General features: G+C 39.5%; 179 protein-coding genes, 2 tRNA genes and 1 pseudogene (1 of these 182 cut by a window edge). 110 read left to right on the top strand and 72 right to left on the bottom strand.

Features of this window, described 5'->3' with window-relative positions; translation table 11 throughout:
• Nucleotides 1–128 precede the first annotated feature (128 nt).
• The 10 genes from AACZ88_RS12410 to AACZ88_RS12455 all read right to left on the bottom strand — a co-directional run bounded on the left by AACZ88_RS12410 (nt 129) and on the right by AACZ88_RS12455 (nt 16,888).
• On the bottom strand, nt 129–926 hold the full coding sequence (locus AACZ88_RS12410; protein ID WP_339710667.1) for a DUF4886 domain-containing protein: 798 nt from the start codon (nt 924–926) through the stop codon (nt 129–131).
• Between the two features lie 215 nt (nt 927–1,141).
• Nucleotides 1,142–4,228, bottom strand: a complete 3,087-nt coding sequence (locus AACZ88_RS12415) for an alpha-L-fucosidase (protein WP_339710670.1) — start codon at nt 4,226–4,228, stop codon at nt 1,142–1,144.
• A gap of 102 nt (nt 4,229–4,330) precedes the next feature.
• On the bottom strand, nt 4,331–5,740 hold the full coding sequence (locus tag AACZ88_RS12420; protein ID WP_339710673.1) for a hypothetical protein: 1,410 nt from the start codon (nt 5,738–5,740) through the stop codon (nt 4,331–4,333).
• 116 nt (nt 5,741–5,856) lie between these two features.
• Entirely contained in the window at nt 5,857–6,699 is an 843-nt protein-coding gene (locus AACZ88_RS12425; protein WP_339710676.1) for a GDSL-type esterase/lipase family protein, read from the bottom strand.
• Nucleotides 6,690–8,039 carry an alpha-L-fucosidase gene (locus AACZ88_RS12430; protein ID WP_339710679.1) on the bottom strand — a complete coding sequence of 450 codons (1,350 nt, stop codon included), beginning with the start codon at nt 8,037–8,039 and terminating at the stop codon, nt 6,690–6,692. The genes AACZ88_RS12425 and AACZ88_RS12430 overlap by 10 nt, the downstream gene beginning before the upstream one ends.
• A gap of 88 nt (nt 8,040–8,127) precedes the next feature.
• On the bottom strand, nt 8,128–9,765 hold the full coding sequence (locus tag AACZ88_RS12435) for a RagB/SusD family nutrient uptake outer membrane protein (protein WP_339710682.1): 1,638 nt from the start codon (nt 9,763–9,765) through the stop codon (nt 8,128–8,130).
• Between the two features lie 23 nt (nt 9,766–9,788).
• On the bottom strand, nt 9,789–13,256 hold the full coding sequence (locus tag AACZ88_RS12440) for a TonB-dependent receptor (protein WP_339710685.1): 3,468 nt from the start codon (nt 13,254–13,256) through the stop codon (nt 9,789–9,791).
• 187 nt (nt 13,257–13,443) lie between these two features.
• A complete protein-coding gene (locus AACZ88_RS12445) occupies nt 13,444–14,571 on the bottom strand; it encodes a FecR domain-containing protein (RefSeq protein ID WP_339710687.1) in 1,128 nt (375 codons plus the stop codon).
• 156 nt (nt 14,572–14,727) lie between these two features.
• On the bottom strand, nt 14,728–15,306 hold the full coding sequence (locus tag AACZ88_RS12450; RefSeq protein ID WP_339710690.1) for a sigma-70 family RNA polymerase sigma factor: 579 nt from the start codon (nt 15,304–15,306) through the stop codon (nt 14,728–14,730).
• Nucleotides 15,307–16,315: 1,009 nt separating this feature from the next.
• Nucleotides 16,316–16,888 (bottom strand): hypothetical protein, encoded by a 573-nt coding sequence (locus AACZ88_RS12455; RefSeq protein WP_339710693.1) that lies wholly within the window; start codon nt 16,886–16,888, stop codon nt 16,316–16,318.
• Between the two features lie 15 nt (nt 16,889–16,903).
• Between AACZ88_RS12455 and AACZ88_RS12460 the strand changes: the two genes are divergently transcribed.
• The 3 genes from AACZ88_RS12460 to AACZ88_RS12470 all read left to right on the top strand — a co-directional run bounded on the left by AACZ88_RS12460 (nt 16,904) and on the right by AACZ88_RS12470 (nt 18,816).
• Nucleotides 16,904–17,182, top strand: coding sequence for a hypothetical protein (locus tag AACZ88_RS12460; protein WP_339710696.1), 279 nt, complete (start codon nt 16,904–16,906; stop codon nt 17,180–17,182).
• A 136-nt stretch (nt 17,183–17,318) separates the two neighbouring features.
• Nucleotides 17,319–17,648 (top strand): hypothetical protein, encoded by a 330-nt coding sequence (locus tag AACZ88_RS12465; protein ID WP_339710699.1) that lies wholly within the window; start codon nt 17,319–17,321, stop codon nt 17,646–17,648.
• Between the two features lie 640 nt (nt 17,649–18,288).
• Nucleotides 18,289–18,816 carry a hypothetical protein gene (locus AACZ88_RS12470; RefSeq protein WP_339710701.1) on the top strand — a complete coding sequence of 176 codons (528 nt, stop codon included), beginning with the start codon at nt 18,289–18,291 and terminating at the stop codon, nt 18,814–18,816.
• Between the two features lie 69 nt (nt 18,817–18,885).
• Here AACZ88_RS12470 and AACZ88_RS12475 read toward each other — a convergent pair whose 3' ends face one another.
• From AACZ88_RS12475 to AACZ88_RS12535, 13 genes are all read right to left on the bottom strand, one after another.
• Nucleotides 18,886–20,397, bottom strand: a complete 1,512-nt coding sequence (locus tag AACZ88_RS12475; RefSeq protein WP_339710703.1) for a glycosyl hydrolase family 28 protein — start codon at nt 20,395–20,397, stop codon at nt 18,886–18,888.
• 36 nt (nt 20,398–20,433) lie between these two features.
• Nucleotides 20,434–22,575: a glycosyl hydrolase 115 family protein gene (locus AACZ88_RS12480; RefSeq protein WP_339710706.1), complete on the bottom strand. Its 2,142-nt coding sequence runs from the start codon at nt 22,573–22,575 to the stop codon at nt 20,434–20,436.
• 37 nt (nt 22,576–22,612) lie between these two features.
• The gene (locus tag AACZ88_RS12485; RefSeq protein ID WP_339710709.1) at nt 22,613–23,587 is read right to left on the bottom strand and encodes a mannonate dehydratase; all 975 of its coding nucleotides are present in this window, start codon (nt 23,585–23,587) and stop codon (nt 22,613–22,615) included.
• 17 nt (nt 23,588–23,604) lie between these two features.
• The gene (locus AACZ88_RS12490; protein ID WP_339710711.1) at nt 23,605–24,348 is read right to left on the bottom strand and encodes an RraA family protein; all 744 of its coding nucleotides are present in this window, start codon (nt 24,346–24,348) and stop codon (nt 23,605–23,607) included.
• A 5-nt stretch (nt 24,349–24,353) separates the two neighbouring features.
• Entirely contained in the window at nt 24,354–25,829 is a 1,476-nt protein-coding gene (locus tag AACZ88_RS12495) for a beta-galactosidase (protein WP_339710713.1), read from the bottom strand.
• A 22-nt stretch (nt 25,830–25,851) separates the two neighbouring features.
• Nucleotides 25,852–26,682 (bottom strand): SDR family NAD(P)-dependent oxidoreductase, encoded by an 831-nt coding sequence (locus AACZ88_RS12500; RefSeq protein WP_339710715.1) that lies wholly within the window; start codon nt 26,680–26,682, stop codon nt 25,852–25,854.
• Between the two features lie 64 nt (nt 26,683–26,746).
• Nucleotides 26,747–28,348, bottom strand: a complete 1,602-nt coding sequence (locus AACZ88_RS12505) for a glycoside hydrolase family 28 protein (RefSeq protein ID WP_339710717.1) — start codon at nt 28,346–28,348, stop codon at nt 26,747–26,749.
• Nucleotides 28,345–29,754: a glucuronate isomerase gene (gene uxaC / locus AACZ88_RS12510; RefSeq protein ID WP_339710719.1), complete on the bottom strand. Its 1,410-nt coding sequence runs from the start codon at nt 29,752–29,754 to the stop codon at nt 28,345–28,347. Before uxaC ends, AACZ88_RS12505 begins: the two co-directional genes overlap by 4 nt.
• Entirely contained in the window at nt 29,751–31,427 is a 1,677-nt protein-coding gene (locus tag AACZ88_RS12515; protein WP_339710722.1) for a sodium/solute symporter, read from the bottom strand. Before AACZ88_RS12515 ends, uxaC begins: the two co-directional genes overlap by 4 nt.
• Nucleotides 31,428–31,518: 91 nt before the next feature.
• Entirely contained in the window at nt 31,519–32,460 is a 942-nt protein-coding gene (locus AACZ88_RS12520; RefSeq protein ID WP_339710725.1) for an RraA family protein, read from the bottom strand.
• Between the two features lie 23 nt (nt 32,461–32,483).
• Nucleotides 32,484–34,376 carry a DUF4861 family protein gene (locus AACZ88_RS12525; RefSeq protein WP_339710728.1) on the bottom strand — a complete coding sequence of 631 codons (1,893 nt, stop codon included), beginning with the start codon at nt 34,374–34,376 and terminating at the stop codon, nt 32,484–32,486.
• A 142-nt stretch (nt 34,377–34,518) separates the two neighbouring features.
• Nucleotides 34,519–36,195, bottom strand: a complete 1,677-nt coding sequence (locus tag AACZ88_RS12530) for a RagB/SusD family nutrient uptake outer membrane protein (RefSeq protein WP_339710730.1) — start codon at nt 36,193–36,195, stop codon at nt 34,519–34,521.
• Nucleotides 36,196–36,213: 18 nt separating this feature from the next.
• A complete protein-coding gene (locus tag AACZ88_RS12535) occupies nt 36,214–39,237 on the bottom strand; it encodes a TonB-dependent receptor (protein ID WP_339710732.1) in 3,024 nt (1,007 codons plus the stop codon).
• Nucleotides 39,238–39,546: 309 nt separating this feature from the next.
• On the opposite strand from AACZ88_RS12535, the gene AACZ88_RS12540 reads away from it, so the two are divergent.
• The 3 genes and pseudogenes from AACZ88_RS12540 to AACZ88_RS12550 all read left to right on the top strand — a co-directional run bounded on the left by AACZ88_RS12540 (nt 39,547) and on the right by AACZ88_RS12550 (nt 43,423).
• Nucleotides 39,547–40,584, top strand: coding sequence for a LacI family DNA-binding transcriptional regulator (locus tag AACZ88_RS12540; RefSeq protein ID WP_339710735.1), 1,038 nt, complete (start codon nt 39,547–39,549; stop codon nt 40,582–40,584).
• A 119-nt stretch (nt 40,585–40,703) separates the two neighbouring features.
• Nucleotides 40,704–41,786 (top strand): annotated as a pseudogene (locus AACZ88_RS12545) (IS3 family transposase).
• A 338-nt stretch (nt 41,787–42,124) separates the two neighbouring features.
• On the top strand, nt 42,125–43,423 hold the full coding sequence (locus AACZ88_RS12550; protein ID WP_339710737.1) for a hypothetical protein: 1,299 nt from the start codon (nt 42,125–42,127) through the stop codon (nt 43,421–43,423).
• A gap of 314 nt (nt 43,424–43,737) precedes the next feature.
• Here the strand turns inward: AACZ88_RS12550 and AACZ88_RS12555 are convergent.
• Both AACZ88_RS12555 and mce read right to left on the bottom strand, forming a co-directional pair.
• Nucleotides 43,738–43,811 (bottom strand) — tRNA-Ile (locus tag AACZ88_RS12555).
• A 62-nt stretch (nt 43,812–43,873) separates the two neighbouring features.
• Nucleotides 43,874–44,308 (bottom strand): methylmalonyl-CoA epimerase, encoded by a 435-nt coding sequence (gene mce, locus AACZ88_RS12560; protein ID WP_339710740.1) that lies wholly within the window; start codon nt 44,306–44,308, stop codon nt 43,874–43,876.
• A gap of 64 nt (nt 44,309–44,372) precedes the next feature.
• Between mce and rbfA the strand changes: the two genes are divergently transcribed.
• Both rbfA and AACZ88_RS12570 read left to right on the top strand, forming a co-directional pair.
• A complete protein-coding gene (gene rbfA, locus AACZ88_RS12565) occupies nt 44,373–44,765 on the top strand; it encodes a 30S ribosome-binding factor RbfA (RefSeq protein WP_339710743.1) in 393 nt (130 codons plus the stop codon).
• Nucleotides 44,766–44,767: 2 nt separating this feature from the next.
• Nucleotides 44,768–45,961, top strand: coding sequence for an FtsX-like permease family protein (locus tag AACZ88_RS12570; protein WP_339710745.1), 1,194 nt, complete (start codon nt 44,768–44,770; stop codon nt 45,959–45,961).
• Here AACZ88_RS12570 and dusB read toward each other — a convergent pair.
• Both dusB and AACZ88_RS12580 read right to left on the bottom strand, forming a co-directional pair.
• The gene (gene dusB / locus AACZ88_RS12575) at nt 45,958–46,956 is read right to left on the bottom strand and encodes a tRNA dihydrouridine synthase DusB (protein WP_339710747.1); all 999 of its coding nucleotides are present in this window, start codon (nt 46,954–46,956) and stop codon (nt 45,958–45,960) included. The genes AACZ88_RS12570 and dusB overlap by 4 nt on opposite strands.
• Nucleotides 46,957–47,092: 136 nt before the next feature.
• Nucleotides 47,093–49,501, bottom strand: a complete 2,409-nt coding sequence (locus AACZ88_RS12580) for an outer membrane beta-barrel family protein (protein WP_339710750.1) — start codon at nt 49,499–49,501, stop codon at nt 47,093–47,095.
• Nucleotides 49,502–49,681: 180 nt separating this feature from the next.
• Between AACZ88_RS12580 and lepA the strand changes: the two genes are divergently transcribed.
• The 4 genes from lepA (at nt 49,682) to AACZ88_RS12600 (ending at nt 54,682) form a co-directional block, all read left to right on the top strand.
• On the top strand, nt 49,682–51,478 hold the full coding sequence (gene lepA, locus AACZ88_RS12585; RefSeq protein ID WP_339710752.1) for a translation elongation factor 4: 1,797 nt from the start codon (nt 49,682–49,684) through the stop codon (nt 51,476–51,478).
• Between the two features lie 140 nt (nt 51,479–51,618).
• Nucleotides 51,619–51,852: a GTP-binding protein LepA gene (locus AACZ88_RS12590; protein ID WP_339710755.1), complete on the top strand. Its 234-nt coding sequence runs from the start codon at nt 51,619–51,621 to the stop codon at nt 51,850–51,852.
• Nucleotides 51,853–52,118: 266 nt separating this feature from the next.
• On the top strand, nt 52,119–53,030 hold the full coding sequence (locus AACZ88_RS12595; protein WP_339710757.1) for a sugar phosphate isomerase/epimerase family protein: 912 nt from the start codon (nt 52,119–52,121) through the stop codon (nt 53,028–53,030).
• A gap of 5 nt (nt 53,031–53,035) precedes the next feature.
• Nucleotides 53,036–54,682, top strand: coding sequence for a DUF5060 domain-containing protein (locus AACZ88_RS12600; protein ID WP_339710760.1), 1,647 nt, complete (start codon nt 53,036–53,038; stop codon nt 54,680–54,682).
• Nucleotides 54,683–54,686: 4 nt separating this feature from the next.
• On the opposite strand, the gene AACZ88_RS12605 is transcribed toward AACZ88_RS12600, so the two are convergent.
• A complete protein-coding gene (locus tag AACZ88_RS12605; RefSeq protein WP_339710763.1) occupies nt 54,687–56,558 on the bottom strand; it encodes a sodium:proton antiporter in 1,872 nt (623 codons plus the stop codon).
• Nucleotides 56,559–56,951: 393 nt separating this feature from the next.
• Here AACZ88_RS12605 and AACZ88_RS12610 point away from each other — a divergent pair, with 393 nt between their 5' ends.
• The 11 genes from AACZ88_RS12610 to AACZ88_RS12660 all read left to right on the top strand — a co-directional run bounded on the left by AACZ88_RS12610 (nt 56,952) and on the right by AACZ88_RS12660 (nt 69,838).
• Nucleotides 56,952–57,812 (top strand): MBL fold metallo-hydrolase, encoded by an 861-nt coding sequence (locus AACZ88_RS12610; protein ID WP_339710766.1) that lies wholly within the window; start codon nt 56,952–56,954, stop codon nt 57,810–57,812.
• Nucleotides 57,778–58,314: a hypothetical protein gene (locus tag AACZ88_RS12615; RefSeq protein ID WP_339710769.1), complete on the top strand. Its 537-nt coding sequence runs from the start codon at nt 57,778–57,780 to the stop codon at nt 58,312–58,314. Before AACZ88_RS12610 ends, AACZ88_RS12615 begins: the two co-directional genes overlap by 35 nt.
• A gap of 1 nt (nt 58,315) precedes the next feature.
• On the top strand, nt 58,316–59,947 hold the full coding sequence (locus AACZ88_RS12620) for a S8 family peptidase (protein ID WP_339710772.1): 1,632 nt from the start codon (nt 58,316–58,318) through the stop codon (nt 59,945–59,947).
• 5 nt (nt 59,948–59,952) lie between these two features.
• Nucleotides 59,953–61,821, top strand: a complete 1,869-nt coding sequence (locus tag AACZ88_RS12625) for a M1 family metallopeptidase (RefSeq protein ID WP_339710775.1) — start codon at nt 59,953–59,955, stop codon at nt 61,819–61,821.
• A gap of 240 nt (nt 61,822–62,061) precedes the next feature.
• Nucleotides 62,062–62,451, top strand: coding sequence for a ribonuclease P protein component (gene rnpA / locus AACZ88_RS12630; RefSeq protein ID WP_339710778.1), 390 nt, complete (start codon nt 62,062–62,064; stop codon nt 62,449–62,451).
• Entirely contained in the window at nt 62,444–64,072 is a 1,629-nt protein-coding gene (locus tag AACZ88_RS12635; protein ID WP_339710781.1) for a S41 family peptidase, read from the top strand. The genes rnpA and AACZ88_RS12635 overlap by 8 nt, the downstream gene beginning before the upstream one ends.
• 308 nt (nt 64,073–64,380) lie before the next feature.
• Nucleotides 64,381–65,778, top strand: coding sequence for a metallophosphoesterase family protein (locus tag AACZ88_RS12640; RefSeq protein ID WP_339710784.1), 1,398 nt, complete (start codon nt 64,381–64,383; stop codon nt 65,776–65,778).
• 93 nt (nt 65,779–65,871) lie between these two features.
• Nucleotides 65,872–67,725, top strand: a complete 1,854-nt coding sequence (locus AACZ88_RS12645) for a right-handed parallel beta-helix repeat-containing protein (protein WP_339710787.1) — start codon at nt 65,872–65,874, stop codon at nt 67,723–67,725.
• 30 nt (nt 67,726–67,755) lie between these two features.
• Nucleotides 67,756–68,655 (top strand): SMP-30/gluconolactonase/LRE family protein, encoded by a 900-nt coding sequence (locus AACZ88_RS12650; RefSeq protein ID WP_339710790.1) that lies wholly within the window; start codon nt 67,756–67,758, stop codon nt 68,653–68,655.
• Nucleotides 68,655–69,437, top strand: coding sequence for an SDR family oxidoreductase (locus tag AACZ88_RS12655; protein ID WP_339710793.1), 783 nt, complete (start codon nt 68,655–68,657; stop codon nt 69,435–69,437). The genes AACZ88_RS12650 and AACZ88_RS12655 overlap by 1 nt, the downstream gene beginning before the upstream one ends.
• A gap of 14 nt (nt 69,438–69,451) precedes the next feature.
• Nucleotides 69,452–69,838 (top strand): VOC family protein, encoded by a 387-nt coding sequence (locus tag AACZ88_RS12660; RefSeq protein ID WP_339710796.1) that lies wholly within the window; start codon nt 69,452–69,454, stop codon nt 69,836–69,838.
• 60 nt (nt 69,839–69,898) lie between these two features.
• On the opposite strand, the gene AACZ88_RS12665 is transcribed toward AACZ88_RS12660, so the two are convergent.
• Nucleotides 69,899–71,146: an alginate lyase family protein gene (locus tag AACZ88_RS12665; protein ID WP_339710799.1), complete on the bottom strand. Its 1,248-nt coding sequence runs from the start codon at nt 71,144–71,146 to the stop codon at nt 69,899–69,901.
• A gap of 85 nt (nt 71,147–71,231) precedes the next feature.
• Nucleotides 71,232–72,122, bottom strand: coding sequence for a DUF1080 domain-containing protein (locus AACZ88_RS12670; RefSeq protein WP_339710802.1), 891 nt, complete (start codon nt 72,120–72,122; stop codon nt 71,232–71,234).
• Between the two features lie 104 nt (nt 72,123–72,226).
• Between AACZ88_RS12670 and AACZ88_RS12675 the strand changes: the two genes are divergently transcribed.
• The gene (locus tag AACZ88_RS12675) at nt 72,227–74,329 is read left to right on the top strand and encodes a family 20 glycosylhydrolase (protein WP_339710805.1); all 2,103 of its coding nucleotides are present in this window, start codon (nt 72,227–72,229) and stop codon (nt 74,327–74,329) included.
• Between the two features lie 411 nt (nt 74,330–74,740).
• On the opposite strand, the gene AACZ88_RS12680 is transcribed toward AACZ88_RS12675, so the two are convergent.
• Nucleotides 74,741–75,847, bottom strand: a complete 1,107-nt coding sequence (locus tag AACZ88_RS12680; RefSeq protein WP_339710808.1) for a DUF5009 domain-containing protein — start codon at nt 75,845–75,847, stop codon at nt 74,741–74,743.
• Between the two features lie 148 nt (nt 75,848–75,995).
• Between AACZ88_RS12680 and AACZ88_RS12685 the strand changes: the two genes are divergently transcribed.
• From AACZ88_RS12685 to AACZ88_RS12695, 3 genes are all read left to right on the top strand, one after another.
• Entirely contained in the window at nt 75,996–76,856 is an 861-nt protein-coding gene (locus tag AACZ88_RS12685) for a fructosamine kinase family protein (protein WP_339710810.1), read from the top strand.
• 90 nt (nt 76,857–76,946) lie between these two features.
• The gene (locus AACZ88_RS12690) at nt 76,947–79,088 is read left to right on the top strand and encodes a PQQ-binding-like beta-propeller repeat protein (protein ID WP_339710813.1); all 2,142 of its coding nucleotides are present in this window, start codon (nt 76,947–76,949) and stop codon (nt 79,086–79,088) included.
• A gap of 13 nt (nt 79,089–79,101) precedes the next feature.
• Nucleotides 79,102–80,163 (top strand): Gfo/Idh/MocA family oxidoreductase, encoded by a 1,062-nt coding sequence (locus tag AACZ88_RS12695; RefSeq protein ID WP_339710816.1) that lies wholly within the window; start codon nt 79,102–79,104, stop codon nt 80,161–80,163.
• Between the two features lie 2 nt (nt 80,164–80,165).
• Here the strand turns inward: AACZ88_RS12695 and AACZ88_RS12700 are convergent, their stop codons facing one another.
• Entirely contained in the window at nt 80,166–81,359 is a 1,194-nt protein-coding gene (locus AACZ88_RS12700; RefSeq protein WP_339710819.1) for a C40 family peptidase, read from the bottom strand.
• Nucleotides 81,360–81,459: 100 nt separating this feature from the next.
• On the opposite strand from AACZ88_RS12700, the gene dcm reads away from it, so the two are divergent.
• The 3 genes from dcm (at nt 81,460) to AACZ88_RS12715 (ending at nt 85,132) form a co-directional block, all read left to right on the top strand.
• The gene (gene dcm, locus AACZ88_RS12705; protein WP_339710821.1) at nt 81,460–82,692 is read left to right on the top strand and encodes a DNA (cytosine-5-)-methyltransferase; all 1,233 of its coding nucleotides are present in this window, start codon (nt 81,460–81,462) and stop codon (nt 82,690–82,692) included.
• A gap of 313 nt (nt 82,693–83,005) precedes the next feature.
• Nucleotides 83,006–84,640: a M28 family metallopeptidase gene (locus AACZ88_RS12710; RefSeq protein ID WP_339710824.1), complete on the top strand. Its 1,635-nt coding sequence runs from the start codon at nt 83,006–83,008 to the stop codon at nt 84,638–84,640.
• A gap of 117 nt (nt 84,641–84,757) precedes the next feature.
• Nucleotides 84,758–85,132 carry a hypothetical protein gene (locus AACZ88_RS12715; protein WP_339710827.1) on the top strand — a complete coding sequence of 125 codons (375 nt, stop codon included), beginning with the start codon at nt 84,758–84,760 and terminating at the stop codon, nt 85,130–85,132.
• A gap of 31 nt (nt 85,133–85,163) precedes the next feature.
• Here AACZ88_RS12715 and AACZ88_RS12720 read toward each other — a convergent pair whose 3' ends face one another.
• Both AACZ88_RS12720 and rpiB read right to left on the bottom strand, forming a co-directional pair.
• Nucleotides 85,164–85,616 (bottom strand): GNAT family N-acetyltransferase, encoded by a 453-nt coding sequence (locus tag AACZ88_RS12720; protein ID WP_339710830.1) that lies wholly within the window; start codon nt 85,614–85,616, stop codon nt 85,164–85,166.
• Nucleotides 85,617–85,884: 268 nt separating this feature from the next.
• Nucleotides 85,885–86,316 (bottom strand): ribose 5-phosphate isomerase B, encoded by a 432-nt coding sequence (gene rpiB, locus AACZ88_RS12725; RefSeq protein WP_339710833.1) that lies wholly within the window; start codon nt 86,314–86,316, stop codon nt 85,885–85,887.
• Between the two features lie 607 nt (nt 86,317–86,923).
• Here rpiB and rnr point away from each other — a divergent pair.
• From rnr to AACZ88_RS12740, 3 genes are all read left to right on the top strand, one after another.
• Nucleotides 86,924–89,113 (top strand): ribonuclease R, encoded by a 2,190-nt coding sequence (gene rnr, locus AACZ88_RS12730; protein WP_339710836.1) that lies wholly within the window; start codon nt 86,924–86,926, stop codon nt 89,111–89,113.
• Nucleotides 89,114–89,170: 57 nt separating this feature from the next.
• The gene (locus AACZ88_RS12735) at nt 89,171–89,854 is read left to right on the top strand and encodes a head GIN domain-containing protein (RefSeq protein ID WP_339710839.1); all 684 of its coding nucleotides are present in this window, start codon (nt 89,171–89,173) and stop codon (nt 89,852–89,854) included.
• A 62-nt stretch (nt 89,855–89,916) separates the two neighbouring features.
• Nucleotides 89,917–90,597 carry a LysE family transporter gene (locus tag AACZ88_RS12740; RefSeq protein WP_339710841.1) on the top strand — a complete coding sequence of 227 codons (681 nt, stop codon included), beginning with the start codon at nt 89,917–89,919 and terminating at the stop codon, nt 90,595–90,597.
• A gap of 38 nt (nt 90,598–90,635) precedes the next feature.
• Here the strand turns inward: AACZ88_RS12740 and AACZ88_RS12745 are convergent.
• The 6 genes from AACZ88_RS12745 to AACZ88_RS12770 all read right to left on the bottom strand — a co-directional run bounded on the left by AACZ88_RS12745 (nt 90,636) and on the right by AACZ88_RS12770 (nt 113,883).
• Nucleotides 90,636–90,706, bottom strand: a tRNA-Cys gene (locus AACZ88_RS12745).
• A gap of 65 nt (nt 90,707–90,771) precedes the next feature.
• A complete protein-coding gene (gene folB, locus AACZ88_RS12750) occupies nt 90,772–91,134 on the bottom strand; it encodes a dihydroneopterin aldolase (protein ID WP_339710844.1) in 363 nt (120 codons plus the stop codon).
• Nucleotides 91,135–91,237: 103 nt separating this feature from the next.
• The gene (locus AACZ88_RS12755; RefSeq protein WP_339710847.1) at nt 91,238–92,194 is read right to left on the bottom strand and encodes a type IX secretion system membrane protein PorP/SprF; all 957 of its coding nucleotides are present in this window, start codon (nt 92,192–92,194) and stop codon (nt 91,238–91,240) included.
• Between the two features lie 19 nt (nt 92,195–92,213).
• Nucleotides 92,214–109,571 (bottom strand): T9SS type B sorting domain-containing protein, encoded by a 17,358-nt coding sequence (locus AACZ88_RS12760; protein WP_339710849.1) that lies wholly within the window; start codon nt 109,569–109,571, stop codon nt 92,214–92,216.
• Complete coding sequence (locus AACZ88_RS12765; protein ID WP_339710852.1) at nt 109,571–111,628, bottom strand: PorP/SprF family type IX secretion system membrane protein; 2,058 nt, start codon at nt 111,626–111,628, stop codon at nt 109,571–109,573. Before AACZ88_RS12765 ends, AACZ88_RS12760 begins: the two co-directional genes overlap by 1 nt.
• 5 nt (nt 111,629–111,633) lie before the next feature.
• Nucleotides 111,634–113,883: a gliding motility-associated C-terminal domain-containing protein gene (locus AACZ88_RS12770; protein WP_339710855.1), complete on the bottom strand. Its 2,250-nt coding sequence runs from the start codon at nt 113,881–113,883 to the stop codon at nt 111,634–111,636.
• A gap of 287 nt (nt 113,884–114,170) precedes the next feature.
• Here AACZ88_RS12770 and AACZ88_RS12775 point away from each other — a divergent pair, with 287 nt between their 5' ends.
• The 4 genes from AACZ88_RS12775 (at nt 114,171) to AACZ88_RS12790 (ending at nt 117,088) form a co-directional block, all read left to right on the top strand.
• A complete protein-coding gene (locus AACZ88_RS12775; RefSeq protein ID WP_339710858.1) occupies nt 114,171–115,853 on the top strand; it encodes a glutamine--tRNA ligase/YqeY domain fusion protein in 1,683 nt (560 codons plus the stop codon).
• Nucleotides 115,854–116,192: 339 nt separating this feature from the next.
• Entirely contained in the window at nt 116,193–116,522 is a 330-nt protein-coding gene (locus tag AACZ88_RS12780) for a YtxH domain-containing protein (protein WP_339710861.1), read from the top strand.
• 3 nt (nt 116,523–116,525) lie between these two features.
• Nucleotides 116,526–116,876, top strand: a complete 351-nt coding sequence (locus AACZ88_RS12785) for a hypothetical protein (protein ID WP_339710863.1) — start codon at nt 116,526–116,528, stop codon at nt 116,874–116,876.
• On the top strand, nt 116,873–117,088 hold the full coding sequence (locus AACZ88_RS12790; RefSeq protein WP_339710866.1) for a DUF6327 family protein: 216 nt from the start codon (nt 116,873–116,875) through the stop codon (nt 117,086–117,088). The genes AACZ88_RS12785 and AACZ88_RS12790 overlap by 4 nt, the downstream gene beginning before the upstream one ends.
• An 80-nt stretch (nt 117,089–117,168) precedes the next feature.
• Here AACZ88_RS12790 and AACZ88_RS12795 read toward each other — a convergent pair whose 3' ends face one another.
• Both AACZ88_RS12795 and gltX read right to left on the bottom strand, forming a co-directional pair.
• Nucleotides 117,169–118,089 carry an SPFH domain-containing protein gene (locus tag AACZ88_RS12795; RefSeq protein WP_339710869.1) on the bottom strand — a complete coding sequence of 307 codons (921 nt, stop codon included), beginning with the start codon at nt 118,087–118,089 and terminating at the stop codon, nt 117,169–117,171.
• Between the two features lie 219 nt (nt 118,090–118,308).
• Entirely contained in the window at nt 118,309–119,817 is a 1,509-nt protein-coding gene (gene gltX, locus AACZ88_RS12800; protein WP_339710873.1) for a glutamate--tRNA ligase, read from the bottom strand.
• 174 nt (nt 119,818–119,991) lie between these two features.
• On the opposite strand from gltX, the gene AACZ88_RS12805 reads away from it, so the two are divergent.
• The 6 genes from AACZ88_RS12805 (at nt 119,992) to AACZ88_RS12830 (ending at nt 128,217) form a co-directional block, all read left to right on the top strand.
• A complete protein-coding gene (locus tag AACZ88_RS12805) occupies nt 119,992–123,429 on the top strand; it encodes a hypothetical protein (protein ID WP_339710876.1) in 3,438 nt (1,145 codons plus the stop codon).
• Nucleotides 123,422–123,841: an rRNA maturation RNase YbeY gene (gene ybeY, locus AACZ88_RS12810; protein ID WP_339710879.1), complete on the top strand. Its 420-nt coding sequence runs from the start codon at nt 123,422–123,424 to the stop codon at nt 123,839–123,841. The genes AACZ88_RS12805 and ybeY overlap by 8 nt, the downstream gene beginning before the upstream one ends.
• Before the next feature lie 101 nt (nt 123,842–123,942).
• Nucleotides 123,943–125,811, top strand: coding sequence for a tRNA uridine-5-carboxymethylaminomethyl(34) synthesis enzyme MnmG (gene mnmG, locus AACZ88_RS12815; protein WP_339710886.1), 1,869 nt, complete (start codon nt 123,943–123,945; stop codon nt 125,809–125,811).
• A gap of 234 nt (nt 125,812–126,045) precedes the next feature.
• The gene (locus AACZ88_RS12820) at nt 126,046–126,609 is read left to right on the top strand and encodes a hypothetical protein (RefSeq protein WP_339710888.1); all 564 of its coding nucleotides are present in this window, start codon (nt 126,046–126,048) and stop codon (nt 126,607–126,609) included.
• Nucleotides 126,587–127,414 carry a class I SAM-dependent methyltransferase gene (locus tag AACZ88_RS12825; RefSeq protein ID WP_339710891.1) on the top strand — a complete coding sequence of 276 codons (828 nt, stop codon included), beginning with the start codon at nt 126,587–126,589 and terminating at the stop codon, nt 127,412–127,414. Before AACZ88_RS12820 ends, AACZ88_RS12825 begins: the two co-directional genes overlap by 23 nt.
• 296 nt (nt 127,415–127,710) lie before the next feature.
• Nucleotides 127,711–128,217, top strand: coding sequence for an OmpH family outer membrane protein (locus tag AACZ88_RS12830; RefSeq protein WP_339710894.1), 507 nt, complete (start codon nt 127,711–127,713; stop codon nt 128,215–128,217).
• Nucleotides 128,218–128,280: 63 nt separating this feature from the next.
• On the opposite strand, the gene AACZ88_RS12835 is transcribed toward AACZ88_RS12830, so the two are convergent.
• Together AACZ88_RS12835 and holB are read right to left on the bottom strand one after the other, a co-directional pair.
• The gene (locus AACZ88_RS12835) at nt 128,281–128,676 is read right to left on the bottom strand and encodes a DoxX family protein (RefSeq protein WP_339710897.1); all 396 of its coding nucleotides are present in this window, start codon (nt 128,674–128,676) and stop codon (nt 128,281–128,283) included.
• Between the two features lie 95 nt (nt 128,677–128,771).
• The gene (gene holB / locus AACZ88_RS12840) at nt 128,772–129,923 is read right to left on the bottom strand and encodes a DNA polymerase III subunit delta' (protein WP_339710899.1); all 1,152 of its coding nucleotides are present in this window, start codon (nt 129,921–129,923) and stop codon (nt 128,772–128,774) included.
• Nucleotides 129,924–130,036: 113 nt separating this feature from the next.
• Here holB and AACZ88_RS12845 point away from each other — a divergent pair, with 113 nt between their 5' ends.
• The 3 genes from AACZ88_RS12845 to AACZ88_RS12855 all read left to right on the top strand — a co-directional run bounded on the left by AACZ88_RS12845 (nt 130,037) and on the right by AACZ88_RS12855 (nt 134,120).
• Nucleotides 130,037–131,227, top strand: coding sequence for a phosphoglycerate kinase (locus tag AACZ88_RS12845; RefSeq protein ID WP_339710902.1), 1,191 nt, complete (start codon nt 130,037–130,039; stop codon nt 131,225–131,227).
• A gap of 119 nt (nt 131,228–131,346) precedes the next feature.
• Nucleotides 131,347–133,002 (top strand): LysM peptidoglycan-binding domain-containing protein, encoded by a 1,656-nt coding sequence (locus AACZ88_RS12850; RefSeq protein WP_339710905.1) that lies wholly within the window; start codon nt 131,347–131,349, stop codon nt 133,000–133,002.
• Nucleotides 133,003–133,145: 143 nt separating this feature from the next.
• On the top strand, nt 133,146–134,120 hold the full coding sequence (locus AACZ88_RS12855) for a DUF4837 family protein (protein WP_339710908.1): 975 nt from the start codon (nt 133,146–133,148) through the stop codon (nt 134,118–134,120).
• A gap of 76 nt (nt 134,121–134,196) precedes the next feature.
• On the opposite strand, the gene AACZ88_RS12860 is transcribed toward AACZ88_RS12855, so the two are convergent.
• The 3 genes from AACZ88_RS12860 to AACZ88_RS12870 form a co-directional block, all read right to left on the bottom strand.
• A complete protein-coding gene (locus tag AACZ88_RS12860; RefSeq protein WP_339710911.1) occupies nt 134,197–134,367 on the bottom strand; it encodes a DUF6747 family protein in 171 nt (56 codons plus the stop codon).
• 334 nt (nt 134,368–134,701) lie between these two features.
• On the bottom strand, nt 134,702–137,182 hold the full coding sequence (locus tag AACZ88_RS12865; RefSeq protein ID WP_339710914.1) for an OmpA family protein: 2,481 nt from the start codon (nt 137,180–137,182) through the stop codon (nt 134,702–134,704).
• Between the two features lie 402 nt (nt 137,183–137,584).
• The gene (locus AACZ88_RS12870) at nt 137,585–137,767 is read right to left on the bottom strand and encodes a twin-arginine translocase TatA/TatE family subunit (protein ID WP_089888996.1); all 183 of its coding nucleotides are present in this window, start codon (nt 137,765–137,767) and stop codon (nt 137,585–137,587) included.
• 203 nt (nt 137,768–137,970) lie between these two features.
• On the opposite strand from AACZ88_RS12870, the gene AACZ88_RS12875 reads away from it, so the two are divergent.
• The 28 genes from AACZ88_RS12875 (at nt 137,971) to purD (ending at nt 169,116) form a co-directional block, all read left to right on the top strand.
• Nucleotides 137,971–138,840, top strand: coding sequence for a M23 family metallopeptidase (locus AACZ88_RS12875; RefSeq protein ID WP_339710922.1), 870 nt, complete (start codon nt 137,971–137,973; stop codon nt 138,838–138,840).
• Nucleotides 138,841–138,845: 5 nt separating this feature from the next.
• Nucleotides 138,846–140,351 (top strand): GH3 auxin-responsive promoter family protein, encoded by a 1,506-nt coding sequence (locus AACZ88_RS12880; protein WP_339710925.1) that lies wholly within the window; start codon nt 138,846–138,848, stop codon nt 140,349–140,351.
• A 25-nt stretch (nt 140,352–140,376) separates the two neighbouring features.
• Nucleotides 140,377–142,065 (top strand): hypothetical protein, encoded by a 1,689-nt coding sequence (locus AACZ88_RS12885; RefSeq protein WP_339710928.1) that lies wholly within the window; start codon nt 140,377–140,379, stop codon nt 142,063–142,065.
• Nucleotides 142,066–142,068: 3 nt separating this feature from the next.
• A complete protein-coding gene (locus AACZ88_RS12890) occupies nt 142,069–143,082 on the top strand; it encodes a hypothetical protein (RefSeq protein ID WP_339710930.1) in 1,014 nt (337 codons plus the stop codon).
• Nucleotides 143,082–144,119: a dTDP-glucose 4,6-dehydratase gene (gene rfbB, locus AACZ88_RS12895; protein ID WP_339710933.1), complete on the top strand. Its 1,038-nt coding sequence runs from the start codon at nt 143,082–143,084 to the stop codon at nt 144,117–144,119. The genes AACZ88_RS12890 and rfbB overlap by 1 nt, the downstream gene beginning before the upstream one ends.
• 1 nt (nt 144,120) lies before the next feature.
• Nucleotides 144,121–144,978 (top strand): glucose-1-phosphate thymidylyltransferase RfbA, encoded by an 858-nt coding sequence (gene rfbA, locus AACZ88_RS12900; RefSeq protein WP_339710935.1) that lies wholly within the window; start codon nt 144,121–144,123, stop codon nt 144,976–144,978.
• A gap of 18 nt (nt 144,979–144,996) precedes the next feature.
• Nucleotides 144,997–145,542: a dTDP-4-dehydrorhamnose 3,5-epimerase gene (gene rfbC, locus AACZ88_RS12905; protein ID WP_339710938.1), complete on the top strand. Its 546-nt coding sequence runs from the start codon at nt 144,997–144,999 to the stop codon at nt 145,540–145,542.
• On the top strand, nt 145,539–146,324 hold the full coding sequence (gene rfbD / locus AACZ88_RS12910; protein ID WP_339710941.1) for a dTDP-4-dehydrorhamnose reductase: 786 nt from the start codon (nt 145,539–145,541) through the stop codon (nt 146,322–146,324). The genes rfbC and rfbD overlap by 4 nt, the downstream gene beginning before the upstream one ends.
• Nucleotides 146,325–146,693: 369 nt before the next feature.
• Nucleotides 146,694–148,148: an MBOAT family O-acyltransferase gene (locus AACZ88_RS12915; RefSeq protein ID WP_339710943.1), complete on the top strand. Its 1,455-nt coding sequence runs from the start codon at nt 146,694–146,696 to the stop codon at nt 148,146–148,148.
• 5 nt (nt 148,149–148,153) lie between these two features.
• On the top strand, nt 148,154–149,611 hold the full coding sequence (locus tag AACZ88_RS12920; RefSeq protein ID WP_339710945.1) for a hypothetical protein: 1,458 nt from the start codon (nt 148,154–148,156) through the stop codon (nt 149,609–149,611).
• 138 nt (nt 149,612–149,749) lie between these two features.
• Nucleotides 149,750–150,937 carry a UDP-N-acetylglucosamine 4,6-dehydratase gene (locus AACZ88_RS12925; RefSeq protein ID WP_339710948.1) on the top strand — a complete coding sequence of 396 codons (1,188 nt, stop codon included), beginning with the start codon at nt 149,750–149,752 and terminating at the stop codon, nt 150,935–150,937.
• 9 nt (nt 150,938–150,946) lie between these two features.
• Nucleotides 150,947–152,086 (top strand): LegC family aminotransferase, encoded by a 1,140-nt coding sequence (locus tag AACZ88_RS12930; RefSeq protein WP_339710951.1) that lies wholly within the window; start codon nt 150,947–150,949, stop codon nt 152,084–152,086.
• Nucleotides 152,073–152,702 (top strand): acetyltransferase, encoded by a 630-nt coding sequence (locus AACZ88_RS12935; RefSeq protein ID WP_339710954.1) that lies wholly within the window; start codon nt 152,073–152,075, stop codon nt 152,700–152,702. Before AACZ88_RS12930 ends, AACZ88_RS12935 begins: the two co-directional genes overlap by 14 nt.
• Nucleotide 152,703: 1 nt before the next feature.
• The gene (gene neuB / locus AACZ88_RS12940; RefSeq protein ID WP_339710957.1) at nt 152,704–153,708 is read left to right on the top strand and encodes an N-acetylneuraminate synthase; all 1,005 of its coding nucleotides are present in this window, start codon (nt 152,704–152,706) and stop codon (nt 153,706–153,708) included.
• Nucleotides 153,709–153,789: 81 nt separating this feature from the next.
• On the top strand, nt 153,790–154,965 hold the full coding sequence (gene neuC, locus AACZ88_RS12945) for a UDP-N-acetylglucosamine 2-epimerase (RefSeq protein WP_339710959.1): 1,176 nt from the start codon (nt 153,790–153,792) through the stop codon (nt 154,963–154,965).
• Nucleotides 154,952–155,998: a nucleotidyltransferase family protein gene (locus tag AACZ88_RS12950; RefSeq protein ID WP_339710962.1), complete on the top strand. Its 1,047-nt coding sequence runs from the start codon at nt 154,952–154,954 to the stop codon at nt 155,996–155,998. Before neuC ends, AACZ88_RS12950 begins: the two co-directional genes overlap by 14 nt.
• A 3-nt stretch (nt 155,999–156,001) precedes the next feature.
• Entirely contained in the window at nt 156,002–157,066 is a 1,065-nt protein-coding gene (locus AACZ88_RS12955; protein ID WP_339710965.1) for an N-acetylneuraminate synthase family protein, read from the top strand.
• Between the two features lie 55 nt (nt 157,067–157,121).
• Nucleotides 157,122–157,955, top strand: coding sequence for an NTP transferase domain-containing protein (locus AACZ88_RS12960; protein ID WP_339710967.1), 834 nt, complete (start codon nt 157,122–157,124; stop codon nt 157,953–157,955).
• A complete protein-coding gene (locus tag AACZ88_RS12965; protein ID WP_339710970.1) occupies nt 157,952–158,404 on the top strand; it encodes a YhcH/YjgK/YiaL family protein in 453 nt (150 codons plus the stop codon). The genes AACZ88_RS12960 and AACZ88_RS12965 overlap by 4 nt, the downstream gene beginning before the upstream one ends.
• Nucleotides 158,405–158,414: 10 nt before the next feature.
• Complete coding sequence (locus AACZ88_RS12970) at nt 158,415–159,872, top strand: oligosaccharide flippase family protein (protein ID WP_339710974.1); 1,458 nt, start codon at nt 158,415–158,417, stop codon at nt 159,870–159,872.
• Entirely contained in the window at nt 159,869–161,254 is a 1,386-nt protein-coding gene (locus AACZ88_RS12975) for a hypothetical protein (RefSeq protein WP_339710977.1), read from the top strand. The genes AACZ88_RS12970 and AACZ88_RS12975 overlap by 4 nt, the downstream gene beginning before the upstream one ends.
• Entirely contained in the window at nt 161,251–162,492 is a 1,242-nt protein-coding gene (locus AACZ88_RS12980; RefSeq protein WP_339710979.1) for a hypothetical protein, read from the top strand. The genes AACZ88_RS12975 and AACZ88_RS12980 overlap by 4 nt, the downstream gene beginning before the upstream one ends.
• A complete protein-coding gene (locus tag AACZ88_RS12985) occupies nt 162,479–162,994 on the top strand; it encodes a DapH/DapD/GlmU-related protein (RefSeq protein ID WP_339710981.1) in 516 nt (171 codons plus the stop codon). Before AACZ88_RS12980 ends, AACZ88_RS12985 begins: the two co-directional genes overlap by 14 nt.
• Nucleotides 162,994–164,772, top strand: a complete 1,779-nt coding sequence (locus AACZ88_RS12990; protein ID WP_339710983.1) for an O-antigen ligase family protein — start codon at nt 162,994–162,996, stop codon at nt 164,770–164,772. Before AACZ88_RS12985 ends, AACZ88_RS12990 begins: the two co-directional genes overlap by 1 nt.
• A gap of 140 nt (nt 164,773–164,912) precedes the next feature.
• A complete protein-coding gene (locus tag AACZ88_RS12995; RefSeq protein ID WP_339710986.1) occupies nt 164,913–165,611 on the top strand; it encodes a WecB/TagA/CpsF family glycosyltransferase in 699 nt (232 codons plus the stop codon).
• A gap of 16 nt (nt 165,612–165,627) precedes the next feature.
• Nucleotides 165,628–166,821, top strand: a complete 1,194-nt coding sequence (locus AACZ88_RS13000) for an MraY family glycosyltransferase (RefSeq protein ID WP_339710988.1) — start codon at nt 165,628–165,630, stop codon at nt 166,819–166,821.
• The gene (locus AACZ88_RS13005) at nt 166,818–167,798 is read left to right on the top strand and encodes a UDP-glucuronic acid decarboxylase family protein (RefSeq protein ID WP_339710991.1); all 981 of its coding nucleotides are present in this window, start codon (nt 166,818–166,820) and stop codon (nt 167,796–167,798) included. The genes AACZ88_RS13000 and AACZ88_RS13005 overlap by 4 nt, the downstream gene beginning before the upstream one ends.
• 43 nt (nt 167,799–167,841) lie before the next feature.
• Nucleotides 167,842–169,116: a phosphoribosylamine--glycine ligase gene (gene purD, locus AACZ88_RS13010; protein ID WP_339710993.1), complete on the top strand. Its 1,275-nt coding sequence runs from the start codon at nt 167,842–167,844 to the stop codon at nt 169,114–169,116.
• Between the two features lie 78 nt (nt 169,117–169,194).
• On the opposite strand, the gene AACZ88_RS13015 is transcribed toward purD, so the two are convergent.
• A complete protein-coding gene (locus tag AACZ88_RS13015) occupies nt 169,195–169,416 on the bottom strand; it encodes a uracil phosphoribosyltransferase (RefSeq protein ID WP_339710996.1) in 222 nt (73 codons plus the stop codon).
• A 40-nt stretch (nt 169,417–169,456) separates the two neighbouring features.
• On the opposite strand from AACZ88_RS13015, the gene AACZ88_RS13020 reads away from it, so the two are divergent.
• Genes AACZ88_RS13020 through AACZ88_RS13030 form a run of 3 tightly spaced genes read left to right on the top strand, consistent with a single transcriptional unit; the run spans nt 169,457 to nt 172,110 of the window.
• Nucleotides 169,457–170,395, top strand: coding sequence for a DUF6427 family protein (locus tag AACZ88_RS13020; RefSeq protein WP_339710999.1), 939 nt, complete (start codon nt 169,457–169,459; stop codon nt 170,393–170,395).
• A 34-nt stretch (nt 170,396–170,429) separates the two neighbouring features.
• Entirely contained in the window at nt 170,430–171,032 is a 603-nt protein-coding gene (locus AACZ88_RS13025) for a DUF4254 domain-containing protein (RefSeq protein WP_339711002.1), read from the top strand.
• Entirely contained in the window at nt 171,019–172,110 is a 1,092-nt protein-coding gene (locus AACZ88_RS13030; protein ID WP_339711004.1) for a glycosyltransferase family 9 protein, read from the top strand. Before AACZ88_RS13025 ends, AACZ88_RS13030 begins: the two co-directional genes overlap by 14 nt.
• Before the next feature lie 7 nt (nt 172,111–172,117).
• Here the strand turns inward: AACZ88_RS13030 and AACZ88_RS13035 are convergent, their stop codons facing one another.
• From AACZ88_RS13035 to AACZ88_RS13080, 10 genes are all read right to left on the bottom strand, one after another.
• Nucleotides 172,118–172,735 carry a TetR/AcrR family transcriptional regulator gene (locus AACZ88_RS13035; RefSeq protein WP_339711007.1) on the bottom strand — a complete coding sequence of 206 codons (618 nt, stop codon included), beginning with the start codon at nt 172,733–172,735 and terminating at the stop codon, nt 172,118–172,120.
• A gap of 294 nt (nt 172,736–173,029) precedes the next feature.
• Nucleotides 173,030–174,022, bottom strand: a complete 993-nt coding sequence (locus tag AACZ88_RS13040) for a phosphotransferase (protein WP_339711009.1) — start codon at nt 174,020–174,022, stop codon at nt 173,030–173,032.
• Between the two features lie 20 nt (nt 174,023–174,042).
• Complete coding sequence (locus AACZ88_RS13045) at nt 174,043–174,969, bottom strand: nucleoside hydrolase (protein WP_339711012.1); 927 nt, start codon at nt 174,967–174,969, stop codon at nt 174,043–174,045.
• An 83-nt stretch (nt 174,970–175,052) separates the two neighbouring features.
• Entirely contained in the window at nt 175,053–175,790 is a 738-nt protein-coding gene (locus tag AACZ88_RS13050; RefSeq protein ID WP_339711014.1) for an ABC transporter ATP-binding protein, read from the bottom strand.
• Nucleotides 175,790–176,563, bottom strand: a complete 774-nt coding sequence (locus tag AACZ88_RS13055) for an ABC transporter permease subunit (RefSeq protein ID WP_339711016.1) — start codon at nt 176,561–176,563, stop codon at nt 175,790–175,792. Before AACZ88_RS13055 ends, AACZ88_RS13050 begins: the two co-directional genes overlap by 1 nt.
• Nucleotides 176,560–177,411: an ABC transporter permease subunit gene (locus tag AACZ88_RS13060; RefSeq protein WP_339711018.1), complete on the bottom strand. Its 852-nt coding sequence runs from the start codon at nt 177,409–177,411 to the stop codon at nt 176,560–176,562. The genes AACZ88_RS13055 and AACZ88_RS13060 overlap by 4 nt, the downstream gene beginning before the upstream one ends.
• Nucleotides 177,401–178,624 (bottom strand): ABC transporter substrate-binding protein, encoded by a 1,224-nt coding sequence (locus tag AACZ88_RS13065; protein ID WP_339711019.1) that lies wholly within the window; start codon nt 178,622–178,624, stop codon nt 177,401–177,403. Before AACZ88_RS13065 ends, AACZ88_RS13060 begins: the two co-directional genes overlap by 11 nt.
• Nucleotides 178,625–178,687: 63 nt before the next feature.
• On the bottom strand, nt 178,688–180,136 hold the full coding sequence (locus AACZ88_RS13070) for a SusD/RagB family nutrient-binding outer membrane lipoprotein (protein WP_339711021.1): 1,449 nt from the start codon (nt 180,134–180,136) through the stop codon (nt 178,688–178,690).
• Between the two features lie 10 nt (nt 180,137–180,146).
• Nucleotides 180,147–183,365 (bottom strand): SusC/RagA family TonB-linked outer membrane protein, encoded by a 3,219-nt coding sequence (locus AACZ88_RS13075; RefSeq protein WP_339711024.1) that lies wholly within the window; start codon nt 183,363–183,365, stop codon nt 180,147–180,149.
• Between the two features lie 81 nt (nt 183,366–183,446).
• Nucleotides 183,447–184,124, bottom strand: a complete 678-nt coding sequence (locus tag AACZ88_RS13080; protein WP_339711027.1) for a DUF2064 domain-containing protein — start codon at nt 184,122–184,124, stop codon at nt 183,447–183,449.
• A gap of 362 nt (nt 184,125–184,486) precedes the next feature.
• Between AACZ88_RS13080 and AACZ88_RS13085 the strand changes: the two genes are divergently transcribed.
• Complete coding sequence (locus AACZ88_RS13085; RefSeq protein ID WP_339711030.1) at nt 184,487–185,287, top strand: patatin-like phospholipase family protein; 801 nt, start codon at nt 184,487–184,489, stop codon at nt 185,285–185,287.
• A gap of 106 nt (nt 185,288–185,393) precedes the next feature.
• On the opposite strand, the gene AACZ88_RS13090 is transcribed toward AACZ88_RS13085, so the two are convergent.
• Nucleotides 185,394–186,446 carry a ferredoxin--NADP reductase gene (locus AACZ88_RS13090; protein ID WP_339711033.1) on the bottom strand — a complete coding sequence of 351 codons (1,053 nt, stop codon included), beginning with the start codon at nt 186,444–186,446 and terminating at the stop codon, nt 185,394–185,396.
• 274 nt (nt 186,447–186,720) lie between these two features.
• Here AACZ88_RS13090 and AACZ88_RS13095 point away from each other — a divergent pair, with 274 nt between their 5' ends.
• The 8 genes from AACZ88_RS13095 to AACZ88_RS13130 all read left to right on the top strand — a co-directional run bounded on the left by AACZ88_RS13095 (nt 186,721) and on the right by AACZ88_RS13130 (nt 192,584).
• Complete coding sequence (locus AACZ88_RS13095) at nt 186,721–187,059, top strand: helix-turn-helix transcriptional regulator (RefSeq protein ID WP_339711036.1); 339 nt, start codon at nt 186,721–186,723, stop codon at nt 187,057–187,059.
• 4 nt (nt 187,060–187,063) lie between these two features.
• The gene (locus AACZ88_RS13100) at nt 187,064–187,723 is read left to right on the top strand and encodes a hypothetical protein (protein ID WP_339711038.1); all 660 of its coding nucleotides are present in this window, start codon (nt 187,064–187,066) and stop codon (nt 187,721–187,723) included.
• Between the two features lie 31 nt (nt 187,724–187,754).
• On the top strand, nt 187,755–188,162 hold the full coding sequence (locus AACZ88_RS13105; RefSeq protein WP_339711041.1) for a DUF2059 domain-containing protein: 408 nt from the start codon (nt 187,755–187,757) through the stop codon (nt 188,160–188,162).
• A 47-nt stretch (nt 188,163–188,209) separates the two neighbouring features.
• Nucleotides 188,210–188,953, top strand: a complete 744-nt coding sequence (locus AACZ88_RS13110; RefSeq protein ID WP_339711044.1) for a hypothetical protein — start codon at nt 188,210–188,212, stop codon at nt 188,951–188,953.
• The gene (locus tag AACZ88_RS13115; RefSeq protein WP_339711047.1) at nt 188,950–189,582 is read left to right on the top strand and encodes a hypothetical protein; all 633 of its coding nucleotides are present in this window, start codon (nt 188,950–188,952) and stop codon (nt 189,580–189,582) included. The genes AACZ88_RS13110 and AACZ88_RS13115 overlap by 4 nt, the downstream gene beginning before the upstream one ends.
• The gene (locus AACZ88_RS13120) at nt 189,583–190,293 is read left to right on the top strand and encodes a hypothetical protein (RefSeq protein ID WP_339711050.1); all 711 of its coding nucleotides are present in this window, start codon (nt 189,583–189,585) and stop codon (nt 190,291–190,293) included.
• Nucleotides 190,294–190,347: 54 nt separating this feature from the next.
• Nucleotides 190,348–191,817 (top strand): DUF5687 family protein, encoded by a 1,470-nt coding sequence (locus AACZ88_RS13125; RefSeq protein ID WP_339711053.1) that lies wholly within the window; start codon nt 190,348–190,350, stop codon nt 191,815–191,817.
• A gap of 71 nt (nt 191,818–191,888) precedes the next feature.
• Nucleotides 191,889–192,584 carry an ABC transporter ATP-binding protein gene (locus AACZ88_RS13130; protein WP_339711056.1) on the top strand — a complete coding sequence of 232 codons (696 nt, stop codon included), beginning with the start codon at nt 191,889–191,891 and terminating at the stop codon, nt 192,582–192,584.
• A 145-nt stretch (nt 192,585–192,729) separates the two neighbouring features.
• Here the strand turns inward: AACZ88_RS13130 and AACZ88_RS13135 are convergent, their stop codons facing one another.
• From AACZ88_RS13135 to AACZ88_RS13145, 3 genes are all read right to left on the bottom strand, one after another.
• Nucleotides 192,730–193,104 carry a SnoaL-like domain-containing protein gene (locus tag AACZ88_RS13135; RefSeq protein WP_339711058.1) on the bottom strand — a complete coding sequence of 125 codons (375 nt, stop codon included), beginning with the start codon at nt 193,102–193,104 and terminating at the stop codon, nt 192,730–192,732.
• A 51-nt stretch (nt 193,105–193,155) separates the two neighbouring features.
• Nucleotides 193,156–193,818 (bottom strand): DUF2461 domain-containing protein, encoded by a 663-nt coding sequence (locus AACZ88_RS13140; RefSeq protein ID WP_339711060.1) that lies wholly within the window; start codon nt 193,816–193,818, stop codon nt 193,156–193,158.
• Between the two features lie 98 nt (nt 193,819–193,916).
• Nucleotides 193,917–194,240 (bottom strand): hypothetical protein, encoded by a 324-nt coding sequence (locus tag AACZ88_RS13145; protein ID WP_339711062.1) that lies wholly within the window; start codon nt 194,238–194,240, stop codon nt 193,917–193,919.
• A gap of 218 nt (nt 194,241–194,458) precedes the next feature.
• On the opposite strand from AACZ88_RS13145, the gene AACZ88_RS13150 reads away from it, so the two are divergent.
• From AACZ88_RS13150 to atpG, 11 genes are all read left to right on the top strand, one after another.
• Nucleotides 194,459–195,472 (top strand): helix-turn-helix domain-containing protein, encoded by a 1,014-nt coding sequence (locus AACZ88_RS13150; protein ID WP_339711063.1) that lies wholly within the window; start codon nt 194,459–194,461, stop codon nt 195,470–195,472.
• A gap of 276 nt (nt 195,473–195,748) precedes the next feature.
• Nucleotides 195,749–198,304 (top strand): hypothetical protein, encoded by a 2,556-nt coding sequence (locus AACZ88_RS13155; protein ID WP_339711065.1) that lies wholly within the window; start codon nt 195,749–195,751, stop codon nt 198,302–198,304.
• Nucleotides 198,305–198,307: 3 nt separating this feature from the next.
• Nucleotides 198,308–198,766: a polymer-forming cytoskeletal protein gene (locus tag AACZ88_RS13160; RefSeq protein WP_339711067.1), complete on the top strand. Its 459-nt coding sequence runs from the start codon at nt 198,308–198,310 to the stop codon at nt 198,764–198,766.
• The gene (locus tag AACZ88_RS13165; RefSeq protein WP_339711069.1) at nt 198,744–198,971 is read left to right on the top strand and encodes an AtpZ/AtpI family protein; all 228 of its coding nucleotides are present in this window, start codon (nt 198,744–198,746) and stop codon (nt 198,969–198,971) included. Before AACZ88_RS13160 ends, AACZ88_RS13165 begins: the two co-directional genes overlap by 23 nt.
• Nucleotides 198,971–199,363, top strand: coding sequence for a DUF6168 family protein (locus AACZ88_RS13170; protein ID WP_339711071.1), 393 nt, complete (start codon nt 198,971–198,973; stop codon nt 199,361–199,363). The genes AACZ88_RS13165 and AACZ88_RS13170 overlap by 1 nt, the downstream gene beginning before the upstream one ends.
• 108 nt (nt 199,364–199,471) lie before the next feature.
• The gene (atpB, locus tag AACZ88_RS13175) at nt 199,472–200,590 is read left to right on the top strand and encodes a F0F1 ATP synthase subunit A (protein ID WP_339711073.1); all 1,119 of its coding nucleotides are present in this window, start codon (nt 199,472–199,474) and stop codon (nt 200,588–200,590) included.
• A 76-nt stretch (nt 200,591–200,666) separates the two neighbouring features.
• The gene (gene atpE, locus AACZ88_RS13180; RefSeq protein WP_089889166.1) at nt 200,667–200,858 is read left to right on the top strand and encodes an ATP synthase F0 subunit C; all 192 of its coding nucleotides are present in this window, start codon (nt 200,667–200,669) and stop codon (nt 200,856–200,858) included.
• A 105-nt stretch (nt 200,859–200,963) separates the two neighbouring features.
• The gene (locus AACZ88_RS13185; protein ID WP_339711081.1) at nt 200,964–201,464 is read left to right on the top strand and encodes a F0F1 ATP synthase subunit B; all 501 of its coding nucleotides are present in this window, start codon (nt 200,964–200,966) and stop codon (nt 201,462–201,464) included.
• A gap of 6 nt (nt 201,465–201,470) precedes the next feature.
• Nucleotides 201,471–202,010 (top strand): ATP synthase F1 subunit delta, encoded by a 540-nt coding sequence (atpH, locus tag AACZ88_RS13190; RefSeq protein WP_339711084.1) that lies wholly within the window; start codon nt 201,471–201,473, stop codon nt 202,008–202,010.
• A 60-nt stretch (nt 202,011–202,070) separates the two neighbouring features.
• Complete coding sequence (gene atpA / locus AACZ88_RS13195) at nt 202,071–203,651, top strand: F0F1 ATP synthase subunit alpha (protein ID WP_339711086.1); 1,581 nt, start codon at nt 202,071–202,073, stop codon at nt 203,649–203,651.
• 100 nt (nt 203,652–203,751) lie between these two features.
• Nucleotides 203,752–204,612, top strand: a complete 861-nt coding sequence (gene atpG, locus AACZ88_RS13200) for an ATP synthase F1 subunit gamma (RefSeq protein ID WP_339711089.1) — start codon at nt 203,752–203,754, stop codon at nt 204,610–204,612.
• A 619-nt stretch (nt 204,613–205,231) separates the two neighbouring features.
• Here the strand turns inward: atpG and AACZ88_RS13205 are convergent.
• Nucleotides 205,232–206,215 (bottom strand): VWA domain-containing protein, encoded by a 984-nt coding sequence (locus AACZ88_RS13205; protein WP_339711091.1) that lies wholly within the window; start codon nt 206,213–206,215, stop codon nt 205,232–205,234.
• 429 nt (nt 206,216–206,644) lie between these two features.
• Here AACZ88_RS13205 and AACZ88_RS13210 point away from each other — a divergent pair, with 429 nt between their 5' ends.
• The 5 genes from AACZ88_RS13210 (at nt 206,645) to AACZ88_RS13230 (ending at nt 211,692) form a co-directional block, all read left to right on the top strand.
• A complete protein-coding gene (locus AACZ88_RS13210) occupies nt 206,645–208,120 on the top strand; it encodes a polysaccharide biosynthesis C-terminal domain-containing protein (RefSeq protein ID WP_339711093.1) in 1,476 nt (491 codons plus the stop codon).
• A 143-nt stretch (nt 208,121–208,263) separates the two neighbouring features.
• Nucleotides 208,264–208,698: a dUTP diphosphatase gene (gene dut, locus AACZ88_RS13215; RefSeq protein ID WP_339711095.1), complete on the top strand. Its 435-nt coding sequence runs from the start codon at nt 208,264–208,266 to the stop codon at nt 208,696–208,698.
• 35 nt (nt 208,699–208,733) lie between these two features.
• Nucleotides 208,734–209,669 (top strand): hypothetical protein, encoded by a 936-nt coding sequence (locus AACZ88_RS13220; RefSeq protein WP_339711096.1) that lies wholly within the window; start codon nt 208,734–208,736, stop codon nt 209,667–209,669.
• Between the two features lie 3 nt (nt 209,670–209,672).
• Nucleotides 209,673–210,470 carry a DUF4292 domain-containing protein gene (locus AACZ88_RS13225; RefSeq protein ID WP_339711098.1) on the top strand — a complete coding sequence of 266 codons (798 nt, stop codon included), beginning with the start codon at nt 209,673–209,675 and terminating at the stop codon, nt 210,468–210,470.
• Nucleotides 210,460–211,692 carry a peptidoglycan DD-metalloendopeptidase family protein gene (locus AACZ88_RS13230; RefSeq protein ID WP_339711100.1) on the top strand — a complete coding sequence of 411 codons (1,233 nt, stop codon included), beginning with the start codon at nt 210,460–210,462 and terminating at the stop codon, nt 211,690–211,692. Before AACZ88_RS13225 ends, AACZ88_RS13230 begins: the two co-directional genes overlap by 11 nt.
• Nucleotides 211,693–211,751: 59 nt before the next feature.
• Here the strand turns inward: AACZ88_RS13230 and AACZ88_RS13235 are convergent, their stop codons facing one another.
• Nucleotides 211,752–212,273 (bottom strand): acyl-CoA thioesterase, encoded by a 522-nt coding sequence (locus tag AACZ88_RS13235; protein WP_339711102.1) that lies wholly within the window; start codon nt 212,271–212,273, stop codon nt 211,752–211,754.
• 73 nt (nt 212,274–212,346) lie between these two features.
• Entirely contained in the window at nt 212,347–213,303 is a 957-nt protein-coding gene (locus AACZ88_RS13240; RefSeq protein WP_339711104.1) for an SPOR domain-containing protein, read from the bottom strand.
• Nucleotides 213,304–213,397: 94 nt separating this feature from the next.
• Here AACZ88_RS13240 and dprA point away from each other — a divergent pair, with 94 nt between their 5' ends.
• On the top strand, nt 213,398–214,513 hold the full coding sequence (gene dprA, locus AACZ88_RS13245) for a DNA-processing protein DprA (protein ID WP_339711501.1): 1,116 nt from the start codon (nt 213,398–213,400) through the stop codon (nt 214,511–214,513).
• Between the two features lie 307 nt (nt 214,514–214,820).
• Nucleotides 214,821–215,582 (top strand): FKBP-type peptidyl-prolyl cis-trans isomerase, encoded by a 762-nt coding sequence (locus AACZ88_RS13250; protein WP_339711107.1) that lies wholly within the window; start codon nt 214,821–214,823, stop codon nt 215,580–215,582.
• A 286-nt stretch (nt 215,583–215,868) separates the two neighbouring features.
• Here the strand turns inward: AACZ88_RS13250 and AACZ88_RS13255 are convergent, their stop codons facing one another.
• Together AACZ88_RS13255 and trpS are read right to left on the bottom strand one after the other, a co-directional pair.
• Nucleotides 215,869–216,825: a M20/M25/M40 family metallo-hydrolase gene (locus tag AACZ88_RS13255; RefSeq protein WP_339711110.1), complete on the bottom strand. Its 957-nt coding sequence runs from the start codon at nt 216,823–216,825 to the stop codon at nt 215,869–215,871.
• A gap of 13 nt (nt 216,826–216,838) precedes the next feature.
• Entirely contained in the window at nt 216,839–217,807 is a 969-nt protein-coding gene (trpS, locus tag AACZ88_RS13260; protein ID WP_339711112.1) for a tryptophan--tRNA ligase, read from the bottom strand.
• A gap of 64 nt (nt 217,808–217,871) precedes the next feature.
• On the opposite strand from trpS, the gene AACZ88_RS13265 reads away from it, so the two are divergent.
• Nucleotides 217,872–218,663: a lysophospholipid acyltransferase family protein gene (locus AACZ88_RS13265; protein ID WP_339711115.1), complete on the top strand. Its 792-nt coding sequence runs from the start codon at nt 217,872–217,874 to the stop codon at nt 218,661–218,663.
• Between the two features lie 44 nt (nt 218,664–218,707).
• Here AACZ88_RS13265 and AACZ88_RS13270 read toward each other — a convergent pair whose 3' ends face one another.
• From AACZ88_RS13270 to recA, 5 genes are all read right to left on the bottom strand, one after another.
• Nucleotides 218,708–220,237, bottom strand: a complete 1,530-nt coding sequence (locus AACZ88_RS13270) for an arylsulfatase (RefSeq protein ID WP_339711118.1) — start codon at nt 220,235–220,237, stop codon at nt 218,708–218,710.
• 217 nt (nt 220,238–220,454) lie between these two features.
• Nucleotides 220,455–221,990 (bottom strand): outer membrane beta-barrel protein, encoded by a 1,536-nt coding sequence (locus AACZ88_RS13275; RefSeq protein ID WP_339711120.1) that lies wholly within the window; start codon nt 221,988–221,990, stop codon nt 220,455–220,457.
• A 39-nt stretch (nt 221,991–222,029) separates the two neighbouring features.
• A complete protein-coding gene (locus AACZ88_RS13280; RefSeq protein ID WP_339711122.1) occupies nt 222,030–222,596 on the bottom strand; it encodes an RNA polymerase sigma factor in 567 nt (188 codons plus the stop codon).
• 27 nt (nt 222,597–222,623) lie between these two features.
• Nucleotides 222,624–223,040, bottom strand: a complete 417-nt coding sequence (locus tag AACZ88_RS13285; protein ID WP_339711124.1) for a hypothetical protein — start codon at nt 223,038–223,040, stop codon at nt 222,624–222,626.
• Nucleotides 223,041–223,206: 166 nt separating this feature from the next.
• Nucleotides 223,207–224,211: a recombinase RecA gene (recA, locus tag AACZ88_RS13290; RefSeq protein WP_339711127.1), complete on the bottom strand. Its 1,005-nt coding sequence runs from the start codon at nt 224,209–224,211 to the stop codon at nt 223,207–223,209.
• A gap of 555 nt (nt 224,212–224,766) precedes the next feature.
• Here recA and AACZ88_RS13295 point away from each other — a divergent pair.
• The 5 genes from AACZ88_RS13295 to AACZ88_RS13315 form a co-directional block, all read left to right on the top strand.
• On the top strand, nt 224,767–225,798 hold the full coding sequence (locus AACZ88_RS13295; RefSeq protein WP_339711130.1) for a rhodanese-related sulfurtransferase: 1,032 nt from the start codon (nt 224,767–224,769) through the stop codon (nt 225,796–225,798).
• A 224-nt stretch (nt 225,799–226,022) separates the two neighbouring features.
• Nucleotides 226,023–227,192, top strand: coding sequence for a regulatory iron-sulfur-containing complex subunit RicT (ricT, locus tag AACZ88_RS13300; protein WP_339711132.1), 1,170 nt, complete (start codon nt 226,023–226,025; stop codon nt 227,190–227,192).
• Nucleotides 227,185–227,670 carry a gliding motility lipoprotein GldH gene (locus tag AACZ88_RS13305; RefSeq protein ID WP_339711134.1) on the top strand — a complete coding sequence of 162 codons (486 nt, stop codon included), beginning with the start codon at nt 227,185–227,187 and terminating at the stop codon, nt 227,668–227,670. Before ricT ends, AACZ88_RS13305 begins: the two co-directional genes overlap by 8 nt.
• Entirely contained in the window at nt 227,663–230,023 is a 2,361-nt protein-coding gene (locus tag AACZ88_RS13310) for a transglycosylase domain-containing protein (RefSeq protein WP_339711136.1), read from the top strand. The genes AACZ88_RS13305 and AACZ88_RS13310 overlap by 8 nt, the downstream gene beginning before the upstream one ends.
• Nucleotides 230,024–230,277: 254 nt before the next feature.
• Nucleotides 230,278–230,686 carry the 5' portion of a CoA transferase subunit A gene (locus tag AACZ88_RS13315; protein WP_339711138.1) on the top strand. The gene runs 293 nt beyond the window's last position, so 409 of the gene's 702 nt are visible here — the first part of the coding sequence; the start codon lies at nt 230,278–230,280; its stop codon lies beyond the right edge, outside the window.

A 230,686-nucleotide genomic window follows, 5' to 3' on the forward strand; every position in this document is an offset into this window, starting at 1 on the left:
ACGTGGAGCCCAAGGCAACGTTGGGCACCATATAGAGCCCCAGTCCGCCCACCTGTACCTTCTTTAAAAAATTCCGTCTTTGCATAAATTGATTGTTTGAACCTTCTTCTTCCCATAGAAACATAAACCTATTTCGAGGCCATCCTTCTTAAAAATCGGGCCGTTTTAGCTGACATTTCATCCGGTCGGTACTTTATTCTCTTGGGCGATTTTCCAAACAATTCCTTAAACCAAACACTGCCCGCCAAGTAGCACCCGTTGCTACTAGCGTGAAACCGATCCTTTGAACTCCATAAATCAAGAGCTTCCCTTTTCTTGAAAGAATGGTAAAAGGCATCTCCTGAAGGCAAAATGGGGGCATTATATCGTTCAGAAAGCACTTTATAATTCTCTTTTAGTCCCATATACATTTGATCTGCGGTAATCCCAAACCCCTTTAAGCGGGAACAATCGGGTGCGTACGCCCAGGTTTCGTGTATAAATATTTTGGCCTTGGGCGCATACTTATTTATGTGTTCACGAATTTCATCGGCAAAGGGCTGGTACGATTCGGACTTAAAACTAAGATGGCTCACCTGTTGAATGGTTACAATATCCCAATCATCGGCCATCAACCAGTCTTTTAAAGACTTGCCATTATAAGGTTTGCGCAATGGGTCTTGTTCACATTGCTTGATCAGGTCTGCGTGTTTTTCAAGGTAACACCCCCCGATATTGGCTTTGCCAATGCGAATTTCACACCCTTTTACTGATGCTGCAATTTGCTGTAAATACTTAGTAGCATTGTCGGCAAAGCTATTGCCGATGGTCAATATTCGAACGGTGTCGGCTACTTTTTTATAATTATTACCACTAAAGGCTTCCGTAGGTTGGACAAAAGTTAAAAGGAATAACAACACATAAAAATTGAATCTCCAGCTTTTCATAAAATGTTTTATTTAGATTTTGATATTTTTTTAATAAACGGCCTATAAATTTTGATATACAATCGGCTGTGCCCACCGAAACGTTGCAATTATCTTCCCCCTTTATTGGTTTTTAGTGGCTGCTCAATGGACCAATTTTTACCACAGGCAAGTTATGCCAATGATCAACGTTGTACGAATTCTTGCATATCTTTTGGATGAATGCCCTCCCACCTCTATTCAAAGTCAATCATCTTTAGCTCAATTGTTCCAACCGAACCTCCCGGTTTGGAGCGAATCTGTGTTTTGAACTCAACCTTCACTTCCTCCGCATCCGTAAAATGTTGTGAATTGTTGATCAAAAATATTCTCTCACCTTTCCTCTGTATGGCTTCCGAATTGGGAACATCGTTAATTTCAATTTTCCAATCCTTAAAAGCAAGGCCATATCCACCCGATTCCTTTTTTTCATATCCTCGGTCATGGGTAATATAGCGGAAATTCAACTCGAATTGCCCTACTTTATTTATCAGGTACGGTGTTAAGTCGATACTCAGCTCTTCCCATTCATTGGTATAAGTCCGGTTATCCCATCCACCTAAGGTTACTGCCTCATTGTCCAATTCTCGTTTTATACCCTCGGATAATTTTTCAAAATTAAAAATAGCAAAATTGACAATAGAAGGCGTAGCAATGGCATCAGTAATTCGGAGCCTTACTTTTGATACGTTTACAGGGGGAAATTCCTCGATTCGTTTACTACCGACCGATGTTCCTTCCTTTATAGTTTTCCAAAGACCGTTCGCATAGCCCTCGATAGCAAATTCCCGTATGCGCTGACCTTTCAATATGTCTTCTTGAACTATGACAGAATTAATATCCGCCGTTTTTTTAAGGTCTATTTCCAGTACATTTCCCTCTCCCGAAACAGATGCTATCGGTTTATCGAATCTGCGGGCAATTTCCTTTCCAAAAGCTTCATAGCGTTTCGCATGTGATTGTGGAATCAACCCGGTCGTATCAGGGGTAGCGTTCAATAATAATGTACTACCCCGCCCCACCGATTTTTTGTAAATATCCATTAAACCGGTTTCACTCAATAAAATATTGTCCGTGTTTGGTGCCCAGAACCATTTGTGTGATTTTTGGTCCATCAAAAGAGGTACATCAACCTCGACCGGAGCGTAAGCTTCACCTTCGGGATCGGACGACAATGCCGTCGCTTGCCCAGTGGCCAGATCCATGTTGTCAAGGGTATACCAATTGGGGTATGGAGCGATTCCCCTTTCGTTGCCAACCCAACGGATGGTTGCTTGGGGACCCTGAAAAATTACGGCATCACTGGCATATTCTTCAAGAATATCGGCGATATCTATCACACAACTTCCATCGAACCAAACTTCTTTCATTGGTTTGTACTTTGACAAGACCTCGGTCAGTTGTTTTCGGAACACTTTATTATAGGCTTCCTGCTTATCAGGATCTTCTGTGCGACCACCGCTACCAAGACCGGCACCCCAAGTTTTATCCCCGGGATAAATATATACCCCAAGCTCCAGCCCATACTTGTCACTTGAGCGGGAAAGTTCTTCAAGCAGATCGCCCTTCCCATCTTTCCAAGGAATATTTTTAACACTGTAATCAGTAGTATTGGTCTGCCACCAACAAAATCCTCCCGAATGCTTGGCTACAAAGACAATCATTGTTGCTCCCCAAGATTTAGCCACCTTGCACCACTGATCGGTGTCAAGTTTGGAAGGGTCGATCCTGTTCATCGGAAGGGAGTTATCATCTTGGCTAAGTCCCGTCCAAGTATTCGGTGCGAAATGGATGAACATGAGCCTTTCGTTCTTTTGCCAATGTGCTTGAGGACCTGACGGCAGCGGTATCATACGCTGGGTCACCCGATAATCGGTCGCCCGTAAGACAAAATCTACGATGGGCTTGGGATCTTGAAGGCTATGCGGGTGATGCGCGATTCCTGGTTTATGGATAACATTGATGAACCCTCCCGCTTCCTTTATTTTTTGTTCGAACAATGCAGTATGATCCGAAACGGGAACCACTTCATCTGCATCACCGACCACATGCAACATGGGATATCCACCTTTGGCAATTTTCGCAGTTAAATCTAGTGGGTTTCCTTTAAAGGCAAGGGCTTCTTCTGTATTGAAGTTAAATTCCTTTTTAAAAGAAGCCCATTTTTCGGGAAAATTATGTTCTGTGCCTTTCGAATACAATTTAAGGTCCAACATAGGTGCATCGGCATAAATTCCAGAAACCCTTTCCGGATATTTTGCCGCCCATCGATAAATATAAACACCTCCACGGCTCATCCCTTCCATGACCGATTTAGTCGACAGACCGGCCCGCGTAAGAAGCTGATAAAAATCATCCCAAATGGACAATGCCTTATCATTACCGAACATTTCAGCAACATCACAATAAACTATATGGAAACCTCTTTCCAGCAAAGCGATGTCCGTCTGGGGCTCAAGGCCCCAAAAGCGGGCTCGCCAAACCCAGGGTTTGCCGACAGCCATATGTTTCGGCTCGACAATTTTGGCATCGCGATTCATGAATTTAAAATCATGCCCCTGAAAACCGTGAAAATTGAAAGTGCTCGAATCCTTTGGCAAATAGCTGGAAAAATCGATCGGTTCAACGGATTTCATTTTAACCAGTTCACTTATCCTTCTAGCAATGACCTTTGCACCTGCCGCCGAGGGATGGACCTTGTCTGGGAACAGCTCTGGCGATTCGATCATTAAATTATAGAGGTTTAATATCTCGCTGTTCGTTTCATAGGCTATTTTCCTTATCATAGGAAGTAGCTTTTCACGGACTATCTGACCCGTTATACCCGTAGTATCGTTAGAAAAGACGGGGACAGGCAAAAGTAAAACGACCCGCGGTTTGCTCGGCAACCCTTTAAAAGATGTGATCAGATCCTTGTAATCTTGCACATATTCGTCCAAAAAGACCCTGTTGACAGGTTTGGTGTCGTTGGTGCCCAACTTAATAAATACCCAATCGGGACTTGAATCCAGTGCCTTTTGATAGGCATCCGTTTTCCAGTAGGGCAGATTGCCTTTGCGTAATAAAGTTGTGCCACTGACCCCAAAATTTTGAACATCATATCCATCACCCAGTATTGACCCCAGTTGCGCCGGATAGCTGTTCACCTCACGGTTTTCGATTTTGGCGCCATAGGTTATACTGTTACCTACACAGGCAATTTTTAGCTTTTGACTATTTAAGAAAAATGAAAATTGAATCGTAATGAACAAACAGATTCCTAATTTTACAAGATACCGTTTCATGGAATTATATGTATTAGATTGTACCCCGTTTTTTGAAGTTATTTTTCATATTCAGAAAGTGTAAATGCGCATGTACAAAATATCATTTTGCAAAATCTAGGATTATGGTTTACGATAATATTGAATAAATGCAGCCAGTGAAACTCCCATGGTCGGATAATTTGGGTATGGGTGTGGATTTCCATATTGAACCGCTATTCGTTCATCACCTTTATACCCTGTATAAGGCATTATAAAGGTTGAATCTTTTCGAAACCATGTGCCATTTAAATTGTCTATGGCTATCCCGCCATCCACAATGTGGATATTTTCATCTGTTCTATTATCAAACTTTTCAATGATATTTCTTCGAAGCTCCCACATGCACGCATTTTGCTTTGTAGTAAAATCACCTGCCATATTATCCAATATCCCACAGCTAGTAGATGGAATCATTAAAACGAACTTGCCCGATGGAACGGCTTTCCGATATGAGGCTATTACTTTCTCCATTTTTACATTCCATTCGGAAAAATCAATGGAGGAAGGGTCTGATGCATTTCTAAAATCGTTCAGCCCCAGAAATTCGGCTAAAATTGTTGGGCTTTTTAAACCCCACATGGAAAGGTATTTACTGTAGTCAAAATCCCAAACAAAATTTTCATATGTTACTTTCTTCCATTTTGAACCATTATATAGCATGTAACTTTCCAAAGCATTGTCATACATCACGTCATTTTTGGCAGGTTTTAGTTTATAGCCGGTTGTAATATCGAAAAGGTCTGCATGCGTATGATATCTGCTGGCATTATATTTCTCTCCGAAACTCCACTCCTGCTCTGGGTCTGAAGAAATTTCTTTGACTAAGTTCCAAAACGCGGTTGCTCCCCAGTATCTATATTTTCCCTCTGGTTGCCAAAACCCATTATAGGCCTGTGTTCGTTGGTTTGTCACATTAAAGTAACTTTTCAACGTCCATCCTCCACGGCCTTCATCGAACTGTCCGGGAGCATCGACAACCGAACGAAGACCTATCATCTTGATTTTTGGAACATATCCTTTGTCAAGCAAGGCATCCCGAAAAAAAGCCCCATTGGTAAAACTGTCCCCAATGATTGATACGACTACCGTATCCTTGCCAACCCCTGCCTGGCCCACTTCAATTGTTGAAGTAATCGTCTTGACCGTTTTGAATTCATCTTGATTTACCAATTCCAAGATAACCGTTGATTTATGTTTGGGATCGGTAATACTGGCGACGCGTTGTAACCGCCTCGAATATTCAGAGGTACCTGAAAACCTTACCACATCGTTATAAGGTCTCCAGCGTTTCATCAACGGCTCAACAAATATGTCATTCTGCGTACCTGAAAGCATATAGAGCTTGCTAGGCAGGCAAATGTCATTCGCAAATAACTTTGATTGGTTTTGCGCCAATGTAACATAGGGGCAAAGTATGGCCAGTATGAAATACTTCAAAAGATGTGTTGTTTTCATATAAAAATCATCCTTTGTCAATATATAGGTCTTCATTTTTTTATTCGATTTTTAGGTATTCAAGATTTACACATCTTATTAAGCACTTTAGTATACAAAGCCCTGCCGTAGACCGATTCCCTAAATTTTAAGAACTAACCTTGTATAATAATTCATGGTTGCCTAATAAAAGAACGGATCTCTTCTGCCCAAATCTGATAACCCTTATCAGTTGGATGACAAAAATCACCAGCTATATCTTTAGGCAAAAGACCTTTACTGTCAAGCATTTTGGAACTAATGTCAACAATGGTAATATTACGTTCATCGGCATAAATCTTAAGTAGATGGTTAGTTTCATCGATCAATTTACGCCGGGGATGATCTGGGAATTGCTCCCTGGGCATTACGGCCATTAAAATTATTTTTGCGCCAGGCACTTTGATTCCTACCTGTTTACAAATCTCCGCTATTCCCTCAACAATTTCAGGAGCTGTATTTTTTCGTGCATTCAAAGTTTCACTGGTATTGTTAGTGCCGATATGAATAATGACTAAACGTGGACTTAGCCCATCTAGCTCTCCATGGTTCAAACGCCAAAGCACATTTTGTGTACGATCCCAGCCAAATCCGAGGTTTAAAACCCGATGATTACCAAAAACTGAATTCCATGATTTGGGACCATTGGGGTCGCGTAATCTTCCGTCAGCATATTTTAATTGTGGCAGCCCTCCCCAAAAGTGGGTAATCGAATTACCTATTAAAACAATTTCAGGATTTATAGAATCTTTAATGCGCAGGGCTTCAGCATGACGAGCCCACCAATCGTAACTATCATTTTCTAGTTTAGGGACAGGAACAATGGCCGTATTTTCGTTGGAAGCAACACCAATGGGCCTTTCTTGCGAATGACTATAATTCGTGAAAATTAATAAAATTGAAATCCGAAAAAAAAACTTCGAAACCCTATTTCTATTTTGGTATTTCAATGTCTTGATCACCAATTTTAATAACATTCCAAATTTCTTATTATTGGATTCCCTTCAGACTTCACTATCTCGAACTTTATAGCTGAAAAATTTTCGTCATTTAAAACTTCAATACGTTTGTGCCCAATTGAACTTCCTGTGTTTACTAATTTCCATTTCCCATCTTCTTTCCCGTAGAGCTTATATTCACGAACCCTTTCACCTTTGGAAATGTCTTCTTGGATTATCACATGTCTAACTCTTTTAGGCCCCTTAAAGTCAATTTGAAAAAGATTCCCTGTCCCCTGCGTTTGGCCCAATGTTTTAGAAAATTGTTTTTTCATTTCGTTCCCAAACTCCTCAAGTCTTTCAAAATCGGCCTCTGGCACCAACCCCTGGTCATCAATTACGATTCCTAACAACATATTAGTGTTGCGACCTACAGTTTGAACATACCTATCCATCAAATCATCTAAACTACGGATGGTATTCTCTTCTCCCTCATGCCAAAACCAGCCTCCCTGAAAAGCATGTTTACGCAAAGCGAAATCGGCCTCGCCCGGACACCAATATTTGCCAGATGGATCACCGTTCAATCCTTTGATCTGGACCATACCGGTCGCTGTGGTTGTAGAATCTGCAGTAGCCCAACAGGGATAAGGGGCCACACCGTCTTCATTTCCGACCCAACGGATATTGTTCTCGAACCCGAAGGGCCCTTGAAAAGCAATTGCATCTGGTTGGTATTTTTCTACAAGGGAAAGCATTTCTATCCCTCCTTTTTCGGGAGGCAGAACGCCGCCGTCAAACCAAATTTCAAATAATTCCCCGTATTCGCTCCATAATTCCGTGAGCTGGGTCTTCACTACTTCATTGTATCTTTTTTGCTCCTCAGGATCACCGGACAAAACCAATCCCGGATTATCAACGTGAAAATAAGCATTGGCGGAAGCACTGGCGTACAAGCCGGGCTTCACATCATATTTCTTACATGACGCAATAAAATCTTTTACGATATCTCCCTGCCCGTTTTTCCATGGTGAATTTTTCACGCTGTATTCATGGGCTTTGGTCGGCCAAAGGCTAAAACCGCTACAATGTTTGGCAACTAACACGGCATAGGTAGCCCCTGCTGCTTTAGCCGAACGAATCCATTGGTCGGTGTCGAGTTTCCCGGGATTGAATACCGACGGATCAGGTTGATAGTCCCTGGTCTTGCGCCATTCGTAATCGGGCTCGAACACTTGTACATCGAGGTGAAACAGTGCACCGACCTCTGCATCAGCCCATTCTACTTGGGACTGGGTGGGAAGAATCAGTCTTGATTGTCCCTGTAAAAAGAAGGGTAGGCCAATAAGTGCAAAAAGTGAGTATCTGAGTATTTTCATATCCATTTTTTAATATATTCCTCCCATAAGCCGTAAAAGAACAGAGTAAGTATAGTTCTCATTTCACTTATGAGAGGCAGTTCTTATATCATTCTGACCAACCTGGATTTTGCGTCAGATTTGGGTTCAACGTGATTTCCTGTATGGGGACAGGATAGAGATAGAGTTTATCATCCCACGTTCTGGTTAAACCTGGATATAAAACCCGGTATTCTTCTGTTTCAGCATCAAGGGCACCAAGAAATGAATTAGGTTCTTCCAAAAGTTTACCCGCTTTCCATCGCATTAAATCATCAAACCGGAACCCTTCGGCAGCCAGTTCTACACGACGTTCACGTCGAATTTCATTGATCAATGCTGATACCGGAACCTCCCAATTCGGCCAATCGGGATCAACGAACCCAACATCTAAAGTCATAGAAGGCATATTGACGCGCGCTCTCAATTTGTTAATACTAATATCCAAATCCGACTGATCTATTTCACCTAGCTCGGCCTTAGCCTCAGCATAATTAAGCAAGATCTCTCCATAACGGAATATAAATTCGTCGATAGTACATCGCTGATATTCAAAATCACGCTGCGTCGGAGAAAATTGTTTGTATATCCTATAACCTGTAAAACATAACCCATTATCAAACTGTGGTGCCTCTTGATATTGTACCTCACCATCACTGGTGATATGGTATGGCTGATCAGGGGTGTAAATAGATTGTTTCATACGAGGGTCCCGGTTTTCAAATTCTTGCATATAGTCATTTGCATTATCGCCTCGGTATTCAGTACTAACCGCTATGGGAAGCCCATCATTGCTTAGATAAGTCAATGCAAAATCCTTAGTAAACCCACTGCCCGATTCACCAAGTTGTCTAACTCGATTTGACATCAATAAATTTTCAGAATACTGCTTGATCATTATCGCCTCACTATTACCAGAAAGTTCATCTATTATAAAAAGGTTATAGTAGTCCTCATCTGGGTTACCCGTATTGTAAATTTCAAAATTGCCTGAGTCAATGATTTCTGATGAAGCTTCAGCAGATTTTCGCAATAAACCTTCGAAATCACCTAAACCATGATATTTTTGCCATGTTCCTTCATATAAACAAATGCGAGATTTCAATGCAAGAGCAGCATATTTGGTCAACCGATTTTCACCAGAGGTTTCTGGTAAGGTGTTAATAGCAAAATCTAGGTCCGCTACGATTGAATCCACCACCACCTTACGTGAAGTACGCGATATATTCAATTCTTCAGAGTCGACATTGAGTTCCTCATCTATCCAGGGTACATCTCCAAATTGCCTGACCTTTCCATAATAGTTCCAAGCTCTAAAGAATCTAACTTCACCAACATAGGTATTAATAAGTTCGGTATCGCCCTCAACGGTCTGAAAGTGTGTGAGAAAAAAATTACAACTTCGTATTGTAGCCCAATCGTCCTTGCCCCATCCACCACCGGTAGAAGGAATTACATATTCATTCCAAACGAAAGCGTTTCGATTGGCCGGACCTTGGTTATCGGTCATATTATCTGCCTGCCAGTTACCAGAGGTCGAAAGATCCGTATAAAATTGATTTGAATAAGTCTCTAGATCCCCCAAGGTTTTCCAATAATTAGCCTCATTAATCTTATCAGGTGGATACCTGTCCATAAAATCATTGTTACATGAAGTATTAAGGCTTATAAAAGTCAGTATGTAAATTATTCTAGTTAAGGTTTTCATCTGTGTTTTTTTCATGGTTGGACTTAAAAAGAGATATCTAACCCAAAAGAATGGGTTCTATTCAAAGGATACATGTTGACGCGATTTGATTCCGGATCAAAAATGCTTTCCACCTTTGTGAACTCGAACAAATTTTGACCAGAGTAGTAAATACGCAAACGCTCTACAAATATTTTCTCTAACCATGTCTTGGGAAAATTATACCCAACGGACACCAATTTTCCACGTAAATAAGATCCATTTTGCAAGTACCTACTTTGAGCTATGCCAATTTCATTGCCGTTTAGACGAGGCCTTGGGAAATATGCATCTGTATTATTTTGAGTCCAGTAATCTGTATTAAATTTTTGGGGAACCGACCATTGTGAAGAATAGTGGGCATAGAAAAAAGTATTTCCCGGATAGAAATCTCGCTTACCGACACCTTGTAAGAAAAGACTAAAATCGAAATTTCTCCATTGAGAATTAAGTTGAATCCCATAGGAATACCTTGGTGTGCTATTGCCAATTACCTTAAGGTCTCCGTGGTCATTAAGTGTCTGTGAACCCCTAGTGATTCCTGGTATCCCATCTAAATCTTTAAATTTCAAATCACCTGCCAAAGGGGCATGACTCACAACTTCCGATTGATCATAGTTCTGAGCTTCTTGATCAGATTGAAATAAACCCTCTGTTTCAAAACCCCATATTTCCCCCAATTTTTGTCCGACATAATAATCAGCCAAAACACCGTTGGGGTTGTCATATTTCTTAATTTCCGAAACGTAATCGGAAAATGTAAAATTAACACCGTAAGTAAGTTCTTCTCCTATCTGGTCTTTCCATGATAAAAAGAGTTCCCAACCTTTCGTACTTAAATCTGCGGCATTTGTCTGTGGCTCACCAGTACCAAGAACAGCTGGTTGAGTTTTAGATTTGGTCAACATATCTTTCGTATCGCGTTGGTACCAATCGAAAGTTCCTGAAAGTCGATTTTTTAACATTGAAAAATCTAAACCAAAATCCAATTGATTCACCGTTTCCCAAGTCAATGACGGACTCACCAACCCAGGGGCATATACCGTGACCGGTTTTTCGCCATTCAGCAAATAATTCACCTGCCCTGTACCATAAGTGGCAATGTAGGGATAGTAATTTCCGTCAAGCGCAGATTGATTACCCAGACTTCCGTAAGAGCCGCGAATTTTAAATTCATTCACGGTGTTTTTCAATTCACTCCAGAAACTCTCATTAGAAACACGCCAACCAGCTGAAAATGATGGAAAGAAACGAAACCTATCTTCGCTAGGGAATCTCGAAGAACCATCATATCTACCATTGACCTCTAAAAGATATTTGTCGTCAAAAGAGTAATTGAATCGAAAAAATCCTCCTCGAATAGCTAGTTCATTACCTGAATCACCTCCGGCCCATTCTCCTGAAGCTGTGCTAATATAAGGGATATCATTACTAATTAAATCAGCTCTTCTAACCCAAAAAGAATCAAATTGTTTTTCTTCTTGATTGAAGCCAATCATCGCTTTAAAATAATGCGACCCAAATTCTTTTTCATAATCACTATAAATATTGAGCGCAGAATAGCGATTGCCTTCCTCATCTTTTCTAACCCAATTGGGAGTAGTATGCGGAAATAAAACTGCTGGACCATCGGCATCATAATCCCAATACTCTTTCAGGTCGTGCACCTTGGTTTTATTGAAATAATTGTAGGTATAATTCATATTGATTGACAACCCTTCTATAGGTGTCAAACGCAAGCTACCAGTTACCCAAGCGTCATTCGTCTTATATTCTCTATTTCCACCCTGACTCAAAAAAGCTGGCATATTTGTAAAATACCCATTTCCAGAGTATCCGGCAAAATTTCCGTCTGGGTGGTACACTGGCATAATAGGCCTTGAATCTTGTGCCATATATAGGTTGTCAGCATTTGAAAAACTTCCGCGTTTATTGTCTGGAATATCATTCTGATCGGCAATATTGAAAGTAGCTTTCATTCCAACCTCTAACCAAGAATTGATTTTATACTTGACGTTCTGAAGGATATTTATCCTCTTATAATCTTCATCGAACCATTTCATCAAACCTTTTTGATGTAAAAGCCCTAGAGATGTATAATAGCTAACTTTATCACCACCACCACTTATACTTAGGTTATAATTGTTAATGGGGTAGCTATCTTTCAACATTACGTCCGTCCAATCAGTATTTCCATTATACCTCCATAAATTGGACGGATCAACTGAATGATGGAATACCTCTTCATTTTGTTCTGGATTGTTATAATAGGCTTCAATATGCCCCATTGTTTCATCATCAAAATAATTGGAACCATTTGTAGTGGTATTAGCCGCATTCATCCAATTGGCATATTCCATGGAGTTCATATACTCAGGACGGTCGGTGGGTTTATTGAGAGACACATTGGTACTAAAAGAAATAGTCGGTTTGCCAGACTTTTGACCCAATTTGGTCGTAATCAAGATGACACCATAAGCAGCACGAGCTCCATAAATAGCCGATGAAGCGGCATCTTTAAGTACCGATACGGTTTCGATATCTTCGGGGTTAATCAAATTCACATCCATTTCAACACCATCTACCAATATTAAGGGCTCTCCGCCGTTAATAGAAGTAGTACCCCTGATATTGAAAGTAGCACCTCGACCGGGTGCACCGCTGTTTAAGTTTATATTAAGGTTAGGTATAATTCCTTGTAAACCCTGACCTAAGTTTGTAATGGGTCGATCTTCGAGCGTTTCTGAAGATATTTGAGAAACAGCGCCCGTGAGATTCACTTTCTTCTGAGTTCCGTACCCAACAACAACAACCTCTTCTAACCCGGCTGTACTTTCTTCCAAAATCACTGATATGGACGTTTGACCGATAAGACTTACCTCTTTAGTTGCAAAACCAATATAGGAAACTACTAAAACGGCATTTTCATCTTGTACGGAAATAGAAAAATTACCATCAAAATCAGCCTGTGTACCATTAGTAGTGCCTTTTTCGATAATATTTGCCCCAGGTAGGGGAACCCCGTCGGAATCAGTTATGACTCCATTAACTGAACTTTGTTGAGCGGGAATAGTACTATCTATTTTTTTGTTTTTTATGGACGGAGAAGATTTTCGACTAACTAAGTAAACACGTCGTTTATTTAAGTTGAATGTTGTCTCGGTATTTGCAAAAATGTCGTTTAAAATTTTAGAAATCCCTTCTTTCGTTACATTAATAGAAACGGTTCGTTTCAAATCTACATCTTCGATTTTATAAACAAATTCAAATTCAGTTGTGCTTTCAATCTCATCTAATAGTTGGCCAACAGAAACATTATGGAGGTTCAAAGTAATTCTCGCACGTTGTGCATAGCTATCATTGGCTTGTAGGGTAAAAAATGTGACCAAGATAAACAGCGTACTTAATTTCATTTTTAAATCATAGGAGAGTAAAGGATACCGCCTTCTTTTACAATTAAGAAGTTTTTTCATACTTTTAGGGTGTTAAAATGTGGTTATTTTTACTTTAATCACTAGTACCAAATCGGGAAATGTTCGAGCATTTTCCGGTTTTTTGTCTATTGCGACGAATGGCAATAAGCGATTAGTTTTTAGTATTCTGTTTGTTGTTGAATTTTTATTTCATTGACATCTATTTTAATAGTTAGCAATTCGTTTTTCATTCAATTATGACTTGACTATCATCAATTATTTCAAACCGAATGCCATAATTCGATTTGAGTTCTGCGAGTACTTTTTCAATCGGTTCATCTCCAAAATTAGCATTGAATTTCTTAGCTGACAGCGCTTTATTCTTATTTATAATTGAAATATTATAATGTCTTTCAAGTCTTTTGACAATGTTTTCAAAAGTCATATCCCGGAATATCAACTTTCCATCCATCCAAGAAGTATACATCGCCGTAATGACTTGATTTTTAGTAATAGCCATGTCATTTTTATCTAAACTACCTTTAAACCCCGGTTCTAATAATACCACATTTGGATTGCCCTCGTTTTCCAATTCACTTGAAAGACTAACTGAGCCCTCGACAAGCACGACTTCTGTCGTTTCATCTTCTGGATAAGCAGAAACGTTGAATGCTGTGCCTAAAACACGAACATTCAATTTACCGGCATTTACAACAAAGGGGTGTGCTGAATCTTTTGCAACATTGAGATAGGCCTCGCCCGAAATAAAAACACTTCTTTCTTGACCCTCTAAAAATTTTACTGGATATTTTATGGAAGAACCAGAGTTAAGAAAAGCTTTCGAGCCGTCAGAAAGTTTTAATTCAAATTTTTTGCCGAAAGGTATTGTCAGCGTATTAAAAACGAGTTCCTCTGCATTGCCAGTTTTCGAGTACTCCAATCGATTTCCTTTTTGTTGACCAAGTACGGCGCCCGTCTTGTCGGTCACTTGCACAGAACCATTTTCTTCAATAATTTCAAGCCTTCCGTCTTCAAGTTCCAAGATGATGGCATTCTCAGGAATGATATCTAGCGAAGTTGTACTTGCATTATAGATGTAGTGATATCCCAAAATCATTATTCCAATAAATATAGCTGCACTCGCAGCAGCTAACCTCCAGATTCCGGGTCTTTTCTTATTTAAGATACTTTTAGTCTTAATATCATCCCACAAAGATTCCTTAATTTCAATTTTATTCGATTCATCTATAAAATGTGGCCTATCATTTATTGAAATCATATTCTCGCTAAATTTGTCGAGAATTCTTTTTTCTTCCTCGGATATAGAGCCATTTAGATACTTATCCAATAATTTCCGGAATTCCTGTTCGCGCATAGTTTCTCCTCTATAACTAGATGAACCAAATCAAGCATGCAACACACACCAAATTTGACTATTTAACATTACTTTAACGATTATTGTGAGATTTGTGCCTAAGAAAGGCGGGGCTTTACAGTTTGAAATGGATGTGTTGCCGGTATTCTATAAAAGCTAATTAAAAAAAAAAGTGATGAGAAGTACGTTTTGTAGAATTCCCAAGTTTTCCCTAATAGCTTTTAATGCCAAGGAAACTTGATTTTCAACCGACCGTTTTGATATGCCCAAGTGTAAGGCAATTTCTTCATTGCTATTGTCTTCAATTCGGCTTAATCGAAAAATTTGTTGACACCTAGGGGACAATTCTTTTAAAGAATTGGTTATAGCGATCTGAGTCTCCTCTAGGTCATGTTGATTTTCAACATCAGGGTTGGTTAACTGTAATGAATCGATAACATAAAGCTGCACGGCATTGAATTTATTATCTCTTAAATACTTAAAACACCCATACCTGACCGCTTTAAAAATATATGCCTCGAAATTTACAATTACCTTATTTTCTTTGCTTCTCCATAGTTCGACCCAAATTTCCTGAACGATATCTTTGGCTATGTCTCCATCGGAAAGTATAGCTTTAGCTTGTACAAACATTGATTCCCAATACTGCTCAAAAAGCTTCTGAAACGCCTTTTTATTACCGTTTTTAAATTGCGTAACAAGCAATTCGTTAGTATAGGATTTTTCCGTGGACATTATAATTAATTATGCAATTTAAAACCATTATAGATGATAAATGTATAAAAAATACATCAATATGTTAAAGTATAATTAGTTATCGATGGATAAACTACATTTGAAGCTATACTTTGCAGAAAGTATTTGTGTCAATAATCCTATATATAAAACAAGCTTTGCTGAAAGCTTAAATAATTTAATTGCCAAACAAGATTCCCTACAGTTTCGCTGCTAGAACATCGAACAGGAACGTCCCCTTAGAATAGCATCGGATAATTTCGTGCTTGTTGCTTTCGGTATTGCCTTTATCCACAACTTCTTGGTCACTAATGATGGGACCCCAAAGTGCCTTGAGCCCATACTGTTAGGACATGTAACATTCCCTTCTGTTTTCGGTAAAACTGTGTGTCTCCAAAAACGGGGTCTTCGCGGATCAGTTCACCTCCGTGTTCAGATAGATTGATCTCGTTATCTAGATGCCTTATAAATTTCTTTCCGTAGTTCTTATGCCAATGGACTTTCGATTACCTCCGTTTCTTCATCAGCTGTTCGTTGCACCTATGTTCCGAGGTCTCCTCAGAAAGGTCGGATTTTCACAACAGCCAGGCATCGAAGGTCTCCTTATCGAAGAATTTTTATCAGATATAGGGATTGTTCCCCATCGGGATAAGCTTTAAATGCGTGAGTTTGTAAATCTCTTTGACAGCCAAGTGTAGGCGACAAGGTCGTCGGGGTTCATTACTTTTTATTGTGGCCGAGCAGCCCCCTTGATCTCGGAGAACAACCGTACCACGTTCTCTTTTTCTTCCATGGTATTTCTTTTTGGGTTTTGCCCAAAGTAGAGGAGCGGGTACCTTCAAAGGAAATCCGAGGTGATTTTAGCGTTTGAAAATACTGGTTTTTGAAGAATGTTCGGCGATATAACGAAACCACCTAAAATTGCGCAACACGAAACATTGGGGGTAAAGGAGTCTTTTCGGACACAAGCCTATGGGCTCTCTTGACACTTCAAGATATCGGGCCAATGCTATTGATTGTGTAGGTTTATACTTCTCGAATTGCCCGCCCGATTATAAATAACGACAGAATCCATAGAAGGAGCAATTAACAGGTCACTAGATGATTGGGAAAGATATCCCTGACCCAGATAGCGCTCAAATTTACTTTTAGCGCCGTTGTTATAGTAAATGTTCCCCCAAACATCATTAGGTTTTAGTGGGAATCGCGATACTTCTGAATCCAAGTCGGACTTAAAAGCACGCGGACTATCCGAATTCACTGAAGCAATTAGAAACCTATTTCTATCGGTCAACCAACTTGTTAAAGCTCTGGTTTCCCCTTCGATGAAAAAACCAGTTTTATCTCCTCGAAGAGCTCTAAAATTACCGTTTCCATCACCGCTTAGATAAAATCCCTGTGAGGTGTTATTCCAACCCGAAATGACTTCCATTTGAGAATTGTTCCCCACTCCAATTACATCGGAAAAACCGACTACATGGAGATGTCGGAAAAATGCCTTAAAACCGCCAAGTTCCCTGCGTTCCAAATATATAGTACCAATCAGATAACGAACAATTATGAAAGTTGCGAAACGGTCCATGATAAAAAATATTTCATGGAGGATATGACCCAAGGAACTATTCTTTTTGATGAATTGACTTCAGAACATGTGGCAAGCAATTTTGGCAAAGTTGACATTATGAAGGATATATTGGAAGAACGTTATACGCAGCGAAAAATGACACACATCACTATAAATTACAAAGAGGGTTATTATAAAGATATTCCAGCGGCACTGGCAAATATTGGCGAAAGACATGGTAGCCGGGTCTATGATAGAATTTTCGAAATGTTTAATATCATAGTTTTCGAAGGAAAGAGCTTTCGAAGATAAAAGGTTAAATAAGGTTTAATTTAACCTATTTCCCTCCTAAAATTTACTAAAAATGGAAAAATATTGTAAGCATTGCCACCTATCTTTCACTGCACGAAGAAAAAATCACGTGTATTGCTGCTCAAGTTGTAAAACAATGGCCAGCTATAAAAGAAATGGCTATAAGTATGTCTCCGGTCATTATAAAGCACGGGGAAACGAGCAACAACCCGTACCTTCTGAAACGGTAAACAGTCAGATTGCCTCACTTGACAAGAAGGTCGGTGAATTCGAGAAGCCCTTTAATGAGCGAAGTATGAATGTACCTGACATAAAAAATGCGGTTGCCGGAAACCTAATCGCAGATGCATCGGTCTATGGCCTGAAAAAGCTTTTGGCACCCGATACATTACCGGCTACAAAAGGAGACATAAAAGCTATTAAAAAAGAAATTGCTGTGCTGAAGTTCATCATCAGTAGAAAATAGCCTGGCCAGGCAGTCTATTTCCATGACAAATTCACCCTAAGAACCTAAAATAGATTGAAGCTTTAAGAATAAATCCTTCCCAACTTGAAAATCATGGTTTTTGAAGCATACAAGTAAATGCTTTCGGTCCATTTGTAAACCTCCATTTCCAAATCCTTACAAAAAAGAAAGATAGAAGGAAGATATTTTCATGCCGAGAATCACAAATACCAGACTAATAAATTGCCTTTAATTCTTATAAAAATCAAAGGGAAATCTAAATATGGGAAATCCCATATTTGAAATTAATCACTTAATGTTCCCCTAATTTTTAGAGTTATGCACAAATATGGCATCAAAATAATACCAAAACAATAATGAATAACGCACATTTGGCAAAGTATACTTTAATTTCAAATACAGAATTTCCGGTATTAAGATAATTCTGTTTTTAGTGAGTAAAAACCAGTGATCAAATTCTGTGCTTTACCGAATCCTATTAACCTATTGTTTGTGAACAATCGTAAAAAAACAACTAAATTCTAGTTGTTTTCACTATTTTTAGTCTCTCCTTTCTTACAATTTTGAATTTATAAAGACTCCCCTGCTTTTATACCTTCTTTGCCGTGACTAAATAACAATTATTTGGTGCCAAGACACGATGTTAAATTTATTCAAAATCACTATTCTAATATTCATTTGGGGTGTACAACTGGTTTGTGCACAATCATCTGAAATCAGAATATTAGAGGTCAAGAGAGAAAATATTCAAAAAATAATGCGTGTTTACCAAGATTCCCTGGCCGATCTTGATTTCCTTATTGCTGAATTAAATGCTGGCAATTCTGTAGATTACTCAGAAGTTGTGTATTACAAAAAAGTTCAAACAAAAAATGAAACCAAAAAGAGTGAACTCGTAATCTCTAACAGCGGTCCTAATAAAATAGGTACGCAAACTAATTCTTCAAATAAAGCAAAAGCAATAAGTCCTTACTCCAAAAAGAATATTAACCGTAAAGTCAAAGACAATGTAAATCGTTCTTCTCCAATAACTCTTCCCGAAAAAGTACAAACGAAAAAATACCGAAGAAGAGTCGGCGCAATTTGTAATGACGGCTCAAGATCATACGCTACTGGTAGAGGGGCCTGTTCTCATCATGGAGGGGTAAGACATTGGCTTATAGAATAGACATTGCAACGTAAATAATACTGAAACGCTATAGTTCCTTTTGTGGCCGTCGTTTTGAGCCCGAAAACTTCATTTTATAACTGTATTTGTGGCATTCTCAATAGCAATTTTGGCCTCCTCAAAACTTCGCATGCGATTTCCCCCAAAAGTCAAATTTTCAATAACTACTCCATCGACACTAAAATCAGCGTCCCATCCTTTTATTAGAGAAGGTATTACTCTTTCCGAAGCTACTTTGATATCCTTAAAAACAACATTTTTGATATGACCACGGTTTTTTGAGTATGAAGCCCTTTCACTTTGTGGTAGGTAAAGCCATTGTTTTTTATTATCATTGGCATCACGATCTTGAAGTGAATCAGGAATATTAAAACCGAAACGCCTTGAATATTTAGTAGGAATGTCCATACTATAAATTGATAATCCTATATACAAATCGATGAGTTCGTCGCGGGCATCTTCCACACGCACATTTTCAAAAGTTACATTTTTCACAGTGGTGTTTTCCGCATTGTGAATGCTCAATGCGGCTCCCCGTTCGACCCGAATGACATCACAATCGCGAAAAGTTATGTTCTGAACGAAATCTCCCTTTAACTCAAACCCGACCTCCAGGGCATTCCCGCCGATAGCGTTCCATAAAACGGTTTTCTCAATCAAGACATTATCGACTTTCGGGCTACCCCGTCTTCGCACAATGTCCGGCTGTTTGCTTTTTACAGCTATACAATCGTCCGAACTCCGAATAAAGCAATTTTTAACTTCGACATTATGACTGGCCTCTATATCAATACCATCGCAGTTGGCACGCCATCCGGTCTGTTTATGATTATCAATGACAACATTATCGCATCCTCGCGGGTGCAATGTCCATCCCCAGGCATCGTGAATTTGAACATCTTGGATTAGTACATTCTTGCACTCTGTAAGTAGTATGGAATTCACCTTTAGGGTTTTCCGGGTCGATTGATCCAAGATGCCACTCCCCAATATTCTGATATTATTCACATTATCAGCCGTAACATAGCCTTGTACAATTGCACCAGGCTCCAAATACAGGGTTTCGTTATCGTATAGCCTAATTTCACGGGCGTCGTAAATCTTACCCGCTTCGTAATAGCGTACATTGGGGTCGTCTTTGCTAGGGACATTTTCACGTTCGGGACTAGTAAACAAAAAAAGTGGCCTTTTTATATCATCGTCAAATTCAATACTGAGATTCATCGCTTTTGGGATAGAGAAAATGACCTTATTTCCAATAATTTTAGGTTTAATTCCGGCACTCAATGGGCGAACGACGACTTTTTTAAAGGATTTATCCCTTACGACAGTAACCGTACATTTACCCTTGATAATAGCATACGACATAGCGGCAATCGTACCTTCCAAAACAGGTAATTCCTTCCCCGCGGCGGTAACTTGAAAATCTTGAGCACGGGGATATTCTTTGGCAAAATTCGGTACGATTACGGTTTCAGGCGGTATTGTGGATACACCCATACTTAGAAATAAAACACCAATCATCAAAAGGGTCATAATAACTTTATAATAGTTCTTTTTAGGAAAATGCTGTCTTGTCATCCTGGCGTTATTTTTTCTTTTCCAATCATATATAATTTACATTTTCTCTCCCACGCTTTTCAACACCTCTTTGGTCCGTTCTTTCAAAGCGTTTATGTTCATCTTTTTATCACCTCGGTACCAGTTCTTCCATTTGCCTTTTGAGGCCTTTTGTTTTCCAGAATCTATTACTTCGAAGGCATTTAAAGCTGTTTGTAAATGTTGTCTAGTTATCTCCCAGTCTCTGTTATCGGCAGCCTGTTTGGCATAAATACAGTTTTCTAGCCATTGGCCAAGACCAATTACTATATCCATCTGTCCAATTAGATTACTTTCAAAGAAATCCTTTTCCATACCCGCCAATTTCGAATCTGCCGATACTGCTAAAGATTTCGCTTTTACAAAGCCGGCAAGTTGTAAGTTCACCTTTTCCAAACTTTCCTCTAATGGAAGTCCTCCAGCGGGGTTTGTATCCGACAGACTAAGGTGAAAAGCATCTTTAACTTTTATACTTTTCGTCTGCTTTGTATGTTTCTCTCTTTGGGCATGGCCATCCACTAGTAATTCATTTAATTGGCCCAATATACTGAGTCCCTTAATCCGCTGCTGACCATCCAAAAAACCAGGTATCTGCTTATTTCCAACTTTTTGATAACTATCAAAATATTGACTATATGCCGCATAGGTTTCTTCAGGAGCATCTGAAAATCTATTGGCACACCATGCTTTTAGCGCTTCCGAAGGTTCGAATGAATCCATATTCCAAAACATGTCAGAAGAAGTCTGTAACGCCAAAGGAAACTCTCGAATGTTGGAAACATTTAAAATGGCATACTCGTTTGTATTTCGATCCATTGCCTCTTTAAATAACTGAAAAGGTTTAGATGGTGGAATCGCCTGTGCCAAATGCGGGCCCGCTCCCCATAATTGGTAGTGGTAGTAAATCCCATATTTATTATTTTCCGAACGCTCTGTATCATAAAAGTCAGATTGCCAGACATAACCCGGAGAATTATCAGCAAAAATTATCATTACATTATCCGGAATCTTTAAGAGCCCTTCCTGATGAAAAAAGGCTCCTTCGGCCCACAGTGTAGTAGACATCAAAGGATTTTGATTACCTGTAACATTCATGATGATTTCCTTTTGAACCTTCATGGCATCGGAAATAATTGCAGCCCTCTCTTCGTCGGATTGTGGTACTCCAGGATCTGCCATCCACATAGGCCTATCTGCAATCCCTCTTAATCCAATCTGCCAAATAACATCAGGGTATTTGGCCCAGCGTTTGGCATACTCGGTCCAAGTTTCGATTAACTTTTCCTTTTCACTATAAAAACTAAACAAGGGGTTTTCTTCTTTTTCCTTCCAATAATTCTGATAGCCAAAGGCACTCACTCCGACCGGTTCAATATGGTGCATAGAAATAAATAGCCCTCGTTTAGATACTTCTTTTATAAGGCGCTCTTCGGCAGGATTTCTTATGTCCAAAAAACTAGCGGGAATGATCAAATTGTAACGTAACCGAACTGCTGCTTTCGCAACCTCCTTAATTAGCTCGGGGTTTGTGACTTGACCATAGTATGGATAGTCAATTTTTCGGATACCTCCACTTTCTTTGAATTCGGTCAAAAGGTCTTCATCATTTATAAACCAGCCACGAAACTTAAAATCAGGCTCAACGCTAGTGTAGTCAATTGTCTGCAAAATAATTTTCTCTTTTTTTACTGGTTCATAGCCTGTCCAATACTTCAATGGATCTACACCCAATTCCTTTTCCAAAAAGTAATATATCCCAAACATTGTGCCCCGAGGGTTACTGCCAATAATGTTTAGCCGGTTATTCCCCCCTTTTTTTGAAGAAAATATAACATACTTCTCCCAAGCCCCTTCCAAGGCGGAAATTTTATTGATGTCGACCATATTCCTTATGTCCGAATCGCCTACAGTACCAATTACGATGCAATTACCATTGCATTCTTCCATCGAAGTCACCGTTTTTAAGGTAATGCCGGTAATCAGCTCAATGTCGTCAATCAAATCTTTTGCGGCAAGTTGTACATATTCGGGTTCGTTCGAGCCAATAAAAATAGAGGTGGTAACTTCTCTAGAAATAATGAAATCATCTGAAGTGGTTGTGCATTGGAAGAAAATTAACCCAACCATAATTAGGAGTACTCGGTTTAATTTATATTTCATGCTTAAAAATTTAAAATTTTCTTTAATGGTCATACGACTAGGAAGTAATAATTCCTGATGCATGCATCAACCCCTTTATATAGCCGATACCAAAAAGGTTGCCTTTCATTTCATAGCCCACATTTTGATTGTCCTCACCCGCCATGGTCGGTACGTGATCAGATCGTAATGGGCCATTAAAACCGACTTCTTTATAAGTCTGCATCATCTTGAACATATCGGTAGGGCCGTTGTCGTGAAAGGTTTCCCTGAAATCTTCGGGATTACCCACGACATCCCTAATATGAACAAAGAATATCTTGCTGTTCTTACCGTGCTTTTTAAGCATCGCCAGCACATCTTCATTCATTGTAGTAAAAGTTCCTTGACAGAAAGTCAAACCGTGTGAGGGACTATCTGAAAACGAAAGTGCCTTGTCCATTGCTTCGGCCGTGGTAAATATTCGGGAGATACCATGAACGGGACTTACTGGTGGATCATCTGGATGCAACGCCATTTTAACATTGTTCGCCTCTGCTATGGGCATTACTTGTTCGATGAACCACTGGTAATTCTCCCAAATCTGCTCTTCAGAAAATTTGCCCCATTCCGAAACGGGTTCTTTTTTAGCCGTTTCATAGTTAAAACCGCTGACAATCGCCCCCCCCCTTTCAGGAATCGCGTGATGCGTTCGGTACCAGCCCGTGGCCATAAAATTGTAACAGAGCAAAGGAACACTAAGGCGACCCATGTTTTCAAGCATCCTTTGATACCTCTCAATATCTTTTTCCTTTCCTTCCAATCCCAACTTGATGCGGTGCATGTCAAACTGGTCGCCCTCCAGTCCATAGAGATGGAATCCGTTTTCTTCGAAGATTTCCTTTGAACGGGCAAAGGAATCGTAATCGTCAATCGAAGGGTTTCCAGTAAGTTCAGGGGCCAACTTGGCAATGGCATAGTCAATACCCATTTGGCGACAGAGCTGCCATTTTTCGTCAGGTGTATTGCCAAAAAATAAGAAAGAGAGTTTCATAATAAACGTCGAATTATTTAGAAGTATCCCCCTTTATCAGAAATTTCCTTTGCCGATTGACCTTCCTTTACCCATCCGAAAATCTTCTTTTCGTTCTCCCGTATCTCTTCTGCGCGTAATAGCACTTCGTAAGCAATGTCTCTTGGTACTGCAAGTACACCATCAACATCGCCCAAAATGATATCGCCTGGCTTAATAAAACACTTATCTATCTGAATTGGCACCTGGTAATCTGTAATCAGACAACGGCCCAAACTACCATTCGAAGAACGGTATTTATAGAATACTGGAAAATCGGCCTCTAAAATCTGATGGGTATCCCTAATACCACCATCAACACAAGCCGCTTTCACTCCTTTTCCTTTAGCAGTTGCAGTCATTACACCACCCCATGACGTAGATTCCTCATCGCCACTGGTATCGTAGACCACAAAGGCATTTTCATGCATCTCGTCCAGCATTCTGGTTCGAAACTCCATTTCGCCGCTTACCTTTGTGCTAGAAGAGCTTTTAACCGTAAATGCAAAACCCGCTACAGTGTGGTAATTTTTCAAGGCTCGTATTCGAATAGGTAGGGCTTGGTTCAATAAGGTAAACTCCCTAAGCACATCACTTATGGCTCCTGTATATATTTTTTCATAACGGCTTAAAAGTTCCTTGTCGGAAATAGGGAATTTTTTGGTTGATACGCCTTCCCGTACCTCAATCAACCTTTCAAGGTTCATCATTCCGACCTCTTTTTTATAATCTTCTGCACTCATCTTTCTTAATTTGATTTTTTCTCAGATTTTAATTTAATCAGACTCTTTTCTGCAATCAAAATGGGGGAATCATAAATTGGAATGTTGCGAAACTCGTAATGCGTTCCTTTTTGGCTCCAATCTTTTTTCGGAATGTCATATACCTCACCGGTACGCATATCTATATACACTGGTTCTGCAAAATTCCCATTCGTAAATTCAAAATCAATGGTGGTCTTTTTAGTTGAGTTGTTTGGCGTGTCACCATTTTCCCAAATTGTCACAACCTGATAATCGGAACTGTCTGCTCGATATCCATAAACGGAAAGAGAACCCGTTGCATCAGTTACATATGAATAATTGGAAATACGCTTTAGAGAGTGGTCGAAAATAGAGGTCAAGTTTTGATAGGCAAAATATGACGGCTTTAAATAATCTACTGTATTATCCTTTTTAGCTTTAATAAGACCCTTTGTATTTACAGTATAAATTGGATTTTCTAGAACAGTAATCTTTCCGTTTATTTTTTCCAAAACCCTGACATAATTCATGTCGATTATAGAAAAATATAATGAAGGTATATCACGCCCAAGGTCTCCTAACAACTTTCTTAACATCCATTTTGACTGGGAAACCTCCGTCCATGGATAATTTTTAAGGGCATAGTGTTTTTGGTTTTCGGAAGGGCAGCCCAATTCCCCCTGGCCTATAATTATATGATCGGAATACGATTTCGTTAAGCTCTGGATTTTTTCGTATTTTGGATATATTTCTTCAGGACGATAGGTATAGCCATGGAGCGTAATAACATCGACCAAATCTAGCTTATCATACTTTTTTAAGTAAGCTAGAAAAGGTTCTACATATTCAACATTGATTCCTGCCAACGATAACGCGTAAATGGTGGCTTCTGGAATTTCAGAACGAATAATTTCTGCTGTGCGCACAAAAATTTTGGAATATGCATCAGGGGTATTCTCGGAATTAAGGTCACTCTCGTTCCAGATTTCCCAAATTTTCACCCTACCCTTGTAACGTTTTACCAATGCCATAACCCACTGATCCCATGCCGCCAAAGCCTCCTCGGAGACAGGAAAACCGCCTGAAAGATTTGGCATTCCACCTCCTTCATAAATGGGGTTTCCATAAGACGTTTGCAGCCAGGGTTCCACGCCTTGCGCTATTACATCGTCAATAATTCTGTCGAGCCACTCAAAATCATATTCACCTTTTTTTGGCTCACATTTAGCCCATCCTGCTTGTAACCTGATTTTTTTGGCTCCCGTTGCACCTAAATATTGCTTCCACTGGTCGAAATCGGTGAAATCACGATCCATTGTTTCACCTCCAATAGACCAATTTGAAGCAGCAATTTCGTGTGAGCTTCGAGGCTGTACCGTTCCAATCGAAGAATAGGTAATATCTTGGTTCTTCTGAGCATAAAAAGAAGTAGATATTATTAGGGCGGCCAATAGATAAGTAATCTTAAAATTAATTTTCATAGTATATGGTTTTTAATAAATTTTAAACTCCTGGGCTGGACAAAAACCCTCCGTCTACCGGAATGGTAATACCTGTCACAAACCCAGCATTTTTTTCGTCAATCAACCAATTCATACAGCCAATGAGTTCGGGAGCTTCACCAAAACGTCTCATAGGTGTTTGCCTCAATATGTTTTGTGCGCGTTCCGTCTGCGAGCCGTCTGCATTGAACATTATCTTACGGCTACGGTCATTCAGAAAGAAGCCGGGGGCGATTGCATTTACACGAATATTTGCAGGTGCCAAATAGGCAGCCAACCATTGGGTAAAACTTTCAATTCCGTTTTTAGCCATTGCATAAGCCGCTACCCTCGTAATGGGCCGATAGCTGGTCATAGATGCAAAATTGATGATGTTGCCCTGCTTGTTTTTTGCCATACTCTTGCCAAATACGAAACAGGGAATAACCGTCCCCATCGTGTTGATGTCGATAACACTTTGAAAAACCTTCATATTAAGATTGAAAAATCCTTTTACCGCGTCATCATTGTTTAGCTCACGTTCGTCAAATTCAGGAATGTTCGGGAGGGCGTCGTTTTGATTTCCTCCAGCACCGTTTATAAGTAGGGTACATACGCCCAATTCGTTTTCAACCGTGTCTTTTGCTTCTTTTACAGATTTTTCATCTGCTACATCTGCACTTACGGAAATGGCGATCCCGCCATCAGCTTTGATCCCTTCTTCGACGATTTTCAATTTTTCCATGGTTCTCCCCAAAAGGGCGACCTTATAACCCTGTTTGGCCAAGTCTTTCGCCATGGCCGAGCATAGTGTGCCACCAGCTCCTGTTACTACTGCTATTTTTTCGCCCATAATCATTGTTTAGTGTAATGTGAACTTCAATTGAATTGTTCTTTTATCAAACCCATACCGATAACTAATATTTTTCATTGTTAATTTCAATCTTCCGAGAATCCTCAACAAACAACCACTCATCTGAATTTTCTGTTTTAAGGCCATTCTCCGTATTGATAGAAATATTATTTGAATTACTAATTTGAATCATTGGCTCCCGGCCAGAAACATCTAACTGTATATCTTCCAATTTTAAATCATATGCCCCATCGATATACAATCCTCGTTCCGATGTGACCGATATGTTTTTAATTTTGATTTCACCCAAGGTACTCTTATCCAATCCTTTAATAGATATTGCGGTTTTGGCACCATAGCATTCAATGTTTTCAAGTAGAATATTCCGGAAAATAGGGGTGTCATTTGACGATTTCATATCCTCATCATAATTCATATTCTTTTCTATGGGTTCTCCATCATATTGCATATTCATGATTATAGCTTCTTTATTTATATCCTCCATTTTTATATTTCTGATGGTTATATTTTCAACATAACCTCCTCGACCTAATCTCGTTTTAAAGCGAATTCCACGGTCTGTCTTCTTGAAATTGCAATTTTCAACAAGTACATTTTTTACTCCAGCAGACATTTCACTACCTATTACAAGTCCACCGTGACCCCGCAAAGCTGTACATCCTCTCACAATTATATTTTCGCTTGGAACACCAATACGCCATGCTTCTTCATCCCTCCCAGATTTAATTGCGATGTTATCGTCACCAACATCCAATATGCAATCTTCTATAAGAATATTCTTAGACATATCAGGATCAATCCCATCATTATTGGGGCCATGTGACTTTAGAGTAAGGTTTTTAAATATAAGGTTTGTACATTCTACCGGATGTATCATCCACGACGGACCATCTAACAAGGTTACCCCTTCCATGTAGACATTTTTACTTTTTATAAACTGTACGAACGGAGGGCGAACACCATCTTCTACGGTGCCAAACCTACGATCTTCTATAGGCGTGCCAGCTTTTCCCATTTTGAACAATTCTGCCATCCCAGGTTGATCATTTTTCCAAGGCCACCAGACTTGCCCATTGCCATCTAATTTACCTTTGCCGGTAATTGCAATGTTTTCTTTACCGTTAGCATAGATAAAAGGCGAATAGTTGTAACAATAAATTCCACCTCTTTGTATGCGTACTATAGGGAGATAATCATCAAATTTTTGCGAAAATGATACTACTGCTTTACTCGAAATATGTAAGTTGACGTTCGACTTCAAGTGAATGGGACCTACGTTCCAAATTCCTTCAGGTACAAGTACGACCCCTCCCCCGTTTTTATTGCATTCGTCAATAGCCCTTTTGAAGCTGATAGTATTTACCATAATACTATCTTGAATAGCACCATAATCATTGATATTAAACGTATCTTTCTTAAATTCTGGAATAGTTAGTTGCTTTTCAAGAGTAATGGCCCAGTCCGTATTTGTCGAATTGTTTGAGCAATTCAGAAACAATGGGGAACAGGCCAAAAAACCTAATATGATAAGTAGATTTTTACGAGAATTGTTCATAATCAGTGTTTTCATTTGAACAGTTGACCACTTAAAAACCCATTGTGAAGAATTATTGCCATTTCGGAGTTTGCAAGATAAATTTTTCATTTGCCTGTGTTTAGTATCCATTTTTTTGCATTCCGATAACAGACATCCTCTATCAATTCTTTTAAGATGGCCATATCATTTGGAAGAAGCCCTTGCTTGACCCAAGTTGAAATCAAATCACAGAAAACCCTTCTAAAGTATTCGTGTCGAGACATAGACACAAAACTGCGAGAGTCAGTAGTCATGCCAATTGAATTGTGCAAAAGCCCATGACTCGCCAAAGCCTTTAACTGGTTTATGATACCCTCGTAATGGTCATTATACCACCATGCCGGCCCGAATTGAATTTTTCCTGAAATACCATCTTCTGGAAAAGAACCTGTTAAAGAAGCAAAAGCCGCATTATCGACAGGATTTAGGTTATACAGAATAATCTTAGGTAATTGACCATTTTTATCCATGGTATCAAGTACTTCGACCAGTGTCGAGATATTAGTGACGCTTCCGATGGATGCATAGCCACCGGCACCGCCCACCAAATTCTTCAATCGTGAGCTGGTCTTCCGTTGAGCTCCAATATGTAACTGCAAAATCCATTTTTTTTGAGCGCAGGCCCTTCCCACCATTACTAAAAGATAGGATTGTAAAGAAACCCTATCCACATCATTCAATTGCTCACCTGACAAAAACTGCTTGAAAATCGTCTCAACCTTTGATTTATCCATTTGATGGAACTCAAAACCAGAATCCAATGCTTGATCTGCCAGTTTACAGCCAGCATCCGAAAAGAGGTCGAATCTTTTCAGTACCGCGGCTTCATAACTATCCAAATCCTTAATTTTAATTTGGGTAAGGTTCTCCAAAATTTTGTGCCAAATCTGGAATTCTTCCGGTTTATTTACGATACTATCAGTGCGTAACGAAGGCAAGATGACAATTCCCTTTTCGGAGGCCTTTTTATGTATAGACACGTCGTCAAGCAAATCATCGGACGTGCAAAGTACTTCAACATTGAATTTTTTTAGTAGCGTAACAGTAGCGAGCTTGCCAGAATCAATCTGCTTTTGGCATTCGTTCCAAATATCATTGGCCGAACTTTCATTCAGTGTCGAATCGATATCGAAAACCCTTTTTAGTTCGAGATAGCTCCATTGATAAAGTGGATTTCCTAATGTTCTTGGAAGGGTTTTTACCCAATTTAAATATTTATCATAATCCGTTGCATTCCCTGTAATCCCGTCTTCGGGAATACCGTTGATTCGCATCGCCCGATGTTTGTATTGATCGGACATTACCCATAATTTGGATAAGTTTTCCGGCTGCGCGTTACTGGCTATCATCGCCGGATTCAAGTGATTATGAAAATCGATAATTGGTAGTTGCTGGGCAAAATCGTAATACAACGACCTTGAAAGTTCATCCGACAACAAAAAATCTTTGTGAATATATGGGGTTGTCATTTTCATTTTGTTGATTTATTTGAAAATTTAAAGGTTCCCGTGGTAAACCATTTTAAAAGGATGGCCAATATGATACAGGCCCCGCCGATAGCCAAGGCTATTTTTCCACTCTCCAACCCGATGGAGGGTAGGCTTACGGCACAAAACAATAATCCAGATGCGCCAATGGCGATTGAAAAAAGATTGGCCAAAGCAAAACGAAATTTTGGATCCGGCTCGCCTATTTCATTAGTAGTCAAAGGGGTTCGTATTTTCTCAAAAAAATTATCGACCCTTTTTTTATAATTTTCTTTGGAACTCAGTAGAAATCCCGATAGGAAGAATATGGCACTACAACTTACAATCTGTATCAAGGTCGCCATTTCCCACGTGAAATCACTTGACAAGGTCAAAATCAACCCCGTAAAAATACCAATCAGTACTGTAAAAAAGGCCCCAACGGAATTGGTTTTCTTGAACATTAGTCCTAGTACAAGAGGAATAGCCAACGGAATGGCGAAAAGTCCAGTCAAAATCTTGTTGGCTTCAAAAGCTCCCCCCAGTTTTCCCACGAATAACGAGCCTGCAACAACAATGGCTCCCACCAATACAATATTTAATCGCGCCGCAAAAATCAGTTGTTTTTCACTCGCTTTAGGATTAATTAGACGTTTGTAAATGTCATTGGTCAATACCGCGGACATTACGTTGAATTCTGAATTCAAAGAAGACATAGTGGCCGAGAACATGGCGGCAATCATCAAGCCCAACAAACCTGCAGGAAGCAAATGCACCGCCACGGCTACATAAGCTTGCTCTGGGTCTTCCAGGCCAGGCAGAATATCGGCTGCCGCAATCGCTGGAAGCAAAAATATTATGGGAAATATCAACAGTAGTGCTGCCGAAAAAAAACCTAGTTTTCTGGTAGCCTTTTCGTCCTTTACGCTGTAAAATCGTTGAATAAAGACCCAATTTCCATTATACTTAAAAAGAATCATTATGAAATAGACCATCAGCCACAACGGTTGGCCTTTAGGGCCAGAGAAAAACTCAAAATGGTTAGGGAGCTTATCCATCAAGGTGCCAAGTCCTCCTGCCGCCTCCAAAGAAAGAGGGACCAATAATACCGAAACAAAAATTAAAATAACAAATTGTAGCGTATCCATGACAACTACGGCCCAAACCCCACCCACTATGGTAAAAAGTGTGGTTATTGCTCCAGAAAAAATGATGGCCTGCACAAACGTCAAATCCGTGGCGGTAACTAAAAAAATACCCATAGCATACTGCCGTACCATGTTATCTAGAAAGCGCATGCCCAATCCTGTCCATCCAAATAATTGACGAATATTGGCATTAAATCGTGTTTCGAGATATTCAACCGGAGTGATGATTCGAGACCGAACCCAAAGTTTTCCTATAATTAATGCTGCAAACACAAAGGGTATAACAGCACTCCATAATACAGTCACCCCGATAAGGCCATCCTTATATGCAATACCTGCGTAAGCAATAAAAACAAAGGTGCTGAGTGACCCCATAAAATTACTGATACCAGAAATACCCCAAGGAATGGTATTTCCTCCTTTGAAGTACCCTTTTATATCCTTTACGAACCATCCGAAAAACAGGCCGACCCCAGCCATCAAAAGTAGATAGATGCCGATGGATATATAATCTAATGTAGCAAGTTTGCCCAAAATTTAAATGTTTGTTGAATTCAACGCTTTCGCCGAATCATTTTCTTGTTTAAAAAATTGTATCATGCGCAGGATATATATTATATCACTATCAAAAATTACGCTCCTGAAGATACTTTTCCAAATCTCTTTTTGTCATGGGTAGTTTACCCTGATAATCGTTAACCCAAGCCCTAAAATCTTTTTTTATCTCATCGGACCATACGCTATCTATTTCGCCAGCAGAATATTTTTTCTCCTTAATTCGTTCTTGACCAAAAAGGTCGAAAAGGTCTGTAACCTCACCTTTTAAAACAATTTGCTCCACAAGATGTGCTGGAATGAAAACAACGCCATCTTTTTTGGCCAGTACCGCATCTCCCGGTAGCACTGTTGCTTTACCAATTCTAATGGGTGCATTTATGGTGGTTAAGAGTGTTTTTCGCATATAGGAAGGATCCGAACCTTTCACCCACCCATTAAAACCTTCGATTGCCCTCAAGCCTTCCATATCACGCACATTTCCAAAGACTATAATACCTCTTTTCGATTTCGCATACACTCCGTTACCCAAATTGGAACCTATAACTGTCCCATAAGAGGGTTTTCCATAGCCATCTGCCACGTAAATATCTCCTTCAACAAGCGTGCTGATTGCCCAAGATACTGTTCGCCGTTGCTGCCAATTTCTTCCCTCGATTCTGCCTTGATTTATAACTTGATTCTCTAAATCGATTCGCGCTGGCATAAATTGTGCAGTGACGGCACGACCTGTCATCGTGGTCTCCTCATTCTCATCAATCAATTGCCAATCTCCCTCAAATTGATTGTGATATCCCAAATCGATAAGTTCGGCCCATGCTTCTTCCAAAGTGATGTTCTTGAGACGCTCCAATAATCCGCTAGCTATCTTCGGCCTACCGTCATCAAACCGTTCCCCGTTCCATTCAGCGGTTAAAGCTTTAATATATTCTGGTGTAGAACCAATCTCTTGGGCTGTTGTTGGCAACCCTGATAGTATAAGCACTATTAAAAGAATTAAACTACTTTTCATTTTGCATGTTTTTATTGACGGGTTCAAAATGTGATGTTTTTAGCTTGTTTTTTTATATAGGTTTGCCAATTGACCGCGTTATCGAAATGTTGGGTCTTCTCCCACCCTGCTCCAGCATAGTAAGTGAAGGGCTTATTGGTTTGAACCCGGACCAAGACAAACTCGTTTCCTGAGTAGCTTACGAAATCTTTGACTTGGTCTGGGTTCACAAGTATTGCTGTACCCAAATTTCCGTTTACAGGGTCTATTGTTTCCCACACACTTAATACGCCATTCTTTTTGTCAGGGTGTACTTTTTGATTACCAAAAGTAGTCAGCCCAATAGCCAAGGTAATTTCAGTATCTGTTTCACTTTTTATCGTACTTGTAACTTTGAATAAATTGGTCCCCATTATCATCTCTATTATCTTTTCTTCTTTCAGTTCAATTCCCGGTGTATCCCAGGTATTGTAATTAAGTTCAAAGACTAATTTGTCATTCTGGTTTCTAACAATTTTATATGAATCAAATGTTTTTGGGGGATGAGGCTTTCCGTTAGCCCAAAGTGCAATTCCTCCACAGCCCATTTGTTTGCCTGCATTATAAAAGTCCGACCCTTCGCCTCGATCAACATGGTAATCTTTCCCTTCACTGTTTAATCGATACCATTTATCGAGAACTGGATAATCCACAGATTTAGCCCATACATCTATACCATTACCTACTTTGTCTCTTACCGAGGGTCCAAAAACACGGTAGGCAATTCGATCGTTTTCCCATGCGATATCGGATTCACGTGCAGTGCAAACATAAGTTCTTGGCGTCTTTGGAGAATCAGCAATGCAGTACAACCCCATCTTTTTTAAAGGAGTAATACTTTTAACCCCCATTTTTGCCGCTTGAGTAAAGGCGAGTACAACTGGTCCAAAGGCATGTTGATCATTATAAACCCAAGGATGATTCTTATAATCTTCCTTAGTGCCGTTTTTTGGACACAAACAACCCCCACAAGTATGACTGACCGAGCCATCGCTACCGATGTAAGAAGCATACCCACGTAACCCTAATGTGAAATTATCCATAAATGCCTGATTTAGTAAAGCGGTTTCAAGCATGATGCCTAAGCCAAATAAAATCAGACCACTTCCCGAAGTCTCTACATATGAAGTTGAATCGGTCATCTCTTGGTGCCAGAGACCTTCTTTATTTTGAAATTTTATAGCTGCCGAAAAAAACTGCTTGGCAAGTTCTTCGATTTCACCACGTCTGGGATGAGATTTAGGTAAGTCACGAACCAAAATTGCCAATGCAAATGCCCCCCAGCCGTTCCCCCGGCTCCAATTATCTTCTGAAATTTTTCCTACACCTTGAAAACCCCTACCTTGATGTAGCAATCCAGTTTTCCTATCCTCAAGAATTCGGAACAATTCGGTTGTTTCATGTATGGCCGTTTCAATATACTCTTCATTTTTCAAATCCAAGCCTGCATATAATAAATATGGTGTTACTGCGAAGGCAACATCGATAAAGATCTGGTCTTTACCTTTCTTTACCCATGGCGGCACTAAAATTCCTTCAGAGGATCTTTTTTGTTCATCAAACATCCGTTTGGCGCCTTCGGACATTTGACTTCTTAAATCTTTTGTGTTTTTCTTCCAAACCATGTATGGAACACCCGAACCACCATATTGGTAGGAAATAAAGCTACCGTGACCCTTTATTTCACCGGTCTTGAACTTTCGAAAGAGATTGATTTCATAATTCAAATCGGAAGTGTCTTTCTTCACCATTGCCAACTCGGCCATCCCATGCAACAGCAATGTGCCAGGATAATATCCCAAATCTATTTCGGAAATGCCCTTATCTAATACTGATTGGGCCACCTTCAGCGTGCTAATATCTTGATTTGACTGCCCTAAGGAATTAGCTGTAATCAAAAAAATAAATAATATATAAATAAAACGAGGTCGGTTCATCTTATATAGTGTCTTGATTATATGAATGACATGGATTAAAAAACAAACCCCAGGATACAGACCCTGGGGTGTTCCAAACTAAACTAACTCAAACTACTCAATATTAATATCCAGGATTCTGTTCCAGATTTCCATTGATATTTGCTTCAATTTCTTTAGCTGGTATTGGCCATAATCCGTGATAATCGGCTATATCGTCTGTATTGAGATCATTGTAAAGACGTACCCTCTCGACCAATTTTCCAGTTCGGTGCAAAGTAATTCTCCGCATTTCTTCAAAACTTAATTCTCGAGCACGTTCATCCAATATATAATCAATATCAACTTCCCCAGCAGTTACTGGATTTGCATTCGACCGCTCCCTAACTGTATTGATGTCCGCAGCTGCATTCCCCAAATCATTTTTACCCAAATAAGCCTCTGCCCGTAGCAAATAAGTTTCCGAGAGCCTAAGGTAATATCGGTCTCTATATGTTGTTCCTCCTGAAGATTTTAATAATAACAGTTCTGGGTCATCATAAATATCCGCGGGATGATTATTAGGAGTTGTAGCCTTTGTCAACCATGGATACCACCTCCAGCTTTGTCCCTCTCCCAGATATAGTGAACCAGGATTATCTCTAGCACTCTGCCCGAACCAGGCAGATTCAGGATTGTCGTAAAAAATATCTCTTACATAATTAGCCTCAGAATTTCTAAGGTCATTGTCAAAATCACTTTCCCATAACGTATTTTCGAAAAAGGCCGTTGGTTGAACAAAAGATACACCCCGTCCGCCAGTATTGGCGTCACCTCGCCATCCAAGAATGCCAATATTACCATCGGGGTCGTTCAAGGTCCAGCTTGCAGGAACATGAAATCGCTCTAAGTTATTCGTATTCGAACTTGTAGTAGTAATATATCCTCCAGGTAAATCTACCTCCATCTGCGATACCCAGATTGCTTCAGTATTACCTGATGACCGGTTTTGATTCTCCCGTCGGAAGAGATCCCAATATACATCACCGGACTCAGCCGAACGAGAACCAAAACGGTTCTTCATCAAATCAGTGGCTGGGTCATCGATAACCTGTGAAGCCGCAGTGATAGCAGCATCAAAGTTGCCTAAGGAAATATAGGTTTCAGCTAATAAATGTTGTGCAACAAGGTTGGAAAGTTTTCCGTCGACAACCTCAGAAATCCCCGGAAGATTTGATGTAGCAAATGTTGCATCTACAACAATTTGCTCAAGAATTTCATCCTTTGAAGCCCTTGTAAAATCCGTCTTAGGGGAAGATATTTCTTCTGTAATCAAAGGAACCCCCCCAAATAGATAAACTAAATGTCGATACGCAAGAGCCCGAAAAAGTCGCGCTTCGGCCTCTACCGATGTGCGTTCTTCAATAGCAATTTCGGAATCATTCAGCTTGGCAATTATAGTATTAACATTAGCGATAATCTTATACCATCTATCCCAGTGATATTCGGGAATACCGGAAGTTGGGTCCAAAGCTGCAATGTAATTACCAAATCGAGCAGCATCTTCCGAACCCCTTGAATTGAACATGATATCGGTACCCATAAAGTGATTGTAGTTGCTAAAACCGCCATCGAAATAGATATCACGGTACTTGGCGTAAATGTCGGCCAAAGAACTTTCCAAATTTTCCATCGTAGCGAACGAGTTGCTGGGGTCGAAAAAATCGAGGGGCTCTTCACTTAAAAAATCTTGTTCGTTGCAAGAGAGGAATAGGAGCAACAAACTTAAAATTGCATAAAGTTTATTATTGTATATTTTCATATCTGTATATTTTGAGATTTAAAATGATAGATCTAGGCCAAAAGTTATACTTTTCATGACAGGAAGGCCACTTGAGGACAGTGCCAATCCTTGACCTGTTTCTGGATCCCAGCCTTCCCAATCAGAGATGGTCAAAAGGTTTTTCCCGCTTAAAAAGATTTTTAACCCTTGGAAACCTATTTTTTCCAGAACATCGCTAGGAAGGTTATAGGACAGGGAAATATCTTGTAGACGGATAAAACTACGGTCGAAAAAACGTCTTGCCGTTACTGGCCCAGTAACCCCAGGCCGTCTGTAAGTGGCGTCAGGATTACTGGGCGTCCAGTAGTCGATATCTGTATACTTATTGCTGTTCTGGGCAATACCAGGAGTGCTGTATCCACTTTGCCAGGGATCATTCCGACCCAAATAACCATCACTCCCACCTTGAATGGAGTTTATAAAAAACTTAAAGGCAAAGTTTTTATATGATAGCGTGTTATTAATACCGAACTGATAGGCCGGCTCTGTTCTTCCCAGTATTTTTCTATCACCTTCCGGCGATATTCCTTCCTCTCCATCTAAATCGACCAATCTTTGAAATCCAGGTTGGTAACCGTTAGGTATATCTGTATCCCCAATTTGATAAAGCCCATCGGTCACATAGTCGTATATGGTTCCGATTGACTCGCCAATGAAAAGACCATTCGCAATCAAATCATCTTCCCGTCCATCACCATCTAAATCTTCTCCTAACAATGACTTAATCTTATTTTTATTCCTTGCAAAATTGACGCCTATATTCCAATCAAAATTATCGCTTTGAACTGGGTTGAAGTTCAAGGAAAACTCTAGTCCTGTATTTTCTATTTCTCCAATGTTGGATCGAATAGAGCTAAATCCACTCAACTCTGGCAGAATGAAATCCCATAACAGATCTTTGGTCGTTGAACGATAATAATCAACGGTACCTGAAACCTTGTTTTGAAGAAGTCCAAAATCGACACCTACATTTATACCGTCAGTACGTTCCCATTTGAGGTCAGGGTTTGCAAGTGATACGACAGTCTGGCCGTTTATAGTTGACCCACCATCACCGAACACGTATCGCGAATCTTCGGGAGCCTCGATTTGGGCAAGAGAACTGTACCTAGAGGTCAAATTACCGTTACTACCGTAACTGCCACGAAGTTTTAAGAGATTGAACTTGTCTGAACCAGACAAGAATTCTTCGTTTGAAATCACCCAACCTAATCCGACAGAAGGAAAAAGAGCCGTCTTGTTGTTTTCGGCAAAGCCACTAAACCCGTCCCTACGTAAGCTAGCGCTTAAAAGATATTTTCTTTTGAAATCGTAATTGACCCTCCCGGTCTGTGCCGTATAACTTTCATCCCACGCATTAGAAGATATGACTTGATTTACAGCCTGTTCTAAATTATTGTAAGATAAGGCCAAATTGGAAAAATTGGTGCCTTCAGCTCTAGTTTGCTCAAAATCGATCGTGTTAAAACCTGCAACTAAAGTCACTTTCAAACCATGCTCTTCGTCTGCACCAAAACGCTTGTCATATGTAAGAATGTTATCCACCAACACATCATGTGTGGAGTTTGTTTGTTTAAAGGCACTACCGGTTAAACCTGCACCATAAATATCAGAATTTCCTTGTAATGACCACCGATAGTTGTTGCTGTAGTTAACACGAAAGTTTAATCCTGGAATTTGTGGAATATCTACGGAAGCATAGAAAATCGCAGAAATATTGTTGAGATTATCACGATCATCCTGTAGGCTTTGTAAAAATGGGTTTACAGTATTCTCACCTAACGGATTGGTAATAAATTCACCTGATGAATCTTTGGGCATGACGAGAGGGCTCATAACCGCCAGACCACTAATATTGGGACTTACCCCGGAAAAATCAGAAAAAGACCCGAAAGTGTTTGCTCCAATAGTCAACCAATCAGTCACTTTAGTATCAACATTTACCCTTACGGTTTGACGATCATAATTGTCATTTAATAACCAACCAACTTGTTTGGTCAACCCGCCTGAAATAAAGTAGGAAGTATTATCCGAACTACCACGTATACTTAATTGATGATCCATTGTGTAACCCGGCTTGGTCGTTTCATTAAACCAGTTATAATCGTTACCAGCTGCAAGCCCGTTCAATAATGGTGGAAAAAAAGAGGTATCATTCTCCGGGGTCCAATCTGGGTTTTCTTGGATAAAGTTTGGACCGGTATACCCATTTTCCCAATCTAAATCACGCGTTGCCCTCAAGTACTGCTCTCGGTTCATAGTCGTCCTTTCATTCGTAGGACTTTGAACCGCATAAAAAGTGGAATAGTTAATAGTAGATTTTTGAGCAGTTTTCCCTTGCTTCGTGCTTACAATTACAATCCCATTTGCCGCCTGTGCTCCATAAATGGCCTTACTACTGGGGTCTTTGAGCACATCCACTGATTTTATATCCTTTGGATTTAAGTCTGCAAGTCGACCTCGATAGATAACTCCATCCAAAACGATAAGTGGATTTTGGCTGCCGTTCAATGTGGAACGCCCTCTGATTTGAATATCTGGCTCTGCCCCAGTCGTAGCGGTTTGGCCAACCGTAATACCAGGAAGAGAACCTTGCAAAGACTGTAAAACGCTAGTGTTGGGCGATTCTTGAAACTGTTCAAGATCTGCTGAAACGATAGCCCCGGTCAAGTCTTGTTTTCTCTGCGTCCCATACCCGACAAGTACTACTTCATCCAAGGCCTGTGAATCCTCAGAAAGAACAACATTTAATACATTCTGGTTTCCTACTGAGATTTCCTGAGTAGCGAATCCAATGGAACTAAACACCAAAATTGAATTTTGACCTGATACCCTAATCGAATAGTTCCCGTCAAAATCGGCTACAGTTCCGTTAGAAGTTCCCTTTTCAACAACGTTAACTCCAGGTAGCGGTTCATTGTCATTTGCTCTAATCGTGCCATCGACCTGATGCGACTGCGCACTTAAAAACTGCACAGATAGGAAGAATCCAATAAGGATTGAAATCGACTTTTTATTCATACCAATTGGTTTATAATTTAGGCTAACTTGAAACGGAAACAGCTTAATAAATTTACCGTGTGCGTTAACGGTAATTGAGTAAAAAAAATCTATGATTTTTAACCTTTGAAAAATTTCTACTATTTTATTAAGTGAATCAGTAACTTATTCTCCATTAAAAAATTTAAGTTTTATCTTGCCGTTCTTTTTCCGTTAACGCACACGGAAAGGCACAAATATTAAAATTTAATTTGAATTATAAAAATATAAAAGTCATAATTTTGATATTTTATCAAATATATTTGCTTTTTATTGCCAATACTATGATTTATGAGCGTAAAACCAACAATTAAAGAAATTGCCAAACTAGCGAATGTTTCTATAGGTACCGTAGATAGGGTGTTGCATAATAGAGGCGATGTTTCTAAGAAAACGACGCAGCTCATTCGGGGTATCATGGAAGAAATCAACTATGTACCCAATACATTTGCCAGAAACTTGGCCCTAAACAAGAATTTCAAAATTGCCGTACTATTACCAGAGCACGAAAAAGGCGAGTATTGGACAGCCCCCCTAAAGGGTGCCAAGAAAGCATTGAAAGATTTTAAAGCATTGGGTACTATGGTGCAAATATATCTTTATGACCAAAAAGATAAAAACTCTTTCTTCGAAGTGAGCAGCCGAATTTTTAAAGATAAAAACGATGCCATACTACTGGCACAAGTACTTTTTGATGAAACCAAATCTTTTTTGGAGGAATGCAAGAAAAAGAAAGTGCCTTTTATCTTAATCGGTACCGGGCAGCATAATTCTGGGGCAATCAGCTATATAGGGCAAAATTCTCACCAAGGCGGAAGATTGGCGGGGGAACTTCTCAGTTTTGGGCAGAACAAACAATCAAAATTCTTGGTGCTGAATATTACAAAAGCCCAAAACCCCAATGTCAATGTCAAAGAAAGAATAGCCGGTTTCGAATCTTATTTTAAAGACAATAAGGAACAAGAATTTCAAATAGAGGTGTTTTCAGTGCCCCAAGAGGACAAAAATGTTGTGCAAAAAATAAAAGAAAAACTAAGTTCCCTAAACAACCTAAAGGGCATATTCGTCCCTAACTCTAAATCATTTATACTGGCAAAGGCTTTGTCGCCTTCCCATCACATCCGTATTGTCGGATACGATCTTTTAGATAAAAACAAGCAGCTGTTAGAAAACAAAAAAATAGACTTTTTAATCAACCAGCGCCCCTACGACCAGGCCTATCAGGGTATAGAATATTTATATAAATTCTTGGGCATGCAACAAGACCCGCCACAAGTAGTTAGCCTCCCTTTAGATATCGTAACAAAAGAGAAATTGATGTATTATTGATTTTTCATGTGTTACAAAAGAGGGATATTCATAAACTGACCTCCTCCCTTTAAACCGGACAGTTCAGATTTAGAGTTTTCTGGGCGAATACATGTTTAACTTTAAACAAGTATCTGCTTATGAAACGATCAAAGTATTCGGAAGTCTCAGATCGTATTTGCGATCAAACAGGTGGAGACCGGGACACGTATCCAGGAGGTCTGCCGCAAGATGGGCATCAGCGAGGCCACGTTCTATAATTGGAAGAAGAAATACGGGAGCCTCGGTGTATCCGAACTGCGAAGGCTGAAGAACCTCGAAGAAGAGAATTCCCAGCTCAAGAAGCTGGTCGCGGACCTGAGCCTTGACAAACAGATCCTGCAGGACGTGCTGAAAAAAAAGTTCTGAGACCGTCCCGAAAACGCGGGATGGTCGATAACATCAGGATGGAGTACAATATATCCATCCAGCGTTGCTGCAAGCTTGTATTGTTGCACAAGAGTGTTTTCTATTACAAGGCCAAGGGGCGAAGCGATGAACTTCTGCGTATGCGGATGAACGAGATAGCTTCCGTAAGGGTACGTTATGGGTTCTGGCGCATCCATATCCTTTTGAGGAGGGAAGGTTTCATGGACAACCACAAGCGCATGTACAGGGTCTATTGCGAAGAAGGCCTGAACTTAAGAAGTAAGCGCCCAAAACGCAACCGTTCCGCCGCACATAGGCAGCCAAGTGAAGGCAATGCCTCTAGTTTAAATGAATGCTGGAGCATGGATTTTATCTGCGACCGGCTCTATAACGGCAATCGGTTCAGGGCATTGACTATAGTGGATAACTATAGTCGAAAGTGCCTGGCCATCCATGCAGGAAAATCGCTCAAAGGAAGCGATGTTGTTCAAGTGATGGAAGCCATTACTTTTAGGAACGAAGTGCTGCCAAAGCGTGTCAAAGTAGATAATGGAAGTGAGTTCATCAGTAAAATATTGGACAAATGGGCCTATGAAAACAATGTCGAACTTGACTTCTCAAGGCCCGGTAAACCTACTGATAACCCATTTATCGAAAGCTTCAACGGTTCGTTCAGGGACGAATGCCTGAACGCCAATTGGTTCTTTTCTTTGGAAAATGCACAGGAAAAGTTCGATATTTGGAGAGAAGACTATAATGGATTTAGACCGCACAGCTCGTTGGGGACATGTCCCCCAACGAGTATATCGAAATGAATGAAAATAGCCCGGATTCTCTAGTTATGACCGGCACCTAAAACGGGAGGAGGTCAATCATTTGCCCATCGTAGCCAACATTCCAATTGTAAGATTGTCTATTTATGACAAATATCAGGGAGTGACTTTACATAATATTCTTTCATCTAATAAAATTGAAAGTAAATATGGTCAAATCATTTGGGACAAAATTAATATAGTTTAGTAGTCTTTTTTTTACACTCTTTTCACTTAAATGCTAGTTAGAGAACTTGAACATACAAATTAAACTGCTTACAGTTTGGTTAGATTCGAAACATTAAAGTAATCAATTACATTTTTGAGCAATACCGATAAAAATGAAGAATAGGTTGACACCAGTATCAATATTAGAAGAGTTTTTCCACATGCAGTTGAAAAAAAAAACAATTGAGTTTTTTCAAGAAATATCATCTGATAAGTGGGTTGATTTTTCAAAATTTTATTTGTTTAGAATGAAAGAAGGTTTCAAGAAAGAACATTTTCTTTCTTCCAATTCTGAAGGGCATCTCCGATTATATTTTGAGCCAAAACTGTATGATCAATACACCTCCATCATTGAGAAACAATATACCCCAACCCCTTTATTAGGAGAAAGGCCGCATCCGCCGCACGATAGAAAGATAAGCAGCGGAGAAATCTCGAAAATGCTTAATCCTCTTAAAAAGCATTTATTATTTTCAAATTCAATTTATATAAGAGACAACTTTTATTATTGCTTTGATATGGTTGCAGATTCCGTCAATTCACAAGATTGGCGTAACAACCCAACTCACGTGTATTTGGTGGAAAGAAGTATTAACTCGGTAATAAATTGGTTGCCAATCCTATGTGAAATTCGAACTTTAATTGATACTGGCTCTATTGTTTTTATGCCTTATTATTTTACTCCGAGTTTTCCTTATAGCGGTTACTCCCCAAGTGTTAAGAAATCTTGGAATAGAATTTTTTATGAAAAGGGTAGCGAAACCACTGAGTCTGAAGAAATCTACGATTCATATGGAAATCGAAAACCTGCATATTATTTCAAATCATCCGGAATTGGAGAACCATATTTTTCTGAAGAAGTAATAAAAATGACTTGGCTAAATTCACGTATTTTAAATCTAAGTCCAGTATATCCCACAAAAAACATGCTTAATTACGCGTCTAAGTTGAGATTTACCGAGGATTTAGCTCCAAGAGTTAATATAGCCGATTTTACTTCTATAAACATACTGCCCTTTGGAAATGAACAAGAAATATCTATTAGGGACCTAATAAAGATTCGAAATAATGAAGAGGTCTTTAAGGAAGTGGCAAAATCTATTATTGCATTAAAAAACATGATAGAAAAAGAAAACTTGTCCGCAACCTCTGATGAAACAAGAAGATTATACTGTAAAGGTTATTTACAAGAGCAGCTTAGTATTTTAGAGCAAAAATCTATTATCAAATTTGTTAGAAATCCCATCACAGGAATCAGTCTCAGTTTTATGGTTGGATCAATGCTTCTCACTTCTAATCCCCTTATCTCTCTCTTTGCTGGCACTGCTTCTTCGGCCATACCATCTGTTGCAGACAAATTACTAATGAACAAAAAACAAAAAGCGATTGGACATATTCAAATGTTGCTATGATTATCCATGCTAATAAAAACAGAATTTAATTGGCAAAACCTGAGCATTACCCATTTGTAGATGCCATAAGTGACGAAAACCAATATATGGTCTTTTTAAGTAAGTGCATTAATCTGGGTTTCTTTCGAACAAAATTCCAATTGGAGCTTCCATGGAAATCGACATTGTTGGAATGCAACTTTCTAACTAAATAATAACAAACTCAGGCTTGCATTTTGTGTTGCCTGTAGTTTATTCAAAATTAAAGTGCCACCCTATCTGCCACCTCTCAAAAAATAAACCCTTCTAAATCAATGACCTAGAAGGGTTTTCCGTGGTCCCACCTGGGCTCGAACCAGGGACCACCTGATTATGAGTCAGGTGCTCTAACCAACTGAGCTATAGGACCAAAAATGAGCGCAAATTTAACCATTAAGCCCAATTACGCAAAATTATTAACACCCTTTTATTCTAAATACCATTTTCTTCCGTTTTATTGGGGCTTCCCGTGTCATCTTGACACAATTCGACCAACACTCCGTTTACGGCCTTCGGATGCAGAAACGCTACCCACTTATTATCCGCACCTTTCTTGGGAGCATCGTTCAATACGGTAAACCCTTCCTTCTTTAGGCGTTTGATTTCGGCCCAAATATCACTTACTTCAAAGGCAATATGGTGAATACCCTCGCCTCTTTTTTCGACAAACTTGGCAATGGCACTTTCTTTATTTGTCGCTTCCAATAATTCTATTTTGCTTGAGCCTATTTCAAAAAAAGAAGTCCGTACACCCTCTGATTTCACCGTTTCGGTTTTATAACTAGAAGTACCTAAAAGTTTTTCAAATAATATGTTCGAGTGCCGCAAATTTTTGACCGCAATACCAATATGTTCTATTTTCTCCATAAATAGGCTTTAGAAACTTACCTTTACTTCTCTAAGATACAGTATTCCTTCGTATTTTTGCCTAATGGAAACGCAACGACAGAAAAAGATAGCCGGGGTCATACAAAAAGATATTGTTGACATTCTTCAAAGGGCTGCAACTGATGGAGGATTGAAAGGCATCTTAATTTCGGTCACCAAGGTATCGGTAACTACCGATTTATCCATAGCCAAAATATATTTGAGCATTTTTCCTAACAAAAGCGCGGCCGAATTAATGGAAGGAATCAAATCAAATCAACCCTTGATCAAACATGAATTGTCGCAACGTACCAGAAATCAATTAAGAAGAGTGCCTGAATTGTTATTCTTTTTAGATGATTCGTTAGATTACATAGAAAGTATCGACAAGTCGCTAAAAGAAGGGAAAAACCCCATCGAGAATAGAGACTTGCTTGATAAGAGAAAAAAAATATAGGATTGAATTTTCCGCTATATATCGCCCAGCGCTACGTGCGTTCTAAAAGCAGCCAAAATGCGGTAAACATTATCAATTTCATTACCTTTCTAGTTATCATTATTGGGTCGGCGGCACTGTTTATCGTCTTATCGGGATTTGCAGGATTAAAAACCTTCAGCCTTTCTTTTACTGATATTTTCGATCCCGATCTAAAGGCTACTCCTGTAACTGGAAAGTTTTTTTCCATTTCTACGGCCCAGGAAGATGCCTTGGATAAAATTGGGGATATTGCATCTTTTTCCAAAGAAATAGAAGAGAAAGTTTCCCTAGTCTACAATGAAAAATATTGCATTGCGGAAATTAAGGGTGTTGACGCCCAATACAACAAAACAACTGGTGTAGATAGCATTGTATATTTTGGCAAATGGGACATAAGCAATGGTTTTGGTGTGGCCGGCATTGAAATTACCCGATTATTGGGCCTGGCAGTTAATCAGTATAGAAATCCATTGATCATGATGGTTCCGAAACCAGGCAAAGGTTCGGTATCCCTAAAATCGCTTAAAACGAAACCATTGGTACTAAGTGGTATTTATGCCATTGAGGAAAATTTGGATAAAAAATATGTGTTCACAGACTTGACGTTGGCACAAGAACTGTTGGAGAAAAACAGTAATCAAATATCCGGTATCAATTTCAAGCTTAAACAAGGGGCTGAACCATTTGAGGTCAAAAAAGAAATAAATAAGATTTTAGGCAATAATGTTATTCTAAAGAATAGAAGGGAGCAAAATAGTACCCTGCATCGCATGCTAAATACAGAAAATTTAGCCACGTACCTCATTTTCACCTTGGTGCTTATAATTGCGCTCTTCAATGTGGTCGGTGCGATTATTATGATGATATTGGACAAGCAACAAAACTCAAAAACCCTATTTAACCTCGGTGTTACAATTAAGCAACTGCGACGTATCTATTTCGTACAAGGCATGATTGTTACCACTTCAGGCGGAATTATAGGTGTATTATTGGGGTCTTTGCTTATTCTTTCACAGCTCTCCTTCGGATGGTTGAAAATCACTCCCTCGCTACCCTATCCCGTAGAATACAATATCGTCAATGTTCTTGTCGTAATAGCGACCATAACCGTTCTGGGCATAATTGCCGCAAAAATTGCAAGTACCCGAATCAGTAAGAAACTAATTGCCTCTTAAAGAGAAGCAAACTCATAATCGGCAAACTTATCGGAAACCTCGTCGAAAGCGGCAAATACATCTGCGGCATCGTCACTGGTAACCATCTTCATTCGATACTCCTTAAAATTGGGAATTCCCTTGAAATAATTGGTGTAGTGCCGGCGTGTCTCAAAAACGCCCAGTTTTTCTCCTTTCCAGTCTATGGCCATCTCTAAGTGACGGCGGGCGGCCTCCACACGTTCCGCCAAAGTGGGTGGCACTAGGTGTTTACCACTTTTCAAAAAGTGTTTTACCTCAGCAAAAAACCACGGATTTCCAATAGTAGCGCGACCAATCATAGCTCCGTCGAGACCATAGTCGTCCCGCATTCTTTTGGCTGCTTCCGGCGAGTTGATATCTCCATTTCCAAAAACAGGAATATGCATGCGCTGATTATTTTTCACAGCGGCAATCGGCTCCCAATTTGCATCACCTTTGTACATTTGTACCCGGGTGCGTCCATGAATGGCAATGGCCTGGCAGCCTACATCTTGTAGACGCTCCGCTACTTCTACTATTTTTATTGAATCATGGTCCCAACCCAAACGCGTTTTTACGGTAATCGGTAGATGCGTTCGCTTTACCATTTCTTGGGTCAATTTGACCATCATCGGAATATCTTTCAAAATACCGGCTCCAGCTCCTTTGCAAACGACTTTTTTCACCGGACAGCCAAAATTAATGTCTATAATATCTGGATTTGATTTTTCTACAATCTCCACCGATTGTAGCATAGAATTTAAATTGGCCCCAAAAATTTGAATTCCTACTGGGCGTTCCTTTTCATAAATATCAAGTTTCATTACGCTTTTGGCCGCATCGCGTATCAAGCCTTCGGAAGAAATGAATTCGGTGTAAACCACATCTGCGCCTTGCTCCTTGCATAATGCACGAAAGGGAGGGTCACTAACATCTTCCATGGGAGCAAGCAATAGCGGGAAATCAGGTAACGATATGTCTCCAATATTTGGCATGTTGCAAATTTACAACTTATCTGGAAGTTGTTGAAATTAGACCACGAATACACTATAATTTTAGGTCAATTGCACAGCTAGCCAACCAAGAATAGCGTTTTAGGGGTGAATTGGCACAATATACATTGCTTAAGTCTTAAATTCGATCTCGCTCATCAATACTTTTTGACTTCTTATTGTTCTTGATTGTTACATTCCCGAATTTGTACCTAAAGCCTAAGGTAAATAATCGATTTTCCCGCCGTGATAAAGAAGTGTTGTATTGATTATTGAACTGTCGGATATTAAAGAGATTACCCTGATTAAAAATGTCTTCGACACCCATGGAAATACTGGCCTTCTTGTTCCATAAGGTCTTGCGCAGGGCAATTCCCAGTTTGCTATGGGGGTCTTGTCTTGAATTCCCTACGGCTAAACGTGAAAAATAGGAAAAATCTATATCCAACAAAAGACTTTTATCATTTAACAGTGTAAAACCATTGCTGGCCCTAATATACCATGCCCAAAGTCCGTTTTCGAGAACTTGCTGAGTTTCTATGTCAGTAAATCGATTTTCTTTATAATAGTAGGAGAGCGACAAATAGCTATACCAAAAACGTGTAATATCCTTATTCAGGGAAAGATATGTTCCATAAGTAATATCCCTATCCAAATTAGTGCTGATAAAGCGTAATAAATTGGTCTCATTGTCTTGAAATACTTGCTGTCTCAACTGATTTTTCTGGTTTCTATAAAAAATTTCAGCCGTATAGCTTCCTTCGAAAGTATATTCTAGAGCCATATAGTTACGTATGGCCGGCAAAAGATCCGGATTTCCTTCAACCACCGAATTGTTACTCTGAAAAACTTGAAAAGGATTAACACTGCCATAACGGGGCCTATTAATACGACGGTAATACTGAAGACTGAATTCATGTATTTTGTTCAACGTATATTTTACCGATAAGGAAGGGAACAGCTCTAGGTATGTTCTTTCGTTAACCTCTGCCCTAACATCGAGATGGCCCAAAGTCTCGGTGTATTCTGCACGGAGTCCCGACTTAACATTCCACAAATCCCATTTCATGTCGAAGCTTGTATAAGCGGCATAAATTGATTCGTCATAGGTAAATCTTCCTGCCAATGTAGGTTCGACGCCTACCTGACTTTGGTCAAAACCTTGCTGTGAAATTATACTTTTGGAAGCGATCGACGCATATCGAACACCCGATTCAATCTTAGCAAATGCTCCTAAAGGCTGAGAATAATCTGCTTGAAGGCTGAATAGATTAAGATTTTGCTCTGCATTTGTGGTAAAATCGTTTTCACCAGTCATATTTCCGTTTACATCAAAAAAATCGGTTTCCAACACTTGCCCTCTCTCATAGTCATAATAAGTATAATGTGAATTGATAGCAATTTCACCTCCCCTCTTATTCCATTTATGTACATAGTCGAGATAATATGAAGTATTCAACTGCTCTTCATGTGAGTCATTGATTGTACTAAATCTAGAATCAAAAGTTCCATTGGGTTCATTTACAAAAGTTTCTGAATCATAAATTCTATCTACTTTTGGGGACCATTCATGAATTGTGGAAAGGCTAATGGTATTTTTATCATCAATATCATAATCAAAAAAGGTTGTCGCATTGTGCCGTTTTATGCGTTTTGTATACTCTTGCTCGGCCGTCCATACCGAGGCAATTTCATCAGCCTCAAAAAAATGGGTGACATCGGTAAATTTCGCAAGGTCTTTGCTGTTTCCATAATTATAGTTTATGGAAGCCCGTGTCTTTTTTCCTTTGAAAAAATGATCCATTCCAAACGTGTGTTTTGGAAAAACTCCTTGTACATATCTATTATAAATTGCTCCATTGTAGCCGGCAATCAGGTTTTTCTTCATCTTGATGTTGATGAGCATGTCTCCTTCAGCAGTATATTTAGCCGGCGGGTTGGTGATAATCTCAATGGCTTCTACATTACTGGCAGAAGTGCCTGATAAGAGATTGATAATATCTTCTTCCGGCAGGTTTACAATTCGGTCATTAATCAATAAACCAACAGAATTGGTTCCTTTTATGGTCAATATGTTATCAACCACCACAATACTTGGTGTATGCTTTAGCACCGACCAAATATCATCATCGGAAAGGGCAGTATTCGCTATGCTAAAAACCATGCGATCTACTTGTCGTTCCAAACGAGGTTTTTGTAAGGTAACCACTACTTCCTCCAGTGATTGCGCGCTACTTCCTACCTTTATCGAGTCAATATCAATATCTGAAATTACTTCGACCCAAAGCAGTTCTGACTCGTTCTCAATATAACTGGCTTTGACAAAATAGTTGCCACGTGACACACCTGCTATTTCAAAATATCCTTGATTATCCGCAGAGGTTCCTTTTATCATTGTTGAATCGCCTATGGCAAGTAAAAACACATTGGCATGGGCCAATACCAAATCCTCCGAATCCTTGACCACTCCGGAAACCTTATATTCCTGTGAAAAGAGAAAAGAGCTAGTTGTAATCCAAAAAAGTGAAAGAAAAACAAAGTTCTTCACAAGACAAGTAGATTTATTGTCAAATCTAACATTTTTTGTCGGAAATACCTTATAATTAACATGTAGTACCCAGAAAAAACCGAGGTTAGCAGCTCTTGTTATATAATTAATGGATCAAAGTTAGCGACTGTTTATTTTGCCTTATATTTGCAGTTGCTATAAACGCTAAAAAACCCTTTTGTGAAGCACATTCGAAATTTTTGCATCATTGCGCATATCGACCATGGTAAGAGTACTTTGGCTGATCGGCTATTGGATTTTACCGGGTCTGTAACTGAGCGAGAGAAGAAAGAACAGCTGCTTGACAGTATGGATTTGGAGCGGGAGCGCGGTATTACCATTAAGAGTCATGCCATTCAGATGGATTATACCCATGAGGGCACTGATTATATTTTAAATTTAATCGACACTCCCGGACACGTTGATTTTTCTTATGAAGTTTCACGCTCCATAGCCGCATGTGAGGGAGCACTACTGGTCGTCGATGCCGCTCAAAGCATACAAGCACAGACTATTAGCAATCTTTACTTGGCTTTAGAAAACGATCTTGAAATTATTCCAGTGCTAAACAAGGTCGACCTACCCAGTGCAAACCCTGAAGAGGTTACCGACGACATTGTTGACCTTTTGGGCTGTAAACCCGAAGAGGTGATTCCGGCAAGTGCCAAAACAGGAATAGGCATTCACGAAATTTTAACAGCCATTATTGAACGCATACCGGCACCCACCGGGAACCTCGACGAGTCTTTACAAGCCTTGGTGTTCGATTCGGTTTACAATCCTTTCCGTGGAGTAGAGACCTATTTTAGGGTTATAAACGGAGAGATAAAAAAGGGACAAAAAATAAAATTTGTGGCCACAGGTAAAAGTTATTTTGCCGACGAAGTAGGCACCTTAAAATTAACTCAGCATCCTCAAAAATCGATTAAATCAGGTGATGTTGGATATCTGATAACCGGGATAAAGGATGCGCGGGAAGTAAAGGTAGGTGACACGATTACCGATGCCGCCAGCCCTACAAAAAATGCCATTGCTGGTTTTGAAGATGTAAAGCCCATGGTTTTTGCAGGAATTTACCCTGTTGATACCGAAGATTTCGAAGAGCTACGTTCTTCCATGGAAAAATTACAATTGAACGACGCCTCATTGGTCTTTGCTCCTGAAAGTAGTGCGGCCCTAGGTTTCGGTTTCCGTTGCGGATTTTTGGGAATGCTTCATATGGAAATTATTCAAGAAAGGCTAGAGCGTGAGTTCGACATGACGGTAATTACGACGGTTCCCAATGTTAGCTATCACGCTTTTACACGGAAAAATCCGGAAATCCCGTTAATTGTAAACAACCCTTCCGACCTTCCAGATCCCTCTACAGTCGACCGTGTTGAAGAACCCTACATAAAAGCGACCATCATTACAAAATCTGATTTCGTCGGTAACGTAATGTCGCTGTGTATCGAAAAAAGAGGACAGATTACCAATCAAACTTATTTGACGACCGAAAGGGTCGAACTTAATTTTGATATGCCTTTGGCAGAAATTGTATTTGATTTCTATGACCGATTGAAAACGGTGTCAAAGGGCTATGCTTCTTTTGATTATGCCCCGATTGGAATGCGGGTTTCGAAATTGGTTCGTGTCGATATTCTGTTAAATGCCCAACCTGTTGATGCGCTATCTGCATTGATACATGCCGATAATGCACAAAACATAGGCAAAAAAATGTGCGAGAAACTAAGGGAACTTATTCCCAGACAGCAATTCGATATTCCTATTCAAGCAGCAATCGGAGCCAAAATCATTTCTCGAGAAACCATAAAGGCACTTCGTAAAGATGTAACCGCTAAGTGTTACGGAGGTGATATTTCACGTAAGCGAAAATTACTGGAGAAACAGAAAAAAGGTAAAAAGAGAATGCGGCAAGTGGGGAATGTTGAAATTCCACAGCAAGCATTTATGGCGGTACTCAAGTTAAACGACTGATGATAACCTGAAACGAATACTCGAGTATAGCAAATTCACAAAATATACTTATGAGTATTTTCTTACAAAACTTATCAACAGATACAATATTCGTTGCAACGCAATAGTTATATCCAATACCATTGCTAAGTCTTAAAAAGATGACAACATATATTGCACAGTTTACTGCTAAACACGAAATTCTTCAAGTAGAACAGAACTCCATCTTTATATGGAGACAAGAAAGTGGCGCTATCGATACTTCATTGTTAGAAGATAAAATTAAACGGGAATCTTCCGTACACTTTTACGAACTGGTCGCTGGCGAAGATTATAATATTCACCAAGAAGATATTTTAGTGACCATACAAAAAACACAAGCTTTTTCGGGCTAAAGCCTCCCCTTGCCTTTTCTGTTTTAAAAAAAGGTTTTTTCAAATTGGCTTTTCTTTAATGGGCACAAAGGGTTCACCTGATCTCTCGTTGTGCCCTGTATTGATGCACTTTTTGACATCAATGAAAAAGAAGAGGCGGTTTCGGTTTCTTATAGATAAGTGAATATCGTTTGATGTTTACATCAATATTCAACAAATACCCAATTAAAAACATCCTGTTTTTTTTAGTACCTTTAATAAATCTCACCGAACCTTGATTACCACCTATGCCCTCTCGGAGAAATTTCGTAAAAGTATTGTTGACCGTCCCAGCTATTGCCACCTTTACCGATTCCATTGCTTTTTCAAAATGGGTAAGACTTTCTAATGCACACTCTCATAAATTTAAATTAAGCCTAAACCTTTATTCCTTTAATGCATTTTTAAGAGAAAAAAAAGTCGATTTATTCGACATGTTAGATTTCTGCGCAAAACATAACTTTGATGCCATAGATCCCACCGGTTACTACTTTCCAGGCTATCCTGCTGTGCCTTCCGACGAATTTATACATAGTTTTAAGCGAAAGGCCTTTATTTTGGGTCTTGATATCAGCGGAACAGGGGTACGAAATAACTTTGCCGATCCAGATGCCAATAAACGAAAGGCCGATATTGAACTTGTCAAGAAATGGATAGAAGTTTCGGCAAAAATGGGAAGCCCTCATCTTCGTATTTTTGCTGGAGAACATAATCACATTGGCTACTCAAGAGACCAAGTGTTCGAATGGATGGCCACAGACATTCTTGAGTGCTGTAATTATGGAAAACAACATGGGGTTATCATCGCTTTGCAAAACCACAATGGCTTTTTAAAAACTGCTGAAGACGTAAATCTACTGTTCGAAAAGGTCAATTCAGAATGGTTAGGACTTAACCTTGATATTGGAAGTTATCGACAAAAAGACCCTTATGAAGAGGTGGCCAAAAATATTCACCATGCTGTTACTTGGCAGATCAAAGAGAATGTATGGATCAATGGACAAGAAAAACATACAGACTTCAAAAAACTGTTTACAATCATAAAAAAAGCAGGTTACCGTGGGTATCTTCCCCTAGAAACCCTCGGTGAAGGCGACCCTTTTAAAAAAGTCGAAGACTTATTAAAAGAAGTGAAGTTAGCAATAACACAAGTAGAATAGATTTGATGAAAATAAGCGCTAAAAAAGGGTTAGTAATTCTTTTAATACTACCGACTATCCTTTTTTCCCAAAAGGAAATCGAAAAAGTTGCACAATGGACCACCCATGAGATTACCTTAACTGCCGCCGAAAAGTACAAAAACCCCTATACAGACGTTGACGTATGGGCAATATATACCAATTCAAGTGGTGACTCATTAAAAAGACCGGCATTTTGGAACGGGGGAAATGATTGGAAAATACGGTTCTCCCCCCCAGACATAAACGTATCTTGGACATGGAAAACCTTTTCTTCAAATCGTGAGGACACTGGATTGAACGGAAAGAAAGGTGGCCTCTATTCCATACCTTATGCAGGCAAAAATCGGCTTATAAAGAATGGTCTATTGAAAATGTCGGCCGCACATAGGGGCGTGGTACACCAATCGGGGAAATCGTTTTTTATGGTGGGTGATACGCCATGGGCCATGCCATTTCGGGCAACTTTAGATCAAGTTGAAGCTTATGCCAAAGACCGCCAAGTAAAAGGCTTCAATACTGCCCTTATAATGACCCTACAACCTGATGTCAATGCAGAGGGGCCTAATGTGAGAAATGTTGAACAAGGTTTTAAACGCGCCTTTAAAGACCTCTCTAACGGACATATTAATGAAATAGACCTCGAATACTTTAACCATTTAGATGAACTGGTGGTCATTTTACTAAACCATGAAATCGTTCCTGTATATCAGCCTGTTTTTCACGGTTTTGGCTGGAAAGGGTTACAAGTTTTAGGTTCAAAAATAGCACCACACGAATATGTACGCTATACCAAATATCTACTGGCACGGTATGGCAGTAGTCCTGCTTTTTGGCTTATTGCGGCCGATCATGACGCCAATGACCCCGGTGTAAGGGAAAGTGGCGCCATGCTAGAGAATTGGGATTGTTATCAACAACCTACGGGTTTACATTATAACCCCTGTGATGATTTCGTTGCCGAATGGGCGAAAAATGACCCCTCCAAACATTGTATGCACTATAATAAAACTCATCAAAAAGAGCAATGGCTAGATTTTCAATGGGCGCAGACAGGTCATAGTGGCGATCACCAATACCACAAAGTAGCACGTATGTACGATAACCTCCCGACAAAAGCGGTTGCGAATGGTGAATCAACCTATGAAGGCATGAACGCTGGAAAAAATGGTCTTGGTTGGTGGCAAGGAGAAGACGCTTGGATGCAATTGATGCATGGCGGTACTATGGGTGTGGTCTATGGTGCTGCTGCTTTATGGCAATGGAAGGTTTCGGCCAATGAAGAAGGTTGGGGTGCCTGGGCAGATCAACCCTTATCTTGGAAAAGCGCCTTAAAGTTAGAAGGGGCTAAATATGTAGGTCTGATAGGAAAGATTTTGAGGGAAACCGATATGGCCGATATTGAAAAACGCTGGGATCTTGCAGATGGTCTGCCCTTGCTGGCCAAAGAGGGCGAGCTTTATCTGTCATATTTACAAAATGGTGGGGTTATAACCATTAAGAATCTTCCACAAAATCTAAATTATAGTTGGAAAAACCCTAAGACTGGCAAAACCGAGATAAGTGGAATTACAACAAAAGAAGCTTTTGAAGCTCCTGATAAAAACCCTTGGGTGCTATTAATTAGACAATAAAAAATTAGGCCTTATCCTTTTCATCATCATCTTTATCGTCGGTATTGGTTTCATCAACATCGAACATTTTCCCCATATAAACCAGTCGGTATCCTTCTTTAATGTCATCAAACTCCGTACTGAAAGACGAAATAATCTTTAAATCGTTCTTAGGAGTTTTTAAAAATATAGGGACAATATACTTTTCACCTTTCGAAATCTCAACAAGACCCTCATAATGTTCTTGGCTCTTTATTTCGATTTCGTGTATGGTCGGAAACTTACGTACGGCCTCCATAATTTTAATAAAATCATCTGTATGGGAGAAAAGCCCTTCCTTTGGAGTGTTCTCGGGGTCGTTCATCTCATCTGCGTCAACCAATCGAAATGAACCAAACTCCCCAAATTGTTTCCTGAACTTATCAATTGCATATTTATTAATATCAGAGTTTCCTGTTAGGGCCATAAGGTAGCCGACATCGTTTAGTTCGATATTATCTGTAAGTGTATCTGAATAGATGTTGGCAACAAATGCTTCGAGTCCCAGTTTTTTAGCCTTGTTTATATTGGTCTGGTTATTATCTATCAACACCACATGTCGGTCATTTTTTTTGAGATAATCTCCTATTAAACGTGACACTTTGGAGGCTCCGATAATCAAAATACCCTCTGATTTTCTTAAGAATACCCCAATAATCTTGGCAAAGAACCTAGCCGTAGTTGCATTTAGCAAAACAGTACCTAAAACAATCATAAATACGAGTGGGGTTATATATTCTGCCCCAGGTTCCCCCTTTTGTAAAAGTTTTGATCCAAAAAGCGATGCAATACCGGCAGCAACAATACCTCTGGGCCCTACCCAACCAATAAAAAGCTTTTCATTTAACTTCAAATTGGAACCCGAAGCGCTGAGAAAAACTCCTAAAGGCCGAATTAAGAAAACAATTATAGCAAATAACAGAACTGTTTTCCAATTGTATATTAATTCTAAATCGGCCAAATTAATATTGGCGGCTAACAGAATAAAAAGTATGGAAATCAACAAAACGCTCAGTGATTCCTTAAAATAGAGCAATTCTTTTATATTGGGAAGGTCTGTATTTCCCATGACCATCCCCATAACCACAACCGCCAACAATCCTGATTCATGTGCAAACACATCTGACATTACAAAAACCAATAATACCACCGACAGGGAAACAACGTTAAGAAGGTAATGAGGCACAAAGTCTTTTTTGATGGCAAAGGCCAGGGCATGCGCAAAAGTGAAGCCGAAAGTAAAACCGAACAACAAAATTTTACCGAATTCAATAAGCGCGGTCAGGGTATAAGCCTGACCTTCGCCCACGCTTATAAATTCGAACACCAAGACCGCCGCCAATGCCCCAATCGGGTCAATGAGAATACCTTCCCATTTCAAAACCGCGGAAATATCCTTTTTTAAAGGAATGTTTCTTAATATCGGGGTAATCACTGTTGGTCCAGTAACGATTATCAAGGCAGAAAACAAAAACGAAATCTGCCAGCTCAGATCAAAAATATAATGAGCGGCAATACCGGCTGCAAAAAAAGTAACTAAGCTTCCTAAGGTTATTAGTTTTGTGATAACGGGTCCTACATTACGTATTTCCGAACGTTTTAACGTCAATCCCCCCTCAAAAAGTATAATACTAATGGCCAACGAAACGAAATAATAAAGTCCATCTCCTGGAAAAAGTCCATTTTCCCCATTCCATATGGGTTCTATTAGCTTATTGCCATCTTCAGTAAAGATGGTTGCAATCGGTCCGACCAACAAACCAATCAGAATCAGCGGCAAAATAGCTGGCAGTTTTAAACGCCAGGCCACCCACTGAGCAATGATTCCTAAAATAATGATTCCGGCAAGCTCTATCATTTGTTACGGTTTAGGTATGCAAGGTAAATACTACACACGAAAAATAACATTTTTATTTATAACCCTGTCATAATAAACTATAGATTTCGGTACTTATTTATTGTAGTACCTTGAACCAACGACCATTTTTAATACATACCAAGGTCAAGCCTTTTAAACCCATCGTGTTTGGATATGCATCTTCACCCTCTCCTTCCTGAAGGTAAATGTTCTTGACAAGAGATAAGGGTTATAACTTATAGTGGTCAACAACGGTTTCTCTTGATGCCGTAATTTATAGAATAAAAACCTTAGAAATTTAATGCCTTTCATTTTCATGGTGTGTTAAAAATTTCTTAGTTATTCGGGCAACCCTTTTCCTTTTCATAATTTGCAGGCTTTTATTTTTCCTAAATGAAACTATATCCCATTGAGACTGGAAATTTTAAGTTGGATGGTGGTGCTATGTTCGGCGTGGTGCCTAAAACGATATGGAATAAAACCAATCCTGCAGACGGCAACAACCTAATCGATATTGCCGCTCGAAGCCTCTTAATCGAAGATGGTGACAGATTGATTCTTATCGACACGGGTATGGGCAACAAACAATCTGACAAGTTCTTCGGCTATTACTACCGCTGGGGCGGCTATTCAATAGACGATTCATTACAGAAACTGGGCTTTCGTAGGGATGATATTACAGATGTTTTTTTGACACACTTGCATTTTGATCATTGTGGCGGGTGTATACAGTGGAACAATAATAGAACGGGATATGAACCTGCGTTTAAAAATGCCGTATTCTGGACCAATGAAAGGCATTGGGAATGGGCTACAAAACCAAATGCTCGCGAGAAAGCCTCCTTTTTGAAGGAAAACCTTTTTCCCATGCAAGAGAGCGGACAATTAAAGTTTATAAAAAAAGGGGATGCTTCTTTTTTGGAAACCTCAGAACTGGGTTTTGGTATTCTTTTTGTAGATGGGCATACGGAAAAACAAATGTTGCCGCACATTCGTTATCAAGACAAAACTGTAGTTTTTATGGCAGACTTAATTCCAACGGTCGGTCATATTCCGCTGCCATATGTTATCGGATATGATACACGACCCTTATTGACCCTGGGCGAGAAAGAAACTTTTTTGAACAAAGCAATCGCTCAAGATTATTATTTGTTTTTCGAACATGATGCCCACAATGAAATCTGTACCCTACAATCAACAGAAAAAGGAGTACGGCTTAATGAATTACATAATTTCGATGACCTTTTTCAATAAATCCATTTTTAATATACTAATTGGTATTTGGTTTCCGGCTTTGAGCTCATGCCTGGAAGCACAACAACTCGAGAATACCAACTTAACTACGGAATTTTCCTGGGCCAAAGACTTTGCGGTAATGCCTGTCGATGAGATAAGCAATTGGCATAGGATCAATTTAAAGAAGGAAAAAATGGTAAAAATCGTATACGAAAAAATAGAAGTTGTTGTTTTTACTGAACTTCCCAAAGGAAATTCACATAAGGCCACATGGCAAAACGGCCTTTATCATTTGTGCCATGCCGATTATGATAATAGTGCGGCCATTCCCGTTTCAAACAGCGTAAAAACTATTAAAGCGAAACAATTGGCAAGAAAAGAGCCTTCAAATATTAACTTTGCGGGCGAAAATGGCCAAAGTAGTCTTGTAACTATGGCGAATGAGAGTTGTTTTGAAATGTTTCCCTCTCTGAATTCAGGACTTTTTATTACAGAACACACTAACCTAATAAATATATAACATGACATTTAATTTTTCGAAATTATTCATTGGTTTCTCCGCATCGCTATTAGTAATGAGTTGTGGAACCACTTCTTTGGTTTCCACCCCTATTGAAAATATTGATACAACACCATTAAAATTAGCTGAGCTTAGCGACAGCGAGAAAAAAAATTGGGGCCATTTGGACCTTGTCGCAGATACCATTCCCGGAATGAGTGTTGACAAAGCTTATGCCGATATCATAGGAAACAAAAAAGGTCAAAAAGTAATAGTCGCCGTACTCGATTCGGGTATGGACCTTAAACATGAAGATCTTGATGGCATATTGTGGACCAATAAAGGGGAAAAACCGTCCAATGGCATAGACGACGATGGCAATGGGTATATCGATGACATTCATGGTTATAATTTTTTGGGCGAATCATACAATGAACAGTTGGAATATGCTAGAATAGTCCGCTTGAACATTGGTGATGCCGCACTTCAATCTAAAGCCAAGAAACAATTGGAGGAAAACTACCAAAAAGCTATTCAAAACAAACAGCAATATGAACAAATCTTACAAGCTGTTAAAACGGCCGATGAGGCCATCAAAGAAAAGTTAGGTAAAGATACATATACCAAAAAAGAGGTTGCAGCTATCAAGCCCGAAAATCAGGCTATGCAACAGCATGTAGGAATAATTAGTCAAATGTTCACTTTTGCAGATAGCATTGCCGATGTCTATAAAGATTTGAATGCCGGTGTTAAACATTTCACAGAACAATTAAACTATAACTATAATAAAGACTTTGACGGCCGTGAAGTTGTTGGTGATAATCCTTATGACATAAATGATTTGGGTTATGGAAACGGAAACCCGCAGAATCTTGTGGAAGATGAAAGTCATGGCACCCACGTTGCCGGCATTATTGCAGCTGAACGAAACAACGGCAAAGGTGTGAACGGAGTAGCGAACAACGTAGCGATTATGAGCATTCGGGCCGTACCTAACGGGGACGAATATGATAAAGATATTGCCTTGGGCATTCGCTATGCCGTCGATAATGGCGCCAAGATTATAAATGCGAGTTTTGGGAAATCTTTTTCTCCCAATGCAGAATGGGTTTATGATGCTTTAAAATATGCAGCAGAAAATGACGTGCTCTTTGTTCATGCTGCAGGAAACGAAGGAGCTGATTTGGACGATGTCAACAATCCCAATTTTCCGAACGACCAAGTAAACAACGGACCCGAAATCGCAGATAATGTTATTACCGTAGGTGCCCTTAGTAGTAAATATGGTTCAGAGATGGTTGCAACTTTCTCAAATTACGGAAAAGTGAATGTTGATGTTTTTGCTCCTGGAGATAACATTTATTCCACCATGCCCAACAATGAATATGAGTATCAGGGGGGTACCTCTATGGCCGCTCCTGCCGTAGCCGGCGTTGCAGCACTACTTCGTTCGCAATACCCAAAACTCACGGCCTCAGAAGTTAAACATATTATAATGGAATCTGGACTTGCGCCTATGACAAAGGTTGTTTTAGCAGGTGATGCCGCAATTACGGCCACCTTGAACAAGGTGTCGACCTCAGGTAAGATTGTCAATGCCTATAATGCACTTATTATGGCAGATGGAGTTTCAAAAGGGAAAATAAAAATATAAATACCATGCAGTATAAAAATGTAATGCTTTTTGGGGGGTTACTTATTTTGTTTAGCTCAATATCTCATCTGAGCGCACAAACTTCTGAGTGCTATTGGCAGCAACATGTTGATTATAGCATGGAAGTAAATATGGATGTGAAATCATTTCAATACACGGGCATCCAAAAACTGGTATACACTAATAATTCTCCAGATACGCTCAACAGAATTTATTACCACCTCTTTTTTAACGCTTTTCAGCCTGGAAGCGAAATGGATGTTCGTCTTCAGAACATTTCGGATCCCGACAGCAGAATGACAACGGCAAACCAAAAGAGTCGTATTGCCACATTGAATGAAGATCAGATAGGTTACCTACATGCCACTTCTTTAAAACAAGATGGGCAAACCATTACATTTTCAGAAGAGGAAACTGTTTTAGTCGTAGATTTAGTCAACCCTATTCCTCCTGGGGGAAAAACAACCCTAGACATGCAATTTGAGGGTCAAGTTCCTTTACAAATTCGTCGTGCTGGTCGAAATAGCACTGAAGGCGTAGCCCTATCCATGAGTCAATGGTATCCGAAATTGGCAGAATATGATTTTGAAGGGTGGCATGCTGACCCATATATTGGCCGCGAATTTCACGGGGTTTGGGGTGATTTTGATGTTAAATTGACCCTAGACAAGAATTATATCGTAGGTGGTAGTGGCTATCTTCAAAACGCGCAACAAATAGGTCACGGTTACGAGACTCCTGGCACCAAGGTTAAAAAACAAAAAGGAAAAACCTTGACCTGGCATTTTAAAGCGCCAATGGTACATGATTTTATGTGGGCCGCAGATCCCGATTACCTGCATGACACACTGCAAGTCGAAAATGGTCCAACACTGCATTTTCTGTACAAGAATAATCCTGAGATAATCGAAAACTGGAAAAAATTGCAGCCAAAAACTGCCGAAATGATGCAGTTTTTCAGTAAAAATATTGGCTTATACCCCTATAAACAATACTCCGTTATTCAAGGAGGTGATGGTGGTATGGAATATGCTATGAGCACCTTAATTACAGGGGAAAGAAAATTTGGAAGTTTGGTAGGAGTCACAGCGCATGAATTGGCACATTCATGGTTTCAGCATATATTGGCCACCAATGAATCGAAACATGAATGGATGGACGAAGGCTTTACGACTTTTATGTCGTCGCTCTGCATGAATGAAATCATGAATGAGAATAAGGATAATCCTTTTGAAAACTCTTATCGGGGATATTATAATTTAGCGACTTCTAACAAAGAACAACCACAAACTACACATGCCGATCGGTATGATCTAAATTTTGCCTATGGACAAGCGGCCTACAGTAAAGGGTCGGTTTTCCTAGCGCAGCTGGGTTATATAATCGGCCAGGATAAATTGATGGAAACCATTCATAAATATTATGAAGATTTCAAATTTAAACACCCCGTGCCCAATGATATTAAGCGAACGGCAGAAAAAATTTCAGGTATGGAACTTGATTGGTACCTCACCGATTGGACCCAAACTACGAATACCATCGATTACGGCATCAAAGAGGTAACGGCTAATGGAAACAAAACAGAAGTAATATTGCAACGTATTGGGCCAATGCCCATGCCCATCGATATTTTGGTAGTTTACACAGATGGCAGCCAAGAAACACTTTATGCCCCACTACGAATGATGCGTGGAGAAAAGGAAAACCCGTATCCGAGTTTGAAAAGAACCATACTTGATGATTGGCCTTGGGCCTTTCCGACCTATAGCCTAACAATCGATAAACCAAAAGGCAATATCAAGGCCGTTGTAATCGACCCGTCTCAATTAATGGCCGATATCAATGGTGAAAATAATATTTGGCAGGCCCCTTAAGAGGTGTTTTTATTTCTATCATAAATGCCAACGTTGCTCTTTTAGATTCAGCTGGTGTTTTAAAAGAGTAGACCGTCATAGAATTAACTCATGCCTGTAAGTAATGACCGCCAGACAATTGCGCTATTGCTCCAAATGATTCTGACTTATCGCATAATAAAACGAAATAGTATCTTTACATAGTGCATCGCTCAAATAAGCGACTGTTCCTCAAATGGATTATTAAAATAAGAAAGATTCTTGAACAAACCCATAACCTTCGGTTACCCTAGGATAGAAAAATTAAAGAGTAAAAAGCTCATTGAACAATTGTTTCTAGAGGGCAAATCTGTTTCTAGCTATCCGCTCAAATTAATATTCCTACAAACCGAACTGCCAGAAAATGTAAAAATTCAAAGTAGTGTGGCTGTGCCAAAAAAAAAATTCAAAAGCGCTGTTAAACGCAATCGCATAAAAAGATTATTACGAGAGGCTTATCGGCTCAACAAACACCTTGTTTTTAACAATAGTGACCCCTCTTTTGCGTTTCTATTTTTATATCTTGGAAAAGAGATGCCCGAATACAATGACGTAGAAAAGAACATGCAAACGATACTTCAAAAATTTCTAAAAAAAACAGGCAATGAATAGATTCATGAAAAAGAGGATTCTAATACCCCTTTTTGCAATTACATTGTTAATTGCTGGAAGTAGTTTTAAAAGTGATTTTTTTGAAATAGCCAAGCAAATCGAAATCTTCACCACACTTTTCAAGGAATTGAACATGAATTATGTAGACGAGACCAACCCTGCCGAACTGATGGATACGGCAATTAAAAATATGTTGGGCGAACTCGACCCCTATACCAAGTTTCTAAACGAACAAGATGTAGAAACCTATAAAATCAACAATGCGGGGGAATATTCGGGTATAGGCGCAGTTGTGCGGTCTTACCCAGACAAGTTGTTAATTGTGGAGCCTTATAAGGGATATCCTGCTGATAATGCAGGACTCAAAGCGGGTGATGAAATAGTAAAAATTGGTGATATTTCGGTTGTGAATTTTGAGGATAATGCCAGCGAGCTCCTCAAGGGAGCCAACGGAACATCGGTAACAGTTACCTATAACAGACAGGGCGAGACAAAATCCGCAAAAATTACACGATCGGCGGTAGAAGTCGATGCGGTACCCTTCTACAAAATGATAGACGCCAGTACCGGCTATATAGTCTTGGCAAAATTTAATGCAAAAGCTTCGGGACAAACAAAGGAGGCGCTCATCGACCTTAAGGGAAAAGGGGCTGAAAAAATAGTTCTAGACCTTCGAGGCAATCCTGGCGGGTTACTATCTGAGGCCATCAATGTTACTAATCTTTTTGTTCCCAAAGGAGAATTGATAGTGACCACAAAATCAAAAGTAAAAAAATTCAATAGGGAGTACCATACCAAAAATAAAGCGGTCGATGCCGAAATTCCCTTGGTGGTTCTGGTTGATGGGGGAAGTGCTTCAGCAAGTGAAATTGTATCTGGAAGCCTACAAGACCTGGATCGCGCCGTAGTTTTGGGTGCTCGTAGTTTTGGAAAAGGACTAGTACAGCGCCCATTAAAATTAACTTATGGCACCCAATTGAAAGTGACTATTAGTCGTTATTATACCCCTTCTGGGCGCTGTATTCAGTCGTTGGATTATTGGAATCGTGATGAGAATGGCAATGCTGTAAAAACATCGACCTTCAATGACTTTACGACCCGTAATGGACGCAAAGTTCAAGACGGTGGCGGGGTGTTACCCGATATCGAAATTAGCGCCACAAAAGCCAACGAACTTACCACTGCCCTTTTGCAAAACCATGTGGTTTTTGACTTCGCAACAAACTATTATTATAGCAATCAAGTACAGAACCTCAACGATTTCAAATTTACGGAAGGCGACTTTCAAGAGTTCAAGAATTATGTTTCCAAGAGTGACTTTTCGTTTGAGACCAAAACCGAAAGGGTACTGAAACAGGCCATGACCAATCGCGAAGAAGTTATTTTTAACGATGCGATAGAAGATGATTTTAAAACTTTGCTAGTCGATATTGACAAGAGCAAGCTTGCCGCTTTGGAGAATTATCAAAAAGAAATTCAAAGCAAGTTGGAAGATGAAATCGTGAAACGTTATTTCTACCGAGAAGGGCTTTATGAATACTATCTTACCCATGACGATGCGATCATGGCAGCCACCGAGCTCTTGGGAAATACAGCGGAATACGTAAAAATCTTAAAATAGACCAACCGGAATAGTTGATATCAAATGGAGTTCTTTAAGCACAGCGACATAGACTAGTGCTGTGGCCCTATACAACCATTATGAGGTTCTACATGTTTTCAAAGTTCAGTTACCTTCTGTTTTCTATCTATTATACCCACCACTAGGTTATCATAAAACCCTCGTCTATAAATCTAATTCGATCGGTCAATTTTCCATACAAAATCATCAATAACTATGAATTGATTCCTATGAAACAATTGTAGCTTTGTTGGATAGTGATGTTATTTTTACTTTTAACTCTTATACCATAATACCTTCTGCCATCCATGAAAAAAGTCATTTCGATACTACCACTTTGTCTGATTACCCTATTTTTTGCATTTAACGGCAACAGTCAAGAACACTCCCACGAACACGGAAACGGGCACACACATTACCAAGAACATGATGCGGTTTTGAATCATAAACTCATGTTTCCTTCTAAAACACCCGATCGTATTATCGCCAATCTTACAGAAGACCCGGCTCACAGTTTTGCGGTCAATTGGCGTACAAATCAGCAAATTGAATCTGGTGTGGTTGAAATAGCGAAAGCCACCGATGGTCCTGAATTTTTGCTTGGTGACGTTCGAAAAGTCTCTGCAGTCACACAAAGTTTCGAAAATCAAAACAGAAGGGAGCCCTTGGTGAAGGCGAGTTTTCATTCGGCAGTGGTATCTGAACTCGAGCCCAATACCTTATACACTTATCGCGTAGGAAGCGGCACCGAAAACAATGCGTATTGGAGCGAATGGTTTCAATTTACTACAGCAAGCGACAATGACAACAAGCCTTTTAGCTTTATTTATTTTGGTGATGCACAAAACAATGTAAAATCACTTTGGTCACGAGTCATTCGAAACTCATATAAACAATATCCTCAAGTTGACTTTATGTTGCATGCGGGCGACTTGATCAATGATCGTGATGCTAACTCTGAATGGGGTGAGTGGTTTCATGCCGGCAGTTTTATACATGCCACGGTACCCAGCATTATGACTCCAGGCAATCACGAGTATCGAGACGGAATATTATCGTCATTATGGAGACCTCAATTTACGCTTCCTGAAAATGGTCCCACAAAAGCCCTAAAAGAGACCTGTTATGCCATTGATTATGAAAATATGAAACTTATTTCAATTGATGGAGAGGCTTTTGACGAGCATAAAGAAGCTCGAATCGCTCAAACCAAATGGCTCGATTCCGTTCTTAGGACCAATACAAAGAAATGGACTACAATTACCACCCATTACCCCATTTTTTCAACGGCAAAAGGGCGAGATAATAAAAAACTTCGCAAAGCCTTTAAGCCCTTAATTGACAAGTATGGTGTAGATTTAGTGCTTCAGGGTCATGACCACACTTATGCACGCGGCTACGTAAAGAATGAGGGGCAGGGTCTTACCGTGGTCAATGACATAGGAACTGTTTATGCCGTATCGGTAAGTGGTCCAAAAATGTACGAATCACAGGATCAAGAATGGATGGCGCGGCGCGGAGAGTTCACGCAACTATTTCAAATCATTACTGTATCAAAAGATACGATTACCTATGGCGCCTACACCCCTACCGGCAATCTTTACGATGCTTTCGAGCTTATTAAAAAGAACGGAAAGAAGGAGTTGATAAACAAAATACCCGATAGTCCGATTCGTCTAAAAAAAGATTTTGTTAAAGAAGAATAATAGCCGTTGACCCTTATTTCAATGCTGGTGAAATTTTGAAAATTGTCATTTTGAGACTATTTTCGATTATTCCCACCAAAACTTAAAAAGTAAATGGCTGCCCGTCACATTCTTTTGTTCTTCTCCATGTTTCTAATAAAGGGTTTGAATGCGCAGTATACTAAAGAAATCTATGTTGCTCCTTACGGTACAGATAAATCCACGGGAAATTTTGATGAACCTTTCAAAACCCTTCACAGAGCATATGACGAAATAGCTTCTTTGCACAACACAAAATATCAAAGCATAGTATTGTGGCTGAATGATGGTATATATCGTATCAAAAATCCTTTAGTCATTGATGCAATGCTGAAAAAAAGCAACATCCCCATTTCCTTTAAGGCGATGGACAACGCTAAACCTGTGATTTCTGGTGCCTATCAACTAACTGGTTGGCGAAATCTAGGAGATAATTTGTGGGCCTGTTCAATAACCCACCAAATAGAAACTTTCCGTGAACTTTTTATCAATGGGCAAAGAACAACTAGGGCCAGACACCCGAATAGTGGCTACCTGAGGGTAAATAAGGTGGGCGCTGATAAACGAACCCATTTTACTTTTAACGCGGGTGATTTCCCTATTCCAACAAGTACTGTACATCCTGAACTGGTCTTACTCCATGATTGGTCAATCACCCGAATTCCGGTTAAAAATATCGATCAAAAAAAAAATGTGCTCCATACGATAGACTCGATTGGAGCAAAAAACCTCAGCTTTTTCACCCTTGATAATTGGGAACCGAACCCACGCTATTATCTTGAAAATGCTCCTGAGTTCTTAGATGCCGATTACGAATGGTACTTTGACGCGCCCAATAAGGAGGTACGCTTGAAACTACCCTCAAACTTTGATCCAAATTCATTAACCATCGAAATTCCTGTGGCAGAGCGCCTTATACAGGTTCGGGGCAGTGTAAAGAAATCGATATCAAATGTTTCCTTTGAAGGGATTAGCTTTAAATATTGCAGATGGAACCCTCCCGAGGAAACCTACGCCGGCATTCAAGCCTGTCATTTTGATCCAAGGGGTCAAACAGCAGAGTGGAATGTTGTTCCAGCGGCCATACAAACCCAATGGGCGGATAACGTTCGGTTTGAAAATTGCGAGTTCCTTTCAATGGGCGGCAGTGCAGTTTGGTTCGGTACGGGCAGTACCAATTGTGCCTTGAAAAATTGCCGTATTTACGATATTTCCGGTAATGGAATTATGATTGGTGAGGGTCGGGATCGCGCCATTGGCAATACCCCTTGGTGGAAGACGGCACCAGAACAAGTGGCGCGAGCCAATAGCGTTGAGTCTTGTGATGTTTCTAATTGTGGGGTTCAGTTTTACGGAGCTGTGGGCATCTGGTGTGGGTTGACAGCGGAAACCGTGTTGCGAAATAATGATATATACAATCTGCCGTATACTGGTATATCGATAGGATGGATGTGGAGCCCACAATCAACCCCTTGTCGTGATAATATCGTTGCTCAAAACCATATACACCATATCCTACGAAAATTGAGTGACGGAGGCGGCGTTTATTTGCTGGGTTTGCAACCTGGTACCCGCTTGACCGAAAACCATATCCACGATATTTCGGTAAACGCTGGTAGAGCAGAAAGCAACGGAATGTTTCTTGATGAGGGTACTAAGGATGTATTGGTTGAGAAAAACCTGATTTATAACATTGCCAAATCTCCACTTCGTTTTCATAAAGCCTCAACCAATACCGTAAAGGGCAATTATTTTTTTTCGAAAGAAAATACTCCTGGTATTGCTTACAACCGAACAGCTCCTGAAAATATAGTGAAAGTAGAAAACCTTTTTAAAAGTACCGACAACCCCGATGATAGAGCCGTATTGAAGAAGCTCAAAACAGAATTTGAAAAAGTGACACAGTCCTCTGCAACTAATCCAAATTAAACGAATTACGTAACTTTCAATAAAATTGATATGCCGCATAGCATGACCAAGAACAGTAACGCAAAATTAGTATATGATGCCAAAGCTACTTTAGGAGAAGGCCCAGTTTGGGATCCTTTTAAACAATTGCTTTTTTGGGTGGATATCGAAGGAAAAAAATTGCATCAGTACAATCCTATCAATGGTGAAAACCGTCAGTGGAGTTTTGAGGGCATGTTGGGAGCGGCCGTTCCCGCTGAAAATGGAAATCTCATATTGGCCCTTGAGCCGGGCCTAGCCTCTTTTAACACGGAAACAGGAACACTGCTTCAGCATAACGCGTTGGAAAATCACGATACCGATATGCGCTATAATGACGGTAAAGTAGGGCCTAACGGTAATTTCTGGATAGGCAGTATGCACAAAAAATTTGTTCCTAAAAGTGGCAATCTGTACCGTGTAGATGCACAATATACTGTCACAACACATGTTTCTCAAACTACCATTTCAAACGGCATGGCATGGAGTGCTGATAATAAAACCTTTTACTACATCGATTCAGACGACCGCAAAGTTTATGGTTTTGATTTTGATATATCGACCAGCAGTATATCGAATAAAAGAATACTTCTTTCAATTCCCGAACAGTATGGCAGCCCTGATGGTATGAGCATCGACGCCGAAGGCATGCTTTGGATAGCACATTGGGGCGGAAATTGTGTGCGCCGCTGGAACCCTGATACTGGTGAAGTGCTGGAAACGGTTGAAGTTGATGCGCCACATGTGACCTCCTGTTGTTTTGGCGGCAAAAATTTAGATCACTTATATATTACCTCTGCGCGAAGTGATTTAAGTGAAAAACAGCTTCAAACGTTTCCTAAAAGTGGCGGTCTATTCGTATATCGTCCAAAAGTCAAAGGAACGCCCATAACTCTTTTTAAGAATAAATAATGAATTACTCGGGAATCAAGAATAAGGTAGCCATAGTAACTGGAGCAGGAGAGGGTATTGGCTATGCCATCGCCGAATTGTTACTAAAGGCTGGTGCAGACGTAGTCTTGAACGACGTCGATGAAACTCGGGGCTGTAGGGCCGCCGAAACATTGACTAAAGGACGACCAGGAAATTGTCTGGCCTTTTCGGGTGATGCAGGAGATATTTCGACCATAAATGCTATGGTCGACTTTACTCTCGAAAACTTCGGGAAAGTTGACTTTATCATTCCCAATGCGGGTATTACGTTTTTTGGGGATTTTCTTTCGTTTACTCCAGAATCCTTTCAAAAGGTATTACAACTCAATTTACACGGAGCTTTCTTTTTGGTACAGCGCGCCGCCAAAGAAATGATAAAGAGCGGCAAGGGAGGGCGTGTTGTTTTGATGTCTTCCCAAGTAGGCATTCAAGCCTATCGTAACCTCACAGCCTATGGCATGACAAAAGCGGCCCTTCAGCTAATGGCCCGTAACCTTGCTTATGAATTGGGCAGATATGGTATAACTATAAATGCCATAGCACCCGGCGCCACATTGACCGAGCGAACCAAAAAAGAGCAACCCGACTACGAAGGGGTGTGGGGGAAATTAATTCCGAGGGGTGTGGTCGGGAAACCCGAAGATATTGCCAGAACCTGTTTATTTCTACTTTCCGAGGAAGCTGCCCATATAAATGGGCAAACCATTCCGGTAGATGGTGGGTGGACAACGGCAGGAATTTATCCCGAGGATTTATCCTAAAACCATAATTTACCGTGCATCTTAATAAAATTCATCACATCGCTATTATTTGCTCAGACTATCAAAAGTCAAAACACTTTTATGTCGAAGTTTTGGGTTTGAGCATATTGAAAGAAACCTTTCGTAAAGAACGGCGGTCGTATAAACTAGACCTTGCCCTTAATGGCGTCTATATGATCGAGTTATTTTCCTTTCCCGACCCGCCGAAACGTGTCTCCCGGCCCGAGGCACAAGGACTCCGTCATTTGGCCTTCGAAGTTGATAACATTTCTCAATCGATATTGGCATTAAAAAGTCACGGTGTGCCAACAGAAGAGGTGCGTATTGATAAGCTGACCAACAAGAAATTCACCTTTTTTTCAGACCCCGATGAACTTCCGATAGAGCTTTATGAAAAATAAGCAGTGCTTGCAAATGGGCTCTTTTAATTCAATACTGTATTTTAGAATCCCATTAAGGTGTCAAAACGTAAGGTTAGAACGAAGACTTAACTCTTGAAGCACTTTGTTTTGCAAGCCAGCCACTTTTTCCTTTTTGACAAGTTCGTTTATGGCCTGGGTTAAAAAGTTAGAAAATTCTTTTGATTTGGTACGGACAGAAGCTCGGGCAAGTATTGGCACCAAATACGACAAATCAACGCCACGATGACTAGGGTGTTGCCAGTCTTCCCCACTGATTACGGAAGTTAGATAATTTATGGCCAAAGCCAGGCTCTTTCCTTCATCAGACTCAAAGTGCCACATATCCATACCGACCTCGTCACCAAAAGCGGCAATATTTGTCAACGCATCCAGGTTAAAGCAACTATAAAAAAAAGACCTCGTACGTTCAAGTTCATGAATTTGTCCCCCCTTATTATTCAACTGTCGATCCAGGCTTTGTTGGGCTAGCTCAACCATCTTTTTAATCAGAGGCTTATTCCCCAGATAATGTGCTAGTGATGCAACCTGAAATCGGTACCACGAACCATGATTATTTTCTTGTTCGCCTTCTTCTTTGCCCAAATCACTTTCGGTCAACCAAGTCAAATACGAAGTCAACCATCGGGTCATTTTTAAGTCATCCTGTGTCGTCCAATGCTGAGAATCGGATAACATGTCGATAGCATTGGGTATTAAAGAAGCTATGGCCCTACCATCTAAAACACCAAAAGGCCTCCCCTCGGGATTACCAGGTATACTTTGGGCAAATTCCAAGTGGGGATTCATTAATGTCTCCTCATCAAGAAACCAGGTTTTCAGTATGCTTATCGCTTTATGGGCATAGCGCTCATCCTCGGAAAAATAATAGGCAAGACTGAGGTTTTCAACTCCGTTCGTCATATCACTCAATCTATTTCTGTCAACAGCGCCTGTTTGAGTGTCAGGATTGGTCTCTCCATCCTTTCTTACCCAAGGCATTCCATTCGAAGTATCGGGATTTGGCCACCAATAGCGACCAATACTCAAGTAATCGTGCTTGTTCCCCGAGGGTGGAATGATGGATTTATCCATTACCGTAGGGTTTTCCATAGTTAGCAATTGCTCGGCATTCTCGAGTAATTGTTTATATGCTGTTCTTGTTCGCTCTGACGCCGTACCCCCGTGAATTTTTTGCTTGACCATTGCTAGACTAACTGAATCTAACCGAGCCAATGGGGCAGAAAAACATGTTGCTCCAAAGAGAATCAATAGAACCAAGGCACAGCCAGATTTACCCACTTTTATCATAGTTTATGAGTTTTTAATCGCATTAATATACGACCGGCAGTGACATCTATTATCCAATTTTAATTTTCCGGAAAAGACAATGGGATTAATAGGTACACGATGCCGGATCCGATTTTATAAAATACCTCTTATAGTTCTTGGCCTTGGGGTCCATACACCCTTTTAGGTTCTTAATCTTGATATTTCTAAAATCAATAGGTTGGCCTTCACTTTGTAAGGCAATAAAACCCCCGGTCAATAATTTCCCGTCCTGTTTCATTTTAGGGTCATACCTGTTGGCTACTCCTCCGCCCATTTGCGGTTTCGTATATTCGAGAACGGTCTCCCCGTTGATTATATGGGTCACCAACGAATCTCCCCGTATAATCATCTCTGCTTTGACCCATTGATCTCCATAGTACGTGTCAGAAGACGAATTTATACAATGTCTGGGGTCAATTTTACCTTTATAGACAACATCGGTGCCTGGCGAACACATATTGCCCGTTGGTCGGGCTTCACCTTCCTTGATGCCCGCTAAAAACTGCATTTCCACAGAAATTGGCCAATCTTGTTCTTTGGGCATTGTTCTCGGGTCTTGCGAATGAAACATAACACCACTATTTTTAAGCGTGAAACTCGGCGCTCCTGGGTGCAAATCGCCCACAAAACGATACTCCATTGAAAAATGATAATAGGAATACGGCGTATTGTAATATAGATGGCCGTATCGATCATTGAAGTCTCCCTCGTAGTTGTCGTACCTTACTTTTATAAGACCGTCCTCTACCCTAAAAGTGTCTCCGTAATTATCTCCTACTTCATAATGATGAATTTTGGTAGTCCAATCTTTAATGTCTTGACCATTGAACATTTGTTGCCAACCATCGTGGGTATTTGAAACAACTGATTTTTTCACGGAGCACTGGGTCAAGAGCAATAATAAAAGGCTTCCTCCTGAAATAAGTGAAAACAGCGATTTAAATTTTGAGATCATAACTTTTACCGATAAACTTTATTGCTCTCGAAATATACTCATAGTTTTCTTCATTTATGTATTTTTGGCAGTTGCACATTAAAAAATAAAAACAACACACTTCTATGAATCAAAAATTCTTCTCCCTGCTATTTTGCATTTCAATTTTAATTTCATGTAAAGACCAAGACAAGAAGCTTGGTGATTTCAAAGTACTGCCCGAACCCCAAGAATTCGAGGTTTCTGGCGTAAGTGAACTGGATGCAGGTACCATAGAAAATTACTATTCCAACACGCAAATCGATCCGGCAATACTTGGTGCCAACTTAAAGGGAATCAAACCGGCCAAAGACCCTTCTAATGCTCAATTGGTACTCACCTTGGATAAAACCATGGATATATCTGCGGAGGGATATTCACTTAGCATTGTGAATGGACAAGTATCCATTACCGGAAAAGATCAATCAGGCCTTTTTTACGGTTTGATAACGCTCGAGCAACTGCTTGAAGATGCAATTGAGCAACAGGTAAATTTACCCTTATGTTCAATAAAAGATTATCCATTGTTGGCCTATCGTGCTGTACATTTAGATGTAAAACACCATCTTGAAAAAACAGATTATTATTACAGATTGATGGACAAATTGGCCAGCTATAAAGTGAATGCCATCATTCTTGAGGCTGAAGACAAAATGAAATTCAAAAGGCAGCCCGTCATAGGTTCTGCCGATGCCCTTAGCCTCGAGGAATGGGCCAAATTAAGCGATTATGCAGCAGCCCGGCATATCGAGATCAGTCCTTTAGTACAAGGGTTGGGGCATGCTTCCTTTATTTTGAAGCACCCAGAATATAAAGAACTTAGGGATGACCCTACTAGTGATTGGGCTTTTAACCCCTTGAATCCAAAGACCTACGATGTTCAGTTCGACTTGTATTTAGATGCAATGGAGGCAACACCACATGGCAAATACCTTCATGTGGGTGGCGATGAGGTACATACAACAGGGCGCAACAGCGAAAAATCAGCTTTAGAGCTTCAACTGATGTGGCTCGATAAAGTCAGTAAATTTGCCGCGGAACATAATCGAATTCCGATTTTTTGGGATGATATGCCATTGAAGCAGGCAGAAGTATATGCACCCATGTTTCAGCCAGAAATGACCCAACAGGAAGTAGACAGTGTCTGGGCCAAAAACGGACATAGATTGGCCGAGTTTCTTGACCAATTTCCAAAAAACTGCATCTATATGAGATGGAACTACAGTTCGCCCGAAGCTCTGGGGAATACCAAGGCAATGGACTGGTTTCGTGAAAACGGTTTGCAGGTAATGGGAGCCACGGCTGGGCAAACCAGATGGGTTTTAATGCCACAGGAAGAGAGTAATATCGAAAACATCAAGTCTTTTGCCTTAAATTCAATTGATAGCGGTTCTCACGGACTATTATTGACCCTTTGGGACGACGATTCACCACATTTTGAGCTCTATAATAGGGGAATTGTTTTCTTTTCGGAATATACCTGGTCAGGAGAAAAAAGAAGTAACGACGCTTTAAAAACGGCCTACCGACAACGTGAATTTTCCCATGCTATGGCCGATGGGTCAAATGCCTTCATCGATAGTCTGGAAAAACCCGTAATCTTTTGGAAAAATGCGCTATTAAAAGGAAACAAGCGTAATTTCTTGGCAAGTATGGACAATGCTGTAGAAGAAGGAGTTATTGACCTTCCCCTGAACGGTAAACAAGGAGCGTGGAGCGAAAAATATGCCCCCCGGTTACAGCAAGCATCTAAAGTCATAAAACAAACTGACAGTATTGCGGCCATCATCAAAGAAGCCAAATCAAAAGCTATACGTAATAGCTACACATTAGATGTTTACGAGCAAGTAAACAACATGACTGCTGTTCCTGCCAAATTACTATTGGGACTGCAAGCTTATGATGCGGCCGAAAGCCCGGACGAGAAGACCACCGCGCTTAAAAACCTGGACGGACTACGAAAGGATTTCATTGCACACAGAAAGGAGTTGGAGAACGTTTATGGAAAGACCCGTATATTAAACAAGCCCGACGATTACATTCTTGATCAGGATCATCATGTTCACCTGGCCAACCAATCTATTAATTTCGATTGGCAATTCTATGCCGAAATGCTGTTCTTTGAAAAATTGTCAAAACAACTTGACAACGCCATTTATTTAGAAAACTCGGATGCTTTGAAGAAATAAAATGTAAGAAAAGGGAAAAAGAGAGTGTTTAAAAAGTTAGAACAAGTGGTCATTGTGAACAAAGTGAACCAGTCTGTCGATTACTACTTAATAAGTAACAGATTGCTTCGTGCCTCTCAATAACTATCAGAAATTTTTAAACACTCTCTTTCATTTTAAAGGCCTATGTTGCTACTCCGGCCAATCGTTTAACAAACTACTGGGTTTGTTTACGTGACGCTGTCAATTTTTCAAAAGAGATATTTCTATCGTGTCGGAATTATTTCACTCTTTAGCGATAGATTAAACAAGATGACATTAGATCATAGACAATCTTCTGACCTAGCAGTCTGTTTTTCTTTTAAATCGATGCTTTCCGCTATTGCTATTGAAATTAGGACACGTCAGAAATTTTTTCTTTTTCTAAGGCCTCTAAACCTTGAAATACACGTTCTTTTGATCTAAGAAATAGGTGATATACCAAAAGATGAAGAGAACCAACAGGGCATTAACAACCATGATGAAATCATCGGGCAAACCAATCGGACCAAGAAGCCCTTTCGTCCAAATCTCACCAAAACCACGGAACCATTGTGCCCCGACCGTCTCGGCAAACAAATAGATAAAAATGGAGTTGGTGCCTACCACGGAAAATATTCTTAGCCAATTCTTTTGATGTCCTCTAACGTCGATAGCCCAATAAAATAGGGTCAACGTCAAAATAGCGATGCCCCCCGAGGCCAATGTAAACGAAGATGTGGCTATCCTTTTGATTATTGGAGTGATATTCAATACATCCAAAGCAAAACCTAATACCAAAATTACGGACCCCCAAATCAAAAAAGATTTTAATTTTTCCACTACTAGTCGGTTCGACAACAATGCTTGTCCGCAAACAACCCCCCAGATCGTATGCGCCGCTGTGGGCACAAAATTGATAAATACCCAATGACCACCATTTGTTTTTCCCATAACCAACATATCAAACCAAGCACCGAAATTTCCGCCTTGACTGTATGGTTCTGCTGCATTGTATGTCCGATATAGAATTTCCGTGAGAACCAATAATCCAATCGAAATTGCAATTTGTGTTCTAGAAGGCAGGTGCATAATTATATAAGCAATAAGTATGGTAAAGGCCAATTGCACCAACACATTCCATAACTCCCAAACCAAAGCGTGGCTGTATACACAATGTAAGAGCACCCCGAAACTAAATAATAAAATACATCTTCTCAAAATATGCCGGGTGACCGCTTTCCGATTGCCAGAAGCCAAACGTTTTCGCATGGAGAACGGCATGGCTACACCCACAATAAACATAAAGAAGGGCTGAATCAAATCCCAAAAACGAAGTCCGTTCCAAGGGTGGTGATGTAATTGGTGTGCCAGTCCAGAAAAAGCCGTTCCTTCCACCAACTCCGAAAAATTATGATGAAATCCTGCCGCTTCCGCAATCAATAGAAACATAGTTAACCCCCTAAAAACATCCAAAGAAAATAATCGTTTAGATACATTTGTTGCTAACTGAGACATCATTTTTAGTTTAGGAGGTTATTCCGTACAAATTATGGAAAAAATTAAAAATAAGCCCTAAGAACGATTTAATTACATTGGACAATTTTAGTACCTTACTATAACTCATTTATAATAATCTGTGGTTGTTCAGGTTTGGCAGTAAATAAATATGACTAATAATCTAATAGCGCATCTTTCAACCGTTCTCGCCTGTCCTATAAAAAATATAACTTCTTTATCTGGAGGTGACATTTCGCAGGCGTATTGCCTTCAAACAGCCACCGAACGGTTCTTTTGCAAGACAAACACTTCTAGTAATGCCCAGAACATGTTCGCCCTTGAAAGAGCCGGACTGCAAACCATTGGCGCTACAAATACGATTCATGTGCCTCAGATCTATGGAAACGGAAAAATCGATACTACCGCTTTTCTATTATTGGAATATATTGAGACCCAACAGCCCAATAATCGAACTTCCGAACGTTTGGGGAACGAAATAGCGCAACTGCACGGGGTTTCGGCGGATTATTTCGGTTGGGAAAGCAACAATTTTATAGGAAATTTTCCACAATCGAACAGAAAGCATACGCTTTGGTCTAATTTTTATGTTAAAGAGCGGTTATGGCCTCAGCTAACACATGCTCAAAAAAATGGTTTACTTACCAGTTCAGAGATCCCTTCCATTCATACCATGCTGCAAGTTTGTTCACCATGGTTGGAAACTGTTCGACCTTCACTTATACATGGCGACCTATGGAGCGGAAACTACCTTATCTCATCAAACGGAATTCCTTACCTCATCGACCCAGCCGTTTCTTTCGGTGATTCTAGAGTAGATATCGCAATGACCCATCTTTTCGGCGGATTTTTACCTGAGTTCTATAAAGCTTACGAAACTCATTTTTCCGAGAAGAAATGGGATCAAAAGTATAATGATTTATACCAGCTATACTATCTATTGGTACACCTTAATCTATTTGGCCGCTCCTATTACCCCTCAGTTCAAAAAATCTTAGCGCGTTTTTTCTAATACTTTATCTACTTTGTAATCATATCCATGGCACGTGCCTTCTTTATTCTTCATTTTCCTTACTTTTAAAAAAAGTTCAATCGGCGGCTTATGAAAATCAATTTTAATCTTTACTATCGCTTTTGTTCCTTTTTATCAATTCTCCTTTTATTACCAAGCTGTAATTCAAAAGAAAAAATCGACAGTGCCAAAAATAATTATTCTACATGGACCTCTTATTTGGGCGGACCCGATCGTAACCATTTTTCTACGCTTTCACAGATTACACCCGAAAATGTGGGAAAACTAAAATTGGCATGGTCTTATCAGGCGCCAGATACCGGACAAATGCAAATGAATCCTATTATCGTTGATAGCATACTTTATGGAGTTACAGCAGCACTGAGGGTAGTAGCGCTCAATGCTTCGACAGGACAGGAAATTTGGCGTTTTGGCGACTCTCTTCCTCTTCAGCTTTCGACTAGCAGGGGGGTGTCTTTTTGGGGAAAAGATGATGATAAAAGAATTTTATTTTCCAAAGGTTCGGATCTATATGCTTTAAATGCCTTAACAGGAAAACCCATTGCAACCTTTGGGAACCGAGGAAAAATAGACCTACGATCTGGTATGCCGAAAAGTGCCAAGGACAAGTTTGTGATTTCTAATACGCCCGGAACTATCTTTGAGGATATGATTTTTATGCCGTTGCGTCTTTCGGAAGATGTTGGTTCGGCACCTGGTAATATTATGGCATTTAATGTGATAACCGGAGCCTTGGAATGGGTTTTTCATACCATTCCCCATCCCGGGGAGGAAGGTTATGGCACTTGGGAAGACCCAAACAGCTACAAAAGCGAACTTGTTGGTGCAGCCAATAATTGGGCCGGTATGGCAGTGGACCAGGAAGAAGCGATTCTTTATGTACCTACAGGATCTGCTGCCCCCGATTTTTATGGTGGCAAACGAAAAGGAAGTAATCTCTATGCGAACTGCCTTTTGGCCCTCAATGCTCGAACGGGGAAACGAATTTGGCACTTTCAATTTACCCATCATGACGTTTGGGACCGTGATCCCCCTGCCCCTCCGAATCTGATAACCGTTGAAAGGGGAGGCAAAAGAATCGCAGCCGTAGCCCAAGTTACCAAACAGGGCTTTGTTTATGTCTTTGACCGTAAAACGGGGGAACCCTTGTTCGACATAGAAGAAGTGCCTGTGCCAACCACATCAACTCTTGAAGGAGAAGTGGTGTGGGCCACACAGCCCATTCCCGTAAAACCAAAAGCATTTGCGCGATACTCCACAACATTAACAGAGGATAATGTTAGTCCTTATGCCGAAAACCCGGACTCTTTGCGTCAAATTATTACGAAGTCTGATAAAAGAATGTATGCCCCACCAAGTTTAGACCCCGTTTTATTATTACCAGGCTATGACGGAGCGGCTGAATGGGGTGGTGCCGGGGCCGATCCAAAAGAAGGCATTCTCTATGTCAATTCGAACGAAATGGCCTGGATACTTCAAATGAAAGCCAATGATAGTACCGCTCCCAGATTACCCTTTGGGGAAGCTGTTTATCACAAATATTGTGTCAATTGCCACCAAAAAGATCGACAAGGACTCGAAGTAAGCGGATTTCCTTCGCTCTTAGGAATTCAAGAGCGGCTATCGAAAGAAGCTATCGAATCAATCATTAGCAATGGGAAAGGAATGATGACCGGTTTCCCTCAAATTTCAGATGCCGAAAAAAAAGGTCTTTTGGCGTTCCTTTTGGAGCAACAAGACAAGTTCGAAATAACTGAAGGTGTGCCCTTGTCAAAGCCATACCCTTTACCGTACAAACATGGTGGTTATCACAAATTCTTAGATAAAAATGGCCTGCCGGCAATTTCGCCGCCCTGGGGCACCCTACACGCTATCGACTTAAATACCGGTGAGTATATATGGTCGATACCTTTTGGTGAAACCCCAATGCTTAAAGAAAAAGGTTTCCCAATTACTGGATCGGAAAATTATGGCGGTCCCTTAATTACTAAAAACGGTCTACTTTTTATTGGAGCAACAAAAGATGGTTATTTTAGGGCATTCGATAAGCACACAGGCAAATTACTTTGGGAATACGAGTTGCCTGCTCCGGCTTTTGCCACTCCGGCCATGTATGAAGTCGAGGGAAAACAATATATTGCCGTAGCATGTGGTGGCGAAAAGTTAGGAACGAAAAAAGGAAATCAAATTGTGGCATTTGCCTTGGAATAATAAAGATGTTTATATGAGAAAAGTACGCGTTTTAGTAGTAGGGTGTGGTAATATGGGAACCTCACATGCCCGTGCATATCATCAGCTAGAAGGATTTGAAATTGTTGGCCTGGTCAGTCGAAAACCCGAAAGCCGTGAAAAATTATCCGACGAACTGGGTGGTTTGCCCACTTTTGGCGATTATGCCCAAGCATTGGCTGACACCAAGCCAGATGCAGTTTCCATCAACACCTACCCAGATACCCATGCCGAATATATTAAGGTCGCTCTGGAAGCCAATGCCCATATTTTTGTTGAAAAGCCGTTGGCACTAACAGTGGAAGAAGCTGAAAAGATAGTCAGCCTTGCCCATGAAAAGAACAAAAAAATGGTGGTAGGCTATATTCTTCGGGTACACCCCGCATGGAAGAAATTTGTAGAAGTGGCACAAACCTTGGGTAAACCGCTAGTGATGCGAATGAACCTTAATCAACAAAGCTCGGGAGCCCATTGGTATACCCACAAACAATTGATGCAATCGATGTCTCCAATTGTAGATTGTGGTGTACACTATGTTGACGTAATGTGTTTGATGACCGCATCTACTCCGAAAAGTGTAAGTGCAATAGGTGCACGGCTTACCGATGAAATCGACGCGAAGATGTACAACTACGGACAATTGCAAGTTCGCTTCGAAGATGGTTCAGTAGGTTGGTACGAAGCAGGTTGGGGGCCCATGATGAGCGAAACCGCCTTTTTTATTAAGGATGTTATCGGGCCAAAGGGCTGTGTTTCCATAACCGATGAGGCCAAAGGGGAATCGGATGATGTGGATAGCCATTCTAAAACAGGCGCTTTAAAATTGCACCATAGCGCTACCGATACAGATGGAAATTTTATTAAAAATGACGAAATTATCGATACTTCCGATGAGCCCGATCATGATGGATTATGCCTATTGGAACAAGAATATTTTCTAAAGGCCATAACCGAAAACTTAGATTTGAATGACCACTTAAGAGACGCTGTAAATAGTCTTCGGATTGTTTTAGCGGCCGATGAGTCGTTCCGAACAGGAAAAACTGTCGAGCTCTAATGTCAATCTTTAAAAAGGGGTGTTTTCGTAAGTTCGATAACACCTTTCTTGTTATCGGCTAAATAGCGGTTAGACCTCAAGTACCGATTGCGATTGTATTCGTCATAATTTTCGGCGTTAGCATCCATACTGCTGATATGTACACGACCTGAAGAATGGATAAATTCATTGTTTCCGATCCACATTCCTACATGTACGACTTTTTCTTTTGTTGAATCCGTTGCCTGACGTCCGAAAAATAGTAAATCTCCTTTTTCCAAGTTTTCAAAATTTCTAACCGAATCTACTTCTTTTCCCGAATGTACTTGTTGAGAGGCATCACGTGGAATGACCATACCGTTTAAAAAGTAAATCGTTTTGGTAAATCCGCTGCAATCCACCCCTTTTGGTGAGGTTCCTCCCCATAGATAGGGAAGCCCCATTAGCGTTTTAGAAGTAGCAACCAAGCTCTCCGTGGTGGGTTCTAGGTTCTTCAACCAAAGATTATAGTCTTGAGCCTCTCTTTCATAAATAAAAGCTAACCGCCCATCAGGATAACGTACTTCAAAAAAGCCATTCTGTTGTCCGATTTTTTCCAAAATAGCTCCTGCAACCATATCGGAAACCACTTGGGAACTGGTATCGGACGCCGAATATGACTGTCCGAAAGTTTTTGTATAAATGATTTTTTCGAAGGATTTCCAATCTGTCGCCCGTTTTTTGTCCATCAATTCGACACCTCCCCTATCGACCCATGCCAAATAATTATCGGGAGTCTGAATAAAATACCAATTATCGTCTTGTTTATATACTTTCACCGGGGTTCCTAAAGTAGCCTGTGTTGCCAATTCAGATGAATGACCCGGCTTACTGCGTAAGTTGGCTACCGATATTTTTATAACACCATGGGTCTTTCCTTGCAGTGCTTCCGAGGGCAACATTTGTATGCTATCTACAAACGCAATGTTTTGGGATTCAAGATTTTCCTTCAGCGCTGTAACCGCTTGGGGTAGATTACTTTCACCCTTTAAAATATAGGCATCGTTGTTTTTTACCGCCCATAAATCAAACAATGCCACTCTTTTGTCAGGGGCAAACTCAGATTTCACCTTTGTAATCTCATCTTGAAGTGGATTTTCTGACTTCTTTTCACTTTCACAGGCTACAAAAAAGGTTGAGCAAAAAAGTATGATATAAATTCTTTGTATGAATTTCATAGGTCAACATTGTTTTTGTAAAAATAAACATATTCCCCTGAGCGCGCCAAGTCATAAAAAGCCAATTGTTTTTTATTGTTTTTGTCTAATTTTAACCCCAATGAACAAATTAAGAGTAATAGAGCTTTTTGCAGGTGTTGGCGGTTTCCGTTTGGGATTGGAACGCAGTAGTGGATTTAAAGTGGTGTGGAGCAACCAATGGGAACCATCAACGAAAATACAACACGCATCAAAAGTCTATGAAGCACGGTTTGGTTCCAAAAATCATAGCAATGCCGATATTTCACAGGTGCCAACATCGGAAATTCCCGATGCGGATATTTTAGTCGGCGGATTTCCTTGTCAAGATTATTCCGTCGCAACGACCTTACAGAATTCAAAAGGGCTTATCGGTAAAAAAGGAGTGTTGTGGTGGAGCATACACAGAATACTTTCCGAAAAATCTGCCCCACCGAAATATTTGTTCCTAGAAAATGTAGACCGTTTGCTCAATTCACCTTCGGCACAACGGGGCAGGGATTTTGCCATTATGCTCAAAAGTCTTGATGAATTGGGTTATGCCGTAGAGTGGCGTGTAATCAATGCCGCAGACTATGGAATGCCACAACGGCGAAGAAGAATCTTTTTTCTAGGATATCATAAATCGACTCCCATTTACCAAAGGTTGTTAAAAGCCGATAAATCGGATTGGATAAGCAAATCAGGAACTCTAGTCAAAGCATTTCCCATAGAAGAACGAATAACTATTTTATCGTCTTTTGAAATCAATGACAACCTGGTAACACTTTCTGAAAACTTTAATAGAGGAAAAAAGCTATCTCCCTTCAAAAATGCTGGGATTTTTATCAATGGAAAAATAAGTACTATTAAAACTACCCCAAAGTACAATGGTAAGCGAATGGTATTAGGCGATGTTTTACAAAATGGAGAAGTCACCGAGCGGTTTTTTATTCCTCAGGAAGATTATCCAAAATGGGAATATCTGAAAGGCGCAAAAAAAGAAATTAGAACCGCTAAAAACGGATATTCCTACAATTATTCAGAAGGTTCTATGGTTTTTCCAGATGCCCAAGATAATGCTTCAAGAACCATTATTACCGGGGAGGGAGGAAAAAGCCCCTCACGGTTCAAACATGTAGTACAAACCCATAAAGGGCTTCGCCGTCTCACTCCTGTTGAACTGGAACGTTTGAACATGTTTCCTGATAACCATACCAAATTGGATGGTATTACAGATGCAAAAAGAGCTTTTTTCATGGGTAATGCGCTCGTTGTCGGCGTTGTTGAAAATATTGGGCGCTCCCTAATTCAAACTATAAAATCTCAGGGATAAGAAAAATAAACACTTATAATTCAGGTTTATAAAATCATCTCGTAAAATGATTTGTCCAATAGAACAAAAGACCACCAAGTTTGCTTATATTATGTTTTGAAAATCAAAGCGCATAGTACTTGTATTTTATCGATCATAAGAATAATTTTATAGGTAGTTTTACTTTGCTAGTAATGCTCAGGGTTTCTTATAACAGACTCGGTAGTTGGTAATACGAACATATACAAACAAATGTGAAAAGACAGTTAGAGACTACTTTTTCTGTTTTTATGAAACCACAAAAAATACAATCACCCTTTATATAATCAAAACGATGAATAACTATTTAGCCTATTTCACGATTGCACTTTTAATACTATTTGTCGGTTGTAAACCAAACAACGCTAATGATACTGCCCAGGTACAAGTCGATGTATCAACTATTGGCAAACATATCGCACGGTTGGCCTCAGATGATTTTATGGGCCGAATGCCATTCACTGAAGGAGAGGTTAAAACTGTGGACTATTTAAAAAATCAATTCTCTAAACTTGGACTTTTACCTGGTAATGGAGAAAGTTACTTTCAAGAGGTGCCCCTAGTCGAAATTACGGGCACACCGGCAGAAAAAATGGAAATTTCAGCGGGTGATAAGTCTTTTGATTTGGCCTATTTAGAAGATTTTGTAGCGCTTACCTCGAAAACAGATCTTGAAGTTAGCCTTGAAGATTCTGAACTTGTTTTTGCAGGCTATGGTATTGTTGCCCCAGAATATGGGTGGAACGATTACAAAGGCATAGACTGGACAGGCAAGACGGCGGTTGTTTTAGTCAATGATCCTGGGTTTCAATCGGGAGACACTACTTTATTCAAAGGAAATGAAATGACCTATTATGGTCGTTGGACCTACAAATATGAAGAAGCGGCAAGACAAGGCGCAGCTGGGGTATTGATAATTCACGAAACTAAACCCGCTTCATACGGTTGGAACGTTATTCAGTCAGGTTGGAGCGGCCCGCAATTAAGCCTTGAAAGTGCAAAGCCCCTTACAGATATACAAGGATGGATTTCAAATGAAAGTGCAACAAAGTTATTCCAAGCATCTTCGGTCAAAATGAATAATTTTAAAGAATTGGCCAAAACAAAAGACTTTAAGCCAATATCATTGGGGTTAACGGCATCGTTAAAGATTTCGAATACCCTTAAAAGAAATGTTTCAAAAAATGTTATCGCGGTACTGCCCGGTACAGAAAGAAAAGATGAATATCTCATTTATTCGGCACATTGGGATCACCTGGGTATCGGAAGACCTATAGATAATGATTCTATTTATAATGGTGCAGTCGACAATGCTTCAGGAACGGCTTGTCTTTTGGCCATAGCCGAAGCTTTTAAAAAATCAGGCGCTACCAAACGTTCCATCGTTTTCATGGCCGTAACGGCTGAAGAACAAGGCTTATTGGGCTCGGCTTATTATGCTGAACATCCCATTTATAATCCTAGAAAAACTGTAGCTAACATAAATATGGATGCTTTATCAAGCCCTGGTCCTATGAAAGATTTAACTATTACTGGGTACGGCCAATCTGAAATGGATCAGTATGCAAAGGATGCAGCAGAAAAACAAGGACGCTATATTATACCAGATCCTGAAGCAGAAAAGGGTTATTTCTTTAGATCGGATCATTTTAACTTTGCAAAACTTGGTATTCCTGCACTTTACGCCAGCGGTTCTTTTGAGGATTTCGTACATGACAAGGAATTTATAAAAAAAATGAATGATGATTATCTCACCAATAAATATCATCAACCCTCCGATGAATATGACCCATTGACTACTGAATTAAGTGGTATTCAATTCGATGCACAACTCTTCTATCAAATTGGCTTGAAATTGGCTAATGAAGATTATTTTCCAAAATGGTACAGTGGGAGTGAATTTAAAGCCATTAGAAATGAAAAACTATAATTTTCACTCCACGATAAATTCTTTTGTAAGGCCAAATAATCTTATTTTTAATCTTAAATAACTGTTAATCAGTTTATAATATTTGGTTTTTACTTAATTTTTACTATCTTGTTCGTTATGGTAAAAGTAGATAAGTCAGAAAATCAGGAGTTTTTAGCGAAGTCAATTAATCATTTAGAAGCTACCGGCTTCGAAGGAATCAAGGCCGATTTAGAGGGTTATGAAACTCCAAAATCGTATTTGAGAAAAGGAAGTGATTCCAAAATCACACCCGACATTGTTGCCCTTAAAAATGGTAGAAAATACTTCTTTGATATTAGCTTAAAATCAGAGAAACCGCGACTGCTTAAATCTAAATGGTTATTTTTAGATGCTTTGAGTCGAATGAACTCCAATAGATTCAGGATAATTACAACTAAAGGGCATTATAAGTTTACCGATATGATGCTGGAAGATATTAACCTGACCAATAAAACTCCTATAAAAATATAGCATCAAAGATTTATGGGTTAAAAAACATAGGCTATGTATTTGATTTACGTATCATGCCTATATGTGGAATACCATCTTCAAGGTAACTATCACCAATTTGTGCAAAACCTAGTTCTTCATAAAATCGCTCAAGATATAACTGTGCCGATACATGAATGGTTGTTTCATTAAAATATGCTTCGACCGCTCTAATAGAATCTTTTAGTAGAACTTTTCCATACCCGTATTTTCTTTGATTTCGTTTGACCACTACCCGTCCAATACTCGCCATTTTTGCATAATCATTAGGTCTAAAAATTCGGGTGTAGGCTATTATTTTATTTTCTTTTAAACCTATTACATGAAGTGCCTTATCATCTTTGCCATCCAAATCTTGATATACGCAATTCTGCTCCACAACAAAAACTTCATTCCGGAGCTTTAGAATAGCATATAGTTCTCGCGTATTCAAATCTTCAAATTTCTTTACGATTATTTCAAGCATTCGTTTTGTGCCATTATGTTTCTACTCTTTAAATTGCCAAAAACTAGGCTCATAACACCAAAAGCAGCATATAATTCTTTTAAACTGTCATCCATTTATAAAATGGAAGTATAAAAATCAGCTGCAAAATAGATATGGCCACTAATAAGCTAACTTCAGTAAATGAAGCAGTCAAATAGAATCTTAATGAATATTTTTTGACCTTATTTCATCTTAATATAAAGAAAATGGAAGGAATAATTTTCAAATTGACAATACCTGTTAAAGGCTAGACAGCCGGTATTTTTTCTATTCTTCTTTCATGTCTGCCCCCTTCAAAACTCGTTTCTAAAAAAACCTCTACCATATTTAATGCCTGGGGCAATGATATATAACGAGCGGGCAAACTAAGAATATTCGCATCATTATGTTGACGGGCAAGTGCTACTATTTCATTATTCCAGCAGAGTGCACAGCGCACTTTTTGATGTTTATTGGCCGTCATAGAAGCACCATTTCCACTGCCGCATACAATAATACCAAAATTTACTTCACCATTTTCAACGTCCTTGGCTACAGGATGAATAAAATCAGGATAATCAACACTATCGGTACCATCAGTACCATAATTCAATACCGTTATACCTTTTGATTTTAATAAACCCAATATGGCAAGCTTATATTCGGTACCGGCATGATCGTTCCCTATGGCTATTTTCATGGTAAATATGATATGGTTTGTATCGCAAAAATACAATACTTAAGGTTTAACCACAAAAAGAGTTCGGTTCACAACAATATTTATGATAGGGTCAAAAAAGTGTTGTTAATTAGTAGTTGTTAATTACTGCTTAGATCGTTAATAAGCTTCCAATAAAAAATGGATTTAAAATTTTGTTTTTAACGCATAATATCGCTCTACAAAAAACTTCTTTCAAAACGTAATTAACTTCCAATAAAATTACTTTCATATATCACCGATAAATATCCAGTAGTTAACATTGAATTAACCTTAACTTATCAAAAAAAACATGTTGACTTTAATTATCAACCTTTATTGATAATTTTTTTAAACCACTGATTTGCAATAGTACTAGCATTTTATAAATTGTCAACAACTTTTATTATCCATTCAAAGCAAGCTTTCCTTCTTTTTTTTATCCCTACTATTAACGATCTATAATAACCATCATTTTTATTTAAAATTTTAAAAAGAAAATATGATGTATATAGTAATTGTTGATAACCATCGATAGGATCATAACATAAGGTTGTATGAAATGTGCAATGGATTATAATTCGTAATTTCCCACAAAATAAAATTTTTAATGTCGAAGAGAAATAAAAAATCAAAAAATCATAGAAGAAACGAAATTACCAAAGGTATTTTTACTGTTCTCGAACAGGAACCGAATAAAAGTTTCAATTATAAGCAAATAGCTGCTAAAATAGGAGTTACCGATGCGCACGAACGCAATCAGTTGATTCAACGATTGACCCAATTAAAAGAGAAAAAGCGCATTTTAGAGGAGGGTAGAGGAAATTTTAAAGTAGCAGCATCGACCAAAACGTATCATACCGGTACTGTAGATGTTACTGGTCGGGGTAATGCATATATTATAATCGAGGGTATGGATGACGACGTATTCGTGCCCTTTAATAAACTCAAAAAAGCTTTTCATAAAGACACAGTCGAAGTATATATCTATCCAAGAAGAAAAGGAAAAAAGCTTGAGGGGGAAATCACCAGGATAGTAGAGCGAAAAAAGAATTCTTTTGTTGGTATTGTTGATATGCAAAAGACATTTGCCTTTGTTAGACCGACCGATTTTAGAATGTATACTGATGTTTTTGTGTCCCTGGATAAAATAGGAAACGCTAAAAATGGTGAAAAAGTGATTGTTGAAATTACAGAATGGCCAGACGATGCAGATTCTCCCTTTGGAAAAATTACGGAAGTACTTGGAATGCCTGGGGAACACAATACTGAAATTCATTCTATTTTGGCAGAGTATGGGTTGCCCTATGAGTTTCCGTCGGAAATTGAACGTTTTGCGGATCAATTGGATACAAGCATTAAGCAAGAGGAAATCGATAAGCGAAGGGATATGCGCAATACGTTGACCTTTACTATTGATCCTAAAGATGCCAAGGATTTTGATGATGCGCTTTCTTTTGAGGTCTTGGAAAATGGTAATTATGAAATTGGTATTCATATAGCCGATGTATCACATTATTTGCAAACAGATACCATTCTTGATGATGAGGCCTATGATCGTGCAACTTCGGTGTATTTGGTTGATCGCGTAGTACCTATGCTACCTGAGGTATTATCTAATAATGCCTGCTCATTGCGGCCGAACGAAGAGAAATATACCTTTTCGGCCATTTTTGAACTTGATGATAAGGCGAATGTCAAAAATCAATGGTTTGGTAGAACAGTCATCGATTCAAATGAACGTTTTGCTTACGAAGAGGCGCAATACATTATCGAAAATAAAAATGGAAATATTCCTTTAGATATTTCTATACGCGATAAGGCCTATACAGTATCTCATAAGGTTGTTGAAGCTACTTTGACAATGGATAGATTAGCAAAAATAATGCGGGAAAGCCGTATGAGAAAAGGAGCTATATCTTTTGATAAGGTCGAAGTACGGTTTAATTTGAATGAAAAAAATGAGCCGCTAAGCGTTTATTTTAAAGAAGCGAAAGATGCCAACAAGTTGATTGAGGAATTTATGCTTTTGGCAAACCGGAAAGTAGCTGAGTTTATAGGAAAGCAAAAACCTGAAAAAACATTTGTATATCGTATTCATGACAATCCAGATGAAGATAAATTGATTGCACTTAATGGCATAGTTTCGCGTTTTGGTCATAGCCTTAACTTTAAAGATAAAAAGTCTATTAGCGCTTCTTTAAATAAGCTTCTCGAAGATGTAAAGGGTAAAAAAGAACAGAATTTAGTTGATACTTTGGCCATTCGTAGTATGAGTAAAGCCATTTATACAACAAACAACATCGGCCATTATGGTTTGGCTTTTGATTATTACACCCATTTCACCTCTCCGATAAGACGATATCCTGACGTTATGGTCCATCGTTTACTACAACATTATTTAGACAGCGGTAAATCACCAAAAGCGGAAGTTTATGAAGAAAAATGCAAACATTCCACCGATATGGAAATACTCGCGTCTAATGCTGAAAGAGATTCTGTAAAATATATGCAGATAAAGTTTATGCAAGACCACCAAGATAGGGAGTTCGTCGGCGTTATCAGTGGCGTAACCGAGTGGGGTATCTATGTAGAAATCATTGAAAATAAATGTGAAGGAATGGTTCGTATACGAGACATAAAGGGCGATTATTATATCTTTGATGAAAAGCAATACGCATTGGTGGGCGAACGCACCAATCAAACCTATCAATTGGGTGACGAGGTTGTAGTGATGGTAAAAAACACCGATTTGATAAAACGTCATTTAGACTTCTCATTAATTGGTAAGCATAGATAGGGCAATTTTTTGGAATGAAAATTGTTCTGTAAGTAAGAAAACTTCTTAGAAACTGATATGAAGCAAAAGATTCTATTTTTAATAGTGTTGCTTATTGGGCTTAAGTCCAGCAGTGGTCAAGACGAAAAAGCAACCCAAGAATTAGATAAGTTTACAGAAATAAAGGCCTTCGACGGACTTTCTGTTAATCTTATTAAATCTGATGTAAACAGAGCTGTGATTTCTGGTGCGAATACTTCTCGAGTAACAATCATCAACAATGATGGAGTTCTAAAACTACGAATGCAGATTGGTAAAATTTTTAGTGGTTATAGAACTTTTGTAGATTTGTACTATACCGATAAGATTGTAATTATAGATGTGAATGAAGATGCACGTATATCTTCCCAAGATGTTATTAGCCAAGATATTCTTGAATTGAAAGCGCAAGAAGGAGGCGAGCTTTCGGTTAAGGCAGAGGTTGAGCAAATATTGATTAAAGCGGTCACTGGGGGAGTTGTAATGGCCACTGGATCTTCCAATTTACAAGATGTTGCCATAAATACCGGAGGCGTATACGAAGGTAAAAACCTAAAGACCAAGTTTTCAACTATTAATGTGAACGCCGGTTCTAAAGCCGAAATAAATGCAACAAACTATGTGAAGGCCTCTGTGAAAGCAGGGGGTGAAGTATTGGTTTACGGCAATCCAATAAAAATGGAGGAAAAAACAGTATTTGGTGGAAGAATTACTAAAATGTGATGTTTAAATTCCATCCTAATCTAAATCTATGGGTTCGATAATTTAGAAATCAGAATTACAGTATGTGGGAAGATGTTCAGGCGGCGATACCATTAGGCTTTTTTTTAAGCTTTATGATCGGGCCTGTTTTTTTTGTGCTTCTAGAAACCAGTGCCATAAAAGGTTTTAGGGCGGCTATTATTTTTGATCTCGGCGTTGTAATTGCCGACATTCTTTTTATAGTCTTAGCTTATTTTAGTAGTTTCCAGCTGCTGGAGAATTTAAGTAATCAACCCGGTCTATATGTTTTTGGAGGTTTTATTCTTTTAATTTATGGTGTAATAACTTTTTTTAAAAAGGAGGCAAAAAAAGTTACGAAGAAAGAAGCAGGTTTATCTGCAAACAAAGGGTATATAGGATTGTTGGTAAAAGGTTTTTTGCTGAATTTCATTAATATTGGAGTATTGGTTTTTTGGTTAGGCGTTATTATTGTCGTTGGGCCTAGTTTAAACAATGACTCCAACCGCATTACCATTTTCTTCTCAGCGATGATTGGCGCTTATGTGGTTACCGATATATTCAAAATACTATTGGCAAAACGTCTGAAAAAGAAGCTGACGAAAGACAGAATACGATTGATAAAGAAAAGTTTAGGCGTTATTTTAGTAATCTGTGGTATCGTTTTAATTGTTAAAGGATTTTTGCCCAAAGACCAGTTCAATATAGAAAAGGGCATTGAACGTATCGAATATATTGGAGAATAAAAAAATCCCCACCAAAAGGAAGGGATTTTGAATAAGTGAGGCATCGAGCGGATTCGAACCGCTGTACAAGCTTTTGCAGAGCTGTGCCTAGCCACTCGGCCACGATGCCATTACAAGCTGCAAATGTAAGATGTTATTTTTAGCTATCAAAAAGATATGCAACAGTTTGGTTCTTTATTCTAGATCTTTTGTGTTTAAAATCACTGATACCATCTCAACATCACCGTTGATAGGCGGATTTAACTTTGATACAGAAACTTCGGCTTCCTTTATATTTGTAAGTTCCGAGAGCATTCGTTGCAGTATTCTATGGGCCACATGTTCCAAAAGCTTAGAAGGAAGTTTCATTTCTTCTTTTACAATTCTGTTGATATGTACATAATCTACCGTATCTACGAGATTGTCTGAAATAGCGGCTTTTGACAAATTCGATTGAATTTCGACCCCGACCGTGTATTCGCTACCAATAGTAGTTTCTTCTTTCAAACACCCATGATGGGCAAACACCCTGATATTTTTTATTTTTATTTTTCCCACAGATTATGTTTTGCTTATTTGCTACAAAACTATAGGATATGCTGTAAAGAACAACAACAATTTGCCGTTGAAAATTATCAAAAAGTAAAAATGATGAATGACTTTAGTAAGTACATCGACAGTTACTGATACCTTGAAACAAGTCTACTCCAATGGTAATGACATGGGTGCCCGTACTATATCCTAAAATTTCGTTGAGAATTATTTGATAGGAATATCCAAAGTAGAAGTTGCTTTTCTTCAAACCTACAAATGGGGCTACGTAAAGAGGTTTCCCAATTTGGTCATTTAAGAAGCGATAATTAAGCCCGGCATAGTAATAATCTTCGAAATCATACCATCTGAATTTCAGATTTAAATCTGTTTCAGAGCGACCATCGCTTTCAAAAAGTTTAAAAAGTATAGAAGGTTCAATTTCTAATCGACTATTCTTGTTCTTGGTATAACGATATCCTGTATAGGCATAATAATTTCGTAGTTCATTGGGTTCATCGATGTTAAAGGTCAAGTTTCTTGGATCTTTATTGATAAGGTTCGAGGCGTTCAGGTTAAAATAAAATTTATCAAAACGATATAATACCCCAACATCAAAGTTATGATTGGAAGTCTGTCGGTTATTTACCACGCCGTTATCAGGAAAATCTAAAAGATTGAATTGTTCCGTATCTATTCGAAACTGATTAAAATTATAAGAAAGACCGAAAGAAAGAAATTCATCATCATATCTGTCGAGTGTCAGGTGATGTGCAAAGGAAACTCTTGCCCCTTGTTGTCTGGTATATCCATTTTTGTCATTGTATAGAAATATTCCTACACCTGATTTTTCGCCCAACCGCATATCAGCTGCCAATGATTGGGTTCTTGGGGCATCTTTAATCCCTACCCATTGGGCTAAACCGTTTAACCTGATTTTTATATGGTCTCCAATACCGGCATAGGTAGGTGACAAAACAAAAGGGTTATCCGCTAGGTATTGAGATAACTGAGGAGAATTAAGTTCTTGACCATTGGAGTTCAAGACTGCAAAAAGCAGTAGTAAGGCCAATATTATTTTACGCATGGTTCAGTAGGTTAAATTTTTATCGATATAGGGTAAAATGTCCGACAAATTCACGATCATCTTCTTCACCGTTAAGTTGTATGACATACCAGTAATCACCCGTTGGCAATTCTGTTTTTTTATAGGTTCCATCCCATCCTTGATTATCTACCGACACTTTGGAAACCTCTCTACCATAACGGTCAAATATTTTGATTAGTATCTCTGGAAATTGATCAATATTATTTGGTTTCCAACGGTCATTCTGACCATCCCCGTCAGGAGTAAAGAAATTAGGAATTTCGATGTCAATAAATTCAACAAAAATACTAGCAGTTGATTCACAACCGTTTTCGTCTACCACTGTCACTGAATAAGTATCGGTTCGAGTAATGTAGAATGTGTTGTCGGTACCATTGTTTACATCATCAAAATAAAAGGTATAATCTTGTCGTCCACCTGTCGCTACAGCCGTAATTTCATTGATATTATTTTGTTGCAATACTAAAGTCAATGGCTCAAAGTTTTCAATTTCGAAATCAATGGTGTTTACACATCCGTTGGTATGTGCAATGGTTATATAATGAGGGCCAGGTGCTAAATTCCTAAAGTCAGGATTCAGTAGCATGTCATTTGGGTCACTAGAATCCAATGCATAAAGTACTTCGTCATTAATTTCGGAATCTTCCAAAACGACATTGATATAATTGGTAGAGGTGTTTTCTAAGCATTCATACACGGGACTGACTTGGGCATTCAAATTGACTCCTGGGTCGATGGTTACGGTCAAATTGGTTTCACAGCCATTAATATCTCTAACAAAAAGAATATAATTTCCTTCGGCTAAATCTGTAAGCTCTGTCCTTCCCTCTACAAAATCGGTATCAGCATTAGAATTTATTGCAGTACTGTAAGGCGCAGTTCCTCCCGAAATAGTCAATGATATGGAACCATCTTCACTACCAATACAAATCTCGGGAGTAGCAGTATAGTTTACGTCAATAACTGCAGGTTGTGAGATAGTTCGTGTGAAAAGTTCAAAACATCCGTTTTTATCCTGTGCAATGATATTGTAGGTGCCAGGGGCTAAATCTGTAAAGGTATTTAAAGCATCAAATTGGTTCAGGTTCGGTGATATGGCATAGATATAATCTCCTGCACCTCCTTCCGAATTTACCGTAATGCTTCCATTTTCTTCACCATAACAGCTTACATCCGTTACATCAATTGTAAAGGTAAGGGAGTCGGGTTCGGTAATAACGACTTGTTTGGGTTTGGCCACACAGTCTTCACTGATAACATTTACATAATACGTGCCCGCTATTAAATTACCGAACGTATCGATAGTGCTAGGTCCGGCGATACGATCTGAGGCATTCAACAATGCCGGATCTAGGTTATTCAAATCGGCGAGTGAGCCACCATAATTTGTATATAGCTCATACTGATAGTTCCCAAGACCTCCATCGGCACTAGCATAAATAACAGCTGTATTGTCACCATTACAGTTGATAAAGGCCGCACTATTATCTACTGTGAGTATAAGTTCTTCGATTGGGTCTTCTGTAATAGAATTTGATAATACTGACTCACATAGATTAATGGCGTCCCTTACATAATAGGTATAGGTTCCATCGCCTAAAAACGTAGGGGAATTAGGTAAAGGCATTGGATTACTCGTCATTGCCGCCCAATTCGTATTATCGATACTGTAATCGTATGATCCACTACCTCCGTTTGCAGTAAGTTCAAATTCGACACCCTCTTCACATGTTAACGGATTGGTACGAACTAACGAGGCTGTCACTTGTGTAGGTTCGATGATTCTTACTTGGTTGGTTTCCACATCACAGTTCCATCCATCCGAAACAGTTATACTATAGATACCGGAGCCAAGATTGTTGAAATCTTGACTTGATTGCGGTCCAGAGGTAAATTCTATAGTGGTGCCGGCTTCGTCATAGAAGTTAAGCTGGTATTGATAGGTTCCACTACCACCACTCACACTATCTGCAGAGACTGTAGCATCGGTATCACCAAAACAGGCCAGATTGGTAACCAATGGAATGGCATTTGCTGTTATACCAGTAGGTTGTACAAGTACTTCGGTATCGGTATACACACAACCTGGAGCACGGGCACTATCTGTGACACGTACGGTAAAGTTTCCAGCTGAAAGGTTAGTAAAAACAAAACTCTGAACATTACTGGCGGAATAAGTTTGCCCGGTCGTCGTATTGGTGAGTTCAATAGCATAGGGAGCATAACCACCACTTGGGTCCACCAATATTTCACCTTGGTCATTTAAACAGGTAACATTGGCAATCGGGTCAACAATTGCTATTAGTTGGGTATCTGGTGAAATAATAGTTATGGTATTAGAGTCATCTGAGCAGAATGTACTCGCTGCATCCGTTTCGGTTACTTGTACATAATAATTACCTCCTGATAATCCTGTTATTGTACGGGGGTTCACGCTCGTATCGGTATTTGTAGCTGGAATAACCGAGTTTCCTGTACTATCGAATACTTCATAACTATAAGCCCCACTGTAGCCTGTTACAGTTATTTCCATGGAACCATTACCATCTCCGAAACAGATAACAGGGTTTTGGGCGGTGGCTGTTACCTCAATTAAATCATAAGGAGCAATATTGTAAGCCGCTGTATCTACATAACAACCGGTTGTTGTATCGGTTATTCGGAAGGTGTAACTGCCTACTGCCGTTAGGTTGTAGGTTGCTGTAACATTTGTTGGAGTTCCTGTTTGTGTGCCATTCGGATTTCCGATAGGTAGTAATTCATAGGTATAGGAATTTGCCACATCTCCATTATCGGAAACAGTTATTAACACCTCTTCCGCACCGGCACAGGAAATGGCCGCGTTTCGACTCACTGAAACGGTAAAAGCGTTTAATGGTTCGATAACAACCAAAGTCGTATCGGTACATCCATTGTCATCTTTAACCGTTACGGTAATGTTTTGAGTTATGCCCGTATCGGCAATATTGAAGGTATTTGATGTTATGAAGTTTGTTCCGTCAATACTGTAAGTATACGGTGCCGTGCCATCAGAAGCTACCGCCGTAATAATCGACTGAGTGACTGTATTGTTCATGGTACAGGCAAAATCGGTAGCTGAGGCAGACACGTCTACCGCCAAAGGCTGTGTGATTGTGACAGATTGAGTGGCGCTACATGCCCTATCGGATGTCACGGTGATATCATAGGTTTGGGCCATCAGCCCTGTGAATATGTTACTGGTCTGAAGAATAGGTGGATTTATGCCGTCGTCCAAAGTATAAGTATATACAGGGTTGTCATTGGATGGATTCAAAACCACCTCAATAGTACCATCGGCTCCTCCATTACAGGAAACATTTTCTTGATTATAGGTAAAAGTTACAGGTGTAGGGGTTTCTAAGGATACCGTTGTTTCCGCATCACAAGTAGAACCACTGGTATCATAAACAAAGGCAGTATAGTTTCCTGGGGCCAGACCACTAAATACATTTGACGCTTGACGTACACCTCCAGTAACACTTGTGTTTGTGCTGTCAAATAAATCATATTCATAGTTTCCTGCACCAGCACCACCATTAGCCGTAATTGTAATACTACCATCATTAAGCGCGCAAGTTGGCTGAGCCGTGGCTTCTGCCAATAGGCCAAGAGGAGGCAAGATTATCATGGTATCGGTTGCTGTACACCCATTTGCATCGCGTATGGTCACAGTATATGTCCCATGGGTTGACACTGTGAGTGTAGCACTGCTCTGAAATCCAGTTCCCACAGAGTATGCAAGTGGAGCCACGCCAGTACCTACTACGGTAAAAGTATATGATGTTCCGTCGGAAGTACATTGGTCAACGGCATAGGCCGGAGCTGCTACAGTTGGTAAAGGATCTTCATCGACAGTAATGGTTATAAAAGTGGTGCATCCTCTAGAATCGCGTACATGAACATCGTAATCCGTTGGATAGGTGGCGGGGGTTAAAACTGCATTTGCGCTAGCCGTAAATAATCCTGCTGGAGATGTTGTCGTAGGTACAAATGCATAGGTATAGCCTGGAGTGCCTCCTTGTGCCGCTACGCTAACTTGTGCTCCACTTGTACAGTTGGCATTTATATTACTTGTTTCGCTCAAGGAAACTGCGGCCTCAGGAGATGCTATGGTTACCGTATTTGAGCTATCGTCACAGAATGGAGTATCCGTTGCGATGACGGTGACATATAAGTTTCCTGCCGGCAACCCAGGAATTGTTCTTGGGTTGGTAGATGTATCCGTCGATATAACACCAGTTACCGGTGCAGCAGCACTATCGAATACTTGATAGGTATAATTACCCAAATAATTGTCTATTTGAATGTTCATTTCACCATCTGAATCCCCAAAACAGCTTACTGGTGTTATCGCCGTAGTAGTCACTTCAATAAGATCGTATGGAGCTACAGTGTATGGTACTGCGGTGAAGTAGCAGCCTGTAATGTTATCGGTTACCCTAACGGTATAGTCACCCGGGGTTGTCAATGTAAAGTCCGCCGTATTACTTACCAAACTCTGTGAAGGACCACTTGGCAATATCGTATAAGTGAAGTCTCCAGAACCACCTGTTACTGTAGCACGGGCAATTTCCGGGTTGGAGCAGGTAATAGCGGTTTGTTGCGATATATTTACAGCGGTAATGGTCGGCAATGGGTTAATGGTTACTGTATCGGTATCCGTGCATCCGTTAGCATCCCGTACAGTTACGGTAATGTTTTGAACTGCGCCAGTATCGATAATGTTGAACGTATTCGAGTTAAAGAAATTCGTTCCATTTATGCTATAGGTATAAGGTGCTGTACCGGTAGCTGGAATGGCTATTGTTAGAACAGCTTCATTTACCGTATTGTCGGCAGCACAGGCAAAATCGGTTGCACTGGCCGAGGCGACCAATTGAGATGGTTCGATAATGGTAACACTGTCGGTGGCAACACACCCTCTATCGGAAGTAACGGTAATGTTGTATGTTCCTGGGTTCAGCCCTGTGAAATCACCGGTATCGTTGGTAACAGCTGGATCAACTCCATTGTCGATTGTAAATGAATACGGAGGGTTGTCATTTACCCCCGCACTCGGAGCGATAAGACGAACCGTGATAGTACCGTTTGCATCACCAAAACAACTGATATCTGTTTTTTGTGTGGTTTCCAAAGTGACGGCCGTAGGCTCCTCTAAGGATAATTCAACTGTTTTAAAGCAGTTTGATGGTGCTCCCAAAGAATTATCCGTAACCCGAACAATATAGTCTCCAAATGGGACTCCTGTGAATTGATTACCTGTTGGCATAATTCCTGAAGGAGTCGTCCCGTCGGCCAAAAATAAGGCCACAGTATTGGCTCCGGAACCACCTGTTTCGGTAAACTCGATTACCCCATCGCTACCACTACAGGTAGGGTGTGTGATTACCTCGGCTTCCAGGAATAACTCCGGGCTAATTAAAATATTTTCCAATTCCGTACACCCGTTTGCGTCCCTAACGGTGATGTTATGCGCGCCGGAATTCAAATTACCAACCGTATATGGGAATCCTGAAATACTTTGAAAAGCGCCGCCATCAACACTAAGACTATACGGAGCAATACCAGTATCTATTGCGTCAATTGAAACATTTATCGCAAAACTACCCTCGGGAGCACATTCATCAACAACAGCCAAGGAAATGTCCGGTGAGGTGTCAAGCGTTATGGTAATATCGATATTCGCAGAAATACAGCCATTGATATCACGGGCATAAACATCCCACTGCAGGCTTGTTGCCGGGTTTAAATTTAACGTCTCGTCTTCTGTAAAATCAGCCGCCAAAACAGGAGCGGGACTACCATCTACCAATACAGCATAAGTGTAGCCTGAAGTGCCACCACTAGCCTGTACTATTACGATGGCATTGTTGTTGCAATTTGCAGGGGTATTACTTATTTCGGCTACTACGACAACTTCGGGAGCATCAATCGTTTTTGTACTTGAAACCGCAGAACATTGTGGGAAAGCTGTTTCAGTCACCCGAACAGTATAGGAGCCAGCGGGTAAAGTTTGTGGTATGACAAAATTATATGGATTTGTGGTAGCATTGTCACTTCCAAGGGCTCCAACAACGGGATTTCCTGAATTGTCGAGTACTTGATAGTCGAATGCACCTATATATCCTGAAATATCAATTTCTAATTGACCATCAGTACTATCGCTACAAGTAGCATCTGATACAACTGAAAGTGCTACATCGATTGAATCATATGTGTTGACGGTATGAGTAACCTCTTCAAAACAGGAAGTGTCTGTATCGGTTACCCGAATGGTATAATCACCCGGTGAAGTGAAAGTAAAATCACCATTGGCTTGGGGTGTTCCACTAGGAAGCAATTGGAAACTTAAATTTGCTGGAGGGGTGCCGGAAGAGCCGGCTACGTCTACCGTTATAGATTCCATATTATTGACACAATCAATAGGAACGATATTGATTACACTTAAAGACATGGCATTCAATGGATCAATCGTTTGACTGAATTGTGCCATTGCACAGCTATTACTGTCGCGCACATCAATGGTAAAAGTGCCATCGGTTGTGGTTGTGTAGGTGTATATGTTATTATCAGCACCCGTTCCAGTAAAATAGCTGCCTCCATCTATACTGAAATAATAGGGGCCTGTACCCGTCGTTGGGTCTGCCGTTACTGTGAAGGAAGCCGTATTTACGGCACCGGAGGTGGCGTTACAACTGAAATCGGTTACATTGGTTACTGAAGCATTTAAATCCAGAGGTTCGTTGATGGTCACATCTTCAAAAGCATCACAACCTCTTCCTGAAATCACCCGTACTCGATAGAAATCACCCGAAGGCAAAGCACTAAGACCTGAAAATAGGGGGTCTGATTGTGCTGCGACGAACAATGTTGGGACGCCTCCGCTTACCGTATACAACTCATAGGTATATGGTGGGTTCGATGAACTGGCAGCATTTAGATTTACTAAAATGCTACCGTTACTGTCTCCAAAACATTGTAAATGGGTTAAGGTAGAGGGGTCAAGAACCGGTGTTGTCGGTGACTCAAGGGTTACTGTCACATCAGTTGTACATATGGTCGAAGTATCGGTCATCCTGACGATAAACGTTCCAGAAGGCACGTTTTCCAATTGGCCTGCACCAGCATTATAGGTAACGCCGGGTTCTAGAACTGTTCCTCCGGGGCTATCGTATAACGCGAAAGTGTAACTGCCTGAACCGCCACTTCCGGAAACATCAATGATGCCATCGTTCAATGCACATGTGGGTTGTGTATTAATTGAGGCACCTGCTTCAATCGGTTCCGATATAAGTACGTTTTGAACCCCGTTTCCACAGCCGTTCGCATCCCTTACTTCTATGGAATGACTTCCTGAAGAAAAATTATTCAGTATTACAGTATCTCCCAAATTGTTGAGGGCCACGGCTTGGAAACCTCCACCATCGACACTTATGTAATACGGGGCAATTCCCACGTTGGTCAACTCTACTTGTATTTGGTAAGCGCTCTCATCGGCACAAGCATCGACAATATTAGCAGATATGGCACTTGCCGGATCTTCATCGATGGTCACTTGAATAGGACTTGAAATACACCCACTTGCATCTTGTGCATAAACGTCATAAGTAGCAGGATAGGCTGCCGGAGCTGGAGTTATCTCGAAGGTGCTCGCTTCAGGGAACGCCCCGGGAACGCCACTTGGATTAAGGGCATAAGCGTAGGTATATGGTCCCGTTCCTCCACTGGCCCTAACAGAAATGAAAGCTCCATCATTGCAATTGGCGTCCGTTTGGCTCAACAACTCAATAGTTACAGGTTGAGGTTCTATAATTCTAAAGGCATAGGTGTTTGAACACGAAGTTCCGCCTACTTCCTCGAATAACAAGATGTAATCTCCAGGTGCAAGATCGGTTACCAAACCTGTGCCAGTAGGCCCTCCACCAGGTCCTGTAAGAGTCCCTGTGGTGTTCGTGCCGGTCGCAGGAATGTTTGTTAAGGCTTCTAAAACACTGTAATCAATATCGGTGACGCCAACATCATGACCTTCAATCTGGAATTCTATTGATCCATTGGTATCACCAAAGCAGCTCACATCGGTTACAACAGGGGTTGCAACTACATCAACATTGCTTCCTGGAACAGTCGGAATGGTAGCTTCCACATAGCTTTCACATCCATTTACAGTATCTACCGCCTTAAATATATAGGTCTGTCCGGGATTTAAATTGTTAAACGTGGCGATCACATCGGTCGCAGGATTTGGTCCTGGAGCCGTTGCATCTGGCCCAGGTCCGCCGTCATAGATACTGAATGTGTAGGATCCTGATCCTCCTTCTGCAGTGATATCGACGCTGCCACCAACAATACAATTGGGCGGCGTTATATTCGTTGTCAGGCTTAAAAACGGATTGGCCAGTACACGTACAGGATTTTGATAAAACTCACAGCCCTTGGCGTCAATTACACGGATGTAATAATCGCCAAATGGGAGCCCTTCAAAAAGAACAGAGGTATCTGGAGTATTTGGGTGAGGGTTAGGAGTGGCACCGGTAACCGCTACCACATCATTCGATTGGTTGTAAAGTGTATAGGTGAAATTAGCAGACCCACCACTTATAATGTCGACTTGAATACTACCTAGGGTAGTTGCTCCCGTAGATGAATCACAAGAAACGTTCGTCGCCGTAACAGTTGCATCAAAAAGTACGGGGTCAGATAGCGTGAAATCGTATGTAGCTGTACAACCCTTTGCATCCCTTATGGTATATGCATATAGTATATTGGCACTTAGTCCTGTATATGTAGTTTGCGATGAAAAACCAGCTCCGTTAAAATCTATAGTATATGGTGGAATTCCAAAATTGGTGTCCGGTGTAATTTCTACGTAACCATCGGAACCACCAAAACAAACTGGATCGGTTGCCACATGACTGGCCTGTGGGTTTACTGTTGGTTCAACCGTAATTACTTGAGACTCTGCTGTGCAGCCACTGGCGTCGTAGATTAAAAACTGATAGGTGCCGGAAGCACTTGCCGAATACGTAAATGTGGTTGCTCCAAGTGGTGGAGTAATCGAAGCACCTGCGGCATAGGCACCTCCATTATAGCTTACTTCGTAGCGATCGTACTCAGGGTAGTAACCCCCGTCAATGGTTACATCAATTGTGGCGTCTGTTGGTACTGAACAGGTTAAATCTTTGGTCAAAACGGCACTGACGACAACCAATTGATCTGGTATGGTTACTGCAACAGCTGGAGAGATACAACCAAAGGAATCCCGTACATAAAAGTTATAGGAGCCTGGCAAAAGTCCTGAAAAATTGTTGGCTACTTGAAACGGCCCTGTTGGGCTTAGACCGTAAGAATAAGCTGGCCCTCCTCCTCCTGGGGGAGATGTTGCATCAATAATTATATTTGTGCCATTAGCGTCATAACAAATATCGGAAGCTGGGTTTATAGTAGCAATAGGGTTGGTTGGAGTGGTGAGAGCAAATGTATCGCTTGCCGTACAACCGTTAATGTCGGTAACGGTCACTGTATAGTTTCCGGAGGTATCGGACAACCCTGCAAAGGTATTTGAGTTTTGTGGTCCAACTATTGGACCAGACGGGGGCGTTAATGAATATGTATAGCTACCCGAACCACCAGCTGCCGCTATGTTTACCGAGCCATCAACTTCACAAGTAAGTGGGCTGACATTTGTGGTGGCGGTTAATAGCGGGGGATTGGCAATGGTAATATCTGTTGTGGCGGTACATGAAGTAGTGTCGTCCGTTACAGAAATTGTATAGGTGCCCGCTCCTAAACTTGAAGCGCTAATTGGTGCGGTCGTATTTATGTTTGTTCCAGGCGCGACCGCGGTCGGCCCTCCGCTTACTGAATAGCTATAAGTTCCTACGAAGTCGGCCATCGTAAAATTGAACGCACCGTCAGTGCCATTGTTACAGCTGACATCACTCACCAACTGGGCAGTTACATTTATCTGGGGTATAGCGGTTATTGTGTAATTTCTAGTGATTGTACAGCCCTTATCATCGGTTATTTCAAAGGTATAGGTATCCGGAGTTAAGCCGGAGAAAATATTATTAGCTCCATTATTAATTACGGTAGGTGCGGTTATGTTATAGCTGAAAGGTGCATTGCCATCGACTACGGTTACGGTAACATCTGAAGTTAGTGCAGGACAAGTTACCGCTGTAGCACCAAACGTAAGGTCTGTAGGTTCGTCTAATGGATCAATTGTCTGTGAGCTCGTTACAGTACACCTATTCGCATCTCGAAGTGTAATAGTATAGGAGCCATCGGTTAATCCTGTAAAACTCGTTGAAGTACCAAAGTTTACGCCATCGATACTATATTCATAAGGGGCAGTACCTCCACTAGGCAATGTAGTCACTTCAATTGTCGCGGAACCTGTAATACAAGTATATTCTTGTGAAATAGAAGTAGCAAAAGCCAATGGGTCAGGCTCGGATAAGGTTACCGAACCTGAGTTTACACAACCTTTGGCATCGGTTACCGAATATGCATAATTTGTGCCTGCCGACAGACCAGTGTATAATTCCTGAGAGCTTGGTGCGCTTCCATTGAATACAATGGAATATGGAGCGAGTCCTCCACTAATGTTAAGATCTACACTTCCGTTGGCATCACTATTACACATTGGTTGCGAGAGAATTGGTGTAATGCTTGGAACTGGATTATCGGTTACAATAATTTCATTCGTGGTAACCGAGCAGCTTTCATTGTCCGTGATTACAAATTCAAAAGTTCCAAAATCAGCTGTGGTAAAAGTAAATGGATTACCGGGAACAGCCGTTCCGGCAGCTTGATAGGATGCGCCATTCCGTAGTACTTCATATGTGTAGGCGGTATATCCATTTGCAATGACTACCTCTATTTCTGCGTCGGTAGATGCAGAACAGTCTAAATCTTTTAGTAATGAAGCACTCGCCGTTAATGTTGGGTTTACTGTAATAGATTCAGTATCCGTACAATTTTTACTATCCGTTACACCTACAAGGTACGTTCCTGGTGCTAGGCCATTAAAGATATTGCTTGTTTGATAAGCTCCTCCATCAATATTATATTGAAATGGTGCCGACCCACCTGAAGCCACAGTCGCTGTGATAGTCAATCCTGTTGCACTATCATAACAGAGACTGTTTGCATTTAGATTGAGGACAGGGCTTACAGTAGGATTCAACGTAAAGTTAGTGGTAACCAAACATCCATTGGCGTCAGTAACGTTTACGGTATATGGCGCTGAGGTATCAGAAAGTCCCGAAAAGGTTCCTGAGGTGTTGGTGGTTGAAACGGCAGCGGGGTCTACCAATTCATAAGAATATCCTCCCCATCCTCCGGAAACAGTGATGTTCACTGATCCCGAACCTGTACAAGTAGGGTCAGTGATGTCAACATTGTCGATTGTCAATGCCGTGGCTGGCTGATTTACGGTGATTGTTGTGGTATCTGTACAATTGGTCGTTTCGTCAGTGACGATTATGGTGTAATCACCAGCTGCAAGTGAACTTAGGTTGATTGTTGCAGTCGATTGTCCTGTGACAGGTGCTGCACCATTTAATGAATATTGATATGTAGAACTAAAACCGCTTACCGTGAAATCTACGGCTCCGTCGGCTGTTCCAATACAGGAAATATTGTCTACCAATGTTCCTATTACATTGATAGGGGTTACTGGGTTAATGGTATAATTTTCAGAATATGTACAGCCGTTGCTATCGGTGACTAAAAAAGTGTACGTATCAGGAGTCAACCCGGCAAATATGTTGTTGGAGCCATTGTTTACTATAGCACCTGCGGGCGCCGTAATTTCATAAGTAAGGGTTCCTGTTCCATCTGTTGTCGTCAAGGTAACATCGGCAGTCTCAGAAGGGCAATTAGGTGCTGTTGCACTAAACGAAATATCAGTTGGAGGGTCTAATGCAGGAATCGTAACAGGCAAAGTTGTAAATGTACAATCATTGGCATCACGAACCGTAATCGTGTACGAACCATCTGTAAGACCTGTAAACGTATCGGAAGGATTAAATGTAATTCCATCAATACTGTAGGTGAATCCGGGAATTCCTCCTGTTACGTTTTGCGCCTGAATAGTCGCATCTTGTAAACAGGTATAAGGTTGTGTTATTACTGCGTTGGCCCCTAATGCAGTAGGTTGCTTTATTTCAACTGTTTGGGTAAATACACAATTTTTGCTGTCTCTAACCGTATAATGGTACGTTCCAGCCGATAAACCGGAGAAGTAGGTCTGGGATGAAAATGCTCCCGTATCTAACTGTACTTCATATGGAGGAGTACCTACCGAAGTATCTATGGTGATATCAATTGTGCCATCACTTCCTCCGAAACAGCTCACATTCGTTACATCTTCGGTGGCTGAAGGATTGCTTATTGGGTCTACGGTTATACTTGTCAGTGCAGTACATCCTTGGCTGTCCGTAATTAAGAAATCTATGGATCCAGCGGTAGCCGTTGTATAGCTAAAGGTATTGCCTACAAGATTTACGCTTGTTCCACCATTTATTTGGTAGGAGTAGTTTGTGTAGCCCCCGTTGATTGTAACATCAATAATCGCATCCGGAGAGGCGGAACAGTCCAACTCTTTGGTAAGCAATGTGGAAACCGTAAGTTGCGGTTCAATTGTAACGCTCGGGGAAGTTGCGGGACATCCGTAAGCATCAAGGATCGAAACCGTATAATTGCCAGGAGTCAAGTTATTGAAAACATTTCCATTTTGTGCCGGACCGCCATTTAGACTATAAGTATACGGTGCGATTCCACCGGTGGCATCGGCTGTAAGACTGACCCCGGTACCCGGAATATAGCAAAGGTTTGTGGTCGGATTTAATGTTACGGTAGGCGTTGCAGGCGCGTCTAGCGTAAATGTACGTGTGCCGATACACCCGCCAGCATCGGTTACCCGTATGGTATGTGCTGTCGTCGTTTGGGTTAGCCCAGAAAACACATTGCCAGGTTGAGGCCCTAATACAGTGGCATCGGGCAATACCAGCTCATAGGAATATCCTCCCCAACCGTCAGTGGCGTTAATAGTTACAGAGCCATCTGCAGTACAAGTTAATGGTGTTGTGCTAAATGTTATATCCAAGGAGTTTGAAGGAGCGCTTACAGTCACCGTATCGGTGTCGGTACAATTGGTTTCTTCATCGGTTACTACAATCGTATAGTCACCGGCACCAAGGCCCGTTAGGTTTATTGTTGCTGCCGATTGCCCGGTTATAGGTGCCCCGGAATTAAGGGTATATGAATAGGTTGAGGCAAAACCGCTTACTGAAAAATCGACTGCCCCGTTCGTATCACCGATACAAGAGACGTTTCTAACCAACGAGCCTATGACATCAATAGGAGTTGCAGGACTAATGGTAAAATCTTCGGTATAGGAACATCCTTTGTTGTCAGTTACCCGAAAAGTATACGTGTCAGGAGATAATCCATTGAAATCTGCGGTATTTCCAGAGGTTGTAGAAGCATTGATTGCTGAAGGCGCAATAATGTCAAAAACAAAAGGCGTATTCCCATCAACGACAGTGACACTTACGTTGGAGGTTAAAGCGGGACAATTGGGTTGGGTTGCCACGAATGTCAAATCGCTGGGCTCGTTCAAAGGTGATAGCGTGACCGAATTTGTCACAAAAGTACAATTGTTCGCATCCCTGATAGTAATAGTATAAGTTCCATCCGTTAGGTTTTCGAATCTATTTGCGTTGGGTGTTGTGTCAGGAATAAAAGAAACACCATCAATACTATAAGAATATGGAGCCGTACCACCACTAACAGATTGGGCTTCAATGCTTCCGTTTTGTAAACAAGTATAATCCTGAAAAACAGTAGCCGTTCCGGAGACATTATCTGTAGGACCCCCAATTGTGAAAATTTCTTGGGTTTCACAGGAGACTGACCCAGTAGTTTGTAGTATATCCAAGGTATAGTTTCCTTGGGGTAAATTGGTAAATGTTCCTGAAGTGTTTGCTGTTGTCGATGTATCTGGATACGTCAATAAATAGGACATATCGTATCCGTTACTATTGTTGACATTAACAACAAAAGAACCATCTTCAGCTCCAAAACAGGATTCATCAGTGCCTATGGTGTTATATTCTGCCTCAAGTTCAATAACCGTAACAGTATTTGAAAAATCAAAACAGTTATTGTCATCCACTAGAACAAAGGTATAGTCGCCGGGGTTGAGAATTGTAAAATCTACATTCGACTGGTATTCTGCTGGTGGGATATCTTGAACAGTGGGATAGGAGGTGACTGTTGTACCACTTTCATCGACATAGGACCATATTGCATAGGAAAAATCGGCTTGGCCACCCGTAGGCTCCATTATCACAATACCGTTACCGCATAAAATCTGTTGCGAAACTCTAGCTTGTAAATCAAGGTCATCGTTGTCAATAATGGTTACAGATTCAACATATGTACATCCATCACCTGTTTTTACAATGGCAAAATAATTGCCAGGATTCAGGTTATTAAACGTAAAATTGTTATCAGGTTGGGCAGTCTCGTTGTCGACCAATGTTCCTCCTGGATGTTCTGGATAGGGTAAGGGACCAGGAGGAGGTGTGCCATCGTCTAGGCGAATTTCATACTCATAGTTTGGATCTGCATTTGAAACTTGAAAATTTACGGTTCCCTTTGCCGTGCAGGTTGCGGGTGTGGTTGCCACGGTAACCTGAAAATTGCGTTCTAATATTCCGATGTCGGGTGTACTAAAAATACAAGCTCCTGAAATAGGTTGATTTGAAGCATCCAATTGTGCCACCTCAACACGGTAACCCCCGTTTTCCCCAGGTCCAAAATCGAAACTGTTGTTTGTGCTAAAAGGCACTAATTCTACACCTGTATCCGCGTCTACTAAACGATAGCCATAGCCGCCGCCTAAGTTAGTTACGGTGATATTTCCGGGAGTCGCGCAAAGAATATCTTCTTTATTATATTGGATGTCCAATGTGTTCTGAAACACGTTAAAATAAAAACGGTTGGTACATCCATTCTGATAGGTTACCGCAAGGCGATACTTTCCAGCACTATCAACAGTATAGTTGTTGCCCATACCAACGGTGTGCCAAGTGCAGGTAAGGTTTTTGTTGGCACAATCATCACCTGAGGATGCGCAGCTGCTTTCATCGAGCTTTTCCCATTCAAGATCCTGGGCATCAACAATATTGACCTGTAAAAGACGAGTATCACTTATTCCACAAAGAAATAGCTTTGGTAATAAAGCGTTATCGACGGTGCACTGCACAATCTCTCCGGCCAAATCGTTGGTAGGGTCGGCATCACTATTAACAGTGTTAAAATAGTCTATGACAGGATTTGTAATTAGCCCCGAGCCATAAGGTACCACATCAATAATTTCTTTGAACCCTTTACACGGGTCTGGTACTATTTTGTCAACAATATAGGTTCCTGTACCAGTAACTACTAGCGTACTAGGGTCATTGTCAGGATCTCCATCGTCTAAAACGGTGTCCGTATTATCAAGAATACCATTATCATTATCGTCTCGTACCCAAATGTATTCTGTAAAATTGTCCCCAGCATCCAAAACAACTTCACTACCACATAATTCTACGGTACGTCTGAAATTGCAATCGGCAAGATCATCTAAGAGAAAATTGGTGGCTCCAGGTATAACAAAACCGCAAACATCAAAATCGGTAACACTTGGATCATCACTTACCAAGGCCGTGTTGTCGACACCTCTATATGAGGAATACGCCAAGTTCTCAATAAGATCAGAACAGGCATCTATAAAATCAAAGCAATTTTCAGCCACTTGAACGCGCATGCGTATGTCATATACTGGATCCCCTTGGTTTACGTAATTATCAGGAATAGTGAAAACGACGGTTCGTATCGATGGGTCGTATTCGAATGTAACACCTGGTGGCATAACAAAGTCTGAGGCAATAAAGTCGGATCTTCCATCGGGAGGAGAGACATTCACTGGAAGTACGTCACGAATGGTATAGTATTCACTATCACCTGGCTGATAATCAGGATGAGTTGGTTTAGTACCTGTAGCATCGTCATTTCCGATATTTTGAAATGATAGTATGTAGTCGAGGGTTTGAGCCAGATGAACTCCTTGTCCGGTAATATCGGTGCCGTCAATATCTTGAACTCTTTTTTCTAGAATGATATTCGGAGCAATGATTTCTACATCAAACGATGCAAAGAAAATGTCAAACTTGTCCCCTGTGGAACTGGCTTTCAGAATGGCACTTGTCGCATCGTTTGGAATAACGTTGTTAAAATTATTGACTACTGGAAATAAATCAACGTCCCAACCCAAAGTATTGGTGCTATTCGGGTTTCTTGATGTAACGAGGGTGGGGTCAATAGATATATTGGAATTGAAAAAATTAGTTGCTTGATTTACCGTGCTGCTCAAAGGAGTAAACGGATTGCCTTCGGAACTGATCGACAACCCATCGCCAGGTATGCGGTTGTCTCCTTCCAAGGCCGCCACGGCAATATTCGCATTAACATCAAAGGGAGCAGGGAGTGTGGTAAACCCATTAATTGGAATATCAACAGTTTGGCCTGCTTTTATACCCGCATAGCCGTCAAAAGTTGTAATAAATTTACTTCCGGGCAGGTTTGGATCTTCATAGACGACGACCATGCTCCATCCTCCAGAGACTCCCCCAGATATGGTGCTGCCTGAACTTGCCCTCACATTGGCTACAAAGTACTCTCCATTGGGGTCGGCAAGACCAGAAACGATAGCCGTAACGTCTTTGTAGCAGGCATAGGGGCTATAATCGCCAAAATCAGCATCCCCAAACCCATCAAAGAGTATGTCGTCAGCAGTTAAATCTTGATATGATCCACCAGGCACCCTGAATTTCACTTGATTAAAATCACTACGATCCGCGCCCGTATATACTGCGGACCAATAAAGCCCAGCGTAGCGAACCTTTGCACAGTCTATATTAGGCACTGTCAGGGTTGCGCTACTCGAGCTAAATGTTGAGGCATCGCCGTCAACATCGATGTATTGCATGTTGAGGTCATCGTTGTAAGATGAGGAATTTCCGGTATCATTATAAGGGTCGTTGGGAGTTGTACCAGGGACAGTAACCGTTCGTGTACACCAACATGACCAAGACCAGTAGGAATAGGTGGAGGCATTATTCTGCCTATTGACGATATTATTGGCAATAAAAGTGAGTTCGCCACGAATATCGGCTTCATAGCGAACATCAAAGTCGTTTTTTACTTGGGAAAAAGCAGAAAAAGTTCCCCAAATAATAAAAAAGGCAAATAGTAGTTTATTGGTCGGTTTTGGTTTCATTAGGTCAGTAGGTTTGGCGTAACCCGCATAATCCACATTTTATCTTTATATGCATTATTTAGTTTGGTGTAGTAGGATATTAGGGCATTGTTCCAAGACTCATGTTTTTTCAAATAGACATACCGATAGTTATTTTCGGGATTTATAAAATATCCCGCACTAAGTCCGTATGAGTTTAATAGTTTGATGAACTTTTTAGCATTGTTTGGGTTTGCGAAAACATTGGCTATAATATAGTAACCTGATCCGATGCCATCGGTTACAACGGTTTTTGAAGTAGCTTCGGACGAAGCAAGGTTGTCTTTTACAATGACGTTTTGCTGTAATACGTCGGTGCCATATTGCAGTGACTTCTCTTTTAGCTTATCCACATTTTGAACATAGGCCTCATTGCTGTAGCGGTTATCAACGTTCATGATCCACATGGCATCATCGTATTTGCCATTTAGCTGGCTCTTATGGGCATCAACAGCTTCTTGCCAAGTATCGAACCGCTGTAAATAGACATATTTCAGTCCATTGTTAGGGTTATCGATATAATTGGCCTGAATGCCTTTTTGCTCAAGGGCATTCATGAATTTATCCATATAACGGCCCCCTTTATAAACATTGGCTACAACATAATATCCATCTTGTACACCTTTCAGATTTTTGAATTTTCTGCTTTTCACTTCATTGCCTGAAAAACTTGATTTTGAGGAGGCCTCTGGCTGCCCTTTTATTGTTCTTTCTCTATTCTTATTTGTTGTTACGACAACGTCTTGGGGTTGGTTGGTTTGTGTAGAATTGGTGACAACCACCCCGTCGTTGCTTGAGTTTTTTGTCATAGACGTAGGTTTGTCATGACCGTTTAGAAATAGTTTTTCGGCTTTTTTTTCCAAGTCCGGTCGACCATTTTTGGTCTCATTACGTACCATGCGCATGACCATTTCAAATCTCTTTTCTAAGTCTTTTTTACGATTAGATTCTAAGGAGTCTTGGCGGAACATTAGCTCTGCTATTATGGCGTCGTTTTCTGCCAGTTTCTTTTTTAATTCTTCTATTTGTTCATCTTTCGAAGTAGTAGCTTCATCTTCGTTTTCGACCAGTAGGTCTTCTTCATCTTCAAGCATAACACGATCCTCGGTTAACGTAGGAGTAAAAGAATAAGCAAATGAAATTTCATGGGTTACCCCTAAATTATCGAAGTCTGTCGATAATCCTTTTTCCATTGTGTAACCCAAAGAGAGTCTTTGGTTGATATTGAAACCGGCCCCTACCGATGCGCCATAGAAAGTATCATAACCCCCTTGTAGCCAACCTAGTTTGGGCAGATCTAGAATTAGGCTTCCACCAAAGGTCATATCGTTTTGACCATCCATTCTTGCTCGGGCCAAAGGCATGAGCCGGCCGCTTTCCATAATTCCATCGGAGTTTTCAAACTGATGTGTATATTGCAAATGCCCTGAGTAGGCTTTATCCTTAAATTCTGTTAGAGATTTGCTCGTTTTGATGTTGTAGTCAAATAAATTTTCAGCGAAGGCGCCAAAGTCGAATTTTCCGAATGAAATATTAAAGCCAGGCTGAAAAGAAAGTACATTGCTATCTTCAGTACCATTTAACCTGAAGTCATTTGGGTCTATGACATCAATACTATTTCTGTCAAGACCTGTACTATAGTAGGCTAAATTTCCACCAAAGGTGAAGTTACTCTTGTCACTAAGTTTTATACCGTAGGCATAATTGGCAAGAACTCCAATGTTGGAGACGGGCCCAATTTTTTGGGTATATAAACTTAGTCCAAGACCACTTCTGTCTCCTATACGACCACTGTAACTCAAGAAATAGGTTTGGTCGTTATCTTGAAATTGTACCGATTGGTTTCGGTGTAAAAGATTGATATATGACTTATCTTCTCGAACTGTCGAAAAGGTAGGGTTTATCAGAAACCTATTAAATTTCAAAAGGTTTTGAGGCGCTACCTTGTAGGGAAGAATAGGGTCATCTTCCTGTGCACTTACTTTAGTAAGCGCCAGTAGGGCCAAAAAGAATAACGATATGATCTTGGTTAGTTTCATTGGAATTATCTGATAACGGTTATCGTACCTTGTTTTAAGGTTTCAGAGGCTTTCTTTATTATGTAATAGTATACCATGTTTTGTTTGGCAAATGAAGCAGATGATTCAGGCCAGTTGTTTTGATACCCCATTACGTTCAAGATTTCCATTCCTTTTGAATTGTAGATTATGACATTAATGTCCGATTTGTTCGAGTAAGAATTGGGTATGGTCCATTGGTCGTTGGATCCATCGCCATTTGGTGTGATTACATTGGGAACATTGAAGACGTCTAAATAAGAAGCATTGAATTGTTTGACGATTTCACAGTTTTCAACTTGTGCGACTAGAGTGTAAGTTCCTTCCGTTGTAAGATCGATTGAAGACGAATTTCCAATTTCGGTATTATCACTATTATACCAAGTATATCCTGTTCCTCCGTTTGCTGTTATTGTTTTGGTCGAACCCTCAGGGAAGACTACATCGTCACCTGAGTCTATAGTTATCAGGTCTTCATTTAATGAGGATATGTTAATTTCATTAGAGGTCAAGGGGCAGCCGTTTCTGTCAATAATTAATCGGTATGCTGCAGGTTCGGTAACTGTCAATTCTAAATCGGTGGAATTACTCATTGCAACACCATTTTTTACCCATTCGAAACTTTCACCGACTAGATTTGTTGAAGTGCTAATTGTGATGGCATCTGAAGCGCTGCAATAAATTATGTCTGTAGCACTAATGGTAAGCGTCTCACTCGACTTCAACGTTACTGATAGCGTATTTGACACGATGTTATGGGTGTCTATACTGGCATTCAATTGGTATACTCCATTTTCAGAAGTTTCGGTAAGGCTAATTGTTTTTGAGGTGGCCCCATCAACGTTGGAACCATCTTTAGACCATTGATACGAAAATGAGTCTGCCAAGTCGGCTGTTACGTCAGTTTTAACGCCGTCATCTGCCACAGCTTCTATAAGGGTTACCTCTGCCAATACATTATCATTGGCACAAGAGGTATACGCTGAGACATAGTTTATAGTAATTTCGAATGAACTTGGGGTGACAGCAGTAAAAGTTTCCGAGTTTTTCTTAGTTCCTGGACAAGTTCCTCCATTTTGCGTAACTTCTACATAGTATGAACCTTCTTCGGTGATTGTCAGCGTGTTTTGATTAGTACCTACCATGCTACCATTTCTATACCATTGAAAATTAGGGGTTGTAGCGGTTGTCGTAACGCTTAAGGTTTGGGGTTGTGATGGCAAGATGACCGTATTCACAGGGCTGGTCTGTGTAATTGTGAAGTTATCGGCATTGGTAATGGTTACTGGCGTAGATCTTTCGTTACAGATTCCCGTAGCTGAAATTTCGACTTGATAGTCGCCTTCAAAGGCAACGTTACTAGCGTCCACGGTATAGCTCGTGCCGGTTGCCCCTAACATTTTTTGGGTATCCTTATACCATTGGTAGCTCCAACTGGGGTCAGTACTGTCAATGCTTAATATCTCGGTGTCACCAACACACAATGAAGTTTTCGATGGTGCATTTATACCAACACCGATGCCGGTTGATCCAATGGTGACATCAACAAAATTGGAATCGGTATTACCTGAACCTGTACAATTGGGGCCGTAATAGATGAAGGCTTGATAAATTCCAGACTCGGAAACGGTCAATGTATGATTGGTTTCACCGTCTATAGGCGAACCACTCTTATACCAAATATACTGATAGGTTTCTGGATTAGCGATATTGTCCACTTGCAGGGTTATTGGATCTGTACTACATATTGTTCCTGGTGGGGTCCCACTACCATCATCACTGATGTTTATATTACTGGTTACATCCATATAATACATGCTGTATGCTGCAGAGGCTGTACTTGTACTTGCTGGGCTGGTACTTCTTACTCTTAATTTGTAACCTTCTCCGCGAGTTGTAGGTGGGATTGCAAATTCAAAACCTGGATTTTGTACAGCAGCATTATCACTACTTCTAGAGAGTTCGGTAGCCGAACTGAAACTGCCATTGGCGTCTGATAGTTCTAAAATGAATTCGTTTCCGACGTTTGGTGCACCGGCCCAACTGACTTTTGCATAATACTGGTTAAATCCGCCAACGCCCGCGCATATAATATTCCAGGGGTCGCTACCAGCAAGATTTGGATTATCTGCCGGCGTAGGAGCATTGATAATGATTTGACTTGATACACTAAGGGATGCCATTAAGAAAAATACGGGCATCAAAAATCGTACGTTGTAATGTAGTTTTGCTTTCATAAGTAGTCGTAGTTTAGGGGTCACTACAAGTTCTATCGTTTAGATTTGGGTCTTGATAAAACGTATAATTTGATTTAATCTCGGTGCGATATCTCTTTAAAACCGAACGAGACAGTCATTTCTACAGTATTCAATAACAAATATGAACTTTATATGCGGCACCGAAAATATAATGTTGTGGCACTGATTGAATATGTTGTGAAATAGAAGTATTTGTATGCTAAGGCGTTTGATGGGAATCTATTTGGGCATTTTCTTTACCTTTGTCTACCCTTAAAAGCAAATGCATGAATGAAGTAGGTGAGTCATTGAACTTTATAGAACATATTGTAGAGGAAGATCTACGCAACGGATATTCTGAAAAGGATTTACGATTTCGATTTCCGCCAGAGCCGAATGGATATTTGCATATAGGACATGCTAGTTCGATATGCTTGAATTTTGGTCTAGGGCTGCGGTACAATGCACCGGTTAATTTAAGGTTTGATGACACAAATCCGGCAAAGGAAGAGCAGGAGTACGTCGATGCCATAAAAAAGGATGTGGAATGGTTGGGATACAGTTGGGATACCGAACGGTATGCTTCGGACTATTTTCAACAGCTATACGACTGGGCGACAGCGCTTATTAAAGATGGAAAGGCATATGTTGATAGCCAATCTTCTGAAGAAATGGCTAAACAAAAAGGTACTCCGACAGAAGCAGGAGTTGACAGTCCTTTTCGAAACCGGACCGTAGCGGAAAATATAGCTTTATTCGAGGGAATGAAGCGCGGCGATTTTGCTGAGGGCACTCATGTTTTGAGAGCAAAAATTGATATGAAATCTAGTAACATGTTAATGCGCGACCCTATAATGTACCGGGTGTTACATAAGGAGCACCATCGAACAAATACCGATTGGTGTATTTATCCGATGTATGATTGGACGCACGGGGAGAGTGATTATATTGAACAGGTTTCGCACTCCCTTTGTACCTTAGAGTTTGCAATGCATCGAGAGTTATATGATTGGTTTTTGGATCAGGTAACGGATTCCAAAAGAATGCGCCCAAAACAACGGGAATTTGCGCGACGTAACTTAAGTCATACTGTGGTAAGCAAGCGGAAGCTTTTGCAACTGGTCGAGCAGAATGTAGTTAAGGGTTGGGACGATCCAAGAATGCCTACTATTTCGGGTATGCGCAGAAGGGGATTTACACCGGAATCTATTAAAAATTTCGTCAACACGATTGGCATTGCAAAAAGGGAGAACTTGATAGATGTTTCTCTTTTAGAGTTTCATGTGCGTGAACATTTGAACAAAATTGCACCAAGGGTAATGGGTGTTTTAAATCCTTTGAAGTTGGTTATTCTAAATTACGATGAGGGAGAGGAATGGTTAGAGGCGGAAAACAATCCGGAGGATGAATCAGCGGGCTTTAGAAAAGTACCTTTTTCAAAAGAACTATATATAGAGAAAGAAGATTTTAAAGAAGAGGCCAACCGAAAGTTCTTTAGATTGAAGTTGGGTGGCGAGGTAAGGCTTAAGAATGGTTATATTATAAAGGCAGAGAGCTGCACGAAAGATACCGATGGGAATATAATTGAAGTACAGTGTACTTATGATCCTAAAAGTAAAAGCGGCAGCGGGACAGCGGAGAGTTTAAGAAAGGTAAAAGGAACTTTACATTGGGTTTCGATTAAACATGCTGTTGAAGCTGAGGTGCGTTTATACGATAGATTGTTCACAGATGAAAGCCCCGACACACATAAAGATAAAGATTTTATGGAGTTTATTAATCCAGAATCATTAAAGGTCATCACAGGTTATTTGGAGCCGAGTCTTAAAAATGCTCAGATAGGTGATAGAGTTCAGTTTCAGCGACTGGGATATTTCTGTGTAGATCCCGATACAAGTTCGGAGAAATTGGTGTTTAATCGAACGGTCGGTTTGCGCGATGTATGGGCTAAAATTCAACAACGCACTTAGTATAGAAGTTTCTTATTGAATATAGATGTAAAATCACTAGTTTCTATTTATATACGCTTGTTTTAAGCGCTTGTGCGGGCAGATATTTTATTTTGCTTATGATAGGGTCGTTCTTCTTCTGTTGGCGCATGTGATGTTGCGAGAAATTTGTTTTTTGGGATTGGTGATGGAAGCGTCAAGATTTGGATTGATTGGATCAATTTCTTTCAAACTCATATTTTATTTTTGAGCATTAATTATCTTGAATATTTCATCGGGCTACTTTTAACCCATTGTTAACGCATTATTTGTATTTTCAAGATTATCTTAGAATGAATATTAATTTTTAAATAAGCGATTATGTCAAATGATAGTGGAAATGTTTTGTTGGCCCTTTTAACAGGAGCGGCAATTGGGGCCGGAGTAGGAATTTTGTATGCCCCGGAAAAGGGAATCAAAACGAGAAAGAATATAAAGAAAAAGGCTATTCAGGCAAAAGATGAAATCGCCACACGGGTTTCACATGCCACAGAGGAGCTGACAAGGACGGCTGATGCCAAAAAAGAGGATTTCGAGCGAAAGTTGGAAGATACTATTTCCAACATGAGTTATAAGGCTGACGATATTATTCTTACTTTGGAAAAAAAGTTGGAGGATTTAAGAAAGAAGAACGCACAACTTCAAAAGTAGCATATGGCTTTTGATGAAGTTAAAGAGAGTTTAAGCGAGGCTGAGGCCAGCATTAGATCGTATATTGATAGTAGCCAAGAATATTATAAGCTGAAGGGGTTTAAATTTTTGATGAGGGGTATCACCTCTTTTTCAAAAATCCTTTTGGTTGGTGTTGTGGCATTATTGGCTTTGCTCTTTCTTTCTTTTGCAGCATCTTATGGTATAGGTCAGGCTTTGAACAATACGTTTTATGGATTTTTGTGTGTTGGGTTATTTTATCTGCTGACAGGTATAATTCTTTATTTTACGCGTCACAAATTGAACAAACCACTGCTTAAGAAATTTTCCGAATTTTATTTTGATGATATATGAAGCACAAAAAATATACGTCGTTCAAAGAGATTGATAGTGACTTAAGAATTCTGGCGCTACAGCAAGAAGTTGATAAAGAAACGCTGAAACTAAATTTTAGAACAACGAAGAACAGCTTGTACCCAACAAGCCTTATGGGTGGATTTGGGGGAATAGTTCAAAAACTAGTGATTTCTTTCGTGGCAGGAAAGCTACTGAAGAAATTCAAATAGCGTTTGATTCGGATCTTGTATAATCTTGTATAATTTACAAAATGACCGGTATTTCTGAAGACACCGGCCATTTTTATATACTACTTTTTAGGGCTTTGTTTTTTCATTTGCTCGCCAATCATATTGCTTGCGGTGAAAGACGCTACCATATTGTTCAACATATCGCTTCCAGCTTGAGGGGAGTTGGGCAAAAGAATCAAATTGGTGTTCGTTTCTTCGCCTATTGATTGCAAAGTATCATAGTGTTGAGTTACCACAATCAATGCCGAAGCTTCTTGTGAATTGATTCCTACTTTATTAAGAACTTCAACCGATTCTTCCAATCCTCTTGCGATTTCACGACGTTGGTCGGCAATACCTTGCCCTTGTAAGCGCTTACTTTCAGCTTCTGCCTTGGCTTTTTCTACAATCAGAATACGGGCGGCATCTCCTTCGAACTGGGCGGCGATTTTTTCCCGTTCCGAAGCATTAATCCGGTTCATGGCTTCTTTTACCTGGGCATCAGGGTCGATATCGGTAACCAAGGTTTTTATTATGTCATATCCGTAGTCTAGCATTGCGTCCTGCAGCTCAGATTTAACGGCTATGGCAATATCATCCTTTTTGACAAAAACGTCGTCTAATTTCATTTTAGGTACTTCTGCACGAACAACATCGAATACATAGGAGGTTATCTGATCATGTGGATATTCCAACTTGTAAAATGCCTCGTAGACTTTTTCTTTTATGACGACATATTGAACGGAGACCTTCAATTTAACAAATACATCATCCAAGGTCTTTGTTTCTACAATAACGTCGAGCTGTTGAATTTTTAGGCCTAGTCGCGCTGCAATGCGATCTATCAAAGGGATTTTCATCTGTAATCCCGATTGTCGTATACTGTGAAACCTTCCGAAGCGTTCGACTATGACTGCCGTCTGTTGTTTTACAATAAAGAAGGAAGAAAATAGAACAATGGCTCCCAGAAAAATGATTGGTATTAAAAAAAAATTACCCATGGTGATAGTGTTTTATATTTATTAAAATGAATATAGTAAGACTTTACCATATCTGTAGCTTTTTCGCAAAGTTTGTTACAACCCAAGACAGATAAATGATAAGAAAAAAGCTAGGCCTATGGATATAAATAGGGGTATAATCCGATGCCATTTTACAGACCTTCCATATTGAGTACCGATAGGCCCAAATAAAAGTGATAGAAAATTAGCGTAGCCTTCTTAAGCTAGCAAGGTGAGGGCATTTTGAATTCGGGTTATGCTTTCTTTTTTACCGATCAATGCCATTATATCAAACAAATGCGGCCCTTTCATATCACCAACGATAACCAACCGCAAAGGGGGCATTACTTTTCCAAAGGAAAGTTCTTGCTCGGCAATCCAAGCTTTGACAACGGTTTCAACGTTCTCGGAACTAAAATCGTCTATGCCTTTCAAAATTAATGCGGATTGTTTCATGATTGACCGAGTGTCTTCTTTCCACTGTTTTTTGACGGCTTTTTCGTTGTAAGATTTCGGTGCTTGAAAAAAGTAGTCGGAAAGGTGCCAGAAATCGGAGACAAAAGTTGCCCGCTCCTTAATAAGCGAGACTATGTTTTCAATAAAATCGTTATTGTGACTTTCATTGAGAATTCCCTTTTGAGTTAAAGTGGCCTTAAAAAGCTGAGCTAGTTCCGAGTTACTTTTCTCTTGTAAATAGTGCTGATTGTACCACTTAGTTTTTTCTGGGTCGAAACGAGCCCCTGATTTATTTACCCGCTCTAGACTGAATGACTGTACCAATTGGTTTAAACTAAACAGTTCTTGTTCGGTACCTGGGTTCCAGCCGAGTAGTGCCAGAAAATTGACAACGGCTTCTGGAAAATAGCCAGTTTCACGATACCCTTTGGAATCGTTCCAGGATAGGGGAAAGACCGGAAACCCTAATTTATCACCATCTCTTTTGCTGAGCTTTCCTTTTCCCACAGGCTTCATTATTAAAGGCAAGTGCGCAAATACTGGCGCTCTCCATTCGAAAGCATCATAGAGTTGTTGATGTAGCGCTAATGAAGGCAACCATTCTTCCCCCCGAATTACATGTGTAATTTGCATTAAATGATCATCTACAATATTAGCGAGATGGTAGGTGGGCATGCCGTCGCTTTTAAAAAGTACTTTATCATCCAAAATATTGGTGTCAATCTCCATGTTACCACGGATGATATCACTTAAGTGCAATTTTTCATCAGGAGGGGTCAAAAAGCGAATTACAAAGTCTTCACCAGAATCGATGCGCTTTTCAACTTCCTCGGGCATTAAAGACAAGGAATTGTCCAACTTTAAGCGATTGTGCCAGTTATAAATAAAGGTTTTGCCTTTTGCTTCATGGTCTTTTCGGTGAAAATCCAAGTTTTCACTGGTATCAAAGGCATAGTAGGCTTTTCCCTTTTGTATGAGTTGCTCGGCATATTTTTTGTACAAATGTTTTCGTTCACTCTGACGATAAGGACCAAAGCTTTTATCTTTACCCGGACCTTCATCAAAGGGGATACCACACCAATTTAGGGCTTCGATAATATATTCTTCTGCACCGGACACATAGCGGTTCTGATCGGTATCTTCAATTCTGAGGATGAAATCGCCCCCGTTTTTTTTGGCAAAGAGATAGTTGAAGAGTGCTGTTCGAACCCCACCTATATGAAGCGGTCCTGTCGGGCTAGGGGCAAATCGAACACGTACTTTTTGTGACATAATTGACGTTTATAGGCAAAGATAACGCTTGTCTCTTTTTAGGAATCATGGAAACTAGGCTTTTTAACAATTTTTTGTTACTTAAATCTGACACAACAACTATATTGGTACTGTGTGCGTTTTAATTTATGAATTTTGAATATTAATTGGTTAATGCCATAAAGGGTAATTGTATTGAACAGTTATAATAATATACTGGGTAAACTGAACAATTTTACGAAGAAGCATTATACCAAAATGCTTATAAAGGGAACTTTGTTGTTCTTTGCTTTTGGTATTTTGTGTCTTTTAATAGTCCTTGGACTGGAATATTTTTTATGGCTTAATTCCACAGGCCGTTTGTTTTTATTCTTGTTTTTTATTGGGGTGGAGGGTTTTCTGTTGTTCAATTTTATTGCCGTACCCTTGTTTTATCTTTTTAAGCTGAAACGGGGAATTACGAATAAAGAGGCATCTTTACTTATTGGAAAGCATTTTCCCGAGGTCGGGGACAAGTTGTATAATTTATTGGATTTGGCTGAAGATGAAAGTCGCTCTGAACTTTTGTTGGCAAGCATTGAACAGCGATCTAAAAACTTAAGCGCAGTACCTTTTGCTAGGGCTGTAGATTTAAGAGAAAACATTAAATATTTGAAGTATTTATTGGGGCCTGGTTTGGTATTTGGGTTGATTTGGATATCTGGCGATCTCGTTTCTTTTTTCCACTCTTTTGATCGTATGGTACACTATGATTTGGCCTATGAACAGCCGGCTCCGTTTACATTTACATTGCTATCAAGTGATTTAAGTGTTCTTGATGACAAATCATATACGATTTTGGTTGACACTGAAGGGACTGTTCGACCGGCCTCTGTATATATTAATATTAATGGTAAGTTGTCTTTGTTACAAGAATCCAATGGTGTTTTTTCACACACTGTCAAACCCCCGTTAAAGAGTTTTAAATTTAGTTTTAGTGCCAATGATGTAGTGTCGAAAGAATACGAATTAAAGGTGTTGAAAACACCTGTTATTCAAGATTTTATAATGGAACTGAATTTTCCCAATTATACAAATAGACCTTCAGAAGTTTTAAAAGGTACGGGGAATGCTAATTTTCCTGAGGGAACAGAGGTTTCTTGGAAAATTAGAGGACAAAATACGGGAACAATAAATTTGGTTTCCCGGGATACCACTTTCACCTTTGTACCCAAAGATTCGTTGTTTGTGCTGTCAAAAAGTATTTATACTGATTTTCAATATGAACTATTAACCTCCAATCGAAACATCAAGAATTATGAAAGGTTGGAGTTTCGGTTTGAAGTAATCAAAGACGCATATCCTAAGATTAAGGTGGATCAAGTGCGTGATTCTTTAAACCCTAACATTTCGTATTATTTAGGTGAAGCCTCTGATGATTATGAATTAAGCAGTATAAAGTTAGTTTATTTCCCTACGGAAGATCCGGAAAGACAACAGATTTTAAGCCTAGTAGAAACTGCTTCTAATTTCAATAAGTTTTACTACACCTTTCCTTCAGGGTTGAATTTGAAGACGGATACTGATTATAGTTTTTATTTTCAAGCCACTGATAATGATGGTATTAGGGGTGGTAAAACATCCAAAAGTAAGGTTTTTTCATTGACTTTGTTGAGTGATGACCAATTGAGGAATAGAGAGCTTGATATGCAGGGGACCATCATCGGTGGTATGGATGAATCTTTAGAAAAATTCAAGGAACAGGAACAGGTTTTAAAAGAAATTAATAAATCACAGAAAGAGAAAAGCCAACTCAACTTTAATGACCAGAGCCAGATTAAAAATTTTCTTAAAAAACAGCGGCAACAAGAAGGCATGATGGAGAAGTTCAGCAAACAATTAAAGGAAAATCTGAATAGGGTTGAAACTAGCAATAGGGATAATAGATTATTGCAAGAACGTTTGGAGCGTCAGGAAATCGAGGCACGAAAAAATCAGAAACTGTTAGAGGAGCTTCAAAAAATAGCAACCAAGATTGATAAGGAAGAGTTGGCCAAACGTTTAGAAGAACTTGGTAAAAAGCAACGTAATAGTGAACGCGGGCTTGAACAGTTATTAGAGTTGACGAAGCGTTATTATGTTAGTGAAAAGGCGGCACAGTTGGCTAAAGACCTCGCAAAGATGGCAGAACGCCAAGAGATTTTGTCTGAATTGAAAATTGGCAAAGATTTTTCGGAGAAAGAGCAAAAGAAGCTGAATGTAGATTTCAAAGAGTTTTCAGACCAAATGCGGGAGTTGGAAAGGGACAATGAAGTTTTAAAGAAACCCATGGATTTTAAGGGAGACTTACTTAAGGAGCAGTCTATAAAGGATGATCAGCAAGAAGCACTTGAGGAAATTAATAAGCACCAAGGCATAGAGAATGCATCAGATAATAAAGAGCAGGAAAAAAGTGGAGACAAGGCGAAGCAGAAGCAGAAATCCGCTGCGGAAAAGATGAAAGAGATGGCTGAGGATTTAAAGCAGAATTCCGCTGCCGGTAGTTCTGGCTCTTCAGTGGCAGAGGATGCAGAAATGTTGCGACAAGTTCTAGATAACTTGATTATTTTTTCCTTTAGGCAGGAGAATCTTTATGATAATATGAATGATGTCGACGTAGACATTTCACATTTTTCGACCACGGTTCGGAAGCAGCAAGAGTTAAGACGTTTATTTGAACACGTTGATGATAGTCTTTTTGCACTTTCTCTGAGGCAGGCTGAGCTTTCAGAATTGGTCAATGAACAAATCACGGAGGTCTATTTTAATATTGATAGATCTTTGGAACGTATAGCTGATGGACAAATTGATCGAGGTGCTTCTCATCAAAAATATGTGCTGAATGCGTCTAATATTTTGGCTGATTTTTTAGCTAGAATGCTTGATAATATGCAGCAAAGTATGAAGATGGGACAGGGAAAGGGTCAGAGTCAAGATTTTCAATTAGCTGATATTATAAAGAAACAGGGTGAGTTGAAAGAGAAGATGGAGGGAATGAGGCAATCTGGAAAAGGTAAGCCCAAACACGGGGAAGGTGAGGGTTCAAATGGAAATGGAAAAAAGGAAGGAAAAAAAGGAGATGGCGGAGAAGGGGACAGGGGTAAGGAAGGAAATGGAGAAGGGGCTGGAAAGTTAGGTCAAGAAGGTAAAGGGGCTTCTGGAAGTCAGGAAGGAGGTTTAACAGGACCCGGTGAGAACGAGTTGAAGGAAATGTATGAGATTTATAAACAGCAGCAGATGCTACGGGATAAGCTGGAGCTGCAATTGAATGATATGATTGAAAGTTCAGACAGAAAGTTAGGGGAAAAATTGGTGCGTCAAATGGAGGATTTTCAGAATGATTTACTTGAAAATGGTGTAACACAGTCGGGTTTAGAAAAGATGAATACGATAGAGTATGAACTTTTAAAATTGGAAAATGCTGCAATGAAGCAGGGTAAAAAGAATGAACGGGAAAGCAATTCAAACCTTAAGGAGTATCAGAACCCGATATTGGTTAGGCCGGAGTTCTTAAAGAATTATCGAAAAGAAATAGAGATTTTAAATCGAGAGGCATTACCTTTGCGGCCGAATTTTCAGGATAGAGTCAAAGAATATTTCAGGAACAATGATTGAGTATCATTATGAAACGGAGTTCAAATTGGAATCGGAAACCAACTTTTCCGATTGGATAAGTAGGTTATTGCAATCGGAACAGGCCATTCTGGGCCATTTGAATTATATTTTTTGTTCCGATGATTATCTGTTGAAAATTAATCAACAGTACTTGTTACACAGCGACTTTACCGATATTATAACTTTTGACTATTCAGAAGGGAAAACGATTTCTGGGGATGTTTTTATTTCTGTTGATAGAGTGAGAGATAATGCAGGTGCTTTTGGTGTTTCGTTTAGCGACGAAATACTGCGTGTGATGGCTCACGGCATACTTCACCTTTTGGGATTTGGTGATAAGTCTGAGGAGGAAAGCAGGATGATGCGGTTGAAAGAAGAGGAAAAAATGAAATTGTTCCACGTGGAACAATAAACGTTTATGAGAGACGTTGCAGGTTTTTTTGGCCTGTTTGATTTCGCACGGCCCACCTCTTTATAACAAAATTGAATGATGATCAATAAAATATACTGAATATGTTCGCAGAGGAATATGATATAATAGTGGTAGGGGGTGGACATGCGGGTGCTGAAGCTGCGGCTGCGGCTGCCAATATGGGCTCCAAAACTTTATTGGTTACCATGAATTTGCAGAATATCGGACAGATGTCTTGCAATCCTGCCATGGGAGGAATAGCAAAGGGACAAATAGTAAGGGAAATTGATGCGCTTGGTGGATATAGTGGAATTGTTACTGACAAATCTGCAATTCAGTTCAAGATGTTGAATAAATCCAAGGGTCCTGCGATGTGGAGTCCGCGCGCCCAAAATGATCGTATGAGGTTTGCTGAAGAATGGCGTTTAGCATTAGAGGGTACTCCCAAAGTTGATTTTTACCAAGAAATGGTTAATGGACTCCTTGTTCGGGATGGTCGTGTCATTGGTGTTAAAACTTCTTTGGGTATCGAAATTAAATCTAAGGCCGTTGTTTTGACAAACGGAACCTTTTTAAATGGACTTATCCATATTGGGGATCGGCAACTTGGGGGCGGCCGTGCTGGAGAAAAGGCGTCTACAGGTATTACGGAACAATTGGTGGATCTTGGCTTTGAAAGTGGTAGAATGAAGACAGGAACACCTCCTAGGGTCGATGGACGTTCGCTGAATTATGCTGTAATGATTCCTCAGCCCGGTGATGAGATCCCTGAGAAATTTTCTTATTTAGACACACCGGTTTTAAAGGCCCAGCGTGAATGTCATATGACCCACACGAGTAGATTGGTGCACGATTTACTACGTGAGGGGTTTGACCGTTCGCCTATGTTTAACGGAAGAATAAAGAGTATTGGTCCTAGATACTGCCCTTCAATTGAGGATAAAATTAATCGCTTCGCCGATAAAGATAGTCACCAGCTTTTTGTTGAACCTGAGGGGTGGAATACTGTGGAGGTATATGTCAATGGGTTTTCCACTTCTTTGCCCGAGGATATCCAGTTTAAAGCCCTTCGTTCTGTAAAGGGATTTGAGAATGTGAAATTTTTTAGACCTGGCTACGCGATAGAATATGACTATTTTCCGCCAACACAATTGAAACATACTCTGGAAACTAAATTGGTCGATAACTTATATTTTGCTGGTCAAATTAATGGGACTACAGGGTATGAAGAGGCTGCGTCACAAGGATTGATGGCTGGCATAAATGCTCATCAAAAGATATACGGTTTAGACCCGTTTATCTTGCAAAGGGACGAGGCATATATTGGTGTTTTGATTGATGATCTCATTACCAAAGGAACCGAGGAGCCTTATCGGATGTTTACTTCTAGGGCAGAGTATCGAACACTGCTTCGTCAAGACAATGCGGATTTGCGATTAACGCCAAAGAGTTTTGAATTAGGCTTGGCTAAAGAAAATCGGCTTCGAAGAATGGAAGAGAAGGAGCGAAAGTCCAATGCTTTTGTTAGTTTTTTTAAAAAGACGAGTGTTTTGCCGGAAGATATCAATCCAATTCTCGAAGGTTTAAATTCTTCATTGGTGAAGCAATCTGATAAAATGTTTAAGGTGTTTTCAAGACCAAAAGTCTCGATGAATGATATGCTTCAGTTGGAATCCGTTATGAATTATGTAGAAGAAAATAGTCTTGGGCGGGAGGTGTTGGAACAGGCGGAGATTCAAGTCAAGTATGCTGGTTATATCGAAAAGGAAAAGAATAATGCTGACAAATTACAACGCCTGGAAAACGTTAAGATTCCAGATAACTTTGACTACTCCAAGCTCAAATCCTTGTCGTTTGAGGCCAGGGAGAAGTTGGCTGCAATACGGCCTGTTACTATTGCTCAGGCTGCAAGGGTAAGTGGTGTCAACCCTTCCGATATTAGTGTTTTATTGGTCTTCCTGGGTAGGTGACTTAATGTGTTCCACGTGGAACACATTCGTTTTTGAATCTCTTTAGAAGACTTTTCTTAAAAGCATCATCTCGATTTATTGTTTCTTTTTATAGAAAAAGGAAGAGGTGACCATGCAAATGACTGTCTGGTAATTATTCAAGACATTTCTTTGTAGCGTTTTTCTTTTGAGAGGAGTGTAAAATTGGTGTGATTTTTGATATTGCTCTTTTTTAAGTATCAAACCAACTTTCGAATGCGTTACTTTCTTTCTGTAATTGGCCTGTTTTTTTTACTACAGTCTTTTTATTCTTGTATTCCTGTTCGCATCGCACCGACCATAAGAGATTACAAGGTGGTGAAGGGTAAAAAGTTTAAAAGAAATTTGTCAAGGCGCAAGATGTTTGTCTTCGGTGACCCCAAACCATCAAATCACTTTTATAATTACGTGAACACTAAGTTTCAACTTAATGACGAAAATGTTTACGACGATGTGCCGTTTCTAATTAAAGGTAATCAATATTTTTTTGCGTTTTATGAAATTGAAATTTCCGATAAAACCTTAAATCTAGTTCCAGGATTAACGAATGCCCTTGCGAACAAACTTGCCAATAGTGAAGGTGATGAAGAATATTTTAGTGGTCAAGATGTGTTAAGGAGGCAGAACTGGTATATTGCTATTGAGGTTTATTCAGATTCCGAAAAAGATTGTTTGAATACAAATTCATTTTCGAGAGCGGCAGTTTTAAAGTATCTTTCGGAACTTAAAAATGAGTATCTCGCTACCCATAATTACAATGAAGTCATATTTAAAAACTAAAGACTATTCCGTAAGTAAAGAAGATTTTGAACTCGTACAGCATCCAGAGTTGGAAATGTTAATGACTAAACCTCAACCAAAGGATATTGAACGGTATTATGAGAGCGAAAATTATATTTCCCATTCCGATTCGAGGAAATCACTGCTTGAAAAAACCTACCAATTTGTTAAAAGGGTGACTTTGTTCCAAAAGGTAAAATTGGTCGATCGTTATGTTCAAGATGATAAATCTATTTTGGATATTGGCGCTGGCACCGGGGATTTTTTATTTGCTGCGGCCCAGAAGGGTTGGACGATTTCAGGAGTAGAGCCTAACTCAGAGGCTAGAAAAAGGGCATTTCAAAAATCTGTTGTTTTATCTTCTGATATAGAATCTGTCATGCATAGAAAATATAAAGTGATTACTTTATGGCATGTATTGGAACATTTATCGGACCTCGAGAACCAAATCTTGAAAATGATATCACTTTTGGAAGAAAGAGGTGTTTTGGTCGTAGCCGTGCCTAATTTTAATTCTTATGATGCTAAATATTACCAAGAATATTGGGCGGCCTACGATGTGCCTAGACATCTTTGGCACTTCTCTAGAAACGCAATAAAAAAACTATTTCATAAACATGGAATGGAGGTGGTCGAAACGCGCCCCATGGTTTTTGATTCATTCTATGTTTCGCTCTTGTCCGAAAAATATAAAACTGGGAAGACAAATTATTTAAGAGCCTTTCAAGTTGGTTTGCGCTCGAACATTAATGCTTGGAGCACCAAAGAGTATTCATCACTGATTTATGTGCTGAAAAAAGCATAATTTCTTATTTTAAGCCGTTTTAAAAGACTCTAAGGGCTTTGGCGTAACAATGGGTATTAAAAAACCAAATTATTCATTAAACGAGCGCATATACGCCTCTTGTTAATAGGACATATCAATCAACATTTTGTTTTACTATAATAAATGTTTATTATTATTGGTTTCTGAATAATTCGTGTTGTGAACCACCTTTTTATTAAAACGATTCCCTTAGTATCAATTCCAAAAAGCTTTCCTATTTTTGCGCCACAAAAAAAACAGATTTTCCTAATTAGAGAATTAAAAAACAAAAAAACATGAAAAAATTATTTTTGACCCTATTGGTCTTGGGGATACTTTCTTGTGAACAAAGTAAAATCGGTTATGTAGACAATGTAAAACTGATGGATGATTATCAAGAAAAAATTGATGTAGAGGCCAAGTTTAAGGTCAAAGCCGATGCATTGGCGAAAAAGAGAGACAGTATTTCGCAGGCATTTCAAATGGAGGCTCAAGCGTTTCAAGCAAAAGCTCAGAAAATGGCCCAGCAAAAAGCTCAGGAAGAATATGGTCAAATGCAACAACGCGGGCAACTTATCGGCCAACAATTGCAGCAAGAAGACCAGCAGCTACAATCTGAAGGTCAGATTCAGATGGATAGCATTGTTAGCAAGGTAAAAAGCGAGATATCAGCATATGGTAAAGCCAATGGTTATACCTACATTCTTGGAGGAGGACAGGGCGGCAGTGTACTTTATGGTACAGATGCAAATGACCTTACCGATGAAATTGTCAAGATACTTAACGAAAAGTATAAAAAATAAACAGCCTTTTAGTTTGTATGTATTTAGGCCCCGATTCTTTAAGAGTCGGGGCTTTTTAGTTCATCATTGTAGAATATAGACCAAAAATATGGCAGGGATAAAGTAAACCGCTATAGTTTTTGCTCCTTCATAATCTTTTACCATTCGTTGGCCAAACAAAAGCATCAATAAGGCTAGGCACGATAAAGTGGCTCCGTATAGTGCTATTGAGCTTTTCCCCATAATCACAATTTGATAGAGGCCAACCGCACATAAAATACCGGCAACCACTTCGGTTATAAGTACGGTACCCAGCAATAAGGGTACGAAGCTTTCCAACGGCGAACCTTTAAAATGCTCCTTTAGCCAAGATAGATTGCCATTCCAATCAAATGTTTTATCAATTCCACTCTGCAAAAAGGTTATTATTAAAAATAGGAGTAAAAGGATTTCGGTAGCCCTGCTTAGTAAGTGTTCCATACTATTTAATTTTTGGGTTGGTACTATGGGTTATAGGTGATGACCGAAATAATTTAAAAAGTTATTTCTAAGCCAACTAATCTCAAAAAAACAATCTATGCTGCCTTTTTATGCAACAATCGGGTTAGCTTGATCGAGAGATCGGTCAAAATTATTTTTGAATTTCCGTTGCGTTCAATATGATATATAGCATCTTCAAGCTCTTGCACAATGTTTACGATATTATTCTCGTGAACAAAAGGGGCAAATTTTTCCAACTGAAAACCGTCTACATGTATTTGCATATACGCCAGGTTGGAAGCTTTAAAGTTAATGAGCATAGCTTGGCGCATCAGAACCAAACAGTAATGTAAAAATTTCTTTTGGGTTTCACGCCCCGTTTTTGCAACTTCTTCACTCCACAGAATAAGGTCGTGAATGGCGGCCTTGTTGCCCTTTGCTTTAAAGGCACTTCGTACCCACTGAACGAACCATTTTTCGAAGACAAGATCTTCTGAATCTTGGTTCATCAAATCCAAGGCCTTGTTGAAATTGCCATTGGCCTCATGAGCAAGACGAAGGGCTTCCTCCCTTGTGGCACCTTTCTCAACCAACGCGTTTGCCATGGCCTCTTCCGCCAAGGGGGGGAAATGTAATAGTTGGCAACGTGAACGGATGGTTTGCAGAATTTGTTCTTCATCCTCTGCAATCAGAAGAAAAACGGTCTTTTCCGGGGGCTCCTCAATAAGTTTAAGTAGTTTATTGGCCGAGGAGGGGTGCATTTTTTCGGCCATCCACACAAGCATCACCTTATAACCCCCTTCATATGCCTTCAAAGAGAGCTTTTTAACAATGTCTTGAGCTTCGTCGACACCAATTTGGCCTTGCTTTTTTTCAATACCGATCATTTGGTACCAATCAAAAAGATTTCCATAGGGTTGTTCCGCTACAAACTGCCTCCATTCTTGCATGTAGTGGTCGCTTACAGGATTTTTTTTAATCTTTTCTGAGGTGGCTACCGGAAATGCAAAATGCATATCCGGGTGAGAAAGAGTGTTGAATTTGGCATTGCAGGTCTGGTTAGCGCCTTGGTTTTCACCTCCCTCGTTCGAGCAGATGAGGTATTGGGCATAGGCAAGTGCCATGGGCAGCGCTCCACACCCTTCAGGTCCGATAAATAACTGGGCATGAGGAATGCGCCCCATATCGGCACTTTGAGCCAAATGATTTTTAATGTGGGAGAGCCCTAAAACATCGTTGAACAACATGCTTCAAATATAGGATATTTAGAGAAATACTACCTCCAAACAAATTAAAACGCGACCCTCTTCCTCTAAACAACATAAATCTTTACATTTGATCTTATCTAAAAAACGACCCTATGAAAACTATTGATGATATCAATTTTAAAAATAAGAAGGCATTGATTCGAGTCGATTTCAATGTGCCTCTTGATGACGATTTTAAAGTAACGGACACCAATCGTATTGAAGCCGCAAAACCCACCATTATAAAAGTACTTGAAGATGGTGGAAGTGCGATACTAATGAGTCATCTAGGAAGGCCGAAAGGGGAAAGCAACCCAGACTTTTCATTACGGCATATAGTTGATAAGGTTTCTGAAATTATAGGGGTTCAAGTAAAATTTGTGGAAGATTGTGTCGGAGAAAGTGTGGAGAAAGCAGTTGCTGAATTGAAATCTGGAGAGGTGTTATTGTTAGAGAATCTACGGTTTCACGCCGGCGAGGAAAAAGGCGACAAAAATTTTGCTGAACAACTTTCACAAATGGGGAATATCTATGTTAATGACGCTTTCGGAACCGCACATAGGGCACATGCCTCTACAACCATTGTGGCTCAATTCTTTCCTGAAAACAAGTGTTTTGGATACTTACTAGCCAAAGAAATAGAAGCAATTGAAAAAGTAATGCAAACTGGGGAAAAACCCGTATTGGCTATTTTAGGAGGGGCAAAAGTGTCCTCCAAGATTACGATAATAGAAAACATATTAGATAAAGTCAACCATTTGATTATAGGCGGGGGAATGACTTATACCTTTATTAAGGCACAAGGAGGGCAAGTAGGCGATTCAATTTGTGAAGATGATAAGATGGAATTGGCACTTGATATTTTAAAACAGGCCAAAGAAAAAGGAGTCGAAGTTCATATTCCTGTAGATGTTTTAGCGGCCAACGATTTTTCGAACGATGCCGAAACAAAAATATTACCTGTTGGTAATATTCCCGACGGATGGCAAGGCCTCGATGCAGGCCCCGAAACACTAAAGCAGTTTAAAGAAGTAATTCTAAAATCAAAAACCATACTGTGGAACGGTCCCGTAGGTGTTTTTGAAATGGAAAACTTTGCCAAAGGTACTATAGCGGTAGGTAATTTTATTGATGAAGCAACTAGAAACGGCGCCTTTTCACTTGTGGGCGGGGGAGATTCGGTTGCTGCGGTCAAGCAATTCGGATTTGAAAAAAAGGTTAGTTATGTTTCGACCGGAGGGGGTGCCATGCTAGAAAGTCTTGAAGGAAAAACCTTACCGGGGATCGCTGCAATAATCGATTAATAAAGGCGTTATCGCTAAACAGACCAGCAGGTCATCAGGGGAAAGCCCAAGAAACAAAAATTTTATTTTATCAGAAAAAAATACGATTTTCGTTGGGCTACCCCTATATTAGGTTGTTTATGATATCAAAAAGAAAAAATTGTTTATTCCTGTTTTCACTTTTTGCGGTACTATCGATTGTTACGGCACAGGAGAGTGACACCATTCCGGTTTCTGCGAATACATCAAAGCCAATAGCGGTGAATGATGCAGCGGTAGATACTTTGGCTATGGATATGGAAGGGGTCAAACAAATGGAACGTATGCAGGCCGATACAACGCTGGTCGATAGCCCCTTGGTACTAGTCAAAGACTCCGTAAACAGCAAATACAATTTGCAAGATCTTGCCGAAGCCGCCAAGTACGATAGCTTGTGGATGAAGGAACTGCACGACTATGCAGGGCTTTCCAACAGTATGTACTATGAAGTTATGGATTTGGACACCGAAACGGAATATGAGTATGATCTGCCCACCGATACATTGAAGCTAAGACTACAAAAACTAAATCAAAAGACCCCTTTCAATGTTGTTTACAATCCTTCGCTGGAAAATGTAATCAAATCGTTTTTGACTCGTAAAAGAGGCTTGATGGAACGTATGCTTACCGCCAGCCAATTTTATTTCCCATTGTTCGAACAGCAATTCGATAATTACGACATTCCGCTAGAAATGAAGTATTTATCTATTGTAGAATCTGCATTGAATCCAAGGGCAAGGTCACGTGTTGGGGCCACGGGATTATGGCAATTCATGTACGGAACCGGAAAGCAGTACAACCTAGACGTAACTAGTTATGTAGATGAACGTAGTGATCCGATTAAATCAACCGAGGCAGCCTGCAAATTTTTGTCAAAACTGTATGATGTTTTTGACGATTGGGACCTTGCTTTGGCGGCATATAACTCTGGCCCTGGAAATGTGAACAAGGCCATACGACGATCGGGAGGCCATAGAAATTATTGGAATATTCGTAGAAACCTTCCCCGTGAAACTGCGGGTTATGTACCGGCTTTTTTGGCTGCCATGTATATTTTTGAATATGCAGAAGAGCATGATTTAAGAATGAGAAAAGTAGACAGGCCTTATTTTGAAACCGATACTATTCACATAAAGAGCTTGATTACCTTTGACCAAATTTCTGAATTGGTGGGTGTTAGTAAAGAGGAACTCCAAATTTTAAACCCGTCCTACAAATTGAACGTAATTCCATATATAGATGGAAAGGATTACGCTTTGAGGCTACCCAGGGCTTCGATTGGAAAATTCGTGGCCAATGAAGATGCTATATATGCACATGTTGAAAAAGAGCTTAAGAGTAAAGAAAGCCAATTACCGCAATTGGTAAAGGAAGCAGCAGAAAATAGAATTCGGTACAAGGTACGAAGTGGAGATTTTCTTGGAAAAATTGCCGAACACTATGGCGTTGGGGTGAGTCAGATCAAACAGTGGAACGGCCTAAGAAGTAACAATTTAAGAGTTGGTCAGCGATTGACCATTTTCCCAAGAAAGAACGGCGTAAGTGCTGTTCCTACAACAAGCACGGCGTCTGTATCCAAAAATCAATCTTTTCCTCCGGGCACGAAGGTACATACGGTGCAAAGTGGTGATTCCCTTTGGACGATTTCAAAAAAATATCCAGGCATTAGTGTTGACAATCTTAAGAAGTGGAACGGACTTAATAGTAGTAATCTGAAGCCAGGAACAAAGTTGAAACTCTGCGAATGTTCTTCCTAACTAAAAAGATTTAAAATTCTTGTTAAAATTTGCTGGTTTGGAACGGTTTTGGTGGTAACCATTTTTGGATTTTATAATCCAAAAACCAACCTGTTATTAAGCAAAAGTGAACCCGCAAGATGAAAAAAATCCAATTTCTTTGTATGCTGCTATTTTTAGTGGCTACCATTTCCTGTAAAGACGAAAATCAAAAAACCTATAAGCCCAATTCTATTGGTGCGGTCAATTCTTTGGCTGTTGTGATGGATACCGAATTATGGAAAGGTGAGGTCGGCGACAAAATAAGGGAGCATTTTGCCGCGCCCGTTCAAGTGCTTACACAAGATGAACCTTTGTTTACCATCGAACAGATGCCAAAAAGAGTATTTACAGGTACGACCCGCAACAGGCGTTTGGTATTATATGTTCAAATGGATACCCTGAATATTGCACATACAAAGACTGATTTATATGCCTCTCCTCAAAAAATAGGTGTTATTAAAGGAACAACCGAGAATGAGATAATCGAAAATATTAATGCAAAGGCAGATGAGATGATTAGCGCTTTTAAAGGTTTAGAGCTGGAAGTATCCCAAAAGAATTTTTTGAAGTCGTTGAACAAGGAAAAGGCCTTGGAGGAAAAGTTTGGCATTTCTTTAGACTTGCCATCCATTTACCGTGTAGACAAACAACAGGATAATTTTGTATGGATTGCCCGAGAAATTCAAAAAGGCAATATGAACATTATAGCCTATAGCATGCCTTCAGACAGTTTTAAGAACGATTCTACTTTGGTAAAGGATATCGTTCGTATGCGTGACTCCATCGGAAAAAAATATATTCCCGGTCCTGATGTGCGGGATAAAGTAACATACATGCGAACAGAACCAGCCTTTTCCCCTGCTATTTTCCCTGTTGAAATAGGTGGAAAGAAGGCCGTTGAGGTAAGAGGCATTTGGGATGTCAAAAACTACCCAATGGCAGGCCCTTTTCTAAGCTATATTATAAACGATAAGGAAAACGATAGGATGCTTGTGCTCGAAGGCTTTACATTCGCTCCTGCAACCAATAAAAGGGATGACATGTTTCAATTGGAGGCTATTCTAAAAACCGTAAAATTCAATAGTGGTCAAAAGTAGTTTTAAGTATACTCTTATTGATAATAAAAAGGCCCTTATATGAAAGGGCCTTTTTAGTGCGATGTATGATTGGTTATTAATCGAAAGCAAAGCCCGTAGCGATTCTATAAATTAGCGCATAGGCTGCAATAGCGATCAATAAGAAACAAAACCAAGAGAATACTTTAAAATACTTCCTAAGCATCATAAAGGTCCAATCTTTAAATGCATCCACATAAATCTCTCTAACAAGTAATAATTTTTTCATAAGAATGGTTTTCAAATTATAATACAAAGTTTGGGCTAAATACGGCAGGGGGAGAATAAATTGGATAAAAGACCAAAAAGGTAGCTGTCAAACCTGTCTGAAATTGCCCGATAGACTATCGGCAGAATTTCTTGGGTGAACTACTCTCTATTACATAGGCTATTGTAGTCCAAAATAGACTTTCAAAAAGAATAAAAGTGGCATTGGCCATGAGATGACCTTTTGGGAACTCAACGTTAAACTTGATAAATGTGAAAAGCCGCTGACCTTAAAAGATGGTTAGCGGCCTTATTTGATTGCCAAAACTATAAAATAGTTTTTGGATTCGGTTATTTTACATATTGGTGATGATGAATTCAGATCTTCTATTGAGATAATGGTCGACCTCACTACATCTGACGCTTCCATTACATTCATTCAGCAATCGATTTTCACCATACCCGATTGCACTTTCAATACGTTCGGGGTCAATACCCTTGGAAATTATATAATCTCGGGTCGATTTGGCACGCTTGTCCGACAAATATTCGTTATAGGCCTTTTCTCCTCTAGAATCGGTGTGCGATTCTATCTTGATAACCATTTGAGGATACTCGCTCATTACCTCGACTAGTTTGTCAAGTTCTTTGGCCGCATCGTTTCTGATGTATGATTTATCAAAATCAAAATGGATTATTTCAGTTTTTAATTTTTTGATACCATCTTCGATGGCAATCATGTCTTTTAATTTTTTAAGGGAGATATCGACATTTATTGTTTCGTTTTCTTTTGTGTCAACAGGTCTTTCATCGTCAAAATACTGACGGTATGTTGTTTTTAACGTGTATTTGGTGTTGTCTTGTAGGTCTTCGAAGACAAAACTGCCATCATCTTCGGTTAGCATTTCTTTCAACTTAATATTGTTTTCGTCGAATAATTGCACCAATGCCTCTGGCATAACTGACCCTGTTTGCAGTTCGGCAACTACACCTGCTATTACATTTAGGTTCTCGGGAACTTCTTCGACCAATGGAGTTCTAAAGGAATAAATATCATCATCTCCTTTTCCGCCAGATCGATTGGATGCAAAGAAGCCTTGCTGGGTATCTTCGTTCACTATATATGAAAAATCATCTAATTTGCTGTTGATTGGTTTTCCCAAGTTTATTGCAGGATCAAATCCATCTACTTCGGTATAGGCTGCCTCAAAAACATCCAACCCTCCAATGCCTGTACGGCCATCAGAAGAAAAGTAAAGTTTTTCGTCACTTATGAAAGGAAACATTTCTCTTTTTTCAGTATTTACATTCGGACCCAAGTTCAGTGGTTTCGAGAAAGTGCCATCCTTAAAGACATCAACAACAAAAATATCGCTCATACCTATGGTACCAGGCATATCGGACACAAAGTAAAGTTTTCTGCCATCAGGGCTCAAGGCAGGATGACCTGTGGAATAGTTGTCGCTATTAAAGGGTAACTCAATGGCCTCTGTCCATTCTCCATTTACCTTCGTCGACCGATATATCTTTAAGTGATTGATGCCATTTTTATCGCGTTTCAACTTTTTTCCATAGTTGTTTCGAGTAAAATAAAGGGTAGTGTTATCTGGAGAAAAAGTGACCGAAGCTTCATGGTACTTCGTGTTTATTTTTTTTGAAAATTTTATGGCCTCTTTTAAATCCTGTGATTCCTCATTTATTTTCGCAACATACAGGTCCAAATAGGGTTGGTCATTCCACTTGTATCGACGGGTATTAAAAAAGGAAGAGTCTTTGGCCGATGAAAAAACAATTTTGTCCGTATCAAAAAACATTGGGGAAAATTCGGAATATTTAGAATTGATCGCCAAATTTTTTATTTCCAAGTCATGCGATGTTTTCAAAATTTTGTCTAAAACGACTTCATTTGAAGTACGCGAATTTGTATAACTGGTTTTTGAGCCACCCTCCTCTTTGGTTTTTTTACCATACAAACGCATTAAACGTTTAGACCTACTATATTTACCGGTACCTTTTAAGGAATGTGCATATCGGAATATGTTGTCCGCTGACATATCATCTTTATAATTTTCATATAGAAAATCATACCATTGCAAAGCCTTTTCCATATTGGTGTTAAAATAATGGGCATCGGCAGCATTTCGAATGACTACAAAGGAATAATTTTCCGCTCCTTTTTTTAAAGCTTCTTCATAAAGTTTTGCGGCTTCTGCATACCACATTTTGTTGAAATAATGGTCGGCACGTTGCAATAGTTTACTTTTGGATGCCGGATTATCACTGTTTGCTTTGGTCAAGGCGTTATCTAAAGAGTTATCTAAATTCGTAACGTATTGGTTTAATTCGTTTGCAGGGGCGTCATTCTGAGGTGTTAAAATATCTTCTTTGGCGATGTTTTCCACAACTTCCAAAATCCATTTGTCCGTGTTTTTTGGGTTCACATTGCTTATACAGGCCTCGACAGCTTCAAGGCCGTAAGGGTGGTATTGTGCGTATACGTAGTTGAGGTCGTTTTCAGGATTGTTGATATAACCCGGAGCAGTAAATTTTTTTTTCAATTTTTGAAGGGCTCTTTTGAGGTTTTTGCCATGACTAAAAACGCCAGTTATAATATAATAGCCTTCTTCGACACCCACTAAATTTGTAAGTTTTCTATAGGGTATATTATTTCTATCGGCTGCGGCCTCAAAAGTCTCATTTATTGAAATCGGTTGGGTACCTGATGCTATTTGCTTATTATCCGTATTGTTTACAAGAACGAGACTGGTTTCGGAGGTGGTTTGAGCAGCCAATCCTAAGACAGCTAAAAAAAGATATACTGAAATAAGTTTTTTCATGATTTGGGATGTTAGAAAAAATCTCGTGTATTTAAAGTTTGGTTCGCTAGATTGTAATATCAACCTAAGAAAATTAACTTTCTCGGTTATTATGGTTTATGTTTAGTTACCGGCTTTTGTTTTTATAGAAATTTATGAAGCAATAAAATGCATCCAAATATACTGTCTATAGTTAACGCCGAGAGTTGGCGTTTCGTATGTGTTGGGTTTTAGCCAGTTATGAGAAGGGTTCTTGTGGTTGCACTTAAATATGCACGAGGTGAATTTGTATAGAAAGAATCAGTGTTGAAGTAAACGCTTTACATTGTCGAAATAGACATTTTTATTTGACTTATCGCGCAAGGTCCTTAAAAAATAAACCCTCTATAAAAGAGGGTTTATTGGTAAGAGCATTATTTGTTTTTATTCTTTATTTTCTTCTAATTTATCATCTTCTTTTGATGCATCCTTAAATTCTTTGATGCCGCTACCGAGTCCGCGCATCAATTCTGGTATTTTTTTCCCACCGAATAATAGAAGCACAACCATCACGACGATTGCTATTTGCCAAGGACCTATGGCCAAAAAAATATGTAAAGCTGTCATAATTTATGATTTATTGGATAACAAATGTACTAAAAAGTAATTATCTATGCTGTTAATATTAAGGTAAGGTACATAATTTTTAATTTTATCGATTTTGATGAAGTGAATAAAGGCCTACCGCTTTGGAAACCCTTTGTGTCTGAATTTATTAATTTCGATGGTAACGGATACATAATTCAAATCCATCCGTATCTTTGTGTATTATGGCCACTAAAACTAAAAAGAGAAAGGAAATCAAGCGAAAGCTCTTGCATAAGTATCGTTTGGTAATTTTGAACGAAAGTACTTTTGAAGAAAAAATTTCTTTTAAGCTTAGTAGATTAAATGTTTTTGTGACAGGCACTTTGTGTATCATCGGCCTTATTGGCTTGACTACTTTGTTGATTGCATTTACGCCTTTACGCGAATATATACCAGGATACTCATCAACCAAATTGAAAAAGCAGGCTACTGAGTTAACCTACAAAACGGACTCTTTGGTCAACGTATTGAATTATACCAATAAGTATATTGATAATATTAGAAAGGTGCTGAGTGGTGATCTTGAAAACAGCGAGATAAACAGAGATTCCGTTTTTGAACGTTTTAAAATCGACCCTTCTACTGTGGATTTAAACCCCATAAAGGAAGATTCGGTGCTTAGGGCCGAAGTGGCCTTGGAGGATAAATACAACCTCTTCGAAAGAAACATTACAAAGACCGATTTAATTTTATTTCCGCCCATAAGCGGTGTTGTTTCCCAAATGTATGATCCCGAAAAGCGACATTATGCAGTAGATGTCACTGCGGTCACCGACACTCCTGTTAAGGCGGTGGCCAAGGGAATTGTGATTTTTGCGGAATGGACCGCCGATACCGGATATGTTATGATAATTGAACATGAAGAAGGTCTTCTAAGTGTCTATAAACATAATGGTTCATTGAGTAAAAGTCAAGGAGATGTTGTCAGGGCCGGAGAGGTAATAGCTTCCGTGGGAAATACTGGTGAATTCACTACAGGACCACACCTTCATTTTGAACTGTGGGACGATGGAAACCCGGTGAATCCTTTGGATTTTGTCGATTTTAAATAAAAGAGATGTCCTTAAAATCATTAGCCGCCCAATTATTCGCAAAAAGCATTCATCGAAAAACTAAAAAGTGGGTCGATAATCCAATAGCGGCCCAAGAAAAGACCTTTGAACAACTTGTACAAAGGGCTAGCAACACAAAATTTGGGCGGGATCATGATTTCAAAGGAATACAGACCCACGCTGATTTTGTACAGCGAGTACCTGTCAGGGATTATGAAGAGCTCAAACCATATATACATCAAGTTGTTGAGGGGAAAAGTGATATCCTCTGGCCTGGAAAGCCCATCTATTTTGCGAAAACATCGGGTACCACATCAGGGGCGAAGTATATTCCCATCACCGAGGAGTCTATAAAGCAACAAGTGGAGGCATCTCGAAATGCCATTTTGAATTATATTCATGAAACGGGTAATTCCGGTTTTGTAGATGGAAAAATGATTTTCCTTCAGGGAAGTCCAGAACTTACCGAAAAAAACGGTGTGAAATTAGGTCGACTTTCGGGCATATCGGCTCATTATGTACCTAACTATCTACAAAAAAATCGCTTGCCTAGCTGGGAGACAAATTGTATTGAAGATTGGGAGACCAAAGTAAATGCAATTGTTGATGAGACGGTTAATGAGAACATGACGGTTATTGCCGGTATACCTTCTTGGGTGCAGATGTATTTCGAAAAGTTACAGGCCAAGAAAAATATTAAGGTCGGACATCTTTTCAAAAACTTTCAGCTCTTTATTTATGGCGGAGTCAACTACGAGCCTTATCGGGCAAAATTCGAAAACCTGATTGGAAGAAAAGTAGATAGTATCGAATTGTTTCCTGCGAGCGAGGGCTTCTTTGCCTATCAAAATTCGCAAAAAGATAAGGGGATGCTACTTTTATTAAACCACGGTATTTTTTATGAGTTTATCAAATCGGAAGAATTTTTTGAAGAGAAGGCCCAAAGAGTTACCCTAAAAGATGTAGCGCTCAATGAGAACTATGTAATGGTTATCTCTACAAATGCCGGCCTTTGGGCATATAACTTAGGAGACACCATTCAGTTTATTTCTAAAGACCCCTATAAAATTATAGTTTCAGGTAGAATTAAGCACTTTATTTCGGCCTTTGGTGAACATGTTATAGCCAAAGAAGTGGAGCAGGCCATGCAAGAGGCTATTGCAGAAACAGATGCAAGGGTAAACGAGTTTACGGTCGCACCCCAGATAACACCTGAAAGGGATGAGCTTCCGTATCACGAATGGTTGATTGAATTTGAAAGGCCACCAACGGACCTAAACAAGTTTATTCAAACGTTGGACAACTCGTTACAACGGCAAAACAGCTATTATTTTGATTTGATCGACGGTAACATATTACAAACATTGAAAATTACCCCCATAAAGGAAGGTGGCTTTAATGAGTATATGAAATCAATAGGAAAACTGGGCGGTCAGAATAAGGTACAACGATTGTCAAACGACCGAAAATTGGCAGATGGATTACATCACTTCAAAAACCTGCAATTTTAATTGTAATTTTGTTTGAAATGCTGCTATGGGCAAAACAACCGACACTACTCGCGCACAAGAATCTACCAACGCCATTGAGCGTTTGTACATTACCATGCGACATCTTTTTAATCGTGGTTTTTACAAGCCCACAGGGGTTTCGGGCGAATCGTTAAAAAGTGCATTGCTACAATTGCGTCCTGAAATTTATGGCTCCGTCGCCGAAGAAAAGGCTGAACTTAGTGGGTTAGTGTATGTATTGGAGCGTCTTCCCGAGGGTATTGAACAATGTCGTTTTATTAATTTGACCTCTGATGAAGGGTACGGAAAATCACAATTTAAAGCTATTGTTCCTCCAAAAAGAAGGCGAAATTGCTACCGCATCGATGAAGAGCAGATGAACATAGAGATTACGCGTGGGCGGTCCGATATTTACGACATTTTGACCCACCTTACTTTCTTGTTTATTGAATCTGAAAAAATTTGCAAACGCGTTTTGATCGAGGACACGGACAAAACCATACGCGACTGGACGAAATTGGAAGCGGCGGTCAAAAAGAATCAACTTACACAAAGTGAAAGAGAGGTGGCCCTCATTCATACGGCGAATATCTTAGGAAGACCGTTTGAAGAAATTATGAACATTCATAAACTCTTGGCCACAAAAAAGAACCCAGAATGTTTTCTTAAAATCATCTATTGGCTGGGTAAATTGGCAATTGAAGAAGAATTGACCGGGGACAAAAGAGTCATAACTTTTAGCGCTTTATTACGGGAACGATTGGGCCATCATATTCATGGCGAGCGTTGGGCCGTATCCATCAAAGATGTATTAGCCAAAAAAGCACTATTGAAGAGACCGATTCATATCATTAGTGCGAATATGCATAGTGTAATGAATTCTTTATTTGCCCGTAAGGCATTATCGAAAGAATTTCCCGATAGTGACGATTCGCTTAGAATCTTTCAGGCATTGAGCTCAATCGAGAATTTGGCCTTACGGAATAAAGTAAGTTCAGCCGCGAAGAAGAACGGCATGATTGAAATAGATGACTTGTCGGGCACTAATATTGATGTTCAAATCTTCGATTTGGCAGAGTTAGGCCCTGGTGCATGTTGCTATGCGTTGCCCGAGGAGATTTCTGAGGATCAAAAACCTGTTATATTTGTTATGGACTATGCCTTTGGCGAGCAGGCCTATGAGACTATAGATGAACTTTTAAAGCCTTATAAGGTCAAGGGGGGCAAGGAGATTTTTTTGAATATAGCTTCTATATCGATTATGGGGAAAGCGGGCATTCTAGATGGCGGAAAGGGCGATTTGATGATTCCGTCGGCTCATATTTTTGAAGGAACGGCCGATAACTATCCTTTTAAGAATGAACTGTGTGCTTTTGATTTTAAAGGCCATGGCCTACAGGTGTTTGAGGGAGCTATGGTAACCGTTTTGGGCACATCCCTTCAAAACAAGGATATTCTAAAGTTTTTCCACCAATCTACCTGGAATGTTATTGGTCTTGAAATGGAAGGAGTGCACTATCAAAAAGCGATACAATCGGCTTCAAAAATACGTAAAAGTATACGAGAAGACGTCAAGGTTCGGTATGCCTATTATGCATCTGATAATCCTCTTGAAACCGGAAGCACATTGGCTTCTGGTGGGTTGGGAACCACAGGGGTTAAGCCGACCTATTTGATAACAGACAAAATTTTACAACAAATATTCAATTCATAGTATATGGGAAATCAAGTACCCGCTCAGAAACCTTCTGAGTCAGAGGAAATAGATTTGGCACAATTGTTCAGAATGGTAAGAACTGGCCTAGATAAAATAGCTGAAGCATTCTTAAGAACGTATTTGTTTCTTAGAAGAAATGCTTTCAAATTGGTCGGGCTTGTCATTCTTGGTGTGGTGGTAACATTGGTACTTAATATGTTGGTTCCTGAAAAATTAAAAAGTGAAGTTATTGTAAGGTCTAATTTTGATAGTAGAAGCTATTTGTACGATGCTATTGAGGAAATACAGGCCAATGTTGCGGCAAAGGACTCTGTATTCCTACGAAAATTGGGGATAGAACAATATAATTTTAAAGGTTTTAGAGTTGAGGTTGAACCAATTGAAGAATCAAAAGAGGAATTGGATAAGGATAACAAAGAGGAACAGATGAAGTATTTGGAGCTTCTTCAAAATTTTAAGGACGAGCACTTTGTTCTTGATATTATACGTTCTGAACTTAACCGCAAGAGTATTCTTAACCATCGAATTGTATTTAATTTTGGGGTTGCGAATCACAGCGAGGAGATTGTCCGAAAAGTACTGGAATACCTAAACAATAACACGTATTTTAAAGAGGTTAAAGAAATATACATGCAGAATGCGACAGCTCGAATAACTCAAAACTCGGCATTGGTAGGGCAGATAGATGAACTCGTTTCAAATTACTCAAAGGGCCTGGCAGAACGTAATGAAAAACGAGATCAAGCCACCATTATCATGGAGGGCGAAAATGGATTGAACATTCCTAGCCTCCTAAGCTTAAAAGCTAGACTAATTAAAGAAATTGAAGAAAAGAAACTTGATATTGTTCAACAAACGGGAACCCTAACAATTGTTAACATGGGGCAGACCCATAAAGTAAAGAAACCTTTCTTTAGTAAGAGGATCGTTGCCTATCCAATGTATCTCGTTCTAGCTTTTTTCCTTGTTTCTTTTATAATGTATCTTAATAGAAAAGCTAACGAATTATCATAATGACCGAGAATTTACATTCTTATCGCCCTGTATTGGTTACTGGGGGAGCTGGTTTTATTGGAAGTAATTTCATCCCCTTTTTTTTAGAGCAAAACCCCACGGTATTTGTAGTGAATCTTGATAAGCTAACCTATGCCGGATGTCTAGAAAATTTGATTTCGGTTCAAGACAGCGAGCGCTATACTTTCGTAAAGGGCGACATTTGTGATGAAGAATTGGTTGAGGGAATTTTTGATAAGTATAAAATCGAAAGGGTTATTCATTTTGCGGCGGAGTCGCATGTTGACAACTCTATAGCAAATCCAGCCGATTTTATCAAGACCAATATCAGGGGTACTTTTACGCTTCTAGAGGCGGCAAGAAAATTTTGGCTGAATTCGGATGCCCACACAAAAATTGGTTTTGAAAACGCCCGATTCCATCATATTTCGACCGATGAGGTCTATGGGAGTTTGGGGCCAACGGGTTTTTTCAATGAGCAAACCTCATATGCGCCTAATAGTCCGTATAGTGCTTCAAAAGCTTCATCTGATTTCTTGGTAAGAAGTTATTTTCATACCTATGGCCTTCCTGTTATCACAAGTAATTGCTCTAATAACTATGGTCCGCATCAACATGATGAAAAATTGATTCCTACCATAATTCGAAAGGCGTTATCAAATGAACCTATACCTATTTATGGCGATGGTCAAAATGTTAGGGACTGGTTGTATGTCATAGATCACTGTAAAGGTATCAACGCTGTATTTAATAAGGGAGAGCTCGGTCAGACATATGTTATAGGGGGCAATAGTGAATGCAATAATTTGTACATTGCCCAAAAGATATGCAGTACCTTAGACAATCTTGTTCCAAAGGGCGGAGGTAGCTATAAGAAGCAAATTTCATTTGTTAAAGATCGGGCTGGCCATGATTTTCGATATGCTATTGATGCCACGAAAATAAAGAAGGAATTGGGCTGGCAGCCTGAAGAAAATTTTGATTCGGGAATTCATAAAACCATAAAATGGTACTTGAATAAATACCAAAAAGTATAAAATGAAGGGAATAGTTCTAGCAGGAGGCTCCGGAACGCGTTTATACCCCATAACTCTGGCGGTTAGTAAACAGCTAATGCCTGTCTACGACAAACCCATGATTTATTATCCACTAGCTACCTTAATGTCTAGTGGTATTCAAGATATACTGATTATTACGACCCCTGAAGATGAGCCCCTGTTTAAGAAACTGTTAGGTGACGGAACGCAGTTTGGTTGTAGTTTTCAATATGCCAATCAAAAAAATGCGAATGGTTTGGCGGAGGCGTTTATAATTGGAAAGAGTTTTATTGGGGATGACAAAGTTGCTTTAATATTAGGAGATAATATTTTTTATGGGTCAGGTTTGTCATCCCTTCTTCAACAGAATAGCGATCCGGATGGTGGAATTATTTATGGCTATCATGTTCAAGACCCAGAACGCTATGGGGTAGTTGATTTTGATTCCAATGGTCATGCCATTTCAATCGAAGAAAAGCCGCTTTTTCCCAAATCAAACTTTGCGGTTCCCGGAATTTACTTTTATGATAATGAAGTAGTTGAGATTGCGAAGCAAATAAAGCCGAGCAAGAGGGGGGAACTTGAAATTACCGATATAAATAAAGCATACTTGGAAAGAGATAAGCTAAAGGTCAGTATTTTGGATCGGGGTACGGCTTGGCTTGATACGGGTACCTTTGAATCCTTAATGCAGGCATCGCAGTTCGTTCAGGTTATCGAAGAGCGACAAGGTTTGAAAATAGGCGCTATAGAAGAGGTGGCATACAATATGGGCTATATCGATAGAGAACAGCTAAATCGTTTAGCCAAGCCTTTGGTAAATAGCGGATATGGCAGTTATCTTTTAAACCTTGTATAAATTAGAATTGGAAAATCAGTGAAAGTAACGGAAACCCATCTTAAAGGTTGTTTTGTCATCGAACCAACTATTTTTCAAGACGAGAGAGGTGTTTTTTTTGAATCGTATCAAAAAAATAAATTTGAACGTGCTATCGGGCAAAATGTGACTTTTGTACAGGATAATCAATCGACCTCAAAACAAGGAGTCCTCAGGGGGCTGCATTTCCAGAAAGGAGCGCATGCCCAAGCTAAGTTGGTTCAGGTAGTAAAAGGTGAAGTTTTAGACGTGATTGTAGATTTGAGAAAAGACAGTGACACCTTTGGAGAATATTTTAAGACAAAGATTTCGGGTGATAATCACAAAAGCATTTTTATACCGAAAGGTATGGCTCATGGTTTTTTAACATTAAGCGAAGAAGTAATCTTTGCTTATAAGTGCGATAACTACTATTTCAGCGCAGCAGAGGGAGGCATTGTATACAATGACCCCGATTTAGATATTGATTGGGGTAAGATTGATGAAACGATTATACTTTCTGAAAAAGATAGAAATTTACCGCGATTTAAAGAACTCTATCCATGATGCGTATTTTGGTAACGGGTTCAGGGGGGCAATTGGCCAAGTGCATTAAGAAAATAGCGCCGAATTATAAGTCTTTATCTTTTGTTTTTAAGGATTCAAAAGAACTGGATATTACAGATAAAGGAGAAGTAGACTCCACTTTTGGTACAGGAGGTTTTGATTTTTGTATTAATTGTGCAGCGTATACCAACGTTGATGATGCTGAACGTTTCCCGGAACTTGCTTTTGCCGTAAACGCAGAAGGCGTAAAAAATTTGGCAGAGGCATGTAGTTCTAATGAAGTAAAGTTGATTCATATTTCTACTGATTATGTTTTTGATGGAACAAAACAAGGTCCATATTTGCCGGAAGATGCCCCGAATCCTATCAATGTCTACGGTAAATCAAAACTTAAAGGGGAACAATATATCCAAGAACTTTTAAAACAGCATTATATCGTGCGTACTTCGTGGCTATACTCTGAATATGGCTCTAACTTTTATAAGACAATCCTCAAAAAAGCTAAAACGGAAAAGAAACTCTCCATAACTACAGATCAAATCGGTTGCCCGACAAATGCCAATAATTTGGCCCTATTTTTAATGGGATTCGTGAAAGCAGCAGTCAAACCGTACGGTATTTATCATTTTACGGATGGTGAGGCTATGACGTGGTACGAATTTGCTGCAAGAATACTACGCGAAAACAGGATGGATGACGTAGTTCGTCTAGAAAAAGTGAAGAATTATCGTACTTTTGCTATCAGACCTAAGAATAGTGTTTTAAAGATTAGACATGATTAGGTAAAAGCATATTAGAAGCAAAATTGGATTGTTTTTTTGGAATTATGTGTGAAACTATATAAAAGGTCTCGTTGGGTAAAGAGGTTCAAAAATTTCGAAAAAACAAATTGAAAAGGTATGGGTGCCAAATCAACACCCCTTGAGCGTCAATAGGTTGCTTTCTTTTTTAAAGATTGGTCCGGGTTATGTTTGCTTGCATACAAGCATGAAAGCGATAATTACCATAAGAATCGATGTTTTTCGTGCTTTTGACAAAGGGTCTGAGTTGTGCCTCCTCATTTCTAGAATTGACTTACTACAGGCAAGAAACGGCGTTTATTCAACAGGTTACCTCTTTTTGAAAAAATTAAATTATCGATAAAAGTCAGTATGCTTTTTAACTCCATTGATTTTGTCATTTTTTTCCCTGTAGTATTTGTTTTATACTGGGTTTGTTCTACGAATTTGCGTCTACGTAATAGTTTTATCCTAGCATCCAGCTATGTATTTTATGGATGGTGGGATTGGAAATTCCTCGGATTAATAATTATTAGCTCGTTTGTCGATTATTATGTAGGTAAAAAACTGGGCAAAGAAAAAAGTGAAAAAAGAAGAAAATTGCTGCTCTATCTGAGCTTATTTGTCAATTTGGGGTTTTTATTGTATTTCAAATATTTCAATTTTTTTATAGATTCTTTTGCAAGTGCGTTTACACTTTTGGGCAAGCCGTTGGAAACTTCCACTTTAAACATTATTCTGCCAGTGGGAATCAGTTTTTATACTTTCCAGACGTTGAGCTACACCATTGACGTTTATAGAAACAAATTAGGACCAACAGATAATATCTTATCTTTTTTTGCCTTTGTTGCGTTTTTCCCTCAATTAGTGGCTGGCCCTATTGAAAGAGCTTCGCATCTTTTACCGCAATTTTCCAAATTATACCGGTTCAATATTGATGAAGTTCGTTCTGGTTTGCAACTAATGCTATGGGGTTTTTTTAAGAAAGTTGTTATAGCCGACAGATTAGCTATTCTAGTGAATACCGTCTATAATAATCCTGGGGCGCATAGTGGAATAGATTTTACAATTGCCACATTGTTTTTTGCTTTTCAAATTTATTGCGACTTTTCCGGTTATTCCGATATAGCAATTGGTCTTGCCCGAACCATGGGCTTTGATCTTATGAAGAATTTCGATAGCCCCTATTTTTCCAAATCCATTACCGAATTTTGGAGAAGGTGGCATATATCTTTATCTACATGGTTTAGGGACTATGTTTATATACCTTTAGGGGGAAGCAAAAAAGGAAAAAACAGAACTTATATAAATCTTTTCACGGTTTTTTTGGTTAGTGGGCTCTGGCATGGGGCGGCTATAACCTTTATTATATGGGGAGCCCTACATGGTGTTGTCATCGTGCTAGAAAAAGCTACTAAAACAATAAGGAATAATGTGTTTCAATTAATAGGACTTGATAAGGATGTTTTTTCCAATAGATTGTTTTTTGGGTTCGTTACATTTTCCATTGTTGCATTTGCTTGGATATTTTTCAGATCTAATAGTTTTTCGGATGCCCAGCTTATTATTTCTAAAATAGTAAGTTTAGAAATGTCTGAATTGAGTAAAGATATAGGATTATCCAATTTTAATTTCAATTTATCTATTGTTTTAATACTCACTTTGATTTTGATAGAGTATGCGAACAAACGTATATCTTTTAGTGGTTTTGTGAATAGCCAAAGTCGGGTTTTTCGATGGGCAATTTATACGGTTTCTATTCTCTTCATACTTTTTTATGGGGTATATGGTGAAGATTCCCCCGAGTTTATCTATTTCCAATTTTGAGATATATGAAAATATTTTTTTTAAGGGTGTTCATCTTTATTTGCCTGCTCTTCTGGCTCATAAATGCTATTAGTGCTCTTTTTGTCGAACCCAAACATTTTATGAACACCATAAATGATTTTAATAGAATTGTTGACGAGAATAAAGAGATAGACATCGCTATGTACGGTAGTTCACATGTCTATTCAAGTTTTGATCCCCGAACTATTGATAGCATCGTTCAGGCTAGAAGTTTCAACTTTGGTAGTGCGGCACAAAGAATAGTGGTTACTAAATATGTGGTAGGAGAATCTTTTAAAAAGATAAGGCCAAAAGTTGTAGTTATTGATTTATATGCATCCTCTATAAAGTCACCAACTGATGAAGAGAGCCTATCTCATCAAAAACAAGCCTATAATTTCTTCGCATTCTCATTTGACAAATTAAAGTCTATTATTGAGGTTTTCCCATCAAAGGAGGTATTAGAGATTGCTTTTCCCGTTTTTGACAGAAAAGATTATCGACTAAATTTTGATAATATTATTTTCAACAAGGATTATAGATATAAAACGCATGAATTAATGTGGGAATATCGTGGTTTTGCAGGGCTTCCATTTAAAATGAAGCAAGACAAAAAGTTCGACTCCAATTTATTTGTTGATTTTAGCGGAAAAGTTCAAGCGGAATCAGGCCTTACCAAGTTTACCAAAGAGGAAGAAAGAAACATAAACGACTTGATAAATAAAGCAAAGTCCCAAGGCGGAAATGTGCTAATAGTAACAGCCCCCTTTCTGCCAGCAATGGTAGACCCAAAATATGCTGATTTTCACAAGTCAATTGATAGTATATCTACCGCCAATAATATAGGTTATATTGATTTTAATTTTTTAGGTAGAGAACTCAATTTAGATTTTAGCGATTTTAGAAATGCTTGGCATTTGAATGAGTTTGGAGCTAAAAAAGTGAGTTCGTATTTGGGTAATTATATAAAAACAAATTATGATTTGCCGAATAGGAGTAAAGAAAGAGATTGGATTAGTGAACAACCAGTGAATACCCTGCAATATTTATCACAAACTTATGAAGACGAAAGCCTACGAGTAGATGAGAAATTGATTGATAGTATCAATATAGCTTCTTTTGGCTGTTATGATGAAGGTGATATGAAAACTTTTATTTTTAAGTTAAATGATGATATTGAGACGCAAGTTCTTGAAAAATACAAGTTGGGTCTATATCTTTATGCTTATGACGAGGATAAGAATTTATTGTCCGATAAAGACAGAAATTTCGAATCTGAAAATTTTTCACCAACAGTGATTCAAGTAAATGGGAATAGATATATTGTTAAAAAAATAAGAACTACGTTGACGAGGTTCTCGAAGATCAGATTCTTTTTGTTCGATAGATCAGGGTATAAAGGAATAATCGGAAATGCCATTGAAATTGAAAATATTCAAGCACACAAAAAACGAAATGAATAATATTGAAAATATAATAATATTGAAAATATGATGTTGGTCTAGTGTTTTTTAAACTAATAATTGGCGTACTTTTCGTGAAAAGCTAAAAGTGGAGAGGCCTTAATTTTCGCTTAATGGAATAATTTTTAAATAGTTTAGATGGAAATATTGGATTTAATAGGCAGAAAACAAGAGTTGTTTCTTGAAGATGTTCAAAAGAATGAAAAAGAGCTTTCTGATTGCGTCGCCGCGTCTTCTTTCTTGGTTATCGGTGGGGCTGGATCCATAGGCCAAGCGGTGACAAAAGAGATTTTTAGGAGAAACCCCCTAAAGCTTCACGTTGTTGATATTAGTGAGAACAATATGGTCGAGCTTGTCAGGGACATCAGAAGTTCTTTTGGGTATATAGCGGGTGATTTTCAGACTTTCGCACTTGACATAGGCTCCGTAGAGTATGATGCCTTTATTCAGCAAGACGGCAACTATGACTATGTACTGAACTTATCGGCATTAAAGCATGTTCGCAGCGAAAAAGACCCTTATACGCTCATGCGAATGATTGATGTAAATATTCTGAATACCCAGAAAACCGTTCAACAGGCGATTGACAAGGGCACAAAAAAGTATTTTTGCGTTTCTACCGATAAGGCCGCAAATCCTGTCAACATGATGGGGGCTTCTAAGCGAATTATGGAAATGTTTTTAATGCGTAAGAGTGAGCAAATAGATATTTCGACAGCCCGTTTCGCTAATGTCGCCTTTTCCGATGGATCTTTACTTCACGGGTTCGATCAACGAATAAAGAAGCGACAACCTATTGTTGCCCCTAATGATGTGAAACGCTATTTTGTAGTGCCCAAAGAATCTGGGGAACTCTGTTTGATGTCCTGTATTTTTGGTGAGAACAGAGATATATTTTTTCCAAAGCTCAGTGAAGACCTCCATTTAATTTCCTTTGCGGACATAGCGGTAAGATATCTGGGCCAATTGGGATATGAGCCTTATTTATGCGAAAGCGAAGAAGAGGCAAGAGAACTTGTCAAAACGCTTCCCAAAACGGGCAAATGGCCCTGTTTATTCACTAAAAGTGATACTACCGGGGAAAAGGACTTTGAAGAGTTTTTTACGTCAAAAGAGGTGTTGGATATGGATAAGTTCCATAATCTTGGAATAATAAAAAATGCGCCTACGTATGATAATGAAAGATTAGAGAAGTTCCAAAAAACAATTGCCCAACTCAAAGCTGCCAAAGCGTGGCGTAAAGAAGATTTGCTACATTTGTTTTTTTATATGATACCCAATTTTGGTCATAAGGAAACGGGAAAATATTTAGACAGTAAAATGTAGTCTTAAGGTATGGTCGAACAACTTGTTACTTTTATAAGGGAACTTTATGGTACCGATGGGTTTATTCCACTTCACGAACCTCGTTTTATAGGTAACGAAAAGAAATACCTTAGCGAATGTATTGACTCTACTTTTGTTTCCAGTGTGGGCAAATTTGTGGATCGGTTCGAAGAAGATGTAGCCCGATTTACCGGTGCCAAATATGCCATAGCTACGGTCAACGGAACAGCGGCATTGCACATTGCCTTGTTACTGGCCGGAGTGGAAGAAAATGACGAGGTTATTACCCAGCCCTTGACTTTTATTGCCACCTGTAACGCTATTAGTTATATAGGGGCACACCCTATTTTTACTGATGTCAATATAGATACTCTAGGTCTATGTGCTGAAAAACTAGAGCACTTTCTTTCTCGAAACACTGAAATAGTGGACGGGCGATGTATAAATAAAAAAACAAAACGAACTATAAAGGCCGTTGTTCCGATGCACACTTTCGGGTTGCCTGTTCGAATTAATGAATTGCTCGCCGTTTGTGAAAAGTATAAATTGAAAGTTGTCGAAGATGCGGCGGAATCTTTAGGAAGTTATTACAACGGACACCACACCGGAACCTCTGGATTATTGGGAACCTTAAGTTTTAATGGCAATAAGACGATTACCACAGGAGGAGGGGGTATGTTGCTCACCAATGACGAAGAACTGGCCAAGAAAGCAAAACATATTACCACGACTGCAAAAATTCCCCATCGATGGGATTTTGAACATAATCTGGTCGGGTATAATTATAGATTGCCCAATATCAACGCAGCTTTGGGCTGTGCTCAGATGGAAGTCTTACCTGAGTTTATTAAAAGAAAAAGAAAAGTCGCTGAGCAGTATGATGCCTTTTTTAAAGACAAAGCGGTCGTATTTGTGAAAGAACCTGAAAACACCAGTTCAAATTATTGGCTAAATGCTATATTGGTCAAAGACATTGACGAACGTAATGCATTTTTAAAAGAAACCAATGATAATGGTGTTATGACCCGGCCCATTTGGAAGCTAATGAACCACTTACCTATGTTCAAGAAGGCACAGACAGGTAATTTAGAGAATGCCATTAATTTAGAAGAGCGTGTCGTAAATATACCAAGCAGTGTCAAAATCTAAAAACATATTTTTATTAGGTTATTCGGGCCACGCCTTTGTGATACTCGATATAGCCTTGGCCAATAACTATAATGTCAGAGGTTACTTCGATAAAAAAGAGGCTGCTTTTAATCCATATAAATTAGCCTATTTGGGAGATGAGAGCACTATTGACATAAAAAGTGTTCTCGAAAAAGGTTATATATTTCCCGCTATGGGTTCTAATAGTATTCGTAAGAAACTAATTACCTTTGTTAAAGATTATGGCCTTAATCAAGTAAAATTGATTGATCCAAGCGCTCGGGTTTCGCCAAAGGCCCAGATTGGTAGTTCTAGTGCGGTAGCACCGAATGCAATAGTAAACAGTCTGGCCCAAGTGGGAGATGGATGTATTATAAATTCTGGTGCAATAATCGAACATGAATGTAAAGTTGGCGATTTTAGCCATATTGCCCCAGGTGCAGTTCTGGCTGGCAACATTACTTTGGGGACCCTTACTTTTGTGGGGGCCAATGCTGTAATTAAACAAGGAATAACCGTTGGGGATAATGTCACTATCGGTGCCGGATCGGTGGTGTTGAAAGATATCCCGAACGGCGAGGTCTGGGCGGGAAACCCGGCGAAACGAATAAAATAGAATGAAAAACAAGGTGCTGATTATTGCAGAAGCTGGAGTTAACCATAATGGAGATATCCATTTAGCTAAAAAATTGATTGATGCCGCCGCCACTGCCGAGGTAGATTTTGTGAAATTTCAGACGTTTAACTCAAAAAAACTAGTAACTAGGAATGCCGAGAGGGCAACTTATCAAATTGAGAACACAAACTATTCTTCCGACTCACAACTGGCAATGTTGCAAAAGCTCGAACTTAGCAAAGATGATCATCTCGAACTTATTTCATATTGTGAGACAAGAGGTATAAAGTTTCTTTCGACAGGTTTTGACCTAGATAGTCTTGATTTTTTGAATGAACTGGGTATTCCTTTGTTCAAAGTGCCCTCCGGAGAGATAACAAACCTTCCATATTTAAGAAAAATCGGTTCTTTTGGTAAGCCAGTGGTGATATCCACGGGAATGGCTGATTTGAGGGAAGTCGAAGATGCTTTGAATGTTGTTTTGAAAGAAGGGGTTGACAAGAAAGATATTACAATCTTGCACTGTAATACCGAGTATCCAACACCCATGGAAGATGTCAATCTTAAGGCCATGCTTTCCATTAAGGAGAAATTGAATGTAAATATTGGGTACTCAGACCACACCCTGGGTATTGAAATTCCCATTGCGGCAGTGGCAATGGGTGCTACGGTCATTGAAAAGCATTTTACGTTGGATAATACAATGGAAGGCCCAGACCATAAAGCTTCATTGGAGCCTAGTGAGTTGGGGGCAATGGTTTCGTCCATAAGAAACATTGAGCGGGCACTGGGCCATGGTAGAAAAGAACCCAGCCCCAGTGAAATGAAAAACAAAGCTGTAGCAAGAAAAAGTATAGTAGCCAATAAAGAGATTGAAAAAGGAGCCATTTTCACCTTAGACAATTTAACCATAAAGCGACCTGGAACGGGTATATCTCCAATGCTTTGGGATGAAATATTGGGAACAAAAGCAACAAAACACTATAACGAGGACGATTTAATCTGAGGTCACATAAAAATGTAATCGGATAAAAAGGGAATTTCGGATAATCATCATCGAATACCCTAAGCCAGTAAATTTAAAGTGATGAAAAAAATAGGTGTCGTTACTGGAACCAGAGCTGAATATGGCCTTTTAAAGCCCTTAATCAAAGCGCTCGATAAGGCCGAAAACATGCAACTACAATTATTGGTTACTGGAATGCATCTAATGCCGGAATTTGGAAATACCTACCTTCAGATAGAGGAAGATGGATTTCATATTGATGCCAAAATTGATGATGGCCTTAACGGTGACAGCGCCATCTCCATTACAAAAGCTGTGGGTAGCGCATTAGTCGGTTTTGCCGATGCCCTCAAAAATTTAAACCCAGACATGATAATGGTATTGGGTGACCGGAGTGAAATTTTTGCAGCCGTTACGGCGGCTATGATGACAAATATCCCGGTAGCACATATACATGGAGGAGAGACCACGGAAGGAGCTTATGACGAATTTATACGGCATGCCATAACCAAAATGAGCCATTTACATTTTACATCGACAGCAACCTATCGCAATCGGGTTATACAATTAGGAGAGCATCCAAGCAGGGTTTTTAACGTTGGGGCAATAGGTGTCGACAGTATTCGTCAGGTAAACTTTTTAGACAAAGAAGCCTTTGAGGAGTCTATTTCCAAAAAATTGGATAGAATGGCGGTTTTGATCACTTTCCATCCGGTAACCTTAGAGAATGCCACCGCTGCCTCCCAATTTGAAGAATTATTGAAAGCCCTTGATATAATGGTGGACACAACTTTAATTTTTACCAAACCTAATTCTGATAGAGATGGGCGGATAATCATAAAAATGATTGATGAATATGTTACAAAAAATTCTCAAAAAGCAGTCGCATTTACTTCCTTGGGACAACTACGTTACCTCTCCGCACTCAAACACGTAGATTTTGTCATCGGCAATTCCTCTAGCGGCATTTTAGAAGTTCCCTACTTTAAAATTCCTACCATCGATATCGGAGATCGGCAAAAAGGCAGACTTGCTGCAGAAAGTGTTATCCATTGTTCCCCGAGATTTGAAAACATAAATGAGGCCATTATAAAGGCCAGAACAAAAAAATTCCTATCTTCCATCCAAGACCAACCTAGTTTGTACGGTGACGGGCATGCGACGGAAAAGATTATCGAGCAAATTAAAATATTTGATGTTTCGAATACTAAAAAGTCGTTCTACGACCTAAACCCAGAATGTTTTGAGAAATTTTAGAGACCACCTAATATTAACGGGAAGTTCCATAAAGAATGCGCTGTTCAAACTAAATGAACTAGCCAAGGATGCCATTTTGTTTGTTGCAGATGATGAAGGTAAACTTGTAGGGTCTTTAACCGACGGTGATGTCAGAAGGGGGCTATTAAAAGGGATAATGATAGACAATGTGGTTGAAGATATCATTCAGAAAAATCCGCGTTACATCAGAAAGGAAGAAGGAGATATTCAGAAAATAATCGAGTACCGCGAAGGCAATTTTCGAATTCTACCTGTAGTTGATAAAAATCATAAAATAGTCAACGTTATCAATTTCAGGGAAATGCGTTCATATTTACCCATAGATGCGGTGATAATGGCCGGAGGACGGGGCGAAAGATTGCGCCCTTTGACCGATAGCACTCCAAAACCTCTGCTTAAAATTGGGGAAAAACCTATAATTGAACATAATGTAGATCGACTGGTGGCTTTTGGAATTGATGATTTTTGGATTTCCGTGCGGTACTTGGGAGAGCAGATAGAGGCATATTTTAAGGATGGCTCCGAAAAGAATATAAAGACAAAGTATTTATATGAAACAAAGCCTTTAGGAACCATTGGAGCGATAGCCAATGAAAAGGAATTTTTACATGATTATATTTTAGTCACCAATTCTGATATTTTGACCAATCTAAATTATGAAGATTTTTTCTTGTCGTTCGTTGAGTCAGAAGCTGACTTGTCGGTAGTTACCATTCCCTATGAGGTTAATGTTCCTTATGCCGTACTTGAAACCACTAACAAACATGTGGTAAGTTTTAAAGAAAAGCCGACTTATACTTATTATTCTAATGGGGGGATTTATTTGATGAAAAGAAAGATTTTAGAACTAATTCCCCAAAATCAATTTTTTAATGCTACAGATTTAATGGAAAAGCTTATAGGAGAGGGTTATAAGGTGCATTCTTATCCGCTGCGAGGGTATTGGTTGGATATTGGAAAGCATGAAGATTTTGAAAGGGCGCAAGAAGACATTAAACATATAAAATTTTAGAATATGCTGCCAAAAGATACGCCTTATTTGATAGGGGAAACGGCATTTCATCATCAGGGTGATTTGAACTTCTTAAAACAATTGATAGATCACGGTGCAAGTGCCAAGGTAGATGCCATTAAGTTTCATTTGTTATTGGATCTCGATGATTATTTTGTCAAAGACCATGAAGCTTATGGCGCATTGAAGGAATGGTTGCTCACCGAAAATGACTGGAAGGAAATCATAGATTATAACGAAGGTAAAGGGATTGATTCAATTGTATTGTGCAATGATCCGAAAGCAGTGGATTTCGTCTTGGGTTACGCAGGAAATTCTATAAAGGCCATAGAATTGCACGCCACAGGGCTTAACGATTACCTTTTGTTGGAAAAATCGGCAAAGTTTAGTGGAACTGTAATATTGGGTGTCGGTGGGTCATCTATCGATGAAGTTTCATATGCCATTGACATGTTGAATGGATTGGGTAAGGATGATATTTTTTTAATGTACGGATTTCAGAATTACCCTACACGCTATGAAGATATTAACCTTAGGAAAATGATTAAGCTAAGGGCGCTTTTTGATTTACCTGTGGGTTATGCAGATCATACTGATCCGGCCAACGAGCACAATGAATTAATATCGACCATGGGCTTGGCCATGGGCGTAAATGTATGTGAAAAACATTTTACACATGTAGTAGGTGAAAAACGGATTGATGGCCAGGCTGCCGTCAGCTTAAACCAATTGAAAAAAATAAGGACACTTATGGATATTATCACAACTAGTTTGGGTGATGGAAATCTCAAAATGTCTGATGGCGAGCTGGCTTATGGTAACACCGGACCTATGAAAAAGGCTATTGTCGCCGAAACGCCAATAAAAAAAGGCGATACCATATCTATGGATAATATTGGTTTCAAACGAACCAATGAAGGCACATATATGCTGCAACAGTTTTTGCCAAGAATATTGGGTCTGGTTGCTAATAAAGATATCGCTAAAGATAGCTTTATTGATTTTTCCAATGTCGATTATAAATTCAAAAAAGCCAACAGCGACCAATTCAAAGCCAATCAAAAATAAAAGGTTGCATATACCTAAGGTAAGGGACCATAAAAGCAAAGTAGACCAACATAGAATGAAAATAGGATATTTTATAACAGCGCGCCTCAAAAGCAGTAGACTTAAACAGAAAATTCTATTACCATTGCATGGTGCAACTGTTTTAGACCATGTGATTAATCGCTGTAAACAGGTGAATGGCATTGACGACATCGTTCTATGTACTTCCACTAACCCACAAGACGCCAAATTGTATAATTATGCACTGGACCATAAGATAAAATTTTATGCCGGCTCTGAAGACGATGTACTCAAGCGACTTTTAGATGCAGCCAAGTATTTCGGTTTTGATGCTTTTGTAAGTATAACGGCCGACAATCCTCTACACTCTATTTATGTTGCTAACCTTATTGTCGACTGGGTAACTACGAAACCCGCTGACTTTGTGTTTACCTCGGGCTTGCCCATTGGCCTTACCCCCTATTTTCTAAATACTAAGGCTTTGGAAATAGCCGTTGGAATGAAGGAAAAAACAGATTCGGAAATTTGGGGCCCATTTGTCAATCGTCCTGATTTTTTTAAGATTGGGTATCTTGATTTGCAAACGTCTTTGTTTGACAAAGACATACGTTTGACCTGTGACTATATCGATGATTACGAAGTTATGGTTAATATCTTTTCCCAGTTTGGGGAATACTACGAACCTAGTATTTTTGAAGTGTCTAAATTATTTAGAGAAGGCAAAGTTTTAAATACGAATGGGTCGATTACTCAGGCCGCCGTGCCATTAAACATCATCGCCGATATTAAAGAAACTTTTGATCAGCGAAAAGAAAGAGGGATGAAAATTGCAGAAAAAATACAGCATGATCTTATTCCTGGAGAAAATAAACTAAAAATTGAATTATGATTTTTGATGATATTGAAAACGCTGAATTTTATTACAATCTAGGATCGAATATTAAAAGGGGGCTGCAATTCTTAAAAGACAATACCAATTTAGAAACACTTCCTCTTGGAAGAGTTGAAATTGATGGAGATGACATATTTGCACTAGTTCAAGAATATGACACAAAGCCTTTTGATGGCGAAATGTGGGAAGCACACAAAAAGTATTTTGATATACAATACGTGGTCAAGGGCACTGAACTGATTAAAGTTACACGAATTGAGAATTGTACCCCAAGAACGCCTTATAATGCCGAGGGGGATTATTGGCTGTTCCGAGCTGATGGCAATAGCATTACTGTAAGAGCTGGCCAATTTGTTCTGTTGGCGCCAGAAGATGTTCACCAGCCAGGAATCGTAAGTGGCAACATAGAAAAGATTCGGAAGATTGTTCTAAAAGCAAGGATATAGACATCATTGTATGCCGGAAAATAAAAAGAAACTCGCGAAGAACTCACTGATTTACGCGTCGTTCACCCTGCTTCAAAAAGGATTTGCTTTTTTTCTGATTCCGCTTTATACGATCAAACTGTCTCCTGATGAATACGGAGTATTGGGTATTGTTATGGCTGCAATACCTTTTTTTGTGCTAATTGCCGGGTTGTCCTTAAGGGGGTCTACGGCCTATTTTTACTATGAATATAAAGACAGTGATAAAAACTATTTGGCCTCTCTTTGGGGTTCTAGTTTTACCTTAGTGCTAATTGTAAGTTTTTTTTTCACTGGAACGCTTTGGTTAGCCAAGCCTCTATTGCTTAAGCACGTATTTAAAGGAATTCCTTTTGATCCCTATATTTTTCTTGCACTTATCAGTGTTTGTACCCAACCCATATATTATTATTATCAATCGATGTTAAAAGCAAAGCAAGAGGCAAAAAGGGCTGCCCTGCTTGACTTTATCTATTTTGCCATAATCGTCGGCTTGACCATTGTTTTAATACTTTATTTTGATTATAAGGCCGAGGGAGCACTTTTGGCTTTGGCAATTTCCAATATAATCTTTTTTATTTATAGCATTTATGGAGCTTCTAAAGAAATACAATTTGGGATCAATGTTAACGCTATCAAGAAAACACTTAACTATTCCCTTCCAATATTACCTCACAACCTGTCAGCATGGGCAATGAACTTGGCCGATAGGTTGATACTCAACAATCTTTCCACGCTCACTCTGGTTGGCCTTTTCGATATTGGTGCACAGTTGGGTAAATTAATAAATATTGTTACTCTGGGTGTTAATTCAGCCTATAGTCCATGGTTTTTTGAACAAATTAAAACCAACAAAGAGCATAAATCAACCATAGCACTGATAACGGAAAAAATTCTTCTATTTTATATTCTAATAGGTATTGCGATTAGCTGGTTTTCACCCGAATTTTTAATGCTCATCAGTAAACCTGCTTATCATGGCGCTTGGGTGGTAGTACCATTAATTGCATTTGCATTTGTCTTAAACGGGTTTTATTATTCCTTCAGTAACGTTTATTTCCTTGAAAAAACCAAGTATTTACCCATTATAACGTTGGTAGGGGCGGTATTAAATATTGCATTTAACTTTGCTTTGATACCTATATATGGAATTATGGGAGCGGCTATTGCCAGCCTGTCGTCAAAGATGATTTTTGTGGTCATTGCCTATTTTGTGAGCCAAAAGCTGTTCTTTATTCCCTATAGACTAAAGAAAATGACACTCTGGTTTTTATGCGGATTAGTAATTTCATGGCTCCCATATTTTATGCAATCCAGAGTCGAGTCATATTCCATGTTTGCCATAATATTTGCAAAAGCTCTTTTTCTCATGGCAATGATATTTCCTATCTTTTGGATAAATAGAAAACTAGTGTATGAATTCTTAGTCAAGCGGATGCCAAAAAAATGAAGGATTGTAAAGAAAAAAATGAACCAAACAAAAAATTTGGGTCCATAAAACAGACAAATGAACTTTTTGATATAGAACAAAACTTTGATGTTGGGTCGGCCCGTATTTCAAGCTTATTTGTTTGGCCGCTCGTTCGTCACACCTTTTATTATCAAATATTAAAAAAAAACATAGGCTTTAGTTCAAAATTTCGAACCACTAGTAAAGTTCAGCTCATAAAAAATGGCCTTTATGGTGTCAAGAATCTTCTAAGAATAAAAAAGTTCGATTACCTTTTTTTTAATAATGCCGATAAAAGAAATTTGGTCGTTGACAAAAAAAAATATGACGTTTTCTTTGATGCCTGGGCCGATAAATTAGGACAAGATCGCTCACTTTTTGTAGAATGGGCAATTGAAAAACATTGGAGGTCAAATGAGGTATATTCGAAGTATGTAATTTCAGACTTGTTTATTAAATTGGGCTGTTTTCTGTTCACCCTTTTTACCAAAGGGCGAATGAGTACATTAGAAGCTCTGGAAAAGGTAAAGCGGGAATATCAGCTTCAGATTGATATTAAAAAAGAAGTTAGCTCCATGTACGGCAAAATTCGCTTTTATAGGTTTTTGCTAAGATTGATTCGACCAAGGGCCATTTTTTTGATAAGTAGTTTTACCAAAATGGATTTGGTAGTCGCTGCCCACCTAGAGAATGTCAAGGTATATGAGGCACAACATGGCTATATTGGGGAAAATCACCAATTCTACCTTGCTTACCTAAATTTTGGAAGCCTCTATTACCCCGATTTTTTGATTGCTTTTGGTAACTGGGAAAAGCATGCGTCCGTAGACCATTTTATTTTTAAACAACAACAGATTATTCCTGTTGGGAGTCTCTATTTAGAACATGTTCAGAGTAACGTCAAGAATAAGTACCTTGCGGAATTGAAGGAGAGCTATACCAAAATATTTTGCGTGACTTTGCAAACAGTGGAAGAAACGCCTCTATTGGATTTCATTATGAAAGAAGCACTGAAAAATAAAGAGTGGTTGTTTATTCTTAAGCCAAGGAATTTTAATCATCTTGATTATTCCAAATATACCCAGGTTGAGAACGTCGTTCTTTTTCCCGACTATAGTGTCTATGAGATTCTTAAATATTCAGATTATAACATTACTATTTATTCTACTACGGCGGTAGAGGCAGAAATGTTCGGGGTCAAGACACTCTTTTACAATATTGCGGGTTTGTCAGAGAAATATTTCAATGTAAAAAAGATGTTTGCCTCAATTGTGGATGCCGAAAGAGGAATTGAAAAGGAAGCACTCATGGGCGCCCATAGTTTTATCCCTTACTTCAAGATGGGGTATCATGAAAATGTTAATAATACCGATTTATCTTGAAAAGTTTAATATTCATACTGTTGGTTCTTCAGCCGTTGGTCAACAAGCTTACTTTGAAATCGGGGGTTCCTTTCGATGTATACAATGAACTCATAAGTTTGACTGTTTTTTTACTATATGCCCTTCAGGTATTACAAAAAAAGAAGATTGCAAGTATCGCATTGCTCTTTCTAACTTTGGTTGTTTACATGGCTTTAATTGTAGTTGCCAAAAATATATATCCACTAGGGTTTTTACAGATTGCAATATATAGTCAATGGTTTTTTTATTTTCTGTATTATCACTCATTAAGTGAAGAGGCTAAGATAAAGACTATGGTAGACATCAAATACATACTTGATAAACTGCTCATAGTCATGCTTTTTTTCGGGATTTTTGAATTATTTTTTTATGCGGAGTACCGAGCTTTTTTAGATGTCAAAAGTTTTAATAGGGGATTGGGCGGATTTTACATGGTCTCGATTTTTGGATCTGGGGCAAGTTTGGCCAATTTTATGAGTTTTTATCTGATGGTGTGGTTTTATTTTCATTACGGGTTAAACTATAGCATAGCAAGAAAAGACAAAGTACACCTCGTGATGGCTTTTTTATTCTTAGTACTATCCTTTTCGCGAAAGGAAGTGCTTTTCATGTTTTTGTTTTTAATGTTCTTTCCCTTTGCATATCGCTCAACCCTAAGAAAATGGTTTAGAAAAATTATATTATTTTTCGGTGTTATTACCGGGCTATTAATATACTACTTGGTCTTTTTTTCGGAAGCCAATCAAGTGGCTTTCGGAGATAAATATATTCGCTGGCGCATCGCTGGTAAATCTGGGGAAATTTTAATGGATAACTTGCCTTGGGGGACTGGGGTCGGCACTTTTGGGTCTAGAGTATCTTTGATGGTTACTGATATCTACAAGAAATATGATATTGGTCCTGAAATGTTGGGTTACAAATCATTGGGTCAGTTACGGGGCCCCATATACGACGCTTTTTTCTTTACATTTACAACAGAGATGGGTATCGGTATACTACTGTTTTTATTTTTCTTCTTTAAACTATTTAATGCGAGGGCATTGAATGAAAATAAAGTGAAGGCTTATATCAAAAACTTTTTGATTCTCTATGTTCTTGGGTTAAGTATTTTTCAGCCTGTTTTGATAAGTTCGTTTGGTTATTTATGTGCTATATTTTTAGGATTATCTATACATCGAATTCCATTGCTAAAGTTTAGGTCATATGCGAAAATTTAAGCTGATAGGCTATTATCTTTTGGTTCAAAACCTGCCTCATTCCCGGTTTTTGAAGTTAAGTAATGCGATTAGAATCTGGTATATGTCAAGAATTTTAAAAGTCATGCCCTATGATCGTAACTCCAAATTCGAAAACAATATTTATATATCTGATGGGCGACATATTAAGATTGGAAATTATGTACGTGTAAATGAGAATGTATTTCTTCAAGGAGAGGTGCATGTTGGAAATCATGTGATGATTGCGCCCAATGTCGCTATTTATAGTAAAACCCATATTCATAATGATATCGGTATTCCCATGGTTATGTCCGGTGAAACACCAACAAAACGGGTCACGATAGGTAATGATGTTTGGATTGGTATCAATGCCGTGATATTACCCGGGATTACTATTGGGAATGGTGCTATAATCGGTGCCAACGCCGTGGTCACCAAAGATGTGACGGCCTATACCATTGTGGGTGGAGTACCAGCTAAGTTTATTCGAAATAGAGAATAATGTCGGTCATTAACACAATATCGAGATGGTCAAGGCAAAATTACGTAATACTCCTGTTGCCACTATGTATTGCAAACCTTCTATATTTTGGTTTTTTCTATGAAAAAGAATACCGAGAGGTTTCCATTCGTACCGAGATTAACTGTGCCCATCCCACCGAAGTATGGTATGTTTACAAAGAAAAATTCTCTGAAAAGAGGTTTTTCTCGGATAGAAAGAAGGTTATTCCGAACAAGGATTATTCCTACCAGTTTCAGATTGCTTCTAAAAATGAAATTGAATACATAGGTCTATACTGGAAGACAGAACAGAAATCGCTTCTTCGTATTAAATCCTATGCCTTTTCGGTGGACGGAAATTGGTTATCAGAAAAAACGCATAGAAATATTTTAGAATATGTAAGTGTTGGCAGCGAAACAACAGAAGGCGAACAGGGTGTTGAGGTAAAATCCATCAAAGCAGGACCGAACTGGATAATGTTGAACACCACGGAGAACTTGAACGAGAAAAGAGATAGGAAGGTTCGCCATTTTATTCCTCTTTGGGCAAACGTATTTATTCTAATCATAATAATGTTATTCGTATGGCTAAACCCCAAAAAGGGACATTATTCTACGTCAAGATTGACATCAGTAAACGCCCCTAAAATTTTAGGAGGCATATTTTCTATATGGGCATTTATAATGCCTTTTTGGATTATGATTTCCCACGTACTAATGGGCCTGACAGTTGTAGTGACGACGTACATAGAGAGTAAGGCAAAGAAGCAAGAATTTCTTCTCAAAGTGTTTAAGAACAATTATCTTTTTTATGTGTTCTATATATGGATTATAATTTCCTCCATCATAATCGATAGGCCGGCTATTACGATGAAAGTTGCCTTGGATTATAGTTATTTTATAGTATTACCAGTCGCCTTCAGTCATATAAATAAAGAGAAACTCCTAAAAGTGTTTGAATTCTTTGAAAAAGGAGTTTTGATTTATTTTTTTCTTTTGAGTGTGTATGTTATCCACAACTATATAAAGATTGTTCCAGAAGGGCCTTTTTTTAATTTTGTAGAGGCTTGTGTAGAGCGATTTTGGCATACTAGTTATCTGAGTCTTCTTCTTTTACTCCTATTTATTAAAAACCTTGAAAAGCCATTAAAAAATAGCTTTTTTCAATTTGCATTTTATCCAATGGCACTTTTTTTTATGTTTATGGTAGATGCGAGAATGCCTTTTATGGTTGGTATATTGGTGCTGGTATTTAAAATGATATTAATCTTGAATGCCAAGGGAAGGAGATTAGCGTTGGTTGTATTGGCGCTATTGTCTACAACCGCCATTACCATTTATTTTGTAGTTGAAAACAATAATATTAACAATATAGCATCCAAAGAGACCAGTACCGAGGCGCGAATTTCATTGTGGAAGGCAAGTGCGAATCAGATTGGGAAACATTATCTATTAGGGGTGGGGCATGAAAGTACCCAAGAAGCCATTGGACAGGCAATAGAAAAGAATGCAAACACAAGGTTTAGAAATTATAATGCACATAACCAATTTTTAGAAACGGCATTGGGCAATGGTATCTTGGCCCTTTTGCTATTAGTTGCTATGGTGGTGCGTCTTTTGCTAAAGGGAGGGCCCTATGCGGCTTGTTTCGCAATCAGTTTTGCGTTTCTCTTTATGGTAGAATCGTACTTGAACAGACAGGCAGGAATGATTGTTTTTACATTCTGGTATTGCTTTTTTTTAAAAACCGATATGAAGCGGTCTCAAATAGACCAATAGCGTTTCTATAAAGTTAATTTCAGCCGCATATTTAAAGATTTCTATTAACAGCACAATGTTTTTCGATCCAAAGCCCCATTTGATTAGATTTAAAAAGGATTACCTTACTTTTGTCCATCAATCGATATTACTTAGAAGGTATGGGGTATAACTTCCAGAAAATCAATAACAAAAAAATCTACGCATTTACTTCGAAAAATCAGTTCTTGGATTATATTCAAGGTAAAAAAAGCATACTGATTGCTTTAAATGCGGAAAAGCTTAATAGATCTGATCTTGAATTGGACGATTTAATCAATTCCAATATCGGCTACCCTGATGGCATTGGAGCGGTTTGGGCCCTAAGACGAAGAGGTTTAGATGCTACCAAAATTGCGGGTGCCGAATTTTGGCTTGATATTATTGAGAGGTACCAACACGAAAAATCGTTTTATCTTATAGGTGCATCGCAAGAGGTAATAGACATGACTGTTGCCAAGTTAAAGGCCGAATTTCCCCAATTGGACATTAAAGGCTATAGGAATGGTTTTCTCAAAAAAGAAGATAAAGATTTGTTATTAAGTGATTTTGCCAAAAAAGAACCTGATATAATTTTCGTTGCTATGGGCAGTCCAAAACAGGAATTTCTAATGGCTGAGTTTATGAAAAGTTACCCCGCTCTCTATATGGGTCTGGGAGGTAGTTTTGATGTATATTCGGGAACCAAAAAAAGAGCCCCTCGTATTTTTATCAGTTTGGGGCTTGAATGGCTATATCGTCTTTTGAAGGAGCCCACAAGAATAGGCCGGCAGTTAAATTTAGTAAAGTTCTTTTTTAAAATTATCTTTGATAGAATGTAAAACAATTTTATAGTATTTGTTTTTTCTCGAAACCGCCATATCAATTTTTATAGGAGCATTTCTCTTAACGTATTTGACCATACCCAAGATTATTAGTGTGGTGGAGTACAAGCGGCTAATGGATAAACCCAATCAACGTAGCTCGCATAGTTCGAGAACACCGACGTTGGGGGGTATTGCATTTTTTTATACGCTCATATTTGCCCTGTTCTTTATACGTGGCCGTGACGTTTTTGATGAGGCAATGTACATTATACCAGGGCTTACCATACTTTTTATTGTTGGGCTGAAGGATGATTTGGTGGTGATTTCCCCTGGGGCAAAGCTGCTATCACAAGTTTTTGCCATTGTTTTTATTTTGGCGAACCCGAGCTTTGAAATATACTCGTTAAATGGTTTTTTGAACATTAATGAAATCCCATACTATTTATATTTGATTATTGCGGGTTTTATGATGCTTACCATTATCAATTCGTATAATTTAATCGACGGTATCGATGGCCTTGCTTCAGTGGTAGGCATTGTTATCATGGTAATTTATACCACTATTTTTTACTTGACGGAGGAGTATTTTTTTGCATTGGTTGCCATTACCATGAATGCAAGTCTTATGGCTTTTTTAGGGTTTAATCTCTCATCCGATAAAAAAATATTCATGGGTGATACGGGTTCGTTGATCGTCGGCTTCGTCATTAGTGTTTTGACTATAAAGTTTTTGGCCTTGAGACCTGATTCCTATACCGAACTACCCTTTCTGTTGGAGAATGCCCCATTGATCGCCATTAGTATTTTGATTGTTCCCCTGTTTGACACCGCTCGGGTTTTTGCCATCCGGATAGCCAATAAAAAGGCACCTTTTTCGCCCGATCGCAACCATACGCATCATGTGCTTATTGACTATTGGGGGCTGACCCATAAACAGGCTAGTTTTATTATTGGGTGTTTTAATTTGTTGTTTGTTATGCTTTTTATCGTTTTAGGTAGCAAAGCACGAAATTTGGGCATGGTCATCATGCTCGTGTCGGTGGTTGTGGCACTTGGTTATGTTTTCTTTAAGTACAACTACAGTTTTGCAACCCTAAAACAAAAAATTATGCTGCGGAGAAAGGTTGATAAAATAAAGGGCAAAGTAGAGGAAGTAAATGGGAAAAAGAAAAAGATGAACAAGAGGTTAAAAGAACAGCCACAAAGCAAAGAAGAGGTAGAATGAAGAAAGTTTTGATTACGGGTGCAGCTGGGTTTTTGGGCTCCCATTTATGTGATAGATTTATTAAAGAAGGGTTCTATGTTATTGCGATGGATAATCTTATCACCGGAAATATCAAGAACATAGAGCATCTTTTTCCTTTAAAGGAATTTGAGTTCCATCACCACGATGTTACGAAATTCGTGCATTTACCCGGAAAATTGGACTATATATTGCATTTTGCGTCCCCAGCGAGTCCCATTGACTATTTGAAAATTCCGATTGAAACCCTGAAAGTTGGTTCGTTGGGTACGTTGAACTTGTTGGGTCTTGCCAAGGAAAAGAAATCTAGAATTTTAGTAGCTTCTACTTCCGAGGTGTATGGTGATCCTTTGGTACACCCACAAAACGAAGAATATTATGGCAATGTGAGCCCTATCGGGCCGCGAGGTGTTTATGACGAAGCTAAACGATTTATGGAGTCGATAACCATGGCGTATCATCGCTTTCATGGCGTAGATACACGTATTGTACGCATTTTTAACACCTATGGTTCACGTATGCGATTGAATGATGGCAGAGTGGTGCCCGCATTTATGGGGCAAGCACTGCGTGGTGAAGACCTCACCGTTTTTGGCGATGGTTCCCAAACACGCTCTTTTTGCTATATCGACGATCAAGTGGAGGGTATTTACCGCCTGCTAATGAGCGATTATACCGATCCTGTAAATATTGGAAATCCGCATGAAACAACTATATTGGAGTTTGCTCAGGAGATTATAAAGTTAACGGGTACCGAACAAAAGATTGTGTTTAAAACCTTGCCCAAAGATGATCCTTTACAGCGCCAGCCCGATATTGCCAAGGCTAAGGAAATATTAGGGTGGGAACCTAAAGTTGGTAGGGCCGAAGGATTGAAAATAGTATTCGATTATTTCAAATCGCTTTCTCCCGAAGAACTACAAAAAAAGAAGCACAGGGATTTTTCAGGTGCGGTATAGATAATTCCACTACAAGCCGTATTTTTGACCAAATTTTGAAAAAATGAATATTCTTATCCTCGGTTCAGGTGGCCGCGAACATGCATTTGCTTGGAAATTACACCAAAGCCCTAAACTTAAGAAACTGTTCGTTGCCCCGGGGAATGCGGGAACGGCTGAAATTGCAAAAAATATATCAGTTGGTGTAAATGATTTTGAGGCCATAAAAGCATTTGTTTTGACTGAAGGCATAGACATGGTGGTCGTTGGTCCTGAAGACCCTTTGGTTAATGGGGTACACGATATTTTTCTAAAGGACGACGAAATCAGTCATGTTCCGGTAATCGGGCCTCAAAAAGCCGCTGCGGCTTTGGAGGGAAGTAAGCAGTTTGCCAAAGAATTTATGTTCAGGCATCAAATTCCCACTGCAGCCTATGAAAGTTTCACTTCAGAAAATCTTGAAAAGGGTTTTGCCTTTTTAGAAACGCTTAAACCACCTTATGTTTTAAAAGCTGATGGTTTAGCGGCCGGTAAAGGAGTTTTGATTTTGAACGACCTACAGGAAGCTAAAGATGAATTGAAGTCAATGCTGGTCGATGCCAAATTCGGCAGTGCAGGTGCTACGGTCGTAATCGAGGAATTTTTGTCAGGCATTGAACTGAGTGTTTTTGTCTTGACCGACGGAAAAGGCTATAAAGTGCTTCCGACCGCAAAAGACTACAAACGTATAGGTGAAGGCGACACAGGCTTGAATACAGGTGGCATGGGGGCTATTTCCCCTGTTCCTTTCGCAGATAAGGAATTCATGGACAAAGTGCATGAACGAGTTGTGAAACCGACTGTAGAGGGTCTTAAAATTGATAATTTGCCCTATAAGGGTTTTGTTTTTATAGGATTGATTAAAGTAGGCGATGATCCTTTTGTGATAGAATATAACGTTCGAATGGGAGATCCCGAAACTGAAGTGGTCATCCCAAGAATAACGAACGACCTAGTCGAAGTTTTTCAGGCCGTGGCCAATCAAACTTTAGATACGATCGACCTTCAAATAGATGAACGGAGCGCGACCACAATAATGACGGTTTCCGGCGGTTATCCTGGGCCGTACGAAAAAGGAAAGGTAATCACGGGATTGGACCATATTTCAGACTCCCTTATATTTCATGCGGGTACAACTACTAATGGCCAAGGTAGTGTCGTAACCAATGGTGGTAGAGTACTTGCCGTAACTTCTTACGGCACCGAATTCAAGGAGGCACTGGGAAAATCTTATCAGAATGTTGAAAAAATCAAATTTGAAGGAATAAACTTCCGTACTGATATCGGTTTCGACCTTTAAGGTAATCAAACTTTAAAATAGGGGCATCTTTTAAAACGGGATGTCCCATACTTTTCTTTCAAAAGAGTACTGTGTAGTTTAAAGATAGGAATGCGAAGAAATACTCTTGTCCTCTTCTCCATTGTCATTATACTGTTTCAACTGAATCATCCAGTAAACAAAAGCAACCGACCCAATAATGGCTAAGATCCAATTTATTATGTTGGCGCCCCACCAATTTTCCATAAACCGGAAAAAATCATAGGGAGCGAAGAGATAATTCACAAATAAATCTTGTATACCTTCAAAAAATGCTTTCATCTTATAGTATATTTACATTGCAAAAATATAAAAACCGTAGATGATTTCAAGTTTTTTTGGGAAAACAAAACCAATAAATTACATAATTGTTCTTTCGTTCTTGTTTGTTTTCTACTGGTTCGTTCTTTTTTTTCTCTTTGACAGGGTCTATTCTCCACTTCAGCTTCTCTTTCAAACCACTGTTTTTGTGCTTTTGATGCTTAGTTTTTTTATAGTCAATTTTATTACAAAACGTAATAAGATTACAGGAACCAACTCTTTTTCATTGCTGTTTTATGTATTGTTGATTGTGGTTTTTCCTAACACCATAGCTGATAATAGCGCAGTTTTCTGTAGTTTTTTTTTATTGTTGGCTATTCGAAGATTGATAAGCATGAGATCATTGAGAAATGTAAAGCTTAAAATTTTTGATGCATCTGTCTGGGTTATGGTGTCAAGTTTGTTCTATGATTGGGCATTATTGTTCATGCTTGTGGTTTTTGCCGCTATCTATATTTATGAACCGAAGAACTTTCGAAACTGGTTGGTGCCGTTCGTTGCTTTATTCACAGTTCTTATGATATCGTATAGTATGCTAATTTTGGCGGGCCACTCCAATTTTTTAGTAACACATTATAAGTTTGCCCTTCAGTTTAATACTACCTATTTCCTAGATTGGGGAAACGGTACAAGACTTATTTTGTATGTCCTGATTACGTTTATAACTGCTGTAATTGCTTTTTTAAAGTTAGGCAGTGCCGGCCTCGGTAAAATAGCATCAATGCGGCTGATAGCACTCTATTTTATTGTAGGTATGATTTTAAAGGTCTTAACGACGACTTCAGATGCGTATCCAATTTTAGTAACTTTTTTTCCTGCAGCAGTTTTTATGACGAATTATATCGAGTCAATAAGAAAGGCCAATGTCAAAGAGATTGTGCTAATGGCATGCATGGCTATTCCTTTTTTTGTGTTCCTAGTTGAGGTGACCATAAAATAAATTTGAGGTATCTTCGTAAGAAATTTATATAGACATGTTTAGTGAATTTGCGTATAACGTTTTTAACGAAAGTATTAAAAAATATCACGAGAAAGACGATGTCTCTCAAAGCTTTGAGAACCCCTACCCTGTTGAAGAAATAGCCCATTTGCTATACCGAAAAAATTGGATAGATACGGTTCAATGGCATTATGAAGATATTATCCGAGACCCCAATATTGATCCCAGTGAAGCACTTATACTCAAGCGTAAAATTGATGCCAGTAACCAAGACAGAACTGATCTGGTGGAGTATATTGATAGCTACTTTCTTAAAAAATACCATGCAGTAGAAATTAAGAATGGCGCCACAATAAATACCGAAAGCCCGGCATGGGCTATCGACCGTCTATCGATTTTGGCTTTGAAGATTTATCATATGGATGAGGAGGCCAATCGAGAAGATGCTTCCGAAAAACATCTAAAAAACTGTCAGCAAAAGCTAAAGGTGCTGTTGGAACAGCGTACGGATCTTTCTTTGGCGATAGACCAACTGCTAAATGACATCGAGGAGGGTAGAAAGTATATGAAGGTTTACAAGCAAATGAAGATGTATAACGATGAAGAATTAAACCCGGTGCTTCGTGGCACACAATAGAAATTTTTCTTATCATACCGAAAGCTTGGAATCGGCCAAAGAAGCTCATATTCTGGTCATACGTTTGTCTGCAATGGGAGACGTAGCGATGGTTGTACCAGTTCTCACGCAGCTTACAAACCGATACCCGAATGTTAAAATTACTGTACTGACTAGAGCTTTCTTTAGGCCTATGTTTGCAAATTTGCGTAATGTCAGGGTTTTTGAGGCCGATGTGAAAGGAAAGCACAAAGGAGTTTTTGGTTTATGGAAATTGTATCAGGAACTTAATGCACTTGATATTGATGGCGTTGCCGATTTGCACAATGTATTACGAAGTAATATTTTAAAGCAATATTTTAAATTTGGAAAAATACCATTTGCTCAAATTGACAAGGGACGAAAGGAAAAGAAGGCGCTGACATCTCCGCAAAAAGACATCTTCAAACCTTTACGGTCGACGCATTACCGGTATTGTGATGTTTTCTCGCATTTCGGAATTTCTATAGATATGCGAGAAATAGTTTATTTACCAAAACAACCCTTATCGCAAAAGACACAACAATTAGTAGGTGAAGGAACCCAAAAATGGTTAGGGATTGCGCCTTATGCGGCTTTTCCAGGTAAAATGTACCCCTTGGATTTGATGGAGCAGGTGATTGCCCAATTGAATCTATCCGAAAATTTTAAAATTTTCTTTTTTGGCGGCGGGCCTGATCAACGGGCACAGTTCGATACTTGGGAATCAAAATTCAAAAATAGTACGAATGTTGCGGGTATTTTTTCTTTCGAAGAAGAATTGGCACTAATTTCAAATCTCGATTTGATGTTATCAATGGACAGTGGGAATGCTCATTTGGCGGCCATGTACGGGATACCAACTTTAACGTTGTGGGGGGTAACGCATCCTTACGCAGGTTTCGCCCCCGTAGGCCAAGATGAAAGCAACACTCTAATATCAGATAGGGATAAATTTCCCTTGATACCAACATCGGTCTACGGAAACAAACTTCCAGAGGGATACGAAAGGTGTATGGCAACCATTGCACCAGAAACGGTTATAGAAAAAATCAATGCCATGTTGCTTAAAACGGTGTAATTTTTTTCTATACAGTAACTTTTTTGGGTTCCATGGATTTAAGATATTGCCTCAATTGTGACATGTAACGATATTTACGGGCACTAGGGGCGGTTTCTACCATTAATGTACGTATACCTATATAAGAACTTATCAAATAGACCGCTACACCTTCGGCATCTACGTGTCTATCAATATTCCCATTGAACTTTCCTTTTTGTAGCGCCGATACCAGGTTTACTTCCCATATTTGAAGAATATTATTTAAATGCTTCATGATTTCTGGGTTTCTACCATTAAATTCATTGATAAAGTTGCTCAAAACAAAACCATAGTCCATTTCATTGTGAACGGCTGTTTCAAGTGCATCGTCAAAACACTCGGTAATAAGATCTAATGTATTGGCGTGGCCTTCTATGGGTTCGATCAACATGCTATATACTTTTCGGGTAAGCAAATTTTCAATAATTTGGACAAGGAAGTCTTCCTTGGAATCAAAATGATAATAGAAGGCTCCTTTAGAAAGGGATAGTTCTTTTAGAATATCATCTACGCTTGTGTTGTAATATCCTTTTTTGTAAAATAACTCTAGGCCGGTAACTTGCATTCTGTTCATAGTGGCCATACGTTTTAGACTCTTGTTCATAAGATTTGGGTTTTGGGTTAAAAATAGACCCTGAGGTCTGTAACAAAGAACCCTCGATATGCGAACTCCTTCAATATTTAAGGACGTAATTCACAAGAAAATCGTTTAACTGACAGAATCTCGATGAATGACCTATTTTTAAAAAGATGTCACCGACCGACCGGTCAGTTTAAAGGTTTTATTTATCGGATGAAAGGAAAGTATTTTCTTACATATAAATAGTTCAATGCCTATGAAGCGGGGTGTTCGTTTAATCAAGGAGGTGCTAAACGGGTATGGTTTTTCTTTTTGCGACTACGGGTTCCGCAGCAGGCATTCCCTAGAAATCTCTAATAATTCCCTGCGTTTTGTTAGATTTATTTCTAAAGGAAGTTGTGCCAACCCTAAAAGTCTTCTTATAATTTCAATAGCGGTAAACTTGGCACATAGGTCATTATCCAATTTCGCTAAAGTTTGATAATGCACAAGCGCATTGTCTATCAATTTTTGGGGTTGGTCGGCCATTTTTAAATGGGCAATGGTGACCCCCATTTCGAATTCGGGAAATCCGAAAAAACAAAACTCAGGATCAATAATTTTGATTCCGTTCGCCGTTTTTAACCAACTTCCAGGAAAATAATCGCCATGTAAAAGTGTGTTGCCATCGGCTAAATAATCTTTGCCCAATTGCTCGACTTTAGACTTCAATACCGCATCTTTTGAAAATGAAGTTCCAATTTTTTTTAATCCGGGTAATATCTGATCTAGGTCGAGTCCGTTATTGCTTAAATAGGGGTATAGAAAAATATGTTCATGGTTCAAGGCTCGCATTTTCCGATTTTGGAGGGGAGATGCGACCGAATTTGAATCGAAACTTCTATGTAGCGTGGCTACAAATGTGATAATGTCGAACAACTCTTGCTCATCGATGGTATTCCCCTTTTTATACAAATAGGTGTAATCTGATCCAGTTCCGAGGTCTTCCATCGCCATTACACTATTCGCTTTATCAAGTCCTATAATAGTGGGCATCATCCGATTTAACAGTGGTTCGGTTTTGATAAGTTCATAGAATTCCGCTTCACGCAATACCCGTTCTTGAGGTGCCGCAACTTGAGGATACTTTTCTACATAATCACGACTTTGCTTAATGATAAAAGTCTCTTGGCCTGTATCAATACGAAGTGTAAAGTTCATGTTGCCCTCCCCGGGCACCGCTACTGAAGCTATTTGCTCATGGGGCTTTAGCCAACCCTGTTGCCTTAGATAATTTTGTAAATCGACTAGGTCTTTAGATAATTTTTTCATTTACTTTACATTTTGTAAAACTATTCGTGGATAACCAAGCTAGAAATCAATTTCTGATGGTAGCCCTTCACAACATCGTAACAGTAAGTAATAGGATAACCTTCGCTGGTATCACAAAGTAAATATTGTTTATAAGTGGACTTGTTGTTCCCTTTTACAGTGTCATCGAGATGTATTTCTAGACGGGCATTCAGTGGTTCTGAAAGAATATCTTCCGGTGCTACAATATAGTGGCTGGCCAAAACATCAAAAGGGTTAAAACCCTCGGCTCCTTGCTCCAACCATTGTTGCAACCAAGGTTGGGAAGCCTCTGCAAGCCATTCATTCTTTATCTCTCCATTTTTCAAGGTTTCCAGATCTTGTTTTTTTACCCACACCTTGTTTGAGATTTCGAAGGGACAAAGTACGACCGGAACTTTATGCTCAAAAAGAATTCGAAAAGCGTCATTGTCCAAATCAAAGTTGAGGTCTTGGGCGTGATTGCCTTGGTTGCCGATTTTAAAATAATCGGTGGGCTTTCTACGCCCGGCCACTAAGACGACTTCTTGAATTTGCGATTTGAGTTCAGGATATTTCAACAACAAGAGTCCTAGGTTGGTAGCAGGACCAATCGCCATGATTATTAGTTTTTTTTGCTTTAGGGTTTGAGCAAGCGCTTCCACGGCATCATTGGTTTTCACATTTTTCAGGTCGATACCTTTATGCGCTCCTTTGTAAACGGGAATTTTATATGATGAAAATTCATCAGCCATTTTTTTTGATAGCATAAAGGCGTTTTCAATAAGCGTATTGCCAAAAACCGCGCTAATGCCACAAATATTAATAGTATGCGCTTTCATCAGTTGGAGAATGGCGTAACCGTCGTCTACATCACAATAGCCTTCCCTCTTGTGTCTTTTCATTCCTACGGAGAGATCGGTATCGATCCAAACCTGTTTTTTATTCATTATTATAATGATTTATTATCAAAAATTAGGCTAATAATACTCGATAAGTGTTGAGACTTAGCCGTTATCCCATATATCAAAACTCAGTTTTGTTCACTGTTCACTTTCAATTCATCCCAAAACGCTATTTCATGCTGTACACCGGTATCGGGGTCCTTAATAAATTCGTTCTTACTTTGATACACCTTGAGGCGACCTTTTTGCATAAACCCGATTTTGTCCCCCATCAATACCGCTTCTTTAAGGTCATGAGTGACGAATAATGATGTAATTTGGTATTCCATAGTGAGTTTTTTGAATAGCACTTGCATACGTTTTCGGGTACCCGCATCTAAACTTCCAAAGGGCTCGTCCAACAATAACAATGAAGGTTCGGTAATAATAGCCCTTCCGAAGGAAACACGCTGCCGTTGTCCGCCCGAAAGCTGGTTAGGCATTTTTGATGCTTGTCCTTCCAATTCCAAACTTTTGACCATGTGGTTTACACGTTCGGTTATGACTGTATTCGATAATTTTTTCAAACGTAAGCCAAATGCAATATTCTCAAAAATATTCAGATGCGGAAAGAGTAAATCCTCTTGATAGAGATAAACAATGTTTCGCTCCGAAGGTTTTTTATCGTTGATATGCACGCCGTTTAATACAATACTTCCCGAATCTGGGTCTAATAGCCCGGCAATTGTTTTTAACATGGTTGTTTTTCCACAGCCCGATTTTCCTAAAATGCTCAGTGTTTTATTTGCCTCCAACGTAAAATTGAGCGCCTTAACAACATGTTCGCTCTGAAAACCTTTTACAATATCCTTTACTTCTAAAAACATCAGACTATTTTTTTAAATATATACCGTTTGTTAAAATAGAGCAGTACAACAGGCGGAAAAATTAGTAAACAACAACTTAAAGCACCATAGTAATAATTGGCCTCTTTAATAAATAGGAATACCTTAATAGTCAATGTCTGTACTTTTCCGATTCCGATAATGGAGGTTAAGCCGTATTCGAACCATGAAATAAGAAAGGTCTGAAAAAAGCAGACCAATAACATACTTTTGGCCATTGGCAGCAATACCTTGGTGTAGGTTTGTAATCGACTCCCCCCTAGCGTTGCTGTTAAATCAACATAGCTTTTCATCTTTTGATTCCAAAAACTGCTAAAGAAAATAAGGGCATACGGAAAGGCAATCAAAAACTGGGCGGCGACTACGCCGGTCACGTTGCCGAAAAGGCCAAGTTTTATGAAAAAGAAGCTCAAACAAGCCGCAAAGACAACGGGTGCCAAAATATAGGGGAAGTAGGCCAATACGTTCAGCACTTTGCTTTGTGGATGGTAGTACACAACCCTACTTATGAAGAACCCTGAAATGGTGGTCACCACGGCAACGGATAAAGATATGATTATGGAAATCAAAAAACTCTGCAGAAGCCCAGCCTCAGAGGTGAAAATGGTCGCCCAGTTCTTAAGTCCGAAATAAGCAGGCAAAACCTCTGGAAACTGCCACCCGGACATCAATGAGAGCAATAGCATAAATGCAAAAGGGAATAGTGCCAGAAGCACCAAAAAACTCAGCATAAGGGGTTTCCAGTAACGTTTCATAGCAAGGCATTTTTTCTCTTTGGTAAAAATAGAAGCAATACGGCCACTGAAACGATGATTGTATAGAGTACGGCTACGACATAACCTTCCGAAATTTTGTCAAGATCATATTGCTTTATTTCCCTGATAATGAGAACTGATAGCATTTGTGGCGATTCTTGTCCTAATATTAAGGGAATCTCGTAAGAACCCAATAAAAATATAAAGTAGAGTACAATCAAAATGCGTGTTTTCTTTAAAAGGATGGGCAGTTGAATGCGTCGAACCACTTGTCGCCGGGTCGCACCTAAAGATTGGGCAAGTATCGATAACTCATCGAGACGTTCATTTTTAAAAACGTTGAGAAATAACAATACAAAAAAAGGAAGTACCATGGTGATAAAGGCCAGGGTTATACCAAAGGCAAAAGTATCATTTACCAAATCGGGAAAATCGGTGGCTTCATTAATCCATCCTACAGCATAGCTGATTCGTGCAAAAAAACCGCCTTTAGAGAGCAATTGAAAAATAAAAAAACCGGTTGCCACACCAGGAATAGCTAGGGGAAGGTAAGCGATGAACGACAAGAACTTTTTTTCAAGATTTTGTCTAAATTTGATGGTAATCCATAGGGCTCCACCAACAGATGCTATCATTGAAACAAGGGCGATAGAGGTGCTGTATATCAGTGATTTGAAAAATTCACCGGAGTGCAATACGGCCAGCCAGAATTTGAAAGTAAATCCGGTATTCACGACACCTACGATGCCGAAACTATAAAGCAAAGCATAGATAAACGCTAATGCGAAAGGCAAAATACCAACAAGTATAAAAAGCACAAGGCCTATATGTGGAATTCTATTTTTCAATTACCTTGGTTCTAAAGTCTTCATACAATCGAATCATATATTCAGGGGCAGGTTCTTGCATAGCATGGGCTTTCAATTTTTCCATAGAAATACCGTATTTTCTTTGGGGAGCATTTTTGAATTTTTTTTGCCATGCTTCTGAGAGTTTGGAAAGGTCCAATACGGTGTTGGCATCCATACCATCAGCTTTTGCCTTTTCAAACTGTGCTTCCGGCGATATCAGAAAATTGATGACTTGCATTGCCCCCGCCTTTTGGGGAGCATTGTCTAAAATACCCAAATAGTTCGTATTTCTAATAGTCCCATTTTCCCATGGATACCCCTTTGTTGATTTTGGATAAAGTCCGCTAAACACTTTGTCCTCTATACCCCCTTCATTAAAACCATATACAATATAAAGTTCGCCATTGGCAAATAATTGGTTCATTTTCGATTGTTCTTTGGGGAAAGTTTCACCTTCTTTCCAGAAATAGGCTTTGTTCACATTGATGAAATTCCAAAGTTGTTTTGAAAGGATATCATACTTTTCTTCATCAAAGGGGCCGTCAAGTGCCTTGGGTCCTCCCGCTAATTCCGCAAGAAAACTTTTTAGCATGGTCATTCCGGTAAAGTCATTGGATATCGTAAAGGTACCGGGATATTTTTTGACATAGGCTTCTAACTCGCGAAGGTTTTTTGGCGGTGAGGACACCTTTGCGGAGTTATAGACCATAGCGAATTGGTTGATACTCCAAGGACACTCCATATAATCTACGGGCTGTTGAAAATCGGTGTTGATGTAGGTGTTGTCAAAATCGATGAATTGCGTATTCGGTAGTTGCTCGACAAAAGGACCCCAAAGCCCTTTTATTTTTCGAAGTTGAAAGAAGGTCTCTCCGTTGATCCAAACGATATCAACTTGACCATTTTGTACATTTGCCTGCTTTTCTCCCATGACCAACTGTACGATTTCCGGCCCTTGTCCACCGCTAATTTTCAAGTCAATATTGTATTCTCGCTTAATTGTCGGTGCCACGTAATTGTTGATGTAATCATTGACGACAGGGCTTCCTTGCCACATCATAAAATTTACCGTAATACCTGTTGCCTTTTTTGAAATCTGTTCCCAAGGCTCTTTTTTCAACCACTCATCATCTTCTTTTTTTGCATCCCCGTTGCAGGCAATACATACAAAACCTATGAGCACTATCATCAACGATTTATACAATGTCATTCTTTTTTGCTTTTATGTGGATGTTCAATTCCATATATTTTTAATTGTAGGAGCTTAACGCAACTACTGTTTTTCCCACCACCCTTTACTGTTGATGTTATCACCTCCCATACGGTCTACAGCCTCCTGATAGTTCGTACTATTCGTTGCTTGCTCCGACTCCGGATATAAATACCGAACGGGATATTTTTCTTCATTGAGGTTGTCGGGGCCGGCCTTAAGCCTTGGGATGTTTGTTCGACGAATATTGAACCAAGCTTCATGTCCGGCCCCAATAAGGCTTAACCACTTTTGGGTCAGTATCTTGTTGAGATTGTCTGTCCCGTTCAGTGCGATGGCCTCACGAGTGAAATAGTCATCTGGTAGCGTGACGTTGTAATAATCGAAACTGGCGGTGATTCCATTTTGATAATATGTGGTTACATCTCCGGTTATATATTTTTTTTCTACTGCTTCGGCCAAAGCGAACTGTACCTCGGCATACTGCATTAATTGTGCATCAACCCCGTTGGGTACATCCCTGAAAATACTTCCGAATAGAGAAACATCGTTCAGGTCAATGCCTTTGGCACTTATGGTCTCACGGGTTTGCCCATTTAAAAGGCCTTTATAGCCGGGGGCATTATTAGCTAAGCTATTCTGTGTAGGCTTATAAAGTACCGTTACGCGGGGGTCATTCCATAGGGAGAGTATAGAATCGACGGTCTTTGTCATACGATGTTCTTGGTAAAGACCGAGACTTGCCGTTGACATTGGCCATTGATTGGGAGCAGCGCTTAAATAAGGTACCACGGCATTGTCGGCATTCGAAGCAATCAAGTTTCCAGCATCGGCCAAAACCTGTAGTTCAGAAAAATTAGTAAGACGGTTACTGATGCGTAATAAATACCGTAATCGTAATGAATTTGCAAAACGCACCCATTTTTCCAAATCGTTATCAAACATCACATCGCCCTGTATGCTCGATGCCGTATTCTCCAATTGCGTGGCTGCGTTTTCAAGTACTGTCAATATACCGTTTTGTGGGTCAGTGTAAATAGCTTCTTGAGTATCATATTTAGCTGTGAATTGTCCGTCAAGCGCTTTTACCGCTTCGAAATAGGGCACATCGCCCCAAAGGTCGGTCAATTGTGAATAAAGATGACTGGCCAAAATATCACCAACGGCAATATAGGCCTCGTTGGAAGTTTTAAGTGTTTGCATGGCGCGAATGTCGGACAGCAATCTGTAAATGGTATTCCAGTAACTGCTGTTTGAACCCATCTCATAGCGATCGATACGTTCAAATTCTACGCTAGCCGCAAACTGTGTAAGGTAGTTAGACAACCGGAAACCTTGTTCGAAAGCATTTCTGTCAGCAGCGACCGATATAATATTTGTTAGTAAAAATTGAGGGTCTACATTTTGTGGTGCATTAGGGTCTTCGTTCAATTCATTGAATTCATCTGTGCATCCCATAGTAAGAAAAAGAAGGAAAAGAAAGCTTACGAGTTTTTGTTGTATGTTTTGCATTTCAAGCTTTTTAAAATTCGGTTTTAAGGCTGAAGCCAAAGCTTCGGGTAGAAGGATACGACATATCTTCCACTCCTTGAATGATACTGGTTTCTTGCAAGGCGTTCAACTCGGGATCAAAATGTGGATTTTCGGTAAACAACAGAAGATTGCTCCCGACCAGGCCAAACTTGACACGTTGAAAACCCAATGTTTTTGTGAGGTTTTCAGGAAGAGTATAGTACAGTGCCACTTGTCGAAGTTTAACATAAGATGCACTGTAGAGTGCACTTGCTTCGTTACCCCGATCAAAAAAGTTATTATAAAAACTACTGGCGGGTACGACCGTAGTATTCGCAACATATTCCGGGTTGTCTGTCGTACCTACGTTCACCACGCCATCACCCACAATACCCTCTTCCCTTCCTGTTAGGGTTTCCTTTAGAACCCCCGAAGTACTTCCCAAAGCTTTGGTACGTGAGACTATGGTGCCTCCCTTCCTCCAATCGACCAAAATTTTAAGTTCAATATTTTTGTATGTCAATTTAGTATTGAAACCCATAGTAAAATCGGGATTATAATTACCTAACAAACGAAGGGTGCCATCTTGTATGGGCAGCCCATTTGAACCATAGAGTGTCTGTCCGTCAATTTCAACAAAGCCACTACCATACATATCGCCCACTCTTCCGTTTTCTTTGGCAATATAAAAAACAGTGTTGGCGCCACCTGACCCCCCGAAAACGTTGGCTGTTGCCGTGACGAATTGATCGACGCCTTCCGGAAGTTGGGTTACCACGCTTTTATAAGTAGAAAAATTTATTGAAGTCTGCCAATTGAAGCTTGGGTTTTGAATCACATCGGCACCCAAAAGAGCCTCAAAACCACGGGTGCGTACTTTACCTCCATTGACATTGAAGTTGGCAAACCCGCTTGAGTTTGAAATGGGTCGTGAAATAATTTGGTCGATACTTGTATTTTGATAGCCTGAAACATCGAATTGAACCTTATTATTATAGAAGTGGATATTCAGACCCGCCTCTAAAGCATTCAACCTTTCCGGTCTCAGATTCGCATTTTTAAGAACTGTTTCATTCGTAACCCTAAAATTGGGACCATAATTTTGATTAAAGAGAAAGCTTTGGGCATTTTGATAGGGATCGGTATCATTACCAACACTGGCCGCACTCAAACGAATATTCAGAAAGGAAATAGGTTCTGGTAGTTCAAACATGTTCGAGGCGACGTAACTCAGTCCTGCAGAATAGTAGCCAAAAGAATTATTGTTTTCGGGCAGGGTGCTGCTCCAATCATTCCGATAGGTCAGGTTGAGGTATACCGAGTTTTGGTAAGCAATATCACCGGTGCCATAGATGCTGTGGATGCTTTTTTCAAATAACTGGCTATCTCCCTTCAATGGCGTTCGAGAGTTTGCCAATGTATATATTCCTGGCAAGGCCAATTGAGAAGCTTCTGAGAATTGATATTTAATACGTTGGTCTAAGCGGTTGGCACCCGCAGAAAGAGAGTAGCTCCAATCTTCGTTGATAATATCTTTATAGGAAATTAACAAATCGGTATTCAACTCCCTAAATCGAACATTGTCTTCGCGATAGGTACCAAATGGATTGCTGTTTGTACTAACGGCCCTTCTGAAAGCCCTGGCATCGTCATAAGTATCCAGTCCGGTACGTACGGTCACTTTTACTTTATCAGAAAAATCATAGGTTGCGGAAGCGTTGCCTAAAACTCTGTTTTTTGTAAAACTATTGGTGTTCTCGAAAAGTGTTAGATAGGGATTCGTGAGCCATAAATAGTTAAAGTCATAATGTTGTAGGCCTTCCTGGTTGGCTTGCCAATAGTTACGAAGTGCCGCAATATCGGTCTGTCGACCAGTCCAATTAAAACCGTACATTACATTTTCATATCCATATCCTAGGTTGGGCCTGTTTTTACTGCGGGTATTGATATAGTTAATATAAGCCTTTGCCTTTAATTTATCGCTTAAAATCTGATCGAGACTAATTGCCAGTCCATCGCGCTTTAAATCGGTATTGGGCAAGATGCCCTCATTTCTTAAGTTGCTGTATGAAAGTCTGCTGCTGCCATTCTCTCCAGAGGAACTGATAGCAATATTGTTTTGGGTCGTAACACCAGTCTTGAAAAAATCACGCACATTATTGGGCCTCGATATCCAAGGAGTTGGAGTAATTTCAGTAAACGAACCATCGGGAAAAGTACGGGCAATAACATCACCACCTCTCGCTGGATTGCCATTGATATCGGTTGATGGACTATCGAATTGGGTGATTAACCGACCTTGATCTAGTCGGGGACCGTAGCTACTAATACCTCCGTCGTTGATGCCCGAACCTATGCCATCTTCAAAGGCGTATTCACCATTGGAGCCACCTCCGTAACTATTTTGATAGTCGGGCAAAGTCAGCAGATTTTCCACGGTCAAGGTACTATTGATACTTATGCCCAAACCTTGTTTTTTGTGACCTCTTTTAGTCGTGATAACCACTACACCATTCGCTGCACGGGCACCGTACAGTGCGGCTGACCCGGCTCCCTTAAGAATGGTAACCGAAGCAATATCATCGGCGCTGATTTCTGATGCGCCATTGCCGTAATCTACCTCCTGAAGCGCCCCGTCATTTACTAGATTACTGGTAATTTGCTCATTACTAATGGGTACGCCATCTACAACGAATAGGGGTTGATTGCTACCACCCAATGAGTTTTCACCGCGTATGATGATTCGTGAAGATGAGCCAACCCCAGAGGAACCATTGGTAACCTGTACCCCGGCAACCTGTCCGGCAAGGCTGTTGACCACATTGGCAAACGAAACGGTGGTAAGCGTTTCGGCACCTACTCTTGTGACTGCGGATCCAAGTGATTGTTTTTCTCGCTCAATGCCCAGTGCCGTCACCACGATTTCGTCGAGTTGTTCCGTAGCTATTTGCACGACAATTTTTTTTGAGATTCGACCATTGATTACCTCAATATCTTGGGAAAGATAACCTATCGATGAGATGTGAAGTGTAAAATTCCGATTATCGGTATCTAATTTAAAAATTCCGTTTTCATCGGATGTCGTATAATTTTGAGTTCCGAATTCATTAACCGTGGCATAGGCCACGGGAAGGTTATCAGAACCAATTAGTTTGGAAGAATATGTGTTCGTTTGGCAAAAACCAAATGCCAAAAATAGCTGCATAAGCGCTATTATTGCTATTTTCATTACTGCTTTCTTTGATTAAGGAAGTTTCAACACCCGAGACACAGAGTGTTCTATGGGGTTTGTCCGGTAAAATGTTAAAATCTATGTGCCCAATAAATTCGGTGGGCCCCTTAAAACATGTTCTGTGTTGGGAAGAAATGAAATTTTGTTTTTTGGCTGCCAGAAATTAGGCAATTGATTTTTCCGTAGGTGAAAACGGATAAAGTGGGATAGAACGGAACGTGTTCGACGGTATGCAAATTCAATAATGTCAGCCTCTTTGTCCAAGTCGGATAACATAGGTAAACAATATACGGCGGCTTTATTTTTATGAACGTGAAGTAAAAGTTCTTTATAAAGCGAATCTTTTTCCCAAGACAATGAACAAAATTGTTTGTAAACAAAAGCGTGTTTCTGAATTCCGATGAGGTAAGCGCCGCCATCTTTTGACGGGCCGATTACAAAATCATTTTGTTCGAGTTTTTTAACAGAATCCTTGATTTCCCTTACCGTGAGATCTGGGCAGTCATTTCCAATAGAAAGAACGTTCGTATAGCCTTGATCGAATAACTCTTGAAATGCATTGGCATAACGTTGGCCAAAAGTACTCCCTCTCTGCTTTTTATTATCCACCCAAATAACATCGAGACCACTTTCTAAAGCGATACCTGAAGTCTGTTGAATAAGAAGTTCGAAAAAGTTTTTGGAAACGGATTTATTATGGTGTCGAAACAACGACTTACGTTCCGCTTCTTGAGCTGCGGAAAGGGAAAAAACCATCAAAACCGTTTTGTTTTGAACCATATAAAAACAACATTGTAGGTGTAAACTTACGATAAAAACTTGCGTACGTAGGCTTAGTCGTTGCTATTTTTTTTCATTACAAAAGGATAGCAAATAACAATGAGGCTTTTTTTTAATTACCGACCGTGTCGTTTTTGTTCAGAACTTTTAATAGCATTGGAATCATAGTTGTTACGATATGAAATGATAAAATGCCGAGGTATGGTCTAATTAGACAACATTAAGAGCTGTCAAAAAAGTAAAACCAACCATACGGTCGGTTATCATGATGTTATTATGCGATAAAATCTGTGGCAAAAGCGCAACAACGTGTTATTTTTGTTAGAAAAGAGACAGTCTTGAAAGATAGGAATGGCAAATTGCAATCATTGCATTCAAGTTCAATAGGTTTAGTGCTTTCCGGTGGTGGGGTAAGGGGTATGGCGCATATCGGTTTAATTAAGGCGATGGAAACGTATGGCCTATCGGCCGATGTGGTTAGTGGCAGTAGTGTTGGCGCTCTGGTCGGGGCGCTATATGCCAATGGCAATTCAGTAGATGAAATGTTGGCATTCTTCAAAGAGACCCCACTTTTTAAATACAATTTTCTCACCATTTTAAAACCCGGTTTTATTGATACCGATAGGTACTTCGATATTTTTAGGGGATATTTTTCCGAGGATAGCTTTGAAGCATTAAAGAGAAGGCTTTATGTAGTGGCCACAAATCTGCAGAAAGGAGAACAAACCTTTTTCTCAAGTGGGGAACTCATTGGGCCATTATTGGCATCCGCTGCACTGCCTCCCGTTTTTAGCCCCGTGGAATTGAATGGGCAATTGTATGCCGATGGAGGTATTATGAATAACTTTCCTTCAGAACCGGTACAGAAAAAGGTAGATTTTCTTATAGGAAGTAACGTTTCAACCGTGGGCGGACTAGAAAAATCAGATCTTAAAAACTCTTGGCAAATTACTGGACGTGTAACGGGCCTGATGATTTATGCCACGAACCAGAAAAAGCTGGAAGGCTGTAATTTGTTGTTGGAATTCAAGGAACTGGAGAAAATTGGCGTTTTAGACCGCAAGGGTATTGAAAAAGCCTATACCATTGGCTATGATTATGCCATAGCAAAGCTGGAAAAGTTGATGACCGATAAATAGTGAACAGTTGTCAGTGAGCAGTAAACTATAAGCAGTTGGCGACCAAAAACCCTTTGCGGGTTATGAGTTTTCTCCTCGAAATTGTGCTGAAGCTTTACAGACCAGCCTAAACGTCATCATAATCCACTGTTAGAGTCGGTGTAACCGGATGGGCTTGACAGGTTAGAATAAGACCTTCAGCAATTTCACTATCGGTCAATATCTGATTTTTAACCATTTCGGCCTTGCCTTCTTTGATTCGAGCGATACAACTACTACATACGCCACCTTGACAGGAATAGGGTGCATCGATATTTTCCTTGAGTACGGCATCGAGAACCAACGTATCTTTATTCATTGAAAGGGAAAACTCTTCATCATCGACAATGACTTTTAGTTCCGTTTTTCCATCTGGTTTTTCAGGAAGTTCGTCTAAAATTTCTGTGGTAGTGAATAGTTCGAAATGAATTTTATCTTCAGGAACATTGTTATCCTTTAGCGTACCCTTTACCATATGGATCATGTCTTCGGGTCCACAGAGATAATAAGCGTCAAAATCAGTATCCTTATGTTTGTTTTTTATCGCGTAATTAACCGTTGAGGTGTCAATACGCCCAAAGAGAGAGTTGTCTTCTTGGGCCTGACTATTGGTGAAGTATACAAAAAACCGATTGGCATAATCGAGTTCCAATTTTACCAAATCAGTATAGAACATGGCGTCTTTATACGATTTGTTGCCGTATACCAATACCATTTGATTTTTGGGATTGCTTTCTAACACCGCTTTGGCGATACTCATAATTGGCGTGATACCGCTACCGGCCGCAAAGGCAATAATTTTTTTTGGCTTGGTGGTGGAGGGTTTAAAAATAAACCTTCCTTCCGGGGGCATCACTTCGAGTACATCGCCAACCGTTAATTTGGTATGTGCGTAATCTGAAAATCCGCCTTTGTCCACTTTTTTAACACCGATGGTAATGCAGTCACTCTTGGGAGAAGAACTGATAGAGTATGCCCTACGAAGCTCCTTTCCCTTGATTTCCTTTTTGACAGTGATATATTGTCCTGGTACAAAGTCGAAGGTTTGAATCAGCTCTTTAGGAATGCTAAAGGTAATCGCTACGGAATTAGGGGTAAGTGCTTTTATATGTTTTACTGGTAATGAATGAAAATCTGCCATGCAAAGGTGTTTGGTCTATTGGAATAGATATTAATGGGGTGCAAAATTAAGCAATGGCTTGACGATTTGAAACGGAAACCGTAAAAAAACATACCTAGAAAACTTATGCATAAGAAAATTATGTATATATTTGAAGAGACCGAACCAAATACAATGTTACGATCTTTGTGTTCAAGAATGTGAAATCTAATCATATTTCAACACAAGATTGAATGACATTGATTTAAGTCAAATTGAACATTCTTCTTTTTAATCGGAAGACAATTGCGAACAGATGGCAAATTCAAAATTATACAAAGGAAGCCTTAATACGATTATTCTAAAACTCTTGGAAGAACAGGGTAAAATGTATGGTTATGAAATTACTCAAAAGGTGAAGAGCCTTACCAAAGGAGAACTCAGTATTACAGAAGGAGCACTTTACCCCGCACTTCATAAGCTGGAAGCCGAGGGCCTGCTCGATGTTGAAGTCACCAAGGTTGATAACCGCTTGCGCAAATATTATAAGCTGACCGAAGCTGGTGAAAAGGAAACCGTAAATCGTTTGGCAGAGCTCGAAGAATTTATTCGCAGCATGCAAAATTTGGTAAATCCAGATTGGCGTATTCAATAAAATTATGAAGCTAGTAAAACGAGACATACTAAATATTGATGAATGTTTGAAGCTCAATAACATCAAATATATTGATGTGAGATATGAATTGATTGATCATTTAGTTTCAGAATACGAGGCTATGGAAATTTATCAGCACTTGGATAGCTTTTTGTCAGAGCGAATGGCTTGGTGCAAGGAAATTGCCCGGAAAAAGCAAAAATCAATTCCACGGCGGCTCCAGAAAATGGTAGGCAAAATGTTCTTTACCGTACTGAAAAAACCTAAAACCTGGCTTTGTGTTGTACTGGTAGGTGCTATATTTTATGTGCTATCGGGCCAGCAATTTTCACGGGGGACCATGCGCTATATTTTACTATCACCTCTTTTGGCTTGTGTCTTGGTACAACTTTATTATATGGCTTCCCTGGGTTTCAAAAGCAACTGGACCAATAAATTTCTAGCGCTTAACTATTTGGTAAATCTATTTGCCTTGCCACACTTTTTTTTATGGGGAATTGCTGGGTGGTTGCCAAAAGAGCTTCTCAATAATTATTATTTTATGGTTCCCTACATCTTGATAGGAACTTTGGTAAATTATGCGGCTATATTGGTTTTTCTAAAAAGGCGAATGGGCATATGGGAAGAGTATAGGTTTATAAAAGATTATATGGTATATAATTGATTACGAGTAAATATTGAGTAACACTTTAGACATGAAACGAATAGTGACCATTAGCATATTTCTAGTTGTATTTGGCAGCATTACGGCTCAAGAAGACGCAGCATTCAAAAAACAGACCATCGAGTTCTTAAAACTCACGGGTACAGGAGCCGCTTTTGAAAACGCCATTGGGCAAATCGGGGCTACGGTACCTGAATTGAACCGCGTGGCATATACTGAAGAGGCGAACAAAACATTGGACGGGCTTTATGCTAAAATGGCGGATTTGTACATGAATGAATTTACGCCTGATGAAATCAAAGAATTGGTAGCCTTTTATAAAACTGATTTGGGAAAGAAGGTGTCTTCGAAACAAATGGCCCTATCGCAACAAGCCATGATATTGGGGCAAACTTGGGGCGGAGAAATCCAGCAAATAGCCCTGAAACACAGTAAGTAATTTATTAGTGGTATTTCAGAAAAGTTTTTATGTAATAACCTAGAAATATGTTTCAACTGACCAAAGATCAAATACAGCTCATAGATGATTATCTTAAAAAAAACAAGGTTAAGTATTGGGATGTGCGTATGGAGTTACTGGATCATGTTGCCAGTGCCATTGAAAAGGAAGTGGAAAATGGGCGTTCTTTTGACGAAGCGCTTAAAGTGGTACACCTCAGTTTTGGAAATAAACCCACGTCGAAAAAATTGAACAAGGAAAATACACATTATATCATTACCGAGTCCATTTATGCAGATAACTCCGGATATCTAAAGTTGATTGCACATAAGCAGAAAGAGCTCCAAAAAGGAATCTTCGCCAAATTGAAGAAAGAGCTAGTTGTATTTTTTAAAGAGCCCCTTACCCTGTTGCTTTACGGCGGCGTAATGGCCTCGTTGGTATGGCTGTTAAACGAGGAAGTTGAGCGTAGGGAATTTTATTTCAAAACGGTCTATATTCTTCTAGTTTGTCTGGCGTCAGCTCCTGTAATAATAGGGGTTTTGAGTTTTTCAAAGACATTTAAAACATTATACCTAAACAGCCTTATGTCATTTCCAATATTGACAATGAGTCTTATGAATGTCCTTGTTTACTTTCCCAAGGCCTTTTGGATAGGTTCTGACAAAGGACTTTCTCCATTATATATTACCCTCCTATTTGCTGTTCTATTTCCCCTGATGGTCGCTGAGTTCAGATTGTACTTGATAGAGTTTAAAAGATTTCGCCGATTGAAAAACAGATTTGCATGAGCCTCACCAAAGAAAATATTCGGTTTATAGACACATATCTTAAAAATACGGACATTCAATTTATCGATGTGCGCATAGAACTACTGGATCATATAGCCACTGCTGTGGAAAATGATATGCTGAAAAACAACCGTTCTTTTTATGATGCCTTCAAGCACTATATGGTGTTTCATAAAAAACAATTGGAAAAGGATTATGAGAATCTCAGGAAAGATCTTCAGGCAAAATCGTTTGGCATTTTGGGCAGAAAAATGATAACCTATCCTTTTGTTATATTGTTTATTACGCTTTGGACTATCCTTTTTTTTTGGAATCAGGTTCTAAGTACTAATTTCCCTTATGTTTTTGTGGTATGGGGATGTTTTATTGTTACTGCCTTGATTTACTTTTTGGGTACGTTTCCCAAGCGGAACTACCGTTTTTCTAGTTTAGAAATGTTAGCTTGGCCTGTGTTTTTGAGCGGAAATGCCTTGAATCTTTTTTATAATTTTTCGTATTCCGAAACTGTGTTCATCGAACGATGGCCCCTGCTGATAATGTTAATTACCTGTCTTTTTCTTTGTAGTAATGCAGCCTTCTTAACACTCTTTTTTTCGAAACGTAAGGAAATAAAAAAAATATTTGCCTAAATGACGTTGACCCACAGTCAAATACAAGAACTCTATAAGTTTACTCGAATGCATTTTGTAGAACATTACGATTTACAGACCGAATTAGTGGATCATTTGGCAAACGGAATCGAGGCACAATGGGAGATAACGCCTGAGCTAACCTTTAATGACGCACTACTCGGAGAATTTAGAAAATTCGGAATCGGTGGTTTTGAAAAAGTTGTACGGAAACGACAGCGTGCCATGGAATGGCGGTATTCTAAGATTGTCATGCGATTTTATGGTACATACTTTAAACCCCCTCAAATTTTGATGGTGGCGGGATTGATTTTAGGACTATCACTCTTGCTTTTTGCCGTGCCCCTTACCTATCGATATGATGTTATCTTGGGTTTGTTCATGGCTATCGTGGCAGTAGTATTTTTTGTGTCCCTAAAAAAGTGGAAAGATAATGATCTTGAATGTGTAAAGAACGGAAAAAAGTGGATGCTAAAGGATCAAATCTACTCCTATGGCCAGTATGTTGGGGTATTCAACCTGTTTCCGATTATTCTCAACGTTCAATATTTCAGGACCACAATACCCGTCGATGCCAGTTATGTCATCTTGATATTTGCCTCCTTGATCGTTTGTCTATCGCTTTTATTTTATGTAACCATATTTGTTATCCCCAAAAAAGCCGAAGAACTCCTTGCCACAACCTATCGGGAGTATAAAATAGTTTCTTAAGCTGTAACAAAAAACAGATTTAGTACACTAATTTACCAGAGAACTCAGCGTATTATGTTCAAACACTTTTTAAGGCTGCAATGGAAGTCGTTTTTTAGGTCCTCCTCCTTGGGTAAGGGCCTTGCACTAAAACTGCTAATGATTTTTTTTGGTATCTATATGCTTGTTACTTTGATAGGCTTGGGTGCCGGATTGTATTTTCTTCTTGAAAAGATTGACCCTGGTGTAGACCCCATGGTGAAGTTGAGCCAAGTATTGATATATTGGTTATTGTTTGAGTTTTTCGTGCGCTATTTTATGCAAAAATTACCGATTTTAGATGTTAAACCTTTGCTGTTATTGCCTATTAAAAAAAGTACGATTACCCATTATGTTTTAGGCAGGTCTATATTTTCTTTTTATAACGTACTTGCCCTTTTTGTTTTTATACCTTTTGGTTTTGTTTTAATGGCCAACGGGTATCCAGTCCTTTTGGTCCTCTTTTGGTTTTTGTCCATCTTGAGCCTTGTCTTGATGGTCAATTTTGTCAACTTTATCATCAATAAGAGTGACAAAGCGCTTTTTGGGCTTATTATAATTATGGGTATGCTGCGTGTCTTTGAATATTTTGATTGGCTACCCATTTCACAATATGCAGGTGAGGTGTTTTATACCCTTTATGAGAATCCTGCGCTAGCAATGTTTCCTTTTTTATTTGCGGTTATTGGGTATTGTGTCAATTATCGTTTTTTGAGAAACCGGATCTTTCTAGATGTCTCTCTCAAAAAGAAAACCAAAGAAGCGGTGTCCACAAACATGATATGGACAAAACGTTTTGGCAGTATAGCGCCATTTTTACAACTAGACCTCAAGCTGATATGGCGCAACAAACGCACAAAAATGCAGGTTTTTCTCTCCTTGGCCATGGTGCTTTATGGGTTGATTTTCTATACTATGGAAGATTTTGGCCCGCAATCACCAATGTTGGTTTTTGTAGGTATTTTTATGACGGGCATATTTTTGATGAATTTCGGTCAGTTCATTCCTGCTTGGGACAGCGCATATTATTCCATGATGATGTCTCAGAACATTCCGTTACGTAAGTACTTAGAGTCTAAGGCTGGGCTTATATCGGTCAGTGTAGTGGGAATGTTCTTGCTTTCGGTGCCGTATGTTTATTTTGGATGGGAAGCATTGGCCATAAACTTTAGTTCTGCGCTGTATAATTTGGGTGTGAATATTCCTATAATTCTATTTTTCGGCTCGATGAACAAAAAACGGATAGATTTAACAAGAAGTGCCCTTGGCAATATGCAGGGTACTGGTGCCGCACAGCTTTTAGTAGGCATACCCCTTTTTGGAGCACCGATGCTTATTTATTCGGTATTGACATTTCTTGTTTCATTTGAAGCGGCCATGATTGTGCTATCTATTTTGGGTATTGCAGGTTTTGTCTTACGAAAACCTTTATTAGATAAGATTACCAATGTATATCGAAAGAAAAAATACGGAATGATAGCCGGTTTTAAGGAAAAAGAGACCTGATCGATAAAAAAGTACAATGAAAGACTTGTAAGGTTCAGGAGCATAAATACAATCAAAAGAGATACGCTAATATGATTTCAGTACAAAATATCACAAAAAAGTATGGTAATCAGGTTGTTCTGAATATAAGTGATTTAGAAATAACCAAAGGTCAAAGTTTTGGTCTTGTGGGCAATAATGGTGCAGGAAAGACAACTTTTTTCAGCCTTTTGCTAGACTTGATTCGACCATCCACAGGGCATATTACCAATAATGGTATTCAAATAGATATTAGTGAAGAATGGAAACCTTTTACCTCTTCATTTATTGATGAAACATTTCTCATAGGATATCTCACTCCTGAAGAATATTTTTATTTTATCGGGGAACTGCGAGGTCAAAATAAAGCAGATGTTGACGCCTTATTGGCCAATTTCCAAGATTTCTTTCACGATGAAATATTGGGGCAAAAGAAGTATTTGCGCGACCTTTCGAAAGGAAACCAGAAAAAAGCAGGTATCGTGGCTTCATTTATCGGCAATCCTGAAGTTATTATTTTAGATGAACCTTTTGCCAATCTTGACCCTTCAACTCAAATTCGGTTGAAAGCAATTATTAAAGACTTGGCCGCACAACAAGAGGTTACCGTTTTGGTTTCAAGTCATGACCTTATTCATGTTACCGAGGTTTGCGAGCGCATTGTTGTTTTGAATAAGGGCGAAATTGTAAAAGATATTCAAACTTCGACTGAAACACTTCGTGAGTTGGAAAGTTTCTTTGCGGGATAGCAATAGGGTGTTTAAAAAATCAAAACAAATGTCATTGCGAGCGGGGTGAAGAAATCTGCTACTTGATTATTAAAAAAGGATAAATTATTGCTTCTCGTCTCATAAACACCTGAGATATAAGACTTTTTAAACACCATCTTAACGATTATCCTCCTTGATTCATAGGAGTGAAGAAAAATTCTTCCCTTACGATTTTTCCGTTTTCTACTTGGTATAGACAGATTTCTTCCATAGTACTTCGAGGTGCTCCTTTAAAGGTGATGTCCATTTTCATGGAGCATGTGAAAAATTTATCGGCAACCAAAGGTCCGGAGATTTCCATTCCGTGCATTTCTTCTACCATATTGTTGAATTGTTCGGTCTTTTGTAAAACGGATTCTAACCCCCTTACTTCTTTGGTCGGTGCCCCGTCCGGTTCAATACTAACGATGTCATTCGAATAAAGTTCGTTGATGGCCTCGCTAAATTTCCCCTGTTTGCAATAGGCTACTAAAGTGTTTGCGACTTCTTGTGTTGTCATAATTGTTTGTTTTTGCCCTAAAGGTATCTCAGGGTCAGGTTAATACTAATTCTATGTGATCAAAGCGGTATTCAGATAACTGTTTAACGGTCTAATTTTTTCAAAATAACCTAAAATAAATTGCGAAAGGTTATCTGAGGAATAATGGTCTTGTAATGGAAACTCAGCCATGGCATAGAACTGTTTGTTATACATCAATGCCGTTTTTTCGGCGGAATCTAGCAAGCCTTTGTCCAACCGTTTTGATTTTTCTCCCTTTAGCGCTGAGAATGCCGTTTTAAAATCTTTGGATGAGATAATTTTTAGAAAGGCATCGGTGTCTTTTGCAATTTTTTCCCTAACGATTTTAAGGTGCTGAGGTTGGAGCATAAACAGCCCTCCTCCTACATGTACCTTATCGGAGTCGATTCCCAGATAGTAGCCTGGGTAGATCGATTTTTTTCCTTGTGGCGAAAATCCAGCTTTCATAATTAAATGATAGGGAGACTTATCTTTTGAAAATCGAATGTCTTTATTAATTCTGAATACCGCTTTTTTGGGATCCGATAGAATGCGGTCATCCCATTCCATTAATTGAGGTATCAATCCGTTAAGAAGATTTAAAAAGGGCTTCTTTACATCCTGCTCGTACCACTTTTTGTTGGCGTAAAACCATTCTTTATTGTTATGATTCGAAAGTTCTTTAAAAAAGGAGGTATAGGCTGAGGTGATCATAGTTCATTTGGTTTAGCGTGGCAGTGCCTTATGTGCCCATGCAATAAGATTTTCATCAGCGTTCAAAATGGCGTCTGGAATAGAAAAATAAAGCAACATTAGATTTTTTGTTCGAATTTTATGAGCTCTAAGGCCTTTGAGGTAAGAGCCATCCATTTATGATGATCGGTATATTTTACTTCGTACCAGCCTAGCAATGGACCCCTCTTTTTAAAAGGGTTGAATTCGTGGAGTGGTACATCTAATTCTTGCAAGGGATAATTTTTCCCTAATTTAAAAACCATGGTGTTCCTTCGGGAGAAAAAGGCAAAAACCTTGTTTTTATAATGTATGGCTGGAGAACTCATCATTTTACCCTCGGTAACCTCTGGGTCGGTCTCGCAAAATGTATTCCTGATGTCTATAAATAGCTCCAGCTCCATCAATGGCCTTTTATCCCTATCTCAAAGCTACAGCATACGCCACAATTCACATATGGGTAAATCAGTCACTTAGGGGGGTTGATTGTGCCAAAAAAGAAATGTATTTTTGAGTAAATCATCCCTAATGATGGAAAGAACAACGACCACTCAAGAGAACCACTAGCAGTTGTTCGGACTAAAAGTTTAAACAAACTCATAAATAATAAGGACTTAAACACATGAAACACGTAAGCATTCTTGTGCCGAGAAGAAATGCCATCCTTAGCAATGTGGTGGGTCCTTTTAAGGTTTTCTCCGCGGCTAATCAATTTTTGAAACAGACCGGTCAGCGCAAAACCGACTTTTTTGATATTCATCTGGTCGGATTGGAAAAGGATATGATATTATACGATGGCGCCTTTAGCATTCATTGCAATGCCACTATCGATACCATTGAAAAAACGGATCTGATTCTTATTCCTGCCGTAAAACCCGATACCTTGTTGGAATGCATTCAAGAAAATGCCGCGGCTATCCCTTGGATAAGAAAGCAAAGAAACTGGCATAAGGCAGAGGTGGGCAGTATGTGTTTAGGTGCATTTGTTTTGGCGGAAACCGGTCTGGTAGATGGAAAGCAATGTGCAACGCATTGGGCGGGTATGGATCTATTTAGACAGCTGTATCCTCAAGTAAATTTGGTATCACATAAAGTGGTGACCGATGAAGGTGGAATTTACACTAGCGGCGGGGCCTATTCTTTTCTCAATTTGATGTTGCATCTTGTCGAGAAATATTGTGGAAGGGATACTGCCATCTATCTTTCAAAATTGTTTGAGATAGAGATTGATCGGGTCGACCAAAACCAGTTTGCCATTTTTCAGGGACAGAAAAACCATGATGATGAAGTCATAAAAGAAGCGCAGAGCTATATCGAAAGCAAAGTTTCCGAAAAGATATCCGTAGAAAAGTTGGCGTATAGATATTCCATCAGCCGAAGAAACTTTGTTCGGCGTTTTAAAAGGGCTACTCAAAATACGCCGCTTGAGTATATACAACGTGTAAAAGTGGAAGCTGCGAAGAAAAGTCTTGAATCGACACAACAAAATGTGAATGAGGTCATGTATCAGGTCGGTTATACCGATCAAAAAGCTTTTCGTAAGCTTTTCAAAAAATACGTAGGATTATCACCTATTGTATACAAAGGGAAATACAATAGAGGCCTTTCGAGCGCCAAAAGACAAACGGCCTGGTAATCTTTTTGGTATTATGGTAAAACAGTGGTTCCAACTTTTTAGTCGGTTTTCTAATGGAATGACTGACCTCAATTATCACAAGGAGGCGATAAAAGACTGAAAATTGGCGATAAAATCCTTAATTTTTGAGTTTTAGGTGTTACACTCAAAGTCATGAGACCAATCGGTTTGTAAATCACCAACAGATCTAAGCTCGTGACGTTTTTAATTTTATCGACCAACTACATAATAATCCCGTTCTTTTTCAGTTAAGTTTAAGTACGCATATATACCATCTTGAAGGCTAATTATAAACTTATCATTTTTTCGATTCTTGGGGGCATCGTTTTAAACGCTTGTTCTACCAAAAAAGATGCATTTTTAAATCGTAATTGGCATGCGCTAAATACCAAGTACAACGTATTGTACAATGGCAACATCGCTTTTGAAGAAGGTCGGGAATCGTTGAACACAAATTATAAAGACGATTATTGGGAAGTGCTGCCAGTTGAACGTCTTGAGGTAACTGAAGATATCAAGCTCGATTCAGAAGATAATAATCCGAATTTCATTATCGCAGAAGAAAAGGCGACAAAAGCCATACAAAAGCATAGTATGGATATCAAAGATGAAGAGCGCAATCCGCAGACCGATGAATCTTTTCTGTTGTTGGGTAAAGCACGCTATTTCGATCAGCGTTACATGCCGGCACTTGAGGCATTTAATTACATTATCAATAAATATACTTATAGCGACAAACTGAACGAAGCCCATATTTGGCGTGAAAAGGTGCATATTAGGTTGGAGAATGAAGAATTGGCCATCAGAAACCTAAAGCGCCTAATGAAGTTCGAAAAACTGAATGATCAAGATTACGCTGATGCTAGGGCTATGATGGCACAGGCCTATATCAACTTAAAGGTCATCGATACGGCGGTGCAACAATTGAAGATTGCTTCGTACTATACTAAAAAGAATCCGGAGAAAGGAAGGTATTACTATATCATTGGACAATTGTACAACCAATTGGGTCATAAAGACAGTGCCAATTACGCTTTCGATAGAGTCATAGACTTGAACAGAAAATCGCCTAGGGTGTATATGATCAATGCCGAAGTCGAAAAAATACGTAATACTGAAATTACAGATGAAAACAGTGAAGAACTGTTGGCATATTTGACAAATCTTGAAGAGAATAGGGAAAACCGCCCCTTTTTGCATACGATTTATAGACAATTGGCAGAATATCATTTAGAACAAGAATCTGATAGTCTCGCATTGTTGTATTTCAACAGGTCGTTACGGGCAACCCAGAACGAACCGAAGCTAAATGCGTTGAATTACGAAAATTTGGCTGAATATAATTTCGATCAAAACAGTTATAGGGCTGCAGGTGCTTATTATGACAGTGTACTTGGTAATTTACCGGAAAACACAAAAAAATTCCGTGATGTAAAAAGGAAACTTGATAATCTCGAAGATGTTATCCATTATGAAGATGTAGTGCATTATGCCGACAGTGTGATTACATTATACAAAATGAACCCCGATGAACGAGTGGCTTATTTTGAAAATCATATTGCAGAAGTTAAACGAGTAGACGAAGCTGCGAAGAAGAAAGACGAAGAGCGGCAATCTGCAGGTTTTGCGGCTTTTGGGGAAACCAAGGGAGGAAAAGAAAATAAGGGTAAATTTTACTTTTATAATATTACGGCACTGGGTTACGGCAAAACTGATTTTGTTGGTAGATGGGGAAATCGTCAGTTGGAAGACGATTGGCGTTGGAGTACAAAAAGTAAATCTTTGCCTGCTGATATTTCGGAAGGCGCTGTGGCCGTTGCAGCTGACGCGACCAGTGAGCCCGTAGGCGATGAGAAATATTCGCTCGATTTTTATATGGATAGAATTCCCAGTGATGTCTCGATAATCGATAGCTTACATTCCGAACGGAATTTTGGCAATTATCAGCTAGGGTTGATTTACAAGGAAAAATTTAAGGAAAACATGTTGGCGGCCGGAAAGTTGGAAGAAGTGCTTGCGGCCAACCCGGAAGAGCGTCTAATACTTCCCTCCAAATATAACTTGTACAAAATATATGAGGAAGAAGGAAGCCCGCTGATGGCTGGTATGAAAGCGAATATTATTCAAAACCATCCTGATTCGCGATATGCTGAAATTTTATTGAACCCCCAAGCCGTTTTGGCCGATAATTCCGATAGTCCTAATGCGCGTTACGCCGAACTATATAAAAAATATAGTAATCAAGATTTTTTAACGGTTATCACTGAATCCGAGGAGAACATAAGTAAATATACGGGAGATCCGATCGTACCCAAATTTGAAATGCTAAAGGCTAATGCCATCGGCAGGTTGCAAGGTTACGAGCCCTTCAAGGAGGCGTTGAATTATGTGGCTTTGACCTATCCGAACAACCCTGAAGGTAAAAAGGCCGAACAGATGGTGGCAGAACAATTGCCAAAATTGGAGCCCAAAGAATTTTCTCAAGAAACCGATTCAAAAGGCGCAGGTAATTGGAAAGTTGTATTTCCTTTTAAACGGTATAATGACGAGGTCGCTTCGCGCCTTATGAAGGTGCTGGAAGAGTCAATCGAAGAGTTAAGGTATAAAAATGTAGTGTCAAAGGATATTTACAATTTGGAAGATGAATTTGTGGTAGTGCACGGATTCAAATCTAAGGATTTTGCCTTGGGCTACGCTGAGTTGTTAAAAATTAACAAGGATTATAGAGTTGACAATGAGAATTTTGTAATTTTATCGTCCAATTATAAAACTATTCAAGTACATAAAAACCTACAAGAATATAAAAATCAAATTTTAACCCCAAAACCATGAAAAATGTTTTCAGATAACAAAAAACCAAGAACTATGAGCGAAATAGGAGGACAACCCAACAGAATCGAAAAGAATACTAAGATCAAAGGAGAAATAGTTTCCGAAGCTGATTTTAGGATTGACGGAAAATTAGACGGTAATTTAAAAACATCCGGAAAGGTCGTTATTGGAAAAGACGGTTATATCAAAGGTAAAGTAGAATGTGTCAATGCCGATATAGAAGGAAGTTTTAACGGTGAGCTTTTGGTGTCCGATTTGCTTTCCCTTAAATCATCGGCAGTAATCGAGGGCACGGTAACTGTGACCAAATTGGCCGTTGAACCTGGGGCTACTTTTAATGCCTCATGTGCTATGAAAGGTAAGGGTGGGGCTAGTAGTGTAGGTTCTGGCATGGCCTCTTCAAGTGGATTCAAAACTTCTATGAGCTCCAGTACTAAGAATGAGCCAGCAAAAGCCTCGTAAGAACAATAATGTAAAGAACGTAGCAATACTTTCTGGTATTGCCTTTGAAATGGGTGCCATTATATTTTTGGCGGCCAAAGGAGGCATTTGGCTAGATGACCATTACCACAACGAAAAACGTATTTTTACAGCTATTGCCACACTTTTGGGTGTGGCAATTTCTATTTGGTTAGTTTTGCGACAGTTGAAACGAATTAAATATTGATGACCAAAGTAAATCCGATTCTTTTCTTTCTTCTTGTTATAGTCGCACTACTGCTGCTTGTTTTTGCGATACATGTTGTCATTCTCGAAAACTTGGGCCTTGAAAAGTACGGTGATAAGATTGTACTGTCTTATAGTATTAATTTTCTCCTAGCTGCGACAATTTATATTGGTCTTTATAGCCTTCGAAACCGACTAAAAACCCAAATTGGATTTATATTCATGGCAGGCAGTTTTTTGAAATTCTTATTCTTTTTCATTCTTTTTTACCCTGACTATAAGGCAGACGGCGAAATTGATACCAGCGAATTCACGGCGTTTTTTATTCCCTATCTTATCGGTCTCGTCGTAGAAACCATTTTTACGGCTAAGATGCTTCAAAAAATGGAATAATTCGGGATTCCTTAAGGCCTTAAAAATAAACCTCTAAAATGCTTTTTTCTTTTTAAGAGAATACCGTACATTTGCACCGATTTTTAGAGACCGATATTTTAGAGCGACATGCGAATAACCTTCCTTTTTAAATTAATTCTGACTGCCGCACTTTTTTTTGGCAGCAATACTTTCGCCAAAGAGAATGATTCCGAGCCGGCCAAAGACACGAAAGCCGAAATCAAGGAATACATACAACATCACCTTCAAGATTCCCATGATTTCAACCTCTTTTCAAGTACCGATGAAAGCGGGAAAGTACACCATTATGGTTTTCCTTTGCCTGTTATTTTATGGGACGACGGTTTAAAGGTGTTCTCTTCCTCTGAATTTCACCATGGTGAGACTGTGGCTGAGGTTGATGGTAGTCACTATAAGTTGTATCATAGTAAAATATATAAGACCGATGCAAACGGAACGATTACTTATGATGAAGAGCATCATCCTACCAATGTACGACCGTTAGATTTCTCTATAACTAAGAGTGTGGTTATGATGCTGGTTACCGGGCTACTGTTGATTTGGTTGTTCAGTAGTCTGGCAAAAAGTTACGCTAAGAACGGTGCTATTCCTAAAGGTGCGGGTCGGTTCTTTGAGCCTATCGTGCTCTATATTCGTGACGATATAGCAATTGCCAATATCGGTGAGAAAAAATATAAGCGGTATATGCCCTTTCTGTTGACAGTATTTTTCTTTATTTGGTTTTTGAATATGTTCGGTTTGACTCCGCTTGGTGTTAATGTAACGGGCAATATTGCGGTAACTACGGCTTTGGCGGTAATTGTATTTTTGATAACAAATTTTACCGGAACCAAAGATTACTGGAAACATATTTTTGATCCCTTGGGTGATGGTATGCCATGGTTCGGTAAACTGATTATTTACATTATTCTTGTTCCGATAGAAATTTTAGGAATGTTTATAAAGCCCTTTGCGCTATTGATTCGTTTGTACGCGAACATGACTGCTGGGCACGTTGTATTGATGAGCTTGATTGGCCTAATATTTATTTTCAAGAGTTGGGTGGGAGGTCCATTATCGTTTGGTCTGTCTTTTGCCATTTCAATGATTGAGTTGTTGGTAGCTTTGTTGCAAGCTTACATCTTTACCATGTTGGCCGCTTTGTATTTTGGTTTTGCTTCCGAGGAGCATGATCATGACGATGAGCCCGAATTAGCACATTTATAAAATAGTAACCTATTGCTGAGCTTAAATATAGAAGGCAATAGTATAGTTTGAATGTTTAATTTTTAATATATATTTTATGGAAATTCCAAGTGTAATAGGTGCAGGTTTGGCCGTTATCGGTGCAGGTATCGGTATTGGTATGATCGGTGGTAAAGCTATGGAGGCTATTGCTCGTCAGCCCGAAGCCTATGGTAAAATTCAAACAGCGATGTTGATTGCAGCGGCGCTTATTGAAGGAATTGGTTTTGCCGCAATTTTTGCTGGATAAGCCAAAACAAAATGAGCAGTTGTAACGGTTGGTTGCAACTGCTTATTATTATCTTATTGAACATTGAAATAACCTTTAAAGATACCCGTCAGAGCGGGCATTGATATGGACAAACTAGTAAACGACTTTTCATTCGGACTTTTCATTTGGCAAATAGTACTGTTTGTACTTTTACTTTTCTTACTACGTAAATTTGCGTGGAAACCGATACTCAATGCGGTGAATGACCGTGAAGAGGGCATAAAGAAGGCCTTGGCCTCAGCAGAAGAGGCTAAAAAAGAAATGCAGAACGTTACTGCCGACAGTGAAAGATTGTTGAAAGAGGCACGAGCAGAGCGAGAGGCGATGCTTAAAGAGGCACGTGAAATAAAGAATAAGATGATCGCTGATTCTAAGGAGCAAGCGAAAACCGAAGGCGATAAAATGATCAAGCAGGCTCAGTCAGCTATTGAGAGTGAGAAGAAAGCTGCTGTCGCCGACATCAAGAATCAAGTTGCGGAGCTTTCAATAGAAATTGCAGAAAAGGTAATCAAAGAACAATTGTCAAATAAAGACAAGCAGTTAAAGCTGGTTGATGATTTGTTGGGCGATATTAAATTGAACTAATCTCTGATGAACGATTCTAGAGCAGCTACACGATATGCCAAGGCTATTTTAGACCTTGCCAAAGAAAATAAGGCCACCGATGCTGTCGAGAGTGATATGCGGTCGGTGATGGCTACAATTTCCGATAGCAAAGAGCTAAGGTCCATGTTGGCGAGTCCTGTCGTAAAAAGTGAGGTCAAAAAGAAATCCTTGACGGCTATTTTTAAGGGAGGCCATAACATTACAAATGGCTTGATCAACCTATTGGTCGACAACAAGCGTATTAATATGCTGAACGAAGTTGCGCTCAAGTATTGCATATTAAGTGAGCAATTAAAAGGAAAAGATGTGGCCTTTGTTACCACAGCGATTCCTTTGACCCCGGCATTGGAAAAGAAAGTTTTAAAACAAGTTGCTCAAATAACGGGCAATGAGGTAACCTTGGAAAATGTCATTGATGAAAGTATTATTGGTGGGTTCGTACTTCGTGTAGGTGATTTACAATACGACGCCAGTGTTGCCAATCAATTGGGTGATTTAAAGAGAGAATTTACAAACAGTCTATAAATAACAACTGAGATTAAAGATGTCTATCGTCTTACGTCTAAAGTCTAACGTCTAGAACAAATGGCAGGAGTAAAAGCGGCTGAAGTATCAGCAATTTTAAAGGAACAATTATCAGGATTTAAAACCACCGCAACATTAGATGAGGTGGGTACCGTTTTACAGGTAGGTGATGGTATCGCTAGGGTTTACGGATTGGCGAATGCCCAATATGGTGAATTGGTCGAGTTTGAAGGCGGACTTGAAGGTATCGTTCTTAACCTTGAGGAGGATAATGTTGGTGTGGTTTTGTTGGGTCATTCCAAAGAAATTGGAGAAGGCGCAACCGTAAAACGAACACAACGAATTGCCTCCATTAATGTTGGTGAAGGAATCGTAGGTCGTGTTGTAAATACATTGGGAGCTCCGATAGATGGTAAGGGCCCTATTGCTGGAGAAACTTACGAAATGCCTTTGGAGCGCAAAGCGCCCGGGGTTATTTTCCGTGAGCCTGTGACCGAACCACTTCAAACAGGTATCAAAGCTATCGATGCCATGATTCCCGTGGGTAGAGGTCAAAGAGAGTTGGTTATTGGTGACCGTCAAACCGGAAAAACTACGGTTTGTATCGATACCATCTTGAACCAAAAAGAATTTTACGATGCAGGAGAACCTGTATACTGTATATATGTGGCTATTGGCCAAAAGGCATCTACGGTTGCCGGTATCGCCCAAACCTTAGAAGATAAAGGGGCATTGGCCTATACGACCATTGTTGCTGCAAATGCATCCGATCCTGCACCAATGCAGGTATATGCACCTTTTGCGGGGGCTTCTATTGGAGAATATTTCCGAGATACGGGCAGGCCCGCTTTGATTATTTATGATGATTTGTCGAAACAAGCGGTTGCTTATCGTGAAGTATCTCTTCTTTTGAGAAGACCACCAGGGCGTGAGGCTTATCCAGGTGATGTATTCTATCTTCATTCCAGATTATTGGAGCGAGCGGCAAAAGTCATACATGATGACAATATTGCTAAGAATATGAATGATTTGCCCGATGTATTGAAGCCCATGGTAAAAGGTGGAGGTTCTTTAACGGCGCTTCCCATTATTGAAACACAGGCAGGTGACGTTTCGGCGTATATTCCAACCAATGTGATTTCTATTACCGACGGACAAATATTCTTAGAGCAAGATTTGTTTAACCAAGGTGTGCGTCCGGCGATTAACGTTGGTATTTCGGTATCTAGGGTTGGGGGTAATGCCCAGATCAAGTCAATGAAAAAAGTGGCAGGTACCTTGAAGTTGGATCAAGCGCAGTTCCGTGAACTGGAAGCATTTGCAAAGTTTGGTTCTGATTTGGATGCAGCTACCTTGAATGTTATTGAAAAAGGTCGTCGTAACGTAGAGATATTGAAGCAGGCACAAAACGATCCGTTTACTGTTGAAGATCAGGTTGCTATTATATACGCGGGTTCTAAAAACCTGTTGCGTGATGTACCTGTAGAAAAGGTAAAAGAATTCGAAAGGGATTATATCGAATTTTTGAATGCGAAGCATAGAGATGTCTTAGACACCTTAAAATCTGGAAAATTGACGGATGAAGTTATCGATACTTTAACGGCAGTAGCTAAAGATCTTTCAGGGAAGTACAGAAATTAGTTTAAGTGAGGATAGCATAAAGTATTGAGCATCAGTATTGGGTAAAAAGCTAGGTTTGATTTATTTTATGCTTTGAGCTCATTTCTAAATACTATAAAGAATGGCCAATTTAAAAGAAATACGTAACAGAATAGCATCGGTATCTTCGACCATGCAGATTACCAGTGCCATGAAAATGGTATCCGCTGCAAAGTTGAAAAAAGCACAAGATGCTATCACAGCAATGCGGCCGTATGCAGATAAGCTGACCGAATTATTGCAGAGCCTGAGTGCTAGTTTAGATGATGATTCGGGTAGTAAGTTCTCAGACAATAGAAGCGTTTCAAAGGTCTTGGTGGTAGCCATCACCTCAAATAGAGGTTTATGTGGTGCTTTTAATAGCAATATCATAAAGCAGAGTATAGTTTTGGCTAATGAGACCTATGCCGACAAGCAAGTTGATTTTATGGCCATTGGAAAGAAGGCTAATGATATTCTTGGAAAGAAACACACGATTATAGCCAATCACAGTGCCGTTTATGATGATTTAAACTTTGATAATGTCGCTGCAATCGCAGAAGATTTAATGAACAAGTTTACCTCTGGCGCTTATGACAGAATAGACATCGTTTATAATAAGTTTAAAAACGCGGCGACTCAAATTGTAATGACAGAGCAATTCTTGCCAATCGTTCCCGTCGAAGATGACGCAAGCGGAAATGGTGATTATATCTTTGAACCAACCAAGATTGAAATCGTCGAAGAATTGATACCGAAGTCGCTTAAAACACAATTGTATAAGGGAATACGAGATTCATTTGCCAGTGAGCATGGTGCAAGAATGACGGCTATGCACAAGGCGACCGATAATGCTACAGAATTGAGAGATCAGTTAAAACTAACATATAATAAGGCGCGACAGGCCGCGATTACCAATGAGATTCTTGAAATTGTTGGTGGTGCAGAGGCATTAAATAATTAAATGGCACCTTTGGCTGAACCCAGTCTAAACGCAACTTATCGTTTACGAATATAGAATTTAAAGCCTCACAGCAATGTGAGGCTTTTTCATTATTTCCAATCCATATGGTTTTGTGGGTGATTACTTTTTTAAAGCTGTAATTTTCAGATAAAATAAAATCTGCAATGATATTTGAGCGAACTCCTTGGTTAAACTAAGCTAAAGAATGCTAAAGTGGGCCAGTACTATCCCAACCGGCTAGATCAATAGAATAAGGGCATTGGAAAGTATTTATCCATCAAACATAAGGGAGAAATTCATTCGAAAGCTTGTTTATTTCACTGTTTTTCCGATTAAATATGGGAAAGGTTTTTTAGCGCATTGATGTAGATTTTGACAGCAAGTTAAAGGGTTTTAATATTAGAATTTAAATACGCAATAGAGGGCTTTTCCCAATTTGATGTTTGAAGTTCTTTGTTAATAGTTTCCTTTAGAGCTTCTTAAATTGGTGATATTCTTCTGAAAGTCATAGCTGTTTTTGACAATTCTACAGGTTTTGTCCCACAACGTTTTGGACTTGAGCACGAAGATGGTCAGGTTACGTTTATGCAAAAGGTTTCCGTTCGCTTAGTAACAAATTCTATTGTATAACCAAGGTCTTTTCCGATGTATCGGTAAAATTCCCTCCTGCCGCAGAATAGCTCGTTGTTATTTTTACCGAGAGCTCCGTACCTGCTGGATAATCGATGCTCCATTCCAGAATATATAGCTTTCGAAGTTGCCCGTTGATTATCTTATAAAGTTCTGCAATGTCGTTCCCCGTAGGGGCATGATAAAAGCGCCCTCCGGTTTCATCTGCCAGTGACTGTAATACATCTTGTCTGGCATTTCCGAAACCGACAGTATAGATGGGAATGGCCAAACTCTTTGATTTCTCAATAAGATTCGGTAACGAAATAGAAGAGGCGTTGTCACCTCCATCGGTAAAACCAATAACTAGGGGAAGTACATTGCTTAGTTGGTTGGCCTGATCTAAACCAAGTTCACAAGCACTATAAAAAGCTGTAGACGAACCAATGTAAGGGTTAATGTCAATAGCATCGGTAAGTAAGGTCTTATCAGCGGTAAATGGCTGTACCTCTTCAACACTAGACGCGAATTTTATCACCGACAATTGATCGGCGTCGGCCTTCAGGTTTATAAAGCTACGTAGGGCTTCTTCCATATCGATGATGTCTCTGTTCGACATACTGCTTGAATAGTCTAATGTGGTAGAAGCTGCTAGGGGCGCGCTATTGCTTTGGTCAAAAACAGTTAGTGCAATTCTATTTTGATCAACTTGTTCAATGTTGGCATTGGCCAACATTTCGACTTCGTAGTTCCCTAAAGTGAATTGTTCCAAAGGTTTGCCTTCTTGATCTGTAACCGATAGTAATACTTTTAGTGAATTTCCAGATTGTGAAATCTCTACCCTTGGTATTGTTGTTTCAATTTCAGTCGTTGTATTGTCGTTTAAGTTCTCGAAGGCTGTTTCTTTAGATGCGGAATCATCATCCTTATTGCAACTTGAAACTAAAAAAAGAAAAAGAATAGTACAAAGCGAATTGAATAATTTGTTTTTCATGATAGTGCGTCTTTTGGTTCTATAGCAAACCTAGAACCAACCGAAGATAATTCCTTACGGGTTCCCATAACTATCTGAAATAAAGGTGTTTTTTCGGTTATCGTAGGAATAAACTGGATGAAATACATCATTTAAACCGTTTCAAAATTTTCGTCAAAGCCACCAACGGCCTTACATTTTTAGCCCTTAATCTAGTGTTCGGGTTTTATAAAGATCAATACTCCTCGCCAACATGAAGATTTTTTTGGACAACCTTTTGATAACGCCCAAAGTTCGGGGTTGATAAAATATTTAAAATGCCATTAGGGGAAGTGAACCGAAAATCATGCAACCTCATAAACCAATATATGGCATCATTATTTCAAACAAATAAACAAACTTTGTTTCAAGCCCATAAATAGGTACTTTTGAACATAAATCGGTGCCCTATTGAATCCGCTCAAAAAACTCTTTAAGCAAACGGCCATCTATGGTCTGGCCACGGTGCTTCCGCGAATGATTTCTTTTTTGCTGGTCAGGGTGCATACCGATGCAATGCCCCCGAACATCTATGGAGAGCTGGCCGTAATATTCGCATATTTTGCAATGTTCAATGTGGTTTTGGCTTATGGAATGGAAACCGCCTTTTTCCGGTTTTATAGTAAGTCAAATAACAAGGAAACGGTGATTTCTACCTCTTTGATTTCCATTTTAGTTTCTACGCTTTTGTTTATGGTTTTGGCTTTGGTGTTTCAAGACGGCATGGCTTCCTTACTGAATATTAGTCCGAAGTACATAAAATACGTCATTTTTATACTTTCCTTAGATGCTTTGGTAATCATTCCCTTTGCGTGGTTAAGAGCCAACGAACGCCCGGTGAGGTATGCCATTATCAAAGTTTTGAATGTGGTTATTAATTTCGGTTTAAATATATTTTTCCTACTGATACTACCACGCATTGTTACCGAGAATCCCAATAGCATTTTTGCTTGGATGTATGAACCGAATTATCAAATCAGTTATATTATAATTGCCAACCTCGTTGCTAGTGGGGTAACGCTCTTACTAATGTTGAAGCCCTACACAAGCAGTACCTATAATTTTAATATTGATTTGTGGAAACAAATGATGAAATATGCGCTTCCGGTATTGGCAGCAGGTGTGGCTTTCACGATAAATGAGGTATTCGATAGGGTAATGCTCGAGGCTTTATTGCCCGAAGATATTGCTGACAAACAGGTTGGAATGTATAATGCCTGTGTTAAATTGGCGTTGTTTATGACCTTGTTCTCTACCGCTTTTCGTATGGGAATAGAACCTTTCTTTTTTAGCCACGCGGGCACTGAAAACCCGCAAAAGGCCTATGCTCAGATTACGAATTACTTTGTAATCTTAGGAAGCGTTATTTTATTAGGTGTGGTAGTCTTTGCCGATGTATTGAAAGTTTTGTTCGTCAAAAACCCTGCCTATTGGGATGCCATGTCTGTAGTACCCCTTATACTTTTGGCAAGTTTCTTCTTGGGAATCTATCACAACCTCTCTGTTTGGTACAAGGTGACTGATAAAACTCGATACGGGGCGTTAATTTCGGTAATCGGGGCAGTTGTAACTATTTTTATTAATTATGCCTTTATTCCCAGTATTGGTTATATGGCTTCTGCCATTGCTACGGTGATGGCCTATGGTACTATGATGGTGCTTTCTTACTATTTGGGAAGGTCGCGTTATCCTATACCATATAATTTCAGAAAAATCATTTTTTACCTTTCCGTTTCTATTTTATGCTCCGTTCTGTCGTTTTATGTATTCAACAGAAGCCTTGTCTTAGGGATAATATTGCTTTTATTGTATTTAGGGTTGGTTTATAAAATGGAAAGTACCATGTTGAAAAGCATATTTTTGGGAGGAAAAAAAGTTCGAAACTAATAAGGCAATCCGAAGAAAGAACCAATATCTGAATAAGACCAAACGTTAAATGATAAGGGATTATGCTTTTTTAATTTAAATTCATGTTTTCAAAATCATCAATACAGTTGTCATAGTAATACTGCATTAAAACCTAATTAAGTATGCAAATAAACATCATCAACAATTCGGCACATGATTTGCCGCAATACGAGACAATGGCCTCTGCCGGCATGGATCTTCGAGCCAATATTTCGGAATCAATTACGTTACAACCTTTAGAGCGGGCCATTGTCAAAACAGGGCTGTTTATAGAACTTCCTGTAGGTTTTGAGGCTCAGGTGCGACCAAGAAGTGGTCTTGCAGCCAAAAAGGGCATTACGGTGCTCAATGCTCCAGGAACGATCGATGCAGACTATAGAGGGGAAATCGGTGTTATTCTGGTGAATTTATCTAAGGAGCCTTTCATCGTTGAAAATGGGGAGCGTATTGCCCAACTCGTTATCGCCAAACACGAACGTGCCGTTTGGGAGATAGTTCAAGAATTGTCGGAGACTTCGAGAGGCCAGGGAGGATTTGGGAGTACCGGGGTCGGATAAATGTTTACTCTCGACATAAACACTAAAATGCTGCAATGAGGAGTGTGTTTCTTTACCTTACTTTTTTATTGGGATTGTTTCTAATCCCTGGAATAGGGTATGCACAAGAACAAGAAATGGAAATCGAGGAGAGTGCCGAGGTTTCCCTAGAGGAATATTCCGATGCATTTCAAGAGAATTTTTTTGATGCCCTTAAACAAAAAGGTATTGAAAACTACGACAAGGCAATTACCCTTTTACTACAATGCAAAGAGCTCGATGCCGACAACAGTGTGGTAGATCATGAATTGGCCAAGGCTTATTTGGAAGACAAACAATTTATGATGGCACAAGAATATGGTGTTGAGGCCCTGGTTAACGAACCGGCCAATCTATGGTATCTCAACACACTGGTTCAAATTCTTGATAAGCAGGGTGGCGCTGTTGAAAATATAAAATCGAACATTCCTTTTGACAATAATAAACTGAAAGAGAATTTAGCCTTGATTTATTTCAAACAAAAGAAGTATGAAAGTTCATTGGCCTTATTGAAGCTCTTGAAGAGTACCGCTTTTACCGAAGACCTTACCGCAAAAATTAGCGATTCGCTCGAAAAGAAGCGGGAGAACAATGAAAATAGAAAAGTAGTGTCCGCCACTAATGGCAGTAGCACAGATCCGTTGGAACGCTATAAAAAACGAGTAGATGACCTTATGGTCATTGATAGCTTTTCATTGCTTGAGACCGTATCATTGGAAGCCTTGGAGAGCTATCCTTCACAACCCTATTTTTATTTTGCCCAAGGGTATGCCCTTAATAAAATGGGCAAGCACAATGAAGCTGTCGAGGTGTTGGAGGCGGCACTTGATTATTTGTTGGATGATGTTCCGCTTTCCAATAAAATTTATGCGGCATTGTCAGATGCTTATTCCTCTCTCAATAACACTTCCAAGGCAAATATGTATCTTCGTAAGATAAAACCCGGATTTTAAAGTATGGTTAAACTATTTCGAGGCATGTTAAAATACATGCGATTTGTCGTTTTTGCAATGCTTGTAATTTCCTGTAAATCGACTAAAGTTGTTCGAGATGGCACTTTGGATGATAAGTTGTCGGCCAAGGCAATTATTCGAACACACTACCAAAACCAGGTAAGTTTTAAAACTTTGAGCGGAAAGATGAAAATCGATTATTCCGATGGGGAATCTTCCCAAGGGGTATCGGTGAGTTTTAGGTTGGAAAAGGACAAAGCTATTTGGATGAGCGCACCTTTGGGTATTGTCAAAGCTTATATTACTCCAGAACGGGTTAGTTTTTACAATAAACTGCAAAATGAATACTTTGACGGTGATTTTTCATATCTAAATAATCTTTTGGGTACAGAACTGGATTTTAACAACGTACAGAACCTTTTATTAGGTGATGCCTTATTCGATTTAAGAAAGGCTAAGTATGACGCTTCGGTTTCTGGTGGCAACTATCAGCTAAAGCCAAAAGATCCGATGGTGTTGTTCAAAACAATGTTTCAAATTGAGCCGAAAAATTTTAAAGTGGTTTCCCAGCAACTTTCACAGCCTTTAAAAAAGAGGCTTTTGCAAATCAACTATACCGATTATCAGAAAATTAGCCGATGGATATTACCTCAATCGGTGGCAATTGCCGCAATAGAAGGAGAGAAGCGAAATATCATCGATATCGAATATCGGAACATCGAATTTAATCAGTCTTTGACTTTTCCGTATAAAATACCGAAAGGTTTTAAAGCGATAGTGTTAAAGAAAGATGATTTATAGGAAGCTACATATTGCCTTTGTCAGCGTGGTCGCCTTTTTCTTGATGTGTGCTGATTTGCAAGCACAGACTGAGGAGCAAAGAACACTTGAAATCAAAAGGGAGCAGCTTCAGAAGGAAATAACCGAAATCAACCGGTTACTATTTGCGGAAAAAAAGGAGAAAGGAACAGTTCTGGATCAGATGGAGGCTCTAGATAAGAAAATGAGCGTCAGGCAACAGCTGATTAATGTTACCAATCAACAATCAGCCTTGTTGAATAAGCAAATTAATGGCAATATATCAAGTATTTCCAAACTTCGGGGAGATCTAAAGGAGCTTAAGAACGAGTACAGCTTGATGATACGGAAGTCGTATCAAAATAGTTCAAAGCAGAGCCGTTTGATGTTCTTACTTTCTTCTGAAAACTTCCTTCAGGCCTTTAAGAGATTACAATATATGAAGCAATACGCGGATCATCGCAGGGAGCAAGGGCAACAGATTGTTGTTAAAACTGATGAATTGACGCAATTGAACAGGGAGCTTACGGTTCAGCGAAAGGAGAAAGAGTTGCTAATAGCCGATAACCAAAAGGCAAAGGCTCAGATGATGAAAGAAATGAAAGATCAAAAGGCGCTATTGGGAAGTATAAGAAAGAATGAAAGTAAATATGTTTCTGCTATTAAGAAGAAAACGAAGGAGTCAAAGGAAATAGAGCGACAAATTGATAAGCTGATTCGAGATGCGATTGTGTCGGCAAATAAAAATACGGGAAAGAAAGCGCTTAGCGCAAGTAAATTCGTGTTGACACCGGAAGCAATGTTAGTGGCCAATAGTTTTTCCGCCAATAAAGGAAAACTTATATGGCCCGTTGAAAAAGGAATCAAGAGCCAGGGGTTTGGTGTTTATAGTGATGCGGTCTATCCTGGAATCAAACACGAGAGTAACGGTGTTATTATAACCACGGATCAAGGAGCTAAGGCAAGGTCTATTTTTAAAGGTGAGGTAATTGCAATTCTAGCAGTGCCCGGCGGAAATAAAGGTGTTTCAATAAAACATGGAAACTATATAAGTACCTATTATAATCTTTCTGAACTTTTTGTAAAAAAAGGGGACAAAGTCTCCACGAAAACAGAGTTGGGAACCATTTATACCAATCGGTTCAATGGTCAGACACGCCTAAAATTTTACCTCTATGAAGACACTTCTAAGCTGAACCCGGAAGAATGGGTATATCAGCTGTGAATATGGCGTTAACACAAGATAAAACGTCAAACGAAAAGCTAAAAACCGATGTTACCTACTTATCCTTGATTGCCCATAAACAAAGCTTTTAGTTCTGTTGCTTCGTTTGGCTTCATTTTACCCGCCAATACCAAACTTAGTTGCTTTCTACGCAGGGCGGCGTCATATCGTTCTTTTTCCAAATCGGTTTCCGGTTCCAGTGGAGGCACTTCCGTTGGCTTGCCCTTTTCGTCTACGGCTACAAAAGTGTAAATGGCTTCATTGGCCTTGCTTCTAGTGCCGTTGTTGCGATCTTCCATCCAAACATCAATATAGACTTCCATTGAAGTTCGAAACGCTCTTGAAACGGCTGCGTCTACCGTGAGTACGCTTCCTAGAGGAACGGATTGGTTGAAGGCAACATGGTTAACAGAAGCGGTAACTGTTATACAACGACTGTGGCGTCTCGCGGCAATGCTGGCAGCCCTATCCATTCGGGCAAGTAATTCTCCCCCGAAAAGGTTATTTAACGGATTCGTTTCACTTGGTAGTACCATATCTGTCATGATAGTACGCGATTCTTTGGGATGTTTGGGCTGCATAAATGTTTTTTACAAAGATAACGGTGTAATACCGGTATATAACCTGAATGCTTAAAGAAAAAAGAAGTAAGTGTTATTTTACAGATAACAACCACGCATCCTTTGACTGGCTGCGTTTAATTTCACGAAGCGAAACCAACGCCTGTTCCGTATCGGTAAAGCTGTCATAGGTAACCATGTGCAGGCCGAAAGGGTTAGTGCCTAAATATGAAGCATCGTATCCGAGGGCTTTCAACTGCTGTATTTTTTTATCAGCATTCGTTTTGTAGCGAAAGGCTCCGGCCACAATATGGTGTGTTTTTTGAACTTTAGTTTTGGTTTTCGAGGTGACATCCAAATTAATTGCAGGCAATTCCATCGGGGCCGTATTGAAAAAAGTAGCTTCCTGTATTTGTTTGGATACCTGTTCCTGAGCCTCCTCCCTTGCCAATTGGTCGTTATTTTTGTTTTCGTTGTAAAGTCGTAGTCCGGTAAACCCGGTCGATACTGCTAACAAAATGACAGCGGCATACTTTAGATAGGACCTAGAATTCTGTTGTTCCCTTTTCTCAGGAGTAATAATAAAGGGGATTTTTTCCTCGAGTTCAACAACTTCTTTCTTCAAAATTTCCCTTGTTACGGGAGTTAAAGTGAAAGATGATAAACCAAAAGAAGCCGTGAGGTAATTAATTTTGGTTATAGGTTGAAATTGCGTTTTTCCTTCGTGGTTCAACCAAAGTTCTCCGATGTCTGGTAACCTTAGGCGTTCTCCATTGGCCATTTGCCGTTTCCATTCTTCAGCAGCAGCGCTAACTTTTTTAAGCATTTCCTCATAGGAAATCTTCTCGATACTAGCCATATGAGAAACCAATAGCCCATCGTTCGAAGTAAGCTGACTATTAAAAGATAGTGTCTTTGAAGGAGGGTAAAAAGTATTGGTGGATTGGTTTATTTTCGATGATTTTAACTGTGTTAAAAATGCACCAAATTCAGGTACGACCACACAATTATACCGATACAAAAGCTCTACTATATAGTGTTCTAATCCCATTGCATACAAATATCACTAAAAAAGATAGTGCGATAAAAGCACTTTGGCGACTTTTTATTAACATATTATTTGTTGTATTTTGTGGATAACTATGATGGCTTCACAACTCGCTAAAGAAGAACTGATTGCGCTGTTGCGATTACAGAATGTCCCTAATATTGGAGATGTAATCGCTAAAAAATTAATTGCCCATTGTGGAAGTCCAGAAGCTGTTTTCGAAGATAGGCGTAGACAACTACTTAAAATCGATGGAATTGGAACTTACACGCTTAAGGGGCTTTATGATACCGAACATCTAGAGGCAGCGGAGGCCGAATTTGATTTTATTAACCACAATGATATTGGCTTTTCCTATTTTATGGATGAAGACCATCCGGCCTATTTAAAACATTGTGTCGATAGTCCAATAGTATTATTTAAAAAGGGCAATATTAATCTTAAGGGAAGAAAAATAATCAGTGTTGTCGGCACGCGGAATATTACGAGTTATGGTATAGCCTTTTGTGAAAAGTTTATAGAAGAGATTGCACCATTAAATCCTGTTATCGTAAGTGGTTTTGCCTATGGCGTAGACATTTGTGCCCAAAGAATGGCTGTTAAGCATGGCTTGCAAACGATAGGCTGCCTTGCACATGGTTTGAATCAAATGTATCCCAAGATACATTCAAAATACCAAAGGGAAGTAGAGAAAAATGGAGGGTTTTTAACGGAATTTTGGAGTTCGAGTAAACCGGATCGCGAAAACTTTTTGAAACGTAATCGTATCATTGCCGGGATGAGCGAAGCTACGGTGGTTGTCGAATCGGCCGAAAAAGGAGGGAGTCTGGTTACTGCAGATATTGCCAATAGCTATAATCGTGATGTGTTCGCAGTTCCTGGGCGCGCAGGCGACAAGTTCAGTATGGGGTGCAATAACCTTATCAAACAGCAGAAGGCGCACATGATTACCTCAGCTGCTGATTTAATCTACCTACTTGATTGGGAGGTTGGAAACCAAGAAACCAAAACTATTCAAAAACAGTTGTTCGTTGAATTGGATGAAACCGAAAAATCTATCTATGCGTATTTACTACGGGAAGGGAAGCAATTGTTAGATAGTATTGCCCTGGAATGCCAATTGCCTGTTTTTAAGGTTTCATCAACCCTTTTGACCATGGAAATGAAGGGAGTTATTCGACCTTTGCCAGGTAAATTATTTGAGGCAATATGAAGACAGACTTTCCTTGGTACCATGACCAAATCAATACTTTATTTTAAAAAATAGTCCTTCCAGACCAACCAAACATATCATAGGAATAAATAGAAGTACAAACCAGTCGGTATGTAAACTCTAAAGTAAAGCTTGAAATGATTCGTTTTGTGTCCGTTGGTCCTCGAACAAGGAAAAGCATCCGAAAACGAGAGTTAATCTTACGGAAATTCGAAACAGAGGAGCAACTGGTTGGTCTGTTTTTTAAATAAAGTATCTTTGCCAAAATTTTTTGACATTTAATTTATTTTTAATATCCGTCTTACCAATGAACAAGAACCTTATCGTATTAATGGCATTTTTTATATGCGTTACCAGCCATGCTCAAAAAAAGAAAGATTTAATAAATGAAGTCGCCAATCTAAAGTCTGAAACTGCAGCATTGCAGACAGCATTAGATGCTTTAAAAAAGTCAAACGAGGTCAATCTTGAAAATGATTTTCATAAGTTCAGTTATGCTTTTGGGGTGGTTATGACCAATAACTTGAAAGCAGTAGGTTTTGATTCTTTACCCTATAATGTGATTGCGGTAGCTATAGAAGACGTAATGAAGGGAGATGAGAAGATTACGGTGGAAGAGGCCATGGGTATTGTGCAAAACAAGTTTCAAGAAATGCAGGAAGCCGAAGCGAAAGAAAAGAGTGCCGAAGGAGAATTGTTTTTAGCTGAAAACGCCAAGAAGCCCGCGGTAGTTACTACTGAAAGTGGCTTGCAATATGAAATTCTAAAAGAAGGCAAGGGTGCCATTCCTCAAAGTACGGATCAGGTAAGTGTACATTATACTGGAATGTTGATAGATGGAAAAATATTCGACAGTTCGGTGGAACGTGGTGAACCTGCTAATTTTAGCGTGACCGGTGTGATTCAAGGGTGGCAAGAAGCGCTACAATTAATGCCGGTAGGCTCAAAATGGAAAGTGTATGTACCTCAAGATCTTGGTTATGGGCCACGCGGGGCCGGTAACGGAATGATTCCTCCCTATGCTACTTTGATTTTTGAAATGGAATTACTTTCAATCGAAGGGCAGTAAACAATACCAATTGGACATTTTTTGGAATCCTATTCGATATTTGGATTCATCTTGAGCCCATATAAAGGTTCAAATGAAGATAAAGAACTTAAAAATTACACGATGTAGTTGGAATGTTTTCAAACTATCAAGTCTGTTTTTTATAATTTGTAGGATATATTCTTCAGTTTTTTGCATTTCACGGGTAAAAATAACCCACAAGCCTTGAGAGTGGTCATTGAAATAGTCTTGTAGCTTTCTAAGACCGATCAGGTGGTTGGTTTTGTCACCATGGCAGGTGGTTTTTTTAGTCTTGGGATATAAATCGCATTTTATACGAGGTCGCGGCTATTTCTAGTATAGTGCTATAAATGTATTCACAGACCAGTCGTTGACCTTCAAGATTGATTAAATCTATTGTGTCTTCAGGGGTGTGGTACTGTGGGTGACCGCCTGTGTGAATTCCTAAAACTGAAATTCCTTTTTTGTAAAAGGACACATGATCCGAACCACCTACCGAACCGGCATGAACCACTGGATTCAACCCGTTTTGATTTCCTAAATTTTTCATGAGCTCAACACCATTGGGAAAAGTGCCTGCACCACCCATATACACTTGTTTGGCATCGTTCAATCTTCCCACCATGTCCATGTTGATCATTAATTTTATTTGGGAAAGGGGCACTGGAGGGTCCTCAACAAAATTCTTGCTTCCTAAAAGGCCTTGTTCTTCTGCGCCGAAGGCAACTAAGAGAACGCTTCGCTTTAAAACGTTTTTTTTACTCGCAAGCTTTTCGGCGATTTCGAGAAGGGCCGCCGTGCCGCTAGCGTTGTCATCGGCACCATAATGAATTGCGTTTTTCTTATCTGATTTTGAAGAAGGGCCTCCGAGTCCTAAATGATCGTAATGTGCGCCCAAAACTACATATTCATCTTTTAGTTTGGGGTCGTTCCCTGGTAATACGGCAACCACATTCCAAGTTTTCGAAACCGGTTTGTCAACAGTCTTCCGTTCGGTTCGCAGTTGTGCTTTAAACGGCTGTTTATACGATTTTTTGAACGGAAGCGCACCGACCGTTTTAAAAGCTTTTTGAATATAGCGAACTACCTTTTTGTTTTTAGTACCACCTGGATATCTTCCAGCGTTCGCATCGGAAGTTAAAAAGATAATATGCTCTTTGAGTTCATCTTTGGTGATTTCCGTTTGGGAAAAAACAACACCCCCCCATAGAAGAAGTAAATTATAGCAAATAATGCGTTTCATAAAACCATTTGAATCAATAACCTAATTTTTCACGAACCCGTTCCAATACCCCATTAGCTACCTTTTGGGCTTTTTCGGCACCTAAGGTCAGAGCGTTGTCAATTTCGTCCACATGATTCATGTAATAATCGAATTTTTCACGGGCCTCACCAAATTGTTCAACAATGAGTTCATAGAGCGCTTGTTTGGCATGGCCATAGCCATAGTTGCCATTTTCGTAATTCGAACGCATTTCAGCAATCTGTACCTCCGAAGCTAGAATCTTGTAAAGGGCAAACACGTTGTCCGTATCAGGGTCTTTGGGGTCTTCCATGGGCGTGCTATCGGTTTGTATGCCCATGATTTGTTTGCGTAGTTTTTTATCGGTTTGAAATAAACTGATCAGGTTTCCCCTGCTTTTGCTCATCTTTTCGCCATCGGTGCCTGGTATGTACATGGTTTCCTCTTGTACTTTGGCATCCGGCAGTACGAATGTTTCACCCATTTGCGCATGAAAACGAGAAGCGACGTCCCGGGTTATTTCCAAATGCTGTAATTGGTCTTTCCCTACGGGAACAATATCGGCATCATATAGCAAAATATCCGCAGCCATTAACATGGGGTAATTGAAGAGCCCCGCATTTACGTCTTCCAAACGGCCAGCTTTGTCTTTAAACGAATGGGCAAGTGTCAGGCGTTGGTAGGGAAAAAAGCAGCTAAGGTACCACGCAAGTTCGGTTGTTTGAGGCACGTCGCTTTGACGATAGAAAACGGTTTTTTCAATATCAAGTCCGAAGGCAAGCCATGTGGCCGCAATCGCATAGGTGTTGTTACGTAAAGTTGTCCCATCTTTTATCTGCGTTAGCGAATGCATATCTGCAATAAAAAGAAAGGATTCATTTTTTTGGTCTTTTGCCATTTCAATTGCAGGCTTTATGGCCCCCAAAATGTTTCCCAAATGTGGTGTGCCCGTACTTTGTATGCCTGTTAGTATTCGTGCCATAGGTTCTTTTTCAATAAGGCGCAAAGGTAAAGGAAATCACAATTATATTCCTACTTTTGAAGCTATGCTTTCCATCTTAAAAAAAATTGGCCAGACGATGTATCGTATTTGGTTTTATGTACTTGTTGCCCTCCCGATTGTTGTGTTTTTTCCATTTTTGCTAGTTGCCACCATATCGGAAAAAACTTATACACAGTTTTTTTGGATGGCGCGAAACCTGTGGGCCGTTCCAATTTTATACGGTATGGGGTGTCCGCCTAAAGTCATCTACGAAGAGCAAATCGTTAGAGGAAAGAGCTATATGTTGGTCGCTAATCACACAAGTATGTTAGATATTATGCTTATGCTGAAAGTGAGTAAAAACCCTTTTGTATTTGTCGGAAAGAAAGAGTTGGTGAAAATTCCATTATTTGGTTTTTTTTATAAACGTGTCTGTATTATGGTAGACAGGGAAGATACCAAAAGCAGAACAGGGGTATATCGAAGGGCGCAACGGCGATTAAATCAAGGACTGAGCATTTGTATTTTTCCGGAAGGAGGCGTGCCCGATGATGAATCGGTCGTATTAGATGATTTTAAAGATGGTGCTTTTAAAATGGCCATTGGCCATAAGATCCCAGTAGTACCCATTACATTCTACGATAATAAAAGACGTTTTTCATTTACTTTCTTTAGTGGTGAGCCGGGTCGAATTCGTGCTAAAGTGAGTTCTTTTTTTGAAACCGATGAACTTGATGAGGGCGATAAAGCCTTGTTGCGGGAGAAAGTACGAAATACTATCTTAAAGGAACTTGACGAAAAAAATGCTATGTTACGGAAGCGAGAGCGGGAGCAAGAGGTTGTTCAACAGGACTAAAAAAAGGACATAAACGTTAGAGAAGGTACGATAACTTACCCGTTTTAGGGTTTCAGACTGTTATATTCGGTGGTAAGCTGACTTAACTTTTCAGGAAATGTTGTGGCAAGATTGTTCAGTTCCGTGGGGTCTTCTTTGAGATTATACAATTCCCAAGCTCCGCCGTTTAGACGTACGATTTTAAAATCCCCTTTTCGGAACATTCGGAACTTGTCAAGGCCTGAAATAAAATAATTGGGCTGTTCTCGTTGTTCCCCGTGGAATATAGGTGTCAGTGAGCTCCCATGAAGTGGTAGGCTTTTGTATCCATGAATAGAATCTGGATACTGTGTTTGCAGAATGTCTAAAAAGGTGGGCGCTATGTCGACCACATGACCCGGTTGCCTGGTTATAGCGCCAGGTTTGATTTTACCAGGCCAATACGCAATGAAGGGAGTGTGACTGCCGCCCTCATGACCCGCTTGTTTGTACTGTCTAAAGGGAGTATTCGACAAATTGGCCCAAGTGGACCGCAAGCTCCAATATGAGTTGGCGGGTCCGGGTTGAACATCATTGATTTTATTGGTGTAAAACGGACAGGCACCATTATCCACTAGAAATAGTATTAAGGTATTTTCGAGTTTTCCACCCTGCTTTAGTTTTTCCAAAACCCGACCGATATTTTGATCCATACGATCTATGATACCTGCATACACGGCCATTTCAAGATCGAGTGAATCTTGTTGCGCCTCGGGAAGACTATCCCAGGGATAATAGTCGGTATAACTTGGCACGAGTGGTCCGCGCGAGGTATTTAAATTGCCTTCGGCCGGACTCAGTTTTGCGTTTTTCGGAAGAATCCCCAGCTGTCGCATACGTTCATAACGTTCCCGACGTAGGTTGTCCCATCCTTTGCGATAGGTGCCCCGATATTTGGCAATATCTTCTGGTCGCGCTTGCAAAGGGTAATGTGCGGCATGATAGGGCAAGTACAAAAAGAAAGGGTTTTCGTTTTTAAAAGCTGTGTCGAGCCATTTCAAAGCATAATCTGTAATGAAATCGGTCTTGTACATGGGTGATTGTGTATGTTCGATTTCATTTGCGGAGAGTTTACGGCCATTGAGATAAAAAGGCCTTTCAAATGAACCGGAAGGCGGCAGAAAATACTCGGTGGTAGCCCAAAACTGAAAGGATTGGTCAAAAACATTTTCGGCCTTGCAGTAATCTGGCACCCATGCGTCAAAATGCTCTTTTCCACTCATGATATTTGTGTAACCGGCTTGCTTTGTTAGCTGTGCTAAATGTACGGCCCCGTTCCCTCCATTATAAAGACCCGTTAGCAACGATGAACGTGTCGGGTTGCATTTTGCCATATTATAAAATGTGGAAAACCGCATGCCACCCTGACCCAGAAAATCAATATTCGGTGTTTCGATTTCTCCACCATAGCATCCAATATCGGAAAAGCCGATGTCGTCGGCCATGATGAGTACAATGTTGGGTTTTTGCGATTCTTTCGAAGATTGTGAATAGCATAAGAAAGTGAAGAAAAACGAAATATAAATATAGACCCTCAGGTGAATGGTAAATCTCATTTTTAGCAGCTTACGGAATTTTATGCTAAAGTAAGATACGAAAAAATAAGGATGTTAAAGTTTGATGTTTTCATATTCCTTGGACGAAAACAAGAAGAAAATAAAGGGCACATGATAAAAATACCAAACAGTTTATTATCATATTGGCACTACGCCCGGCGCTATGCAAGTTTTAAACCGAGGAAACAAATGTGTTGTGCAATGAGGCTGACTCTAATTAAAATTTAAAGTTCAGCCCACTGTAAACTCCCAAAGAAAAGGGTTGAAAATCACCTGCAGTATTCGAGAAGGTATTCAATTGATATTTGAAAACGGGTTCGACGTTTAACCTTATTTTAGGGGTTACTTTGTAGTTTAGTCCGAAACCGACATTGGTGCTGAAATTTACATTATTGAGGTTATTGGCTTCCCCAACTTCGGTTGTCAATTCGCCAGATGTCAGGGCTACCGAATTATCAACTAAAAACAAGGAACTTACACCGCCGACTAAATCAATGCCGAACCTATTATCGATTAGGGCATAATTTAATTCCATAGGGATTTCCAAATAACCAAATTGTTGTGCCATTACCCCATCGCGCGTAATTTCAACAAAAGCATCTTTTTGAACTAGACCATTACTCGACTTGCCACTTTCCACTACTAAATTCTCAGAGGTTTGGGCATAGTTGATGTTAGTGATTTCGCCATTAGTTGAGCTTGCCAAGGAGGAGGAAAACTCGACATCATTGGTATCATAACCATAATCTACCTTATTTACCCCCGAACGAAGACTTAGTCTTTTGTTGATTTGATAAGAAACGGAGAGGCCATAACTCATATTTACAGCACCCGATTTCGAGTTGGGTGTAAAACTGGAATGTATCGGGGAACCTTCGCCAAAAGAATTAAAGTAAACTGGTGCTACATTTGCACCAACGGCCCATTTTCTTTCTCTCTTTTCTGTCATTACTTCATTTTCAAGGCCTTCGATTTCATCAAAGATTGACTTCTTTTTTTCCACTTTCTTCTCATCTTCAGACCCCTCTTCTTCAATTTGAGCTAATACATCGTGATTCGAATCGGTCTTATTGGCACTAATGGCTTCTGATTTAAATCCGGTAGTATCTTTTTCAAAATGTTGCACTTGAGGGGTATTCTCTTTTTCCTTGGTATTTGAAGCTATCAAAACGTCATTTTCGTTTTTAATGGCCTTATCCTTATCTCTTTCATTTCTGGTGGGCCCTTCCCCATCCTTACTAGATTGAGCGTTCCTGTTATTTTTGGCAATGATTTTGGTATTTTGATTTGCCAAATTTTGGGGGTTGGTTTGAAGCTGTTCAGCAATCCCTTCCGAAGCAGCTTCAGGGTTAATTTTATCAACTTCTTTTTTTAACAAGGGGTCGTCAACGGAGATTACCTTGGGGTTTTGGTTTTCTTTTGAAGCATCAACAACCGCATTTTCAGTTGCATTCGTGTTTTTCAAAAGAGTCGGATGTTGTTGGGAAGCATTTTTTTCTTTTGCCTTTTCAATGTCGGTTACGACTGTGGGGTCTTGTTGGTCGGTGGTGCGTTCGAAAGGGTTTATTGCCAATATCAAAAATGCTAATACGGCAGCGACACCGCCCAGTTTCCACCAAAAAGGGATAATCTTACGTGTATTTTTCTTTTTGTCCAAGGATGCCGATATCTGCTGCCAGACTTTTTCATCGGGTACTTCCGAAAAGTCCTTGAACTTCTCCTGGAACAGTTTGTCTAGGTTCTTTTTGCCCATTTTACATGACTTTGTGTTTTTTATCAATGCCCTTAAGGATCATATCATACTTCCAAATGCAATAATCAGTACGCCGATTATCGATCTGGTGGTTTCGGTTTCGATTTTTTCTTTTAATATACTTCTTGCACGGGCAAGATTTGATTTTGATGTTCCGGGTGATGTGCCCAAAAGTTCTCCTATTTCTTTGTGTGAATACCCATCAAGAACATAGAGATTAAAGGTTGTTCGGTACTTGTTCGGAAGGCTTTGAATATGGTTCAATAGGGTGTCTAAACTCACATCTACATAACCTGATTCTACGAACGTCTCTTCCTCTGTGTTTTCTGAAACTACACTTAGGTGCTCTTCTTTTCTATATTTTTGTAAAACCGTATTTACGGTAATACGTTTCATCCAACCCTCGAAGGATCCCTTGGATTTATATTGTCCAATTTTTTCGAAAATGGTAATAAAGCTATCGTGAAGGTTGTCTTCCGCCTCCGTTTTATTGCGCGAGTACTTAAGGCATATACCGAACAGTATATCGGAGTATTTTCGATATAATTGCTCTTGTGCCTTTCTATCTCCCTTGCTGCAACTTTGTATTAGCTCGTCCAGACTCAAATTATGGGTTAGCTATTAATTTTTGGTTTAGTTTACGGGTACTTCAACCTCGATATACTGGGGTTCTCCATCTTCGTCTTCCCCGGTATAAAATCGAAAAAGATAGGTGTCGGTATATAATACTTCAAATCTAAAAGAATCTTCTACTTCCTGATCTAGTGCGATACAATCTTTATTGTCTAGTATGGCACCAATAGCAACAATGTTACGGGTTGTCAAATCGCCCCGGGTTACATCAAACCCTTCCACTAAGGTGCAATCATCCGGTCGTAAAAGTTTTACTTTGATATTATACACTTCGTGTAAGTCAAATGATTCGGGAAGCTCAACATCGGTAATCTGCAATGGTTCATAATGAAAGTTCGCTCCATCATCATCTAAACTGCATGCGCCAAAGGTGAGAAAAAGCACAATGGCACAGAAAATCAAATTTAACCTTTTCATATTACAATTAGTTTATTTCTAAGATGTAATTAATGGGAAAAGGTTGCGTTTATTGCTATCAGGTATATAAAAAAGCCTCAATATACTTGAGGCTTAATTTTAATGATAAAATGATTAAAATCAACACAATTTATATTGTCGTCGATTTTAATATTGTTAGTACTATTTATTTTATAGCAGAAATGGCCTCACGTATTTTTCCATCCAATTCTTCAAAAAGCTCAGGATTATCATTCAGCAAAGCTTTTACGGCATCTCTACCTTGACCAAGTTTTGTGTCACCATAACTAAACCATGAGCCACTTTTTTTGACGATTTCATATTGTACACCCAAATCTATAATTTCACCGACCTTCGAAATTCCCTCACCATACATGATGTCGAATTCTGTGGTTCTAAATGGGGGCGCTACTTTGTTCTTTACCACCTTTACACGGGTCTTGTTTCCTTGAACGGCTCCATCGGTGTCTTTAATTTGTGTAGACCTTCTAATGTCAAGGCGAACGGAAGCATAGAATTTAAGGGCGTTACCGCCTGTAGTAGTTTCGGGATTACCGAACATTACTCCAATTTTTTCACGTAATTGGTTGATAAAAATAACGGTACAATTGGTCTTGCTAATGGAACCGGTCAATTTTCGAAGCGCTTGAGACATTAATCGTGCATGTAGCCCCATTTTTGAATCCCCCATTTCACCTTCGATTTCACTTTTGGGGGTTAGTGCCGCAACAGAATCGACGACAACGATGTCAATGGCGCCTGATCGAATCAGATTATCGGCGATTTCTAGTGCTTGTTCGCCATTATCTGGTTGCGAAATAATCAAATTATCGATGTCGACACCTAATTTTTGTGCATAAAAACGATCAAAAGCATGTTCTGCATCGATAAATGCCGCTATGCCGCCGTTTTTTTGAGCTTCGGCCATGGCATGAAGTGTTAATGTCGTTTTACCTGAAGATTCCGGGCCGTATATTTCAATAACCCTACCTCGTGGATATCCTCCCACCCCGAGGGCAATGTCAAGACCCAAAGAACCCGAGGGAATTACCTCTACATCTTGCACGATACTATCACCCATTTTCATTACTGCACCTTTGCCATAGGTCTTATCCAGCTTATCGAGAGTTAATTTTAGGGCCTTTAATTTTGCGTCTTTTTCCGAACTCATTTTTTGAATTTTAGGGAAGCTAAATTACTATTTCTTTTGGCATAAAACCATTTATATGCCTTATTTTCTAAAATATTGGAATGATTTTGAGCGGCATTGATTAAAACTAGGAATGAAGACTTGGTCAGGGATTAAAAAGGACAAAGATATCGCCATGTCAGTGCTATTACAGATCCTTTTTTGAAGATGGGATAACTTTTTGTAGAGAAATGTTTTGAATGTGACGCAACCTTTTTGCCTTAAATGTATCTAACTTAAAAACACAGTATATACTAACTCAATTTTATATACCATCGTTTTAGAATGCGATGGGTTTTTTGACCATTTCCTTTTTGCATCTTTGAAGAATGCTATGAAAAAGAAAAAAATGGACTGGTCGATTAAGAGTCTCGATTACATCGGGACTCTTTTTTTTTGGTGTTTCATTAGCAATAGAGAAAATGGGAGTGCAAGGCCGACTCCCTTAGTTACCTAAGCCCATTGCATCGGAAGCTTTTATGAACATTTATTATATTTGCATTTTAGTCATTCTTTAACTTAAACAATTCGTATAGCATGCAACTGTACAATACCTTAAGTGCAAAAGAAAGGGAAACGCTTATCGAAGCAGCAGGGCAAGAGCGCCTGACCATTTCTTTCTATAAATATGCACATATCGGTAACCCCGTAATTTTCAGAAATCATTTGTTTATTCATTGGAACGAACTTGACGTATTAGGCCGGATTTATGTGGCCAATGAGGGAATAAATGCACAGCTTTCGGTGCCTGCCGTAAATTTTGAAAATTTAAAAAAACATCTTGACAGTGTCTCCTTTTTAGAAAACGTCCGGCTTAATATTGCCATTGAGCAAAATAATAAATCCTTTTTAAAGCTTAAAGTGAAGGTCCGTAAAAAAATAGTAGCAGATGGCCTTAATGATAACACATTTGATGTTACTGATAAGGGCATTCATGTTGGTGCTGAGCAATTTAATGAGCTTCTTGAGGATCCCGATACCATTTTGGTCGATATGCGTAATCATTATGAGAGCGAAATAGGGCATTTTAAAAATGCCATTACCCCCGATGTGGATACTTTTCGCGATTCGCTAGATCTTATAGAGAATGATTTGGCCGATCATAAAGAAGATAAAAAGTTGGTCATGTACTGTACGGGTGGTATTCGCTGTGAAAAAGCCAGTGCGTATTATAGGCATAAAGGTTTTAAGCAAGTATACCAGTTGGAAGGTGGAATAATAGAATATGCCCGACAGGTTGAAAATAAAAAACTGGAGAATAAATTTATGGGTAAGAATTTTGTTTTCGACCACCGCCGTGGCGAACGTATTTCCAACGAGGTAATTGCGAATTGCCATCAATGTGGCAAAGCATGTGATACCCATGTGAATTGTGCCAATGAGGCTTGCCACCTTTTATTTATCCAATGTGAAGAATGCGCTGAAAAAATGGACGATTGCTGTTCTATAGATTGCAAGGAAGTTCATGCATTGCCCTACGAAGAGCAAAAGAGGCTTAGAAAGGGAAAGGAAGTGAGTAATAAAATTTTTAAAAAAGGTAGGTCCGAGGTTTTGAAGTATAAGAAATGAAAAGAGGCGAGATGGATATAATGTGGTTAGTAGAGACGTCAGGTTTTTTGCGTGTTTTTATAGCTCTGGGCCAAAAAGACCGAGGGTAGTGGGAAATGGCAAACAAGCTACCACATGCTAAACTACTTTCTTTCCTATGCAAAAAACACTACCTTTACTTTTAAGAATAGTATGAACCTTTTTTGACAAGAACATTTGGTTTTTGTTAAATCAAGATATAAAATATGGGTTGTAGCAGTTGTTCAACCGACAAGGATGGACAGCCGCGCGGGTGCAAGAACAATGGAACTTGCGGTACTGACGGTTGTAATAAATTAACGGTTTTTGATTGGCTTTCAAATATGTCGCCCCCAAATGGAGAAAGGCAGTTTGATTGTGTAGAAGTACGTTTTAAGAATAGTAGAAAGGAGTTTTTCCGAAATAGTGAAAACCTTTCCCTTTCAATTGGCGATGTTGTTGCCACACAGGCGCAATCAGGCCATGACATAGGTATTGTGACCTTGGTGGGCGAACTGGTCAAAGTGCAAATGAAAAGGAAAAAGGTCGATTACAAAGATGATGTACTTCCGAAAGTGTACCGAAAAGCATCACAAAGCGATATCGATAAATGGCAAAAATGTAGAAATCGCGAAGAAGAAATTAAAAAGCGAGCACGGGAAATAGCCATTATCCTAAAACTGAAAATGAAAATTTCCGATGTGGAATTTCAAGGAGACGGCTCTAAGGCTACGTTTTATTATACGGCAGAGGAACGGGTCGATTTTCGTCAACTGATCAAAGACATGGCGAAGGCCTTCGGTATACGTATCGAGATGCGGCAAATTGGTTATCGCCAAGAAGCCCAACGTTTGGGGGGCATTGGGTCTTGCGGTCGTGAGCTTTGCTGTTCTACTTGGTTGACAGACTTCAGGTCGGTCAGTACTTCGGCTGCTCGTTATCAACAGCTATCCCTTAACCCTCAGAAATTAGCCGGACAATGTGGTAAGCTTAAGTGTTGTTTGAATTATGAGCTTGATATGTACCTAGATGCCTTAAAAGATTTTCCATCATCAGATACAAGGCTGCATACTGAAAAAGGAATGGCGTTTTGTCAAAAAACCGATATTTTTAAGGGTACTTTATGGTTTTCTTACAAAGAAGATCCCGCGAATTGGCATGCCCTTTCGAAAGATCAGGTAAAAGAAATTCTAGAAAAGAACAAAAGGAAAGAGAAGGTTGCAAGCCTTGAAGAATATGCCATTGAGAATACGGTCGAAGAGAAAGTGGTTTTTGAAAATGTGGTCGGGCAAGATAGTCTTACACGGTTTGATAGACCAAAGGGCAGAAATAACAGAAACAAGAACAAGAACAAGAAAAGAAGGAACAATAGAAAAAGACGTCCAAAAAATGCCTAAAAGTTTGTTTGTCTTAGCAGCTCTGATATGTGTTGTTTCTTGTAATGACGCCTTGTTGGTTTCAGAATACAAGGCTACTGATAAAGGGCATTGGAACAAGGATCATACGATTGAATTTACGTTTTCCGAAGTTGATACGATTCGGCGTCATAATATGTTCATTAATATCCGTAATGACGAAACTTTTCCTTACAGTAATCTTTTTTTAATAGCTGAACTCAATTTTCCTAGTGGAGAAACCGTTAAGGATACATTGGAATATGAAATGGCACTTCCTGATGGTAAATGGTTGGGTAAAGGCTATGGAAGCATTAAAGAAAACAAACTTTGGTATAAAGAGAACATCGTTTTTCCCTCTTCTGGCGTATATACCTTGAGTGTTTCACATGCAATGCGAAAAAATGGTAGTGTTGATGGCATAGCCAATTTGCCAGGCATTACCGATGTAGGTTTTGAAATTGTAAAAAGTAATGAGTAAAAATATGGCAGGGGCCAAAAAGAAAAAAGCAGACCAAAGTTTTTGGAAATTCATTAAATGGTTCTGGATATTATTTATCACGGGGATTTTTGCTGTGGCCTTACTATTTTTGTTGGCGTCATGGGGCGCTTTTGGTGAATTGCCCACCTTTGAGACGCTAGAGAATCCACAGACCAATTTAGCGACCGAAATTATATCTTCCGATGCAAAAACATTGGGTAAATTTTATTTAGACGATAACAGAACCGATGTTTCGTTTGAAGATTTGCCCGAGAATTTGGTGAATGCGTTGGTAGCTACCGAAGATGCTCGTTTTTACAATCATTCAGGTATTGATGCCCGGGGAACGCTGCGGGCCTTTTTCTTTCTTGGGAAACGTGGTGGTGCAAGTACGATTTCACAACAGTTGGCGCGACAGCTGTTCGTGGGTGTACGTTCTAGAAATAAATTTGAAACCATCAAGCAAAAGATTCAAGAATGGGTAATTGCCACACAGTTAGAACGTAGTTATACCAAAGAAGAGATTATCACGATGTATTTCAATATCTATGATTTTGGTAACAATGCCGATGGTATTCGTTCTGCATCCAGAATATATTTTGGAAAAGAGCCTAAAGATTTAAAAGTTGAGGAATCGGCCATGTTGGTAGGCATGTTCAAAAATTCTTCCCTTTACAATCCCATACCAAGAAGAAATCCAGTGGGCACAAAGAATAGAAGAGATGTGGTCTTGGCCCAAATGGCTAAGTACGGTTATATTTCGGAAGTGGAAAAAGATTCATTACAGGCGATGGAAATGAATATCAACTTTAACCCTGAGTCTCACCGGGAAGGTATCGCCACTTACTTCAGAATGTACCTGCAGGGCTTTATGAATAAATGGATTAAGAAGAATCCGAAGCCGGCCCTAGAAGGTCAACGCGACAAATGGAACCTTTATTTAGACGGGCTTCGTATATATACGACCATCGATTCACGTATGCAAAAGAATGCAGAGGATGCCGTAGGGGAGCATATGAAGAAATTACAGGCAGAATTCTTTCATCAAAATACGCCAGATCGTAATGCCACTACCCCTTTCGTGGGTCTTGAGAAAAAGGAAATCAATAGTATCATGGAACGGGCCATGAAAACCTCTGATCGGTGGCGCAAAATGAAGGCGAACGGAAAATCGGAAAAAGAGATTCGCGAATCTTTTACCAAAAAAATCGATATGACGGTTTTCGATTGGAACAGTGAAACAAGGGAAAAGGATACCGTATTGACCCCGATGGATTCCATTCGGTATTATAAGACCTTTTTAAGAACGGCAATGATGTCTATGGAACCCCAGACCGGCCACGTGAAGGCTTGGGTCGGGGGAGTAGATTACAAACATTTTCAATATGATGGTGTTTATCAGGGGTCGCACCAACCGGGTTCGACATTTAAACCTTTCGTATACGCAGCGGCCATTGATCAGCTACGCTTATCGCCCTGCGATTCTTTACCCGACATCTTATATTGCATAGAAGCTGGAAAACACGGCAATCCTGAAAAATGGTGTCCTGGGAATGCCGATCGTAAATATTCTGGGAAAATGTATACGTTGAAAAAAGCACTTGCCAATTCAATGAATACCGTTACGGCTCAATTGATTGATAGGGTAGGGCCTAAGTCGGTAGTTTCCATCGTTAAAAATATTGGGCTGACAAGAGATATTCCAGAAGTACCTTCCATAGCCTTGGGAACACCTGACGTAAATCTCTACGAGATGGTTGGGGCATATGGTACTTTTGTTAATCAAGGCGTGTATGTCAAGCCGGTAATGGTAACACGAATTGAAGATAAAAATGGTACGGTACTTTATGAATACGTTCCAGAAACTAAAGATGTATTAAGCAAAGATGTGGCCTATGCGATGTTGAACCTTATGGAAGGTGTGACCGAAGGAGGTTCCGGAACGCGTTTGCGTCACAGCTACCAAAAGAATGCCACTGAATATAAGGAAATTATTACAGGATATCCTTACGGGTTTACCAACCCTATTGCAGGTAAAACAGGTACAACACAGAATCAGAGTGATGGCTGGTTTATGGGTATGGTGCCAAATTTGGTTACTGGTGTTTGGGTCGGTGGAGAGGATAGGGCTATACACTTTTCTTCCTTGAGATATGGCCAAGGTGCTTCTACGGCACTACCTATTTGGGGCCTTTATATGAAGAAAAACTATGCAAACAACGATTTGGGTATATCCGATGGAGAATTCCCTGCACCTGAAAACTTGTCAATCAATGTCGATTGCTCAAAGACTGTCGAAAATACCGATGAGGAAGTTGATCCCGGTGATGATTTGGATGATTTAGATTTTTAAGAAGCAAATCGCTGATTAATTAAGGCCTGAAAACTTCTGGGGTTTAAGAACATTTACTTCTGCGATACTTCCCGCTCTTTGATTTTTGAAAGCAATACCTTGAGGTATTTGCTGAACTTTTCTGTGTGGTTTTTTTCCATTCCGTATAACTATTTTAGACTCTTGATTAATTCTGTTTTTACTTCATGGGTTGCAAAAAAAATAGTATTTTGAAGACGTGCAAGAAACGTTTGTAATACTAAAATTTCAGGGATATGATTCATAAAACAGTTTCTGGTGTTGAAGATGCCTTAGCGGGTGTTAAAGATGGCATGACATTCATGTTAGGGGGGTTTGGTCTATGTGGTATTCCTGAAAACATCATAGCGGAGTTAGTACGCTCCGAAGCAAAAGACCTGACCTGTATATCCAATAATGCCGGGGTCGATGATTTTGGATTGGGACTTTTACTGAAAAAACACCAGATAAAAAAGATGATTTCATCCTATGTTGGTGAAAATGAAGAATTCGAGCGCCAGATGTTAAATGGGGAACTTGATGTTGAATTAACGCCGCAGGGAACGCTGGCAGAAAAGTGTAGGGCTGCCCAGGCAGGATTCCCCGCTTTTTTTACACCGGCAGGCTACGGAACCGAAGTGGCTATGGGTAAAGAAACGCGTGAAT

This window comes from uncultured Kriegella sp. (genome assembly GCF_963975415.1).
Classification (GTDB): domain Bacteria; phylum Bacteroidota; class Bacteroidia; order Flavobacteriales; family Flavobacteriaceae; genus Kriegella.

What these genes read in the sequence shown, in the direction of transcription:
- AACZ88_RS13005 (WP_339710991.1), top strand. Translation starts at nt 166,818, where the DNA reads ATGAAGAAAGTTTTGATTACGGGTGCAGCTGGGTTTTTGGGCTCCCAT.
- AACZ88_RS12755 (WP_339710847.1), bottom strand. Translation starts at nt 92,194, where the DNA reads ATGCGTAAAATAATATTGGCCTTACTACTGCTTTTTGCAGTCTTGAAC.
- recA (WP_339711127.1), bottom strand. Translation starts at nt 224,211, where the DNA reads ATGAGTTCGGAAAAAGACGCAAAATTAAAGGCCCTAAAATTAACTCTC.
- AACZ88_RS12625 (WP_339710775.1), top strand. Translation starts at nt 59,953, where the DNA reads ATGCAGTATAAAAATGTAATGCTTTTTGGGGGGTTACTTATTTTGTTT.
- AACZ88_RS12410 (WP_339710667.1), bottom strand. Translation starts at nt 926, where the DNA reads ATGAAAAGCTGGAGATTCAATTTTTATGTGTTGTTATTCCTTTTAACT.
- AACZ88_RS13305 (WP_339711134.1), top strand. Translation starts at nt 227,185, where the DNA reads ATGCCTAAAAGTTTGTTTGTCTTAGCAGCTCTGATATGTGTTGTTTCT.
- AACZ88_RS12765 (WP_339710852.1), bottom strand. Translation starts at nt 111,628, where the DNA reads ATGAAACTAACCAAGATCATATCGTTATTCTTTTTGGCCCTACTGGCG.
- AACZ88_RS13040 (WP_339711009.1), bottom strand. Translation starts at nt 174,022, where the DNA reads ATGAAAAAATTATCTAAAGACCTAGTCGATTTACAAAATTATCTAAGG.
- AACZ88_RS13150 (WP_339711063.1), top strand. Translation starts at nt 194,459, where the DNA reads ATGAAACACGTAAGCATTCTTGTGCCGAGAAGAAATGCCATCCTTAGC.
- neuC (WP_339710959.1), top strand. Translation starts at nt 153,790, where the DNA reads ATGAAAAAAATAGGTGTCGTTACTGGAACCAGAGCTGAATATGGCCTT.
- AACZ88_RS12870 (WP_089888996.1), bottom strand. Translation starts at nt 137,767, where the DNA reads ATGACAGCTTTACATATTTTTTTGGCCATAGGTCCTTGGCAAATAGCA.
- AACZ88_RS12425 (WP_339710676.1), bottom strand. Translation starts at nt 6,699, where the DNA reads ATGTTATTAAAATTGGTGATCAAGACATTGAAATACCAAAATAGAAAT.
- AACZ88_RS13090 (WP_339711033.1), bottom strand. Translation starts at nt 186,446, where the DNA reads ATGGCAGATTTTCATTCATTACCAGTAAAACATATAAAAGCACTTACC.
- AACZ88_RS13100 (WP_339711038.1), top strand. Translation starts at nt 187,064, where the DNA reads ATGAAGCTAGTAAAACGAGACATACTAAATATTGATGAATGTTTGAAG.
- AACZ88_RS12990 (WP_339710983.1), top strand. Translation starts at nt 162,994, where the DNA reads ATGTCGGTCATTAACACAATATCGAGATGGTCAAGGCAAAATTACGTA.
- AACZ88_RS12540 (WP_339710735.1), top strand. Translation starts at nt 39,547, where the DNA reads ATGAGCGTAAAACCAACAATTAAAGAAATTGCCAAACTAGCGAATGTT.
- AACZ88_RS13170 (WP_339711071.1), top strand. Translation starts at nt 198,971, where the DNA reads ATGACCAAAGTAAATCCGATTCTTTTCTTTCTTCTTGTTATAGTCGCA.
- AACZ88_RS12965 (WP_339710970.1), top strand. Translation starts at nt 157,952, where the DNA reads ATGATTTTTGATGATATTGAAAACGCTGAATTTTATTACAATCTAGGA.
- AACZ88_RS12710 (WP_339710824.1), top strand. Translation starts at nt 83,006, where the DNA reads ATGAATAACTATTTAGCCTATTTCACGATTGCACTTTTAATACTATTT.
- AACZ88_RS13075 (WP_339711024.1), bottom strand. Translation starts at nt 183,365, where the DNA reads ATGAAAATAGCAATAATAGCGCTTATGCAGCTATTTTTGGCATTTGGT.
- AACZ88_RS12420 (WP_339710673.1), bottom strand. Translation starts at nt 5,740, where the DNA reads ATGAAGACCTATATATTGACAAAGGATGATTTTTATATGAAAACAACA.
- AACZ88_RS12675 (WP_339710805.1), top strand. Translation starts at nt 72,227, where the DNA reads ATGAATCAAAAATTCTTCTCCCTGCTATTTTGCATTTCAATTTTAATT.
- AACZ88_RS13220 (WP_339711096.1), top strand. Translation starts at nt 208,734, where the DNA reads ATGAGGAGTGTGTTTCTTTACCTTACTTTTTTATTGGGATTGTTTCTA.
- AACZ88_RS12610 (WP_339710766.1), top strand. Translation starts at nt 56,952, where the DNA reads ATGAAACTATATCCCATTGAGACTGGAAATTTTAAGTTGGATGGTGGT.
- AACZ88_RS12605 (WP_339710763.1), bottom strand. Translation starts at nt 56,558, where the DNA reads ATGATAGAGCTTGCCGGAATCATTATTTTAGGAATCATTGCTCAGTGG.
- AACZ88_RS12795 (WP_339710869.1), bottom strand. Translation starts at nt 118,089, where the DNA reads ATGGGTAATTTTTTTTTAATACCAATCATTTTTCTGGGAGCCATTGTT.
- AACZ88_RS12460 (WP_339710696.1), top strand. Translation starts at nt 16,904, where the DNA reads ATGGAGGATATGACCCAAGGAACTATTCTTTTTGATGAATTGACTTCA.
- AACZ88_RS12470 (WP_339710701.1), top strand. Translation starts at nt 18,289, where the DNA reads ATGTTAAATTTATTCAAAATCACTATTCTAATATTCATTTGGGGTGTA.
- AACZ88_RS12620 (WP_339710772.1), top strand. Translation starts at nt 58,316, where the DNA reads ATGACATTTAATTTTTCGAAATTATTCATTGGTTTCTCCGCATCGCTA.
- dut (WP_339711095.1), top strand. Translation starts at nt 208,264, where the DNA reads ATGCAAATAAACATCATCAACAATTCGGCACATGATTTGCCGCAATAC.
- AACZ88_RS13130 (WP_339711056.1), top strand. Translation starts at nt 191,889, where the DNA reads ATGATTTCAGTACAAAATATCACAAAAAAGTATGGTAATCAGGTTGTT.
- AACZ88_RS12760 (WP_339710849.1), bottom strand. Translation starts at nt 109,571, where the DNA reads ATGAAACCAAAACCGACCAATAAACTACTATTTGCCTTTTTTATTATT.
- AACZ88_RS12890 (WP_339710930.1), top strand. Translation starts at nt 142,069, where the DNA reads ATGGGAAATCAAGTACCCGCTCAGAAACCTTCTGAGTCAGAGGAAATA.
- AACZ88_RS12885 (WP_339710928.1), top strand. Translation starts at nt 140,377, where the DNA reads ATGGGCAAAACAACCGACACTACTCGCGCACAAGAATCTACCAACGCC.
- uxaC (WP_339710719.1), bottom strand. Translation starts at nt 29,754, where the DNA reads ATGAAAATGACAACCCCATATATTCACAAAGATTTTTTGTTGTCGGAT.
- neuB (WP_339710957.1), top strand. Translation starts at nt 152,704, where the DNA reads ATGAAAAACAAGGTGCTGATTATTGCAGAAGCTGGAGTTAACCATAAT.
- AACZ88_RS13070 (WP_339711021.1), bottom strand. Translation starts at nt 180,136, where the DNA reads ATGCAAAACATACAACAAAAACTCGTAAGCTTTCTTTTCCTTCTTTTT.
- AACZ88_RS12500 (WP_339710715.1), bottom strand. Translation starts at nt 26,682, where the DNA reads ATGGGCGAAAAAATAGCAGTAGTAACAGGAGCTGGTGGCACACTATGC.
- AACZ88_RS12465 (WP_339710699.1), top strand. Translation starts at nt 17,319, where the DNA reads ATGGCCAGCTATAAAAGAAATGGCTATAAGTATGTCTCCGGTCATTAT.
- AACZ88_RS12830 (WP_339710894.1), top strand. Translation starts at nt 127,711, where the DNA reads ATGAAAAAATTATTTTTGACCCTATTGGTCTTGGGGATACTTTCTTGT.
- AACZ88_RS13135 (WP_339711058.1), bottom strand. Translation starts at nt 193,104, where the DNA reads ATGACAACACAAGAAGTCGCAAACACTTTAGTAGCCTATTGCAAACAG.
- AACZ88_RS12435 (WP_339710682.1), bottom strand. Translation starts at nt 9,765, where the DNA reads ATGAAAACCTTAACTAGAATAATTTACATACTGACTTTTATAAGCCTT.
- AACZ88_RS12445 (WP_339710687.1), bottom strand. Translation starts at nt 14,571, where the DNA reads ATGCGCGAACAGGAATTCCGGAAATTATTGGATAAGTATCTAAATGGC.
- AACZ88_RS13295 (WP_339711130.1), top strand. Translation starts at nt 224,767, where the DNA reads ATGCAACTGTACAATACCTTAAGTGCAAAAGAAAGGGAAACGCTTATC.
- AACZ88_RS12685 (WP_339710810.1), top strand. Translation starts at nt 75,996, where the DNA reads ATGACTAATAATCTAATAGCGCATCTTTCAACCGTTCTCGCCTGTCCT.
- mnmG (WP_339710886.1), top strand. Translation starts at nt 123,943, where the DNA reads ATGTTCGCAGAGGAATATGATATAATAGTGGTAGGGGGTGGACATGCG.
- AACZ88_RS13110 (WP_339711044.1), top strand. Translation starts at nt 188,210, where the DNA reads ATGTTTCAACTGACCAAAGATCAAATACAGCTCATAGATGATTATCTT.
- dprA (WP_339711501.1), top strand. Translation starts at nt 213,398, where the DNA reads ATGGCTTCACAACTCGCTAAAGAAGAACTGATTGCGCTGTTGCGATTA.
- AACZ88_RS12865 (WP_339710914.1), bottom strand. Translation starts at nt 137,182, where the DNA reads ATGAAAAAACTTATTTCAGTATATCTTTTTTTAGCTGTCTTAGGATTG.
- AACZ88_RS12690 (WP_339710813.1), top strand. Translation starts at nt 76,947, where the DNA reads ATGAAAATCAATTTTAATCTTTACTATCGCTTTTGTTCCTTTTTATCA.
- AACZ88_RS12850 (WP_339710905.1), top strand. Translation starts at nt 131,347, where the DNA reads ATGATATCAAAAAGAAAAAATTGTTTATTCCTGTTTTCACTTTTTGCG.
- AACZ88_RS12655 (WP_339710793.1), top strand. Translation starts at nt 68,655, where the DNA reads ATGAATTACTCGGGAATCAAGAATAAGGTAGCCATAGTAACTGGAGCA.
- dusB (WP_339710747.1), bottom strand. Translation starts at nt 46,956, where the DNA reads ATGCCAAATATTGGAGACATATCGTTACCTGATTTCCCGCTATTGCTT.
- AACZ88_RS12845 (WP_339710902.1), top strand. Translation starts at nt 130,037, where the DNA reads ATGAAAACTATTGATGATATCAATTTTAAAAATAAGAAGGCATTGATT.
- AACZ88_RS12550 (WP_339710737.1), top strand. Translation starts at nt 42,125, where the DNA reads ATGAAGAATAGGTTGACACCAGTATCAATATTAGAAGAGTTTTTCCAC.
- holB (WP_339710899.1), bottom strand. Translation starts at nt 129,923, where the DNA reads ATGTTGTTCAACGATGTTTTAGGGCTCTCCCACATTAAAAATCATTTG.
- AACZ88_RS12960 (WP_339710967.1), top strand. Translation starts at nt 157,122, where the DNA reads ATGAAAATAGGATATTTTATAACAGCGCGCCTCAAAAGCAGTAGACTT.
- ybeY (WP_339710879.1), top strand. Translation starts at nt 123,422, where the DNA reads ATGATTGAGTATCATTATGAAACGGAGTTCAAATTGGAATCGGAAACC.
- atpE (WP_089889166.1), top strand. Translation starts at nt 200,667, where the DNA reads ATGGAAATTCCAAGTGTAATAGGTGCAGGTTTGGCCGTTATCGGTGCA.
- ricT (WP_339711132.1), top strand. Translation starts at nt 226,023, where the DNA reads ATGGGTTGTAGCAGTTGTTCAACCGACAAGGATGGACAGCCGCGCGGG.
- AACZ88_RS12995 (WP_339710986.1), top strand. Translation starts at nt 164,913, where the DNA reads ATGGGGTATAACTTCCAGAAAATCAATAACAAAAAAATCTACGCATTT.
- AACZ88_RS12780 (WP_339710861.1), top strand. Translation starts at nt 116,193, where the DNA reads ATGTCAAATGATAGTGGAAATGTTTTGTTGGCCCTTTTAACAGGAGCG.
- AACZ88_RS12595 (WP_339710757.1), top strand. Translation starts at nt 52,119, where the DNA reads ATGCCCTCTCGGAGAAATTTCGTAAAAGTATTGTTGACCGTCCCAGCT.
- AACZ88_RS12785 (WP_339710863.1), top strand. Translation starts at nt 116,526, where the DNA reads ATGGCTTTTGATGAAGTTAAAGAGAGTTTAAGCGAGGCTGAGGCCAGC.
- AACZ88_RS12680 (WP_339710808.1), bottom strand. Translation starts at nt 75,847, where the DNA reads ATGATGTCTCAGTTAGCAACAAATGTATCTAAACGATTATTTTCTTTG.
- AACZ88_RS12455 (WP_339710693.1), bottom strand. Translation starts at nt 16,888, where the DNA reads ATGGACCGTTTCGCAACTTTCATAATTGTTCGTTATCTGATTGGTACT.
- AACZ88_RS12930 (WP_339710951.1), top strand. Translation starts at nt 150,947, where the DNA reads ATGGTCGAACAACTTGTTACTTTTATAAGGGAACTTTATGGTACCGAT.
- AACZ88_RS13015 (WP_339710996.1), bottom strand. Translation starts at nt 169,416, where the DNA reads ATGAAAGCATTTTTTGAAGGTATACAAGATTTATTTGTGAATTATCTC.
- AACZ88_RS12490 (WP_339710711.1), bottom strand. Translation starts at nt 24,348, where the DNA reads ATGAGTGCAGAAGATTATAAAAAAGAGGTCGGAATGATGAACCTTGAA.
- AACZ88_RS12970 (WP_339710974.1), top strand. Translation starts at nt 158,415, where the DNA reads ATGCCGGAAAATAAAAAGAAACTCGCGAAGAACTCACTGATTTACGCG.
- atpA (WP_339711086.1), top strand. Translation starts at nt 202,071, where the DNA reads ATGGCAGGAGTAAAAGCGGCTGAAGTATCAGCAATTTTAAAGGAACAA.
- AACZ88_RS12880 (WP_339710925.1), top strand. Translation starts at nt 138,846, where the DNA reads ATGTCCTTAAAATCATTAGCCGCCCAATTATTCGCAAAAAGCATTCAT.
- AACZ88_RS12860 (WP_339710911.1), bottom strand. Translation starts at nt 134,367, where the DNA reads ATGAAAAAATTATTACTTGTTAGAGAGATTTATGTGGATGCATTTAAA.
- gltX (WP_339710873.1), bottom strand. Translation starts at nt 119,817, where the DNA reads ATGTCACAAAAAGTACGTGTTCGATTTGCCCCTAGCCCGACAGGACCG.
- AACZ88_RS12825 (WP_339710891.1), top strand. Translation starts at nt 126,587, where the DNA reads ATGAAGTCATATTTAAAAACTAAAGACTATTCCGTAAGTAAAGAAGAT.
- AACZ88_RS13125 (WP_339711053.1), top strand. Translation starts at nt 190,348, where the DNA reads ATGTTCAAACACTTTTTAAGGCTGCAATGGAAGTCGTTTTTTAGGTCC.
- rfbD (WP_339710941.1), top strand. Translation starts at nt 145,539, where the DNA reads ATGATGCGTATTTTGGTAACGGGTTCAGGGGGGCAATTGGCCAAGTGC.
- mce (WP_339710740.1), bottom strand. Translation starts at nt 44,308, where the DNA reads ATGGAGAAAATAGAACATATTGGTATTGCGGTCAAAAATTTGCGGCAC.
- AACZ88_RS12600 (WP_339710760.1), top strand. Translation starts at nt 53,036, where the DNA reads ATGAAAATAAGCGCTAAAAAAGGGTTAGTAATTCTTTTAATACTACCG.
- AACZ88_RS12700 (WP_339710819.1), bottom strand. Translation starts at nt 81,359, where the DNA reads ATGAAATTCATACAAAGAATTTATATCATACTTTTTTGCTCAACCTTT.
- AACZ88_RS13225 (WP_339711098.1), top strand. Translation starts at nt 209,673, where the DNA reads ATGGTTAAACTATTTCGAGGCATGTTAAAATACATGCGATTTGTCGTT.
- AACZ88_RS12770 (WP_339710855.1), bottom strand. Translation starts at nt 113,883, where the DNA reads ATGAAAGCAAAACTACATTACAACGTACGATTTTTGATGCCCGTATTT.
- AACZ88_RS12635 (WP_339710781.1), top strand. Translation starts at nt 62,444, where the DNA reads ATGAATAGATTCATGAAAAAGAGGATTCTAATACCCCTTTTTGCAATT.
- rpiB (WP_339710833.1), bottom strand. Translation starts at nt 86,316, where the DNA reads ATGAAAATAGCCATAGGGAACGATCATGCCGGTACCGAATATAAGCTT.
- AACZ88_RS12715 (WP_339710827.1), top strand. Translation starts at nt 84,758, where the DNA reads ATGGTAAAAGTAGATAAGTCAGAAAATCAGGAGTTTTTAGCGAAGTCA.
- AACZ88_RS12480 (WP_339710706.1), bottom strand. Translation starts at nt 22,575, where the DNA reads ATGAAATATAAATTAAACCGAGTACTCCTAATTATGGTTGGGTTAATT.
- AACZ88_RS12430 (WP_339710679.1), bottom strand. Translation starts at nt 8,039, where the DNA reads ATGAAAATACTCAGATACTCACTTTTTGCACTTATTGGCCTACCCTTC.
- rbfA (WP_339710743.1), top strand. Translation starts at nt 44,373, where the DNA reads ATGGAAACGCAACGACAGAAAAAGATAGCCGGGGTCATACAAAAAGAT.
- rfbB (WP_339710933.1), top strand. Translation starts at nt 143,082, where the DNA reads ATGACCGAGAATTTACATTCTTATCGCCCTGTATTGGTTACTGGGGGA.
- AACZ88_RS12740 (WP_339710841.1), top strand. Translation starts at nt 89,917, where the DNA reads ATGTGGGAAGATGTTCAGGCGGCGATACCATTAGGCTTTTTTTTAAGC.
- AACZ88_RS12820 (WP_339710888.1), top strand. Translation starts at nt 126,046, where the DNA reads ATGCGTTACTTTCTTTCTGTAATTGGCCTGTTTTTTTTACTACAGTCT.
- AACZ88_RS12450 (WP_339710690.1), bottom strand. Translation starts at nt 15,306, where the DNA reads ATGTCCACGGAAAAATCCTATACTAACGAATTGCTTGTTACGCAATTT.
- AACZ88_RS12665 (WP_339710799.1), bottom strand. Translation starts at nt 71,146, where the DNA reads ATGATAAAAGTGGGTAAATCTGGCTGTGCCTTGGTTCTATTGATTCTC.
- rfbA (WP_339710935.1), top strand. Translation starts at nt 144,121, where the DNA reads ATGAAGGGAATAGTTCTAGCAGGAGGCTCCGGAACGCGTTTATACCCC.
- AACZ88_RS12650 (WP_339710790.1), top strand. Translation starts at nt 67,756, where the DNA reads ATGCCGCATAGCATGACCAAGAACAGTAACGCAAAATTAGTATATGAT.
- AACZ88_RS12645 (WP_339710787.1), top strand. Translation starts at nt 65,872, where the DNA reads ATGGCTGCCCGTCACATTCTTTTGTTCTTCTCCATGTTTCTAATAAAG.
- AACZ88_RS12520 (WP_339710725.1), bottom strand. Translation starts at nt 32,460, where the DNA reads ATGAAAAGTAGTTTAATTCTTTTAATAGTGCTTATACTATCAGGGTTG.
- AACZ88_RS12495 (WP_339710713.1), bottom strand. Translation starts at nt 25,829, where the DNA reads ATGAAAATTAATTTTAAGATTACTTATCTATTGGCCGCCCTAATAATA.
- AACZ88_RS13020 (WP_339710999.1), top strand. Translation starts at nt 169,457, where the DNA reads ATGATTTCAAGTTTTTTTGGGAAAACAAAACCAATAAATTACATAATT.
- AACZ88_RS12735 (WP_339710839.1), top strand. Translation starts at nt 89,171, where the DNA reads ATGAAGCAAAAGATTCTATTTTTAATAGTGTTGCTTATTGGGCTTAAG.
- AACZ88_RS13035 (WP_339711007.1), bottom strand. Translation starts at nt 172,735, where the DNA reads ATGAACAAGAGTCTAAAACGTATGGCCACTATGAACAGAATGCAAGTT.
- AACZ88_RS13185 (WP_339711081.1), top strand. Translation starts at nt 200,964, where the DNA reads ATGGACAAACTAGTAAACGACTTTTCATTCGGACTTTTCATTTGGCAA.
- AACZ88_RS13065 (WP_339711019.1), bottom strand. Translation starts at nt 178,624, where the DNA reads ATGACATTGTATAAATCGTTGATGATAGTGCTCATAGGTTTTGTATGT.
- AACZ88_RS13270 (WP_339711118.1), bottom strand. Translation starts at nt 220,237, where the DNA reads ATGAGATTTACCATTCACCTGAGGGTCTATATTTATATTTCGTTTTTC.
- AACZ88_RS13050 (WP_339711014.1), bottom strand. Translation starts at nt 175,790, where the DNA reads ATGTTTTTAGAAGTAAAGGATATTGTAAAAGGTTTTCAGAGCGAACAT.
- AACZ88_RS12640 (WP_339710784.1), top strand. Translation starts at nt 64,381, where the DNA reads ATGAAAAAAGTCATTTCGATACTACCACTTTGTCTGATTACCCTATTT.
- AACZ88_RS12985 (WP_339710981.1), top strand. Translation starts at nt 162,479, where the DNA reads ATGCGAAAATTTAAGCTGATAGGCTATTATCTTTTGGTTCAAAACCTG.
- AACZ88_RS12535 (WP_339710732.1), bottom strand. Translation starts at nt 39,237, where the DNA reads ATGAATAAAAAGTCGATTTCAATCCTTATTGGATTCTTCCTATCTGTG.
- AACZ88_RS12615 (WP_339710769.1), top strand. Translation starts at nt 57,778, where the DNA reads ATGAATTACATAATTTCGATGACCTTTTTCAATAAATCCATTTTTAAT.
- AACZ88_RS12485 (WP_339710709.1), bottom strand. Translation starts at nt 23,587, where the DNA reads ATGAAACTCTCTTTCTTATTTTTTGGCAATACACCTGACGAAAAATGG.
- AACZ88_RS12875 (WP_339710922.1), top strand. Translation starts at nt 137,971, where the DNA reads ATGGCCACTAAAACTAAAAAGAGAAAGGAAATCAAGCGAAAGCTCTTG.
- AACZ88_RS13105 (WP_339711041.1), top strand. Translation starts at nt 187,755, where the DNA reads ATGAAACGAATAGTGACCATTAGCATATTTCTAGTTGTATTTGGCAGC.
- AACZ88_RS12790 (WP_339710866.1), top strand. Translation starts at nt 116,873, where the DNA reads ATGAAGCACAAAAAATATACGTCGTTCAAAGAGATTGATAGTGACTTA.
- rnr (WP_339710836.1), top strand. Translation starts at nt 86,924, where the DNA reads ATGTCGAAGAGAAATAAAAAATCAAAAAATCATAGAAGAAACGAAATT.
- dcm (WP_339710821.1), top strand. Translation starts at nt 81,460, where the DNA reads ATGAACAAATTAAGAGTAATAGAGCTTTTTGCAGGTGTTGGCGGTTTC.
- atpH (WP_339711084.1), top strand. Translation starts at nt 201,471, where the DNA reads ATGAACGATTCTAGAGCAGCTACACGATATGCCAAGGCTATTTTAGAC.
- trpS (WP_339711112.1), bottom strand. Translation starts at nt 217,807, where the DNA reads ATGGCACGAATACTAACAGGCATACAAAGTACGGGCACACCACATTTG.
- AACZ88_RS13055 (WP_339711016.1), bottom strand. Translation starts at nt 176,563, where the DNA reads ATGAAACGTTACTGGAAACCCCTTATGCTGAGTTTTTTGGTGCTTCTG.
- atpB (WP_339711073.1), top strand. Translation starts at nt 199,472, where the DNA reads ATGCGAATAACCTTCCTTTTTAAATTAATTCTGACTGCCGCACTTTTT.
- AACZ88_RS12530 (WP_339710730.1), bottom strand. Translation starts at nt 36,195, where the DNA reads ATGAAAATATACAATAATAAACTTTATGCAATTTTAAGTTTGTTGCTC.
- atpG (WP_339711089.1), top strand. Translation starts at nt 203,752, where the DNA reads ATGGCCAATTTAAAAGAAATACGTAACAGAATAGCATCGGTATCTTCG.
- AACZ88_RS12975 (WP_339710977.1), top strand. Translation starts at nt 159,869, where the DNA reads ATGAAGGATTGTAAAGAAAAAAATGAACCAAACAAAAAATTTGGGTCC.
- AACZ88_RS13095 (WP_339711036.1), top strand. Translation starts at nt 186,721, where the DNA reads ATGGCAAATTCAAAATTATACAAAGGAAGCCTTAATACGATTATTCTA.
- AACZ88_RS13080 (WP_339711027.1), bottom strand. Translation starts at nt 184,124, where the DNA reads ATGGTTTTTTCCCTTTCCGCAGCTCAAGAAGCGGAACGTAAGTCGTTG.
- AACZ88_RS13240 (WP_339711104.1), bottom strand. Translation starts at nt 213,303, where the DNA reads ATGGGATTAGAACACTATATAGTAGAGCTTTTGTATCGGTATAATTGT.
- AACZ88_RS12835 (WP_339710897.1), bottom strand. Translation starts at nt 128,676, where the DNA reads ATGGAACACTTACTAAGCAGGGCTACCGAAATCCTTTTACTCCTATTT.
- AACZ88_RS13120 (WP_339711050.1), top strand. Translation starts at nt 189,583, where the DNA reads ATGACGTTGACCCACAGTCAAATACAAGAACTCTATAAGTTTACTCGA.
- AACZ88_RS12475 (WP_339710703.1), bottom strand. Translation starts at nt 20,397, where the DNA reads ATGACAAGACAGCATTTTCCTAAAAAGAACTATTATAAAGTTATTATG.
- AACZ88_RS12925 (WP_339710948.1), top strand. Translation starts at nt 149,750, where the DNA reads ATGGAAATATTGGATTTAATAGGCAGAAAACAAGAGTTGTTTCTTGAA.
- AACZ88_RS12415 (WP_339710670.1), bottom strand. Translation starts at nt 4,228, where the DNA reads ATGAAACGGTATCTTGTAAAATTAGGAATCTGTTTGTTCATTACGATT.
- AACZ88_RS13115 (WP_339711047.1), top strand. Translation starts at nt 188,950, where the DNA reads ATGAGCCTCACCAAAGAAAATATTCGGTTTATAGACACATATCTTAAA.
- AACZ88_RS13230 (WP_339711100.1), top strand. Translation starts at nt 210,460, where the DNA reads ATGATTTATAGGAAGCTACATATTGCCTTTGTCAGCGTGGTCGCCTTT.
- AACZ88_RS13165 (WP_339711069.1), top strand. Translation starts at nt 198,744, where the DNA reads ATGAGCCAGCAAAAGCCTCGTAAGAACAATAATGTAAAGAACGTAGCA.
- AACZ88_RS13255 (WP_339711110.1), bottom strand. Translation starts at nt 216,825, where the DNA reads ATGAAACGCATTATTTGCTATAATTTACTTCTTCTATGGGGGGGTGTT.
- AACZ88_RS12720 (WP_339710830.1), bottom strand. Translation starts at nt 85,616, where the DNA reads ATGCTTGAAATAATCGTAAAGAAATTTGAAGATTTGAATACGCGAGAA.
- AACZ88_RS13145 (WP_339711062.1), bottom strand. Translation starts at nt 194,240, where the DNA reads ATGGAGCTGGAGCTATTTATAGACATCAGGAATACATTTTGCGAGACC.
- AACZ88_RS13205 (WP_339711091.1), bottom strand. Translation starts at nt 206,215, where the DNA reads ATGAAAAACAAATTATTCAATTCGCTTTGTACTATTCTTTTTCTTTTT.
- AACZ88_RS13140 (WP_339711060.1), bottom strand. Translation starts at nt 193,818, where the DNA reads ATGATCACCTCAGCCTATACCTCCTTTTTTAAAGAACTTTCGAATCAT.
- AACZ88_RS12955 (WP_339710965.1), top strand. Translation starts at nt 156,002, where the DNA reads ATGCTGCCAAAAGATACGCCTTATTTGATAGGGGAAACGGCATTTCAT.
- AACZ88_RS12920 (WP_339710945.1), top strand. Translation starts at nt 148,154, where the DNA reads ATGAAAATATTTTTTTTAAGGGTGTTCATCTTTATTTGCCTGCTCTTC.
- AACZ88_RS13235 (WP_339711102.1), bottom strand. Translation starts at nt 212,273, where the DNA reads ATGCAGCCCAAACATCCCAAAGAATCGCGTACTATCATGACAGATATG.
- AACZ88_RS13285 (WP_339711124.1), bottom strand. Translation starts at nt 223,040, where the DNA reads ATGAAAAGGTTAAATTTGATTTTCTGTGCCATTGTGCTTTTTCTCACC.
- AACZ88_RS12505 (WP_339710717.1), bottom strand. Translation starts at nt 28,348, where the DNA reads ATGAAAAATTTATCTTGCAAACTCCGAAATGGCAATAATTCTTCACAA.
- AACZ88_RS13250 (WP_339711107.1), top strand. Translation starts at nt 214,821, where the DNA reads ATGAACAAGAACCTTATCGTATTAATGGCATTTTTTATATGCGTTACC.
- AACZ88_RS12855 (WP_339710908.1), top strand. Translation starts at nt 133,146, where the DNA reads ATGCTGCTATTTTTAGTGGCTACCATTTCCTGTAAAGACGAAAATCAA.
- AACZ88_RS12670 (WP_339710802.1), bottom strand. Translation starts at nt 72,122, where the DNA reads ATGATCTCAAAATTTAAATCGCTGTTTTCACTTATTTCAGGAGGAAGC.
- AACZ88_RS13275 (WP_339711120.1), bottom strand. Translation starts at nt 221,990, where the DNA reads ATGGGCAAAAAGAACCTAGACAAACTGTTCCAGGAGAAGTTCAAGGAC.
- purD (WP_339710993.1), top strand. Translation starts at nt 167,842, where the DNA reads ATGAATATTCTTATCCTCGGTTCAGGTGGCCGCGAACATGCATTTGCT.
- AACZ88_RS12590 (WP_339710755.1), top strand. Translation starts at nt 51,619, where the DNA reads ATGACAACATATATTGCACAGTTTACTGCTAAACACGAAATTCTTCAA.
- AACZ88_RS13025 (WP_339711002.1), top strand. Translation starts at nt 170,430, where the DNA reads ATGTTTAGTGAATTTGCGTATAACGTTTTTAACGAAAGTATTAAAAAA.
- AACZ88_RS12695 (WP_339710816.1), top strand. Translation starts at nt 79,102, where the DNA reads ATGAGAAAAGTACGCGTTTTAGTAGTAGGGTGTGGTAATATGGGAACC.
- AACZ88_RS13045 (WP_339711012.1), bottom strand. Translation starts at nt 174,969, where the DNA reads ATGAATAAAAAACAGGTTTGGATCGATACCGATCTCTCCGTAGGAATG.
- AACZ88_RS12915 (WP_339710943.1), top strand. Translation starts at nt 146,694, where the DNA reads ATGCTTTTTAACTCCATTGATTTTGTCATTTTTTTCCCTGTAGTATTT.
- AACZ88_RS13310 (WP_339711136.1), top strand. Translation starts at nt 227,663, where the DNA reads ATGAGTAAAAATATGGCAGGGGCCAAAAAGAAAAAAGCAGACCAAAGT.
- AACZ88_RS12775 (WP_339710858.1), top strand. Translation starts at nt 114,171, where the DNA reads ATGAATGAAGTAGGTGAGTCATTGAACTTTATAGAACATATTGTAGAG.
- AACZ88_RS12440 (WP_339710685.1), bottom strand. Translation starts at nt 13,256, where the DNA reads ATGAAAAAACTTCTTAATTGTAAAAGAAGGCGGTATCCTTTACTCTCC.
- AACZ88_RS13160 (WP_339711067.1), top strand. Translation starts at nt 198,308, where the DNA reads ATGTTTTCAGATAACAAAAAACCAAGAACTATGAGCGAAATAGGAGGA.
- AACZ88_RS13265 (WP_339711115.1), top strand. Translation starts at nt 217,872, where the DNA reads ATGCTTTCCATCTTAAAAAAAATTGGCCAGACGATGTATCGTATTTGG.